Source organism: Pseudomonas sp. zfem005 (genome assembly GCF_032621735.1).
Classification (GTDB): Bacteria; Pseudomonadota; Gammaproteobacteria; order Pseudomonadales; family Pseudomonadaceae; genus Metapseudomonas; species Metapseudomonas solani.
Genome location: NZ_JAVYJE010000004.1, coordinates 1 through 230,686, shown reverse-complemented (window position 1 = coordinate 230,686; position 230,686 = coordinate 1). Strand labels below are relative to the sequence as shown.

193 protein-coding genes and 1 pseudogene (1 of these 194 cut by a window edge) are annotated in these 230,686 nt (G+C 64.5%); 102 read left to right on the top strand and 92 right to left on the bottom strand.

What is annotated here, in order from left to right; translation table 11 throughout:
* The 3 genes from RTW82_RS10645 to RTW82_RS10635 form a co-directional block, all read left to right on the top strand.
* Positions 1–510: the final stretch of a type III polyketide synthase gene (locus RTW82_RS10645; protein WP_263402606.1), read on the top strand. 540 nt of this gene lie to the left of the window's left edge; 510 of the gene's 1,050 nt are visible here — the last part of the coding sequence; its start codon lies beyond the left edge, outside the window; its stop codon occupies positions 508–510.
* A gap of 70 nt (positions 511–580) precedes the next feature.
* Complete coding sequence (locus RTW82_RS10640; RefSeq protein WP_316925061.1) at positions 581–1,843, top strand: MFS transporter; 1,263 nt, start codon at positions 581–583, stop codon at positions 1,841–1,843.
* Between the two features lie 5 nt (positions 1,844–1,848).
* Positions 1,849–2,736, top strand: a complete 888-nt coding sequence (locus tag RTW82_RS10635; RefSeq protein WP_305834148.1) for a fumarylacetoacetate hydrolase — start codon at positions 1,849–1,851, stop codon at positions 2,734–2,736.
* Positions 2,737–3,013: 277 nt separating this feature from the next.
* Here the strand turns inward: RTW82_RS10635 and RTW82_RS10630 are convergent, their stop codons facing one another.
* Positions 3,014–3,949, bottom strand: a complete 936-nt coding sequence (locus tag RTW82_RS10630) for an NAD-dependent epimerase/dehydratase family protein (protein ID WP_316925060.1) — start codon at positions 3,947–3,949, stop codon at positions 3,014–3,016.
* A 215-nt stretch (positions 3,950–4,164) separates the two neighbouring features.
* A complete protein-coding gene (locus RTW82_RS10625) occupies positions 4,165–4,662 on the bottom strand; it encodes a Bro-N domain-containing protein (RefSeq protein WP_316925059.1) in 498 nt (165 codons plus the stop codon).
* A gap of 603 nt (positions 4,663–5,265) precedes the next feature.
* Here RTW82_RS10625 and RTW82_RS10620 point away from each other — a divergent pair.
* From RTW82_RS10620 to RTW82_RS10600, 5 genes are all read left to right on the top strand, one after another.
* Complete coding sequence (locus RTW82_RS10620) at positions 5,266–5,946, top strand: DUF2007 domain-containing protein (protein ID WP_316925058.1); 681 nt, start codon at positions 5,266–5,268, stop codon at positions 5,944–5,946.
* A gap of 193 nt (positions 5,947–6,139) precedes the next feature.
* Positions 6,140–6,901 (top strand): hypothetical protein, encoded by a 762-nt coding sequence (locus RTW82_RS10615; RefSeq protein WP_316925057.1) that lies wholly within the window; start codon positions 6,140–6,142, stop codon positions 6,899–6,901.
* A gap of 245 nt (positions 6,902–7,146) precedes the next feature.
* Positions 7,147–7,710 (top strand): hypothetical protein, encoded by a 564-nt coding sequence (locus RTW82_RS10610; protein ID WP_316925056.1) that lies wholly within the window; start codon positions 7,147–7,149, stop codon positions 7,708–7,710.
* Complete coding sequence (locus RTW82_RS10605; RefSeq protein ID WP_316925055.1) at positions 7,710–8,666, top strand: acyl-CoA desaturase; 957 nt, start codon at positions 7,710–7,712, stop codon at positions 8,664–8,666. Before RTW82_RS10610 ends, RTW82_RS10605 begins: the two co-directional genes overlap by 1 nt.
* 137 nt (positions 8,667–8,803) lie before the next feature.
* Positions 8,804–9,301 (top strand): hypothetical protein, encoded by a 498-nt coding sequence (locus tag RTW82_RS10600; protein ID WP_316925054.1) that lies wholly within the window; start codon positions 8,804–8,806, stop codon positions 9,299–9,301.
* Between the two features lie 386 nt (positions 9,302–9,687).
* Here RTW82_RS10600 and RTW82_RS10595 read toward each other — a convergent pair whose 3' ends face one another.
* Positions 9,688–11,271 carry a rhodanese-related sulfurtransferase gene (locus RTW82_RS10595; protein WP_316925053.1) on the bottom strand — a complete coding sequence of 528 codons (1,584 nt, stop codon included), beginning with the start codon at positions 11,269–11,271 and terminating at the stop codon, positions 9,688–9,690.
* Positions 11,268–11,876: a cysteine dioxygenase gene (locus tag RTW82_RS10590; RefSeq protein WP_173175415.1), complete on the bottom strand. Its 609-nt coding sequence runs from the start codon at positions 11,874–11,876 to the stop codon at positions 11,268–11,270. The genes RTW82_RS10595 and RTW82_RS10590 overlap by 4 nt, the downstream gene beginning before the upstream one ends.
* Before the next feature lie 107 nt (positions 11,877–11,983).
* Here RTW82_RS10590 and RTW82_RS10585 point away from each other — a divergent pair, with 107 nt between their 5' ends.
* The 8 genes from RTW82_RS10585 to RTW82_RS10550 all read left to right on the top strand — a co-directional run bounded on the left by RTW82_RS10585 (position 11,984) and on the right by RTW82_RS10550 (position 19,927).
* The gene (locus tag RTW82_RS10585) at positions 11,984–12,904 is read left to right on the top strand and encodes a LysR family transcriptional regulator (RefSeq protein ID WP_021221877.1); all 921 of its coding nucleotides are present in this window, start codon (positions 11,984–11,986) and stop codon (positions 12,902–12,904) included.
* A 187-nt stretch (positions 12,905–13,091) separates the two neighbouring features.
* Positions 13,092–13,928 (top strand): ABC transporter permease, encoded by an 837-nt coding sequence (locus tag RTW82_RS10580; protein WP_083422403.1) that lies wholly within the window; start codon positions 13,092–13,094, stop codon positions 13,926–13,928.
* Positions 13,929–13,930: 2 nt separating this feature from the next.
* Positions 13,931–14,692 (top strand): ABC transporter ATP-binding protein, encoded by a 762-nt coding sequence (locus RTW82_RS10575; protein ID WP_410478787.1) that lies wholly within the window; start codon positions 13,931–13,933, stop codon positions 14,690–14,692.
* Positions 14,689–15,888, top strand: a complete 1,200-nt coding sequence (locus tag RTW82_RS10570) for an acyl-CoA dehydrogenase family protein (RefSeq protein ID WP_316925052.1) — start codon at positions 14,689–14,691, stop codon at positions 15,886–15,888. Before RTW82_RS10575 ends, RTW82_RS10570 begins: the two co-directional genes overlap by 4 nt.
* On the top strand, positions 15,885–16,829 hold the full coding sequence (locus RTW82_RS10565) for a D-isomer specific 2-hydroxyacid dehydrogenase family protein (RefSeq protein ID WP_316925051.1): 945 nt from the start codon (positions 15,885–15,887) through the stop codon (positions 16,827–16,829). Before RTW82_RS10570 ends, RTW82_RS10565 begins: the two co-directional genes overlap by 4 nt.
* A 28-nt stretch (positions 16,830–16,857) precedes the next feature.
* Positions 16,858–17,691, top strand: coding sequence for a class II aldolase/adducin family protein (locus tag RTW82_RS10560; RefSeq protein WP_316925050.1), 834 nt, complete (start codon positions 16,858–16,860; stop codon positions 17,689–17,691).
* A gap of 15 nt (positions 17,692–17,706) precedes the next feature.
* On the top strand, positions 17,707–18,660 hold the full coding sequence (locus RTW82_RS10555; RefSeq protein ID WP_316925049.1) for an ABC transporter substrate-binding protein: 954 nt from the start codon (positions 17,707–17,709) through the stop codon (positions 18,658–18,660).
* Positions 18,661–18,718: 58 nt separating this feature from the next.
* Positions 18,719–19,927 carry a dipeptidase gene (locus RTW82_RS10550; protein ID WP_316925048.1) on the top strand — a complete coding sequence of 403 codons (1,209 nt, stop codon included), beginning with the start codon at positions 18,719–18,721 and terminating at the stop codon, positions 19,925–19,927.
* A 277-nt stretch (positions 19,928–20,204) separates the two neighbouring features.
* Here the strand turns inward: RTW82_RS10550 and RTW82_RS10545 are convergent, their stop codons facing one another.
* From RTW82_RS10545 to RTW82_RS10510, 8 genes are all read right to left on the bottom strand, one after another.
* Positions 20,205–21,362: a glutathionylspermidine synthase family protein gene (locus RTW82_RS10545; protein ID WP_316925047.1), complete on the bottom strand. Its 1,158-nt coding sequence runs from the start codon at positions 21,360–21,362 to the stop codon at positions 20,205–20,207.
* Between the two features lie 9 nt (positions 21,363–21,371).
* Positions 21,372–22,103 carry a DUF1190 domain-containing protein gene (locus RTW82_RS10540; RefSeq protein WP_316925046.1) on the bottom strand — a complete coding sequence of 244 codons (732 nt, stop codon included), beginning with the start codon at positions 22,101–22,103 and terminating at the stop codon, positions 21,372–21,374.
* A gap of 25 nt (positions 22,104–22,128) precedes the next feature.
* Positions 22,129–22,554, bottom strand: a complete 426-nt coding sequence (locus RTW82_RS10535; RefSeq protein WP_021221887.1) for a DUF350 domain-containing protein — start codon at positions 22,552–22,554, stop codon at positions 22,129–22,131.
* Between the two features lie 16 nt (positions 22,555–22,570).
* Positions 22,571–23,233, bottom strand: coding sequence for a DUF2491 family protein (locus tag RTW82_RS10530; RefSeq protein ID WP_021221888.1), 663 nt, complete (start codon positions 23,231–23,233; stop codon positions 22,571–22,573).
* On the bottom strand, positions 23,230–24,255 hold the full coding sequence (locus tag RTW82_RS10525; RefSeq protein WP_271657709.1) for an ion channel: 1,026 nt from the start codon (positions 24,253–24,255) through the stop codon (positions 23,230–23,232). The genes RTW82_RS10530 and RTW82_RS10525 overlap by 4 nt, the downstream gene beginning before the upstream one ends.
* Before the next feature lie 46 nt (positions 24,256–24,301).
* Positions 24,302–24,859 (bottom strand): rhomboid family intramembrane serine protease, encoded by a 558-nt coding sequence (locus tag RTW82_RS10520; protein WP_316925045.1) that lies wholly within the window; start codon positions 24,857–24,859, stop codon positions 24,302–24,304.
* Positions 24,860–24,930: 71 nt separating this feature from the next.
* Positions 24,931–25,635, bottom strand: a complete 705-nt coding sequence (locus RTW82_RS10515; RefSeq protein ID WP_021221891.1) for a PspA/IM30 family protein — start codon at positions 25,633–25,635, stop codon at positions 24,931–24,933.
* A gap of 26 nt (positions 25,636–25,661) precedes the next feature.
* Positions 25,662–26,318: a YjfI family protein gene (locus RTW82_RS10510; RefSeq protein WP_316925044.1), complete on the bottom strand. Its 657-nt coding sequence runs from the start codon at positions 26,316–26,318 to the stop codon at positions 25,662–25,664.
* 542 nt (positions 26,319–26,860) lie between these two features.
* Between RTW82_RS10510 and RTW82_RS10505 the strand changes: the two genes are divergently transcribed.
* The 8 genes from RTW82_RS10505 to RTW82_RS10470 all read left to right on the top strand — a co-directional run bounded on the left by RTW82_RS10505 (position 26,861) and on the right by RTW82_RS10470 (position 37,342).
* A complete protein-coding gene (locus RTW82_RS10505) occupies positions 26,861–28,447 on the top strand; it encodes a flavin monoamine oxidase family protein (protein WP_316925043.1) in 1,587 nt (528 codons plus the stop codon).
* An 87-nt stretch (positions 28,448–28,534) separates the two neighbouring features.
* Positions 28,535–29,029 (top strand): RidA family protein, encoded by a 495-nt coding sequence (locus RTW82_RS10500; RefSeq protein ID WP_316925042.1) that lies wholly within the window; start codon positions 28,535–28,537, stop codon positions 29,027–29,029.
* Positions 29,030–29,095: 66 nt separating this feature from the next.
* Complete coding sequence (locus RTW82_RS10495) at positions 29,096–31,558, top strand: TonB-dependent receptor (RefSeq protein ID WP_316925041.1); 2,463 nt, start codon at positions 29,096–29,098, stop codon at positions 31,556–31,558.
* Positions 31,558–32,496, top strand: coding sequence for an aliphatic sulfonate ABC transporter substrate-binding protein (locus RTW82_RS10490; RefSeq protein WP_316925040.1), 939 nt, complete (start codon positions 31,558–31,560; stop codon positions 32,494–32,496). Before RTW82_RS10495 ends, RTW82_RS10490 begins: the two co-directional genes overlap by 1 nt.
* 279 nt (positions 32,497–32,775) lie before the next feature.
* Positions 32,776–33,552 (top strand): 2OG-Fe(II) oxygenase, encoded by a 777-nt coding sequence (locus RTW82_RS10485; RefSeq protein WP_263401737.1) that lies wholly within the window; start codon positions 32,776–32,778, stop codon positions 33,550–33,552.
* A 4-nt stretch (positions 33,553–33,556) separates the two neighbouring features.
* Positions 33,557–34,306 (top strand): tRNA-dependent cyclodipeptide synthase, encoded by a 750-nt coding sequence (locus tag RTW82_RS10480; protein WP_263401738.1) that lies wholly within the window; start codon positions 33,557–33,559, stop codon positions 34,304–34,306.
* Positions 34,307–34,461: 155 nt separating this feature from the next.
* Positions 34,462–36,018, top strand: coding sequence for a DHA2 family efflux MFS transporter permease subunit (locus RTW82_RS10475; RefSeq protein ID WP_316925039.1), 1,557 nt, complete (start codon positions 34,462–34,464; stop codon positions 36,016–36,018).
* Positions 36,005–37,342 carry an LLM class flavin-dependent oxidoreductase gene (locus RTW82_RS10470; RefSeq protein WP_316925038.1) on the top strand — a complete coding sequence of 446 codons (1,338 nt, stop codon included), beginning with the start codon at positions 36,005–36,007 and terminating at the stop codon, positions 37,340–37,342. Before RTW82_RS10475 ends, RTW82_RS10470 begins: the two co-directional genes overlap by 14 nt.
* A gap of 128 nt (positions 37,343–37,470) precedes the next feature.
* Here RTW82_RS10470 and RTW82_RS10465 read toward each other — a convergent pair whose 3' ends face one another.
* The 4 genes from RTW82_RS10465 to RTW82_RS10450 form a co-directional block, all read right to left on the bottom strand.
* A complete protein-coding gene (locus RTW82_RS10465) occupies positions 37,471–38,145 on the bottom strand; it encodes an amino acid ABC transporter permease (RefSeq protein ID WP_316925037.1) in 675 nt (224 codons plus the stop codon).
* A gap of 1 nt (position 38,146) precedes the next feature.
* Positions 38,147–38,872, bottom strand: coding sequence for an amino acid ABC transporter permease (locus tag RTW82_RS10460; protein WP_316925036.1), 726 nt, complete (start codon positions 38,870–38,872; stop codon positions 38,147–38,149).
* Between the two features lie 108 nt (positions 38,873–38,980).
* Positions 38,981–39,793 carry an ABC transporter substrate-binding protein gene (locus RTW82_RS10455; protein ID WP_316925035.1) on the bottom strand — a complete coding sequence of 271 codons (813 nt, stop codon included), beginning with the start codon at positions 39,791–39,793 and terminating at the stop codon, positions 38,981–38,983.
* Positions 39,794–40,045: 252 nt separating this feature from the next.
* Positions 40,046–40,363, bottom strand: coding sequence for a hypothetical protein (locus RTW82_RS10450; protein ID WP_021221904.1), 318 nt, complete (start codon positions 40,361–40,363; stop codon positions 40,046–40,048).
* 173 nt (positions 40,364–40,536) lie between these two features.
* Here RTW82_RS10450 and RTW82_RS10445 point away from each other — a divergent pair, with 173 nt between their 5' ends.
* The 3 genes from RTW82_RS10445 to RTW82_RS10435 all read left to right on the top strand — a co-directional run bounded on the left by RTW82_RS10445 (position 40,537) and on the right by RTW82_RS10435 (position 42,818).
* Complete coding sequence (locus RTW82_RS10445) at positions 40,537–41,256, top strand: STN domain-containing protein (RefSeq protein WP_316925034.1); 720 nt, start codon at positions 40,537–40,539, stop codon at positions 41,254–41,256.
* Positions 41,253–41,798: an RNA polymerase sigma factor gene (locus tag RTW82_RS10440; RefSeq protein WP_021221906.1), complete on the top strand. Its 546-nt coding sequence runs from the start codon at positions 41,253–41,255 to the stop codon at positions 41,796–41,798. The genes RTW82_RS10445 and RTW82_RS10440 overlap by 4 nt, the downstream gene beginning before the upstream one ends.
* A gap of 66 nt (positions 41,799–41,864) precedes the next feature.
* Positions 41,865–42,818, top strand: a complete 954-nt coding sequence (locus RTW82_RS10435; protein ID WP_316925033.1) for a FecR family protein — start codon at positions 41,865–41,867, stop codon at positions 42,816–42,818.
* Between the two features lie 209 nt (positions 42,819–43,027).
* Here the strand turns inward: RTW82_RS10435 and RTW82_RS10430 are convergent, their stop codons facing one another.
* Positions 43,028–43,153, bottom strand: a complete 126-nt coding sequence (locus tag RTW82_RS10430) for a hypothetical protein (RefSeq protein WP_316925032.1) — start codon at positions 43,151–43,153, stop codon at positions 43,028–43,030.
* A 151-nt stretch (positions 43,154–43,304) separates the two neighbouring features.
* The gene (locus RTW82_RS10425; RefSeq protein ID WP_316925031.1) at positions 43,305–43,589 is read right to left on the bottom strand and encodes a hypothetical protein; all 285 of its coding nucleotides are present in this window, start codon (positions 43,587–43,589) and stop codon (positions 43,305–43,307) included.
* Positions 43,590–43,817: 228 nt separating this feature from the next.
* On the opposite strand from RTW82_RS10425, the gene RTW82_RS10420 reads away from it, so the two are divergent.
* On the top strand, positions 43,818–44,228 hold the full coding sequence (locus tag RTW82_RS10420) for a hypothetical protein (protein WP_316925030.1): 411 nt from the start codon (positions 43,818–43,820) through the stop codon (positions 44,226–44,228).
* A gap of 1 nt (position 44,229) precedes the next feature.
* On the opposite strand, the gene RTW82_RS10415 is transcribed toward RTW82_RS10420, so the two are convergent.
* The 14 genes from RTW82_RS10415 to RTW82_RS10350 all read right to left on the bottom strand — a co-directional run bounded on the left by RTW82_RS10415 (position 44,230) and on the right by RTW82_RS10350 (position 61,323).
* A complete protein-coding gene (locus RTW82_RS10415) occupies positions 44,230–44,724 on the bottom strand; it encodes a hypothetical protein (protein ID WP_316925029.1) in 495 nt (164 codons plus the stop codon).
* A 112-nt stretch (positions 44,725–44,836) separates the two neighbouring features.
* Positions 44,837–45,895 (bottom strand): hypothetical protein, encoded by a 1,059-nt coding sequence (locus RTW82_RS10410; RefSeq protein WP_316925028.1) that lies wholly within the window; start codon positions 45,893–45,895, stop codon positions 44,837–44,839.
* Positions 45,896–45,908: 13 nt separating this feature from the next.
* A complete protein-coding gene (locus RTW82_RS10405; protein WP_316925027.1) occupies positions 45,909–47,714 on the bottom strand; it encodes a hypothetical protein in 1,806 nt (601 codons plus the stop codon).
* Positions 47,715–47,718: 4 nt separating this feature from the next.
* A complete protein-coding gene (locus RTW82_RS10400; protein ID WP_043242862.1) occupies positions 47,719–48,987 on the bottom strand; it encodes a hypothetical protein in 1,269 nt (422 codons plus the stop codon).
* Between the two features lie 18 nt (positions 48,988–49,005).
* Positions 49,006–49,938 (bottom strand): hypothetical protein, encoded by a 933-nt coding sequence (locus tag RTW82_RS10395; protein WP_316925026.1) that lies wholly within the window; start codon positions 49,936–49,938, stop codon positions 49,006–49,008.
* A gap of 74 nt (positions 49,939–50,012) precedes the next feature.
* Positions 50,013–52,415: a hypothetical protein gene (locus RTW82_RS10390; protein WP_316925025.1), complete on the bottom strand. Its 2,403-nt coding sequence runs from the start codon at positions 52,413–52,415 to the stop codon at positions 50,013–50,015.
* The gene (locus tag RTW82_RS10385; protein WP_316925024.1) at positions 52,412–53,575 is read right to left on the bottom strand and encodes a hypothetical protein; all 1,164 of its coding nucleotides are present in this window, start codon (positions 53,573–53,575) and stop codon (positions 52,412–52,414) included. Before RTW82_RS10385 ends, RTW82_RS10390 begins: the two co-directional genes overlap by 4 nt.
* Positions 53,545–54,990 (bottom strand): alkaline phosphatase family protein, encoded by a 1,446-nt coding sequence (locus tag RTW82_RS10380; RefSeq protein WP_316925023.1) that lies wholly within the window; start codon positions 54,988–54,990, stop codon positions 53,545–53,547. Before RTW82_RS10380 ends, RTW82_RS10385 begins: the two co-directional genes overlap by 31 nt.
* The gene (eboE, locus tag RTW82_RS10375; protein ID WP_316925022.1) at positions 54,983–56,203 is read right to left on the bottom strand and encodes a metabolite traffic protein EboE; all 1,221 of its coding nucleotides are present in this window, start codon (positions 56,201–56,203) and stop codon (positions 54,983–54,985) included. The genes RTW82_RS10380 and eboE overlap by 8 nt, the downstream gene beginning before the upstream one ends.
* The gene (locus tag RTW82_RS10370) at positions 56,200–57,084 is read right to left on the bottom strand and encodes a TatD family hydrolase (RefSeq protein WP_316925021.1); all 885 of its coding nucleotides are present in this window, start codon (positions 57,082–57,084) and stop codon (positions 56,200–56,202) included. The genes eboE and RTW82_RS10370 overlap by 4 nt, the downstream gene beginning before the upstream one ends.
* 23 nt (positions 57,085–57,107) lie before the next feature.
* The gene (locus tag RTW82_RS10365) at positions 57,108–57,851 is read right to left on the bottom strand and encodes an EboA domain-containing protein (RefSeq protein WP_316925020.1); all 744 of its coding nucleotides are present in this window, start codon (positions 57,849–57,851) and stop codon (positions 57,108–57,110) included.
* Entirely contained in the window at positions 57,848–58,738 is an 891-nt protein-coding gene (locus RTW82_RS10360; protein ID WP_316925019.1) for a UbiA family prenyltransferase, read from the bottom strand. Before RTW82_RS10360 ends, RTW82_RS10365 begins: the two co-directional genes overlap by 4 nt.
* Complete coding sequence (locus RTW82_RS10355; RefSeq protein ID WP_316925018.1) at positions 58,735–60,618, bottom strand: 3-dehydroquinate synthase; 1,884 nt, start codon at positions 60,616–60,618, stop codon at positions 58,735–58,737. Before RTW82_RS10355 ends, RTW82_RS10360 begins: the two co-directional genes overlap by 4 nt.
* 423 nt (positions 60,619–61,041) lie before the next feature.
* A complete protein-coding gene (locus RTW82_RS10350; RefSeq protein WP_316925017.1) occupies positions 61,042–61,323 on the bottom strand; it encodes a hypothetical protein in 282 nt (93 codons plus the stop codon).
* A 465-nt stretch (positions 61,324–61,788) separates the two neighbouring features.
* On the opposite strand from RTW82_RS10350, the gene RTW82_RS10345 reads away from it, so the two are divergent.
* Positions 61,789–62,970 (top strand): integrase, encoded by a 1,182-nt coding sequence (locus tag RTW82_RS10345; RefSeq protein WP_226924974.1) that lies wholly within the window; start codon positions 61,789–61,791, stop codon positions 62,968–62,970.
* A gap of 998 nt (positions 62,971–63,968) precedes the next feature.
* On the opposite strand, the gene RTW82_RS10340 is transcribed toward RTW82_RS10345, so the two are convergent.
* Complete coding sequence (locus RTW82_RS10340) at positions 63,969–64,823, bottom strand: sterol desaturase family protein (protein WP_023095634.1); 855 nt, start codon at positions 64,821–64,823, stop codon at positions 63,969–63,971.
* A 73-nt stretch (positions 64,824–64,896) separates the two neighbouring features.
* The gene (locus RTW82_RS10335) at positions 64,897–65,631 is read right to left on the bottom strand and encodes a helix-turn-helix domain-containing protein (protein ID WP_003117280.1); all 735 of its coding nucleotides are present in this window, start codon (positions 65,629–65,631) and stop codon (positions 64,897–64,899) included.
* Positions 65,632–66,337: 706 nt separating this feature from the next.
* On the opposite strand from RTW82_RS10335, the gene RTW82_RS10330 reads away from it, so the two are divergent.
* The 5 genes from RTW82_RS10330 to RTW82_RS10310 all read left to right on the top strand — a co-directional run bounded on the left by RTW82_RS10330 (position 66,338) and on the right by RTW82_RS10310 (position 74,163).
* The gene (locus tag RTW82_RS10330) at positions 66,338–67,600 is read left to right on the top strand and encodes a TolC family protein (RefSeq protein WP_003139513.1); all 1,263 of its coding nucleotides are present in this window, start codon (positions 66,338–66,340) and stop codon (positions 67,598–67,600) included.
* Positions 67,597–69,057, top strand: coding sequence for an efflux RND transporter periplasmic adaptor subunit (locus RTW82_RS10325; protein WP_003452298.1), 1,461 nt, complete (start codon positions 67,597–67,599; stop codon positions 69,055–69,057). Before RTW82_RS10330 ends, RTW82_RS10325 begins: the two co-directional genes overlap by 4 nt.
* Complete coding sequence (locus RTW82_RS10320) at positions 69,054–72,203, top strand: efflux RND transporter permease subunit (protein ID WP_316925016.1); 3,150 nt, start codon at positions 69,054–69,056, stop codon at positions 72,201–72,203. The genes RTW82_RS10325 and RTW82_RS10320 overlap by 4 nt, the downstream gene beginning before the upstream one ends.
* A 145-nt stretch (positions 72,204–72,348) precedes the next feature.
* Positions 72,349–72,681 (top strand): DUF2790 domain-containing protein, encoded by a 333-nt coding sequence (locus tag RTW82_RS10315; protein WP_003452302.1) that lies wholly within the window; start codon positions 72,349–72,351, stop codon positions 72,679–72,681.
* A gap of 156 nt (positions 72,682–72,837) precedes the next feature.
* Complete coding sequence (locus RTW82_RS10310; protein ID WP_003452303.1) at positions 72,838–74,163, top strand: OprD family porin; 1,326 nt, start codon at positions 72,838–72,840, stop codon at positions 74,161–74,163.
* A 177-nt stretch (positions 74,164–74,340) separates the two neighbouring features.
* On the opposite strand, the gene RTW82_RS10305 is transcribed toward RTW82_RS10310, so the two are convergent.
* The 6 genes from RTW82_RS10305 to RTW82_RS10280 all read right to left on the bottom strand — a co-directional run bounded on the left by RTW82_RS10305 (position 74,341) and on the right by RTW82_RS10280 (position 79,267).
* Positions 74,341–74,784: a DUF411 domain-containing protein gene (locus tag RTW82_RS10305; protein WP_004574337.1), complete on the bottom strand. Its 444-nt coding sequence runs from the start codon at positions 74,782–74,784 to the stop codon at positions 74,341–74,343.
* Positions 74,774–75,616 carry a c-type cytochrome gene (locus RTW82_RS10300; RefSeq protein WP_279860641.1) on the bottom strand — a complete coding sequence of 281 codons (843 nt, stop codon included), beginning with the start codon at positions 75,614–75,616 and terminating at the stop codon, positions 74,774–74,776. The genes RTW82_RS10305 and RTW82_RS10300 overlap by 11 nt, the downstream gene beginning before the upstream one ends.
* Positions 75,617–75,625: 9 nt before the next feature.
* Entirely contained in the window at positions 75,626–76,717 is a 1,092-nt protein-coding gene (locus tag RTW82_RS10295; RefSeq protein WP_236204899.1) for a copper resistance protein B, read from the bottom strand.
* Positions 76,707–77,018, bottom strand: a complete 312-nt coding sequence (locus RTW82_RS10290; protein WP_236210354.1) for a hypothetical protein — start codon at positions 77,016–77,018, stop codon at positions 76,707–76,709. The genes RTW82_RS10295 and RTW82_RS10290 overlap by 11 nt, the downstream gene beginning before the upstream one ends.
* Before the next feature lie 12 nt (positions 77,019–77,030).
* Positions 77,031–78,872, bottom strand: coding sequence for a copper resistance system multicopper oxidase (locus tag RTW82_RS10285; protein WP_279860646.1), 1,842 nt, complete (start codon positions 78,870–78,872; stop codon positions 77,031–77,033).
* Positions 78,873–79,060: 188 nt separating this feature from the next.
* A complete protein-coding gene (locus tag RTW82_RS10280) occupies positions 79,061–79,267 on the bottom strand; it encodes a co-regulatory protein PtrA N-terminal domain-containing protein (protein WP_003246751.1) in 207 nt (68 codons plus the stop codon).
* Positions 79,268–79,550: 283 nt separating this feature from the next.
* Here RTW82_RS10280 and RTW82_RS10275 point away from each other — a divergent pair, with 283 nt between their 5' ends.
* From RTW82_RS10275 to RTW82_RS10265, 3 genes are read left to right on the top strand one after another with little or no spacing between them, the layout of a single operon-like run.
* Positions 79,551–79,811 carry a membrane protein gene (locus RTW82_RS10275; RefSeq protein WP_003246752.1) on the top strand — a complete coding sequence of 87 codons (261 nt, stop codon included), beginning with the start codon at positions 79,551–79,553 and terminating at the stop codon, positions 79,809–79,811.
* A 44-nt stretch (positions 79,812–79,855) separates the two neighbouring features.
* Positions 79,856–80,692, top strand: coding sequence for a DUF692 domain-containing protein (locus RTW82_RS10270; protein ID WP_004374664.1), 837 nt, complete (start codon positions 79,856–79,858; stop codon positions 80,690–80,692).
* Positions 80,689–81,483, top strand: a complete 795-nt coding sequence (locus RTW82_RS10265) for a DNA-binding domain-containing protein (RefSeq protein ID WP_236210353.1) — start codon at positions 80,689–80,691, stop codon at positions 81,481–81,483. Before RTW82_RS10270 ends, RTW82_RS10265 begins: the two co-directional genes overlap by 4 nt.
* A 383-nt stretch (positions 81,484–81,866) precedes the next feature.
* On the opposite strand, the gene RTW82_RS10260 is transcribed toward RTW82_RS10265, so the two are convergent.
* The 8 genes from RTW82_RS10260 to RTW82_RS10225 form a co-directional block, all read right to left on the bottom strand.
* A complete protein-coding gene (locus RTW82_RS10260) occupies positions 81,867–82,067 on the bottom strand; it encodes a heavy-metal-associated domain-containing protein (RefSeq protein WP_003246756.1) in 201 nt (66 codons plus the stop codon).
* A 97-nt stretch (positions 82,068–82,164) separates the two neighbouring features.
* The gene (locus tag RTW82_RS10255; protein WP_236210352.1) at positions 82,165–83,592 is read right to left on the bottom strand and encodes a UvrD-helicase domain-containing protein; all 1,428 of its coding nucleotides are present in this window, start codon (positions 83,590–83,592) and stop codon (positions 82,165–82,167) included.
* The gene (locus RTW82_RS10250; RefSeq protein WP_236210351.1) at positions 83,582–85,309 is read right to left on the bottom strand and encodes an ATP-dependent nuclease; all 1,728 of its coding nucleotides are present in this window, start codon (positions 85,307–85,309) and stop codon (positions 83,582–83,584) included. Before RTW82_RS10250 ends, RTW82_RS10255 begins: the two co-directional genes overlap by 11 nt.
* A gap of 173 nt (positions 85,310–85,482) precedes the next feature.
* Complete coding sequence (locus RTW82_RS10245; protein ID WP_236210350.1) at positions 85,483–87,852, bottom strand: heavy metal translocating P-type ATPase; 2,370 nt, start codon at positions 87,850–87,852, stop codon at positions 85,483–85,485.
* 5 nt (positions 87,853–87,857) lie between these two features.
* A complete protein-coding gene (locus tag RTW82_RS10240; RefSeq protein WP_009686142.1) occupies positions 87,858–88,106 on the bottom strand; it encodes a DUF2933 domain-containing protein in 249 nt (82 codons plus the stop codon).
* A 79-nt stretch (positions 88,107–88,185) separates the two neighbouring features.
* Positions 88,186–88,719, bottom strand: a complete 534-nt coding sequence (locus RTW82_RS10235; RefSeq protein WP_021221948.1) for a plastocyanin/azurin family copper-binding protein — start codon at positions 88,717–88,719, stop codon at positions 88,186–88,188.
* A gap of 147 nt (positions 88,720–88,866) precedes the next feature.
* Complete coding sequence (locus RTW82_RS10230; RefSeq protein ID WP_043242880.1) at positions 88,867–89,424, bottom strand: plastocyanin/azurin family copper-binding protein; 558 nt, start codon at positions 89,422–89,424, stop codon at positions 88,867–88,869.
* A 166-nt stretch (positions 89,425–89,590) separates the two neighbouring features.
* Positions 89,591–89,950 (bottom strand): co-regulatory protein PtrA N-terminal domain-containing protein, encoded by a 360-nt coding sequence (locus tag RTW82_RS10225; RefSeq protein WP_003246763.1) that lies wholly within the window; start codon positions 89,948–89,950, stop codon positions 89,591–89,593.
* Between the two features lie 207 nt (positions 89,951–90,157).
* On the opposite strand from RTW82_RS10225, the gene RTW82_RS10220 reads away from it, so the two are divergent.
* Both RTW82_RS10220 and RTW82_RS10215 read left to right on the top strand, forming a co-directional pair.
* Complete coding sequence (locus RTW82_RS10220; protein ID WP_236210349.1) at positions 90,158–90,835, top strand: heavy metal response regulator transcription factor; 678 nt, start codon at positions 90,158–90,160, stop codon at positions 90,833–90,835.
* Between the two features lie 2 nt (positions 90,836–90,837).
* Positions 90,838–92,214 carry a heavy metal sensor histidine kinase gene (locus RTW82_RS10215; protein WP_013715608.1) on the top strand — a complete coding sequence of 459 codons (1,377 nt, stop codon included), beginning with the start codon at positions 90,838–90,840 and terminating at the stop codon, positions 92,212–92,214.
* Between the two features lie 59 nt (positions 92,215–92,273).
* Here the strand turns inward: RTW82_RS10215 and RTW82_RS10210 are convergent, their stop codons facing one another.
* Positions 92,274–92,870 carry a DUF6088 family protein gene (locus RTW82_RS10210; protein WP_080558749.1) on the bottom strand — a complete coding sequence of 199 codons (597 nt, stop codon included), beginning with the start codon at positions 92,868–92,870 and terminating at the stop codon, positions 92,274–92,276.
* Positions 92,871–92,928: 58 nt separating this feature from the next.
* Positions 92,929–93,366, bottom strand: coding sequence for a hypothetical protein (locus RTW82_RS10205; protein ID WP_174237170.1), 438 nt, complete (start codon positions 93,364–93,366; stop codon positions 92,929–92,931).
* Positions 93,367–93,448: 82 nt separating this feature from the next.
* Between RTW82_RS10205 and RTW82_RS10200 the strand changes: the two genes are divergently transcribed.
* A complete protein-coding gene (locus tag RTW82_RS10200) occupies positions 93,449–93,739 on the top strand; it encodes a helix-turn-helix domain-containing protein (protein ID WP_013715607.1) in 291 nt (96 codons plus the stop codon).
* A gap of 10 nt (positions 93,740–93,749) precedes the next feature.
* Positions 93,750–93,983 carry an AbrB/MazE/SpoVT family DNA-binding domain-containing protein gene (locus tag RTW82_RS10195; RefSeq protein WP_041769753.1) on the top strand — a complete coding sequence of 78 codons (234 nt, stop codon included), beginning with the start codon at positions 93,750–93,752 and terminating at the stop codon, positions 93,981–93,983.
* A 136-nt stretch (positions 93,984–94,119) separates the two neighbouring features.
* On the opposite strand, the gene RTW82_RS10190 is transcribed toward RTW82_RS10195, so the two are convergent.
* Together RTW82_RS10190 and RTW82_RS10185 are read right to left on the bottom strand one after the other, a co-directional pair.
* The gene (locus tag RTW82_RS10190; protein WP_273253145.1) at positions 94,120–94,344 is read right to left on the bottom strand and encodes a BPSL0761 family protein; all 225 of its coding nucleotides are present in this window, start codon (positions 94,342–94,344) and stop codon (positions 94,120–94,122) included.
* Positions 94,345–94,483: 139 nt separating this feature from the next.
* Positions 94,484–94,873, bottom strand: coding sequence for an antitoxin Xre/MbcA/ParS toxin-binding domain-containing protein (locus tag RTW82_RS10185; protein WP_236214159.1), 390 nt, complete (start codon positions 94,871–94,873; stop codon positions 94,484–94,486).
* A 211-nt stretch (positions 94,874–95,084) separates the two neighbouring features.
* On the opposite strand from RTW82_RS10185, the gene RTW82_RS10180 reads away from it, so the two are divergent.
* The 6 genes from RTW82_RS10180 (at position 95,085) to RTW82_RS10155 (ending at position 103,217) form a co-directional block, all read left to right on the top strand.
* Positions 95,085–95,984 (top strand): hypothetical protein, encoded by a 900-nt coding sequence (locus RTW82_RS10180; protein WP_236214158.1) that lies wholly within the window; start codon positions 95,085–95,087, stop codon positions 95,982–95,984.
* Between the two features lie 153 nt (positions 95,985–96,137).
* Entirely contained in the window at positions 96,138–98,069 is a 1,932-nt protein-coding gene (locus RTW82_RS10175; RefSeq protein ID WP_236210346.1) for an HAD family hydrolase, read from the top strand.
* Complete coding sequence (locus tag RTW82_RS10170; RefSeq protein WP_041769453.1) at positions 98,066–99,184, top strand: hypothetical protein; 1,119 nt, start codon at positions 98,066–98,068, stop codon at positions 99,182–99,184. Before RTW82_RS10175 ends, RTW82_RS10170 begins: the two co-directional genes overlap by 4 nt.
* Positions 99,177–101,072: a hypothetical protein gene (locus tag RTW82_RS10165; RefSeq protein WP_013715605.1), complete on the top strand. Its 1,896-nt coding sequence runs from the start codon at positions 99,177–99,179 to the stop codon at positions 101,070–101,072. The genes RTW82_RS10170 and RTW82_RS10165 overlap by 8 nt, the downstream gene beginning before the upstream one ends.
* A gap of 5 nt (positions 101,073–101,077) precedes the next feature.
* Positions 101,078–102,121: a hypothetical protein gene (locus tag RTW82_RS10160; protein WP_041769452.1), complete on the top strand. Its 1,044-nt coding sequence runs from the start codon at positions 101,078–101,080 to the stop codon at positions 102,119–102,121.
* Positions 102,122–102,149: 28 nt separating this feature from the next.
* Entirely contained in the window at positions 102,150–103,217 is a 1,068-nt protein-coding gene (locus RTW82_RS10155; protein ID WP_013715604.1) for a PfkB family carbohydrate kinase, read from the top strand.
* Position 103,218: 1 nt separating this feature from the next.
* Here the strand turns inward: RTW82_RS10155 and RTW82_RS10150 are convergent, their stop codons facing one another.
* On the bottom strand, positions 103,219–103,731 hold the full coding sequence (locus RTW82_RS10150) for an NADAR family protein (RefSeq protein WP_041769451.1): 513 nt from the start codon (positions 103,729–103,731) through the stop codon (positions 103,219–103,221).
* A gap of 84 nt (positions 103,732–103,815) precedes the next feature.
* Positions 103,816–104,796, bottom strand: coding sequence for a site-specific integrase (locus tag RTW82_RS10145; RefSeq protein ID WP_013715603.1), 981 nt, complete (start codon positions 104,794–104,796; stop codon positions 103,816–103,818).
* Between the two features lie 179 nt (positions 104,797–104,975).
* On the opposite strand from RTW82_RS10145, the gene RTW82_RS10140 reads away from it, so the two are divergent.
* Positions 104,976–105,965 carry a DNA-binding protein gene (locus RTW82_RS10140; protein ID WP_236210343.1) on the top strand — a complete coding sequence of 330 codons (990 nt, stop codon included), beginning with the start codon at positions 104,976–104,978 and terminating at the stop codon, positions 105,963–105,965.
* Positions 105,966–106,045: 80 nt separating this feature from the next.
* Here RTW82_RS10140 and RTW82_RS10135 read toward each other — a convergent pair whose 3' ends face one another.
* A complete protein-coding gene (locus RTW82_RS10135; protein ID WP_048329181.1) occupies positions 106,046–106,276 on the bottom strand; it encodes a helix-turn-helix domain-containing protein in 231 nt (76 codons plus the stop codon).
* Between the two features lie 101 nt (positions 106,277–106,377).
* Here RTW82_RS10135 and RTW82_RS10130 point away from each other — a divergent pair, with 101 nt between their 5' ends.
* The 4 genes from RTW82_RS10130 (at position 106,378) to RTW82_RS10115 (ending at position 109,309) form a co-directional block, all read left to right on the top strand.
* On the top strand, positions 106,378–106,968 hold the full coding sequence (locus RTW82_RS10130; protein ID WP_048329182.1) for a hypothetical protein: 591 nt from the start codon (positions 106,378–106,380) through the stop codon (positions 106,966–106,968).
* Positions 106,965–108,365 carry a DEAD/DEAH box helicase gene (locus tag RTW82_RS10125; protein WP_048329184.1) on the top strand — a complete coding sequence of 467 codons (1,401 nt, stop codon included), beginning with the start codon at positions 106,965–106,967 and terminating at the stop codon, positions 108,363–108,365. Before RTW82_RS10130 ends, RTW82_RS10125 begins: the two co-directional genes overlap by 4 nt.
* 66 nt (positions 108,366–108,431) lie before the next feature.
* Positions 108,432–108,695 carry a BPSL0761 family protein gene (locus RTW82_RS10120; RefSeq protein WP_048329185.1) on the top strand — a complete coding sequence of 88 codons (264 nt, stop codon included), beginning with the start codon at positions 108,432–108,434 and terminating at the stop codon, positions 108,693–108,695.
* Between the two features lie 14 nt (positions 108,696–108,709).
* Positions 108,710–109,309, top strand: coding sequence for a DUF6088 family protein (locus RTW82_RS10115; protein WP_080965149.1), 600 nt, complete (start codon positions 108,710–108,712; stop codon positions 109,307–109,309).
* A 221-nt stretch (positions 109,310–109,530) separates the two neighbouring features.
* Here RTW82_RS10115 and RTW82_RS10110 read toward each other — a convergent pair whose 3' ends face one another.
* From RTW82_RS10110 to RTW82_RS10095, 4 genes are all read right to left on the bottom strand, one after another.
* Positions 109,531–110,475, bottom strand: coding sequence for a hypothetical protein (locus RTW82_RS10110; protein ID WP_316925015.1), 945 nt, complete (start codon positions 110,473–110,475; stop codon positions 109,531–109,533).
* A 107-nt stretch (positions 110,476–110,582) separates the two neighbouring features.
* Positions 110,583–111,446: a TniB family NTP-binding protein gene (locus tag RTW82_RS10105; protein WP_053069166.1), complete on the bottom strand. Its 864-nt coding sequence runs from the start codon at positions 111,444–111,446 to the stop codon at positions 110,583–110,585.
* Entirely contained in the window at positions 111,443–113,263 is a 1,821-nt protein-coding gene (locus tag RTW82_RS10100) for a Mu transposase C-terminal domain-containing protein (protein WP_080965150.1), read from the bottom strand. The genes RTW82_RS10105 and RTW82_RS10100 overlap by 4 nt, the downstream gene beginning before the upstream one ends.
* Positions 113,264–113,498: 235 nt before the next feature.
* A complete protein-coding gene (locus RTW82_RS10095; RefSeq protein WP_184490424.1) occupies positions 113,499–114,461 on the bottom strand; it encodes a bifunctional GNAT family N-acetyltransferase/nucleoside diphosphate kinase regulator in 963 nt (320 codons plus the stop codon).
* A gap of 500 nt (positions 114,462–114,961) precedes the next feature.
* On the opposite strand from RTW82_RS10095, the gene RTW82_RS10090 reads away from it, so the two are divergent.
* The 10 genes from RTW82_RS10090 (at position 114,962) to RTW82_RS10045 (ending at position 132,126) form a co-directional block, all read left to right on the top strand.
* Complete coding sequence (locus RTW82_RS10090) at positions 114,962–117,421, top strand: hypothetical protein (protein WP_316925014.1); 2,460 nt, start codon at positions 114,962–114,964, stop codon at positions 117,419–117,421.
* A gap of 33 nt (positions 117,422–117,454) precedes the next feature.
* Positions 117,455–117,769, top strand: coding sequence for a hypothetical protein (locus RTW82_RS10085; RefSeq protein ID WP_316925013.1), 315 nt, complete (start codon positions 117,455–117,457; stop codon positions 117,767–117,769).
* Complete coding sequence (locus RTW82_RS10080; protein ID WP_316925012.1) at positions 117,766–120,111, top strand: DUF6603 domain-containing protein; 2,346 nt, start codon at positions 117,766–117,768, stop codon at positions 120,109–120,111. Before RTW82_RS10085 ends, RTW82_RS10080 begins: the two co-directional genes overlap by 4 nt.
* A 6-nt stretch (positions 120,112–120,117) precedes the next feature.
* Positions 120,118–122,493, top strand: a complete 2,376-nt coding sequence (locus RTW82_RS10075) for a hypothetical protein (protein WP_316925011.1) — start codon at positions 120,118–120,120, stop codon at positions 122,491–122,493.
* A 5-nt stretch (positions 122,494–122,498) separates the two neighbouring features.
* Positions 122,499–126,365 (top strand): hypothetical protein, encoded by a 3,867-nt coding sequence (locus RTW82_RS10070; protein ID WP_316925010.1) that lies wholly within the window; start codon positions 122,499–122,501, stop codon positions 126,363–126,365.
* On the top strand, positions 126,358–127,944 hold the full coding sequence (locus RTW82_RS10065) for a hypothetical protein (RefSeq protein WP_316925009.1): 1,587 nt from the start codon (positions 126,358–126,360) through the stop codon (positions 127,942–127,944). The genes RTW82_RS10070 and RTW82_RS10065 overlap by 8 nt, the downstream gene beginning before the upstream one ends.
* A gap of 92 nt (positions 127,945–128,036) precedes the next feature.
* Positions 128,037–129,842 (top strand): hypothetical protein, encoded by a 1,806-nt coding sequence (locus RTW82_RS10060; RefSeq protein ID WP_316925008.1) that lies wholly within the window; start codon positions 128,037–128,039, stop codon positions 129,840–129,842.
* A 14-nt stretch (positions 129,843–129,856) separates the two neighbouring features.
* The gene (locus RTW82_RS10055; RefSeq protein WP_271661241.1) at positions 129,857–130,396 is read left to right on the top strand and encodes a hypothetical protein; all 540 of its coding nucleotides are present in this window, start codon (positions 129,857–129,859) and stop codon (positions 130,394–130,396) included.
* 258 nt (positions 130,397–130,654) lie between these two features.
* Positions 130,655–131,785: an FMNH2-dependent alkanesulfonate monooxygenase gene (gene ssuD / locus RTW82_RS10050; protein ID WP_271661240.1), complete on the top strand. Its 1,131-nt coding sequence runs from the start codon at positions 130,655–130,657 to the stop codon at positions 131,783–131,785.
* Between the two features lie 134 nt (positions 131,786–131,919).
* A complete protein-coding gene (locus RTW82_RS10045) occupies positions 131,920–132,126 on the top strand; it encodes a tautomerase family protein (RefSeq protein WP_021221661.1) in 207 nt (68 codons plus the stop codon).
* A 110-nt stretch (positions 132,127–132,236) separates the two neighbouring features.
* Here RTW82_RS10045 and RTW82_RS10040 read toward each other — a convergent pair whose 3' ends face one another.
* Positions 132,237–133,121, bottom strand: coding sequence for a LysR substrate-binding domain-containing protein (locus RTW82_RS10040; protein WP_316925007.1), 885 nt, complete (start codon positions 133,119–133,121; stop codon positions 132,237–132,239).
* A gap of 91 nt (positions 133,122–133,212) precedes the next feature.
* Between RTW82_RS10040 and RTW82_RS10035 the strand changes: the two genes are divergently transcribed.
* The gene (locus RTW82_RS10035; RefSeq protein ID WP_316925006.1) at positions 133,213–134,256 is read left to right on the top strand and encodes an NAD(P)H-dependent flavin oxidoreductase; all 1,044 of its coding nucleotides are present in this window, start codon (positions 133,213–133,215) and stop codon (positions 134,254–134,256) included.
* Positions 134,257–134,416: 160 nt separating this feature from the next.
* Positions 134,417–135,313 (top strand): TauD/TfdA dioxygenase family protein, encoded by an 897-nt coding sequence (locus RTW82_RS10030; RefSeq protein ID WP_316925005.1) that lies wholly within the window; start codon positions 134,417–134,419, stop codon positions 135,311–135,313.
* A gap of 42 nt (positions 135,314–135,355) precedes the next feature.
* Here RTW82_RS10030 and RTW82_RS10025 read toward each other — a convergent pair whose 3' ends face one another.
* Positions 135,356–136,186 (bottom strand): cache domain-containing protein, encoded by an 831-nt coding sequence (locus RTW82_RS10025; protein WP_316925004.1) that lies wholly within the window; start codon positions 136,184–136,186, stop codon positions 135,356–135,358.
* 456 nt (positions 136,187–136,642) lie between these two features.
* On the opposite strand from RTW82_RS10025, the gene RTW82_RS10020 reads away from it, so the two are divergent.
* Entirely contained in the window at positions 136,643–137,266 is a 624-nt protein-coding gene (locus RTW82_RS10020) for a LuxR C-terminal-related transcriptional regulator (RefSeq protein ID WP_184490411.1), read from the top strand.
* Between the two features lie 538 nt (positions 137,267–137,804).
* Here RTW82_RS10020 and RTW82_RS10015 read toward each other — a convergent pair.
* A complete protein-coding gene (locus tag RTW82_RS10015) occupies positions 137,805–139,445 on the bottom strand; it encodes a hybrid sensor histidine kinase/response regulator (RefSeq protein WP_316925003.1) in 1,641 nt (546 codons plus the stop codon).
* Between the two features lie 217 nt (positions 139,446–139,662).
* On the opposite strand from RTW82_RS10015, the gene RTW82_RS10010 reads away from it, so the two are divergent.
* Positions 139,663–140,196 carry a hypothetical protein gene (locus tag RTW82_RS10010; protein WP_316925002.1) on the top strand — a complete coding sequence of 178 codons (534 nt, stop codon included), beginning with the start codon at positions 139,663–139,665 and terminating at the stop codon, positions 140,194–140,196.
* 86 nt (positions 140,197–140,282) lie between these two features.
* On the opposite strand, the gene RTW82_RS10005 is transcribed toward RTW82_RS10010, so the two are convergent.
* A complete protein-coding gene (locus RTW82_RS10005; RefSeq protein ID WP_316925001.1) occupies positions 140,283–141,146 on the bottom strand; it encodes a phosphatase PAP2 family protein in 864 nt (287 codons plus the stop codon).
* A gap of 34 nt (positions 141,147–141,180) precedes the next feature.
* A complete protein-coding gene (locus tag RTW82_RS10000; protein ID WP_410478786.1) occupies positions 141,181–142,455 on the bottom strand; it encodes an OprD family porin in 1,275 nt (424 codons plus the stop codon).
* Positions 142,456–142,992: 537 nt separating this feature from the next.
* Between RTW82_RS10000 and RTW82_RS09995 the strand changes: the two genes are divergently transcribed.
* From RTW82_RS09995 to RTW82_RS09980, 4 genes are all read left to right on the top strand, one after another.
* The gene (locus tag RTW82_RS09995; protein WP_021221671.1) at positions 142,993–143,370 is read left to right on the top strand and encodes a DUF4189 domain-containing protein; all 378 of its coding nucleotides are present in this window, start codon (positions 142,993–142,995) and stop codon (positions 143,368–143,370) included.
* 137 nt (positions 143,371–143,507) lie between these two features.
* Positions 143,508–143,903, top strand: coding sequence for a DUF2946 domain-containing protein (locus RTW82_RS09990; RefSeq protein ID WP_316924999.1), 396 nt, complete (start codon positions 143,508–143,510; stop codon positions 143,901–143,903).
* Positions 143,904–143,957: 54 nt separating this feature from the next.
* Positions 143,958–146,123: a TonB-dependent receptor gene (locus RTW82_RS09985; RefSeq protein ID WP_316924998.1), complete on the top strand. Its 2,166-nt coding sequence runs from the start codon at positions 143,958–143,960 to the stop codon at positions 146,121–146,123.
* Positions 146,124–146,133: 10 nt separating this feature from the next.
* Positions 146,134–147,636, top strand: coding sequence for a PepSY domain-containing protein (locus tag RTW82_RS09980; protein ID WP_316924997.1), 1,503 nt, complete (start codon positions 146,134–146,136; stop codon positions 147,634–147,636).
* Between the two features lie 182 nt (positions 147,637–147,818).
* On the opposite strand, the gene RTW82_RS09975 is transcribed toward RTW82_RS09980, so the two are convergent.
* From RTW82_RS09975 to imuA, 9 genes are all read right to left on the bottom strand, one after another.
* Positions 147,819–148,499 (bottom strand): DUF3313 domain-containing protein, encoded by a 681-nt coding sequence (locus RTW82_RS09975; RefSeq protein WP_316924996.1) that lies wholly within the window; start codon positions 148,497–148,499, stop codon positions 147,819–147,821.
* A gap of 115 nt (positions 148,500–148,614) precedes the next feature.
* Entirely contained in the window at positions 148,615–149,268 is a 654-nt protein-coding gene (locus tag RTW82_RS09970) for a TetR/AcrR family transcriptional regulator (RefSeq protein WP_316924995.1), read from the bottom strand.
* A gap of 25 nt (positions 149,269–149,293) precedes the next feature.
* The gene (locus tag RTW82_RS09965; protein ID WP_316924994.1) at positions 149,294–150,076 is read right to left on the bottom strand and encodes a hypothetical protein; all 783 of its coding nucleotides are present in this window, start codon (positions 150,074–150,076) and stop codon (positions 149,294–149,296) included.
* A gap of 17 nt (positions 150,077–150,093) precedes the next feature.
* Positions 150,094–151,881: a sulfatase-like hydrolase/transferase gene (locus RTW82_RS09960; RefSeq protein ID WP_316924993.1), complete on the bottom strand. Its 1,788-nt coding sequence runs from the start codon at positions 151,879–151,881 to the stop codon at positions 150,094–150,096.
* 354 nt (positions 151,882–152,235) lie between these two features.
* Positions 152,236–153,153, bottom strand: coding sequence for a response regulator (locus tag RTW82_RS09955; protein ID WP_316924992.1), 918 nt, complete (start codon positions 153,151–153,153; stop codon positions 152,236–152,238).
* A 4-nt stretch (positions 153,154–153,157) separates the two neighbouring features.
* Positions 153,158–154,462 carry a sensor histidine kinase gene (locus RTW82_RS09950; RefSeq protein ID WP_316924991.1) on the bottom strand — a complete coding sequence of 435 codons (1,305 nt, stop codon included), beginning with the start codon at positions 154,460–154,462 and terminating at the stop codon, positions 153,158–153,160.
* Positions 154,463–154,880: 418 nt separating this feature from the next.
* A complete protein-coding gene (locus RTW82_RS09945) occupies positions 154,881–157,958 on the bottom strand; it encodes an error-prone DNA polymerase (protein WP_316924990.1) in 3,078 nt (1,025 codons plus the stop codon).
* Positions 157,955–159,370: a DNA polymerase Y family protein gene (locus tag RTW82_RS09940; protein ID WP_316924989.1), complete on the bottom strand. Its 1,416-nt coding sequence runs from the start codon at positions 159,368–159,370 to the stop codon at positions 157,955–157,957. The genes RTW82_RS09945 and RTW82_RS09940 overlap by 4 nt, the downstream gene beginning before the upstream one ends.
* Before the next feature lies 1 nt (position 159,371).
* Positions 159,372–159,983 carry a translesion DNA synthesis-associated protein ImuA gene (imuA, locus tag RTW82_RS09935; RefSeq protein ID WP_184490398.1) on the bottom strand — a complete coding sequence of 204 codons (612 nt, stop codon included), beginning with the start codon at positions 159,981–159,983 and terminating at the stop codon, positions 159,372–159,374.
* 262 nt (positions 159,984–160,245) lie between these two features.
* On the opposite strand from imuA, the gene RTW82_RS09930 reads away from it, so the two are divergent.
* The 10 genes from RTW82_RS09930 to RTW82_RS09885 all read left to right on the top strand — a co-directional run bounded on the left by RTW82_RS09930 (position 160,246) and on the right by RTW82_RS09885 (position 170,340).
* A complete protein-coding gene (locus tag RTW82_RS09930) occupies positions 160,246–161,286 on the top strand; it encodes a GGDEF domain-containing protein (RefSeq protein ID WP_316924988.1) in 1,041 nt (346 codons plus the stop codon).
* Between the two features lie 184 nt (positions 161,287–161,470).
* A complete protein-coding gene (locus RTW82_RS09925; RefSeq protein ID WP_410478793.1) occupies positions 161,471–162,484 on the top strand; it encodes a methyl-accepting chemotaxis protein in 1,014 nt (337 codons plus the stop codon).
* A 14-nt stretch (positions 162,485–162,498) separates the two neighbouring features.
* A complete protein-coding gene (locus RTW82_RS09920; RefSeq protein WP_021221682.1) occupies positions 162,499–162,864 on the top strand; it encodes a response regulator in 366 nt (121 codons plus the stop codon).
* 1 nt (position 162,865) lies between these two features.
* Positions 162,866–163,192, top strand: a complete 327-nt coding sequence (locus RTW82_RS09915) for an STAS domain-containing protein (RefSeq protein ID WP_316924986.1) — start codon at positions 162,866–162,868, stop codon at positions 163,190–163,192.
* Positions 163,193–163,206: 14 nt separating this feature from the next.
* The gene (locus RTW82_RS09910) at positions 163,207–165,405 is read left to right on the top strand and encodes a chemotaxis protein CheA (protein WP_316924985.1); all 2,199 of its coding nucleotides are present in this window, start codon (positions 163,207–163,209) and stop codon (positions 165,403–165,405) included.
* 12 nt (positions 165,406–165,417) lie between these two features.
* The gene (locus tag RTW82_RS09905) at positions 165,418–167,064 is read left to right on the top strand and encodes a methyl-accepting chemotaxis protein (protein WP_316924984.1); all 1,647 of its coding nucleotides are present in this window, start codon (positions 165,418–165,420) and stop codon (positions 167,062–167,064) included.
* Between the two features lie 10 nt (positions 167,065–167,074).
* Positions 167,075–167,584, top strand: coding sequence for a chemotaxis protein CheW (locus RTW82_RS09900; RefSeq protein ID WP_184490392.1), 510 nt, complete (start codon positions 167,075–167,077; stop codon positions 167,582–167,584).
* Positions 167,584–168,393: a CheR family methyltransferase gene (locus RTW82_RS09895; RefSeq protein WP_316924983.1), complete on the top strand. Its 810-nt coding sequence runs from the start codon at positions 167,584–167,586 to the stop codon at positions 168,391–168,393. Before RTW82_RS09900 ends, RTW82_RS09895 begins: the two co-directional genes overlap by 1 nt.
* On the top strand, positions 168,390–169,520 hold the full coding sequence (locus RTW82_RS09890) for a chemotaxis response regulator protein-glutamate methylesterase (RefSeq protein WP_316924982.1): 1,131 nt from the start codon (positions 168,390–168,392) through the stop codon (positions 169,518–169,520). The genes RTW82_RS09895 and RTW82_RS09890 overlap by 4 nt, the downstream gene beginning before the upstream one ends.
* A gap of 175 nt (positions 169,521–169,695) precedes the next feature.
* The gene (locus RTW82_RS09885) at positions 169,696–170,340 is read left to right on the top strand and encodes a response regulator transcription factor (RefSeq protein WP_316924981.1); all 645 of its coding nucleotides are present in this window, start codon (positions 169,696–169,698) and stop codon (positions 170,338–170,340) included.
* Positions 170,341–170,511: 171 nt separating this feature from the next.
* On the opposite strand, the gene RTW82_RS09880 is transcribed toward RTW82_RS09885, so the two are convergent.
* Positions 170,512–171,234, bottom strand: a complete 723-nt coding sequence (locus RTW82_RS09880) for a tyrosine-protein phosphatase (RefSeq protein ID WP_316924980.1) — start codon at positions 171,232–171,234, stop codon at positions 170,512–170,514.
* Between the two features lie 297 nt (positions 171,235–171,531).
* Here RTW82_RS09880 and RTW82_RS09875 point away from each other — a divergent pair, with 297 nt between their 5' ends.
* Entirely contained in the window at positions 171,532–171,786 is a 255-nt protein-coding gene (locus tag RTW82_RS09875) for a hypothetical protein (RefSeq protein WP_021221691.1), read from the top strand.
* A gap of 174 nt (positions 171,787–171,960) precedes the next feature.
* Here the strand turns inward: RTW82_RS09875 and RTW82_RS09870 are convergent, their stop codons facing one another.
* Entirely contained in the window at positions 171,961–172,380 is a 420-nt protein-coding gene (locus RTW82_RS09870; protein ID WP_148304340.1) for a hypothetical protein, read from the bottom strand.
* A gap of 288 nt (positions 172,381–172,668) precedes the next feature.
* On the opposite strand from RTW82_RS09870, the gene RTW82_RS09865 reads away from it, so the two are divergent.
* Both RTW82_RS09865 and RTW82_RS09860 read left to right on the top strand, forming a co-directional pair.
* Complete coding sequence (locus tag RTW82_RS09865) at positions 172,669–175,041, top strand: glucose/quinate/shikimate family membrane-bound PQQ-dependent dehydrogenase (protein ID WP_316924979.1); 2,373 nt, start codon at positions 172,669–172,671, stop codon at positions 175,039–175,041.
* A gap of 3 nt (positions 175,042–175,044) precedes the next feature.
* Complete coding sequence (locus RTW82_RS09860) at positions 175,045–176,208, top strand: lactonase family protein (RefSeq protein WP_316924978.1); 1,164 nt, start codon at positions 175,045–175,047, stop codon at positions 176,206–176,208.
* A gap of 3 nt (positions 176,209–176,211) precedes the next feature.
* On the opposite strand, the gene RTW82_RS09855 is transcribed toward RTW82_RS09860, so the two are convergent.
* Positions 176,212–176,544: a four-helix bundle copper-binding protein gene (locus tag RTW82_RS09855; protein ID WP_316924977.1), complete on the bottom strand. Its 333-nt coding sequence runs from the start codon at positions 176,542–176,544 to the stop codon at positions 176,212–176,214.
* 278 nt (positions 176,545–176,822) lie between these two features.
* Here RTW82_RS09855 and RTW82_RS09850 point away from each other — a divergent pair, with 278 nt between their 5' ends.
* On the top strand, positions 176,823–177,944 hold the full coding sequence (locus tag RTW82_RS09850; protein WP_316924976.1) for a mechanosensitive ion channel family protein: 1,122 nt from the start codon (positions 176,823–176,825) through the stop codon (positions 177,942–177,944).
* 1 nt (position 177,945) lies between these two features.
* Here RTW82_RS09850 and RTW82_RS09845 read toward each other — a convergent pair whose 3' ends face one another.
* On the bottom strand, positions 177,946–178,464 hold the full coding sequence (locus RTW82_RS09845; RefSeq protein WP_316924975.1) for a CinA family protein: 519 nt from the start codon (positions 178,462–178,464) through the stop codon (positions 177,946–177,948).
* A 368-nt stretch (positions 178,465–178,832) separates the two neighbouring features.
* On the opposite strand from RTW82_RS09845, the gene glgA reads away from it, so the two are divergent.
* The 16 genes from glgA (at position 178,833) to RTW82_RS09765 (ending at position 198,835) form a co-directional block, all read left to right on the top strand.
* Positions 178,833–180,374 carry a glycogen synthase GlgA gene (glgA, locus tag RTW82_RS09840; protein WP_410478783.1) on the top strand — a complete coding sequence of 514 codons (1,542 nt, stop codon included), beginning with the start codon at positions 178,833–178,835 and terminating at the stop codon, positions 180,372–180,374.
* Positions 180,374–182,140 (top strand): malto-oligosyltrehalose trehalohydrolase, encoded by a 1,767-nt coding sequence (gene treZ / locus RTW82_RS09835; RefSeq protein WP_316925238.1) that lies wholly within the window; start codon positions 180,374–180,376, stop codon positions 182,138–182,140. The genes glgA and treZ overlap by 1 nt, the downstream gene beginning before the upstream one ends.
* Positions 182,137–184,221 (top strand): 4-alpha-glucanotransferase, encoded by a 2,085-nt coding sequence (malQ, locus tag RTW82_RS09830; RefSeq protein WP_316924973.1) that lies wholly within the window; start codon positions 182,137–182,139, stop codon positions 184,219–184,221. The genes treZ and malQ overlap by 4 nt, the downstream gene beginning before the upstream one ends.
* Entirely contained in the window at positions 184,214–187,009 is a 2,796-nt protein-coding gene (locus RTW82_RS09825; RefSeq protein ID WP_316924972.1) for a malto-oligosyltrehalose synthase, read from the top strand. The genes malQ and RTW82_RS09825 overlap by 8 nt, the downstream gene beginning before the upstream one ends.
* Positions 187,006–187,341 (top strand): DUF2934 domain-containing protein, encoded by a 336-nt coding sequence (locus RTW82_RS09820; protein WP_184490382.1) that lies wholly within the window; start codon positions 187,006–187,008, stop codon positions 187,339–187,341. The genes RTW82_RS09825 and RTW82_RS09820 overlap by 4 nt, the downstream gene beginning before the upstream one ends.
* A 34-nt stretch (positions 187,342–187,375) precedes the next feature.
* On the top strand, positions 187,376–189,502 hold the full coding sequence (gene glgX / locus RTW82_RS09815; RefSeq protein ID WP_316924971.1) for a glycogen debranching protein GlgX: 2,127 nt from the start codon (positions 187,376–187,378) through the stop codon (positions 189,500–189,502).
* Positions 189,502–190,536 (top strand): acyl-CoA dehydrogenase, encoded by a 1,035-nt coding sequence (locus RTW82_RS09810; RefSeq protein WP_316924970.1) that lies wholly within the window; start codon positions 189,502–189,504, stop codon positions 190,534–190,536. The genes glgX and RTW82_RS09810 overlap by 1 nt, the downstream gene beginning before the upstream one ends.
* Positions 190,533–191,288 carry a PIG-L family deacetylase gene (locus tag RTW82_RS09805; RefSeq protein ID WP_316924969.1) on the top strand — a complete coding sequence of 252 codons (756 nt, stop codon included), beginning with the start codon at positions 190,533–190,535 and terminating at the stop codon, positions 191,286–191,288. Before RTW82_RS09810 ends, RTW82_RS09805 begins: the two co-directional genes overlap by 4 nt.
* Positions 191,285–191,446: a hypothetical protein gene (locus RTW82_RS09800; protein ID WP_316924968.1), complete on the top strand. Its 162-nt coding sequence runs from the start codon at positions 191,285–191,287 to the stop codon at positions 191,444–191,446. Before RTW82_RS09805 ends, RTW82_RS09800 begins: the two co-directional genes overlap by 4 nt.
* The gene (locus tag RTW82_RS09795; protein ID WP_316924967.1) at positions 191,443–192,054 is read left to right on the top strand and encodes a class I SAM-dependent methyltransferase; all 612 of its coding nucleotides are present in this window, start codon (positions 191,443–191,445) and stop codon (positions 192,052–192,054) included. Before RTW82_RS09800 ends, RTW82_RS09795 begins: the two co-directional genes overlap by 4 nt.
* Positions 192,051–192,698 (top strand): glycosyltransferase, encoded by a 648-nt coding sequence (locus RTW82_RS09790; protein WP_316924966.1) that lies wholly within the window; start codon positions 192,051–192,053, stop codon positions 192,696–192,698. Before RTW82_RS09795 ends, RTW82_RS09790 begins: the two co-directional genes overlap by 4 nt.
* A gap of 931 nt (positions 192,699–193,629) precedes the next feature.
* Entirely contained in the window at positions 193,630–194,916 is a 1,287-nt protein-coding gene (locus tag RTW82_RS09785; RefSeq protein ID WP_316924965.1) for a zinc-dependent alcohol dehydrogenase, read from the top strand.
* Between the two features lie 13 nt (positions 194,917–194,929).
* Positions 194,930–195,850 carry a DUF72 domain-containing protein gene (locus RTW82_RS09780; protein WP_316924964.1) on the top strand — a complete coding sequence of 307 codons (921 nt, stop codon included), beginning with the start codon at positions 194,930–194,932 and terminating at the stop codon, positions 195,848–195,850.
* The gene (locus RTW82_RS09775; protein WP_316924963.1) at positions 195,847–196,635 is read left to right on the top strand and encodes an endonuclease/exonuclease/phosphatase family protein; all 789 of its coding nucleotides are present in this window, start codon (positions 195,847–195,849) and stop codon (positions 196,633–196,635) included. Before RTW82_RS09780 ends, RTW82_RS09775 begins: the two co-directional genes overlap by 4 nt.
* Positions 196,632–197,852: a cardiolipin synthase ClsB gene (gene clsB / locus RTW82_RS09770; RefSeq protein WP_316924962.1), complete on the top strand. Its 1,221-nt coding sequence runs from the start codon at positions 196,632–196,634 to the stop codon at positions 197,850–197,852. Before RTW82_RS09775 ends, clsB begins: the two co-directional genes overlap by 4 nt.
* The gene (locus tag RTW82_RS09765; protein WP_316924961.1) at positions 197,849–198,835 is read left to right on the top strand and encodes a lysylphosphatidylglycerol synthase domain-containing protein; all 987 of its coding nucleotides are present in this window, start codon (positions 197,849–197,851) and stop codon (positions 198,833–198,835) included. Before clsB ends, RTW82_RS09765 begins: the two co-directional genes overlap by 4 nt.
* A gap of 249 nt (positions 198,836–199,084) precedes the next feature.
* On the opposite strand, the gene RTW82_RS09760 is transcribed toward RTW82_RS09765, so the two are convergent.
* The 11 genes and pseudogenes from RTW82_RS09760 to RTW82_RS09710 form a co-directional block, all read right to left on the bottom strand.
* Positions 199,085–200,056 carry a LysR family transcriptional regulator gene (locus RTW82_RS09760; RefSeq protein WP_316924960.1) on the bottom strand — a complete coding sequence of 324 codons (972 nt, stop codon included), beginning with the start codon at positions 200,054–200,056 and terminating at the stop codon, positions 199,085–199,087.
* A gap of 52 nt (positions 200,057–200,108) precedes the next feature.
* Positions 200,109–201,086, bottom strand: coding sequence for a peptidylprolyl isomerase (locus RTW82_RS09755; RefSeq protein ID WP_316925237.1), 978 nt, complete (start codon positions 201,084–201,086; stop codon positions 200,109–200,111).
* Between the two features lie 5 nt (positions 201,087–201,091).
* The gene (locus RTW82_RS09750) at positions 201,092–201,574 is read right to left on the bottom strand and encodes a YbjN domain-containing protein (protein WP_263401841.1); all 483 of its coding nucleotides are present in this window, start codon (positions 201,572–201,574) and stop codon (positions 201,092–201,094) included.
* A gap of 49 nt (positions 201,575–201,623) precedes the next feature.
* Positions 201,624–202,277 carry a DNA repair protein gene (locus tag RTW82_RS09745; RefSeq protein ID WP_316924959.1) on the bottom strand — a complete coding sequence of 218 codons (654 nt, stop codon included), beginning with the start codon at positions 202,275–202,277 and terminating at the stop codon, positions 201,624–201,626.
* A gap of 26 nt (positions 202,278–202,303) precedes the next feature.
* Positions 202,304–203,998: a putative porin gene (locus RTW82_RS09740; RefSeq protein ID WP_316924958.1), complete on the bottom strand. Its 1,695-nt coding sequence runs from the start codon at positions 203,996–203,998 to the stop codon at positions 202,304–202,306.
* Positions 203,999–204,033: 35 nt separating this feature from the next.
* Positions 204,034–204,762, bottom strand: a complete 729-nt coding sequence (locus tag RTW82_RS09735) for an energy transducer TonB (protein WP_316924957.1) — start codon at positions 204,760–204,762, stop codon at positions 204,034–204,036.
* 2 nt (positions 204,763–204,764) lie between these two features.
* Positions 204,765–205,190: an ExbD/TolR family protein gene (locus tag RTW82_RS09730; protein WP_021221719.1), complete on the bottom strand. Its 426-nt coding sequence runs from the start codon at positions 205,188–205,190 to the stop codon at positions 204,765–204,767.
* Positions 205,191–205,200: 10 nt separating this feature from the next.
* Positions 205,201–207,060, bottom strand: a complete 1,860-nt coding sequence (locus RTW82_RS09725) for a DUF2341 domain-containing protein (RefSeq protein WP_271661197.1) — start codon at positions 207,058–207,060, stop codon at positions 205,201–205,203.
* Positions 207,061–207,091: 31 nt separating this feature from the next.
* Positions 207,092–208,660, bottom strand: coding sequence for a ShlB/FhaC/HecB family hemolysin secretion/activation protein (locus RTW82_RS09720; RefSeq protein WP_410478792.1), 1,569 nt, complete (start codon positions 208,658–208,660; stop codon positions 207,092–207,094).
* 420 nt (positions 208,661–209,080) lie between these two features.
* Positions 209,081–209,195 (bottom strand): annotated as a pseudogene (locus tag RTW82_RS31670) (transposase); the annotation flags it as partial.
* A 929-nt stretch (positions 209,196–210,124) separates the two neighbouring features.
* Positions 210,125–211,018, bottom strand: a complete 894-nt coding sequence (locus RTW82_RS09710) for a LysR family transcriptional regulator (RefSeq protein ID WP_316924956.1) — start codon at positions 211,016–211,018, stop codon at positions 210,125–210,127.
* Positions 211,019–211,164: 146 nt separating this feature from the next.
* Here RTW82_RS09710 and RTW82_RS09705 point away from each other — a divergent pair, with 146 nt between their 5' ends.
* Positions 211,165–212,142 carry a hypothetical protein gene (locus tag RTW82_RS09705; protein ID WP_316924955.1) on the top strand — a complete coding sequence of 326 codons (978 nt, stop codon included), beginning with the start codon at positions 211,165–211,167 and terminating at the stop codon, positions 212,140–212,142.
* Positions 212,143–212,268: 126 nt separating this feature from the next.
* Positions 212,269–213,045, top strand: coding sequence for a sulfite exporter TauE/SafE family protein (locus RTW82_RS09700; protein WP_316924954.1), 777 nt, complete (start codon positions 212,269–212,271; stop codon positions 213,043–213,045).
* A gap of 371 nt (positions 213,046–213,416) precedes the next feature.
* Here RTW82_RS09700 and RTW82_RS09695 read toward each other — a convergent pair whose 3' ends face one another.
* The 4 genes from RTW82_RS09695 to RTW82_RS09680 form a co-directional block, all read right to left on the bottom strand.
* Positions 213,417–226,103, bottom strand: coding sequence for a filamentous haemagglutinin family protein (locus RTW82_RS09695; protein WP_316924953.1), 12,687 nt, complete (start codon positions 226,101–226,103; stop codon positions 213,417–213,419).
* 208 nt (positions 226,104–226,311) lie between these two features.
* On the bottom strand, positions 226,312–227,466 hold the full coding sequence (locus RTW82_RS09690) for a substrate-binding domain-containing protein (protein ID WP_043245897.1): 1,155 nt from the start codon (positions 227,464–227,466) through the stop codon (positions 226,312–226,314).
* 564 nt (positions 227,467–228,030) lie between these two features.
* A complete protein-coding gene (locus tag RTW82_RS09685; protein WP_316924952.1) occupies positions 228,031–228,798 on the bottom strand; it encodes a DUF2145 domain-containing protein in 768 nt (255 codons plus the stop codon).
* Positions 228,799–229,732: 934 nt separating this feature from the next.
* On the bottom strand, positions 229,733–230,686 hold a 954-nt coding region (locus RTW82_RS09680; RefSeq protein ID WP_316924951.1), incomplete at its 5' end, for a DUF6396 domain-containing protein.

The following is a 230,686-nucleotide window of genomic DNA, read 5'->3' as shown; positions in this document are numbered from 1 at the left end:
TCGTTCATCTCGGCGGCCCTGTTCGGTGACGCGGTCTCCGCCTGCGTGCTGCGCGCGGACGACGAGGCCAAGGGCTTCCGCATCAAGGCCACCGACTCGTTCTTCCTGCCCAACAGCGAGCACTTCATCAAGTACGACGTGAAGGACACCGGCTTCCACTTCACCCTGGACAAGGCCGTGATGAACTCCATCAAGGACGTCGCCCCGGTGATCGAGCGCCTCAACCAGGCCGGCTACCAGCAGAACTGCGCGGAGAACGACTTCTTCATCTTCCACACCGGCGGCCGCAAGATCCTCGACGAACTGGTCCGCCACCTGGACCTGCCGTCCGAGCGCGTCTCGCTGTCGCGCACCAGCCTGTCGGAGGCCGGCAACATCGCCAGCGTCGTGGTCTTCGATGTGCTCCGCCGCCAGTTCGACAGCTCGCCGAAACCCGGGAGCAAAGGGCTGCTCGCCGCCTTCGGGCCGGGCTTCACCGCCGAAATGGCACTCGGTGAATGGGCGGCCTGAGTACGCTCGGGCACGGTGGCGCGGGGTAACCCGCGCCACCCTCTTTCTCCTTAGTTGAGGAGGGCAGGCCATGCGCAAGCAGGCAAGCGATACGGGCTGGGATGCCCGCTACGAAACACGAATGGTGATCCTGCTGTCGCTGAGCTTCGGCCTGGTGGGGCTGGATCGCTTCATCATCCTGCCGTTGTTCCCGCTGATCATGCGCGACCTGCAGCTGGACTATCAGGACCTCGGCAACATCTCCGCGGCCCTGGCCCTCACCTGGGGCGTCTCTGCCCTGGGCATGGGCTGCCTGGTCGAACGCCTCGGCGCCAAGCGCGTGCTGGTGGTCTCGGTGCTGGCGTTCTCCCTGCTTTCGGGCTTCTCCGCCCTGGCCGGGGGCGTGCTCGGGCTCATCCTCCTGCGCGGCCTCATGGGCTTCTCGGAGGGCGCCTTCACCCCCACCAGCATCAGCGTCACCACCCAGGTCTCGCACCCCCGGCGCACCGGCTTCAACATCGGCGTGCAGCAGGCGGTGTTCCCCATCCTCGGGCTCGGCCTCGGGCCGCTGATCGCCGCCGGCCTGCTGGCCTGGCTCGGCTCCTGGCGCTGGGTGTTCATCAGCGTGTCCATCCCCGGGTTCATCCTCGCCTGGTGGCTGCAGCGCACCTACCGCCCCGTCCCCGCCCCCCTCCAGGCCGGGCAGGAGCGGCCCTGGCGCCTGTGGCTCGCAGCCCTCGGCAGCGGCAACGTGCGGCGCAACATCGGCATCATGTTCTGCATCCTCACCTGCCAGTTCGTGCTCTGCGCGCTGCTGCCCAGCTACCTCACCGACTACCTCGGGCTGTCGCTGGAGGCGATGGCGCTGGTGATCTCGGCGATCGGCTTCGGCGGCTTCGTCGGCCAACTGATCATCCCCGGCCTGTCCGACCGCTTCGGGCGCAAGCCGGTGGTGCTGCTCTCGTTCTGCGCCAGCGCCGCGCTGGTCGCCACGCTGATCGTCACCCCCGCCGAGCCCTGGCTGCTGTTCCTGGTGCTGTTCTTCATCACCTTCTTCAACTTCAGCCTCATCTGCCTCACCGTCGGCCCGCTCACGGGCGAGTCGGTGGCACCGCACCTGCTCACGGCGGCCACCGGCATCGTCATCGGCTTCGGTGAAATCCTCGGCGGCGGCCTCGCGCCGATCCTCGCCGGCTACCTCGCCACCCACCACGGGCTGCCATCGATCCTCTACCTGGCCCTGGCCGGCAGCCTCGCCGGCCTGTGCCTGGCGCTCGGGCTCAAGGAAGGCCGCGCACAGGCACCCCGCGAAGCCACACCGCCGGCCAACGCCGCACTGCTTATTAGGGAGTAATTGAAATGGGCGACTACCTGAAAGTCCTCGACATCGAACACAGCGGCGGGCCGCGCATCGGCCTGCTGGGCGACGACCCCGCGCACACGGTGCGGGTGCACGGCGAAAGCAGCGGCCTCTACCAGACCCTGCAGGACTGCGCGCGCCGCCACCAGGACCACCTGGCGCACCTGCGCCACCTGCCGGGCCCGACGCACACGCTGCCCGCCCTGCGTCAGGAAACCCGCCTGCGTCCGCCCGCCATGCCCGACAACCCGCTGCTCACCCACGTCAGCGGCCTGCCGCTGGGCGCGCGGGACGACGCCGGCTGGTTCTACAAGGGCAACGGCCGCGTCCTGCGCATCGACCGCGACGACCTGGAAGTGCCGTACCACGTCCAGGCCATCGCGGCGGACGCCTGCCTGGTCTCCATCTACCTGGTGGGCTCGCGGGGCCAGTTGCTCCACGTCGGCGTCACCCTCGGCCACGACCTGCACGACCCGCTGCAGGGCCAATCCGCCCGCGCCCACCTGCTCGAATGCGCCGTGGCCTCGGAACTGCTGCTGGGCGAACTGGACGAACCGCTGCACCTGCGCCAACGCATCGAACGCAACGGCACCTGCTTCAGCGAAACCCACCTGCGCCTCGACCCGCAGGCCTGGCGCGCCTCGCGGGAAGCCGGCGAAGCCCTGCTGGAACAACACCCGCAATTCCTCCAGCCGGGCATGGTCCACTACCTCTTCAGCCGCCTCGACAGCGAAATCGTCGCCACCCACCTGCAACACGGCGACTGCCTGGAACTGAGCTGCCCCATGCTCGACATGCGCCTCGACAACCGCATCGTCGAAGAAGAACTGCGCCACCTGCTGCCGCTCTCATCGCGCCGCCGCGCGGGGCAGGGCAGAGCGGCCTGAGGCGGGGTGCATCCCACAAAAAACGCCGCATTCCCATGCGGCGTTTCTTATTCGAGCTCAAGTGGAAGAACCGGCAGGGTGAACGCGTGCCGTAGGGTGTGCCGTGCGCACCTCCGCTCGGTGCTTCCGGCGAGCTCTAGGTGCGCGCAGCACACCCTACGACCGGAGTGAATCACGACAGTCCTGTAGGGGGGGCGGGCGGCGTTCCGCTTCAGCCCACCGTTCCTGCCCGGCACACGCAACAAAGAAAACGCCGCACTTTCATGCGGCGTTTTCATCAGGCCTGGCGAATCGAGCCGGCGAGCACCTGTTCGAGCCCCTGGCGGTAGGTCGTCACCTCGAATTCGGGGAAGCGCTGCTTGAACTTCGAGGAGTCGAAGAGATTGTCGTGCTCGTAGCGCGGCAGCAGCTCCCTCAGCTCGCGCACCTGGCGGGACACCAGGCCGGCGGCCAGCAAGGTCCACTTGCCGAGCACCTTATAGGAGGGCTCGCGGCCAACCCGCTCGGACGCCAGGGCCACGAACTGCCGGTAGGTCAGCCGGTCGTCATCGCAGGGCAGGTGCCAGGTCTGCCCGAAAGCATCCGGCGCATTGCCCAGGGCCGCCAGCGCGCGGCTCGCGTCCGGGGTCCAGATCAGGGTGCGCCGGGTGTCATCCCGCACCGGTACGCGGGGCGTCTGGCCCGCCTTGAGTTTGTCGATGACCAGGGTGTTGGTGATGCTTTGCGTCTTGTCCGGGCCATAGAACTCAGGGGCCCGGCCGATAAGCACCGGGATTTCTCCCCGCGCCATCTCCTCCAGCACCATCGACGCCATCTTCGCGCGCACCCGGCCTTTGCGCCCGACCGGCTCGAACGGCGTCGCCTCGGTCAGTGGGCGGGCGTCCTGTGGGTACATATAGGTGTTGTCGAAATAGACGAACCGAGCCTTGGCCGCACGGGTAGCCTCCAGAGCGTTCTTCAACATCACCGGGAACTGCGTCTCCCAGAGCTGCGTATCCGGCGGCAGGCCCGCCGTGAAATACACGGTGTCGCTCCCCTCGACCGCCCTGGCCGCCTGCCCGGCATCGAGCAGGTCCGCCGGCAGCAGCGTATCGGCGTCATTGACCTTGCGCGGGCTGCGGCTCACCAGCCGAAGGTCCGTCGTATAGGCGCGGTTCAGCTCCCGCGCCAACTCCACCGCGATCTGGCCGGTGGCACCCAGGATGGTTTGCATGGGGTCTCCTCAAGTCCGTAGCGCGCCCGAAGACGAAGGGCACGGGGCGCTGGGTCGAACCCTAAGGTTCAAGTCCGGTTCAAGGTCAAGCCGCGCCAAACCGCCATTCACGGCCGTATTGGCGGGGATAAACATGCTGAATGGTAGTTGGCCGGCCAGCGGGCGCCGCCGGGGCCGGAAACGCCGCACCTCCATGCGGCGTACTCGCTGCTGCCCTAGAAGAACCGCTTCCAGCTAGGTCCATCACTCAGCGCCGGGTCATCGTGCGCCGCCATAAAGCGCGGCAGGTCCCTCCGCGCGATCCACAGCTCCCCCTGCCAACGCAGGGCCGCCACGCGCTGATTGGCCCAGGTCATCAGGATGCGCCGTGGGCTGGCATCGGCCTCGCGGTGGTAATCGTGCAGCGCAGGGATCACCTCATCGCTTATCCACTGGCTCAACGCGCAATGCTCCGGATGCCCGAAGCGATACAGCGCCCGGTAAAGCCCGGCCTCGCTGATCAACTCCAGCTCTTCGCAGTGGCCACTGGCAAAACGCAGCGTCGCGAAACGGTGCTGGTGGGGATACAGGCGCTTGGTCAGTCGATAGGGGCGAGCAGCGGCGATCATCAGAGCGAAATCGATGGCGACGAACCAGGGGCGGTTGTCGATCATCACCGCGCGCAGTTGATGGCAGTGGCGTTGAAAGGTGATGGGGGTGGATGCGTCATGCATGGTGCAGCTCCAACGTAAGGTCAGGTAGCTGTCGCCATTCGCTGTCAATCGAAGGGTGACAGGGCACGCGGGGTTGACAGACCGGTACGTTGGAACCGGCAGGCCACGAGGACCTCCCCGCGCGACCTGCCATAAAGCAGAGCAGTTATAAAAACTGCATGCGTGCTGATGCCTGCAAAAAACATTCGCCGTTTTTCGCATGCACCCTGCGGCGCAATCGCGCCAACGTATGCGGGCTGTCAAACCCGACCACGGGATTGACCGTGGCGGTGGGAGGATAGGGAGGGGGAGGATTTAGAGCAAGAGGAGGACGAGGAGTCCTGTGGACGACGCTTTGGAGGTTCGCTCCAGACCTCACCATTGGCAGTTAAGGCAACAGCTGCTATTGCAGCCCCTTTTTGTCAGGTGGTGGTTGTGCGCCGCGCATGATCAATGCCGAGCCGAATGCCGGACGACTTGCGTCCAAGGGTAGAAAAAACGCATCGTTGGCAGCGGTGGCGAAGCAGGGGGCATACGTGCTCCTCAACGGTGCGCCGAGCGCAACAGGGGCGTAGGCGCCCCACTGAAAACACCGCCTTTCGGCCTCGATAAGACAGGGACGTAATGATCACCATCGCTCGTTATTCATTAGCCATCGAAGCGCACGTCGCCCGCGCCAAACTGGAATCCGAAGGCATTCCCGCGTTTGTCGCCGATGAGCACACCATCACCGCGGACTGGCTCTACTCCAACGCCATGGGCGGCGTGCGACTGCAGGTGCCAGAAGCCTGCGTTGAACAGGCCCGCACCATACTGGCGACTGACTTCAGCGAAGATTTGGTCGCCGAGCAAAAGCATGAAGCACCGAGTGCGAACACAAGAAAGCCTCTCAAATGGCGGTATGTCATCCTGATAGCCATCGCGGTTGGCGCAATAGGAAGATGGATAGTGGGCATCGGGCCAGCGCCGTATCAGTCAGCGTCGCTGGCCGAGCAGGCGAGGGCAGAAGTCGAGAAAATCAACGCGAAGACGCCAATACAGCTCGATGAAATCACCGTGCTGACTAAGGCCACGTTCACTGACGACTACGTGATTGCACTCGATATGACACTCCTTGATTTCGAGTCCTACGAGAAGGAAATCGATTTCAGCGCAATGCGTGCTTCCGTGGTTGAACAACAATGCGCTGATCAGAAAGGTGAGAACTCACCGTTGAGCAGGGGGTTAACGCTTCGATATGTTTATTCCGCAGAAAATGGTCGGTTGCTCAATAGGTTTGAAATGGATAGGCAGGACTGCCGCTAGAAATTGACATGGAGTGGGCCTTCGTGATCAGCGAAGCGCCGCTTCTTCCATCGCAGTTGACTCGAAAGGCTTGTGCCCTGGAACGGCAAGGTTCTTGTCACCCGATACGCGTTTCGATAACCACGCCCATCCAGATAAAGCCCTTTTAATCTAATGTCCTCGCATCCTCCAGAACCCTCATCAGGCCCCCATCGTGTTCAAGAAAATCAAAGGCATCCTCGGCATCCAGCCCCAACCCGCTGGTGAAAACAGCTACGGCGAGCATCTCCGTGGCGGGGCGGGCGAAACCTGGCCTGAGGCCCTGAACCGTTTCGAGTCGTTCTGCCTGAGCCTGCATGCGTTCTACGACGAGGAGGGGGAAACCTATGAGCTGTACTTCGACGAGTACTTCCAGGACGGCACGTTGTTCGAGTGGTCGGGCGCTGTATCCGACGAGGACCTGCTGAGCGCCGAGACGCAGCATGCGTTCGCGATGCCGGAGGAGCTGAAGGCGCTGTTCAGGAAGCGCTTCGCCATCTACGACGTCATTGCGGATCGCGGCCGCTGGGGCGACCGCCGCATCCTCGAGATCTACGGGCGTTCGACCTCGACCTCCTACCCGTGCCTGCACGCGTTCTGCCCGGCGATTGCGTGGAACTTCGGCGAGTACTTCGCCAGGGAAGAGTTGACGGAAGAACAGATCGCGCACCTGAGCGCCAACTACTTCTGCTTCGGGCGCTGGTCAGACGATGACCACTACTGCACCTATCTCCTGGTGGACCGCCACGGCAACTACGGGCGGTTCCGCTTCCACACCGAAGACTATCCCGGCACCGTGCAGCGGCTCGAACCGCTGCTGAAGGGGCAGCCCCTCGATATGACGCTGGATGCGCTGATGGTGTGGGCGATCAACAACTCGATGGAGTACCTGCTCGAACGCAACGATCTGCCTAGTCCGTATGGGAAAGAGGCTTGAGACAGCAAACGGAGCAGGCGATACGGCAAGGATTCACGTCGCAGAGCGCTCATTGATCGAGTCGCTCCATGAAGCAGGCACTAGGCGGGAGCCTGCTTCAGCTTCCTACCCAAATCGACACTGAAATTTCTTCTGTCCCCAGTTGATCCATACGCCCGCTGCATCAAGAATGGCGCAGCCGACGGCACAAGCTTCGTGCCCACGAAGCCCGCAAGACACGGCGAACCTGAAAGGAGTCAGGTGATATGGAAGTCGATCCGAATGCTTCGTTGAAAGAAGCCATCGCCCAGTTCTATACCCGCCATGGCTTCCCAGTCGACGGTGGCGTCAGTGCCAAGCGCTGGTCACCCGTGGGCTGCCGCGACCTCAAGATTTATCTGCCGAATTTCGAGTGGCGCCGGCGGGCACTGCCACTCCATGACATCCACCACGTCCTCACCGGCTATCCATTCCGGCCAACCGGCGAGTTCGAGATGGCTGCCTGGGAATTCGCCGCAGGCCGTTACCCCAACCCACTCAGCACACTGTTCTGCCTGCCATTGGTGAGCATGGGGGCCTGTGTCGTACCCAGGCGCAGCTTCTCGGCCTTCGTGCGCGGCAAGCACAGCCGGACGCTGTACCAGGGGTACGCCTATCCGGAATTGCTCGAGAGGCGGGTGGCGGACGTCCGCGCCGAGATACTGCCTTCCGCTCCCGTAGCCGCGACGCCCCGGCATTACCTCGAATACCTGGCCCTGGTTGCCTGCTCGGCAAGCGTGATCGCGTTGCCGCTGCTGGGTATCGCCTTTGTCCTATCGGAGTTCTTCTGATGTCCACTCACGCAGGTGCTGCCTCCGGCGCGTTCAAGGTCAACTCCCTGGTGCTGGACAATGGGGCCAGCCCGCTGACGGGCACCATCGTCTGGGACACATGGCGGTCGCTCTGGAACAGCTTCATCTTCACCAGCGCCCTTGTGCTGGCGCCGCTCTATTTCAGCTGGGGTGCTTTGCTGGTCTTCCTCACGCTCAGTGCGGCGACCCTGTGTGCGGGGCATTCGGTGGGGTTTCATCGGCGGCTGATTCACCGCAGCTTCAAGTGCACGAAGGCCACGGAACGCTTCCTCGTGTGGATGGGCACTATCGTTGGCATCGGCGGCCCGTTCTGGACCATCCGCACCCATGACACCCGTGATTGGTCCCAGCGGCAGCCGGCCTGCCACGACTACCTCGCCCACCGCCAGGGCCTGCTCAAGGACGCCTGGTACAACCTGCACTGCAAGTTCGTGCTCGATCATCCGCCGGGCTTCAACCCGGGCCCGGAGATCGCCAACGATCGCTTCTACCAGTTCCTGGAAAAGACCTGGATGCTCCAGCAACTCCCCATCGGCATCGCCCTTTACTTCATCGGTGGCATGCCGTGGCTGGTGTGGGGCGTGTCGGTCCGGGTGGCGGCCTGCACCACCATGCACTGGTTCATCTCCTACTTCGCCCACACTCGGGGCCCCCAGACTTGGGAGGTGGATGGCGCCGGCGTGCAGGCCCATGACGTGCCCATTGCCGCCATCCCCACCTTTGGCGAGAGCTGGCACAACAACCACCATGCCTTCCCGGCGTCAGCGCGACATGGGCTTTACCCCGGCCAGATCGACCTGGGCTGGCACTTCATCCAACTGCTCCAGCGCCTTGGTCTTGCCTGGGATGTGAATGTGCCGAGCAACTTGCCGCCTCGGGAGGGGATCACGGCGTTGAAGGTGGGGGCAGAAGAGGTTATGCGCCGCGACGACTAAGATGTAATCGCGTGAATACGTGCCATGCGGTATCAGGTAGAGGAAGATCATGTGTCGCACTTGTCAGATTGTGGGGCGTAAGTCGCTGTTCTTATTGTTGGTCATCTCTATATATTCAATCTTTCAAGGTGCTAAATATGAACATGGAGTGTCATGCATCAAAAGCAATAAGGGGCATCTCGTCGTTTGTAGCGCCTGATGGCCCTATGCACCTGAGGTTGCAAAGAACTGCTGTAGTTCTTTGGCTTATCAGCTTGATGCTGCCGGCAACCAAAACATCCAATGGAGAAATTGTGACTGGTATTGAAATATTTTATTCGTCTCTTTTCTTTGGGGTGATAGGGATACTTGCATATCCCATGCACTCTCTCAGCGCGTTCTCAAACTTCATATTTTTCAGGGAGATAGGGCATACGTTCTCCGATCAATCAAAGTACCGTGAAATGACGGGGGTAATTCTGGTCGCTGCGGCTCTGTTTGTGAATATTTACGTAACCGGCCATAGCATGTTTGCACTGCATAAAATTGGTGCCGGAACGCTTCATTACCCCGCCCACTATGTATGGCTCACTTCGTTTTTGGTTTTATTCATTGCACGTATACAGAAAAGCCGCTTTGACAGGGCGAATTCGTAGACAACAGCCAACTTCTTAGGGCGTAGATGGGGCGCAGCCGGGCCTTGGAGCATGCAGTCGCCGCTCACTCTGGATGTAGGGTGTGCCGTGCGCACCTGGGACTCGCCGGCAGCACAGAGCGGCGGTGCGCACGGCACACCCTACGGCACGAGCTCATCCTCTCGCCACAGGCAGAGCCGATGACTCATGACCACGCCCTAGGGACGTGGTTTCCCAAGTTCAAATGAGAGTCTCTGAATCGAAGTCTTCAGTGAGCAGGTGAGTCCATATTCCAAGTGTCCTTTCCGTTTGCTGTAGCTCGTAAGCTGCTTCGATCGTGAAGGGCTTGTATCGCGCGGTAATCGCGCGCATGGCACTCACAAGTGCCCACTCCGGAGACTTGCATCTCAAACCACAAAGAACCCACTCGTCCCATCCCGCCCCAACTGCTCCACCAACCCAAACTCCCAATCCAGATACGCCTGCATGGCCTCGCGCGGGTTATCGGTGCCTTCGTACGGGCGGCGGTAGCGGTCGATGCGCGGTGACAGCAGGCCGTTTTCGCCGGCTTCCACCGGCAGGCCGGCGTCGGCCCAGGCGGTGTTGCCGCCGTCGAGCAGGAAGGCGGGTTTACCGGTGAGGGCGGCCACTTCGTCCACGGCGAAGCGGGCCAGCAGGCCGCTGCCGCAGGTGAGTACGTAGCGTTCGGCCTGGGGTGCAGTGGCGAGGGCTTCGCGCAGTTGGGCGCGCAGCACCCAGCGGGCGCCGGGGATGTGGCGTTTGACGTGGTTGGCGCTGGTGGTGAAGTCGAGCACTGCCGTGTCGCCTTGCTCCAGCCAGCTGGCCAGGGTTTGCGGGGCGATGGCTTCGACCTGGGGCAGGGCGGGCAGGGTGGGGCGCCAGGCGCCGCTCTCGCTGAAGTCCGCTGCCGTGAGTCCATCGAGCACATGCACCTCCCAACCCAGTTGTGCCAGCCAGGAGCCGGTCATGTTGGCGCGGGTGCCGTCGTCGTCGGCGAGGACGATGCGGGCGCCGCGCACGCTGGCGTAGTGGTCGGTCTCCTGCACCAGCTGGCCGCCGGCGACCCAGCGGGCGCCGGGCAGGTGGCCGGCGCGGTATTCCTCTTCGGTGCGCACGTCGAACAGGTAGGTGGTGCGGCCAGCCTCGGTGCGCCATTCGCTTAGCTGCGCGAGACTGGCGCGGCGCACGCCGGCCTTGTCAGCCACGGCGCGGGCGTTCTGCGCGGCCTGCTCGCGGGTCTGCTGGCCGACCTCGGCGAAGCGCCGTTGCTGGCCGTGCTCCAGCGTCTGCCCAGCCAGGGTCCAGCCGATGGTGCCGTTGCGCAGGGCGGCCACCGGGTTGGGGATGCCGGCGTTCACCAGGGATTGGGTGCCGATGATGCTGCGGGTGCGCCCGGCGCAGTTGACGATCACCCGGGTGCTCGGGTCCGGCGCCAGTTCGCGCACGCGCAGCACCAGTTCGGCGCCGGGCACGCTGATGGAGCCGGGGATGTTCATGGTCTGGTACTCGTCGAAGCGCCGGGCATCGAGCACCACCACGTCGGCCTTGGCATCCAACAGTGCCTTTACCTCTTCGGCGGCGAGGGAGGGCGTGTGGCGCTGGCTTTCCACCAGTTCGCCGAAGGCTTTGCTGGGCACGTTGACGTCGCGGAACAGCTCGCCGCCGGCCTCGCGCCAGCCGGCGAGGCCGCCTTCCAGCAGGGCCACGTCGCTGTAGCCCAGTTGCAGCAGGCGCTCGGCGGCGCGCTGGGCCAGGCCTTCACCGTCGTCGTAGAGGGTCACGGCGGTGTCGCGGCGGGGTACGCGGTCGAGCACTTCCAGCTCCAGCTTGGAGAGCGGGATATTGGCCGCGAACAGCGGGTGCGCCTCGGCGAAGGGGGCCTCCTCGCGCAGGTCGATGAGGGCGACTTCCTCGTGGGCGAGGAGGGCGGAGCGGATGTCGGCAAAACGGCGAAGGGGGATACGGCTCATGGCGCCAGGCTCTCTTTCGACAGGTCCCAGATATTGGGCAGGTGGAGGTTGGAATAACCGGAGATGAAGGGCTTCTCGACGCCGCCCTCGGCATAGACGGCGCGGCGCACCGCACCGATGTTGGCGCCGTACACGTGGATGCTGATGGAGGTGCGGTTCTCGAAGGCGTTGCGCACCTGGTGGATATCGCCCACCCGGGGCGACACGGCGACCACATCGCCAGGCTGCAGGGATTCGGCCGCGCCCTGGGGCCGCAGGCTGCCATCGGCGTTGCGGGCGAAGCCCTGGCTGAGTTCGGCGCCGCGCAGCATGCCGATCAGCCCCCAGGTGCGGTGGTCGTGCACCGGGGTCGATTGGCCGGGCCCCCAGACGAAGCTGACGATGGAGAAGGCCTGGCGCGAGTCGGCGTGCAGCAGGTACTGCTGGTAGCGCTCCGGGCTGGGCTGGGCGTAGGCGTCCGGCAGCCAGTCGTCGGTGCTCACCAGGTCACGCAGCAGCGCGGCGCCCTGGTCGAGTATCCGTGGCTCGTCCGGTGCCTGGGCGAGGAGGTCGGCGAGGTCGACGATGAAGCCGCGTAGCCGTCCGAGGTTGGGCGTTTGAGACATGGTTCCCTCGATGTCCGTGAGTGCGCAGCGGTAACCGCTACCGTACCGGGGCAAAAGATATTATTCTTCTTGCGTATTCTTCCAGCTATTTATTATGCGAATAAAGAATGAAGATAGATGATATCGATGCATTCGTGGCCGTCATCCGCAGCCAGTCGATCAGCCAGGCGGCGGAGTCCCTGCAGCTCACCCAGCCGGCCATCACCCGGCGCGTGCAGAACTTCGAGGAGGCCCTCGGCGTCAGCCTGCTGGACCGCAACACCAAGCCGCTGAAGCCCACGCCCATGGGCATGCGCGTGTACGAGCAGTGCCGCTCGGTGCTGCGCGAGATGGACGCCCTGCGCGAACTGGTGCTGAGCGATTCCTCCCCCAGCGGCGTGCTGCGCCTGGGCGTGCCGCAGACGGTGGGCGACGTGGTGCTGCTGGACGCCCTCAGCCAGCTCAAGACCCTCTACCCGGACCTGCAGACCCAGGTCTCCACCGGCTGGGGCAGCCACCTGCTGGGCAAGATGGAGAACGGCGAGCTGGACGCCGTGGCGGCGCTGTTCCCGGCGGGCAAGGTGTTCCCCGAAGGCATCGTCGGGCGCTCCCTGGCGCGCATGGACCTGGTGGTGGTCGCGGCCAAGGGCGAGGTGCGCAAGCGCTCCTGCAAGCTCGCCGATTGCTACCAGCGCGGCTGGGTGCTGAACCCCGATGGCTGCGGCTTCCGCGCCGGCCTGCAACGCGCCCTGAGCGACGAGGGGCTGTCGCTGCGCATCAACCTGGAGACCTTCGGCACCGAGCTGCAGCTGGGGCTGATCGCCAATGGCCTGGGCTTCGGCCTGGTGCCGCGCCCGCTGCTGGAGAACAGCCGCCACCGCGAGCGCCTGGAGGTGGTGCCGGTGAGCGACTTCAAGCCGGTGATCGACCTGTGGCTGATCCACCCGCGCTTCCTCGGCAACCTGCAGGCGCCGGTGGCGCTGTTCGGCGAGACCGTGGCCCAGCGCGTGGCGCACCAGGCGGAGGAGGGGGCTGCGGCAGGCTCATAACCAAAGCATCTTGCATGTAACTGTATTGGTTAGATGCGCGATTTGTATATTAGATTAGAACCAGATCGAATTTCACTGCGGTTTTTTAGATGGATAGCATGTGGGTCAAGCCAGGCTGCAGCGGGCTCGATCCAATCTCCCGCCTGCGGCCCCCGACCATTGGAAAGGCCCCGAGCGAGGAGAAGGAATGTCCCGGCGAAGCAACGCCCTGGTGCCCCCGGGCACCGCACTGACGGCCCTGCTGGCGCCCCTGCGCTGGAAGGGCTGGAGCAACCTCGGCCTGCGCCTGGTCAGCCCGCTGGTGCTGCTCCTGCTCTGGGAGCTGGCCTCCCGCACGGGCCTGCTGCCGGCGCGCATCATCGCCGCGCCCAGCGCCATCGGCGACACCCTCTGGCAGATGATCGCCAGCGGCGAGCTGGCCGGGCACCTCTGGGTGTCCCTCAAGCGCGCCCTCAGCGGGCTGGCCATAGGCGTCTCCCTCGGCACGGTGCTGGCCCTGCTGGCCGGCCTGTCGCGCCGGGGCGAGCTGATCATCGATTCCCCCGTGCAGATGCTGCGCACGCTGCCGTTCCTGGCCATCGTGCCGCTGTTCATCCTCTGGTTCGGCGTGGGTGAGACGCCGAAGATCGCCCTGATCGCCCTCGGCACCACCTTCCCGGTCTACCTCACGCTGTTCTCCGGCATCCGCGGTGTCGACCCCAAGCTGGTGGAAGCGGGGCGCCTGTTCGGCCTCAGCCGCCTGGAGTTGGTGGTCCACGTCATCCTGCCCGGCGCCTTGCCATCCTTCTTCGTCGGCCTGCGCTACGCCTTCGGCATCAGTTGGCTGGGCCTGGTGGTGGTGGAGCAGATCAACGCCAGCGCCGGCCTCGGCTACCTGGTCAACGACGCCCGCGACTTCATGCGCACCGACGTGATCGTCATCTGCCTCATCGTCTACAGCGTGCTGGGCCTGTCCATCGACGCCCTGGTGCGCCTGCTCGAACGCCTGGCCCTGGCCTGGCGCCCCACCTTCATAAGGAACTGACCATGGATGTTGCGCTGCAACGCCTGCGCCCACCGGTGCGCGTGCGCGGGCTGACCCGTCGCTTCGCCGGCCAGGCCGTGCTCGACGGCCTCGACCTGGAGCTGGGTGCCGGCGAATTCGTCGCCCTGCTGGGGCGCAGCGGCTCGGGCAAGACCACCCTGCTGCGCGCCCTGGCCGGGCTGGATGCGGTGGACGGCGGCACGCTGGAGGTGCCCGAGGCCCATGCGGCGGTGTTCCAGGAGCCCCGGCTGATGCCCTGGAAGCGCGCCTGGCGCAACGTCGCCCTCGGCCTGCGCGGCGCCAACCCGCAGACCCGCGCCCTGGCCGCCTTGCAGGAAGTGGGGCTGGGCCACCGCCTCGACGCCTGGCCCGGCACCCTGTCCGGCGGAGAGGCGCAGCGCGTGGCGCTGGCCCGCGCCCTGGTGCGCGAGCCGGGGTTGCTGCTGCTGGACGAGCCCTTCGCCGCGCTGGATGCCCTGACCCGCATCCGCATGCACCAGCTGATCATCGAGCTGTGGCGCACCCACCAGCCCTCGGTGCTGCTGGTCACCCACGACGTCGACGAGGCGGTGCTGCTGGCCGATCGCGTCGTCGTGCTGGAGGCCGGGCGCATCGCCGAGCAGATCCCCGTGCGCCTGCCGCGTCCACGGGAGGTGGCCAGCCGCGGCTTCCAGGAGCTGCGCCAGCACCTGCTCACCCTGCTCGGCGTCGAAGCGCCGGCCAGCCCCTTCGTCCACACCCTCGCACGGACCGCCCAACGATGAGCCTCGACCTGAAAACCGCCAAGGAGACGGCCCGCGTGCCCGACCTCGATTCCCCGGCCTTCGCCGACCTGCTGGCCCAGCTCAGCGACGAGTTCGCCGCCAGCGCCGCCCATTACGACCGCCACGGCGAATTCCCCCACGCCAACCTGCGCCGCCTGCACGAGCACGGCCTCATCGCCCTCACCGTGCCGCGTCGCCTGGGCGGCAGCGAGGCCAGCCTGGCCCAGGCGCGCCGGGTGATCGCCGCCGTGGCCCGGGGCGAGCCGTCCACCGCCCTGGTGCTGGTGATGCAATACCTGCAGCACGCGCGCCTGCAGGCCAACCAGGCCTGGCCCGAGCACCTGCGCCTGCGCCTGGCCCACGAGGCGGTGGAAGAGGGCGCGCTGATCAACGCCCTGCGTGTGGAGCCGGACCTGGGCACCCCCGCCCGTGGCGGCCTGCCGGGCACCATCGCCCGGCGCGTACCCGAGGGCTGGCGCATCAGCGGGCGCAAGATCTACTCCACCGGCATCCCCGGGCTCACCTGGCTGTCGGTCTGGGCGCGCAGCGACGAGGCCGAGCCCCGCGTCGGCACCTGGCTGGTGCACCGCGACACGCCGGGCATCCGCATCGAGGAAACCTGGGACCACCTGGGCATGCGCGCCACCTGCAGCCACGACGTGGTCTTCGACGACGTCCTGGTGCCCGACGAATACGCCGTGGATATCCTCCCCGCCAGCCAGCCGCGCCCCTCGGAACTGGACTCCAGCGGCGTGCTCTGGCTCGCCGTGCTGCTCTCCAGCATCTACGACGGCGTCGCCCGCGCCGCCCGGGACTGGCTGGTGGGCTGGCTGGCCGAGCGCACGCCGGCCAACCTCGGCGCGCCGCTCTCCAGCCTGCCGCGCTTCCAGGAACTGGTGGGGCGCATCGACGCGCTGCTGCTGTCCAACCGCGTGCTGCTCGATGCCGCCGCCGAAGGGCGCATCCCCGCCAGCGAGGCGACCCAGGTCAAGTACCTGGTCACCACCCAGGCCATCGCCGCCGTGGAGCTGGGCGTGGAAGCCATCGGCAACCCGGCCCTGGCCCGGGGCAACCCGCTGGAACGGCACTACCGCGACGTGCTCTGCAGCCGCATCCACACCCCGCAGAACGACGCCGTGCTCGGCGCCGCCGGTCGCGCCGCCTTCGCCTTGCCCAGCCGGGGCGGGCAGGCATGAGCCGGGCGCGCATCGCCAGCCAACTGGACGGCACCTTCAACGACCTGCTGCGCGCGCGCCTGCAGGGCGTGGAGGTGCTGGACCTGCCTCGTGGGGTGCCCAGCACGCTGCCGGCGGACATACAGGTGCTGCTCGCCGCGCCCCACGCCGATTGGCGCAACGCCGCCGAGCCGCCCCCCGGCTGGCCCTTCGGCCTGGGCTTCGTGCAGCTGGTGAGCTCGGGGCTGGACTTCTTCCCGCCCTGGCTGTTCGACGGCCCGCCGGTGGCCAGCGCCCGGGGCGCCACCGCCAGCAGCATCGCCGAGTTCGCCCTGGCGGCCATCTTCGCCGCCGCCAAGCAGCTGCCCGAGCTGTGGATCGACAGCGCCGACGCCTGGCGGCAACGCCCACTGGCGTCCTTGGCCGGCAGCACCCTCGGCCTCTACGGCTTCGGCAGCATCGCCCGGGATCTGGCGCGCAAGGCCCTGGCGCTGGACATGCAGGTGCTCGCCCTGCGCCGTTCACCCCAACCCTTCGGCCTGGACGGCGTACAGCGCGCCGCCGACATCCATGAACTCTTCGCCCGCGCCGATCACCTGGTGCTGGCCGCGCCCGCCACCGCCGAGACGCACCAGGTGGTAAACCGCCAGACCCTGGCCTCGGCGCGCCCCGGCATGCACCTGATCAACGTCGCGCGCGGCGCCCTGGTGGACCAGGCTGCGCTGCTGCAAGCCCTGGACGACGGGCGCCTGGCCCTCGCCAGCCTCGATGTCACCGACCCCGAGCCGCTGCCGGCCGGGCACCCGTTCTACAGCCATCCCCGTGTACGGCTGAGCCCCCACACCTCGGCCAACACGCCGCAGGTGTACCGCAACCTCGCAGCGCTCTTGGCGCGCAACCTCGAACGTTTCCACAGCGGGCAACCGCTGGAGAACCTGGTGCAGGCCACGCGTGGCTACTGAGCCCGCCGGCCCTTCAAGGAGAAACCGCATGACCGCCAGGCTGACCGGCCTCACCGGCACCCCGCAACCCACGGCCTACTCGCTGCCCCGCGACGGCCACACCGTATTCCGCTGGCAGGAGCCGCCGCAGCAGCCCACGGTCGAGGCCGAGCGCCTGCTGCGCAAGCAGCGCCTGGCCGGCTCCTTCCGCCTGTTCGCCCGCCACGGCTTCGACATGGGCGGCGCCGGGCACATCACCGTGCGCGACCCGGAGTTTCCCGACCACTTCTGGGTCAACCCGGTGGGCGTTTACTTCGGCCATATCCGCGTCTCCGACCTGCTGCTGGTCAACCCCCACGGCGAGATCGTCGAAGGGCAGGGGGCGCTCAACCTCGCCGCTTTCGCCATCCACGCCGCGCTGCACGAGGCCCGGCCGGACGTGGTCGCCGCCGCCCATGCCCATTCGCTGTATGGCAAGGCCTGGTCCAGCCTCGGGCGTCTGCTCGACCCGCTGACCCAGGACGCCTGCGCCTTCCACGGCAAGCACGCGCTGTTCGACAACTTCACCGGCGTGGTGCTGGAAGCCAGCGAGGGCGCGCGCATCGCCGCCACCCTGGGGCCAAGCAACGTCGCGCTGATCCTGCAGAACCACGGCCTGCTCACCGTCGGCCGCACGGTGGAGGCGGCGGTGTGGCGCTTCATCGCCCTGGACAACGCCGCCCACGCCCAGCTGCTGGCCGAGGCCGCCGGCACGCCGCGCCCCATTCCGCTGGAGGTGGCGCAGCACACCGCGCGCCAGGTGGGCACCGAATTCGGCGGCTGGTTCAGCTTCCAGCCGTACTGGGACCGCCTGTTGCGCGACGAGCCCGACTTCCTCGACTGATTGCAAGGAGCACCCATGAATCGCCGTCACTTCCTCCAGTATTCCGCCCTGGCCGGGCTCGCCTGCACGCTGCCCACGGCCTTCGCCCGGGACTGGAACGGCCTGGGCCTCAACGTGGCCACCTACAAGGGCGCGGCGCCCACCTTCTTCGACGAGGCAGGCATCGAGCGCCCGCCCTATGCGGTGAAGTACGCCGAGTTCAACGGCGGCAACCTCGGCTTCGAAGCGCTGATCAGCGGCACCCTGGACCTGGCGCCCATGAGCGAGATCCCACCCATCTTCGGCATCAAGAACCAGGCGCCGGTGAAGCTCATCGCCGTGCTCACCGGCGACGTCAACAACCAGGCCTTCGTGGTGCCCAAGGGCTCGACCATGCAGTCCCTGGCGGAGCTGCCGGGCAAGCGCGTGGGCTACATCCGCTCCACCTCGTCGCACTACATGCTGCTGCGCGCGCTGAAGGAGCAGGGCCTGACCCTGGCCGATATCCAGCCCTTCGCCCTCACGCCCCAGGACGGTTTCGCCGCCTTCCAGAACGGCAACCTGGATGTCTGGGTGACCTTCGGCTACTTCATCCAGCTCGCCGAGCTGCGCAGCGGTGCGCGGGTGCTGCGCACGGGACAGGGCTACCTCTCCGGCAACTACGTGATCGCCGCCAACCAGCGCGCCATCGCCGACCCGGACAAGCGCGCCGCCATCGAGGATTACGTCCAGCGCGAATACCGCAGCTGGCAGTGGGTGCAGCACAACCCGGAGGCCTGGGCGGCCAAGAGCGAGAAGATCCTCGGCATCCCCCGCGAAGTCTTCCTCGCCCAGTACAAGGCGCAAAGCGGGCCGCGCGTGCTGCAGGCGGTGGACGATGCGGCCGTGCGCTCGCAGCAGGAGGTGGCCGACACCTTCTTCGAAGCTGGCGTGCTGCCGCAGCGGCTGGACGTGGCGCCGTTGTGGGACCGGAGCTTCAGCTGGGGTTGAGCCGCTGCAACACGCCGGGTTTCACCCGACCTACAAGAACTGCCAAGGACCCGGCTCCATGCCCTTCAAACCCTCACTGATCGCTCTGGCGCTGCTCACCGGCAGCGCCCAGGCCGCCGATGTGCCGGCCGATGTCCGTGCGCTGCACGAGCGGCTGCTGGTACTCGACAGCCACCTCGACACCCCCATGCAACTGGCGCGGCCCGGCTGGGACATCAGCCAGCGTCATCGCTACGCCGACGACCTGTCCCAGGTCGACCTGCCGCGCATGCGCGAGGGCGGGCTGGATGGCGGCTTCTTCGCCGTGTTCACGCCCCAGGGCCCGCGTACGGCGGAAGGGCGCACCCTGGCCAGCGAACATGGCCTGGCGGTGATCACCCGCATCCGCGACATGGTCGCCGCGCGGCCCGATGAATTCGCCCTGGCCACGCGGGCGGATGAGGTGCCCGGCATCGTCGCCTCGGGGCGCCGCGTGGTGCTGATCAGCATGGAGAACGCCGAGCCCCTGGCCGCCGACCCGGGCCGTCTGGCCACCTACCAGCGCCTGGGGCTGCGCATGCTCGGCCTGGTGCACGCGCAGAACAATTCATTCGCCGACTCGGCCACCGCGCTGCCGGAATGGCACGGCCTCAGCCCGGTGGGGCGCGAGCTGGTGGGGGAGGCCAACCGGCTGGGGATTCTCATCGATGTGTCCCATTCCTCCGACGCGGTGTTCGACCAGGTGCTGGCGCTGTCCCGCGCGCCGGTGATCGCCTCCCACTCCGGCGCCCGCGCCATCGGCCCGCACCCGCGCAACCTCGACGACGCCCGCCTGCACAAACTCGCCGAAAAGGGCGGGGTGGTGCAGGTCAACAGCTACCCCAGCGACCTGGTCCCGCGCCCGCCGAACCCCGAGCGCGACAAGGCCCTCGGCCCGCTGTACCGCGAGTTCCGCCTGGCCGCCAGCCTCTCCCCGGAGCAGGTGGCCGACCTCGCCCGGCGCATCCGCGAGGCCGATGCCCGCTACCCGTTGCCGCCCACGCGCATGGACGACTTCATGGCGCACCTGCTGCACATCCTCGACGTGGTCGGCCCGCAACACGTCGGCATCGGCGCCGACTGGGACGGTGGCGGCGGCGTGGAAGGACTGCGCGACGTCAGCGACCTGCCACGCATCAGCAAACGCCTGCTCGTCGCCGGTTACAGCGAGCAGGACCTCGCTGCCATCTGGGGGGGAAATCTATTGCGAGTACTGGCCGCTGCCGAAGCTGCCGGAACTGCTCCTTAGGATGGGGCGGGCGGCATCTCCGTGAGGTACGAACGTCGCCGATGGGTTTCGCTGCGCTCTACGCCATCCTACGGCTGCCCTCAAGGCGGCCGGTGACGAGACGGTAGCCCGGGCTTCAGCCCGTAGGTTGGTGCCGAGCGCAGCGAGGCCTGGGCCTGGTCATGTTGGGCTTCGTACTTCGTAGGATGGGTAGAGGTACGAAACCCATGCTGACGTCGCTGATGGGTTTCGCTTCGCTCTACGCCATCCTACGAGGGAGCGCGCCAGCCTCGGCAACTCAATCCATCACCACATGGGGCAGGAAGCGGCTGGTGTCCTTGGTGATGAGGCTGTCGTCCTCGCGGATGCCCATGCCGGAGGCGGTGTCGCCCACGATCCAGGAGCCGATCAGGGTGTAGCTGTCGCCGAAGCGGGGCAGGGGAGAGAACTGCTGGAGGATGTAGGGGGCATCGGTGTAGGGGCCGTCCTGCACCACCACTTCGTCCTGCGGGGTGCGGATCTCGATGTTGGCGCCCTCGCGGGAGAAGAAGGGTTTGCGCACCCAGCCCTTGGGTACCGGCGCGCGCGGGTCGGCGTCCACTTGCGAGGGCAGCAGGTTGGGGTGGCCTTCGTTGAATTTCCACAGCAGCGGCAGGATGCCCTTGTTGCTGATGATGGACTTCCAGGCCGGTTCGACGAACTGGGTGTCGCACCCCGGCACGGCTTTGCCGAAGGCCTCGCTGAAGATGTGCTCCCAGGCGTGCAGCTTGAACAGGCGGGGAATCCACTGCCCCTGCAGGTCGACGAAGCGCCCGTCGCCGGTGAGGCCGATGTCCTCGATGTCGATGTGCCGCGCGTCGATGCCGGCCAGGCGCGCCATCTGCGCGAGGAAGTCGGTGGTGCCCCGGTCTTCCACCGAGCCGGAGATGGCGGAAAAGTGGAAGGGGATTTCCTTACCGAAGGTGCCGAACGCGCGGATCAGGTCCTCGGCCAGGGTGTTGAACTGGTCGGCCTCGGCGGGCAGCACGCCACGGCGTATCTGGTCTTCCAGCCAAAGCAATTGAACCGAGGCGCATTCGAGCAGGGAGGTGGGCGTGTCGGCGTTGATCTCCAGCAGCTTGGCCGGGCCCGTGCCGTCGTAGCTGAAGTCCATGCGGCCGTAGAGGTGCGGGTGCCCCTCCCGCCAGGAGGTGCGGATCAGATCGAAGAACGCCGGAGGTATCGCCAGGCCGGTGAGCAGCTCCTCGCTCGCCACCACGCGTTCGACCACGTCGAGGCACATTTCGTGCAGCTCGCGGGTGGGTTGTTCGATATCGCGGGTCACCTGCTCACGGGTGAACAGGTAGTAGCCGCGCTCGTCCCAGTAGCGTTCGCCGTCGATGGTGTGGAACAGGAAGCCTTCACCCTCGACCTGTGCCTGCCAGCCCGGACGCTCTTCGATGCTGATCTTCTTCATGAGCGGTGTTTAGCCCCCGAATCCCGAGCCGCCGGTCTTGCCACCCCAGCCGCCGCGGGCGTTGGCCTGAGAGCCGAAACCGCCGCGGGAGATGGTGGAGGCCACCGCCGAGCCGCTGGTGCTCGCTTTGCTGCTCAGGCTCTTGCCCAGGGTCTGCTGGGTGTAGGTCGAGGTCGGGCTGTTGCGGGCCTGGTTGGAGCGGCTGAAGGTCTTGCCCTGTTCGATCTGCCGGGACAGCGTGGAGGTGCTGTAGCTACCCCGGGCATCGCGGTAGCGGTAGATCGGCTGGGAGTAGTAGTGGTTGCCGCCGTTGCCCAGCATCTGGCCGATGAGGATGCCGGTGACCAGGCCGTTGTCGCTGTGGCCGGTGCTGTGCACCACCTGCTGCTCGGCCTGTTCGTAGGTGCTGCGGGACACCTCGTTGGTCATCGACAGCTCGAAGCCGGCCAGGCGCGGCATGAACTTGCCGCCCGAGGTGGGCTGGCAGTAGTCGGGCACGAAGTCGGCGTCGCATGCGGCCTGGCTGTCGTAGGTGGGGGCGATCAGCTTGTGGTCGGCCATGGCGGTCATGTAGGCGTCCGAGCAGACGTCGACCGGGAACTTGTCGGCCACGCAGGCCTGCACGTTCTTGAAGGTCTTGGTGGCGGTGATCTGCATCGTGTCCTGCGGGTCGTTGCACCCCGCCAACGCCAGCGGCAGGCTGCCGGCGAGCACCAGCTGGATGGAATTGCGCTTTCTCATAAAGGTCTCCTTGCGCTGCCGGTGATCAGGTCGAAGGGGTCATGCAGGCGGAGTTGAGCAGGCCGATGCTGATGGCCACGGCGCCGGAGTAGATGGCGGCGGCATGTTCGCCACGGGCGATGCGGCCGGGCAGGTCCTTGAGCACCAGGCTGGTGACGAAGAACGCCAGCAGCTGGACGATGGCGGCGATCACTACCCAGACCACGAAATCGAGGACGCTGACGCTGTAGGTGATGATGTTGCTGGCCGGCAGGGCGAAGCCGATCAGCGAACCCGCCAGGGCGATGGCGGCCGCGCTGTTGCCTTCGCGGATCAGGGCGAACTCGCGGTGCGGCGTAACGCGGGTGTAGATGAACTGGAACAGGGCGAACAGCGCCGCCGCGACCAGGATGTAGATGACGAAGCCGATGACGGCGGTGGAGTTGAGCGACATGCGGAGCGCGTCGAGCATGGTGGATCTTCCTTGGTCAGAGAACTTGGATGTCGGTGATCTGCAGTGTCACGCCCACGGCGGTGGTCAGGGCGATGGCACCTTCTTCGTCTTCCTCCACCGAGAAGAGCAGGAACTCCCTCCGGTTGAGCAAGCCGATCTCGCGGGCGTAGAGCATGCTTTGATGCTCGACGCCGTAGCTGGCGTCTGGGCTGACGACGTATTCGTGCAAGGGCACCAGTTCGGTCTGGCCATCCTCGCTGCCCCACTGGCGGCCGTATTCCTCGCCCTCCAGCTCGTAGACCTGCATGCCGATGCGCGCGTTGGGCCCGGCGAGGCGCAGCAGCTCCTCACGGCTGGCGATGGGGGTGACCTGGTGGTAACCGAACAGGATCACCGCCTCGATATCGCTGTCCTGCGGGCCGTTCATGATCACCTGCAGGAAGTAATCCTCATTGTCCAGGTAGTAGCGCTTGATCCGCGTGGACTGGCCGAGCTCGATGGTGCCGACGGCCCAGATCTTCTCGTCGCCGGGGAGGGTGACGTGGGATTGGCCTTCGAGCAGCGTCGCCAGCGAAGGGTCCAGGCAGAGCATGCGGCCAGACGCCAGCCCCAGGGGGCGGCTGTCACTGGGGTGGCGGCGCGCGTCGGCCGAGGGCAGCGGCGGCTCCAGGCCCAGCCAGCGCTTGAGTTTGCTCATAGTGCGTTCTCCTCTAGGCGTTCACTGGCGATGTAGAAGATTTCCCCACCGCGGATTTCCAGCGCGTTGGCGGGGTTGATCTCGAAGCGGCTGGAGCCTGAGGCGCGGTAGCCGATGAGGGTGGCGTCGTGGTCCTGGCGCAGGCGGATGTACAGCTCGCCGCAGGTACCACTGAAACCCTCGGGCAGTACATGGCGGAACTGGGTGGCGCCGTCGCCGACGCACAGCAGCTCGGTGACCACGGCGCTGGAGCCCGGGTCCTGGGAGGCGCGCACCAGCATCTCGATGGCCATGTTGGAGGTGCACTCCAGCTCGGGGGCGTAGCGGCGGGCGAGGGCGGCGCGCTCGGAGTCGTTGAAGTGCGCGACCACATGGGCGCGCGTGCCGATCGCCTTGATGGTGAGGACGATGGCCAGGGTCAGGCTGTCGGAGCGGGTGTGCACAAGGATGCGCTCGGCGTTCTCGATGCCGGCGCGGCGCAGCAGCACGGGGTTGTCCAGCGAATCACCACGGACGAAGGAGGCGCGCCCGGGCAGAGGGTTTTCCTCGATCAGCGCGTCGCAGATCACCAGGCTGTCGTCCCGCGTGGCCTCGTCCTGGTACAGCAGCTCGACGATGCGCTCGCTGGCTTCGCCTTCCCAGCCGATGAGGACGGTGTGGCCCTTGAGGTTGGAGTAGTCGCCCAGGCCTTTCATGTTCTTTCTCCAGAGTTCGCCGACCGAAGCCGATGCCTTGCCGATGACCGCAGTGAGCAGGGCGATGCCGCCCAGCATGATCCACAGTGCCGTGACGAGTTTGCCGAAGGCGCTCTTGGGGGAGAGGTCGCCATAGCCCACGGTCGTCGCGGTGGTGAAATAGAAATAGGTGAAGTCCTGCCCTTGCAGCAGGTGCTGCTCACCGGCCAGCGCCAGGAGCAGGTAGGACGCCAGGTAGTGGATGGCCAGCAGCGAGCCGATGCCGGCCCAGCCGAAGCGCTGGAAGAAGGCCGAGGTTTGGTGCCGCAACAGCAAGATCAGCGACATGGAATCAACTCCATTGATCCTTTTCGAGTGGTTCAGGGGGGCGGGGTCAGTGGGCGGTTTCGAGGAGCGACTTCGAGTGCATCAGCCAGGCGACGATGCAACCGGCGACGGCTCCGGCGATATGCGATTCCACCGATATCCCCGGGGTGGGGATGAAGCCGAAGACCAGGCCGCTGTAGCCGGCGAGGGCCACCAGGGCGACCAGCAGGCTGGCGATGCTGCGCTGGTACCAAGCGCGGGCCAACAGGTAGGTCCAGAGCCCGAAGATCAGGCCGCTGGCGCCGATGTGCAGACTGTTGCGGGCGAACAGCCAGACCATGCCGCCGCCGAGGATGCTCACCAGCAGGGCCACGCGGACATAACGCCCGAGCCCCTCGGTGGACACCAACCAGCTGAGGATCATGAAGGGTGGCAGGTTGCTCAGCAAATGAGCGAAGGAACCGTGCAGGAAGGGCGCGAAGATCAGCCCCTGGAGCCCGCTGAGGGTGCGCGGGAGGATGCCATGGTGGACCAGGCTGTTGGCGGTGAGGGTATTGATCACCTGGACCACGGCCATGATCGCCGCCAGTGCCAGGATGACCCTGAGTCGCTTGCCTGTTTCCATCTGCGTTCCCCGAACTCCATTTGCGGGTAGGTGGTGGGCAGGCGACCGAGGTCGCCTGCCGGGCGCGGATTCTACTGCGATCCGTCCGGGGTTTGCTTGGCTTTCAAGCGGGCCAGTACATCGGCACCGCTGCCGCTCTGGGCGCCGATGCCGGCTTCCTGCAGGCGACGCTCCAGGTCACCACCGTTGGCAGCGGTCTGCAGCTCTTCGGCGGCGGCCAGACGGGCATCCTGCTCATCCTGGCGCTGGCGTAGGCGGTTGAGGCTGTCCAGGGCGGACTCGACCTTGCCGTTGGCGCCACCGGTGGCTTCGGCGGTGGCGACGCGGGCTTTTTGCACCACTTCGCGGGCCTTGGCCATTTCGATCTGCTGCTTCAGGCTCTTGAGCTGGCCTTCGGCCTTGTTGACCTGGGCGTGGAGGAGGTCGGCCTGCTTGCCGAACTGCTCGGACTGGTTGCGCTCCTGGTCACGCTGGGCCTCGATCTCGGCGATGCGGTTGGCGCATTCCAGGGCCAGGCCTTCTTCGCCCTTGTTCAGGGCCGAGGTGGCCTTGGCTTCCCAGTTGGCGACGTCGCCGTTGAGGCTTTCCAGGCGTTGCTGCGACAGTTTCTGCTTGGCCTTGATGTCCACCAGGCCGTTCTTGGCCTGCAGCACCGCGCGGTCGGCGTCACGCATTTCCTGCTCGAGGATGCGGATGGCGTTGGCGTCGACGATGGCTTCGCCGACTTCGGAGGCGCCGCCACGAACGGCGGTGATGATCTTCTTCCAAATACTCATGAAAACTTCTCCTTGAATGGATTCGGTCAAGCCTTGAAGTGGTCTTCGAAGGCTTCGACGGCGCGGATCACGTTTTCCGCCAGGGTGTAGATTTCCTGGACGATGACGGTAAGCGACGAGGCGGCGCTGAGGGCGCCGAACATGGAGTACACCTCCTGGCCGTCGATAACCTCGACGCCGACCGAGGACAGCGGGAACAGGTCCCGGGTACGCAGCACCAGTGCGTTGAACTCCTTTGCATCCTCCACCAGGTCAAGCGGCACCAGGGTGGCGTCGACCATGATGTGGTCACCCTCGACTGCCAGGTAGATCGGCAGGTCGCCGTACTCGCTCATGGTCAGCCTGAGCCCGGCCTGCTCGCCGTCGATGACGCTCAGCAGGATCTCGCCAGACGCCACCAGGGCCAGTTCGGCGAGGGCGTTGTGCAGCGAGCTGAGGGTCCAGTTGCTGTTCTCGGTCATGTAGTCCTCCAGTTTGACTCGGCCACCCAGGAAGGGCTGCCGTAAAGCTCTCTCGATGCCCTTCAGGGCGTTCACGTTCTCGGGAAGGATCCAGAACTCACGTTTCACCAGTCCCGCTTCGCGGAGCCGGTTGCGCATATCCCGGACGTAGTCGGCCGAAGACTTGCCGGTGCTTCCGGTGGTCTTCTTGCCTGCTTTGTCCGTCGTGGTCTTGCGAGGCATCTGCATTCCTCCTCAAGGGTGTGGCGAGCAAATTACTGCGATTTTCGTCGGCGCGCAATTACTTACATGAAAGATTTTTTCATCTTTCATGTAAGGGAGATATTTGGATTCCGAAGTGCCAGGAATGACCCCGTAGGATGGGTAGAGCGTGGCGAAACCCATGCTGCAATTTGCAGGCGTGTGCCGGTGTTGATGGGTATCTCTGCGCTCAACGCCATCCTACGGGCGCCATCCCATTCCGCAGCTCCCACCTAGCCAACCCCGCGCTGCCCGTGCCCTGTGGCGTGCGGGCATGATGTTTCAAGATGATTATGCGTTTTGTGCAGTATGCGAATCTTAAAACATGAAACATTTTAATATTTGCATATGCTCAAAATGTATTTCTCTTATCAAATTCGGCCCCATAGGATGGCTCCACATAGAGCTATTTCGTAGCTCGACAGCATTGATTGATAACCGGATGCGATATCCGGCAGCAGCCAGGGAAGGGCGCCATCGGGCGATCCGTGCCCGGTGGAAGGGAATCAAGGAGAGTGCCTGCAATGCCTTTGACCAGACGACAGCTCATCGCCCGTATCGGTGCCGTGGGGTGCTACCGGGCCGCCACGGCGGCCATGGGCATGCTCGGGGTGATGAGCCCGGCCCTGGGCGCCAGCCAGGAGAATTACGCGGCACTGCAGCCGGCCAGCGGCCTGGGGCAGGGCGCCAGCGTCACCGTGGTCGGCGCCGGCATCGGCGGCCTGGTGGCGGCTTATGAGCTGCGCAAGGCCGGTTTCGCCGTGACCCTGCTGGAGGCCCGCGAGCGGGTCGGCGGGCGCAACTGGACGCTGCGCAAGGGCGATCGCGTCGAGTACACCGACGGCACCACCCAGGTCGCCGAGTTCGACGAAGGCTTCTACTTCAACGCCGGCCCCGCACGCCTGCCCAGCCACCACCAGCTGATGCTCGGCTACTGCCGCGAGCTGGGCGTGGAGCTGGAGGTGCTGGTGAACACCAGCCGCAACGCACTGGTGCGCCCGGACCTGTCCGCGCCGCCGATGCAGATCCGCCAGGCGGTGAACGACAGCCGTGGCCACATCGCCGAGCTGCTGGCCAAGGCGGTCAACCGCCAGGCCCTGGACCAGGAGCTGAACGCAGCCGACCGGCAGAACCTGCTGGGCTTCCTCAAGACCTGGGGCGACCTGTCGGAGAAGCTCGACTACCTCGGCTCGGCGCGCTCCGGCTACAAGGTCTGGCCCGGCGCCGGTGACCAGCTGGCGCAGAAGAACGAGCCGCTACCGCTGCGCACGCTGCTCAATCCGGCCCTGGGCACCGCGCTGATGATCGACGAATACCCGGAGTTCTCGCCCACCATGTTCCAGCCGGTGGGCGGCATGGACCGCATCCCGGCGGCCTTCCAGCGCCACCTGCAGCCGTCCCTGCGCCTGGGTGCGGAGGTGCGCTCCATCCGCAACCACGAGGACCGCGTGGAGATCGGCTACCGCGACCGCCGCAGCGGCCGCGAGCAGCAGGTGACCAGCGACTACGCGGTGATCGCGCTGCCGCTGCCGCTGCTGGCCAGGATCGACAGCAACTTCACCGCGCCGGTGCGCCAGGCGATCTCGGCTGTGCAGTTCGGCTACGCCAACAAGGTGGCCTGGCAGTCGCGGCGCTTCTGGGAGACCGACTACCAGATCTACGGCGGGCTTTCCTTCCTCAACCAGGAGGCCTCCGGGCTCTGGTACCCCAGCGGTGGCTTCAACCAGGCCGAGGGCATCCTCATCGCCGCGTACAACAACGGCGAGGTGGCGCGCAAATTCGGCGACAAGGGCATCGACGAGCAGATCGCCCTGTCGCGCCAGGCCGTGGAGCTGCTGCACCCCGGCCATGGGCAGGACCTGCGCAAGCCGCTGGCCATCGCCTGGAACCGCATTCCCCACAGCCTCGGCCCCTGGATCAGCCACGAGGTGGCGGAGCCGGACTACGGCCTGCTCAACCAGGCCCAGGGCCGCGTGCACCTGACCAGCGACGGCCTCGCCCACAGCGGCGTGGGCATCTGGCAGGAGGCCGCCGCCGGCGCTGCCCGGCGCGTGGTGCGGAATATCTTCGAGCGTGCGCAAGGCACGTCGCAACACCGGCAAACGGCCTGAACCACGCCGCGCCGCATCCATAACCAGAACCTAGTTGCCAGGTAGCGGACCTCCGAGGCTGGCGTTGAAAACCTTGGAGCTTTCGCGATGCCTTTCAAACACGCCCTTCTGGGGTTGGGGGTCCTTTTCGCCGCCGCTGGCCACGCCGCGGAGATCGAGCGGGTGCCGTCGACCTATCCCAACTCGCCGATCCTGCAATCGGCGACCCTGCCGGCCGGCACGGCGCTGACCTTCGTCTCCGGCATCCTCCCGGACCCGGCCGACCCCAAGGCCGCCAAGGATGACCTGCGCGCCGCCGGCGACACCGAGGCGCAGACCATCGCCGTGCTGCGCAAGGTGGAGGCCGCCCTGGCGCCGCGCGGCCTCGACCTGGGTGATGTGGTGCAACTGCGGGTGTACCTGGTGGGCGACCCGAAGCTCGATGGGCGCATGGACTTCGAGGGCCTGCAGCGCGGCTTCCGGCAGTTCTTCGGCAGCGAGAAGCAGCCGCTGAAGCCGACCCGCACCACGGTGCAGGTGGCCGGGCTGGTGTTGCCCGGCGCGCTGATCGAGGTCGAGGCGGTGGCCGCCAAGGCCCGCTGACCCACTCCCTCCCCATTGAACGAGCCAGATGCGGCCGGGTTGCGGTCGCCTACAGGAAGTCCCGTGATGCGTAACGCCTTCAGCAAGACCTTCTCGCTTTCCCCGATCAGCGCCGCGCTGCTTCTCGCCCTGGGCGGCGAGGCCGTGGCCGCCAGCGACCCGACCCTGTCCACGGTGGTGGTGACCGGCGTGCGCGGCAGCCAGCAGCGCACCGTGACCGACAGCCCAGCGCCGGTGGACGTGATCTCCGGCGAGCAACTGAAAACCAGCGGCCAGAACGGCCTCAAGGACATGCTCACGCGCCTGCTGCCGTCCTTCAACGCGCCCACCATCAACGGCGGTGGCACCGCCTTCCTGGTGCGCGGCATCAGCATGCGCGGCCTGGGCGGTGACCAGGTGCTGATCCTGGTGAACGGCAAGCGCCGCCACAACACCGCGATGATCAACAACAACGCCCGGGTCGGCACCGCCGCCGTGCCGGTGGACCTGGACCTGATCCCCACCGCCGCCATCGAGCGCATCGAAGTGCTGCGTGACGGCGCCGCCGCCCAGTACGGCTCCGACGCCATCGCCGGGGTGATCAACATCATCCTCAAGAAGGACGCGGAAGGGATCACCTCGGACAGCTCCCTCGGCCAGTACTACAGCAGCGACGGCACCACCGGTCACGAGGCGGCCGACTTCGGCTTCGGCCTGGGGGAGGGCGGCTTCTTCAACCTCTCCTTCGACGCCAAGGTGCAGGAACCCTACGACCGCGCCGGCGCCGTGCGCGGCAACTTCGGCACCCTCGCCAACGGCCAGCCGGACCCGCGCATCACCCAGCGCCACGGCTGGGGCGAGGAATACGGCCTGGGCCGCGACCGCACCTACAGCAGCGCCTACAACCTGGAGCTGCCCCTGGGCGAGGACCTCAAGCTCTACTCCTTCTCCACCCTGAGCTACCGCGACGGCAAGAAAGTGCTCGGCCACCGCGCGCCCACCGACATCACCGCCACCAACTGGCTGCCCAACGCGCCGTACCCCAAGGGCGGCCAGGCCACCCGCGAAGTGGAGGAGACCGACTACCAGTTCCTCGGCGGCATCAAGGGCCTGGCCGCCGACTGGGACTGGGACCTCTCCACCACCTACGGCCGCGACAAGGCCAAGCTCTACACCGACAACAACATCAACCTCTCCAACGACCCGCTGCGAAGCCAGCGCCGCTTCCACCTGACCGACGAGATCTTCGACCAGTGGACCACCAACCTGGACTTCAGCCGCGCCCTGGACATCGGCTGGAGCAGCCCGCTGGAAACCTCCTTCGGCATCGAATACCGCTGGGAGAAGTATGAGCTCACCGAGGGTGAACCCAACTCCTACAACTACGGCAGCTACGTGATCCCCAGCGGCCCCACCGCCGGCACGCGGCCGGACCCGGGCCTGTTCTCGGTCAACGGCACCACCCCCGAGGACGCCGGCGACATGATCCGCCACAGCGGCGCCGCCTATGTGGACTTCGGCCTCAACATCACGCCGGAGTGGTACACCGCCTTCGCCCTGCGCCACGAGAAGTACAACCAGGACATTGGCGAAACCACCAGCGGCAAGTTCACCACCCGCTACGAGTTCGCCCCCGGCTATGCGGTGCGGGCGGCGGTGAGCAACGGCTTCCGCGCGCCGTCCCTGGCGCAGAACGTGTTCTCCTCCACCAGCTCGGTGACCATCTTCGGCAGCGGCGGCTCCACCACCACCGCGCGCACCAAGCAGATGCGCCCCGGCTCGCCGGAAGCCATCGCCCTCGGTGCCGAGACCCTGGAGCCGGAAACCTCGCGCAACTACAGCCTGGGCTTCACCGCCGAACCCACCGACCGCCTGCGCCTGACCGCCGACTTCTACCTGATCGACATCGACGACCGCATCCTGCAGACCGGCGTGCTCACCGGCTCCGCGGTGTCGGCGATCCTGGTGGCCAACGGCCTGTCGCCGAACCTCTCCGGGCAGTACTTCGCCAACGCTGCCGACACCCGCACCAAGGGCGTCGACCTGGTGGCCGAGTACCGCCAGCCGCTGGACGAGTACGGCACCGTGCGCTGGAGCCTGGCCTACAACCACAACAAGACCACCATCCGCGACCTCGCCGAGACGCCGTCCGAGCTCTCCAGCCTGGGCGCCGGCTACGTGCTCTTCGACCGCCAGCAGCAGACCGACCTGACCAAGGCCACGCCCAAGGACAAGTGGATCCTCAACACCAACTACAAGGTGGACGACTGGACCCTGAACCTGACGCTGACCCGCTACGGCGAATACACCGAAGGCTCGAACATCCCGGCCAACGACCGCACCTACAGCGCCAAGTGGATCACCGATATCGACGTCGCCTACGACGTCACCCAGAACCTCACCGTGGCCCTGGGCGCCAACAACCTGTTCGACGAATACCCAGACAGCATCGGCATCGTGCCCTGGGCCGGCACCTACGAGTACGGCATGTTCTCGCCCTACGGCCTGGGTGGCGGCTACTACTACGGCCGCGTGAGCCTGGCGTTCTGATGATGGGCAAGGGCCGTGTGCTGATGGGCCTGCTGTGCCTGGCGCTGGGTTCTGCCCCCGCGCTGGGCGCCGAGGCGCTGCGGGTGTCGAGCCAGAAGAACTCGCTGAAGGTGCTGCTGCAGGCCGCCGGCGAGCTGGACGAGGTGCCGTACCCGATCGAGTTCGCCTCCTTCGGTGCGGCGGCACCCACGGCCGAGGCCCTCAGTGCCGGTGCTGTGGACATCGGCACCCTGGGCGTCGCGCCCTTCGTCTTCGCCGCCTCGGCCGGTGCCGGGCTGAAGACGGTGGGCGTGGTGCGCCTGAAGGTCACGCCCACGGCCGTGGCCATCGTGGTGCCCGAGGGCTCGCCCCTCACCGACGCGGTGTCCCTGGTGGGCAAGCGCATCACCACCACGCGGGGCTCCATCGGCCATTACCTGGCGCTGGCCGCCTTGCGTTCGGTGGGCCGCAGCGGGCGCGATGCGCAGTTCGTATTCCTGCAGCCGGGTGAGTCACGCAGCCTGCTGGCCAATGGCGAGGCGGATGCCTGGGCCACCTGGGACCCCTACACCAGCATGGTGCAGATGGAGGGCGGCACGCGGGTGCTGGTCAGTGGTGAGGGGCTGTTCGCCGGCAACATGTTGCTGGTGGCCAACCCGGCGGCGATCCGCGACAAGCCCGAGCAACTGCGGGACTTCCTCCAGCGTGTGGGCCGCGCCTGGGACTGGGCCAATGCCCATGTCGAGGAATTCTCGACGCTCCAGGCGCAGCAGAGCGGCCTGCCACTGGAGGTGCACCTGCGCTCCAACCGCTACTCGCAGCCCCGGCGGGTGGACGTGGACGAGGCCCTGGTCAAGGACCTGGCCGACACCGCGCGGTTGTACCAGGACGAGGGCGTGATCGGCCCGGGATTCGAAGCCGAAACCCAGGTGGATCGACAGTTCAACCGTGCCCGATAAATTGGCCGCAAACGCATTTCAAGTTGCTGTTTACAGCAACTTTGAACTGTAACTTTCATAATCTTCATGCGTGGCGTTAATAGTTGTTCTGGTTGATTTGAGATAACCCCGTATTAATTAGAAACAAAGTTTGGATGTTAGAGAAAATCGATATTTCACAAGCCTTTGGCGCTTGTTGAATATGCAAGTCAGGTGATCATTCGATCACGCATACATAACAGGCAGGGACGCCTGCTGTTAATCCGAATGACAACTTTCAGGGATACGCAAGGAGTCTTCATGCTGACCATTACCACGGTCGAAGAATTGACCGCAGCGCATATACAAGATGTTATCCACGCCCGCACTTACGGCATCCTCATCAAAGGCTTCGCTTCGGCCGATACCGTGGCCCTGGCGCTCGACCGCCTGAGCCGCCACGAGCTGCGCGGCGCCTTCAGCGAGCAGACCGAATTCGTGCGCCTGGGCAAGGCCTATATCGAGATTGGCGACGAGGCCAGCCGGGTCGAATACCACGCCCAGGCCATCACCAACATCCGCAAGATCCGCAGCGTGTTCAGCCCCCTGGCGTCGCCCATCGACGAGCTGCGCCTGCTGCTCGACGAGGCCTGGCCCAAGGGCGCGCGGCTGCTGGATGTGAACGGCGAGAAGTGCTTCGTCGGCATCGCCCGCTTCCAGGGCAATGGCGTGGACCTCACGCCCCACACCGACAACCTGGAACGCAACGCGCCCCAGGACCACGAACCGAAGCTGCTCACCCAGCTCTCCACCAACATCTACCTGCAGATACCCGAAGACGGCGGCGAGCTGGAGATCTGGGGCATCCACCCCGACGAGATCGAGTACGACCGCCTGCGCGGCGAGCGCGCCTATGGCATCGAGCGCCACCTGCTGCCGCCGCCGGACCTGGTGATCAAGCCCGAGCCCGGCGACCTGATCTTCCTCAATCCCCGGCTGATCCACGCGGTGCGCCCCTCGGCCACCGCCACCCGGGTCACCCTCGGTGTATTCATCGGCTATTTCGGCGACGACCAGCCCCTTGCCTACTGGAGCTAAAGACATGAGCGATGTGGAAGCGATCAACCTCAAGGCCTATTTCAACAAGGGCGGCGAAGAACTGGATTTCACCGGCAAGCACTGCGTGCTGGCCGTCAGCGTGGGCCAGGAATACCACGAGGAGCAGAAGCTCAGCTCCACCGTGCACCTGATCAACAAGTCCGGCTTCAGCCGGGTGAAGGTGGTGGTGGCCGACACCCTGCAGCGCCACAACAAGCACGGCAAATCCCCGGGGGAGGCACTTTCTGCCTCCATCCGTGACGGCGATGCCTGGCTGGCGCGCAACCGCAAGTACCTGGCCGGCCTGGAAGCGCCGGTGACCATCAGCCGCTGGAACCAGGAGCTGGCCTCCGACCGCTACGCCGAACTGCGCCAGCAGGTGAACCAGCTGTACCGCGAGAGCGAGGACCTGCGCGGCGCCATCGAAGCCACCATCGGCGTGTTCATCGAGCGCCTCCGATTGCGCGACCCGGACGCCGACACCGAGCGCGCTGCCGCCCAGTGCCGCGAATACATCCTCGAAGAGGTGCCGATCATCCTCCCGCTCTGGGCGGAGGAGGGCTACGACTACGTCATCTACCCCCAGCAGATGACCAACGCCATGGCCACCGCCCGGCGCCTGCTGATCGAGCCCCACGCACCGGACCTCGTGCACTGGCTGCCGCTGAAGTTCAAGAAGCGCGGCATCCCGATCCCCTTCACCCTGCCGGGCGCCGTGCACCCGGCTTGGGCTGGGAGTGCGATTGCGATCTGACCGTTTCATAAAGGGCGGCTTGCGCCGCGAAAAAAGCGCAGCCCTCTGGGCTGCCTGGGCGAATGAATTCGCCCCTACAAATTCCCAGCACCAAAAACGGCCCCACGCCACACGGACGACGGCCTCCAACCCCTGTAATCACGGAAGGAGTTCCCATGAGCGTTTTTGCGCAACAGCAACGCAAATGGTGGGCCTTGCTCGGTGTGAGCATCGCCAGTTTTCTCGGCTGCGTGGATTTCACCATCGTCAACACCGCGCTGCCGGCCCTGCAGGCCGACCTCGGTGCTTCGGTGGAAAGCCTGCAATGGGTGATCAACGGCTTCATCCTCGCGCTCTCCAGCGCCATGGTGCTGGTGGGCCGGCTGGCCGACCTGCATGGCCGCCGGCGGGTGCTGAACATCGGCCTCGCCGTATTCGGCCTGGCCTCCCTCGGTGCCGGGCTGGCCACCAGCATCGACGCCCTGGTGGCCGCGCGGGTGGCCCAGGGGCTGGCCTGTGCGGTGCTGTACACGGCCTCCGGCGCCATCGTATCGGCCACCTTCGCCAGCGAGGAGCAGGGCAAGGCCTTCGGCGTGCTGTTCGGCGTCAACGGCGTCGGCCTCGCCGTGGGACCGGTGCTGGGCGGGGTGATCACCAGCGCCTTCGGCTGGCAGTGGATCTTCCTGGTCAACGTGCCCTTCGTGCTGCTCAGCCTGGCGATCATCGCCCTGGCGGCGGACGAATCCCGTGCCGAGCAGGACGGCGCGCGGCTCGACTGGGCCGGTGCAGCGCTGCTGCTGGTGGGCCTGCCGAGCCTGGTGCTGGTGATCGTCCAGGGCGGTGCCTGGGGCTGGGCCTCGGCCACCACCCTGGGGCTGGTCGGCCTGGCCGCGCTGGCCTTCGTCGCCTTCGTCGCGGTGGAGCTGCGGGTGCGTGCGCCCATCGTCGACCTGCGCCTGTTCGCCAACCGCCGCTTCGTCGCCGCGGTGACCGCCAGCTTCGGCCTGGCGCTGTTCTACTGCGTGGCCTTCTTCGTGATGCCGCTGTACCTGTCGCTGATCCGTGGCGAGAGCGTGCAGGCCAGCGGCCTGCTGCTGCTGCCCACCACCCTGGGCGTGGCGCTGCTGTCGCCGGTGGTGGGGCGGCTGGTGGACCGCAAGGGCCCGGCGCTGCTGATCCAGGCCGGGCTGCTGTTCTTCGCCTTGTCCGCGCTGCTTCAGGCCGGCTTCAGCGAAGGCACCTCACTGCCGCACCTGCTCGGCGCCTTCGCCGTGATGGGCCTGGGCTGGGCCTGCATCCTCGGGCCGTCCACGGTGCTGGGCATTTCCTCGGTGCCGCAGCAGGTGGGCTCGGTGGCCATGGGCTCGCTGATGACCCTGCACAACGTCGGCGGCGGCCTCGGCCTGGCGGTGGGCGTGGGCATCTACCGCGGCTTCGCCGCCCACGAGCTGGCCGGTGCCACGGGCGTGCCGGCGGATACCGACTGGCTGGCCCGTGCCGCCGTCGCGCCGGAGCAGGGCGCTGCACTGCTGGGCGAGCACCTGGTGCAGGCCCCCGAGGTGCTGCAGGGCTGGGTGCACGGTGCCTTCCTTCAGGGCTACCAGGCGGTGATGCTGTTCCTCGCCGCCAGCGTGCTACTGGTGTGGGCCAGCGTTGCCGTGCTGCTGCGGGCCAAGGCCGCTGCGCCCGTCGAGGCGGCTGCCGAGCAGGAGCCCAGCCATGGCAAGGCGTGACGGCCGCCTGCGCCTGGGTGCCTTTCTCTCCGGCTCCGGCGCCCATGCCGGCAGCTGGCGGCACCCCCGGGCGGACGCCGACGCCTCGATCAACTTCGAGCGCTACCGGCACTACGCCCAGACCCTGGAGCGCGGGCGCTTCGATGCGCTGTTCCTCAACGACAACGTGGCGGTGGGCGAGCTGGACCCGCGCGTGTTGCGCAGCAGCGCCTACAGCTTGCGTTGGGACCCCCTGACCCTGCTGCCGGCGCTGGCGGTGACGACTCAACACATAGGCCTGATCGCCACCGCCAACACCAGCTACAACGAGCCCTACAACATCGCCCGCAAGTTCGCCTCGCTGGATCACCTCTCCGGCGGGCGCGCCGGCTGGAACCTGGTGACGGCGCTGATCGGCGGGGAGAACTTCAACCGCGCCGAGCACCTAGAGCATGCAGACCGTTACCAGCGCGCCGGGGAGTTCTTCGAGGTGGTCACCGGGCTCTGGGACAGCTGGGCGGACAACGCCTTCCCCCTGGACAAGGCCTCCGGCACCTGGCTGGAGCCGGCGCGCATGCATGTGCTTGAACACGAAGGCGAGCACTTCCGCGTGCGCGGCCCGCTCAACGCACCACGGCCCCTGCAGGGCTGGCCGGTGATCGCCCAGGCCGGCTCCTCCGAGGCCGGCCGCGCCCTGGCGGCACGCACCGCCGAGCTGGTGTTCACCGCGCAACAGACCCTGGAGGAGGGCAAGGCCTTCCATGCCGACATCCACCGCCGCCTGGCCCTGGCCGGGCGCGGGGAGGATGAACTCAAGGTGTTCCCCGGCCTGGCCCCGGTGGTGGGGCGCACGGCCAGCGAGGCCGAGGAAAAGCACGAGGAACTGCAGGCCCTGGTGGACCCGGAGGCGGCGCTCAAGGCGCTGTCCTTCCTGGTGGACATCGGTATCGACCTGGAACGCCTGCCGCCGGATGCGCCGGTGGTGTTGCCTGACCCGTTGCCGCTCACCGAGCGCCACAAGAGCCGCCAGCAACTGGTGGTCGACCTGATCCGCCGCGAGAAGCCCACCGCCGCACAGCTGCTGCGCACGCTGGGCGCCGGCGGCCATCGCCTGCTGGTGGGCACACCAAGCCAGATAGTCGAGGAAATGGCCTGCTGGTACGAAGAGCGCGCGGCCGACGGCTTCAACCTGCTGTTCACCCACCTGCCCGGCGGGCTGGAGGACTTTGTCGACCTGGTGATCCCCGAGCTGCAGCGCCTGGGCCTGTTCCGCCACGAATACGAAGGCCGCACCCTGCGCGATAACCTCGGCCTGCAACGCATCGCCAACCGGCATTTCTCGTAGATGCGGTGGCCGCTATCCGCATGGGTTTCGCCGCGCTCTACCCATCCTACGGCTCAAGGTGATGCGCTCTTCGTAGGATGGATAGAGCTACGCGAAACCCATCAATCGTCGTCTCCGACGTACCCCCGTCATCCCCGCAAACGCGTCGCCCACTGCGCAAGCAGATCGAGCCCTGCGCACATCACGAAATACAACAACGCCACAAAGAGGAACACCTCGGTCGGGTGCACCATCACCCGATTGCTCACCTGGGTGGCGACGAAGGACAGCTCGCCGACGCCGATGACGTAGCCCAGGGAGCTGTCCTTGATCAGCGACACCCACTGGTTGAGGAAGGAGGGCAGCATGATCGGCAGCGCCTGGGGCAGGATGATCAGCCGCAGCACCTGCCAGGGGCGCAGGCCCAGGGCGCGACCGGCATCCCACTGGCCCGGCGGCAGGCTCTGGATGCCGGCGCACACCGAGTGCGCCAGGTAGGCGCCGCCGATCAGCGACAACGCGCAGACCACGGTCGCCAGCGCCGGCACATCCACCTGGAACAGCACCGGCAGCAGGAAGTAGCTCCAGAAGATCAGCATCAGCACCGGGATGGCGCGGAAGAAGCCCAGCACCGCCAGCAGCACCAGGCGCGGCCGGCCTTCGAGCACCGCCAGGGCGATGCCCAGGACCAGGCCCAGCACCGCCGAGGCGATGCCCGAGAGCAGCGACAGCAGCAGGGTCAGCGCGGCGCCGCCCAGGGGGCCATCGGGCCAGGCGCCGAGCAGGAAGTAATCGAGGTTGTCGAGAATCACCGAGAAATCCATCTCAGGCCTCCCCGCGCACATGGCGGCGGTGCTGGTGGATCAGCGTGCCGGCCACTTCGATGGCGATCGCCGCGCCCAGGTAGAGCAGGGTGGCGATGCCGAAGGCCTGGAAGGTCTTGAAGGTTTCCGTCTCCACCTGGCGCGAGGCGTAGGACAGCTCGGCCAGGCCGATGGCCATGGCCAGGGAGCTGTTCTTCAGGGCGTTCATATACTGGCCGAACAGCGGCGGCAGGGCCGTGTGCAGTGCCTGGGGCAGGACGATGTAGCGCCACACCTGGCCCGGTCGCAGGCCCAGGGCCATGCCCGCTTCACGCTGTTGCGGGCGCACCGAGGCGATGCCGGCGCGCAGCTCTTCGGCGATGAAGGCGCTGGTGTAGAGCGACAGGCCCAGTGCCGCGGCGAGGAATTCGAAGGAGGGCCAGGCCAGTGTGACCGAGCCCAACGCCAGCTCATGGGGCAGGTTGAGCCAGAACACCAGGTCCTCCGGCATCAGCGCGGGCACGCCGAAGTACCAGAAGAACAGCTGCACCAGCAGCGGTGTGTTGCGCAGCACCGAAAGGTAGCCGCGTGCCAGCCAGGACAGGCGGCCGGGCAACTGGCGGCCGACGGCGACCAGGGCGCCGAGCAGGGTGCCGATGACGCAGACCAGCAGCGAGGTGCCGAGGGTCAGCAGGAAGCCGTCCAGCAGCCAATGCAGGTAACGGGGAGCGAGGAGGTCGCCGAACATTGTCGAGGTCTTTCAATGGGTGATCCCCGCATAGGCGGGGATCGGGGAGGGAAGGCGTGCGGTGTGGTCGATGGGCTCCAGGCGCGGGCCCACCGATTCATGGCGCGATCAGTGCACCGTGCCGATCTTGTAAAGGCGCGCCAGCGGGGTCTTGGTGTCCGGGCCGAACCAGGTGTCGTAGATGGCCTGGGCGCGGCCCTTGTCTTCCAGCTCCTGCAGGGTCTGGTTGACGTACTCGGTGAGCGCGGTTTCACCCTTGGGGATGCCGACGCCGATCAGGTCGCTGGAGATGGTGAAGGGCGGGACTTCGTACTTGTCCTTGTCCGGCACGTTGGCCAGCAGGCCGATCAGCTTGGGGCCGTCCTGGGTGATGGCCTGGACCTGGCCATTGCGCAGGGCAGTGAAGGCGAAGGGGGTGTCGTCATAGGCCACCACCTTGGCGCCGGGGAATTTCTCCCGCAGCACGCCTTCGTTGACCGTGCCCTTGTCGACGCCCACACGCCATTTGTTCAGGTCGTCGGTGTTCTTCAGGGTGCCTTTCTTGACGATGAACTGCTGCCCCGAGGAGAAGTACGGAATGCTGAAGTTGACCTGTTCGGCGCGCTCCGGGGTGATGGTGAAGTTGGCCAGCACCAGGTCGACCTTGTTGGCCACCAGCAGCGGCACGCGGTTGGCCGGGTTGGTGGGTTGCAGCTGCAACTTGACCCCGAGCTTGTCGGCGATGGCGCGGGCGTAGTCCACGTCCAGGCCGGCCAGTTGCTTGGTTTCGCCATCGACGAAGCCGAAGGGCGGGTTGCTGTCGAACGCCGCGACGCGCAGGACGCCGGCCTTGCGGATGTCATCGAGGCGGTCCGCCTGGGCCAGGCCGGAGAGGGTGGCAAGGGCGAGTGCGAGGGCGGTGAGGGCAGTCAGCTTCTTCATGAATATCCAGCTCCTTTGGCGGGCCCTGGCGCGCATGGCCGGGCTCCGCTCATCTGTCGGGGGCGGTCGCTTCCGGGTGGGAAGCGCCGCCGTTCGCCGGAGGGGGGGTTGCCCGCTGGCGAGGCGATTCTGGCAGGGGGCTGGAACGGACAAAAAAGAATTAATTTGTCTTTTTAAATTCGATAAACGAATAAGCAGGAGCGACGCGGGCTGCGCTGAAAGTGGCGGGCTAGAGCGGTTGCCTGGCGCGGCTCAGGGCGCCGGGCGTTGCGGCTGCACCGAATGGCCGAAGTTGGCGCCCATGCGCACGCCGGTAGCGGCCGGCGTGGCGAGGCCCAGCTGGTTGGCCGGGCGGCGCTCGATGGGCACCTGCAGGGCGGCCTGGTTGCGGCGGGCCGCCTCGGCGCCTTCGGGGTTGGCCAGGCGCTGGCTCAGGCAGTCATAGGACAGGGCCTTGTAGCCGTTCACTTCGGCGCTGATGCAACTGCCTTGCGGGGTGCCTTCATCGGCGCTGGCCAACAGCGGCGCAAGGGCGAGAACGAGGCCGGCGAGGGCGATGCGTGCGGGCATGATTGCCTCCAGATGCTGGATCATTGCCGGGAAATCTACGGTAAAAGCGCCGTCATCGCTGCGAAGTCTTTTTTGCAGGGGCCGTCACACAATCGACATGAACAGACCTCAGGATTGCCTTCCTGGGTCAAGCCAGCAACGCATCGACACGCAGTACGGGTCGGAAGCCGCCTATGTCAATGGAAGCCGTGGCGAGGGGCTGCCTCGCGCCAGCGGTGCTGATCGTCCTCCTCGTCGCAGCCTGCTGCCTGGCGGCTTTGCCCTGCATGGTTTCCGCGGGTGAGGGCCGGGCCGAAGAAGGCCCGCTGGAGTTCGACCTGCCGGCGCAGGACCTGTCCCAGGCCCTGGAGCGCTTCAGCGAGCTGACCGGGATGGCCATCCTGGTGGACCGCGAACTGACGCGCGGGCGGCGCTCGGCGTCGGTCAACGGCCGGCTCGGCGCACGCCAGGCCTTGGCCAGGCTGCTGACCGGTACCGGGCTCATGGCCCAGCACAGCGAAGGCCGGGCCTTCACCGTGTTGCCGGCCAAGGTTTCGACGGCGCCCTCGGGGCGCAACCACGGCGCGGCGACGCGCTGGGAACAGGGCAGCTTCGCGGCGGCCCTGCAGGGCGCGTTGGAGAAGGCCTTGTGCCGTTCACCACTGACCCGGCCCGGTGGCTACCGCGCCGCGTTGCAGCTCTGGATAGGCCCCGTCGGCCTGGTGGAGCACAGCCGCCTGCTGGGGCCCACCGGCAACCTGCGGCGCGATGCGGCACTGGTGGAAAGCCTGCGTGGCCTGATGATCGACAGGGCGCCACCGTCATCCCTGCCCCAGCCGGTCACCGTGCTGGTGGTTCCGGAGGCGGCCGCCAGCATGGAATGCAACAAGTGGGAAGGAGCTGCGGGGGCATGAATAACAAGGAGCGTGGCACCATGCTCAGGCTGTTTCTGGCTTCCTACGAGGAGTTCAGGACGCGCCTGAGACGGCGCCTGGGGTCGGATGACCTGGCCAACGATGTGCTCCACGAAACCTACCTTCGCCTGGATCGCATGGACGAGCCGGAAGGCGTGCAGAAGCCTGGCGCCTACCTCTATCGCATGGCCCTCAACGTCGCCGCCGACCGCCGTGCCCAGGACGCGCGCCTGCTCACCGGCGAGGAGGTCGAGGACCTGCTGCACCTGGCCGAGGAGCACCTCGACCCGGCGGTGATCGTCGGCGGGCAGATCGAGATCCGGGCGCTGGTCACAGCGCTGGCGGAGCTGACGCCACGGCGCCGGCAGATCCTTATCGCGGCGCGCATGGAAGAGGTGCCGCACCTGGAGATTTCCCGGCGTTTCGGCATCTCCACGCGCATGGTGGAGAAGGAGCTCAAGGCCGCGCTGGGCTATTGCGCAGCACGCCTGGAAAGAAAAGTGGTGCAACGGTTCGGTCCCGGCGCCGGAAAACAGTCATAGGGTCGAGGGGCTGAACGAGCGCCCCGCGATCACTCCCGAGAACAGCTGCGGTTGAACGACGACGCCATGACAGCACCCGATTCCGGCACCGCCGGGCAGACCCGGCTGGAGGAAGAAGCCCGAGCCTGGTTGCTCCGCCTCACCTCCGGCCGCGCCACCACCCGTGACGCCGAGGCCTTCCGCTTGTGGTGCGCGCAAAGTGAGCGCCACAGCGCAGCCTTCACCCGTGCCCGGGCGTTGTGGCAGGCCCTTGCGCCCGCCGCGCTGGCGTTGCAGCAACCCGCGTCTCCGGTAGCCAGCCTGCCGCCCCGGCGCTTCGGCCGGCGTGCCTTCCTCGGTGGCGCCATTGCCGCGTCCCTGGCCGTGGTAATGGCGCGCCCCTGGTTGCCGGACGCGCTTCCCGGCATGGGCGCCGACTACAGCACCGCAGTGGGCGAGCAGCGTCGTGTGGACTTCGCCGAGGGCCTGACCCTCGAACTCAACACCCTTACCCGCATCAACCGGCGCCCCCTGGGCGGCGGCGTGGCGGGCATCGAACTGCTCGAAGGCGAGGTGGAAGTGCTGGCCAAGGCGCCGATTCGCGTGGTGGCCGGGGCCGGCACCCTGGATGCCGCCGGTGCACGCTTCAACGTCCGCGCCGTGGGCGAGGCCATCTGCGTCACCTGCCTGGAAGGCAGCCTGGCGGTGGAGGTGCGCGGGCGCAGCCTGTTGCTGCCGCCCGGCCGCCAGCTGACCTATGACGCAGGCGGCCGCAGCGAACCGATCGCCTTCGACCCGGCGGTGGTCATGGCCTGGCGCCAACAACTGCTGGTGTTCGACGACGCGCCCCTGGCCACGGTGATCGACGAGATCAATCGCTACCGCCCGGGGATGATCCTGCTGGTCAACCAGGAACTCGGCCGGCGCAAGGTCCAGGCCCGCTTCCGCCTCGACCAGCTGGCCGAAGTCGCCGCCCTAATCCGCGACGCCTACGGCGCCACGGTCACCGAGCTGCCGGGCGGGGTGGTGCTGGTCAGCTGATCAGTGCCACGCGCATGCGCTTTCGTATTTCGTAGGATGGCGTAGAGCGAAGCGAAACCCATGGGGTAGACGTACCCGTCGGCTCCAGGCGTGCGGGTAGAGCAGCGATGCTGCGCATCGCTGGGCGACTGAAGTCGCCCCTACAGTCGTTCCCACATTACCTACATCTCCATAACGCAACGGCCCGGATGATCCGGGCCGTTGGCGTTTCAGGTGGCTTCATCCTCCGCGGGTGGCGGCTTGCGGGGCTCGCGCAGGTGGTCGAAATAGAACAGCACCAGGCCGAAGGCGACGATGAGGCCGACTATGGCCAGGCCGATGTGAGCGTTCTGCATCGCGGATTCCAGTTCCAGGAAAGCATGGGCTCAGGGCTGCGGGGGATTGTCGGCCAGGCGCCATTGGCGAGGCCAGCGACGTTGCGACAAAAGGCTGTAGGGAAGGGCGGAGCGAAGGCAGGGCCGCCAGGACAGCGGCCCCGCGTGCGGGTCAGACGAAGCCTTGCTCGCCAAAACCGCGGGGCAGACGCTGGCGGCCGGGCAGGGCAGCGAGGCGTTGCTCCCAGCTGCTGCGCCAATCGTTGGCGGCGTTCTCGGCCTTGGCCTTGCGGGCGGCACGCCGTGCGGCATTGCGCGCGGTGCGACGGGCCTCCTTGAAGACTTCGGTGTTGCGGCAGGTGCGGCACTTGACCCGTGCCAGTTCAGTGGTGGAAACCAGGTTGTTGCCGTGATGACCGCAGGCGAGGTGGCCGGCGACCTTGTAGTGAGTGACCATCGGTGGGTCTCCTTATGTACGGCCGCACCGCGCCGATACCTCGGCCACGGTTGGCACGTTAATGGGTCCTACCTGGTTTTCGACTGCGGATGGGGTTCCGTGGTTCGGTTTATCGAAGCGGCGGCAGGGCTGCAGGCCACGGATGCCGGGCCAGCGAAAGATCGGAATCGAGCTGGTGGCCTGGGCGGAAGGGCAGTAGATTCGCAGCTCTCATAAGGAGCATCTGGCATGGACAACCCCTATCAATCCCCTTCATCGGCTTCCCCGGCGGAGCTGACTGCCGACGGATCGAGCAAGAACCCCATTGCGCTGCGCCTGGCGATTATCGCGGCCGGCGCCATCCCGTTCCTGGTGCTGCTGTGGCACAGTGGGGAAATCTGGGAGCTGCTCAGGACCGGGGGCATCTCCCTGTTCGGGGCCGCCGGGCTCTACCTCTTCGCGCTCCTCCTCACCCTCGCCGGTGCGCTGCTGTTCTTCTCACGCCGGTCGGCGCTGTGGCTGCTCCTGGCCTGCCTGCCTTACCCGCTGTATGACGTGGCGACAGCGGTGGATCGCCCCTCGCAACTGTTCGGCATCCTCTCGCTCGTCTGCATCGCGGCTTGCCTGGCGTATTACTGGCGGCTCAAGAGAGCGGCCTGACTCATTCGGTCTTGAACCTGATCCGGTTCACCCGGTACTCGATCATGCTGCTGTGGGCCACCATGGATTTCAGCCATTCATCCGCCACTTCCTTGCGGGTGAATGCGCCCATGGAGGCGACGCGTTTCCAGTTCTTCTCCTCGCGCAGGCGTGACTCCAGGACATAGACCGCCTCCAGGCCCGGGTCCTGGTACCAGGCCAGCGGGGCGTCCTTGCGCTGTTCCAGTTCGCGCAACTGCTTGAGCAATGACTTGGCCTTGGCCTCCCATTCCCGCGCCTTCTGTTCCGCCTGGGCCTGAACCAGAAGCGCCAGGTCGCGCTGGGCGCGCAGCTGTTCGCTGCTTTCGAGGGTTTTCTGGGCTCGCTCATTTAACGTTACGGCCTCGGCGTTACGTTTTTTTGCCTGGCGCTCGCGGTAGGCGCGTTGGCGCTCGGCGTTGCTCATGGCGTTGCCGGTGGCGGGGCGGCCGCGTTTGCGGGATTCGGGGGTGTTCATGGGGCCGTTCCTGAGGAGACGGCGCAATTCTAGTTACGTAACGGAAAAAAGAAAGCGTTACGTAACGAAAATATCCCGTGGCGACAGGCACGCCGCCACGGGAGATCCGCCTCTAGAGATACCCCTGCAACGGCACCCGCCGTATGCGCCCATCCAGCGGGGTGGTGCCGCCGCCGGGAAGGGGCAGGGGGCGGCCGTGGAGGCCCATGCCTTCGCTGACCAGCACGGCGTCGTCCAGCAGGCAGAGGTTGGAGGGGGTGTCCAGGCCGGTGGCGAGGACGCGGGTGGTGCCGGTGGCCAGGTCGCAGTGCAGCAGGCGGCCGCTGAAGCGCTCGAAGCCGCCGTGGCGGGCTTCGCCTTGCCAGTCCGGGCCGAGGGGCTGCAGCAGGGAGCGGCACAGCTCGAGGATCAGCAGCCCGCCGCCCGGCGTGAGGGCCAGGCCGGTGGGCAGTTGCAGGCCGGTGATCAGCGGCTGGATGCGCCCGTCCTCTGGCCAGACGCGGATCACCTGGCCGGCCCGTTCGACGAAGTCGACGCCTTGGCGCGTCGGGTCCAGCCGGCGTTCGCCGGAGAACAGGCTGACCAGGACTGCACCGGTGGTGGGCTCGTACACCAGGGTGACCGGCACCGCGTCCTGGCCCTGGTCCATGTCGGGTATCTGGGCGACCACCCGTTCACCCTGGTCGTCGAACTCCACCACCTGGTTGGTATCGGGCTTCACCGACAGCCAGGTGCGTCGCCTGGGGTGGAAGCACAGGGCGTTGAGGTTGCCACGGCTGTGGAACACCGCCGTGGGCGGGTTCTGCGCCAGGTCGAGCACCCGCGAGCCTTCGACGTAGTCGGTGAGGCTGGCCAGGCAGCGGCCGTCGGCGCAGGCGATGTCCGAGAGCCCCATGATCTCGTCGCGCAGCATGCGCACCTGCATGTTCATGGAGCGGTAGCCCTCGGCGACGAGCTCGGCGGCCAGGTAGGCGCCGGGGCTGCCCGGTGCAGGGCGCAGGCGGCTGATACGGCCGCTGAAGGGCGCGTCCGGGTGGCCCGAGCCGGCTTCCACCAACAGCAGGCTGCCGTCGGCTTGCAGGCACAGGCCCCGAGGGTTGAGCAGGCCTTCGACGACCACGGTGGAACGGCGCAGGTCTTCCTGTGGGGAGGGGGGGATGGTCACGGTCATGGGTGCCTCCTGCTCATGGCTGCCAGGGCGTGCTGGTGAGGTAGGCCTTGAGCAGCGCCCGCTGGCTCGGCGACATGGAGCGCACCACCGGCATGTACAGGGTGGTGCCGCGATAGGCATCGGCGGTGCGCGCGACGATGGCCTGGCGGGCGTTCCAGATGGCGTCCTGCTGGTTCAGCGGGATGAACCGCGACATGGCCGGGAAGGCCAGGTAGTGGAAGCGCAGCACGGCCGGGTAGACCTGATCCCAGGTGGGAACACTGCCGGCAGGGATGCCGAAGTCGGTGATGGAGTAGATGCGGAAGTTGCTGAAGCTGCTGCCGTCCTCCAGGGAGTATTCCAGGTTGGTATAGCCCGCCTGGGCGGTGGTGCCGGCCTTGCAGCTGATGGGGATCTGGACGCTGGTCTGGCCCTTGGCGATGGCGAACGTGGCCGGGTAGTCGAGCAGGTCCCAGTACTCCGAATCCTCGTAGCTGCCAGGGGAGGAGGCGGCCAGGGTGATGCTTCCGGCGGCGGGCACCGGCCCGCCCAGGTAGCGCACCTGCAGGTCGAGGGTGACGCCTTCCGGGTACTCGTCCATGTACAGGTTGCGCTGGTCGCAGTAGAGCCGGTAGGTCATCTCGCTCACCGCCAGCTTGGTGCCGGCGACGGTGTTGGGGGCGGAGAGGCTGAGGGGCGAGCCATTCACCTGGGTGAGCTGCGTGGCATTGAGGGCCTGGTCGAGGATGCCGCCGTAGAGGTAGTAGTCCAGCAGGTAGGGGTTGCTCGACGGCAGGGTGACCAGGGTGGTGCCGCCGGCGCTGATGCTCACCGGGCCGTAGTCGATGTTCGGGCCGATGGGGCTGGTGATGTCAGTGCGCACAGCGCGGAAGGTGGCCTTGGGGATCAGGTTGAGCATGTCCAGGCTGAGCAGGTTCTGGCCCTTGAGGGCGAGCACCTCCGCGTAGCCGGTGCCGCCGGTCTTGCCGTTCACCAGCTGGCGCCCGACCGGGCAGATCAGCGGCTCGCCGGCGAAGGCCGGGGCCAGGGTGCCGATGACCCGTCCGATGCTGGGGTTGGGGGTGTACTGGCCGGCGGCGTAGTCGGCGTCCAGCTGGGGCGTGGTCATGCCAGGGCACATCTCGAACATCACGAAACGCACCACGATGCCGGTGGCGCCCGGCGCCTGGATGATGGACTTGAGCATGGCGCTGTTCTGGTTCCAGCTGACGACGGCGCTCAGCGGGAAGGTGACCTGGAAGGTGCCGGACAGCGGCGACGAGCCCGGCGCATCGGTCTCGCCCACGAGCAGCCGCTTGGCCACGTCGAAGCTGCTGGCCACCACGTCGGCCTGGATCACCAGTTGCGGGTTGCTGGTGCCGCCGATCTGCAGGCCGCCGATGTAGATCTGCGTGGTGATGCCGCTGGTGGGGTCGAGGTCCACCATCATCGGGCCGGAAACCGGCGGCTGGTTGGTCACCGGGTCCTTGGAGCCGAGCAGGTAGACGGGTTGCCCCACCAGGTCGCCGGTGGTGCTGATGGCGCCCGGCGTGCCCTGGGAGCTGATCAGCACGTTCTGCATGTCCACCACGTGCTGGCCGTAATGATTCCAGCCGCCGGCGGTGTAGTAGTCGCCATTGGGGGCGTTGATCAGTTCGTTGAGTTGGTCGTCGCTGTAGCTGGCGGCTTCGGCTGCCACCTGGGAGTTGGGCAGGTCGAAGAGGTTCAGCGTCTGCGAGCCGCCGGTGCCCATGGGAATGGTCGGCGAGTTGTTGGGCAGGCTCACGTCGGTGCGGATGCCGCCCCAGAAGTTCAGTCGGGGTCCGTTCAGGATGCTCATGGGGTCATTCCTCGTCCTTGTGGGGTGCCGTTGCCGGCGCCTTGGCGAATTTGAACAGGTAGGAGAAGTCCGATTTGTAGGGGCTGTGCACCGGCGTGGCCATGGAGTGGCAATTCATGCAGCTGCTGTTGGGCTGGATGTAGCTCTCCATGGTGACGTTGGCGGACAGCGCCGGAGTCGGCTGGCCCAGCGGGTTGCTGGGGTTGTCCGGCATCAGCGGGCGCTGGGTGGTGACCAACTGGTAGTAGCGCAGCACGTTGCTGCCGAGGTTCTGCTGGTAGAGGCCGTTGACGGCGGCCGTGGTGCTGGCAATGGGGGTGACGCGGCTGAGCGGGTCCGGGGTCTGGAAGGTGGCGCCGGGCTTGGGCGTGCACACCAGCTGGCTGCCCTGCTGCTGCCAGTTGCAGGGCGACTGGTTGACGCTGGCCGCCGGCGCGCTGGCGTTGTAGTAGCTGTAGGTGCCGTTGCCGGCCGTGGAGCCCGGGACGTTGTCCACCTGCTCGAAGGTGGACCAGATCCACTGCGGATAGCCCGGCGCCTTGACGATGATGTGCAGCCCCACCAGCCCCAGGGTGGCCGGGGCCGTGCTGCCGGTGGGCTGGCCTTGGGCATTGAATTGCGCCACCTGGGCCTGGGTGGTCAGGTAACGGCTGGCGTCGTCCTGGCTGGTGAGCACCCGCCAGGCGGCCTTGACCTCGGTGGCCTGGGCCGGGAAGGCGATGTTTTGCGCCCTGGACACGGTGTTGGCGTTGTAGAAGCCGTTCGCCACGATGTAGTCGTAGGAGGCCTGGTTGGCGGAGATGTCGTAGTAGGTCGGGTTGCCCTTCTGGTCGATGAGCCAGCCACCGACGGCCTGGTCCACGGCCTGCACCACCGAGGTGTTCTTCAGGGCGGCGATGTTGATGATGCCGAGGCTGCGCGTGCCCAGCGGCGAATTCCAGGGGCCGGGGTTGGCACCGTTGGGCAGGAAGATCTCGCTCACCGTCTTGTAGCTCTGCCAGACCCTGGGGCCGGTACCGCCGAGTGGCTGGCTGCAATCCGGCTGCCCGCGCTGGCCAGCCATGGCGGGCCAGTTGAGGGCGATGAACAGCCGCCAGCTGTAGTCATCGAAGGCTTGCTGGCTGGCAGTGGCGGCAGGGGCGTTGGTGGGGGGCTGGCACTGTGCGTTGGTCGGTGCGGGCGTGGTAGGGGCGGGTGATTGCTCGCGCAGGTTGCAGCTGGCGCAGGCGAGGGCCAGCAGCGCCAGCCCGGTGAGACGGAAATGTTGATTCATGGCGGCTCTCCTTGCCGGTCAGGGCTTGCGGGACTGGAGCTTGTTCCACTGCGCCTCGGCGCCGTTGTCCTGGGACGCCGGCGGGTCGAACAGCTGGCAGGGCTGCGGGTTCACCGGGCACTTCTTGGCCACCTGGTCCCAGGTGCTGGCCGGGTCCGGTTTGTCGGTGCGGAAGTTGACGTAGTTCTGGCTGACGATGGGGGCGTTGGCGACGCTGGCGTCGCCGGAGAAGTAGAACGACTGCGGGTGGCGGAACAGCGGCTGGTCCTTGGCGGCGCGGGTGGCGTCCTTGTAGAAGGCGTAGCCGAACAGGATCGGCCCCTGGGGTGACTGCACGTCCAGGGCATAGGCCTGCACGCTGCCGCCCAGGTTCTGGCTGCGCGCCGGGCTGTAGGGCAGGTGCTGGACGAAGTCCTGGCGCGCCGGGTGGTTCATGGGCGAGAAGGAGCAGCACTCGGGCATGTCCTTGGGCCGGTCCTCGTAGGTGAGGAAGAAGGCCTTGTTGCCCAGGGAGACGAAGGAGCAGGTGTAGTTGTTGTCCTTGATCGGGAAGATCGGCAGGCAGTACTTCTCGTAGTGCTCCATCATCGCGCCGTAGCCGTCGCCATCGGCGGGGATGTAGGTGGTGTCGTAGTAGCTGGTGCCCTTGGATACGGTGTAGTCGGCGGGCTTGAGGGTGCTGGGCGGGTTGCTGTAGGGCGGCGGGTTCTTCTCGTAGTTCTGGGTGACGCGGAACATGGTCCAGTCGCTGATCCAGGTGGCGGGGAAGAACGGATCGCTGGGCTCGCCGGGCTTGCGCTCGGCGATGCAGTTGCCGTTGCTGGCGTCGCACCCGAGGGTGTTGTGCACGCCGTTGGTGAAGTACACGGCCTCGTCGTCATCGGCGGCGAGGAGGGGCTGGCTGAGCAAGGCGAGGGGCAGCAGCCAGGCGAGCAAACGGGCTTTCTTCATGAGAACACTCCTTCGTAACGGGCAGGGCGGGCGAGCGGTGCCGGCCCGCCTGCGGGTTCCAGGTAAACGACGGTTCAGGTCAGGGGCCGGGGTGGGTAGTTGAGCTTCACCAGCTCGTTGGCCCAGCGTTCCAGCACCGCGCGCCGGCTCTGCGGCAGGTCGCGGGTGATGGGCATGGCAAGGGTGCTTTCCTCCTGGTAGGGCTTGCTGACCAGCCGGATCAACTGGTCGATGGCGCCCTCGATGCGCTGCAGGGAGTTCAGCGGCATGTACTTGTCCATGATCGGGTAGAGGTAATAGAACGGCTCGAAGATGCGTGGGTAGATGAAGCCCTCCCAGATCTGCACCCGCGCATCCTGTTGGGTGCACACCTTGTTCCAGGCCGCGACGAATTCGCCCATCAGCCCGGGCTCGTCCGGCAGCACCCGCAAGGGTGCGAGGAAGTCGGTGTAGGCGGTCGGGTAGTCGAAGCTGAAGGGCACCGCAGGCGCAGCGCCAGGGCCGTCCTGGACGAAGAAGCGCAGGGTCGGGAAGCCGGCGGCGATGGCCTTGACCGTCACCTGGGCGATGCCGTTGGCGTCGGTGGTGATCTGCGTGAGGCTGTAGTCCACCGTGGTGCCGTCATCCAGCGCGCCTGTGCGCGGGATGGACGGGACGAACTGCAGGCATGGCGCCAGGCTGACGCCGGCCGGGGTGGCCTTGACGTGCTGGTAGTTGACCGTGGCCGTCGGGGCGTCGCTCGCCGGCAGCACCTGCTGCAGGCTGCGGCCGGCGCCCTCGCTGACCAGGCTCGCCGGCGCCTGGGTGCCGGCGAACTGTGGCAGCAGCGTGGCGTTCTTGTTGCGGTTCGCGGGGTCGTCTGCGATGAGCCCGAAGTCCAGGTCGTTGCTGAAGGCCAGGAAGTAACTGCTGGTGGTCAGCATGTAGGGGTTGTTGTATTCCGCCACCCACAGGGTGGTGCCGGTCGGTGCGGGCAGGCCGTCGTACTGCACCATGATCTGCAGGGTGCGGGTGTCTCCGACGTCGATGAAGGTGCCGCTCTCGATCACTTCGGCGGTCCACATCTGCTGCTGGGCGGCGAGCACCGGGCTGGCGCCCTGGGTCTGCAGGGCCAGGGTGCCGGCCTGGGTCCTGGCCACGGCATCCTTCACGGGCAGGTCCAGCAGGCCTGCGCGCTTGTCGAAGGCGGCCTGGGCGTACTGGGCGTAGGCGAGGTCGGCCAGGGGCTGGAACTGGCCGTTCTGCTGGATGCCGACCTGGAAATCGCCTAGCTGGAGCTTCTCGCATTCTGGCACGGTCGCCTCGGTCGCTTTCAACGGCTGGAAGGGAAAGCCGGTACCGAGGTCCAGGGACAGCAGGTCGCCCTGGGCCTGGGCGGAGATCACCCCCAACTGGATAGTCGCTCCCGGTCTGCCGCCCGGGATCGGGAAGTCGCCGACCGGCTCCAGCCGGCGACCGGCAGGGGCCGTGGGGTACTCATCGGCGAACCACAGGCCCAGCACGCCGGCGGTACGGCTGTAGGCCGGGTTGAAGAAGATGTCGGCAACGTTGTCCAGCCCCTTCTGGTACATGTCCTGCAGCGCCTGCTGCTGCACGGCCAGGGCCTTCAGGCACTGCTGGCAGTCAGCGCACTGGGGATCCGTCGCGCAGGTGTTGCAGCCGGGCCCGCCGGTGCGGGTCACCACCTTCGGGTAGTCGTTGAAGATGCCGTTGCGGTCGTAGTAGGTCAGGTAGGTGGTGAAGCGGAACATCAGGCCCTTGGCGTTCTGCGCCTCCATCTGTTGTTGCAGGGCCTTGAGCAGGGCCGAGTCGCCCAGTTGCCACTGCAGGTTCTCGCGGGGGAAGCAGGTCTGCCAGGTGGTGGTGACCGTGTTCAGGCCCTGCACGGCCCCCCAGTTGAAGTTGAGGAAGCGGTCGAGCATGCGGTAGGCGCGCTTGGCCGTGAGGCCGCAGGTGGCGTCGCCCAGCACCAGGCGGTCGAAGTACAGCGCGGTGAAGGTGTTCTGCCAGGGGCTGATGTCGACGAAACGCGCCGGGGTGGGCTTGTCGCTGCCGAAGGGGTTGCCCAGCAACTGGAAGCCCTTGCCTACGATGGGGTCCTGCTCGATGTAGCTGTTGGCCTGCAGTTCGCCGCCGATGATCAGCGAGCGGATGTCGTTGTAGTCCACGGTGCCGCAGGCGTTGTCGCCGAACAGGTCCCATTCCGCGGGGATCTGCGGCAAGCCGCTGTTGGCGCTGTTGTTGGGCACCTGCAGCACGTACTCCGGCACCTGGGACTCGGGCAGCGGGGTGATCATCCAGGGCAGCACCTTGTCCCGCGCGTTGGCGGGGTTGATGCCGAAGCTCTCCAGGAAGGGCCAGTTCAGGTCCATCTTCGCCGCATCGTAGAGCGGGTAGATGTCGTTGTTGTTGGCCGTGGGCGGGTTCCAGAACATATGGCCGTTGAGGTACAAGCGGGGGAAGTTCAAGACGCTCATTGCTGTCCTCCTTGACGTTTCCACTGGGCGCGTTTCAGCGACCAGACGAAGTCCAGTTTGTTGTAGCCGGCGAAGGCCGAGTCCGGCAGCGGTTCGGTGGGGTAGACGATCCCGTCCTGCTGCGGCAACGCGAAGTTGAAGTAGCCCTTCTTCGCCGAATAGGCCGCGGTGTCGTGGCAGGCGAGGCACGAGGACTGGCTCTGGAAGGCCGACTCCAGCTGGGAGTTGGCCAGCAGCTTGGGCGCGCCGCCGGCGGTGTGTTGCACGCCGATCAGCTCGTACTGGGCGAGGGCCGGGTACTGCGCCTGGAAGCTGGCGTTGACCGGTTGCGCGGCGCTGGTGGGCCCGGTGCTGTTGGTCATGGGTTTGGGCGGGATGTCGTTGGTGACGGTGTACTTGCTGTTGTTGCGGTTTTCGAAGGTGGTCCAGGCCCAGTCCTGGGTGAGCTTGTTGATCACGTGCATGCCGCTCAGGGCCGCGTAACCCACCTGGTACTGGCTGCCGTTCTGCAGATAGTAGGCCTGGGCGATGTAGTAGCCGTCATTGGCCAGGGTCTTCATGAAGGCCTGGTCGTTGCCGATCCAGATCCATGAGGTCTTCAGCTCCCAGGCGGCAGCGGGGAAGGCCAGGTTGGCGGTGAGCGCGGCCTGGCCGTCGACGTTGTAGACCCCCTTGTCGACGATGTAGCCGAAGGTGTCCTTGCCCATCAGCAGTTGGAAACGCACCGGCTGGCCCCTTTGCTCGGCCGGCACATTGCCGCCCATTTCCAGGACCAGGCCATCCACCTGCTGGATGCTGTCGAGGTTGTGGAAGGTGCGCGTGGTGTCCATGCCCATGGCCTGCGCGGCCTTGATCACCGCCACCGGTGTGGGCTCTCGCTGTTCATAGGGCAACGGCTGGCCGCCGTCGGGCAGGAACACCTGGTCGGTGGGCTTGAGGCCCTCCCAGACACGGTCGGTGCTGCCCTTGATCTCCGGCTGGTTGAGGCAGGTGAACCAGTTCCAGGCCATCGTCTCGGGGGATTGTTCGAATGCCTTGCGCACCTCTTCGGGCTTGCCTCCGTATTCGAAGAAGGCGGTGCAGTCGAAGGCGGGTTGGCTCTGGGCCTGGGCCAATCCGGCCAGGGCGCTCAGTACTGCAAGGGGAAGGGCTCGTTGCATGGGGTCTCCTTGGCTATGGCCTTGTCGAGAGTTCGGTGCCCCAGGAAGTACTGCAGGAGCAACTGTTTTACCGCGGTGACCGGCAGCCGGTCCGGTAAAGGCAAGTCGCAATCGGTGATGAGCAGCGGGCCGTCCTGGTCGCTGTGGGGAAGGCGGCCGTGACTCCCGCGTACCAGGCGGGTGTCCAGCGGGATCAAGTCCATGTAGTAGCGGAACCCCAGTTTCTTGCGCAGCAGGCGCCGCGCCACCCGGAGTTTCGGCAGGGTGATGGCAGGGTCGATGAACAGCTCCAGCGGGTCGTAGCCGGGCTTGCGGTGGATGTCCACGGTGCGGGCGAAGTCGGGCGCCTTGTCGTCATCGAACCAGTACTGGTAGTCGAACCAGTGGCCGGGGGCGGCGATCGCCACCAGGTCGCCGCTGCGCGGGTGTTCCAGCTGCCAGGCGCGCTGCTGCGCACTGTCCAGCACCCGTTCGATGCCCGGTTCGCATTCCAGCAGCGTGCGCACCCTTGGCAGATCCTGTTCGCGGCGCAAGTAGATGTGCGCGACCTGATGGTCGGCCACCGCGAAGGCGGCGCTGGCGCCCGGGTCCAGCAGCTCCCAGCCGAGGGAATGGCGCACCTGCAGCCAGCCATCGGCGCGCAGCAGGCGGTTGATGGAAATGGAACGCTCGACCGCCTCGATGCCGTACTCGGACACCAGCATCACCGCGGCACCACGCTCCTGGGCGAAGGCCAGCAGGCGACCCACCTCGGCGTCGATGGCGCGCACCTCGGCGGCGATGCCGGGGTGGTCGGGGCCCAGGCGCTGCAGGTCGTAATCCAGGTGCGGCAGGTAGACCAGTTGCAGGTGCGGGCGGTTGATCTCGAACTCGGCCATGGCGCAATCGACTATCCAGCGGCTGGAGCCGATGCCGGCGGCCGGCCCCCAGAAGTGCTGGAAGGGGAAGGTGCCGATGCGCTGCTCGATCGCCTGGTGCAGGCCATCGGGGGCGGAGTAGAGGCCGAATTCCTTGCGCCCGTCGGCGGGGTAGTGGGGGCGCGGGGTGATGGAGGCGCTGACGTCGGCGTACATGTTGTACCACCAGAACAGCTGGCTGCAGCGGAAGCCGGGCAGCTCGCGGGCCAGCACCTCCCAGACCTTCTCGCCCTGGACCAGGGCATTGGGCTGCAGCCAGAAGCGCACCTCGGCCTGGTCGCGGAAGTACCAGCCGTTGCCGACGATGCCGTGCCCGGAAGGCGGCAGCCCGGTGAGCATGGATGACTGCACCGTGGTGGTGACCGCCGGGAACACCGGCTGCATGCAGGCCATGCGGCCACGGCCGAGCAGGGCGTTGATGTGCGGGGTGTTCTCACCCAGCAGCGAGGGCGTGAGGCCGACCACGTCGACCAGCAGCAAGGGCCGTGGCTCAAGCATGCTGCACCTCCCGCAGCGGCTCGCCGGCGAGGGCGCCGTGCCGTTGCAGCTGGGCTTCCACCCATTCCAGCTCGGCGGCGATACCCCGGGCCAGGGCGGGTTCGGAGCCGGGCCGCAGGACTTCGGGCAACACCATCCAGCTGTAGGTTTCCACCTCCAGTACCGGGCGGAAGTCCGGGTGCTGGGCCAGGTATTCGAAGACCCGGCCCAGGGCCTGCTGGCTGCCGCCCAGTTCCGGCAGCTGGAAGCGCTCGCTGAACAGCGGCACGTGGAAGTGCACGCGCAGTTCGCTGCAACCGGCCAGGGCCGGGTCGAGGAGGGCGGCGGGCAGGTCTGCCCAGGCCAGCAGCTGGCCGCTGCGATGGCGCGCCTTGACCTGGTGCAGGTAGGTGCCTTCGGCGAAACCGGCGAGCACGTCCAGCACCTCGTCGCGGTGTTGCTCATCAACGGGCAGGCGGCACACCAGGGCGTTGGAGAGCTGGATCTTGCCGATGACGATGCCGGCCTGGTGCAGGCGTGACAGGGCCGCGTGGCAATCCTCGAACAGCACCGCCTGGTGGCAGACGTCGAAGCACAGCGCCAGGTGCGCGTGGTTCGGGTCCAGCGCCTGCCAATGGGCGAAGAAGGCCAGGGCCTGGTCGGTGCGTTCCAGCACGCAATCGGGCTCCATCTCCAGGCACAGGCGGATGGTCTTGCCGGTGCCGTGCTTCAGCTCGGCAAGGGCCGCGGTGAGCTGCAGCAAGTGCACCTCGGCACGGGCCTGGCGCTCGTCCGTCCAGTCGGCGGCGTAGCCCAGGGGCACGCTGGAGATCACCCCCTCGTCGCAGTCCTCGGGCAGCGCGGCAGCCAGCAGCCCGGCCAGTTGCAGGCTGTAGTCCAGGCGCTGTGGCTGGGACCAGTCCGGCCGGTAGACCGCGGCCTTCACTTCGTCGCCGTGGAAGCGCCCGTAGGGAAAGCCGTTGAGGGAGGTCAGGCGCAGACCGCTGTCACGCAACAGCGCGAGGAAGGCGGCACGGGCGGCGGGTTGCTGCAGCTCGGCAGCCGCCTGGGCGCTGATCCACAGGCCGCTGTCCTGGCGCTGCAGCCCGCGCTGGCGGCGCACGGCCTGGAAGGGGCCGGCGATGGAAGCGCGCAGGGCGGCCAGGTCATGGGCCGGGTGCACGTTGCCGCAGTAGCCGAGCTGGGTCGGGGTCCATCCCATGGCGGGGCTCATCGCACTATGGGCTCCTGGCCACGCAGGGCGGAGTTTTCCTGCCACTGGCGACGCTGGTCGATGGGCAGCAGGGTGGCGACGGCGGCCTTGTCCAGCTGGCCGCTCTGGGCGAAGAAGTCCACCGGGTTGTCGAACAGCACCTGTTGTACCTGGGCGTCGCTGAAGCCCGCCTGGCGCATGGCTTCGCCCGTCTTGGGCACCTTGAGCGGGTCGCTCACGCCCCAGTCGGCGGCGCTGTTCACCACCATCTTCTCGGTGCCGTACTGCTGCAGCAGGGTGACCATGCGCTGCTCGGACATCTTGGTGTTGGGGTAGATGGAGTGCCCGCGCCAGCAGTCGCTGTCCAGCACCAGGGGCAGGGTCAGCTCGTTGAGGTGGTCGATCAGCACGCGGTCTTCGGCGATGCCGACCTCGCGGATCACCGCCAGGGTGCGCTTGGTGCCGCCGATCTTGTCGCGGTGCGGGGTGTGCACCAGGACCGGCAGCTCGAACTGCTTGGCCAATTCCAGTTGCAGGGCGAGGAAGCGGTCTTCTTCCGGGGTGATGTCGTCGTAGCCGATTTCGCCGACGCCGACCACGCCGTCCTTCACCAGGTAGCGGGGCAGAATGTCCAGCACCTCGTTGGCCAGCCCGTAGTTGTTGGCTTCCTTGGGGTTCAGGCCGATGGTGCAGAAATGGTGGATGCCGAACATGCTGGCGCGGAAGCGTTCCCAGCCCAGCAGGGTGTCGAAGTAATCCACGAAGCTGCCCAGGCTGGTGCGCGCCTGGCCTTGCCAGAAGGCCGGCTCGATCACCCCGGTGATGCCGGCGGCGGCCATGTTCTGGTAGTCGTCGGTGGTGCGGCTGACCATGTGGATGTGCGGGTCGAAATACGTGGGCATGGCGACGTCCTTTTGCTTTTTTGTCAGGTTCGTAACGGGAAATCACTGGGCAGCCAGCCGGGCGGCAGGTGGCCCTGGCGCTGATGCTCGGCCAGGCGTTGCAGCTGTTCGGCGTCCAGCTGCTGCCAGGCGAGCAGATGGGCGATGCCCGCCGGCGCGGGGCGGTCGGCGGCGAGGCGTTCCTCCAGCATGTCCAGGGCCAGCTGGTTGAGTGCGGGTCCACGGCGCGGAGCCAGGCCCTCGACCTTGCGCAGGTCCAGATCCATGCCGACGCCCTTGAGCATCAACAGGTGGAAGGCCCGCTCGGGGTAGTGGCGGGCGGGGTAGTGGTTATGCAGGGCGAGGGCGGCGAACACCTCGCAGCTGTTGGTGCGCCCGGCGAACAGGGCCAGTTCCAGGCAGGCGCCGTGGCCGTCCAGCCAGTCCAGCGCCCGCAGCGCGGCGGCCTTTTCCTGGTCGTCGCCCCAATCGAAATAGCGTTGCAGCAAGGCTTCGCGGCCCGGCCCGGCGTCGGCTTCCAGGGCCTGGGCCAGCAGCAGGGCACGGGCCAGCCCGGCTCGGGTCCAGGGCAGGCCGGGCATGGGCGCTTCGCCGACATGGCGGCGGCAGGGGCCGCTGAGCAGCATCAGCGTCTGGGCGTCGGGCTGGGCGGCGAGGCGTTCCCGGGCCTGGTTCCACCAGTCCAGGGATGCGCCGCTCAGTTCATCGAGCAGGCTCTGGCGCAGGTCGGCGATGCGGTCGGTGCCGAGTTGGAGTGGGGTCGTCATGTCGGCTTCACCCATTGCTGCAGGCGCGGCAGGAGCAGGAACACGCCCACGCAGGCCAGGCTGCCCAGGGGCTGGCCGGCCAGGGCCAGGACCATGGCGTCGATCAGCGGCAACGCGGTGAGCCCGGCGCCGATGAAGGCCCGCACGTTGCGCCGCTCGGGGTTCGCCAGGTGGCGGCGGTAGCTGAGGCCGAGCCAGCCGAGCCAGAGCCCCAGCAGCGGCCAGAACCACAGGCCCTGGGCATAGACCGCCAGGGCCAGCGGGCTGAGCATGAGCAGCACGGGGGCGAGGCTGGCCAACTGGTTGAGGTGTTCCTGCCGGGCCACGTAGGTCAGCCCGCTGATGTAGGTGCCCAGCAGCAGGGCGCAGAGCCACAGCGGCGCCGGAGGTGCAGCCAGGCTGGCGGCGGCGGTGAGGTAGAGCGCCGCGCGGCAGCCGCCCATGAGCCAGACGCTGTGGGCGTGGCGCTTGTGCAGCAGGTTGTAGGCGACGATCAGCCCCAGCAGCAGCGCAGCACTGCCCAGCAGCCAGCCGGGGTGCTCCAGTTGCCGGCTCAGGCCCAGCAGCGCGGCGGCGGCCAGCAGCAGGAGCGCCGCGCTGGCCAGGGCCACCTGTTGCCGGGTGACCAGCCCCAGGGCGATGGGCCGGGGGTTGTGGTGGCGGCTGTCCCAGTCGGCGTCCATCAGGTCGTTGAGCAGCATGCCGGCCAGGTAGAGCGCCGAGGCAGCGGCCAGGAGCAGGGCCCAGGCCAGGGGGGAGGGTGGGGCGAGGGCGCTTGCACTGCTGGCCAGCAAGGCGGCGGCCAGGGCGTTGGTCCAGACCGTGGGCAGGTTGGAAATGCGCCCAAGGGTCATCCAGGTCTGCAGGCTCGGGGTTGGCTGGCTCATCGTGCGCAGCCCTCGGTCCAGGCGGGCTCGGCGACCTGCAGCTGGGCCAGTTGGCGCAGCGCCTGCTGCATGCTGGGCATGTCGATGTGGTGCACGTCCACGGCGTGGCCGATGCGTTCCAGCATGGGGATGGAGAGTTCGCCGCCCAGGTGCTGGCGGAAATCCTCCAGCCCCTGCACTACGCGCAGGTTGCCCTGGTCATCGGCCAGGGTCAGTTCCGGGGGCGACAGGTTGAAGCCGAGCCGGGTCAGCAGGTCCAGCAGGCGTTGCGCTTCGCTGGGTGCGAGCAGGCCCAGGGCCTTGGCGTACAGCGCATCCAGGGCCATGCCCACGGCCACCGCTTCACCATGGCGCAGGCGATGGCGGCTGAGTTTTTCCAGCTTGTGTGCGGCCCAGTGGCCATAGTCCAGCGGGCGGCCGTTGCCACGCTCGAAGGGGTCGCCGCCCCGGGTGATCTGCTCCAGGTGCAGCTCGGCGCAGCGGCGGATGGCGTGGCGGCTGGGATCGTGGGCGAAGGCGGCGAGGGCGTCGGCGTTGTGTTCCATCCAGGCGAAGAACGCGGCGTCCTTGATGGCCGCGACCTTGACCGCTTCCGCCAGCCCGGCCAACTGGTCGCGGCGGGACAGGCCGAGCAGCAGCTGGAAGTCGTTGATTACCGCATCGGCGGGCTGGAAGGCCCCCAGCAGGTTCTTCTGCTCGAAGGCGTTGATGCCGTTCTTCACCCCGATGCCGGCGTCGTTCTGCGCCAGCACGGTGGTGGGGATGCGGATCAGCCGCACACCACGGTGGAAGGTGGCGCAGGCATAGCCCACGGCATCCAGCAGCGCGCCGCCGCCCAAGGCCAGTACGTAGCAGTGGCGGTCCAGGCCCTGTTCGAGCATCTGCCCGTAGAGGCGCTGCAGCACCTCGGGCGTCTTGCAGGCTTCGCCGGCTGGCACCGCCACCGGCCCGGCCAGCAGGCGCAAGTCGTCGGCGCGGGATTGGAAGTAGCGGGTGATCTGCTGCTCCAGGGCCGGGTTGCTGTGCAGCAGGCCCTCGTCGGCGAAGACCATGACGGTCACCGGGCGCTTGCCGCTGGCCATCAGCTGTTGCTGCAGGCAGTCGTTATGGACGGCGAACAGGTGCTCGGTGAACAGCACCGGGTAGCGGTAGGTGACGGTGAAGGCGCCTTCCAGGTGGGCCGGTTTCGCTGTGGCGGCAGAGCGCTCGCGCCGCCATGCCAGCAGCCCGCGCCCGGCGAGGAACAGCGCCGGCAGCAACATGCTGGCCAGCACCGCCAGGAGCATGGCCTGGTCCTCGGCGATGTAGCTGCCCAGCGCGCTGTAGACCAGGGCCAGGCCGGCGTTGGCCAGGGTGGTGATGACCAGGAAACGGCCCAGCGGGTAACGCTGCATGCCGGCGGCCAGCACCGAGGTTTCCGCCAGTACGGGCACGCCGCGCAGGCAGATCAGCGACAGGGTGTTGAGCCGGTTGGCCAGGCGCCCGGCCTTGCGCCAGTCCTCGATATCCAGCAGCCCGGAGGCGATGCGGAAATACCCGGCCCCCAGCCAGTAGCCCAGCAGCGAGCCCAGGCACAGGCCGATGAAGATCACCAGGTAGCCGCCGACGGCCCCGAGCATGGCCACTGCCAGCAGCGACACCATGCTCGACGGCACCGGCAGCACCACATCGAGGGCCAGCAGCGCCACCAGCAGGACGGCAAGATTGAATGCGCGGACAGGGTCGGCAGGATGCTGGCCGAGGCTTTCCAGCAGGTGCTGCATCTGCTCTTCGAAGAGCAGGAAGCTGATGATCACCAACCCCGCGAACAGGGCAAGCGACAGGCAGAAGTGTTCCAGCGGTCCTCTCCGCGAGAGGACGTGACTCATCAGGCGCTTCATCAAGATCCCTTTGCTCAGGCTGATTTCCTTATCGCTGTCGTGGTCCATGCCTCAACAGCGCCAGCCTTCACTTCCTAATGCCCGGCTGGCTTCGCTTATCTACGGCGACTGCGTAATTGCAACGTAGACAGTGGGGTTATTTTTGCAAGCAAGCGGATGGCGGCGGCAAAGACCGAAGACGGCGCGTTGAAAGCTGCCCGGGCGATCAGGAAATTGCGGGCGCAGATGCAGGCCACGAAATCCGGGACCTGTGGTGAAGCACGAATTCGTTTGTGGAACGCAGCGTCAGGTATCCGGTTATGGATAGCGAAGCGCTGATGAGGAATGGCTCTAGAAAATCGCGGTGCCGGTGACTCAGGTGCGTTACAGAAGCAGTAGGTGCTGATGCGGGTTTACGATGAAACAAGATGACTGTCGTTGGTATCAGTCATGCTGGACCCGCAAGCGAGCAGCAGTAGCATCCAGGGAGTGGTAGATCCTGTCCCGAGCCTCGTCGAATTGTTCCCGGCGTCCGTGCCAGAACGCGCATAGGAGCCAGTGGATCTCCTTACACATATGCAGAAGTTCTTCCATGGTTCGTGCTGCCTCCAATTGGCGGCATAGCGCTTCAATACTTCTGTTGTTTTGCGCTTCGTTATCAAGCGCATACAGCACCTCATCTGGAAGAAGCTCGGTTACATCGCTTAGATCTATATCGAAATTCATCCTTGGTCTCCGAGACGATGATTCAGGGGGCAATTTTCCGTTCAGTTTGACGGTGCTTGCAACGTGATGAGCTGTTTAACAAACGCACTGAAAAAGGGGAATTCGAGAAATCGCCATTTTGAGCGTTGAAATCGGTGCCCTGGGCGCCTGCTAGGAAAATACGAAATTACCTATAATGTAGATTATGTTAAATCACATATTAAGAGGTTAGGCCGATGAACTCATCAGCCTGTGGCTCCTGACAATAAAAGAGACAAATCTTGCTCAAAAAAAATACAGATTAATCAATGATATGGAAGCTGCAGGATCCTGGAGACCCTTTCGTTGCCCGCCGATATACAGTCAAAATAGTGGACTCCTGAAGCAATTTTGACTGGTTAAAAAAAATAAAAACAAGACTAGAAATGCTCTGCTACGGTTACGGAAAGCAACTCTAGATTTCGCCACCGGCCGCTGGAGTCTCCGATGCCAGCATACACCATAGACCCGCATCCACTCTTTGCCGGTCCCGAGTCAATGGTCCTGGGCATCGAGCAGTATTATGCTCGCTACCCCTGTGTTGCGGCCTACCTCAAGAGTTTCTCGACTGAGCTTGATGTCGAGAAGGATTTTAAATGGAGCCTGCGCTTCCTTGCGCGCCATAACCGTGCCCCGGGGACTTTCGGTAATTACCGTACATTTGTTGAGCGCTTGCTTCTTTGGAGCTGGGTTTTTGCCGGAAAATCGGCGTTGACGTTAAACCGTGATCAATTTGGACAGTTCCTCTCTTTCTGCAAAAAGCCACCTTCGAATTGGGTCGGTGCTTCGCCGGCGGTCCGATTTATTCAAGATGATGGGAATTGGACTTTTAACGAAGGCTGGCGACCTTTCGATATTCGAAGCCAAACAGAGGCTGACTCCTATCGACCGTTTACGGGTACCTTGCGACAGATACACAGCATCTGTAGTTCTTTTTACAATTTTCTCCATGCAGAAGATGCGGCAGCACTCAATCCTGTCACTGCGTCTCGATCGCACAATGGAAATGCAGAGAGTGGGATTTACCCTGTTCGCAGATATCTTAGTTCAGACCAGCTATATCATGTATTACGGATTCTAGAGTGCCGCGCAGTAGTCAATCCGACAGACGAGCGTGCTCTTTTTATAGTGGCGGCGACGGTTTTTATGTACTTGCGAGCTGCGGATCTCGCAAAATCTGGCGAATACTGTCCAAGTATGGATTGCTTCGTGCTTGAGGACGGCAAGTGGTGGCTGGTGCTAGATGCTCCAGGCACGCCGTCGCAAAGGCTCGCAGTCAACCCAAAATTCTTGCCCTATCTGAAACGCTACCGGAAAAGCCGAGGTCTATCGCCGTTGCCGGAGCAAGATGAGGGAGTACCCATGTTGGAGACTAGCTATGGGCGTCCGGGGCTTTCTGTTCGTCAAATTCGAGATATTGTTCAAGGAGCTCTCAGACAGGTGCATGCGGCTATTACCTCTTCAGGAGAATGTGGTGATCATTGGAATGTTTTACTTGGATCTAGCCTCAGGTTTTTGAGGGACAGTGGCGCGAGGAGTGCTGCTCAAACCCGCGAGCCCGCCGAACTGCAGCGAGATCTACGTATTACGAGTATCGCTTACACCTACGGCAGATATTACCGTGAGTGAAGTAACGACCAGCTTGCGGTCAAGGTGCTTGTAATATCCGATAATCACCAGACCCGGATATTGCTCTATACTGATCCAGAAGCGCTGATTTAGATGCATTCTAGTGATCTGAACTAAAGATTCGAATTTCTGGTAACTACAGATTAGAAACGGGAGTGAGCTCTCCGTTTCTAACCTTCAGTTCACTCCATGCCCTCCCGTTTCCAATCTTTGGTTCACGAAATAATCCCATTTCTAATCTTCAGCTCATGGATGACCTTTCCATTTCGAATCTTTGGTTCACCTGCCTCTCCGTTTCTAATCTTCAGTTCGCCAGCGCGTCCATTCGATTCGGCCACGCATCTCTCGATCAGTTGATCCCCTAGACACCCGGAACTAGCCTGAATCAGTACGACTCACGTCGCGCTCAGGTACGCACGCCGATTCCCTTATGGCTCTTAGGGCTCAGAGCCGGGATTAACGTCATGAAGATCGCGCCACAACCTCTTTTTGAGGTACTCACTCGTTTCAAGAAGCTCGAGTTTAAATCCCCAGAGCTGCGATATGAGCTACCTGAGGTGCGCGCGTTCCTGGAAGGGTTTCCGGCGGCGCTTCGCGCCAAGGAGGGATACGCTGCAGTAGGTGCTTTCCTAAAAACCCGCAGCGACAACGAGACAACATTCAACAGCTACCGAAATCATGCAGAGTGCTTACTTCTTTGGTCGCTCCTGGAGGCCCAGAAGCCGCTCCTCGAGTTAAACCACTCGGATAGCAAGAGCTTCATAGCATTCTGCCTTAAACCGCCGAACAGCTGGGTTGGGCCGGTCGTAAGGGGTAGGTTCACTCGCATTGGCAGTAGGATGGCGCATGAGTCAGACAGCTACATGGTCAATGGAGACTGGCGGCCGTTCAATTGGCACAGTCCAAAACGCGATCGATCTGCCTCCTCAGAAACCCTTGATCGAACTCATGCCGGTCGATCCTCATTAACCAGCTAGTCGCCAGCGACACCGAGCAAGCTACTGACTTCTGAACGGCTCGACAATCTGACCCACATAGCCTGTCGGATAGTCCCGATCACGCAGTCCTACTTCGGCGCTGCTGGGCTTGCTTGCGCTGTCATAGAAGGTTCCAAGCAGTTGATCCCACACCAGCAAGAACTCACCAAAATTGACCTGCGCATCCTCGAAGTCGCGTTTGTGATGCCAGCGGTGTGTTTCTGCAACGCCGATGACGCGCCGTAGCCAGCCCAACGAGTAGTCCAGATTTGAGTGCTGGAAGGCCAAATGTACCGTCAGGATGCCGAACCAGGTGGCCACGAGTGCAGAAGGAGTGCCCATCGCAAAGAGCACGAGCAGCCCAGGCCCTGCCATGATGGCGGCATGCAACGGGTGCCGGCGCTCGCCGTTCATCCAGTAGAGCCGCTCAGCGCTATGATGTGGCTCATGCAAGCGCCACAGCCATGGAACCTGATGGCTGAAGCGGTGCATGGCGTACAAGCTAAGGTCCAGCACGGCGGCGACAATGACTAGCTGAGCCCACAGCGGTAACTCTGTTGGGAAGACACGGAACTCTGCGGGCACCCAATCGCCCAGCCGGGCCAGCACGGTCGCCGTAATCTGGATCACGGACAGGTTCACGACCATATGGATGATATCAGTAAGGGTATCCTGGTGGTCCTCCAACCAGTCGTCACGGAACGGCTGCACGCGTTCCAGCAGCGCCACCAGCAGAATCCCTAGGGCGGCAATGATCGGCGTGCTGGGCCAATACGGAATACCCGTGTAGAGCAACCAGATCATCCAAGCTGCGGCCCCGCCAAAGATTGTTGGGTAGCTGAGCCAGCGGATCATGAACCTGAGTGAATTGCCCATCGTGAAGCCCTCCCTGAGATGACTCCACTTTGTGCCAATCACCTGTGATGGCGCTTGAACAGAAAAGCTGAATTCAGCCTTTCAGACTGACATGACCCAAGGCAGATGAGGGGTCGAGGCCAAACAGGTCGCGGAAGGTGCGGGAAAAGTGGGCAGCGTCAGCGAAGCCGGCAGCGTGGGCGGCCGCAGTCAGGTTGGCGCCGCTGGCGATATGCTGGAGCGCTATGACCAGGCGATTCCATTTCCGGTAGCTGCGCAGCGGCAGACCGGTCTGTTCGACGAACCAATGTGAGAATCGGGTAGGCGACAGATGAACGCGCTTGGCCAACGCCTGCCTGCCATTAATCGGCTCTTTTAACGCAGCGAGGACCGACTGCAGTCGCGGATCGGAGGCCGGCGGAGTCGTAAGGTTGAGAACAAGGCGCACCATTTCCCGAATTTGCTGGGCTGACGGATCGGAGCTGCTCAGCAATTTTCGCAGCGATGCTGTATCGCCCATCTGAATCGGAGTGATGCCCTCCCCGATGTTATCGGGAAGTGCTCGCGCCTCATCGGACAGCGCGTCGAGGTAGATCGACAACACTTCGTCAGCTTCGATCTGATGGGCCACCCCTGCCCTGATGCAGATGGCCCTTGCCGTCACCGACGAGGATGTACACTTCACAGTCAAGCTGCCGTTCAAGCTGACGGTAATTTGATGCGCCATGTGGCTATGCCAATCTTGGCTACCCGCCTGCCCCAGAAAAATGCCCAGCCCGGGTGAAATCCAGGCTCTGCCATGCCAGCCGATACCCTGCGTTGCGTTCATTCAGCGGCACCTCAGGGTTCCACATCCCGCTGCATTTTGTGCACTAATGAGCTTTATAGCTAATTATAGAGTGATTATAGAATCCTCTTTGGCCTGAACTCTATCGCTTGCTCGATTGAAATCTCACCCGCTACAAAATCAGCTCGCCCTGTGAGACTAGACACTCTATTTGATCCAAATCAACGAAGTGCTGTTATCGTCAAAAGGAGCATTCATGGCTCGGGGGCAATCTGCTATCGTCGGCCTATTGCCCCGCCTGGTGAATTGCTGTGCGTCGGATTGGATTGATCCTGCTAATGATTGCTAGCCTCGTGCTGCCGACCTTCGGCGGTGTGGCTTTCAGCATGCCGGCACAACCTTGCCCGATGCAGAGCGCCGATCATCAGGGCCATGCAATGGCCGATGCTCCGTGCTGCGAGCAAATGGACAAGTCTGATGGGGTGGCCAAGAAGTCCCCTTGCAAACCCGGCCAGGAATGCAAGACCGGAGGACTTCTCCAGACCACCGTGATCAAGAGCATATCCCCTCTCCCCTCACGCCCCGAGATATTGCTGACCCAGTCGGTGATTAAGCGAGAGCCCGCAGGACTCTGGCGCCCTCCTCGTTTCGTCTAATGCAGTGATCATCCCGCGCCTTACAGTCAGGCGCATCGTCGCGGTCACGTTTCGTAGTCGCGACTTCGATCAATCGCATTGGAGGCGAAAGCATGTCCGCTTTCCTTTTTCCACGCCGTGGCTTTCTCGGTGTGTTGGCTGCCGCATTCTGGGCAGCTCCCTGGCTTGCCGCGCAGGCGCAGCCCCTAACTTTCGAACGAGCCCAAGCTCTGGCCGAGCAGAGTGCCCCTGAGAACCTCGCGCGCCAGGCGCAGGTGGCATCGGCACAGCAGGCTGTCGAGCCCGCAGACGCCCTGCCCGATCCCAAGCTGATTCTAGGCATCGACAACCTGCCGATCGAAGGCCCTGACCGTTACACGCTTAATCGTGACTCCATGACCATGCGCCGCATTGGGTTCATGCAGGAAGTCCCCAACAGTGACAAGCGTCAGGCTCGGCGCCAGTTGGCCGAGGCTTCAGTAGGCCGAGCCGAGGCCGAGCAGCGTGCCATGCAGTTGGAGATCAAGCGCCAGACGGCAGTGAGCTGGCTGGATGTGTACTACGCCGAACGCAGTGTTGGCCTCTTCGATCAACTGGACCGTCAGATCGAGATGCTCCGCTCGACCGTGCAATCGCTGATTGCCGGCGGTAGTGCTCAGCCTGGCGAGCTGTTGCAGGCCGACCAGGAAGCTTTGGCGTTACAAGATCGGCGAGATGAACTGAATCGCGATGTGGCAGTAGCTCGTGCCAAGCTGCGCCGCTGGATAGGCAACGAGGCTGACCAGCCTTTGCAAGGAGGTGTTCCCAGTCTGAACCTGGTGGCACCGCACCTGCAGCAACGCATTGCCTCACACCCTGAGTTGCGCGCTGCCTCCGCCCGAGTCGGCGAGGCTAGCGCCGAGCTGAACGAGGCCATCGCCGAGAAGACCCCCGACTGGGGTGTTGAGTTTGCCTACAACAATCGCGACAACCAGTTCGGCGATATGGTGATGGTGCAATTTACCTTCGACCTGCCGTTGTTCGTAGGCACACGTCAGGGGCCCAAGATCAACGCCAGACAACAAAGCGTGTCGCAGATGGAAGCCGAGCAGGAAGCATTACTGCGCGCCCATCAGGCTGAGCTGGAAGGCGGTATTGCCGAGCTTGAGCAACTGCGCAGGACCTTGTCACGCACCGAAAAAACCTTGATCCCGCTTGCAAGCAAACGTGCCGATCTCGAACTGGCCGCCTACCAAGCCGGTAACAGCCAGCTCACATCCGTTATTACTGCCCAGCGCGACCTGATTGATGCGCAACTGCGGCAGATTGAACAACAGCGCAAGTTGAGCCAGCTCTCCGCAAGCCTGTACTACGCCTATGTGGAGGGCCTGAAATGAAGATATCGACATTTGGTTTTGCGGTCGCCGTGCTGACCGTGGGCATTGGCGCGGCGGGCGGTGGCTACTGGCTGGCCCAGCGGCAAGCCAAACACGAGCTACTGCCTAGCTCCGCACCGACGGACGAGCGCAAGGTGCTCTATTGGTACGACCCGATGCAGCCTGAGCAGCGCTTCGATAAACCGGGCAAGTCACCTTTCATGGATATGGAGCTTGTCCCTAAATACGCAGGATCCGAGCAAGATCCGTCTGTCCTGAGCGTCCCCGCTCAAGCCGTGCAGAACCTCGGAATGCGGACCTCGACGGTGATCCGCGGTGTACTGCCCTCGGATATCGAGGTGGTCGGCTCCCTGGCCTATAACCAGCGAGAGGTAGCGAACCTCCAGGCCCGCGCTGGCGGATTCGTCGAGCGGGTTTACGGGCGTGCCCCTGGCGATGTACTGCCAGCTGGAACACCCCTGGTCGACCTGCTGATTCCCGAGTGGTCCGCCGCGCAGTTGGAGTTCCTCGCGGTACTGCGTACCGGTGACGCCCGCTTGATCACTGCGGCCCAAGAGCGCCTCCGCCTGCTCGGCATGCCACAAGCGTTGATAGAGCAGGTTCGCCGCAGCGGCAAACCGCGGGCAGTGCAAACCCTCACCACACCTATCAGCGGCGAGCTCCAAGCCTTGCAGGTACGCGCCGGGATGACCGTTGAAGCCGGGCAGGATCTGGCGTTGATCAACGGGCTGTCCAGTGTCTGGCTCGATGCGGCGATACCCGAGGCCATGGCCGGAAGTATCCAGGTCGGGGACGAGATCCGCGCCAACCTGACGGCCTTTCCTGATCGACCGCTGCTGGGCCGCGTCATAGCCTTGCTGCCGAGTGCCGATCCGCAAACGCGCACGCTCACGGTACGCAGCGAGCTACCCAACCCTGCCGGTAAGTTGCGCCCCGGCATGTTCGCCGCCGTACGCCTGAACAGTGCCGTCGAACAATCCACGCTTCTTGTGCCGAGTGAAGCCGTGATTCGCACCGGGAAGCGTGCATTGGTGATGCTGGCCGAAGGCGACGGACGCTACCGTCCCCAGGAAATCACCTTGGGCCGCGAGGCCGATGGGCGTCTGGAGGTGTTTTCCGGTCTTGAGGAAGGTCAGGCGGTCGTTACCTCCGGCCAGTTCCTCATCGATTCGGAAGCCAGCCTGCAGGGCATCCTGGCCGGCAATGCAGAACAGGACAGCACGGAGGGGCTGCATGTGTCTCACGGCGTTATTCGCGCACTGGACGGGAAACAAGTCACCCTGGAGCATGGCCCCTTCGAGAGCCTGAATATGCCAGGTATGACCATGGCTTTTCCTCTGGTCAGCTCCGAAGTAGCTGTGGGACTTAAGCCAGGAGATCACGTACGCATCGCCGCACGTCAGACAAACTCCGGCCTGCTGATCGAGCAGCTCCGCAAGGAAGGAGACCAGCCATGATCGCGCGCCTGATCCATTGGTCGATCGGCAACCGCTTCCTGGTACTGCTGGCCACCCTGTTCATCACCGCCCTGGGCCTCTGGTCGCTGCGCAACACGCCGTTGGATGCACTGCCGGACCTATCTGACACCCAGGTCATCATCAGAACCAGCTTTCCCGGACAGGCACCGCAGATCGTCGAGAACCAGGTGACCTACCCACTGGCCACAACCATGCTCTCGGTACCGGGGGCGAAGACGGTGCGCGGCTACTCGTTCTTCGGCGACTCCTTCGTCTACGTGCTGTTCGAGGACGACACCGACCTCTACTGGGCGCGCTCGCGGGTGCTGGAGTACCTCAACCAGGCGCAGGAACGCCTGCCCGAGGGTGTTACCACCACCCTTGGGCCGGATGCCACCGGCGTGGGCTGGATCTACCAGTACGCCTTGGTCGACCGCAGCGGCCAGCATGATCTTGCCCAGCTGCGGGCACTGCAGGACTGGTTCCTCAAGTACGAACTCAAGAGCCTGCCCAACGTAGCCGAAGTGGCCACCCTCGGCGGCATGGTCAAGCAATACCAAGTGCTGCTCGATCCGCAGAAGCTGGTGGCTTATGGGGTAACTCAGCAGGAGGTCGAAACGGCGCTGAAGAGCGCCAATCAGGAAACCGGCGGCGCCATCCTGGAGCTGGCAGAGCGCGAGTACATGGTGCGGGCTTCAGGCTATCTAGAGAGCCTGGCGGATTTCCGCAATGTGCCGCTGCGGGCTTCGGCCAGCGGAGTTCCGGTGCTGCTGGGTCAGGTGGCCACCATTCAGCTGGGGCCAGAGATGCGTCGTGGCATTGCCGAGCTGGATGGCCAGGGTGAAGTGGTAGGCGGCGTGGTCATCTTGCGCTCCGGAAAGAATGCCCGCGATACCATCGCCGCGGTGAAGACCAAGCTGGACAGCCTGAAGGGCAGCTTGCCGGCCGGCGTCGAGGTGGTCACCACCTATGACCGTTCGCAATTGATCGACCGCGCCATCGATAACCTCAGCTACAAGCTGCTGGAAGAGTTCGCGGTGGTTGCCCTGGTTTGCCTGATCTTCCTCTGGCACCTGCGCTCGTCGCTGGTCGCGATCATCACCCTGCCCCTGGGCATCCTGATGGCCTTCATCGTCATGCGCTACCAGGGCGTCAATGCCAACATCATGTCGCTCGGCGGGATCGCAATCGCCATCGGCGCCATGGTCGATGCCGCCGTGGTGATGATCGAGAACGCGCACAAGCACATCGAGGCCTGGAAGGCTCGACACCCCGGTGAACCGCTTCAGGGCGAGGCGCACTGGCGGGTGATCGGCGAAGCTGCGGCCGAGGTCGGGCCGGCGCTGTTCTTCAGCCTTTTGATCATCACCCTGTCTTTCCTCCCGGTCTTCACCCTGGAGGCCCAGGAGGGTCGCCTGTTTGGCCCGCTGGCATTCACCAAGACCTATGCCATGGCTGCCGCTGCTGGCCTCTCGATCACCTTGGTACCGGTGCTGATGGGCTATTGGATTCGTGGGCATATCCCCAGCGAACAACAGAACCCCTTGAATCGTTGGCTGATCGGTGCATACCGGCCGGTGCTGGAGTGGGTGCTGGCTTGGCCTAAGGTGACCCTAGCGCTGGCCTTGCTAGTGTTTTTGTCCAGTCTCTGGCCCCTCAGCAGACTAGGAGGAGAGTTTCTACCGCCGATGGACGAGGGCGACTTGTTGTACATGCCATCAGCCCTGCCCGGCTTGCCGGCCAGCAAGGCCACCCAGCTGCTGCAGCAAACCAACCGGATGATCCTCACGGTGCCCGAAGTGGCACGGGTATTCGGCAAGGCCGGGCGAGCAGAGACCGCCACCGATCCAGCACCGCTGGAAATGTTCGAGACCACGGTGCAGTTCAAACCACGCGATCAATGGCGCGCGGGGATGACACCCGAAAAGCTGATCGAGGAACTGGATCGCGCGGTAAAAGTTCCGGGGCTGTCCAATATCTGGGTGCCGCCCATCCGCAACCGCATCGACATGCTGGCGACGGGGATCAAGAGCCCCATTGGGGTGAAAGTGTCCGGAACCTCCTTGGTCGACATCGAGCGCATAACGCGCGATATCGAGGCCGTGGCCAAAGAGGTGCCTGGGGTGAGTTCGGCCTTGGCAGAACGCCTTACTGGCGGCCGTTACGTGGACATCCAGATCGATCGACTGGCCGCGGCGCGCTATGGCCTGAGCATCGCCGATGTGCAGGCGGTGGTATCGGGCGCCATCGGGGGCAGCAATATTGGTGAGACGGTTGAAGGACTGGCCCGCTTCCCGATCAACCTGCGCTATCCCAAGGAGTGGCGAGACAGTCCGCAGGCACTACGGCGTATGCCGATCCTCACGCAAGCCGGCCAGCAGATCACCTTGGGCACCGTCGCCCAGGTTAGTCTGACCGAAGGGCCGCCAATGCTGCGCAGCGAGAACGGGCGTCTGTCCGGTTGGGTCTATGTCGATGTCCGTGGGCGCGACCTGGCATCGACCGTGCGCGAGTTGCAGCAACGCGTAGCTGAGCAGGTACAACTCGATGCTGGCATGACCGTCTCCTACTCCGGTCAGTTCGAGTTCCTGGAGCGCGCCAATGCACGGCTGGCCTGGGTGGTACCGGCGACCTTGTTGATCATCTTCGTGCTGCTTTACCTGACCTTCAGCCGCTTCGGTGAGGCCCTACTGATCATGGCAACCCTGCCCTTCGCCCTATCGGGCGGCATCTGGCTGCTCTACTGGTTCGGCTTCAACCTGTCGGTTGCCACTGGGGTCGGCTTTATCGCCTTGGCCGGCGTCTCGGCGGAATTTGGGGTGATCATGCTGCTGTACCTGAAGAATGCCTGGCATGCACGTATGGATGCCGGGCGCAGCGGTGACCCGGCACTACTGGAGGCAATTCGTGAAGGCGCAGTGCTGCGCGTGCGGCCCAAGGTGATGACGGTGGCCGTGATCATCGCCGGCCTGTTGCCAATCCTCTGGGGCGGAGGTGCCGGATCTGAAGTGATGAAGCGCATCGCCGCGCCCATGGTCGGCGGCATGATTACCGCGCCGCTGATGTCCATGTTGGTTTTGCCGGCCGCGTACTGGCTGATGCGAAGGCAGCGTACACAGAAGGTTCGCGCACCGCAGGAGCTATAGCTTTACAAACCCGGGCAAGCCACGCGCCAAGCTGACTCGCCCGGGTAACGCGGCAGGAAGCATTACGGCGATGTAACTTTGACTTCATTTTTATGACAGGTTGAGCGGATATATTTTAATCACCACCTTGAAGGAGTGATTAAACATGAAAAGCCTCAAAGTTATTGCAGCCCTTGCCGCTATGGTTGTTTCCTCTGCCACTCTGGCAGAAGGCGGCGCTGATCGTGTTTATGGTCGGATGATTCAGGCCAATGAGCAGGCCATGCAAGAGTATGCTGCCGCTAACGGAAAGAATCCGCCTGAAGTTATTCATTACCGCTACGGCATGAAGCTCGATATCGCCAGGGTCGTGGCCACTACCTCAACGGACTCTAGCTGCAATGTGATGCCAGCCCAGATGACCTACGAGGACTCCAACGGCGATCTGAATATTCTTGAATACCGTGCAGCCGGAACAGGTTGCCGGAACCAAAACTAATAAATGACATCGCGCTGACTGAAAAGTAATTTTCAAGTCACCCTGACGTTATTTGGCATATGGAAATATGGCCAAGGCGCGCCTGGTTATGCCCGGCGCGCTTGGCACATATATGCAACCACACCATGACAACTGCCAATAACATCAGGAGCATTTATGAATAACAGAACCCTGTTAGGACTTTCTCTACTCGCTCTGAGCATCAGTACCGGGCAAGCTGCAATGGCCGCCGACGAGAAAGGCGAGGGATTTATCGAAGGCAGCAGCCTGACCATCCTCAATCGAAATCTCTACTTCAACCGTGACTTCCGCAAAGGCCAGTCCAGCAGCTCGGGTAATGGCTATTCGGAAGAGTGGGCGCATGGCGTGATAGGCCGATTCGAGTCTGGCTTCACCGAGGGCACCATAGGCTTCGGTGTCGATGCCTTTGCCATGCTAGGACTCAAACTTGACACCGGCGACGGCCGTTCAGGAGCCGGTGGCTCAGTCGATGTGCTGCCTTACAACAGCCTCGGGCAGGCTGAGGATAACTACTCCAAACTGGGTGGCGCGGTGAAAGCTCGGTTCATGGATACCGAGATCAAGGTAGGCGACGTCTTTCCTGTCAGCCCTGTCGTCCAATACGGTGATGCGCGGCTTTTACCGGAGAGTTTCCGAGGTATCACCGTGCTCAACAGCAGCGTGGAAGGACTGTCGCTTCAAGGTGGTCGCCTCCACTCGATGAGCCAACCCAATACCAGCAGCATGCGCGACGGCTTCGCTACCTTCTACGCAGGCGAAGTGGACTCGCCATGGATCGCCTATTTCGGTGGTGATTACACGCTTAATGACAACGTCGGCTTTAGTCTCTACACCAGCCGCCTCAAGGATGCCTGGAATCAATATTACGCGGGCACCACGCTGAGCTACCCGCTTGCGGACGATGTCGCCTTGATCGGCGGGCTGAACTACTACAAGGCGGTCGATGAAGGGAAGCAGCTCCTCGGGAGCTTCGATAACAACATCTGGAGCGGCAAGGTCGGCATCCAATTCGGCGCTCACACAGTGCTGGTGGGTCTCCAGCGCAACAATGGCGATGATGACTTCGACTACTTGCGCCAATCGGACTCCATCTACCTCGACAACTCCATCCAGTACAGCGACTTCAACTCGCCGAAGGAGAAGTCATGGCAAGTGCGCTATGACCTGGATATGGAGCCTTTCGGTGTGCCTGGGTTGAGCTTCATGACTCGATATGCCCAAGGCTGGGATGCCGACTACAGCAAGGCCAACGAAGTCTATATGCGCCGTGATGACAACGGCGATCCGTTGACCAACCAGAAGCGCTGGGAGCGGGACATCGAGGCCAAGTACGTTGTGCAGACTGGATCACTGAAGGATATGTCTTTCCGTGTTCGCCAAATGACCACTCGCGCGACCGATTACGAGTCGGATCTGGATGAAGTCCGCCTGATTGTCGAGTACCCGCTGGAAGTTCTCTAACCCTGGCAAGCGGGCGGGTTGATTGCCCGCTCGCGCCTTGGTCCTGCTGTCCCCTCGTAGTGCTCCTTTGGTTTGGAGACAGCCCTTGGCGCCCTCGGGCGCCTTTTTTACTTAGGTTAAAGGGCGTATGAAAAAGAGTCGGCCACTACACACAAGCGGCCGTGCTGGCAGGCAGTACTACTGAGCGGGATATTCTGCAACGACCTGATCAGACCCCGCCTTGGTCAAGCCAATGACCTGGTAGGCATGCTGTACGCCATCGACTTCCATACCGGGGGAGCCCGCCGGCATCCCGGGAACAGCGATGCCCACGAGATCATCGCGCTTGGTGAGCTCGATGACCTGAGCCGCCGGCACATGACCTTCGACGAACTTGCCGTCAATCACCGCGGTGTGACAAGACGCCAACCGCGGCGCAACGCCCAGACTTTGCTTCACTGCCGACATGTTGCTTTCGACATGGTCGACGACTTTGAAGCCATTCGCTTCGAGGTGTGAGATCCACTTCTTGCAACATCCGCAATTAGCATCACGATGGACATCAATCGTCAGGGCATCAGCGGCTTGAACTCCAGTTGTGACGGAGAGAGCGGCCAGCAAGGCCAGATATTTAGCTTTCATGCACGTGCTCTTTGCCATCGGCGTGGGTGTGGGTCTTGGGCGAGGCATTCGGAGTTTGCTCGGAATGATGGTCTCCGCCGCTTGGGGCGGCCTCATCCCCGGCATGGTGATCATCGCCACTCATGTCCGAATGGTGACCTGCCTCAGGTGCGGAGCCACCCTCGCTATCAGTAGCCGCGGCATCGTGATGGCCAAGCTCTCCGGCATCACCTGTTCCATGATGGTCTTCGCCACCGCCGCTATTGTCATGATGGCCAGGCTTGTTGTCGCCGTGCTGTCCTTCATGGTTATGCATCTGCGTTTCCCCACCACCGTGCTGATGGCCGCCACTGGATGCGACGAGTGTTTGGTATTGCTTGGCATCCATCGTCGGCAGTTGGTTGAGGAAGGCAACCATGCCCCAGATGTACTCGTCTCCCATGCTCTTGCCCCACGCAGGCATACCCGTTGCCTTGATGCCATGCTTGATCACCCAGAACGCTGCTGACGGATTGCCATCGACACCGATCTTGGCGAGGTTGGGGGGCGCAGGATAAAGCGATTGGCTTAGCTCGGTCTCCGCCACACCTGGCGCCAAATGACAGCCGATACACATGGAGTTGTAGTTGCCCGCACCGGCGCGAATAAGAGCTTGATCATCCAGGTTGGGAACCTCGATGTTCCGCGAACGGACTTCGATAGAGCGGTCACGGGCCATCGTGAGAAACGCATTCACTGCAGGAAAATGGGGATCGTCGGCCCCCACGTTGACCACGCCAAAGTAGGCACCGGCCAGGACAGCTGTGCTACCGACCACGCCGGCCGCCACCAAAGTTTTAATTGTTCTTTTCATGTCAGGTTCTCAAAACCACATCCGGATACCGGCGACAAAACGCGCCTCGTCTACATCACCGCCCTCGTCGCGCACCATGTCTGCCGTGTTGCCATAGGAGCGGCTCCAAGAAACCCCGATATAGGGGGCAAACTGCCGGACAATCTCGTAACGCAGACGTAAACCGAGCTCGGTATTGGCCAACCCGGACCCCACACCTCGCTCAGGATCGTTCTTGCCGTAGAAGTTCATTTCGGCAGTTGGCTGGAGAATCAGCCGGTTGGTCAGCAGAATGTCGTACTCGCCCTCCAGTCGGGCAGCAGTTTGCCCATTCTCGCCGACGAAGGCCGTGGCTTCGGCCTCAAAGGCGTAAAGCGCCATGCCCTGGATACCGAAGGCGGCCCAAGTCTGCGGCGACTCCGGTTTGAAGTCCTGGCGGACGCCCGCGACGACATCCCACCAAGGGCCGATCGAGCGGCCGTACAGCAGCTGTAATTCAGCATCCTCGGTCACGCCGTTGGTACGCTCGCCTTCAGAGCGGAACCAGACCCGGTTGATATCACCGCCTACCCAGCCCGACGCATCCCAGGCCAGGGTGCTGCCCTCATCTGCGTCCTGGTATTCGAGCTGATCGAGCAGGAAAAAACTGTTGATGGCGCTGTCGTGAACCTTGTGGCCAGGTAATGGCGGGAAAGCCGCTTGGCGATCAGCATCCGTCAGAACGGGAATCGGCGTACGGCTGGTGGTTCTCGGGGCTTCAGCGGAGCCATGGTTCATCTTTGAATGATCCATGCCCTCCATCTGTCCTTGCATGGCGCCATGCCCCATCTTGCTGTGATCCATAGCCTGGGCCTTCTCTTGGCTCTGGCCGTGGCCCATCTGGCTATGATCCATGCTGCCCGAAGCACCCTGCATGGCACCATGGTCCATCGTGCTGTGATCCATGCCCTCCATCGGCGCTTTGGCGGAACCGTGGCCCATCTGGCTGTGGTCCATCGACATGGAGCCGTGCCCCATTGCCGAATGATCCATTTCTTCCGCAGCCTGGGTAACGCCGCCGCTGAGTGCACTCAGCGACACGGCCAGCGCTATGAGGGACGGGCGTGAAAACCTAGTGGTCATGGTTCGAACCTGCTTCGGCTTCGGTGCCGCCATGCTTATCCATCATCTTCTCGTGCCCCATATCGTCATGGTTCATACCCTCATGATCCATGGCGCCATGATCCATCTGATGGCCAGCGGCCTTGCCTTTCGATTGATCTGCAGGCTTGTCACTGGCGTCGGGCGCAGCCGACTCGGCAGCATGTTGTTCGTGCTCACTGTGTCCCTCACCTGCCAACGAAACCGGTGCGTGCAGGGCAGCCAATAAGCTAAACATGACTGCGCTGCCAGTCAGGGCATTTCGCTTCATAAAAGTGCTCATCAGAAATCTCCTTTACTCATCCACACGAACTTCACGGAACATGCCCATTTCCATGTGGAGCAGCAGGTGGCAGTGATAGGCCCATCGCCCCAACGCATCGGCAGTCACTCGATAGCTGCGCTTGGAACCTGGCGGCATGTCGATGGTGTGTTTTCGCACCAAGAAATTGCCGTTCGCATCCTCCAGGTCGCTCCACATGCCATGAAGATGGATCGGATGAGTCATCATGGTGTCGTTGACCAGCGTGATGCGAACACGCTCGCCGTACTTGAGGCGCAGAGGCTCGGCGTCAGAGAACTTGATGCCATCGAAGGACCAGGAGAATTTCTCCATGTGCCCGGTAAGGTGCAGCTCGATGGTGCGACTTGGTTCGCGACCATCCGGGTCGAGGAAGGTGCTGCGCAGGTCAGAGTACGTAAGGACGCGTCGGCCGTTGTCTCGCAAACCAATACCTGGGTCGTCCAACTTGTGCGTCGGTGTCATGGTCTGCATATCGACCAGCGGGTTGTTGGTCTCTGAGGCTGGGTGTGCCTGCATCGCACCTGCCATGCCTGCCATGCCTGCCATGCCTGCCATGCCTGCCATGCCTGCCATGCCCGAATGATCCATTCCAGCCATCTGGCTGTGATCCATGCCGGCCATGCCACCCTGCATGCTCCCATGATCCATGCCCGCCATACTCCCGTGGTCCATTCCGGCCATGTTCCCGTGATCCATGCCGCCCATGCTGCCGTGATCCATACCCATGTCGCCCATGGCAATCAGCGGACGCGGGTCGGGGCTGGGTACCGGTGCACTCAACCCCTCTTGTACAGCAAGGGTGCCGCGCGCATAGCCAGTGCGATCCATGGATTGGGCAAACACGGTATAGGCCTGTTCGCTGTCTGGTTCGACTATCACGTCGTAGGTCTCGGCCACGGCGATACGGAACTCGTCGACGCTGACCGGTTTGACGTGCAGACCATCGGCCGCAACCACAGTCATCTTCAGGCCCGGGATGCGCACATCGAAATAGGTCATCGCCGAGGCGTTGATGAAGCGCAGGCGGATCTTTTCGCCCGGTTTGAATATGCCGGTCCAGTTGCCATCAGGTGCCTGGCCATTCATCAGGTAGGTGTAGGTGTAGCCACTGACGTCAGCGAGATCCGTCGGGCTCATCTTCATCTCGGCCCACATCTTGCGATCGGCTACCGCAGCGGACCACCCCATCTCGCTCACGTCATTGATGAAATCACCAACGGTGCGCTTGTGGTAGTTGTAGTAGTCCGACTGCTTTTTGAGCTTGGCCAGTACCCGCGCTGGATTTTCATCGGTCCAGTCGCTCAGCAGCACGACATAATCACGGTCGTAACTGAAGGGCTCGGGTTCCTTGGCGTCGATGACCAGCGCGCCGTATACGCCGACTTGCTCCTGGAGCCCCGAGTGGCTGTGATACCAGTAGGTGCCGTTCTGGTTGACCTTGAACTTGTACTCATACATGCCGTCGGGGGCGATGCCATGGAAGCTCAGGCCCGGAACGCCATCCATGTTCGCCGGCAGGATAATGCCGTGCCAGTGAATGGACGTGTCCTCCTTGAGGCGGTTGCGTACGCGCAACGTCACGGTCTCGCCCTCCCGCCAGCGCAGGATTGGGCCTGGCAGCGAGCCATTGATCGTCATGGCGGTACGCGCTGCGCCGGTGATGTTTACCGGAGTCTCTCCGATAAACAGGTCGAAATCGTTACCGCTCAGCACGTTCGGCTGACCTGGGCTGGTTACCGCCCAGACCGGCGTGCGCCACATGCCCATGCCGCCGAGAATACCGGCGGCGGCGAGGCCTTTGACGAAAGTACGTCTTGTGGTTTTGCTTTGCATGCCGTTATGTCCAATCCGTCAGATGAGCCGGTGATATGCATCCGGTCTCGGGTTCATTGACTGCTCCAGTGTCGGGAGATTTGATCTTCAAGCCTTGCGTGCTGCGCAAGTCCCCCCGACACCAAGCAGTATAAAACTGCCATATCTCAACCATCCGGGTGATTACATTTCTGTAAGGTTGAAGGGGCTCAGCAGTTGGCGTGTTCCGCCTGTTTGGCTTGGCTGCCGGCGACGGGAGCTCCATCCTTCTGCTGCTTGGCCAGCTGATACGCTTCCAGCGAGACCTGACGGGCCTGCTCCATGCGTGCAAACGTGCGATCGGCACCGCCTTCGGCCATCGCCAGAGTGGAAGCACTCAGGGCAGCAACTACAAACAGGGTTTTGATCGATTTCATTTCGTGAATCCTCGTAAGTTTAGAAGCCCCCGTAACTAGTGGGGGCGAGCCTTAAGCTCGCTGTTACGTTAACCACGAAGCCCTGTCAGCAACCTGATCTGAACATTACAGTTCTGTCAGGTTGCTATTTCTTTCTTGTAGGCCCTCCTGAAGGCTCGGTACTGTCTTCTTGCCCGAGAAGCCTTGCGGATTCCATGGGCCTGCTCGGCAGCAATGCCTGAGCTAACTCGCTCATTCGCACCGACGGATCGCGACCATCAAACAATCAAGAGAAATAGCCACTATGTCGAACAAATCCAACGTAGCTACCGGTGCCGCCCTGGCTCTGGTAGCCGCCAGCCTGTTCTCCACCCTGCCCGTCCAGGCGGCCCAGGACACCAAAGCAGCAGAAGTGAAATGCTTCGGGGTCAATGGTTGCAAAGGGCAGAACGACTGCATGACCGCGAAAAACGACTGCAAAGGCCAAGGCGAATGCAAAGGCCAGGGGTTCAAGTTGATGACCCAGGCCAAATGTGACGAAGCCGGTGGCAAAACCAGCGAATAAGGCGGTTCAGGGGAGTGCATGCCACTCCCCTGCTGGAGTCTCGAATGAGTAAGCGCAAAACTCTGGGTTTCGGTCTTGGCCTTCGTAACGAGTATTACCGGCAGATCCTGGAGGAACGGCCTGCGGTCGACTGGTTCGAGATCATTTCCGAGAATTACCTGGTGGAGGGCGGCAAGGCTCTCTACTTCCTTGATGCGATCGGCGAGCACTACCCCCTGGTGATGCACGGAGTATCTCTTTCGATTGGCGGCTCACATGCCTTGGACATAGACTACCTACGACAGCTCAAGCAGCTGGCGGATCGGGTGCAGCCTCAGTGGGTGTCTGATCACCTGTGCTGGAGTCGAGGCAACGCCCATCAACTTCACGATCTGCTACCGCTGCCGTTTACCCAGGAGAGCCTGCTGCATGTCGCGGCCCGGGTGCGCTTGGTGCAGGATGTTTTGGAACGTCCCATCGTGCTGGAGAACGTTTCCTCCTACGTGCAGTGGACAACATCCAGCATGAGCGAGTCTCAGTTCCTCTCGGAGCTCAGTTACCTGACCGGGTGCGAGCTGCTTCTCGACGTGAACAACGTCTACGTCAGTTCGCGCAACCAGGGTTTCGACCCTTGGCAGTTCATCATGGAATTGCCGCACGAGCGGATTCGGCAAATTCACCTGGCCGGGCACAGCGATTACGGGCAGTACCTCATCGACACCCATGACCAGCCCATCGCTGATCCGGTTTGGTCTCTCTACAGCAAGACTTTGAGCTACTTGGGCCCGACATCGACCTTGATCGAGCGGGATGACCAGTTTCCGCCGCTGGAAGAGCTGTTGTCCGAATTAGCACATGCCCGTGCTATCGCCAAATCTGTGATATCGGGGGCCACCCCTTGAGCCTGATCGCCCTACAGACTGCATTTGAAACTTACCTGACAGGTGACAGTGCCCTGCCCTCCAACGAGCTTTTGGAGCAGATCCGAGGTAGCACAGCGCTGAGTGCTCTCGAAGGCCTGCAGATCTACCACAACGCTTACCGTTCGCGCCTGCTTGCGGTCTTGCGAGAAGACTTCCCTGCCCTGCTTCACTGGATCGGCAACGAATCATTCGAGCAGCTCGCACTGGCCTACTTGGCCGCCTGGCCACCACGACATTTCAGCATTCGCTGGCTGGGCGAGAAGCTGCCCGAGTTCATTAGCAGCTACGTCGAAGAACCCCAACTATCGCCGATGCGCGAACTCGCGGAACTGGAATGGGCCTTTACACTGGCCTTCGACGCTCAGGATGTCGAAGCGCTTTCGCTGGAGACCATGAGTGATTTTTCGGCTGAAGACTGGATTTCACTCAGGGTTTCCCTGACTGCATCTGCCCGGTGGTTGCAGCTGCAGTACAACACGCTGGAGTTGTGGAAAGCCGCCAAGTCCGGCAGCTTGCTGCCTGATATTACCCGCCTGCCAACGAACCTAGCCTGTCTTGTTTGGCGTCATGAACTCGTCTGCCAGTACCGGAGCCTGGAGCCAGCGGAGGCTTCGGCATTGCAGTTTCTCATCGAGGGCGGATCGTTCGCTGAACTCTGCGAGTCGTTGAGCGCCACGCATGGCGAGCAAGCTCCCTTGCAAGCCGCGACCTGGTTGAAGTTGTGGGTCAACGACGGTTTGCTAAAGCGCGGCCAGCTAGTACACGAATGACCCGGAACCTTTAGGCTAGCGCTCTCTCTTTGGCCACTCCGAGCGCTTCTATGACTCACCGCATCATTCATTTCAAACAGTAAGCCTTGCTTGACCCGGAGACCTATCAGGCAATGCTGGCCGACGGCGTTGGTCACTGGGAGCGGCTTGCAGGAGAAGTCGTCGGCATAGAAGACGAAAAAGCCACGAGTTCGCTGCATTGAAAAGCCTGTTCAAGCGCAAGCGGTACTCCTATGACACGCTGGAAATGCGCGAGCCAGGCGATCACTCAAACTGGCTTCGCGGCCGAGATGGTTCAGAAGGTATGACCAACGAGGTCACCAGTATCCCAGGGCTAAAAGAGCTCTCAGAACTGGAGATTTAGTGGGATAGCAGGTCAGCGCTCAAGCGCTGACCTGGGCCGAATAGCCAAGCTCCTGGATGAGTTCGCGGATCGATTCGGCACTTTCTGTGCTCTCAACGGTGACCTTGCCGGCCGCTCGATCCACTTCTACTCGTGCATCCTGATCCAGAGCTTGAATGGCCTTCGTGATTTTGCTCACGCAACTGCCACAGCCCATCCCCGCAACACTCAGACTAAACATGTCTTTCACCTCATTTCGTCCGCGGCTCAAGTTACCGCACGGACAGCATCGACCTTGACACGATGGCAAGGTCAAGCCCGTAAGCGCTACAAAAGGATCAGCCGTTTACCACGGGCGTAAGGATGGGGGTTGGTGAACACACCACGACATGCCTTGCGCCCCTCGTCAGTGCGACGTATAGATTCTGGGGGGTCATAAGCTCAGGATGCAGGACAACCGAGACATCCGCCTCGAGCCCCTTGAGAAGTAATGTGCTGCCTACAGAGCGTCTTGCGATCGGTCGGGCAAGGTGTCTATTGCGCTCTCGCGCTTGAATGGCTGCACTCAGAAAGTCGGCAGCACCTCCCACCACCGCTTGCATTGCAGACCGGCAGCAGTACAGAACCTCCGGTCGGTATACACGTGCCCCGTGCTGCTCAGCGAGCGTATCGATCACACGGAGCGCTTGCCCCAATGTTGGCGCTGCTACGAAATCGATCGCCGCAGCCTCGGCCGCGGTCGGAGGCGTTCGGGCCCTTCCTGCACGCAGCGACTCCACGCGCGTTCGCAGGTTTGCTGCACCTACCCCCGTCATTACGCTGGAAGCAAACTCCACAAGTTGTGCCAGAGCATTGGCACCCTGCAAGTCAAAGTTCCTGGCGAAGTTGACGAGATCTCTCAGGTCGACGGCTTCTACGGCCATGGCACCGGGTGTCTGGCTCGTGAGCTGATGGCGACCTTGCACGTTGATGGAGTCCCCGATGATGAGGACGCTACCCTGAGCGTTGGGAGCTTCGGTTCTCGCGGCCACCAGTCGCTGCTGAACTTCGGTTCCGGCGTTTAGCTGCACCCAACGCACTTCTCCTGGAGCCGTGCGCAGATCCACCGGCTGACCAGCTTGAAGTTGTTGCCTTATGGCGAGCAGCCACTGCCCGAGGTTCTCAGCTCCAGCCAGCCGCCAGCGCCACGGTATCCTCAACTCTCCCGCTGCGGGAAACAGGGGTTGCACCTCATTCGCCCAATGCACCAGTCGATTGCCACGAAAGTCGAAGATGGCTTGCATCGGGTCACCGAGCACGCAGGTCGGAAGCACCTGGGCCAAACCAGACACGATGGCGTGCTGGACGACGTTGCAGTCTTGGTACTCGTCGACAAGCAACCGTGCATAGGTGGCGCGAAGGGGCTGAGCGAGGTGACCGGCCTGCAACAACTGCATGGCGGCCTCCCGAATTGCCGGGTAGTCAGTATTGGGTTGATGCAGCTGTAGGATCTGCGGGTTATGGCCGCTTCGCGCTGGGAACTTAGCGATCAGGCGCATCGAGAATCCGTCAATGGTGGAGACTCGATATGCGGAGTTAGGAACACCGGCTCGTCTCAGGCGCGCCCGTAAGGCCGCAACGCCGGCGTTCGTATGTGTCAAGACGAGGATGGGTTTGCTCTGCCTATGCGCGATGAGCGTCTCGGCAATCAATTGCGTTTTTCCACAACCTGCGGGGGCCGTTATGGAGCCACGCTCGATAGCGAAAAGATCAATCTCAGGGGGCACTTGTAAACGTCCAGAGCTGATTCGTGACTGCCATGAAGCCCGGTTCGGCGTTCTGTAAAGACGGACCGACGATGTCCCTTGCAACCTCCTGATAGGTTGTCAGCGACTTGAACCAGCCGCTGTTGCGGATACGGGATGCGGTTCCCAGCAGCTCTCGTCTCTCAGGTGAGTACCCATCCACGAGTCGCTCGGCTCGGATATCGTTCAGCGTCACGCGGCCTTGGGACTTCGTCTGAATGTGTGCGTTCATCAGCTCTGCACCCACTATTGTTTCGGCTTTCGCCAGAAGTGCATCGAGTGCTTGGTCACTGAGATGGCGGAAGATCTCGTCCTCCAGAGTGAGACCTGGTCGCCATGTAAGAATTTGCCCGCCGGCGGCCAAGAATGCTTCAGCGAGCCCCGCGGTCGAAGGCTTGTCGGCATCTACAAAAACCATCACGCGGTAACCCAAGTTCAGAAGTGCTGTTCCCCGGATAAGACTGTTATCGGGGCTTCCCCCGCCGGCGTCCACATACGCGCCGCCATGGGCCAGGAATGAGGTAGCGCCAAGACTGACCCACCATTGGTCAAGGCCACGCGCGAAGCCAACCTCGCTGGCCCCCTCGCAAACGATGATGGATTTGGCGAGGAATGCTTCGGGGTCCTTCCGAAGGGTACTTTGTACCTCGTTGGCTTCCCCAGCTGGCATAACACTGTGGCGCTGAGGTGCTGACCGAACAACGAATAACTGGCTGCCGGACAGCTCGCGCAGCGCGACCGGCGAGTGCGTCGTCATGAACACTTGCAACGGAGCGGCAGCGTCCTTTGCACCCAGCGAGTCCAGGAATCGCATGAGCCGATGAGGTTCAAACCCGTATTCCACCTCATCAACCAGGGCAATTGGCGCGGCGCTGGCCGCAGCCCTTTGAAGCCCTGCCACTAGCAAGCGTGACGAGCCCGTGCCAAGGGAGCGCAGCGGAATACCTGTTTCACTGTGCAGCGCGATCGCCCCCTCGCCAATCGACACAGAATGTGCGTCAAGGAGCGCCTGAGGCATAGCCCCGACCGAAACGCCAAGATGCTGTGCTGTGCGTTGCACGACCTCAAGCGTCTGGGTCAGATGTTCGGCTGCTTGATTGCCAAAGTTCGCTCTTGCTTGCCTAGCGGCGCGCGCCAGTTCAGCACCAAGCTCGGCGCGCTCATCGGTAAGTCGATTGAGCACTGAGCCACGACTCCACGACAGGTTCGAGCTCGCAAAGCTGCCGATACGGGCGGGCGCTAGTGCCGCTCGTTCTTTCCAGGGAAGAGTGCGTTCAAGTTGCTGCTGCTCCGCGCGCTCGGAGAAAAGTGTCCAAACAGGCTCCAAATCGGCACCAACTTGCAGACGCAAGGTGATGACGGTCTCCAGCCCCGCTCGCGGTTCGTCTTCGACTTCCCCCGTACCGGGATGGAATCCACGCAAGAACTCGCCGTAGACATCGATATCCATCAGCGATACCGGCAAATCGCCAAGCGCCACGCTGATGGTGATGGGTACATCGACGTTTAATGCGAAGAAGTCCATGTCGCCGAACGTGCCGCCTCGGCGGGCGCCGACGCAAAGGTCAATCGCGTCCAGGATGCTGGACTTCCCACTGTCACCCGGACCAATGAGGCAGTTAATTCCGGGGGCCGGCACCCAGTCGAGCGCCTGGATAGACCGGAAGTTGCTAATTTGCAGTCGGCGAATGCGGGCCACGGAGAATCCTCATGGGTTAACGACGACCAGTCTCCTACCCGCAGCGGCAACAGTCCATCGAACGTCACCTCGTCACTATGTGTTGCGACAGATAGGTCGGACCGGAAACTACCGTACGGCATTTTCCGGTCAGATGCGCTTCTGAATAATCACCTGGTCGGTGGTATGGAAGCCTATCCGATGTCCGTTGATTTCAACCTCAGAGCATTGAAGACCACCGACGCCGAGCTGACACTCATCGCCAGCGCAGCAATCAAGGGCGACAGAAGATGCCCCGTCAGCGGGTACAGCAGCCCCGCTGCTAGCGGGATTCCCATCGCGTTGTAGAGGAACGCAAAGGCGAGGTTCTGCCTCATGTTTTTCACGGTTGCCACTGACAGGGTGCGCGCTCGCAGGATGCCCATCAGATCTCCCTTGACCAGGGTCACTTGGGCGCTGTTCATCGCCACGTCGGTGCCCGTGCCCATAGCGATGCCTACGTCGGCCCTGGCCAAGGCCGGCGCATCGTTGATGCCGTCGCCCGCCATGGCAACACGCCGGCCATAGCTCTGCAGTTCGGCGACTAATTTCTCCTTGTCCTGCGGTTTCACCTCGCCATGCACCTCCTCGATGCCTAACTGCTTCGCCACGGCTCTTGCTGTGGTGAGGCCATCGCCAGTGGCCATGATGACCTTCACGTCAGCGTTCTGGAGTTGAGCAACAGCCTGTTGGGAGGTCGGTTTGATTGGATCGGAAACGGCCAGGAGACCCGCCAGGCGACCATCGACGGCCAGATAGATGATGCTGATGCCCTCCAGGCGCAGTTGCTCTGCACGGTTACGCAGCGGAGTAATATCGACGCCCGCCTCCTCCATCAACGCTGTGTTCCCAAGCTGCAGTTGATGGCCATCGACCTGCCCGCGTACACCAATACCTGAGCCAGATTCGAAGGTCTCCGGTTTCACCAGGGCAAGACCCTGTTCACGCGCATGATCGACAATGGCATGCGCCAGCGGATGCTCGCTGCCCTGGTCCAGGCTTGCGGCCAAGCGCAGAACCTCGACCGAGTCGAACGGCCCGGTTCCCTCTGCACTATGAAAGGCCGGCCGCCCCTGCGTCAGTGTCCCGGTCTTGTCGACGATCAAGGTGTCGATTTTGCAGAGGTTCTCGATAGCGCTGGCATCGCGGAACAACACACCGCTGCTGGCGGCCTTGCCGGTCGCGACCATGACCGACATCGGCGTTGCCAAGCCCAGGGCGCATGGGCAGGCAATGATCAGTACGGCCACAGCGTTGATCAGGCCAAATACCCAACCTGATTCCGGCCCGAACACCCCCCAGCCAAAAAATGTCAGGATCGCGATCAGGATCACCCCCACCACGAAATACCCTGCCACGGCATCGGCCATACGCTGCATGGGCGCCTTGGAACGCTGGGCCTTAGCCACCATCTGGACGATCTGCGACAACATGGTTTCGGCGCCCACCTTCTGCGCTTCCATCACCAGGCTGCCGTGGGTGTTCAGGGTGGCACCGATGAGGGTATCCCCTGCCCGCTTGGTGACGGGCACCGGCTCGCCGGTGAGCATCGACTCGTCGACAGCGCTCTCGCCCTCCAGCACGGTGCCATCCACCGGGACTTTTTCGCCCGGCCGGACACGCAAGTGGTCACCCTGATGGACGTGGGTCAGCGGAATATCTTCTTCCTGGCCGTCAGGCCTGATGCGCCGGGCAGTCTTGGGGGCCAATCCCAGCAGTGACTTAATGGCGGCAGAGGTCTGCGAGCGGGCTTTGAGTTCGAGCATCTGGCCCAACAGCGTGAGCGAGATGATCACCGCGGCGGCCTCGAAGTAGACGCCGATGCGTCCATCCTGAACGAAGGCCGCCGGGAACCACTGCGGCACCAGGGTGGCTGCCACGCTGTAGAGGTAGGCGGCTGCAGTTCCTAATCCGATCAGGGTCCACATATTAGGGCTGCGTTGCCGGATGGAGTCTATTCCGCGAGTGAAAAATACCCAGCCACCCCAAAGCGTCACGGGCGTTGCCAGAACCAGCTCAACCCAGTTCTGGGATGTTCCATGGAACAGCTGCAAGGAATGACCAGCCATCGCCAGCACGGTCACGATGACGGTCAATGGCAGGGTCCACCAGAACCGTCGCGAAAAGTCTTTCAGCTCCGGATTTTCTTCGTCCTCCAGCTCTGGAATGACGGGTTCGAGCGTCATCCCACAGATCGGGCAGTTGCCAGGGCTCGGTTGGCGAATCTCGGGATGCATCGGGCAGGTGTATTCAGCCCCCAGTCCTGCCTGAGTTGAGTACTCTGGCGGAGCGGCATGCTGGTGGTGCCCGGCATGCGATTGATGGCTCATGTACTGATGAGGGGCTGCCTGGAACTTCTCCTGGCATTTTGTACTGCAGAACCGATAGGCCCTTCCCTCAAAGTTCTCCTGGTAAGGACTATCAGATTTGACCTCCATGCCACACACCGGATCGCGTGGGCTCTCTGGATGGCCGTGCGAGTGATGTGCATGGCCCTGGTCATGATGGCAGGAGGTCTTTTGCATTCGAGTTACTTCCTATCCTCGTCCTTGGAAACTGCGGCTCCGCTGGAGTGGGAGTGCCCGCCATGATTGTGGCCAAACAGATGCATCAGCGGGCATAGCAGCAGGATGAGGTATGGCAAAGCCTGCGAAAGATGACCGTAATGCTCGCGCGCGACATAGAAGATGCCGATTACGGCCAGCATGATCAGTGCGATGCCAATCTTGCTCTTCCAAAAAGGTGGTTCCGTAGTGCCAGTGTGGTGCGTGTGATCCATGACAATAGCCTCGGTTCAATGACCATAGAATCAGCATAGGTTGCTCTAGCCAGGCAGAGTTTACGCGTATCAATGGAGTTCAGCGTACGGTCACCTTACCGACCATTCCCGACTGATAATGTCCAGGAACATTGCAGGCGAACTCCAGATCAGTAGCGTCGGAGAAGGTCCAGATCAGCTCTTCGCGTGCACCTGGCTCGACCAGAACGCTGTTGGGATCGTCGTGCTCCATGCCGACCATCTTCATGCCGCCCATGGCGTGGTCCATTTTGCTCATGTCATGCGCTGCAGTCGGGGACAGCGTGCCGTTCTGAAACATCGCAGCCATCTCTTTCTGATGCGCAGCATGGGATGCCGCTTTGCCAAGGTTGAACTCGTGCAGCAGGGCTCCCTCGTTCAGCAGTACGAAGCGAACCGTCTCGCCCGCCTTGATTTCCATTGCCTTGGGTTCAAAGAAGATGTCCCCCATCCGGACTTCGATGGTGCGATCTACTGCCTGACTGTCTCCCGGTTGCCCAATACTGTCTTTCTTGTGGCCCGGGCTGGCCAGCGCATTGGCAGCACTGAGCAGCAAGCCAAGGGTGGTGATTATGAAAGCGGGTCTGAGTTTCATGGTGTGCCTCTGAGGTGTTGAGGAGGGATGAGTCCCGATGCTAATGAGGTGCAGCTGGCGGTACGCTGACGTGAAAACTACATCGCAGTAAGGTTCGTCAGATCGGTGCTACCCAGCTCGCGGCCAACGGGTAGCACCTATGCCGGACTAACGCAGAGCAAACTCACCGACCATCCCCGCCTGGTAATGCCCAGGCAATGTACAGGCGAAGCTCAAACTGCCCGCCTTAGGGAAGGTCCACACGAACTCTTTGGTTGTGCCGGGCTCGACGAGAACCGCGTTCGGGTCGTCATGCTTGGCTTTGATGACTTCCGGATAGCCTGGAGGGTTGGAGTCTCCCGTGCCATAACGCTCATGCCAGACAATGCGCTCGGCCATGCCGGTCGGGGTCAGTGTGCCGTCCTTGAACAAGGACGCCATCTTGCGCTGGTGCTCCAGCTGTGACGCTGCCTGCCCGATGTTGAACTCGTGCATCAACGCGCCCTCGTTCTTCAGAACGAAGCGCACGGTTTCACCTGGCTTCACATCGATCGTTTTCTGGCTGTAGTTGATGTCGTCCATCTTTACCAAGATGGTACGAGTCGCTGGCGTCGCCTGGGCCTGCTGCCCAATGCCATTGCTACTGCCGCCGACCTCGGCAAATGCCGGAAAGGTGGTGCTGATGAACAGAGTGCTGATCAGCAGTTTAAGGGGTAAGCGTTTCATGGTGAGACCTCGAGATGGGTGCTGGAAATCTCATGCTATTCCCCGCTTGCTGCCAGGCCGCTGACCCCAAAACTACAATTGCGTCAGCTGGGAAAAAGCACGGCGCCATAAAGGCGCCGCTAGGCCAAAGGAGCAATCACGGAAGGCCTGGAAGATGGGAAAATCCTTATCGATGGCACTCTTTGTCGGCCATCATTAGCTTGTGCTCGCGGATCATTTGAGCCAGCACGTCGTCTACCAGCTTGTCATGCTTTTCCATCCAGGCCAGATGCTCTTCGGCAGACATGTTTGGCGCGGGATGTTCGTTGTGCAGCTGGCTCATGATGTCTTCGAGCATGTTCATATGCTCCTTCATGTGCACATGCCGCTCGCCGACCGGGGCCTTCTCCGCCTGGATCAGCACGGCTTCTGCTTTGTCGCGCATCTGCTGGATGCGCTCGAATACACGGTCGCTGCCCCCTTCGGCCCAAGCCATAGAAGAGAGCAGTAGCGAGCCAACCAGAAGCAAAGGTTTCAGCGATTTCATGGGACAGTCTCCATCAGTGCAAACTATGGCCGGCACCTCTGCTTTTGGTCTGTCGAGGGCCGAGAGCACAACCTAGTGCTCATGCTTGCACCTTAGACAAGCCACCCTGTCAGCGAGCTGAAGCCAGAATTACATTTTCGTAAGCTTCTGGTTGGGGCCGCGGTTTGCCTGCAAACTCAGGCCACCCGACTTTTGGAGTCTGCACACATGAAACTACTGGTAGCTGAAGACGAACTCAAAACCGGTACGTACCTCCAGCAAGGTCTCACCGAGGCTGGGTTCAATGTCGACCGGGTTATGACCGGTACAGATGCCCTTCAGCATGCACTTAGCGAAGCCTATGACCTGCTAATTCTGGATGTAATGATGCCTGGGCTGGACGGTTGGGAAGTGCTGCGCATGTTGCGCGCAGCAGGAAAAGACGTCCCCGTACTGTTCTTGACGGCACGCGATGGTGTGGAAGACCGCGTAAAAGGGTTGGAGCTGGGTGCGGACGACTACCTGATCAAGCCATTTGCTTTCTCAGAGCTTCTGGCCAGGGTCAGAACGCTGTTGCGCAGAGGTAATGGTTCGCCGACGCAGACCACCATGAAAATTGCCGATCTGGAAGTCGATCTGATGAAGCGGCGTGCGATCCGTGGCGGGAAAAGAATTGACCTGACCGCGAAGGAGTTTTCACTGCTGGAACTGCTACTGCGCCGGCGCGGCGAGGTGCTCCCGAAGTCGCTGATTGCCTCTCAGGTTTGGGACATGAATTTCGACAGCGACACCAATGTCATTGAGGTTGCGGTACGCCGGCTACGCGCAAAAATCGATGACGATTTCGATCTCAAGCTGATTCATACCGCCCGCGGCATGGGATACATGATGGATGCTCCGGAGTGAATATGAAGCACCTTTCGCTGACCGCACGCATGAGCCTGATGTTCATGTCCGCGGTAATTGCAGTCCTGACGGTAGCAGGGCTGAGTTTCAATATGCTCAGCCAGCACCACTTCAAGATGCTGGATCGGCAGGCCCTGGTGGAGAAACTCGAATCCGCCAAACATATCCTCAACAATGCTCGCGGTGAAGCGAGCCTTTCGGAAGAATTACCGCAGTTGCGAGCTTTGCTGGGAGCCCATCAGGATCTGGCCGCCACTATCCTGGCCAGTGACGGTTCTGTACTGTTTTCCGACCCCAGAGCAGTCGAAGTACCTGAGCGTTTCAGACGTGCAAATGAGCAGAGCATGTGGGAGTGGCAGAACGGCCAACACATGTACCGTGGCATGACGGAGCAAATCTCGGTAGCCGATCAGGCTGAGCCGCTCACTGCGTTGCTGATTCTTGACGTCACCAATCACACACACTTTTTCGACACGCTGCAACGATGGTTTTGGATTGGATTGGTCATCAGCGCCCTGTTCAGTGCCGCACTCGGCTGGGTGGTTGCTCGCAGCGGCCTTAGGCCTCTGCGGCAAGTCACTCATGTGGCCTCCGGGATGTCCGCTCGCTCGTTACAGGAGCGAATCCCTCTCGAACCAGTGCCGCGGGAACTTCAGCAACTGGTTCTCTCCTTCAATGCGATGTTGGCTCGGCTAGAGGATGCCTTCGTTAGGCTCTCCAATTTTTCGGCCGACATTGCCCACGAGCTACGAACTCCAGTCAGCAATCTGATGACCCACACCGAGGTCGTGCTGAGTAAAAAACGCGATATCAATGCCTATGAGGAGAATCTGTACTCCAACCTGGAGGACTTGAAGCGCATGTCTCGGATGATTGATGACATGCTGTTCTTGGCCAAGGCTGATAATGGCCTGATCATCCCCGAGCAGGCCAGGATCGAACTGGCTGACGTAGTCTTCAAGCTGTTTGACTACTACCACCTTCTGGCCGAAGAGCGCGGCATTGAACTTTCGCTCACAGGCAAAGGCCAAGTGCTAGGAGATCGGCTGATGCTTGATCGAGCGCTGTCCAACTTGCTGTCCAATGCGCTGCGTTACACGCCGGCGGGAAAGAGAATTTCGGTTCTGATCCGCCAGACAGCGGACTCAACTACCTTCAGCATCGAGAACCCAGGGAACACAATCAGCTCGGAGCATCTAGAGAAACTCTTCGACCGCTTTTACCGGGTAGACCCTGCTCGACGCGAAGGTAGCCCGAGCAATGCCGGGCTCGGGCTTGCCATCACCCGATCCATAATCGAGGCTCACAAAGGCCGCATTTGGTGTACTTCAGCGGCTGGCCTCACGGGCTTTCACATTGAACTTCCCCATCCCAGCTGATGTCGGTCTGCCGGTAAGTAGACTACAGCAGACAGCTAGCCCAACTTGACAGAGCGAGCTCAGGTGCAATTCGACCGAGCGCAGATGGCTTTCGCCATCCAGGCAGGCAATGAGCGGTGAGCTGACACTAGAGCCCGCCATTCGCTCTCGGGTAGTAGTTTATGAAGCTTTGAAACGGCATCACCTACGCTTGCCTTGCCCAGCCAATCCAATGCTCGAATGGCATCCCCCGCTCCAGTAGCGCCAAGAGCCATCAGCCATCGAGGCGCATGCCGAATCGATACGGTGGTCTTGCCAACCTGAAGCACCCTAGAACGTCCGGTGGTTAGGAAGACATACCGAACAGGAACCTGTGTTGTCAGCCCCCATTTATTGGAGACGCTAGCCCCAGTGGCGACTATCAGCTCACTCTGCACATTTGCCAATGAGCGGATGATCATCTCCGGTGCCAGTTTGCGCGCGCCGAACCGAGTTTCGACTGCAGCAATATAAAAGCCCCGAGCAACACGAAACAGCTTTCCACCTTCGACCAGGCGAGAGAGCCCTCGCTGCACAGCATGGCGAGGTCCCTGATGCACGAATCTGCCAGGTGTCAGAACTTCGCCTTCTGGAAGCTGTTGAATAATGTCTAGGATTTTCTCGGGAAGAGCCTTCATTGGCCGGCCAAATGCAGTGAGTGGCCCCTACCGAGAACCGAGAGAGCCTGCGCCCATCTTATGCGGGACAGATCATCGAACAATAGACCTGGCGCTTGGCTCCGTCCTGTGAGTACTGGCAGTCCCTGTGCGAGTAGGTCTGGCCTGATGCCGTTTTGAAGTCGTAGCCCAAGACTCGTTCGTCTGGATCATAGACCCTTACCAGCTCGGTCAGCCTCTCCATTGTCCAATCATTGGACCCATTTATCCTTGCGGGCAGCACAACCTGGACTGCCTCGACTAGCGTCCCCTCGGCGCGCTTTTCTAGCATGTGCTCCAGCTCTTCTTCAGTCGGAATCAGAAGCATCGTCCGCCATGAGGTGGTCTTCCGGCGGCGATTGATCACCACGTAAAACCAAGGGCGATGCTCCTCGAGCTCGACGAATCGCCACATTTGGAAGTCATCTCCAAACAACGGCGGATACGCGATTTCAGCGCGCTTGTACGTGAGAAACATCAGTACACCCCTTTTTAAGCTATATATAGCATAGCCCAAGAGACGCTAAAAAGGCTTCATCGTTCCTTTTGCGAGACAGCAAATGGAACTCAATGAAGCGCTTGGTCTGGTGATCAAGAATCTGAGAAATTTGAAGGATCTCCCCCAGGAAGGGCTGGGCCCCAGCCAGAGCTATATCAGTGCAATCGAGCGCGGCAAGTGGAAGCCATCGATTGAAAAGGTTGAGCAGATTGCCGAGGTTGTCGGCATTCATCCTTTGACGCTGCTGGTTCTGGCGTACCAACGGCAGACGCCTGGACTGAAGCCAGATGAGCTGCTGAAAAAGATCCAGCGAGAAATCATGAGTCTTCAGAGCAGCCTGTCACCTGAGTAGGTATGTGCAGATGAAATCGATGCAGGTGGTAATCGAAGACTGGGATGGTGACGGAGCTATTCGCATTCCCGACGAGGTGCTCCAAGAGCTTGGGGTCGACGTCGGGGACAGCCTTTACCTCATTGAAGAGTATGTCGGTACCGCCCGCTGTCTTGTGCTCAGTAAATCGCCACAGATCCCTGATAGGGTTGATGAGCTGGTGAGCACCTGGGAAGCCTCCGCTCCAAAGCCCTCTTCAAAATAATCTGGTTTCGCAATCCCCCTGCAGCTATTCTGTGTGTGCAGCCCAAGAGCTTCCTCTCCCGGGCGCTGTACCGGTGATGAAACTTGGTTCGAGGCGGCCCCTGAGGCCGCCTTTATCATTTCTGCGGGATGAGAACCTAGTCTGTAATTGAGGAGCTGAAAACTGGCCCCATTGCGCCCAGTGGCAAGGTCTCCGACTGCTCTTCTATTCGCCCCGCCAGGAACACATCGTCCTGCGTAGGGAAGTGCCGCAAAAGGAACTTGGCATCTCGCCGTACCTTTTCAGGCAGGCTGCTATCTCGGGACAGTTCAACGAGAAAATCTCGCGTCTTTATCACAGCGCGAGAGCGCTCATTCGGCATTGTCATTTCCGTCTCCATGAATACCAGGACTCCTCTGGCAGCATACGCTTGGAGTCATGACAGGTGGCCGATGCTGACGCAACTGGGCGGCAAGCCAACGCCTAAGATCTCTTGACCGAGAGCAAAAGCAGCGAGTCAGTCAAACCGGTAGTCCGTACTCAATAGAGAGCAACACCTGGTGTACAGCTCGGCCACCGAACTCGGTGCTCAACAGGAAAACGGGCTGCACGTTTCCTAGCGCAATATTTGGCGACGTGAGCCAGCGAGTCGCTGCGGCTTGATCTGCCTCCAAGACGTTCCGAAGCATGTCGACAAGATTCGCGAGCCGACAGAAGGCCTCGCCCTCCGCAGGCGTCATGAGGGAAGCCGCTGGAGTGATGCCGATCCAGCCTGCCACGAGGCAAGAACCAATACCCAGCTCTTCCGCCAAACGCGTGGTTAGCTCAACCGGGAGTCCTGCCATGGTCGCCTGATGCAGGCTCTTATGGCTTTGGGGCAGCCCAAGTCGCTCGATAAGACTTTTCATCATGGCAACCTCTGGTTGTATGTTGGCACCAGCCCGACATCGGCGCTGGTTAATTAATGGACCGTCCAGCACTTTATGTGGAGGTTCATTCGTGCGCTGAGACCGCTCGCGGACCGCAGGTTTTTTTTGCGACACTGCCTCACAGCTCAATCTCTTCGGACAGTATGCTGGGCGGAGAATAAGGCGAATACCCACAACCCATGGAGAAGTAAGCGTGATGGACAACGCTCGTGATCGTGTTACACAGGAAATTGTAGAGGCCGAAGACCTCAAGCTGTTGGCGTCAGTTAACTCGGATGGGTACCTGTGCAGCGGGTGCAATACCCAAGTGTTCCCGCGCTCTTACCGGCCGGAGAATCTATATCGTGCCCACTTTTTTATTCTCGACCCTCACGGCCAGGGTTGTGGGGTCGAGGTAGAAAAGAAGGTCATTGCTCGCGGCAAGCGTGGAAGTGTCCAACACGAGTTGGAGACCTCCCCTGGTTTGTCCCCCGCCCGCTTACAACTGATTGATGCTCGAACGATCGTAGACCCCGCCTTGCCTCGCACGGAACAACGAACGCAGAGCGTTAGTCAGCAGGACGCAACGGGCAACACAGCTCGCAGAGAGGGACGGCGCGCAGCCAACAGTATTCGCCCGATCTGCCGTGCATTTTTGCGCTTCCCCTACGATAGGCATCTCTCGCTTGAAGTCCCCGGCGTCGCCCCGACGACCTATCAAACCGCCTTCAAAAAACTTCGTTCTAAAGGTTTTGAGCGGTTTGCCCAAGCGCGTGTGTTCTATGGCGAGTTGGCATGGTCACAGGCCATCGAGTCACCCGAGCACCTGACCATCTCGCTCAATGCGGGGGAATGGGTAGAAGGAGAGCTTTCGCCTTACCAAGTGCTCGTCCACTGGCGCGAGTGGTCAGCGGTAGCATGCGCGCGCCTCAGGAATGAGCTAGAAGTAGCCCGCAAGGAGGGCATGGACGCCAAGAAAGCCAAGCAAACATCGCGCAGCTATCTCTTCTTTGTTGGTGACCAAGACGATAAGAACCCTGCATTGTTCCATGTGCTAGACCATCGGCTTGTCTGTACCCTGCACGGTGACCTGATGTTCCCTCCGCGAAAGTAATCGCAGCAGGAAGATCGCTGGCGGTGTAGCTACGGCAACTTCTCTGGGCCAGCCAATATTGCACCTCGATGGGCTTGTACCATTGCTCTAACACATGAAGACAGGCATGGTGCCACTAGTGCAGCTGGTCGACGGGCAAGGAAGGAGTGGTAAGTGGGAAAACCATATCATGCGGAGCTTGATGCTATTCATGCGACCTATGTGTGGGCAACGCAGCAAGTCGTGTTACCCCTCCATCGGTACTTGAGTAGATGGACCGGTGAATACGCCTGCTTCATTGGTTCCGGAGGCTCATATTCAGCAGCGTTCGCAGCAGCTGAGTTACGAGAGATCGCACATGGTTCTCCTACCCGTGCGCTGACCCCGATGGAACTGTCGGCCAAAGCCAGGTTCACTCCTACCTCAAAAGTCATGTTGCTTTCTGCAGAGGGCCGCAATCCAGATGTTCTGGCCGCAGCGACGTACGCAATGCAGTCGGACATGACGTGTGCGGCGCTCACTCTCACCAAAGACAATCCGCTGACCAGGCGCGCTGTTGAGAACCGGGCAACACGAATCTTTTCGCATGAGATGCCCTGGGGCAAAGATGGCTATTTAGCAACGAACAGTCTGATCGCAACAGTCTTGCTTTTGCACAGGGCGCTCTTCCCTGAGGATACCAGTCGTGAGTTTCTAGCGCAGCTGTTTAATGTAGACCGATTGCAGTGGTACCGGGATCAGTGGCGTAGCGATGTGACAGTCAAAACGATGGGCGGACGTAACTTCATCGTTCTGCACGATCCAATGACTAAGTCTTTTGCTATCGATTTAGAATCTAAGCTCTCCGAGTCCGCAGTGGCCAAGGTCGAGATCGCAGACTATCGTCAATTCGCTCATGGCCGCCATTTACAGTTGGCGGATGGTGCTGACGGTACAGCCGTCATTGCCGCTTATAGTGCAGACTCTAAGGAACTGGCTGAAGCGACTCTAGCTCTTTTCCCCACGGACATATTGACGTTTAAGCTTGAGATTCCTGGTGTCGAACCGAATGAATTGGTTGTTTCTGGGCTAGTTATGGCCACTCTTCTAACCGAAGCCATCGCCCGAGCGGTAGACCGCGATCCAGGGCAACCCACGGTTCCTACTTTTGGCCGGGAAATTTACCGACTGGATAGCAGTCAATATTTCAAGGGATGGAGCCAAGCGGAGAACCGCTACTCGCTTGCGGCTCGCCGAAAGTTCGACCATCGAAGCGTTTCATCAGAAGAGATGGTTCAAGCTGAGGTAGCGGCAAAGATCTATGAAGGCAAGCTGGAAGGAGCCGTCTACAAAGCAATCATCAGTGATTTCGACGGCACATTATGTAATGCAGAGGATCGTTTTAGCGGCATGTGCCCGCGCATAGCAAAGCGGATCCTCCAACTGATCGATGATGGCCTCATCTTCTCAATCGCATCAGGTCGAGGTGGATCGCTTCGGGACGACCTTATTAAGGCTTTCCCTACGGAGTATCACAAAGCAATTTGGGTTGGTTATTACGGTGGTTCGCTACTTCAACCACTTGAAGTAAAAGTCGAGCACCCAACACCGAACACAGATTTTCTGAGCCTTTTGGGCTGGCTAAAAACAACTGCTTACTACCCTCGCTTGAAAAGCTTTGAGGATACTGTAAGAGGCGGACAACTGACCATAAAAGTATCCAGTCCAGAGGAGTCCAGAAAACTCCGCTTGGCACTGCGTACACGTCTCAATGCCGAAGGACTCGGAGACTGGAGAGTTTTTTGCTCTGGCCATTCGATCGACGTATTGGATAGCCGTACCAGTAAGAACAACGTGGTACGGGCGATTGCAGAACGGTTTGGTTTTGACCCACTTACCCAAGCCTTGCGTCTAGGAGACAGTGGCGATGAAGAAGGTAACGACTACGAGTTACTTAGCAAGGGCTGCAGCCTTAGCGCTGACCGTGTTTCTGCATCGTTGACCTCGTGCTGGAACCTCGCGTCTCCGGGCGCTAGTCAAGCAGGGGCCACTCAACAATATTTAGATTTCCTGCAGAAAACTGACAAAGGTTTTGAGCTTCGGTTTTCCAAGGAGGGTGTTGCTTGAAGAGTAAGATTGCCCTGAGGTTGTTAGCTGAACAGCTGGACTGGAGTGACGAGGAGGCAACGGAAGAGTTCTCCGCTCTTCAGTTGATGATCACCCATAAGTACGATGGCTACCAAGGGTTTCAGCCAGCCTCTCGATTCCATGTTGCCTTATTGAACTGGCTTAGTCAGTTCCGGCAGGTTGCCCAGCGTCGTGTTGCCTTCAGCATTATTAAAAAGCAACTGGTGTACATCACTCAGCGCGAGATGCATCACCTCGTAAGCTTGATGATGCCTGAACTGGACAGGCTCATGCGCAAGCAAGTTGCGAAGGAGCTGGGCGTCCAGTTTTACGAGACCTGGACGGATGCTGCCGCAGAACGTCGACTACTGCTTCTCCGTCGCCGAACTATCTTCGTAGGGTTGAGCGATGGTGCGCGCATCGATGTCTTCCGCCGTTATAACGAAGGAAAGATATCCAATGAGCAAGTCGTGCCCTTCAGTGAGATGTCGGACCTGAAATGGGAAAACCTTACAAAAGAGCTCACGGAGTGGTTGATAGAAAAAGAATATAAAGACGAGACACCACATTTTGAGGCCGTATGCTTGGTAGACGACTTTGCTGGCTCAGGTGATTCTCTGCTCCGCCTCGATGAGGAAAAAGGAGAGTGGAAGGGGAAAATAAGCAAATTTTACAATACTAACAAAGCAAAAGTAGGCCAGATCCTCGCCAAAAATTGCCACCTGTATACTCACCATTATTTAGCCTCGTCCCAAGCCGAAAAAACGATCAACGATCGACTTGCGCGCTTTAGCGAGAGCCATGAGGAATTCAGCTACAGCGCCACATATTCCTATGTGCTTCCAGAGTCCATTGTCGTTAATGACAACACGCCCCCTCCAGAGCTAATAGATCTCATCAAAGCTCATTACGACAAGGGTATTGAAGATAAGCATGTGGGGAACGACATCTGGTTTGGGTATAGAAATTGCGGGCTCCCTTTAGTCCTTGAACACAATACGCCAAACAATTCAATTGCCTTGCTATGGGCTGATTCGCCTAATAGCGGCTCTGAAGGCCAACACAAAATGAAGCCCCTTTTCGCTCGACGCAAACGGCACTCGACTAATGGATAATCCATTTAAAAAGCGCGCCACTGAGTATGTGGCCGAGCCAAACACCCTACTCCCTCTTGTCAGCCATGCTCCGCTGGTGGAGTTCTTCACACAAGACGGTACGGAGTTACTGGAAAAGCTCAGCATTGTCGTTGGGACTCCTGGGTGCGGGAAGACCACAATTGCCCGAATCATTGAGTTCGACTCTTTGGCCACGCTTGCGCGCGACCCAGTGGAGATCAATAAGGAATTAGCAATAGCACTTGCTCAGCTCAAAATTTTGCGAGATGGAGCACCGTCGCTGCTGGCCTATCGATTGCCGATGACCACTAACTTCCGAAGCATTTGGGATCTGCCCTATTCGGACTCTATTCGGGCAACGCTTCTGCGGGCCTATGTGCAGTCCAAGGCAGTGCTGGGGTGGTTTAGGCAACTCGAAAGCGTCGAGGAAATAGACCTCGAGCAAATTGTGATTGTGACGCGTAGCGACTCGGAATCTGCGCGAAAAGTCCTTAAGGCCGACTCGCCAAGAGAGTTTCGTGAACATGCGCGGCGAATAGAGCTCGCAGTCTTCAAGGTGATAACCGCGCTAGTAGCACCCAGCGAGCAAGATTTGGCTGAAATCATAAACGAGACATATGACGTTTTTGAATATATAGAGCTTTTCAGGATAAAAGGCTGGCTAACTGGAAAGTCGGATGAATATGTAGACTTACTGCCTATGGCAATAGTCGATGACGCGCATGAGCTTCACCCGCTTCAGTTTGCACAACTCCGCGATTGGCTTAAGCGGCGCAACATAAAAATTGGCCGCTGGGTAATGTGCCGTCCTGATGTTGTGTCGCCTGAAGACTACCGGGATGCTATGGCTAAAGACGTGATAGAGGAAGGCGAACACCGACCGGGCACAACTGGTGGGCGGGACTACATCCTCAAATTGATGCAGCCAAGCCATCGCAATAAGCGATTTATAGGTGTGGCCCGAGATATCAGTACTCGGTATCTGAGTGGAATAAATGACCTTTCGCGTCGCTCTGTTAAAACCCTATCCAGTGTCCTTGATCACAACAGCGTGACCTTGACTGCCTCCCAACTTGAGCAGCTTCGTAAATCTGTAGATAGCCTCCAGCGGGAGTCGAAGCTTTCTGAGTCTGTGATTAGTTCTTTGCGCGCGCGCGTTCCAGAAAAGACACCGCCCGACGAGGCGCTTGCTGCATTTCGAATTTTACTCAAGCGTGAATGGAATAGAACCCCCCAACTTGGCCTGCTGGATGATGAGCCAGCGGAAGAGCCGATTACAGGTGATCGCACTGTAAGCCCCTCTCTGCTCGAAGGTGCCCGCCTGCAATTATTTCATGAGTTTGGGCGGCCTTATTACTTTGGGATGGACAAGCTCGCAGACGCAAGCAACAACAACATTGAACAATTCATCCGCCTATCCGGCTCCCTTATCGACGAGCTTATTATGCGAGTCGTTAGAAATAAAAAGCCAGAACTGTCGGCGAAGCTGCAACATGATGCTTTGCGTAAGCTTTCAACGAAGATCATGGACGAATGGGATTTCCCATATCATGCCTTGGTCAAAGATCTCATACACGGAATGGCGTCTCGCTGTGTGGAGCGTACGCTACTGCCCAATGCCCCTCTTGACCATGGCGCCAATGCTATTGGTATTCCTCAGGAAGAAATGGACAAGGTGCTTGCTCGCTCTGAACGCCTTACTCGTGTTCTGCATTTCGCATTTGCCTATAAGGCCTTAGTCTTCGTCCCTCAATATAAATGTAAAGGGCGTGTTTGGTGCCTTTTGGAAATCGGAGCAATTCCAAGCATCGCCTATGGTTTGACTTTGCGCCGCGGTGGCTTCATTGAGGACACTCTCTCTGGCCTGCAGTCTCTGCTTAAGGAGTAAGCATTGTGAAGTTGATTACTCATAAGGACTCTGAGGAGTGTCTCGGCTTTTTCAATGGCTACTTCACCTTGGCCAAAAAAGCGCTTTTTGTGGGCACGCTCGGTTTCAACGACGCGTGCTTGTACTTCCCCAGGATGATCTGCGACCTGCAGTGTTTTGACTTTCTCTTCCTGATCGAAAAGCGCCCCGAAGTTTCGCCGATCCTTGAGCAGTCTGCGGATCAGATCCGAGAAGAGCTGGAGAAGATCCTGAGCCAGCACAGCCTTAGCTTTGAAGCCGTGACCATTATCGCCGAAGACACAGCCAGCATTGCCGGCAGAAACGCAGCGTCGACCTTCGCCAAATGGCTGGCAAACGATTACACCGATGTAATTGTGGACGCAACAACCATGTCCCGAGGCGTATGTTTTCCCTTGGTGAAACAGGCGTACGAGAGCAAGACAAATGCTCATGTAGTGATTGCTGATCGCGCCGTCTCCCCCCTCAAGACAACCGCAATGTACACGGACTCTCCGCAGTACATGCATGGTTTCCAGGCGGACATGGATACCGATGAGGTGATCCAAGCAATCAAGCTTTGGATTCCTCAACTTTCCGAAAAAAACCGGGATTCATTGGACCGCATTTTTCGTAAAGAACGGCCGCAGGAGGTCGCACCAATCCTGCCCTTTCCTGCCTTAGATCCTCGCCGCGGAGATGAGCTGATGCGGGAGTTCCATGACTTGATCCTTACAGATTGGGACGTGAACCTCCTAGACATTATTTATGCCCACGAGTCGGACCCGACGGACGTTTTTGCGACGATTGAGCGCATTCACAATGGGCGGGAGTCCGCCCTCAAGAGCTTTGGTGAAACGCCTCCACGCACCATTTTGTCGCCCAGCGGCAGCAAGATGGGGAGTCTCGGCATGCTGTTTGCCGCCATATCGCTAGATTTGCCAGTGGTATACTCTGAGACGATGGGTTACCGATGTGAACAGCAGACGGTTCCGCAGGTCTCAAAAGACAAGCCAGACCGTATGTGGCACGCTTGGTTACGCCGTCCGTAAGGGTTCTCCAGGATGGGGAGGAGAAAATATGTGGCAGCAGAATCGAATTGTCGGTACTGGGCTCTTTGCCCTGGACGTGATTTTAGGAGCGGACTCTCGCCGCTTGGGTTCTGCACTGGGTGGGTCGACAGGTAACGTTTTGTCCATCCTGGGATCCTTGGGTTGGGCCGCTACGCCTGTTGCAAGCTTTGGCCAGGACCCTGCCGGCGAACGACTCTGCAATGAGCTTCAAGCCATTGGGGCAGATCTACGATTCGTGGATATCTCCAGTTCCCAACGCACGAACGTGATCTACCAGCATCAGCTAGCGCCTCAAAGCAGTAGCTCTCCAACACACCGTTTCAGCTTCAGCTGCCCCTGCTGTGGGAAGAAGCATTACCCCATAGTCGAGTGTGACGACCGCATCGTCAACAAAGCTTTGCAGGGGCAATCAAAGACCGATGTCTTCTATCTCGATCGGCCTACCAAGGCAGGTTATGAGCTAGCAAAGTCCTATTACGAATCTGGAGCCTTGGTCGTATTCGAGCCTTCTACTGCCGGCGACGATGAAGATCTTTTCTCCGCAATTCTGCAGAACGTCCACATCATCAAATACGCGGATGAGCGCTTCCATTCGTTTTCTCGACCACTCCCCAGCTCCATTCTGGTTGAGATCCAGACTCTAGGCCCACGCGGGCTGCGCTTCCGTAGTCCGGTCTCCGGCAGCGAGTGGCGCCAGCTATCAGCCTTTCCCCTACCAGAGGTTGCAGACACTGCAGGAGCAGGTGACTGGTGCACCGCTGGACTGGTGTACTCCCTACAGCAAAACCGAGTGCACGACTGGAGTGACCTCAAGGAAAGCGAGCTGGAACACGCGCTGTCGTTTGGTCAGGCGCTTTCCTCAATGAACTGTCTAACCCGTGGCGCTCGAGGGTTGCTGAGGGTTCTTACACCCGACGAGATTCTTTCGTTCGCCCAGCAGCTGTGCACTGGCCGCGACAATCAGGCAAGCGAAACAGCGACAGCCTCGCAACTCGGGAAGCTTGCCCGGCAGAAGACACACGCCATCGCGGTCAGTAGCACGGACCCACTTGAAGTGTGCTGTCAGGCCCGCTGATCTAGTCGACTGACACAGCAGCTTTCCGCGGCTTTTTAACAGCCCTTACGGGCTTTGCTTCTGCCTTGCGAAGCTCGTCGCGAACCTCCATCAGCAGCACTCCGAGCATATTCTTGCCTTTGCCATTGACCTCGCCCCAAGTCCTGTTAACCTCGTTATCAACAGTGGCCGACTCGACGAGCCGGGCCTCACCGGTAGAAAGCAGGAGCGCTTTCAGATCCTCGTGTTGAGTGAACTTGGCCAAGAGAATAGCGCGCATGCGCTCAAATTTAACTTTCGACCAGCCCGGGCGAATGTCCCACCAGTAAAGACCGTGAGCAGCCATTGCCACTAGCGCTGGCGATGGAGCCGCAAGGATCCAATCCCGCACGGCTTCCTTGCGAGGCTTGCCCGCTTGGTAAGCGTGCTCGGAGGTGGGATACACGACATCCTCAAACAACACTTCGCGCTTATACAGGTTACTTAAGGCCCCATAAGGCTTTTCATTTGCACGGTAGAACCGAATTTCCTGCATTACTGCTCCTCACCTAATGACTATCGGCCTGAGGCCAAGCATATGGGTTGCCAAAGCGGCACGCTAGAACGCAAACGTTGTTTTTCAAGTCCGCACCGCTGGACCATCTAACTCCGGATTCTCGGCGCTGAGAATGAGCTGTGGCGTACTCAGCTGTCCCGGGAACACCCCGACGCTCTCGACATAGCGCAAGGCCGACTGGCCATCGCTCCAGCCGACGTATTGCATCAGCGCCTTGAGGTCCCAGCTATTACGCGTGGCCCAGGTGGCAAAGCCACGGCGCAACGAATGGCTGCTGTACAGCTCCCCTGGCAGCCCTGCCGCCTGTAGGACGGCGCGCAGGAGCGGAACGACACTGTTCGGGTGCAGGCCTTCTTCACCCAGATGGCCCCAGCGATCGATACTGCGGAACACCGGCCCCCTCGCGATACCTGCCACGCTTATCCAGTCGACGTAGGCCTGTACGGGACACAACTTGGCCAGCGCCGGCGCGCTGAAGGTTTGGCCATGGCTGTCCCGGTCGCCTTTGCTCCACGGCAGAAAGAGCTGCATCCCCTCCCCGCTCCGCACCTGGATGTGCTCGACCTGCAGGCGGCAGAGCTCATCGCTGCGAAACGCCCGCCAGAAACCAATCAGAATCAGCGCGCGGTCGCGGCAACAGCGCAGCAACCGCGGCCAGTCATCTTCCGCTCGTGCCCTCCCCTCGGCCTGCTCCAGCCACTGCACGCACTGCTCAAGTTGGAGGAGCTGCAACGGCTCGGCCTGCTTCTCCTGCCGTGGGTGCAGCGTCCGAATGCCCTTGAGGATCTGGCGGACCAGCGGGGTCTTGGTCGGATCGGGAAAACCTTGGCTGGTGTGCCACTGCGCCAACGCTGCCAGACGCAGCTTGAGGGTGTTGCTGGACAGCGTGGCGGCGTGATCGACCAGGTAACGCACGATGGCATCGCTGGTCGCCGGCAGAAAGCCGCCCCAGGTCACCTCGAAGTGCTCGAGCGCTTGCTGGTAGCTGCGCCGCGTGTTGGCGCGAGTGCCGGCCTGCAGGTACCGCTCGATGTCCTGGCTCATTTGGGCCTATCCCCCTGGTGTACCGGTGAGCGACTGGCAAACGACGAAAAAGCCGCTTCACCTTGGATAATTCGTGATTATCCAATTTTAATTCAGCTTCCTTCTAGTGCAAACTTTCGCTGAAACATAGAATGTAAATACAGGGTATGTAATACAGTACGTAATTGTAGGAGGCCAACATGGCGCGTGGCGGTATCAACAAGGCGGTGGTACAGAAGGCTCGCACCGCCCTCCTCGCCCGCGGCGAGCACCCGAGCATCGATGCGATACGGGTTGAACTGGGCAATACCGGTTCGAAGACCACCATTCACCGCTACCTGAAAGAGCTGGAACCCGCCGACCGCAGCCGCGGGGCGGTGCCGCTTTCGCTGAGCGAGCAATTAGCCAACCTGGTGAGCCAACTGGCCGACCAGTTGCAGGAGGAGGCGCAAGCCGCCGTCGCCGGCGAGCGGGAACAGTTGGGCCGCAAACGGATCGACTACCAGCAGCGGATTCAACAGGCCGAAAGCCGCATCCAACAGCTGGAAGGTCAGGCTGCCCTCGACGCCGAACGACTTCAGGCGACTCATCACGAGCTGCAGCAAGCACGCGAGCAGCGGCAGCAGACCGAGGTCGAGAACGCCCGCCTGCAGCAGGCCAATCGCGATCTGGAGGAGCGGCTACAGGATCGCGACGCACAGATCCATTCGCTAGAGGAAAAGCACCAACATGCACGCGACACCCTGGAGCACTACCGGCAGGCCAGCAAGGAACAGCGCGAACAGGAACAGCGTCGACACGAGTCGCAGGTGCAGCAGTTGCAACTGGAAACGCGTCAGCTGCAGCAGACGTTAATCGTCAAGCAGGACGAACTGACCCAGCTGAATCGCGACAACGCGCGCCTTCTCACCGAAGCAAGGCAGCTGCACAAGGATCAGCAGGCCCAGCAACGTCTGCTGGATCAGAAAGCTCTGGCCCTTGAAGCTCTGCAGAGCCAACTCAGCGCGATAGAAGCCATCAAGCTGGTCCTGGAGCAGCGCAATCAGGATCTACAGGGCGAACTGGACCGCTTGAGCAAGTCCAAGGCCAGGCAAGGCACCCGCCGACAGCCACGGAATGCCGAGCGCGCAACCGTGGCAGTAGATAAATCGGCTCCGCCAGCAAAAAGCAAAGCTGGCCGAGACGACTAGATCGACAAACCAATACTCGAGGACGTGGATCACTTGCCCCGCCGCGCGGCGGTCAGCTGCGACTTTCAACCCAGGATCATTCAGGTTGGTTTCAGTTCGGACAGTTTAGGTAGCAGATAGGCCGGGTCACAGGCGAGCTGGCGTGCAATTCGATACAGCTTCTCTACGGTGATGCTTACTTCACCCCGCTCAATCCGCCCCATATAGCTGCGGTCGATGCTGCAGGCCAGCGCCAGGGCATCCTGAGAAATCCGGCAGGCCTTTCTCTGCGCTCGGATGCGTTCGCCCAACGCTTTCGCCAACTTATCCATGACCGTCTCAATTCCGCTGAGACGGCAATATCATGCGTTTACGGACGCACAGGCCACGGACTATAATCCGTATTTTTCGCGCTATCCTCTCTGGTGCCGCAATGAAATCAGCCTCGTTCACCTTCGACAGGCGGCTGTATGAGCTGCTTCAGGAGGAAGGCCGCACACGATTCACGATTCGTGAACTGCGCGATGCCTACGCCAAGCGCCTCGAAGGCATGACCTATCGCATCGGCGATGTGCGCCGCTATGTGTATGAACAGATACGCCGAATGTTACGCATAGGTTGGCTCGTGCATGACGAAGAGCGCCGCGTACGGGGACAGGTCTACCACCTCCTATCCATCCCGACACATCTGCAGCTAGAGTTGATTGACAACGGGTTCGAGAACAGCCGTAAGACTGCTGGTGAGCCAGACCGGGCACCATCAACTTCCGATAATGCAGCAGTGTCGCCTGAACCCTCACCCGGTATGGATCAGCATCTGGAGACGCTTCTCAAAGAGGTCCGATTGGACTTCCTGGCATCGATGGGCGAGGCGGAGCGATATAAGCTGCTTCTTGAGGATATGCCGCATCTCCGCGACAAGGTCGAAAGCGAGTATCTGGAGGCCAGAGACCGAAGCTCACGCCTGCTGGGCCATCTCCGCGCCATCGAAAAGACGCTCAAGACACTTGCCTCCGCACGATGACCACACAACTGCGAAACTGGCAGCGCCGCTGCATCGACAAAGCGCTTGAACGATTTAAATCCACACCCCACTTCTTCTGCCAAGCGACGCCAGGCGCCGGCAAGACGCGCATGGCGGCTGAACTGGCCAGCAGGCTACTTGGTCAGGGCAAAATCGATCTGGTGCTCTGCTTCGCGCCATCTTGCCAGGTGGTCGAGGGCTTTCGCGCATCCTTTGCTGCCGTTCTCGGTAGACGCTTTGACGGCCAACTCGGCGCAGCAGGCGCAGCGTTCACCTATCAGGCCATGGAGTACCGAGATGAGGCGTTCTGGCAACTCCTCACTGACTATCGAGTGTTTGCGGTGTTTGACGAGATTCACCACTGCGCCGGCCACGATCTATCACTAAGCAACTCTTGGGGCCAGCAAATTCTTCAGCGAATACAAGACAGGGCCACTTTCACCTTGGCGCTATCTGGTACGCCTTGGCGTTCAGACGACCGGCCCATTGCTCTGGCTCGCTATTCGAGCCCCGAAGGGCATCTGATCTGCGACTACCGCTACGGACTGAAAGAAGCCATCACTGATCAGGTATGCCGCGCTCCCCGCATTGTCCTGCTCGACAATCAAAAGGTGAAACTTACCGAAGAGCTGGACACAGAGTGCACTGTCAGGATGTTTCCGAGCATCGCCAAACTATTGGGCGAATCCCCTGTCACCTACGAAGAGCTGCTGCGCCATGACGAAGTGATCGATCAGTTGCTCAGTCGTGGGTGCAGCAAGCTGGATGAGCTTCGCCTGATCAAGCTTGATGCAGCAGGTTTGGTGGTTGCCACCGATATCGAACACGCCCAGCAAATTGCCCGGGCCCTGGAAGCCCGGGGTGACGATTGCCGCATCGTGACCAACATAACTCCCGCCGCACAACAAGTGATCAATGAGTTCAGACACAGCAACTGCCGCTGGATTATCGCTGTGGGAATGATCAGTGAAGGTACGGACATCCCACGCCTTCAGGTATGTTGCTACCTGAGCCGCATCCGCACCGAGCTGCATTACCGACAAGTACTAGGGCGAGTGCTTCGACGCACAGGCGAGCCCGATGATCAAGCGTGGCTATTCATGTTGGCGGAGCCGGCATTGAAGTGCATGGCGGAAAGAATTGCAGATGATCTGCCGGATGACCTGGCGGTGCTTAACGAGGTCCAGATGCCAACCTATACCTCAAGCTCCATTTCCGGCTTGATTGGGTCTGCCGACAATGTCGACAGAGTGGATGGCAGTACTGAAAATAGCAACGCACAGGTATTTGGAGCCGTCGCTACGTCCCGCATCTCTCTGGAAGACTCTGCCCCCGAACCAAGCTACCAGGTCAGCTTTTCCAAGCACTATCGTCAGCAGTTGCTGGCTTGCTTTTGATTTCTTATGTAGATATCAGAGCTCAGACGTCGGCTTTTGTGGTTGGCTGAATCAGGAGGCAACGCATTGACCCTTCCCCACGAGAGAACCCGCAGCGTCATCAAGACCGAAGAGTTCCTACGAGAACTCTCTCGCAACACTGAGCTGCCCCAGGACATCCGCAGCTATGCAAAAAGCCTGCTCAGGCATTACCCGTCAGCTAACCAAATTTTCTCGTTAGGGCGCCTCGAAGAGTGCCTGGTGATTGATGCGCAAGATGATGAATATCGACGAAGGGTAATTGCTTTCCATCAGCCGCTCTTCAGTTCGTCATTAAACTACACGCTATAGCCATAGGGTAAGTAATGATCCGCGCTGATAGAGTCCTTTCGGTAACTGCCCGCGTTGCTCAACGAGTCAAGCTGACTCCCAAAGGACAGCCATTCAGTATCCGGCGATTCGCGGAATTTGGAACGAGAAGCGCCGTATCTAAAGCAATAAATCGACTGGTCAACCGAGGTGAACTTGAGCGGGTGTATCGAGGAATCTACATGCGACCGAAACCCGGTCAATACACAGCATGGGTTCGCCCAAACGTATGGCAAGTGACAAATTTGATTGCCAGCCAGAACCACCAGGTTCTGCAGCTTCATGGCGCAGATGCGGTCAGATTGTTTGGACTGAGCACCCAAATGCCGCTTATTCCGATCTATTACACAAGCGGCCCCAGTCGATCAATTTTTATAGGGAAAGCTGAAATCCGTTTGGTTCATGCTCCGCCAATGGTCATGCAGCACTGCGGAACCGAGGTAGGCACCGCCATCAGCGCATTATTTTACCTCGGTAAAGACAACTCTACCCCGGAGTGTATTGTCACAATTAAAAAGGCGCTTAGACCTGAAGACCTAGCGAAACTAATGACATCCAAAATTCCAAAATGGATGCGCGTTGCGTTGGAGGCATAACCTGCCCCAATGAAAAAACGCCCTAGTACAGCGCCCCTTGATGCCCAATGCGACCGGTATCGACCGATCATTGATGGATTTTGAGTTGACAAGTAAGGATAGGAATTACTTGCTTCAGCTTGTCAATTTTCCGCAGTACCAAAATACCTTTTCATAGGCAGAAACAAGATTCACGATTTGTCATATTTATGCACGAACAGAGTTGCGTAGACTAACAACCGCTAGTCAAGAACTGTTCCGAACAAATGCAGGCCGAGCACACCCTCACGAGCATATCTGACCTCTTGGAGTTGAAGGTGGCGATCCAATAACGGAAAGTCCTTCCTGGGAAAACCACCCAAATAACGATGCAGTGCTCTATACCCGGCCCCATCGACATAAGGAAAGGCTGCAGCCCGATGTAAGTCCCTAGATATTAGTAGACCAATCTTTGCATCCTCACACGCTTCAATGAACATCAAAAATCTTGAATAAGGAATAATATCTAGCAATGAAGCAGCAAATATCATGCTTCCAAATCTACTTGGCGGGTCCGCGATGGAAGCCCCCTTGAATATGCTTTGCTCAAAGGAGGTCGGATCAGAAAACCGCATACCTCTCTCTGTCTGAAAATGGATTCTCGCAGATCCACCTCGACCACCATGAAAAGGAGCTTGAAGAAAAATACAGAATAACTTATTGAATAAATCAACCACGATATATCTCCGACTAGCTCTGCTACCAGTAAGAAAGTGCTCAATCTTCATAAGAGTGGTAGAGCGGAAACGTGAAAACCATGGGTCTTCCGCCACATTACTTCTTGAGACCGAATTACATTCTTGGACAAAAGCATCCCACGCTTTCGAGTAACGAGACGCATCAGATAGCGCGACCAATTCCTTTTTATGCATACTGCAAATACATGAATGGGAATAGCACCAACTTTTTCGCCATATAGGTAAATGACCATTGGCTACGTCATTTCGCAAACAGTCCGGACAAAAGAAACGGCGATAACTCCATTCAACTGCAGTTCCATTACGTAAACCGAAATAAACACTCAACCATTCTGGATTAATGTCCTCACGCCCTTCCCCCAGGCGTTGAGACACTGAAAAAAAATCAACATCTGGATCAGCGGACCTGAACTCTAGCCCTTCCCACCAATGCAACGGACGTTCGGCCAATTCCAGGCGCGTAAATTTTATTATATGCCGATTAAGGCTGCACCGAAAAAGCCATGACGATAGCGTCTCGTCAAAATTCGGCGTTAGTAGCGCACTTAATCTCACATCTAGTAGCCCCAGAGATTTTTGTTTGCACGCTGCAGCATATTCAGATCAATTTTCTCAACGCCTAGCTTTACTGCATAACATGCAGCACTTCTAATCAACTCGAGAGTCTTGTCCATTCGGCCATAGGTAATAGATAAAATCGACCTTACCATCTCCTCAGAATAGAGCTGCGATGGCATTCGCAATGGCAATGATTCCTCGACTTCTAGCAAGAACGATCTAAAACCCTCATCTTCACACCAATCCGTAAGCGTAACCTCATGAAATCGCCTTTTAAATTCATCATTGGACTGCAGGGCATTCCGCGCGCTAACGGTGCCAAAGCAAAATAACTTCAATCCATACTCGACCCCAAGTAATTTCTTGAGGATTGACATATTAACTCGCTGCTCTTGCTTAGGACGCAAAAGTGCATCATGAAATTCATCGATAACCAAGCCCCAAACTCTTCTAAGCCTGATAACCTCTCTAATTTCATTTGGGATAATATCCGAGCCGCTTTTAGGTCTCACCCCAGAGGCTAGAGGCAAACCGAGAGCCAAGGCGAGTTCGGCTTTAAGGCTTTTCTTGACGCTTATCTCAGGCGACTCGGCCATGGATATAACAACCAATCCTTCACTATTCTTAATTCGCTTCGGGATTTGTGATATTATGGCCGTTTTCCCCGAACCACCAGGGCCGATCACGAGCAGCGCGGGGGCATTAATGCGATCTGGGACTTCCGCAATATTATTCATCATTCTAAAAACTGCTTCGCTGGAATTATTATCAACCCAAAGCTCATTATGAATTGCGGCTATTCGAGTATCCACATCGGCGGATAAATACTTCTGTATGTCAGATCGAACGTGTTCGCTACTCATTTGCTCCCCCCAGATCTGAATCTTTCCGGAAGAGCTGAATAGTCAGGCTTGACTTTTTCGGGCTTAACTGCCGGATTGTCGCCAATAGGACCAGGGTAGGCATCAAGATAGGCTTTTTCCGCAGCTTTTCGGCGTCTTTGCTTACGCGTTAAGACGATGCTCTCTTTCTCGATGCCCTGCTTTTCCCTGTAGGCTTTAAGCCCTCCAGCACTATCAATTGCCCCGACTCGAACTGGCCGCCTATGTAATCTGCTTGCACGATATTCTTCATAATTTGGTGCTTGGATCGTTAAGTCGGATAGACGAATTGAGCAGAACTGTCCATTTAACTTAACCCACACCTCATTCAAATTAAACGGATCAAATTTAACAACCGCCTTATTAGTCCCAACAAAGGGCACTAAAATAGGATCCCAATACGTCTGACCGTGTAACTTTATACCTTCGGGGTTAATTTTTCGTACTTCTTGAGGCATAAACCAAAGCTTCAGCTGCTCCGGTTCTGAAATTTTCGGTGGATACGGAAGCCCACCGGAGGGAGCAAAATAGTCATACCAAGCTTGCCGCGGACTAACTTTCAACGCACTATGAATGGTCGAGTGATAAACAACCACTTCGCGTGCAAACCAACGAGAAAAGTCGAAGAATGTCATTGTGGCATTCTTTTCGCTGTCGAGATCTCTTCGTGCAACTGAGTTCGACATTGTTGTTCCTTTTAAGAGGTGGACTTTTGTCGTCATGAAAGTACCAATCAATCGTTCAACATGACCACCAAAGTGCTTTTCACCAACTGGTCGATATTCGGGATGTATTCCAAATGACTCGCATCCAGCTTTAAATTTGGGACTGGTGAACTCCGCAGCATTATCCATGTGCAAAACGTCTGGCTTACCATAATAGGGATAGTCTACGGGATCTATGCCCATGCTTTTGGCAAAACCTATTTTAGGAAGCACACTTTGACTAAGTGCACACGCCACAGAAACTGACGACGGAACGTGAAGGCTGAGGTAATAGCCGACAATCACTCTTGTATATATATCAATTATCACCGTCAACCAAGGGCGACCAATCACATTGATACGATCATCCGCTAAAAGGATAATGTCGACCAACGTGTGATCCATTTGCACCCATTGCAACGGCCTTTCGACTTTTTTCTTTCCCGGTCGCGCCGAGAACTGTTGTGCTGCGGCATCGGCCCCGGCTTTGATTTTGACTCTTTTTTTCTCTGAGAGAATTAACTTCACACGTCGTAAAACTGTAGCTTTACAAGGGGATGGTAACCCCTGCTCTTTACATGCGACATCTACCTCGAGCCACACTTTGCTATAGCTAGCACCTTTCGAATTGTAAACTTTATGAGTCGCATCAAAAACAATTACCTCTACAGCTTCATCTAATCTAGTAACTCCTTTCTTAACCCCACGCCGCTGAAGAACCAATGACAGAGGACCAATTTCCTCATCACACATCTTAGCCAAACGAAAAAAATAGCTCCGCGACAAATTCAGCTTCACACAAGCTTGAGCGGTTGTTACTTCCTTCACCCTCCACTGGCTAATAACGTTGTACCGCTCTACAGCTAGCGATAGCTCGTCTTCTCCATAATCATTCACATTCAAATTTATTACATTACCCCCAGCCACCCCTCCTGTGAGACCAACAATCCTCTCAATATCGCGCTGAGAAACCATCAAAGCTTCGCCAGTTGCCTTAACGACTACCCTAATGCTCTTTGCGCTAAGAATCTGTTGAATTGTGGCAAGCTTTCCCTTTGCGACTACTAGCTCCCCAACAATTAGTTGATCTGTCATATATAGTTTCGCTGCAAAATTTGGAGAGAAACATCTTTCGGCAACATATCGCCAAGGGTGATATTGCCTGTCACAACGCAGACGGCATTTAAAAAATAGACTATGAGATGTTATTTCGCCAATTTTGTCTTTTTTTTAAACTGAAACGAAGCTATGTCACTGATTTATATATGAAAAATCTAGTCTCTTTTTTGAGCAGGCATCACACTTGGGATCCTCGCCAGTTGGTCGAACGCTAGAGATGGAAATCGCCTGCCGCTTCCGGCTGGTACAGCACCTTTCTGATTTCGATCCGGCGCGTTCGATCAGCGACTCGCCAATCGATTACATCGCCTTCCTGGTAACCGAGGATGGCGGCGCCGATGTCGGAACACACGGAATGCTTCCCTGCGCTGGCGTTCGCGTCTTCGGGATACACCAGGGCCACTTCGATCTCTTCGTCGTCCAGTCGCAGCAAGGCCCTGGAGTTCATCGTCACGACATTGCGCGCCACCTGCTGCGGCGTGACCACCAGGGCTCGCTCGAGCTCATGTTCGAGTTCCACGACGGCCGGCCCTTCCTCGAGCACGATCAGGCTTTCGAGCCTGGCCTTGTCGATCTCGGTGATATAGATCCCGGTGGAATCGCCAAGGGCCCCTTCGCGCAACAGCTGGAGGTAGCGCCCCGCCGTCATGGCGAATGACTTCAATGCCGGCGTTTCGCTCTCGAGCTGGAAGCCGCTGCGCAGAAAAGCGTTCAACGACCGCGTGTTGTCCGGGTGGATCTTGGCGACGAGCGTCTTGGCCCGCATGTCGAGGAAGGCCAGCTTCATGCCCTCGCGGATGGTGCGGGCGCCAAGGTTCCGGCCCCATTCGCCGCGGTTGCCGATGGCCAGGACCATTTCGCAATCCGCGCCGGTCTTGATGAGGCGGACGAAGCCCACCGGGGTGTCGTGCCTGTCGAAGGCCATGAAGAAGCGGCCGTCGCGGTTGAACAGATGGGTCAGGATCGGGGCTCGAGTCCGCTCGATGGCCTGCTCGATGGTGCGTGAGACATCATCGGAATCGCTCAGGTAACGGGTGACGCGCTCATCTTCCAACCAGTCCATCAACGTCAGTGCATGGGCCCGAGTGATTTCCGGGCACAGCGAAATGAAAGGCTTGTTCATCTTCACCACAGCGCTTCGTAAAGGATGAAAGCCCTTCATGGCGATGGCCATGACGGTTCTTTCGGCGACCGGCGACTTTAAGCCATTGCGCGAAAATTCCAAACGACCTGCGCCCCTCTGCTTCGACATTAAGCGCTTCCCGACACGTGGCTGCGGCAACCGCGCATGCACAAGCCCGGGCGCGAGGCCCCGGCCGAGTAAGCCTGCCGCCCCTTTGCCCGAAACGGTCAGGAACGATCTACGCGGTTACCCGGCCGCCGACATTCCGAATCGGCCTTAGCCGCGTCCTTGACGGACAAAGGTCGCCGTCTACGCTTCCGCAGGCAAATGGCCAGCTCACGTCGTACGAAGGCCGCATGGATGCACAGCAACTGCCATCGGAGGGCAAAATGGTTGCCTATGCTGCCGCAAGTGAGTCTCTGTTCCACGTCGAAGACGGCCTGCTCTGGCTAAGGGCTGATGCCACGGCCCGAGCGACCCGGATCAGCCTCGAGCCCGGACCCCCCCACGTCATCTCCTGCACCCATTCACCGGGGCCCGTGTCCGGCTCGTTGCACCTGTGCCTCGTGGTGGCCGAGGGCGAATACCACAGGGTGGTGCATGCGAAGGTCGAGGATCAGCAGCAGCTTGTCATCACCCCAAGCCTGCACTTGAGACGCTTCCGCACACTGCTTCGCTCCTCGACCCGGATCAGCAAGATCACCCATACCGGCGACGGCGTCCTGGTCAGTACGGTTGATCAGGCCCTGAGCTATGTGCAACTGGATACACCCGCTGCGCGGCCATTGCAGCTGGCCCGCTCCGCTGCAACTGGCGACGACCCGCTCTCCGAGGTGCTCGCCGCCAAGAACGCCATCGCCACCTTCCTCGACAACCTTTGCGACCAGTTGCCCAACATCGCCGCAGCGGTGGAGAAACAGGCGACCACGGCGGTACTCGACGCCCTGGGTGTGGAGATAAAGGCCCAGCAGCAGAACCTGGAAAAGATTTTCGATAAACCCCTGGCCAGCGTCATTGCCCAGCACAACCAAAGTGGCCTCCAGGGCTCATCGGTGGAGGCTGCCATCGGGCTGGTCTCGCCGGCGAGTGGTGCCGGGGCTGTTGGCGGTAGCCCGGAACTGCGCCGAGTGCTCTTGCAGCAATTGAATATCCCGCGCTATTTCGACGTGTTTTCCCCGATACCGGCCGAAGCCCTGGCGATGCCGGTGCGTGCGGTGCGCAACAGTGGCGAGGGTTCCGACCCCTTCGATGCCCTGGGCAAGCTGTTCGCGTCCTTCGCGGAGCTGTTGAACGCCAAGCAGCTGGTCTCGCTGACCGGCATGGGGGCCGCCGACCTGCTGCAGGCGATATCCGGTAGCAAGCCGTTTTCCAGCGTGATCGGCGATTTCTTCCAGCTGTTCAAGATCGACGACGCCATGAACGCCCTGCAGGGGGTGTTCGGCTCCGGGCAGCTCTCCTCGCTGATCGGGCAACTGGGCTTGAAGGCCTACCTGCAGCAACCCGTGCAGAACGCCTTCTTCATCGCCCTCTATGCGCACTATTTCCCCGGCAAGACCTTCACCCTGGGCGATTTCATCGCCTTCCTGGGCGCCTTGCTGGGCTTCATCGCCTTCGAGGTCCAAGGGCAGTCCAGCGAGTTCCAGGCGGTGTTCAGCGATCCCCAGAGCCTCGCCGAGTTCACCAACGCCCCGGCCACCCTGGTGGCCCTCATCAATGGCACGCCGGCCCCCTCCTCTGCCGATCTCGCGTTCGTGGCGCTGGCCGCCGACGCCGCACCCGAGCCCGCCGCAGCCGCAGAGCCACCGGCCTGGCGTGTGGGCGTGGCGTCGGCGCTGTCAGGGGTGACGACCCTGCTCATCGGCACCTTTGGTGTCTTCAATTTCGGCACTGGGCTGATTGCCTCGCCCATGGTCGGCGGCGTGGCGGCAGGTATTTCCCAGGGGCTGTTCGGCATGCTGCAGAACCTCGACACCAAGGACGTGAAGTGGGACCTGCTCGCGGGCTTCGCCGGTGGTTTCTCCGGTGCCTTTGTCTCGACGTTACTGGGCAACAAGCTGTTCGCCGGCTGGGCACAGAACGGCGCTACGCCCTCGGCGCGGATCCCGAAGCTGCGGCTGATCATGCTCGGCTCGGTGCTGACCCTGGGCGCCGGGGGTGGCGCGGTGGTGTCGGCCCTGGTGAAGAGCTACGCCAAGACCGGCCTGCTGGATTTCAACCAGCCGCTGGCCCTTACCAGCGGCGCCATCGGCGGGCTTGGCGGCGGCGCCATGGGCTGCGGCCTGCACTTCATGGGCGGCCTGAGTGGCGGCTCGTGCCTGCCGGTGCCGCTGTCCCTGGCCGAGGCCAACCTCCACGCCCTGAACGGCCTCGCCGCCGCGCAGCCGGCGGTCATGAACAATGCCGCGCCCCTGCCTCCGCCCAACCCGGGCCTGCCAGTCGCCTTGCCGGGCTGGTCGATGGCGGTCTACGCCACCCGCTTCAACGACCCGGCGGCGACGCCCGCCAACGGCCTGTCCCTGGCCCTGGTGAAGTGGAGCGAGTTCCAGCAGATGGACAACGGCTACAACGGCATGCGCGAGCGGCTGTTCTGGCTCGAACACGTTGCCGCCCCACCCTATGCGCCACCCGCCGACCGCCAGGCGGACCTGGTGATTGGCGTGCACGGCATCGGCCGTTTCGTGTTCCCGGCCCTGACCCATTTCGATGCACTGGGCAACCGGGTGGACTTATCGCGGCCCATGGCCAAGGACGACTTCGCCCAGTTCCTCGCCGGGCAGGGGTACCTCACCAACTACCTCAGCGGCATCAGGAACCAGGGCCGCACGCCCATCGTCAAGCTGCTGATCTGCTTCAGCGCCCTGCCCCTGGGCTGCTGCAGCCTCGGCCAGGCGCTGGCCACGCAGCTCAATGCCACCGTGTATGCCGGGCGGCCCCCGGTCTATCCCTGGCTCGATGCGAACAACTTCCCCCGGGTCCCGGGCTGGGGCGGCTGGATCCGCTACGACGCCTAGCCGCGACGCCCACTCATGCAGGAGCTCCCACGGATGGTCACCTCCACCAGGCTGGCAGCCACAACCGAGACCACGATCGCTTCGGTCGAAGTCTCTCCGGTCATTCTCCCGGGCACCCTGTTCTTCGGGCTGTACGACGATCAGGGACTGAAGGTCAAAGGCGGCTTCAAGGTCGAGGACCTGGTGCTGTCCCGGCATATGCCGCTGGTGAGCCAGGACTTCGCCGACTCCGCCGTGGTGCTCAAGGACTTCCAGCTGGCCTTCGAACACCCGATCGGCGGCACCGCCACCGACCAGTTCGTGCTGGAGCTGACGCTGGTACTGGGGGCAACACCGTCAGCCAGTTGAAGTTGCCCTTGTCGGGCTCGACCAACCCGCCGCCATCCGGCTCGCAGGTCGCTACCCCTGGCCAGGGCACAGCGGTGGCCGGCACGCTCACCGACGCCACGCCGCAGACCGTGCCACCGGACTCGATCTTCTGGATCAACATCCAGAAATCCATAGGCCCCATCCATATCGGCCGGATCGGCTTCAACTGCATCGGCAACGACGTCCAGGTGCTGCTGGATGCAGGCCTGGCCACCTCCTCCTTCAGCGTCGAACTCAGCGGGCTGTCGGCGACCGTGCCGATCTTCGGCCTGAACAGCTTCGATGACATCAGGATGGGGCTCAAGGGCCTGGACGTCGCCTTCTCCACCTCGGCCCTGACCATCGAGGGCGGCCTGCTGATCAGTGAACAGAATGGCCAGCAGCAGTACGACGGCGCCTTGCAGATCCGCACCGCGGACCTCGCGCTCATGGCCCTGGGCTCCTTCACTTCCATCGCCAGCAATGGCCACACCGACAACTCGCTGTTCGGCTTCGCCTTCCTCGACCATGCCATCGGCGGGCCACCGGCGTTCTTCGTCACCGGGCTGTCGGCGGGCTTCGGCTACAACCGCTCGGTGCAGCCACCGGCGGTCTCCGACGTCGGCAGCTTCCCCCTGCTGGCGGGGCTCAACGACCCGTCGCAACTGGGGCTGCCGGGCAGCGGCCTGCCCCAGGCATCGCAGCTGGCGCAGGTGCTGGGGAAGGTCAACCGCTACATCCAGCCCGCTCTCGGCGAGTACTGGTTCGCCGCCGGTATCCAGTTCACCTCCTTCGAGCTGATCCACTCCAACGTGGTGGCGGTGGTGGAGGTCGGCAAGGAGTTCGAGATCCTGGTCCTAGGCAAGTCCTACGGCGCCTTTCCCCCGGCGGGTGTCACCTACGGCTACGTCGAGCTGGACCTGGAAGTGGTGTTCCAGCCCGATGCCGGGCTGTTCAAGGCCGAAGCGGCGCTGTCATCCAACTCCTATGTGCTGGACAAGAACTGCCACCTGACCGGCGGCTTCGCCTTCTACAGCTGGTTCGGCAGCAACGCCCATGCCGGCGACTTCGTCTTCACCGTCGGTGGCTACCACCCGGCCTTCAAGCCGCCAGACTATTACCCGGTGGTGTCGCGCCTGGGCTTCGACTGGGCGGTGTCGAGCGAAGTGTCGATCAAGGGCGGTGCCTACTTCGCCCTGACGCCCTCCTGCATCATGGCCGGCGGCGGGCTCGAGGCGGTCTATCAATCGGGCAACCTGCGGGCCTGGTTCACCGCCTACGCCGACTTCCTCATCTACTGGAAACCCTTCTATTTCACGGCGGGCATCGGCGTCGACGTGGGCGTGTCCTACCACGTGCACTTCCTCTTCGTCAGCACCACCCTGCACTTCGAACTGGGCGCCAATCTGGCCCTGTACGGCCCGCCCACCGGCGGCATCGTGCATATCCACCTGTGGATCATCTCCTTCAGCGTGCCCTTCGGCGCCAGCGAAGGCGCGGGGGACCAGAAGCTGGCCTGGAACGACTTCAAGGCGATGCTGGCCCAGCCCCGGCAGAGCGCGGCGCTCTCGCTCGCAGCCCAGGCCAGCAACAACGAGGCCCAGGCCGAGCTGTGCCACCTGACGATCAGCAATGGCCTGCTCAACCAGGTGCAGGACAGCGATGGCAGCGTCCGCTGGCTGGTGCGCGCCGACGAGTTCGTCTTCGACGCCACCTCGGCCGTGCCCATGACCCAGCTCAGCGTGGCCGGCAGCACCCTGCAATCCCAGGCCGGGCCCCTGGCGATCCGGCCGATGAAGGTCACCGGCATCGGTTCCTCGAAGGCCAGCCTGAGCATCACCTCGGAAGACGGCAACCCCATCACCTGGAACACGCCACAGCCCTTCAACCGTGCCCTGCCGCAGGCCCTGTGGGGCGCGCCGGTGGCCAAGCCGTCGGATGTCGACCCCAACGGCAAGCTCATCGACGGCTGCCTGGTCGGTGTTCAGGGCCTCTCCGCACTGGCCACCTACCAGCCGGCGCACACCGGGCAGATCGACATCGCCAAGGCCTTCACCTACTTCACCCTCTTCCCCACCGGTAGCACCACCCTGCCCTGGCTGCCGATCTCCGCCGCCGCGCCAGAGGTGCCCAACAGTGCGGCGATCACCGCGAATGCACGCAGCGCGGTGATCAACCCGGCCATCGACAAGACCGCGAGCGCGCGCACCCAGATAGTCGCGGCGCTCGATGCCTTGTGCGGCTTCGCCGTGCTGGACGAATCCATGACCGGTTTCGACGCGCAATCGAACTTCGCCACCGATCCGCTGATCGGCCCGCTGCCCCTTGCCCAGGTGGAATGAGACGAGATGAAGAGCGCCATCCCGATTCGCCGCAGTGCCGATCTCGAACCCGGCACCATCGAGTTCTTCGACAAGATCGTGCCGCCCCTGATGGCCGGCGACTACAGCATCGCCTTCTCCCAGGAGCTGCTGTACGACAACGAAACGCAGAAGGTGCAGCGCACCCAGAACTTCTCCGTGCAGGCGCCACGCTTCAGCCTGACGGACAAGGACGTGCAGTCGGTGTTTCCCGCCAACGGCAGCAGTGGCAAGTTCGAGAACGACCTGCCGCAGATCGTCCTCAACAAGCGCGCCCTGCCTTGGGAACACACCCTGGAGCCGGGCGATACCAGTGGCGCGCCCTGGATGGCCCTGCTGGTGCTCGACACCGCGCAAATCAGCGTGCCGCAGAACAGTGTGGCGCCTCCCACCCAGACCCTGGCGGCGGCATTGCCCCTGTCCCAGGTGCGCAATATCAGCAGTGGCGGGCTGCTGGGCCCGAGCATCGCCCACCTGGACCACGGCCAGAGCGATGACGACATCGTGCACAGCATCGACATCTCCAGTGCCAGCTTCCTCGCCCTCGTGCCGCACCTGGACAGTGCCGCTCCGGCCACCAGCGAACTGTGCAGCCTGGCCCACGTGCGCCAGGTGAACATGGAGCACAAGGAAATTCTCGAGATGACGCACTCGGGCTGGTTCTCGCTGATCGTCGGCAACCGCTTCCCGATCAACCCGGAGCAGCCGACCCGGCAACTCGTCCACCTGGTCTCGCTGGAAGGCTTCAAGCCCTACCTCGCCGAAGGCGCGACCTTCCCGGCGGGTATCGACAGCGTTCGGCTGATCTCGCTGTACAGCTGGTCCTTCACCTGCCTGCCCGATCACGGCGAAAGCTTCAGCAGCTTCATGCTCAACCTGGTGTCCGCCGACAGCGAGCAGAACACCGGCCTGAGCCTGCGCCTGCCGCTCTCCCCCGCTGCCATCGCCCAGGACGCCTCGCCCGGCAAGGTCGCCAGCAAGGCCCTGGGTAACGGTTACGTGCCCCTGCAATACAACGCGTTGTACGGCAACAAGACCCTGTCCTGGTACCGCAGCCCCCTGGCACCGTGCAAACCCGACCAGTTCACCCGAGGCGCCACCATGCAGCCGTTCAGGTCGGCATCCGATGCGGTGATCTTCGATCCCCAGACCGGCCTGTTCGACCTCTCCTACTCGGTCGCCTGGCAGACCGGCCGCCTCATGGCCCTGAGCAACCGCGCCTTCGCCACCAGCCTGATGGACTGGCGCCGCAAGCTGAACCACATCGTCGACCTGCTGGCGAACCTGGCGCAGGAAGACCAGCTGCAGAACTTCCTCGACACCTACGCCGGCGACATCAACCAGTTCTTCCATGACCAGCTGATCACCGAGGGTTTCCTCGACTTCATGCTCGGCGAGTTCTCCACGCTGATCGCGCCCAACCTCAACGCCAACCCGGTGAGTTTCGCGCCGCCGCCCAGCACCCTGACCCAGGCCGATGCCGACCTGCCGCCGCAGCTGCTCCAGGAGCTGCAGAAGCTCATGCAGAACCCCCAGGTCACGGCGCTGCTCAACGCCGTCGAGGGCCAGGAACTGCAAACCATCGTCGAGTGGCTGGCACGCACCTCGCTGCTGTACGACGTGCCCTTCGACCACCTGGTGGCCGACCCGCGCCTGCTGCCGATCGAATCGATCCGCTTCTTCTACCTCGACCGCGCCTGGATCGACAGCCTGGTGGACGGCGCCATGAGCATCGGCGTGCAGTCGTCCAGGGACAGCCACTACTACACCATCACCAAGGACCTCATCCGCGATGCCCTCGACCGGCTGACCCTGGGCATCCGCGAACAGCTGCTGGGCCTGCCCGCCACCCAACAGGACCCCACCGATGGGGTGATCGCCGGCTTCCTCCTGCGCTCCGACGTGCTCGTGCAATACCCGGGCATCGAGATCAAGGGCTACCGCAGCGTGGACAAGGACGATGAGGGCGCGCCGCTGGGCATCGACCGCATGCAGATCCTCCGGCTCGATCGGCTATCGCCCAACGTGCTGATCTGCCTGTTCCCCGATGCCCCGGCCTGGATCGAGTTCGACCAGCCCAGCGAAGGCCTGTGCTTTGGCGTGGAGCCCGTGCAGCAGGCCCTGGAAATCGACCTGCGTGACCCGGACAACGGCGAAATCATGCCCGGCGTGACCTACACCCTGGACGGCGTGGCGGACTTTCGCGGCCCGCAGGCCGACCGCGTCTTGAACATCAAGCACCTGAACGCGGCCCTCGCCGCCAAGCTGGGCAAGACCACCTTGAATGCAGCGCAGTTCGCGCTGCAACTGGTCAAGGTGCCCGAGCAGATGGTGTTTACCAATCAGGCACAGAAGGCCAGGTGAAAACGATGACAGGGACGACCCAACTGCTGATCCCCATGGCGCTGCAAGCCCTGCTGGTGAACCAGCCCGTGCTCAATGGCAGCAGGTTCCGGCGCTGGCGGAACAACTACAGCTACCTGGTCAACAACATGGACAGCCCCACGCCGGCGCCCTTCCAGGACGGCGGCGACCCGCCGAAACCGGGCATCCACCTGCACTGGCAACTGCCCCAGGCCCTCAAGCACGGGCAGCCGGGCGCGCAGCTGTTCACCATCACCGCCGCGGTTGCCACCATCACCCGTGCCCTGGAGCAGAACCAGCCGAGCGCCGAGCTGCTCGCCGCCTTCAGCAGCAACGGCCTGGCCTTGGCCGCCAGTGGCGTTTCGATCGCCCCCCAGGCGGACACCGGCGACACCGGCTGGCAACTGATCGACTGGCGCAGCGCCCGGCACTACCTGATCGAACCCCGGCAGGATGCGGCGAAACAGCCCTACCTGGCCGTCAGCGACGCGCAGATCAGCTTTCCCCAGGTGCCCAACCGCTGGCTGGTGGTGCGCTTCCAGCCTGGCGCGAGCAAGATCGACCCCACCTCCTGGATCATCGAAAGCGACTACCTCAGCGGCAAGGATGGCTCGATGTCCTTCCTCGATCCCAAGGTGCAGAACCTCGGCAGCCCGAATGCCGTGACCAAGATCGGCAAGTCCCAGCTGCTCAGCGCCAGCTGGAGCGAAACCGCCGCCGGCAATGCCATGTTCCTGCGCGCCATAGGCCCCGGGGACGTGACCTTCAGCGCCTATGCCCCGGCCGCGCAGAACGTCTTCAGTTTCGTCGACGGCGATGCCGCCAACCTGCCGGAAAACACCGCCTTGAGCTACCTGGTGGCCGGCTGGTACGCCAACCCGGACTTCGACCCGCTGCAGGGTGCCGGCGCACAGCTGGACGCCTTCAGCGCACAGCTCGGCGACCTCAACTGGGCTCTGGCCGGGTTCCCCGACCTCAGCCAGTACACCGGTGCGCTGGCCAACCGCTGCATCGTCCACGGCATGCGCCATTCCCTGGTCTGGCAAACCGCGACCATGCCGACCGGCGACCAGACCCAAGTGCCGGGCGACATCGGCAAGAACGTGAAGGTCGCCATCGGCAACACCTCGGTGGAAGCCCTCGCAGCCCTGGTGGGGGTGACCAGCGGTGACCAGGATGTCGACCTGACCCTGCTCGAAGCCCTGCAATATGGCTCGCTGGACACCCTCGACCAGGTCGGTGGCCGCACCCTGGTGGCGGACAAGGCCCGCCAGGCCCGCTACGGCGCCATCCCGGGCGGCCAGGCCTGGGAAGTCCGCGCGCGGGAAACCACCGGCACGACGAATGCCAACGCCCCTGTCGACAGCACCGACTACGCCGCCGGCCTCGCCGCCCTGAACCGGGCCCAGGCCCTCCTCAACGCCAACCAGCGCCAGCTGACGTCGTTGCAATGGACGCTGTACGCGCGTTGGTGGAAGAACCAGAACTACAACGTATTGGGCCTGGGGCCGACCAATCCGCCGGCCAACATGGCCCAGATCGCCAGCGCACTGGACCCCAGCTCGGCGCAATACCAGGCCCTGGTCAGCCAGATCCAGCAACTGCAGCAGAGCATCAGCGTCACCCTCAGCAGCGGCCAGGTGCCGCTCTACAGCGACGAGACGGCCATCGAGGCCTATGCCCGCAATGTACTCAAGCTGCCGGCCTCACTGGTGCTCAAACCCAGGAACGCGCCCCGCTACTGGCAGCCCAATGACCCGGTGCTGGTGGTTGCCGGTATCGCCAACCCCGACAACGACAGTGCCGGCCCGGCCCTGCAGTGCCGCACCCTGGACCAGGTCGTCACCGGCCTGAGCATCAACGGCAAGACCGTCACCGCCGATGGCGCGGCAGCGTTGATCCCCCTGCCCCTGGCCAACCCGGGAATTCCGCCTGCGCTTTACGCGCTGTGCAAAGAGGCGTTCTTCCTCGACCCGGCGAACTGGACGAACATCGCCGCCAACCTGTTCATGGGCAACGTGCAACCTGCCGACATCGGCGCAGCCATCGCCAAGGGCACCTGGGCGGCCGCCGGCTCCCAGGGGCCCCTGGCGCTCTCGGTGGCGGCCTGGGTGCAACCCTGGAACCCGCTGTTCCTGGAGTGGAGCCTGAAGTGGTACCCCACCTACAGCCAGAAGGATGGCGACTCGCCCTGGCAGTTCAACCGCAATGAATGGCAATTCGACGGCGACGACTACAACTGGACCGGGGTGCACCTGAACGAAAGCCTGATGGTCGGCTATACCGGGCGCACGCTGCTGTCGTCGCACTCGGTGTTCAACTTCGAGAACCGCCTGCGCGACTACATCGACAAGTCCAGGACGCCGCAGCCGAAGCTGGAAAGGCTCGATGCCCTGCTCCAGGCGATCCGCTCCTGGGGGGTGATGTCGCAGCGCCTCAGCGGCCTGCATGGCGAGTTCGCGACCCGTTCGGCAGGCCAGTCCTGGCCCCCCATCGGCGATATCGCCGCCCTGGTGCAGAACCAGTACCAGAGCGCACCCGACCCCAGCAAAGGCGACCAGGACTATGACTACGGCCCGGTGTCGCCGACCTTCTTCCCGCAGCTGGGCGGGTTCTTCGTGATCGACGATATCGAGGTGGTCGACAGCTTTGGCCAGTCCGTCAGCCTGCTGCCCGCCAACAACAACCCCTCCGGTGGCAAGGCCTCGACCTTTACCCCCATCCGCTCGCGGCAACTCACCCCGGCCAACCCGAATATCGCCGTCGGCGACTACACGCCGGCGCAGTTCGTGCAGCAGCGCTTCGGCCTGGTCCAGCCCGGGCAACTGAGCATGCGCTGGGTCGACGCCGACAAGGACAGCGATGAGGTCGGCCTGGTGGCTTCCGCCGATCCCGTGTGCGGCTGGGTACTGCCCAACCACCTGGACGTCGCCCTGGCCATCTACGACCAGCAGGGCCAGTTGCTGGGCGAGGTGCGTGAAGACCCCAACCGGCAGACGGTCGCCTGGTTCCCGGCGCCCGATAGCCTGAACCCCATCACCAGCCCGGAGCAGATTCCCAACCTGCACCTGCGTGGCGTGGTCAGCGGCCTGATGGCGGCGCAGCGCCAGGCCGGCGGCACCTTCGACAACTTCCTCACGGTGATCGACGAATCACTGTGGCTGGTGGACCCGCTCGGCCCCCGCAGCGACCCGGACATGGCGGTGCTGATCGGCCGGCCCCTGGCCGTGCTGCGACTGAAGCTGGCCCTGGAGCTGGCCGGCGAGCGCTACACCAACCAGAGCTGGGCCGACACCTTCACCCACAATGACAACGGCGTGGGCCAGACCGCCTTCGCCTTGCGCCTGGGCAGCCTGGCCGTGCGCGAAGACGGGCTGATCGGCTACTACGCCGACCCGGCCTTCCAGACCTTCAACTCGGTGCATTACCCCGCCGGGCTCGACACCGGCTCCAGCTACGTCCAGGCCATCGGCGGCAAGGCCGGCAACTACCTGTCGCTGACCGCCGATGGCACCCCGGCCTTCATCACCCTGCTGATGGACCCGCGCGGCACCCTGCACGGCAGCACCGGCATCCTGCCGGTCAAGAACATCGCCCTGCCCAACCGCTTCTTCGAAAACACCCTGAGCAATATGGAAATCACCTTCAGCGTCGGCTCGCTGCTGACCTCGGCGGCGTCGATCCAGATCCCGCGCCTGGCGGAGCAGAACGGCGAGTGGTCGTGGATCAGCCACACCAGCCCCACCCAGTTCACCGCCTCGGCGGTGGACTTCAGTTCGCCCAACGCCCAGCTCTCGGCTCCATCCATGCAGGTCCAGGACGGCTGGCTGAAGTTCATGACCCACCTTGATAGGAATGCCGACGATGAGTGAGCTCCTGCTGTCCTACTCGTTCCTCACCGAGCCCGGGGTGCTGCAGGCGGGCAATACCGCGCGCCTGACCATCATCGTGTCGAATGCCGGGGCGCCCTTCACCCTCAATGGCATCGACTTCGTGCTGACCCAGGGCAGCGGCGCGCGGGACATCGCCAGCGGCGTAGCCCCGACCACACCCAGCCTGCCCGACGGCTGGTCGCACCCGACGCCCAGCGGCGGCAGGTTCTCGATGTCGCCGGCGGCGCCCTACAGCATCGGCCGCGACGGGTTGATCTTCGTCTTCGACCTCACGGTCAGCCCCATGGTCGGCACCGCGCTGATCGCCATCACCGAACACATCGAGGTAGACGGCTCGACGCGGGCCAATCGCGGCTCCCTGGCGGTGCCCAAGTTCCCCCAGGACTTCCGCCTCGACGCCTTCTACAGCGCCACGCCGATCATCAACCAGGGCGACAGCGTGACCCTGGTCTGGACCGGGCAGAACCTGCACCTGGCCAACTACAGCATCAGCTACAGCGTGGATGGCCAGAGCACCCTCGTGAACATCCCGGCGCGCACCTACATCTACACCCTCGATGCGGTGGAGGCCTCGGGCATCTACTACCTGCACGTCACCGCCGCGAGCGACGAAACCACCTCGTTCACCTTCCAGTCCAGCGTCTACCCCATCACCGTCAACCCGGCCATCGCCGCGTTCTGGGCCGCGGAAAGCGTCGGCGCCCCCGGCGACAGCGTCGTGCTCAACTGGCGGGTGGCCGAGAGCGTGACCAGCGCCACCATCAGTTGCCTGCAGAGCGGCGCCAGCTGGAAGCTGGACGCCACGGCCCTGGCCAAAGGCATGCTGACGGTCGACCTGCCGGCGATCTCCATGTCCGCGCAGTACCAGCTGCAGGCCTTCCAGGGTGGCCAGGACGGCGCTGCGCCCCAGCAGGTGGCCGCCAGCACCCTGAGCATCGCCGTCAGCACGAGCATCCCCCACCTGAAGAGCAACTACGCCCAGTTCGTCACCGACGCCCAGGCCGTGGACCTCGGCAAGATGCCGGCCCGAGCCATCGACGACGAGGTGGTGCCGCCGCTGATGGAGGCGATCTTCCGCGCCTTCAAGAGCGTCTACCCGAACATCGACTTCTACCTCGACTGGGCCAATGACACGGCCAATGCGCGCAGCTTCGTCTACATCGACGGCCGGCAGAAGGTCGTGGTCAATGGCGGCCTGGTACGCATCACCTGCCTGTACTACGAAGCCTTCTGCTTCATCGTCGGCCAGTGCGTGGCGCGCTTCAGCGGGCAGACGCCGGTGGACGGCAATGGCCTGAGCTACGTCGGGGTGGCCGACTACACCACCACCGTCACCCTGCTCTCGCGGGTGTTCTTCTCCGTCTCCGACAACAGCGCCCTGAACAGCGGCATCGAGATCCAGATCAAGACCCTGTTCCAGCAGGGCATCTCCAGCCAGAACCAGAAGCCCGACCCGAATGACCTCGCGGCCAACCCGGGCATCCCCTGCCGCTACCGCGCCATCACCGCAGGCATCTTCGGTGAAGCGCTGCCGGGGTGCGTCAGTTCGAGTTCCTGAGCCGGCCGTTGCACCGACAGAACCTATCCGCACAACCACCAGAACCAGAGGGACTTGAAATGGGATCGATCTTTCCGGGATGCGAAAACTCCGTGCATGACCTGAATCCGAACGCCAAGGTCTGCAGCGAGCAGCATTGCGACAATTTCACCGAGTCGCAGACCTTCCACGACGACTGCAACACCTTCGGCAAGGGCCACCCGCTCTACCCCGTCTCCACCGCGCAGTGCATCAACAGGAACCCGCCCCATGACATCAAGGAGCCGGACTACGACCCCACCTGGGGCTACAGCTGCCCGGACGGCTACGCCACCCAGACCTGCTACTGCTGCTGCTCCTGCCTGGCCAACGGCACGCCGATCGCCATCCCGAACGGGGTCAAGGCCATCGAGCAGTTCAACATCGGCGACGACGTCACGGTGGGGGGCTGGGACGCGCAGAAGCTGTCCTGGAAAACCGGCACGGTGAAATTCTCCAGCGGCACCGACGCTGGCGGGCACAGCACCATGGTGTACATCCGCGCTGCCGGTGACCGCCAGTGGGTCGCCTCCTTCGACCACCTGTTCCTGATGAGCAACGGCAAGCTCAAGCGCGCGGATCGCCTGGTCCCGGGCAGGGATCAGCTGATGACCGCCGAGGGCACCGCGCTCGACATCAACAGCTGCCAGATCGGCATATGGAGGGGAGGCCTGCACCACATCGCCACCGGCTTGCACTTCACCGGTACTCTCGATGGCCACCTGATCAATTCGGCGGGCGTGGTGTCCGGCGATTACTGCCTGCAGATCAACCAGCACGAGTTGGCCAAGATGGGCCTGATGGACGGCCCGGACGACACCCCCGTCCTCGGCAGCGAGTCGTTTGCCGCCGCCAACCCGCACCTCAGCGTGACCCGTGCCGCTGCGCTGCATGCCGGCGAGAACCTGGAGGGCGTGGCTGCCCCCGCAGGTTTCAGCGCCTTCAACCCCGCAGGTGACATCTACATTCCGGCCGGGGCCGCGCGCTTCCTCACCGAGGAGCAGGCCGACGACATCGTCAACAGCAAGCAGGCCAGCTTCCGCGACCTGACCAGCGAAGCCGGCATCGACGCCGTCAACTACCTGATCAAGGTGTTCAAGGCTTTCTACCCCTCGATCAACGTCCTCATCGACCGCGCCAACCCCAGCTTCAACACCTACGCCTTCGAGATGTACGGGCAGCAGCACCTGGTGATCAGTGGCGAGATCACCCGGCTCAATGGCCTCTATGCCGATGGCTACAAGTTCATCATCGCCCAGGGCATCGCCCGGCTCCTGGGCAGCACGCCGAAAGACGCCAATGGCTTCACCTATACGGCGGCCGCCGACTTCTATGCGGTTTCGTCGATCTTCCGTAACGTCTTCTTCCTCGACTCCGACGACCTGTTCAACAACGCACTGGACCAGATCAAGACGGTGTTCGGCTACATCCTCCCGATCCATGCCGGCGGCGACGACAACGACCTGGCCAACAACCCCTCGATCAAGTGCCGCATCGGTTCCATCAACACCGGCATCTTCGGCGGCAACGTGCTGCCCTGCGCCTGCGACGACCTGGCGCTGCTGGCGGCCACGCCGAACGGCAGCGACCCCAAGAACCTGCTTCTCGCGCTGTCCTTCAACAAGAACATCGACCCCCTGAGCATCGAGGACCTCTACAACTTCAAGTTCACCCCCGCCGGCGCGAGCGAAGTCGTGACCAAGCCGCCCAAGGTGCTCTCCGCCCAGCTCAACCCGCAGGACGCCTCGGTGGTCGTGCTGACCGTCAGCGCGCCCCTCGGCAGGGCGTTCACCATCACCCTGACCGATGTCGCCGCGGAGAACGGCTCGGTGCTGGGCGAGCACAACAGCGCGGACTTCAACTTCCCAGCGGCCAAGTAGCCAGGAGGCCCGACATGAGCGAACTACAGGCCATCGCCGGTATCCGGCTGCGCTCCATCGAAGATGGCTGTCGCCAGCTGGCCGACATCCTCGGGCTGGATGCCCCGGTCGCATCCGCGGTGCTGATCGCGGCAGTGCAGTCCGAGGAGTACGCCCGCAACCTGTTGGTCTGCCGCCGCACGCCGGCCTTCCTCGACACCTTGCTGGCCAACCCGACGGTCGCGCCCACAACGGCAGCAGTCCCCGTCAAGGGAACGCGCGAGCTGATGAAGCAGGCGTCCACTGCGCTGGCCAGCTGGAGCGCCGTGGGCTTCTCGGTGGTCGACAGCGAGGTGTTCGAGCGGCGCCTGGGTGCCTGCGTCGCCTGCCCCAACCTGCGGCCCTCGGACAGCGCACCCAGCGCCCTGCAAAAGCTCATGAAGACCCGGGCCAGTTGCGCGCTGTGCGGTTGCGACGTGGAGAAGAAAGCCCGCATGAGTTCCGAGCGCTGCCCGGGCGAAGACCCGCAGCTGGCGGGTCACAACCGCTGGGGGCAGCCCCTGCACCCGGCCTGATGCACGGCAGGCCCGCCCGGCGCGGGCCTGCCGGCTCCCTCCCCCTCGGCCGACCCCGGTCGCAGCCTGTTTTTGGCACATGCTTATTCCCCGAAATTATTTATCCAAGGTCGTTTGGCGCTTTTAGGATATATGTCGATCCACCGGGCCCAGCCCACTACAGAGACTTGCCCAAGCAAGCACCTTCCTGCCCTGCGTTGCACACCATCGATGCGCCCTGCCCCCTGCGGGACGCTAGTCTGCAACGAGGATTGATCCATGAGCTTCGACCTTTTCTGGTTCCTGCCGACGTCCGGCGATACCCGTTTCCTGGGCCGTTCCGAGACTGGCCGCCCGGCCACCAACGCCTACATGCGGCAGATCGCCGTGGCGGCGGAGCAGCTCGGCTACGACGGCGTGCTGATCCCCACCGGCGCCAGTTGCCTCGACCCCTGGGTAACCGCCGCCAGCCTGGTGCCCGTCACCCAGCGCATCAAGCTGCTGGTGGCCCTGCGCACCACCCTCGGCAACCCCACCGCCACCGCACGCCAGGCCGCGAGCCTCGACCAGGCCAGTGGCGGGCGCCTGCTGCTCAACGTGGTGCCGGGTGGCGACGCCACCGAGCTGGCCGCCGATGGCGTGTTCCTTGACCACGACGCGCGCTACGCCGCCTCGGACGAGTTCCTCACCATCTGGCGCCGCCTGCTGCAGGGCGAAACCGTCGACTTCGACGGCGAGCACCACAAGGTCCGTGGCGCGCAGAACTTCTTCCCGCCGTTGCAGAAGCCCTACCCGCCGCTCTACTTCGGCGGCTCCTCGGTGGCCGCCCACGAGCTCGCCGCCAAGCATGTGGACGCCTACCTGAGCTGGGGCGAGCCGCCGGCGGCGGTGGCCGAGAAGATCGCCGACGTGCGTGCCCGCGCGGCCAGGCATGGGCGCACCGTGCGCTTCGGCGTACGCCTGCACGTGATCGTGCGGGAAACCGAGGAGGCGGCCTGGGCCGCTGCCGACGAGCTGATCAGCCATCTGGACGACGCCACCATCGCCGCCGCCCAGGCCAACTACGCGCGCATGGACTCCGAAGGCCAGCGGCGCATGGCCGCCCTGCACCAGGGCCGGCGTGACCGCCTGGAAGTGGCGCCCAACCTCTGGGCCGGCGTCGGCCTGGTACGTGGCGGCGCGGGCACGGCCCTGGTGGGCGACCCGCAGACCGTCGCCGCGCGGCTGCAGGAATACGCCGACCTGGGCGTCGACAGCTTCGTGCTCTCCGGCTACCCGCACCTGGAAGAGGCCTACCGCTTCGCCGAGCTGGTGTTCCCGTTGCTGCCCGGCAAGGGCAAGGTCACTGTCGACGGCAACTTCACCGGCGGTGCCTTCGACATCCGCGCCGGCAAGGGCCAGGCTGCCTAGCAAGCCCGCTCACGGGTGATAACTGAAAATTCCGACCCTGCACTCATCCACGGAAGGGGAACAAATGCCGCTAGAGTCCCCAGGCCGGCAGCACTTCGCTACGGTCCCATTCGCTACCGCCAGAGGAGCTCCAGATGCCATTCGTCAATGTCCGTATCACCCGTGACGGCGTCACCCGCGAACAGAAGGCCCAGGTCATCGCCGAGATCACCGAGACCCTGCAACGGGTCCTGGGCAAGGCACCGGAATACACCCATATCGTCATCGAGGAGATCGACACCGATAACTGGGGCTATGCCGGTGTCACCACCACCGAGTACCGCAAGAGCCAGCCCAGTTGAGGGCGAACGGCAGCAAACGCGCAGGGAGGCCTGTGCCTCCCTCGATCGAGCGGCTGCGCCGCCATGGGCTCGAGCGGCCAGCCGCAAGTGTGCAGCGCCCCGCCGCCTGGCTAGCGCGCCAGCAATGACTCGCGCAAACGCTCGAACGCCGCCGTGGCATAGCCCTCGCGCCAGACCAGCAGCGTATCCACCGGCATCACCGCCAGCGCGGTGAGCGCCGGGCTCTCCCGGTACAGCGCGAGCACCGAGCGCGGCACGATGCCGGCGCTGTCCCCCGCGCTGACGCAGGCGAGGATGGCGTGGTAGGAACCCACCTCGCGCACCTGCAACGGCGTACCTTCACTACGGTGCTCGGCCAGCCAGCGCTCGGCGAGCAGGCGGTAGGTGCAGCCCCGGGCGAAGCAGGCCAGCGTGCCGACACGGATGTCCCCCGGCGAGGCCGCTGGCGGGTGGTCCGGCGGCAGCACCATCACCAACTCTTCATGAAACACCGGGCTGGCGCACAGGCCGCGTTCCAGCGCCTGGCCGGCGAGGTCTTCGCGGTGCAAGGCATCGGGGTGGGCCACCAGGGCGCAATCGAGGCGGCTGGACAGCACCCCCTCGATCAACGCCTGACTGGTGCCGGTGGACACCTCCAGGGACACCGCCGGAAACGCGCGGTGATAGCGCGCCAGCACCGCCGGCAAGCGGCTGGCCGCGGTGCTCTCCATGCTGCCCAGGCGCAACGTGCCGCTAGCCAGGTCCGGGTGCATGGCTTGCCGCGCCTCCGCCGCCAGGGCCAGCAGGCGTTCGGCATAGGCGAGGAATTCACGGCCCTTGTCGGTCAGCGCCATGCGCTTGCCGTCCCGTTGGAACAGCGGCACGCCCAGCTCATCTTCCAGTTGCTGGATGCGCGTGGTGACGTTCGATTGCACCCGTTGCAGCTGCTGAGCGGCACGGGTGACGCTCTGCTCGGCGGCGACGGCGCGGAAGATCTCGAGGCTGGTCAGGTCCACTTTCAATCTCTTTTGGAGAACAAGTTGATCTAAATATTCTCTTTATGAGATTTTGCGTCAAGCCAACCATCGACCGAGAGGCCTGCCGAACATGTTGCTCACAGAACTGCTGGGGATCGACATCCCCCTTATCCAGGCGCCCATGGTGGGGGTTTCCACGCCGAAGCTGGCCGCCGCCGTGTCCAATGCCGGCGCCCTGGGCTCCATCGGCATCGGCGCCAGCACGCCCGAGCAGGCGCGGACGATGATCCGCGACACCCGCGCGCTCACCGCCAAGCCGTTCAACGTCAACCTCTTCTGCCACCAGCCGGCCCAGGCCGACCCGGCGCGCGAGCAGGCCTGGCTCGAGCACCTGCGCCCACTGTTCGCCGAATTCGACGCCGAGCCGCCGGCCACCCTGCGGGAGATCTACCGCAGCTTCCTCGATGACCCGGCCATGCTCCAGGTGCTGCTGGAAGAAGCCCCGGCGGTGGTCAGCTTCCACTTCGGCCTGCCGCCACAAGGCTGGATCGACCCGTTGAAGGCTCGCGGCATCCGCCTGCTCGCCACCGCTACCAGCCTGGCCGAAGCACGGCTGATCGAAGCGGCCGGGGTCGACGCCATCGTCGCCCAGGGCGTGGAGGCCGGCGGCCATCGCGGCGTGTTCGAGCCCGAGCAGGATGCGCTGATCGGCACCTTCGCCCTCACCCGCACCCTGGCCAGCCAGACCCGCCTGCCGGTGATCGCCGCCGGCGGCATCATGGACGGCACCGGCATCCGCGCCGCCCTGCAGCTGGGTGCGAGCGGCGCACAGCTCGGCACCGCCTTCATCCTCTGCCCGGAATCCGCCGCCAACGCCGCCTACCGCGAGGCCATGAAAAGCCCACGGGTCGAGCGCACCGCCCTCACCGCCGCCATTTCCGGCCGCGCCGCCCGGGGCCTGCCGAACCGGCTGTTCAGCGATGTCGGCCACCCCCAGGCCCCCGCCCTGCCCGACTACCCCATCACCTACGACGCCGCCAAGGCGCTGCATGCGGCCGCCTCGGCCAAGGGTTGCGACGACTACGCCGTGCAATGGGCCGGCCAGGGGGCGCCCCTGGCCCGCGCACTGCCCGCCGCCGAACTGGTGGCCACCCTCGCCCGCGAACTTTCGTGATGTAGCCTGGGCTTCAGCCCGGGACGCTCGAACAAAGGGAGGCCCAGCGCCTCCCTTTTTCATGCCTTCCCGTCCGGACTTTGGCCGGACTCGCCGTGGCAAGGCGCGGCCACCTTGGCCATGCTGAGCAGGCCCATGACAACGATAAGAGGTGGCCGCCATGTTCGAGTTCTACCATGCCCATCCCAGCGTCAATCGTGCCCTGCAGACCCGCCGATTCCAGACCCTTCCCGCCACCGGCGCCCTGGGCGCCGATGTCACCGGGGTCGACCTGAAACAGCTGGATGAGGACGGCTTCGCCGAACTGCGCCAGGCGCTGCTGCACCACAAGGTGCTGTTCATCCGAGACCAGCAGCTGGAAGTCGAGGACCTGGAACGGGTGACCCTGGCCTTCGGCGAATTCGGCCGAGAGCCCTATGTGAAGTGCATGCCCGATCACCCGAACGTGGTCCACGTGGTCAAGGAAGCCGACGAGAAGACCCCGGTGGTCTTCGGCGGCGCCTGGCACACCGACTGGTCGTTCCAGGAGAAGCCGCCGGCCTTCACCCTGCTCTACGGCAAGGACATCCCGCCCTTCGGCGGCGACACCTTCTTCGCCAACCTGGCGCTGGCCCATGACTGGCTGTCGCCGCCGCTGCAGGCCTTCCTCCAGGGGCTGGACGCCATCCACAGCCCGGAGCGCGCCTATGGCGTCGGCGCCGCGCACAACAAGCTGCTGGAGAACATGGACATCCGCTTCGGCGAAGCCACCGACGGCGAGGTGCGCCGCCATCCGCTGATCACCCGCCACCCGGAAACCGGGCAGCGGGTGCTCTTCGTCAACCCGGCCTACACCAGTGGCATCGAAGGGCTGCGGCCATCGGAGGCAACGGCCCTGCTGACCCACCTGTTCAGCGTCGCCGCCCAGCCGACCTTCACCTGCCGCATGCGCTGGAGCCCCGGCACCCTGGCCATCTGGGACAACCGCAGCACCTGGCACCTGCCCATTTCCGACTACCACGGCATGCGCCGCGAGATGTACCGCACCACGGTGGTCGGCGAGGCCCCCAGCCGCTAGCCCCGCAGCGGGGGCTGCCCGCCGGCCGCCCCCGCGCGCTTGTCAGTCGCTGTAGTAGCCGGTCACCACCAGGTAATGGCCGACCTTGCGCAGCAGCGCGTGCTTGTACTCCACCTTGCCGGTCACCGGGTTCTTCCAGCGGTACTCGTAGTCGCCCTTGTCGGCCTTGGTCATCAGCTCGAGGATCGGCGCACCCACCGGCTTGCCTTCGGGGTCGTCGATGGTGGCGAAGTCCACGCCCACCAGGCGCAGGTTGTAGCCATGGGCGACGTAGCGGCGGTCCTGCAGGTCGATTACGAAGAGGTACAGGTCGTCCTCGCGGAAATCGGGCGACAGCGCGTTGATCGCCTTGATGCTCCCCGCCGCGTCGGCTTCCATCGCCTTCACCGCGCGGGCCATGAACTGATGGGCCTGCTCGGGCGTGGCCCGGGGCAGGTAGTGGCCGACGGCGATGATGCGCTCACCGACCCGACGGAAATACACCTCCTTGCGCTCCACATGGCCGTCGCGCCAGTTCTTCCAGCGGTATTCGGCGGTCCGCACGCCCTGCTGCTCGGTGGTGGCCAGCACCTTCTGGAAGGCCTCGCGCAACTCCGGTTCCAGCACCTGGGACACATCGCGGCCGATCAGCACCGCCGAGGGTCCGCCGCTGGCCAGCATCACGCCGTGGGTGTCCACCACGAAGACGTAGCGGTCCTCCTCGATGAACTCGCCCTGGCGGCTGAAGACGGCCAGCGCCGCATCACCGTGCGCCTGGTAATAGTCGACGGCGCGGTCCAGCAGCGCCCGCGCCTTCATTGCATCCTGCGCCGGGTCGGCATGGGCCAGGCAGGCGAACAACAGGCCGAAGGCCAGGGCAATGCGTCGGATCATGGGTACTGCTCCTTGCGCCCACAGGGGCGATGGCGGCGACCACCTGGCCGCAATGAATGATGGATGTACGCCTATGCATTCTTGCCCACTCCACGGATATCGCCAGAACAGGGAGGCAGCTGCGACTCGAGCTGGCTATGCCCGTTGCCAGCCAGGGAAGCGCTCCGCAACCGGATGGACAGCGCACCGCCACGCTCTTCGCGCGCCTGGCATGCAGCGGCGGAGGCGACGGTTGCGAGCGCTGAAGCACTGAAAAGCACTCTTTCGAGGGACATTGCCGATGGTCGATGCGGCGATCTGTTCGATGGCGTGAGCGGCGATTTGTCTCTACCCTGAGACACTTTCAGGGAAGAACCACGGGCTGCAGGATGCAGGCAGTCGATTATCCGAAGCACGCGGGCCAGGTCGACACGCCGTCGAGGGCTTGCGGCTTCCCAAGAACAAGACAAGAAACGGATGTCCGAAGAAAACAGTTCCGAACGCATCATCGTTGCCGACGATCACCCCGTATTCCGCGATGGTCTGCGGCGTATCGTCCAGCGTGTACTGCCCACCGTGCAGGTGGAGGAAGCCGGCAGCATGGAGGAAGTGCTCGCCCTGGCCAATGAGGGCGCCGCGCCCAGCATGTTCATCCTCGACCTGCTCTTCCCCGGCCAGTCCGTCGAGGCCATCGGCGCACTGCGCCAGGCCTTCAAGCGCAGCTCCATCGTCATCGTCTCCATGGTCGACAGCCAGAAGGCCGTCGATGAAGTCATGGCCGCCGGTGCCGACGGCTTCATCGGCAAGGCCATCGCCCCCGACGAGGTCGGCGAGGCGCTGCTGGCCATTCGCGAGGGGGATTTCGTGGTGCGCTTCGGCGAAACCGGCCTGCTCGCCCACGACGCCGAACTGACCCAGCTCACCCCGCGTCAGCAGGACGTGCTGCGGCTGATCGCCAACGGCCTGTCGAACAAGGAAATCGCCCGCGAGCTGGACATCTCGCCCTTCACCGTGCGCATCCACGTCTCCTCGCTGCTGCGCACCCTGGGCGTCAACACCCGCGCCGCCGCCGCAGCCAAGGCCGCCAAGGCGGGGATCTAAACCAGGTAGCCCGGGCTTCAGCCCGGGAGCAGCGAAGGCCCTCCCTGTAGGAGCGGCTTCAGCCGCGAAAGACCTTCCGCAGGCACCTGGCTATGCGTGGGCGGATATTCCATCGCGAATGAATTCGCTCCCACGAGGCGGGCATGTGTATGGGCTTCAAGGCCGCTTGGTGGATGAAAAAAGCGTCATCCACCCTACACATCGGTCAGCGCCGTGGTTCGGGTTGGGCACGGTGCCGTAGGTTGGCGCCGAGCTCTGCGAGGCCCAACACAACCATGTTCGGCCCCGCTTCAGGCTCTCCCTGTGGGAGCGGCTTCAGCCGCGAAAGACCTGTCGCCAGCCCATGGCCATGCGAGCGGCCGGACACCCCATCGCGAATGAATTCGCTCCCACGAGGCGGGCATGTGTGTGGGCTTCAAGGTCGCTTGGTGGATGAAAAAAGCGTCACCCACCCTACACATCGGTCAGCGCCGTGGTTCGGGTTGGGCACGGCGTCGTAGGTTGGCGCCGAGTGCAACGAGGCCCAACACCACCCCGCTTAACTAGCCGCGGCCTGCTCCGGCATGCCCAGCTTCAACGCCATCAACACGGAGCGCAGCTCGGCCGGGTGGATGGGTTTGGAGAGGATGGGGATGTCCGGGTCGGCCACCGATTCCTGCACCCGGCGTACTTCGTGGCCGGTGATGACCACCGCCGGCACCTTCCAGCCGCTGCGGGCGCGGACCTGGTCGATGCAATCGGCCCCCGACAGCTCGGTGTCCAGGTCGAAGTCGGTGATCACCAGGTCGCATTGCACATCGCCCGGCGGCAGCGACGGCCGCGCCTCGACGATGCAGCCCCATTTCTCCAGCAGCGTGGCGGTGGCGCGCAGCACGTTGCCGTCGTCCTCGATGAGGATCACCCGCAGGCCATCGAGCATGCGCAGTGGCGCGCGCCTGGCCGGGAGCGGTGCATGGCGCGGCGCCTCGCTGGCGATCAGGCCACCGATGGACACACTGGTGCCCCGCCCCAGGCGCGAGGCGATGCGGATTTCCAGCCCCATCAGCTCGGCCAGGCGCTTGACGATGGCCAGGCCGAGGCCGACACCTTCGATGTCCTTGTCGCGCACCTGGCGCACCCGGTAGAACTCGTCGAAGACGTTCTCCAGATGCTGTGGTGGAATGCCCCGACCCTGGTCGTGGACCTGGATGACGAAGCGCCCACCCCGGCGACGGCAGCCGATCAGCAGCGGCTTGCCCGGCGCGTACTTGAGGGCGTTGGAGAGGATGTTCTGCACCATGGTCGCCAACAGGTGCGGGTCGCTCAGCACATGCAACCCGCGCGGTACCCGCAGGCGGATGCGCACCCCGGCCCAGCGCGCGGCCTCGGCGTTCTGCTGCACCAGGTCCTCCAGCAACTCCCCCAGCGCCACCGGCTGCGCCCGGGGCACCACCTTGCCGCCGTCGAGGCTGTACATGTCGAGGATCGAGCGGAACAGCTGCGACACGCTGTGCAGCGACTTGTCGATGCTGTCCACCAACTGCCGTTCCTCGTGGCCGAGGTCGGCATCGCGCAGGCAGGCGGTGAACAGGCTGATGCTGTGGATCGGCTGGCGCAGGTCATGGCTGGCCTGGGCGAGGAAGCGCGACTTGGCCAGGTTGGCGGCGCTCTCCGCCTCGGTGGCGCGGCGGGTCTGGCCCAGCAGGATGTTCACATAGGCCGGCACGATGATGGTGGTCACCACCAGCGTCAGCACCACATAGGGCTGTTCCTGCCAGTAGGGGTTGAACAGGGTGATCACCCCCAGCGCCACCAGTGCCAGCAGGGTGGAAACGGCCAGGTAGCGCGAGCCGAAGCGCAGGCCGTTGCCCACCGTCACCCACAGCAGCAGGCCATAGGCCGGCAGCATCGTCGCCCCGCCCACACCCATGGAAAACCCGATGCCGGCGTAGTCGTGGACCATGGAGAACAGCCGCCGCGCGGGGTAGTTGCCGGGCCGACGCACGATGGCCATCAGCAGCACGAAGGAGACCACCAGGAACAGGGAGTTGTAGACGAGGATGGGGATCGCCAGCTCTTCCGGCATACGGCCCATGAGCTGGACGGCCGCGGTGTAGAGCGTTGCGAGGCTGGTGATCACCAGGCGGACCACCGCCTGGGAGCGTTCGGTGTCGATGGCGCTACTGCGGGGAGCGGTCATGCGGAGTCCTGTCCGTTCAAGGGTGCCCGGTTGAACGGGCCTCGTCCTTTTTTGAGGGTGACACCTTATGCGCCACCCTCCCGCATGATCAAGCACGCCGGCTTGCGGCTGCCGCTCCCCTGACCAATGGCGCCGAGCCACCGTTGATCATTCTTCCCGAACCCTTCCCGCCGCCATGGGCCGTATTTCCTGTAACCCCACTGTTCTGGAGAACCCCATGAGACTGAACACATTGACTGCCTTCCTGCTCAGCGGCTGCCTGGCCGGAGCCTCCCTCACCGCGCTGGCCGAAACCGATGGCGGCACCGGCCCCACCGTGCCCGGCCCGAGCACGCCCAGCTCGCCCACCGCGCCTTCCACCGACAGTGGCAGCGGGACCGGCTCCGGCGCCCAGTCTCCGGGCAATGGCATCGGCGGCCCGAGCGCACCGGGCGGAACCGGGTCAGGGACCGGCGGAGCCGGCAGCGGCACCGGAGGCCAGGGCGGCGCCCCCACGCCGGGCACCAATGGCACCGGCACGGGTACAGGAACTGGCACTGGCACTGGCACCGCGCCCGGCGGCACCGGAACCGGCGGTTCGGGAACGGGCGGCGCTGGCACCGGCTCCGGGACTGGCGGTGCGGGCACCGGCTCCGGGACTGGCGGTGCGGGCACGGGTACCGGCGCTCCCGCCGGCACCGGCGGTACAGGCGGCTCGGGTTCCTCGGGTGGCAGCGGCAGCGCCACCGGCGGCTCCAGCGGCAGCCAGTGACCAGCCTGCGGGCAACCACGCCTCCCGCGTGGTTGCCGCGCCTGCCGAAGCGGGCCCAACAGCGTCAAGGTCTTCTCCCTGGCGCTCTAATCGATGCCCGCCGCCAGGGTTCGAGCCTCAGCGGCACAGTCGCGACCGCTGTCCAGACCCTGGCTGCGCGCGGTTGCGAGTTCCTTTCGGGCCATGGCGAAATCGGCCTGGAAGGTCGGATCGCTGTGCAGGCGTGCCACGGCGGTGGAACCCACCTCACGCCCCTCACGGATATCGCTGTACCAGTGCACGTTGCACACCATGCGGCTCTCCGAATAGGCCCGGCCACGGGCCCAGATGGCGTCAGCATGTTCCGGAGCCAGTTCGCTCAGCACCAGTGCCCAGGCCCAGCCAATCGCGCTATGCCCGGATGGATAGGAACCATCCTTTGCCAGCTTCGGCTCATCCTCCGGGGTGCAACTGGGCTGCTGGTTCAGCACGAAAGGCCGAGTACGGCTGTAGCGCGTCTTGGCGCTGTAGGTCGCCAGGCCGGCGTCGGCCAAGGTCCGGCGCAGTAGCCTGTACAACGCCGGTGTCTGCTGCTCGCTGATGGGCGCACCCAGGGCACAGGAAAAGGTCCCGGCGGCAGCGGGGAATTTCAGGTCGGCATCGCGGATAGCCAGCTCCCAGCGCGCACTGCCCCGCAAAGCCTGGCTTTTTGCGGCCAGTGTCTGGTCCAACAGAAACGCCGGCGTGCCAGCAGCAGGCGGTGGCGGTAGCAGCGCCAGGCTATTGGGCAGGTCTTCCTTCTGCAGGTAGCCCACCAGGTAACCCGGGCGGAATTCCGGGATCGCTTGCTCCGGGTCAGCTTGCCTGGCTTCGCTTGGGTTGATGAGCGTCAGCAACAACAGGCTGGCCAGACAGTTCGATACGTGACGTTGCATAGGAATAGCCTCTTTATATTTATAGGTGCGAGCCATTGCAGTGGTTTCGTTATTGAATCGCCGAAATCAACTACCGGATGACCCACGAGTAGTTGAACATCAGGCGTGTATCGTTGGTGTCGCGCTGGAAGTTAACCGCGTGATTGGAACGAAAGACCGCACTGCGCAAGCGAACACTGACGTCCTTCAGCGGACCGTTCTGCACGACATAGCGCAGTTCATTATCCAGCTCCCAGGACTTACCGATCTTGCGAGTTCCGATGATCTCGGCATGGTCGCCGAACATATAACGGCTATTGAGACTAAGGCCGGGTAATCCCAGGCCGGCGAAGTCATACCCATAGCGCAATGCCCAGGAACGCTCCTTGGCATTGGCGAAGTCGCCGAGTATCGACAAGTTGATCAGGTTGGCATCCGAGCCCAGGAGGTAGGCGTAGCCGGTATCCCCCATCATCCGCTGGTAGGCCACGCCGAGACTGTGGCCGGCGTAGGCATACCCGAGAAACCCCTGCAGGGCCCGGTTGTCGATCTTGCCGCCCTTGGCGCCGCCATGGTCGCGCATGTAGCTCAAGCGCAGGTCGCTGCTCAGGGCTCCGGCACCCAGGGCGCCCTTGTGGCTCAGGACGAAGACTTGCTGGCGGTAGATATCCTCCAGTTGGGCGATGTGGTAGCGACCCAGCCAGTGCGCCTGGAATCGGTAGTCGACCCCGGCCGTGTCGAAGTGCGCCGCCGTCGCGCCATGCCCCTGGAAGCGCCGGTTCAGGGTGTTCAGCCGCAGTGGCGTGTACTGCGTGGCGTTGCGCTGCATGACCCGGCTCAAACGCCCTGCGGTCAGCTCCAGGTTCTCGAACTCGGCGGAGGTCAGCAGCCCGCCTTCGAACAGCTGCGGGAATAGGCGACCATCGTTGGGTTTGAGTGTCGGCAGGACCGGCGGCGCGAGTGACCCGAGCTTGAGCTGGGTCATGCCGGACTTGATCTTCCCGGCCAGGGCGAGCTTCGAATAGTCATCCTTCGCACGGCCATTGCGGTCCACCTGCAGCAACCCGGTACCGCTGCTCCCCGGCGCCGAGTCCAGCTTGACGCCGAGCATGCCGATGGCATCGACGCCAACGCCCATGCTGCCTTCGGTGAAGCCCGAGTCCAGGCGCAGGATGAAACCCTGTGCCCACTCCTCACGGTCGGCAACACGGCCCTCGCGAAAGTCACGATTGAAGTAGTAGTTGCGCAGGTCCAGCCGAGCGCTGCTGTCGTCGATCAGATCGGCCGCTGCCGGCATGGCCAGCGCCCCTGTGCACAGCAGGATCGAGTAATTGCGTCTTTGAAGTGGCAAGCATCTTGAAAGCATTGCATCGTCCTCTTTTATTGTTGTTCTTGGAGCAAGGCGACGTATGGCGTTTTTATTGAAGCGTTGCAGGTTTATTCACTTGCGCGGCAGGTGCAGGTGTAACTCTGGCTCGATAATTTCCAGGTCATTAAGGGGGTTTATTGACCGCATGACGCCTTGAACTGACGAGGCCGAGGCTAAAGTCCAGGCAAACTTAAACAAGAACCATCAGGCCCATGAATGAGGCACTACGTGAATCAGCCCGATAATTACCTGTCCGCGCCAGGCAAGTGTCATATCAGTGGAATATCCAAGTGATCTTTTATTGCGAGCGTTGTAAGTAATTTAAGTTTTGCCGTAAGAACTTACTTACTTGGAAAGACCCCCTAATTGTCTGCTTATTCATAGGGGGCAGTGTGAGTACTGGCACGCGAGGACTGCGCGTACGGTGTCAGTGCAGCGAGTGATGGCGAAATACTAGCCATCGTCATCCCTTCCCTTTAGTCTCCCTCCACCCGCACCCACCTTCCCATCCTGCGGGCCCTTCGAGGACTCACCATGCAGCGGACCCTGGCTATCGCCCGCAAACTTTCCCTGTGCCTGGCATTCGGCCTGGCCGCCACCCAGGTGCACGCTGCCGGCGCCCTGGCCATCGACAGCAACCAGGGCCTGCAATACGGCTTCGCCTACGACTACCCGGACCTGTCCCAGGCCCAGGACCGCGCCCTGAGCGAGTGCGGCAGCAACTGCGAAGTGGTGCTGAATTTCGAAAGCGGCTGCGCCGCCTACGCCGCCGACCAGGTCAATGGCTCCACCGCCTATGGCTGGGGCGCCGACTTCAACGCCGGCAACGCCCAGTCCCGCGCCATTTCCGAATGCCAGGACCGCGGCGGCAACGCCTGCCTGGTGCGCAGCTGGGGCTGCAACAGCGAGTGATAGCCAGGGCGCCGTCGGCTGGCCCGATGCGCGCCGATTGCCCACTTTCCCGGTTATTCCTGCCCGCACGGCCCTGCGGCAAAACGCCACGAGCGGCCACTCCCGAGCGGCCCATCGACCTGCTAAAGTCGCCGCCCATGAAATTCACCCGCACCGAACGCCCGCTGATCGCCTGGATGCTCTACGCAAGCGTCCTGTTCAGCCTGTTCGCCTGCGGTATTCACCACGGCCAGATGAGCGGCCTGGCCCTCAGCGGCCTGGGCGGTGCCTTCTGTTCGGCCACCGACGCCGAAGGTGCCGGGATCGACGACAGCGGCAAGCAACTGCCCCAGCTCACCTCCCAGTACAGCTGCCCGCTCTGCTCCTCTTTCGCCCCGGCCGTGGCCCTCAGCAGCATCGGCTGGCAGATCGACGCCTTCCTCGGCGTGCCCGCGACACCGATCGAAGCCCACAGCTGGCCGCAACCGCCGCCGCGTGAACTCTGGCCTTCCCTCAACCCCCGCGCCTCCCCCACCTCTTCCTCGCTCGCCTGACCACTTGGCGCCTTCGCGCCGGATCCCCTGTGCACGCTCGACTAGGAAGAGCCGATGAACCCGAAACACACCTGCCTGGTGCTGCTGGCCTGTGCCTGCTCGCCCGCCTACGCCCAACACGCCAGTAACGCCCTGGAACTGCCCGCCAGCACCATCAGTGCCGCCGGGGAAAAGCCCGGCCTAAACCTCGACGCCGCTGCCGAAGGCACCTCGCGCCTGGGCCTCAGCCCCCGCGAGAACCCCGCTTCGGTGGCCATCGCCGACCGCGAGAAGATCGAGCGCATCGGCGCGCGCAACTCCCTCGATGTCGCCAACGCCCTGCCCGGCGTCAACGCCTCGGCCCCGCCCGGCTGGGGCGGCTACGTCGCCTACCGCGGCTTCAACGGCGCCCAGGTCAACCAGTTGTACAACGGCATCAGCCTGCAATACACCAGTGCCAACCGCCCGGTGGACGCCTGGATCTACGACCGCGTCGAGCTGATCGGCGGCCCCTCCTCCTTCCTCCACGGCAGCGGTTCGGTGGGCGGCAGCCTCAACTACGTCACCCGCTTGGCCAGCCGCGAGAACAGCGGCGAGGCGCGCATCCGCTATGCCCGCTTCGACGACCGCGAGGTCTCCATCGGCATCAACCGCGTGCTCAACGACGGCCCCGGCCCGCACCACTACGCCCGCCTCGACTACAGCCGCAACGACGGCAACGGCTACATCGATCGCCAGGAGCGCGGCGCCGGCAACTTCGCCTTCTCCCTGCTCAGCGACCTCACCGACAACCTCTCCCACACCCTGGCCATCGAGTACCTGGAAGAGAAGGAAGACAGCCCCTACTGGGGCGCGCCGACCCTCAACCCCAAGGCCGGCGAACTGAAGATCGACCGCCACGACCGCTTCTCCAACTACAACGTCGAAGACGGCCGCTACGAGCAGCGCACCCGCTGGCTGCGCTCCATCACCGACTACCGCCTCGATGACGCCAGCAGCCTGCGCAACACCTTCTACCACTACGAAGGCCAGCGCGATTACCGCAACCTCGAGACCTACCGCTACACCGCCGACAACAGTGCCATCCAGCGCACTGGCGCCTACCTGCAGCGCCACGACCAGGAGCTCAACGGCAACCGCGTGGAGTTCCTGCACAAAGCCGAATTGCTCGGCCGGGCCAGCGACTGGGCCTTCGGCCTCGACTACAGCGTCAACCAGCAGGCGGTCTACCCGCGTTCCTCCTCGGCGATATTCGACACCGTGCAACCCGGCGCCTTCGACCCCGGCCACTTCGACGACATCCCCGGCATGGCCGCCAGCCTGGTCAAGGCGCGCAGCAACGAGGTGAAGACCACCTCCGCCTTCGCCGAGAACCGCCAGCAACTCACCGACGAGCTGGCCCTGGTCACCGCCCTGCGCTACGACCACATCGAGCTGGACGCCACCAACCACGGCGCCGTCAGCGCCAACGCCCCGTCCTCCTTCGAGCGCCGCTGGGACGCCGTCACCGGGCGTGCCGGGCTGGTCTGGCAGTTCACCTCCGACGCCAACCTCTACGTGCAATACAGCACCTCGGCCGAGCCGCCGGGCGGCACCCTCACCGGCGCCAGCTTTACCCAGGTGCGCGACTACGACCTGAGCACCGGCCGCCAGGTGGAAGTGGGCAGCAAGCTGGACTTCGACGAAGGCCGCGGCTCGGCCACCGTCGCCGCCTACCGCATCGTCCGCAAGGACTTCCCCATCGCCGACGCCACCAACCCCAACAGCACCATCCAGGCCGGCCAGCAGACCTCCGACGGCATCGAGATCGCCGCCTCCTACCGGCTCACGCCCACGCTCACCGCCGAAGGCAATTTCGCCTGGGTCGACGCGCGCTTCGACGAGTTCAACGAGGTGGTCAGTGGCGCCAACGTCTCGCGCAAGGGCAAAACCCCGGTCAACATCCCCGATCGCCTGGCCAACCTCTGGCTCAGCTACGAGCTGACCGAGGACTGGCGCACCGGCGTCGACGCGCGCTACGTGTCCTCGGTCTACGCCAACAACGCCAACACCCAGTGGGTGCCCTCCTACACCCTCTACGGCGCCTTCCTCGAACACCGCCTGAGTGCCGACACCAACGTCACCGCGCGCCTGCGCAACCTCACCGACGAGGTCTACGCGCGCTTCATCCACCAGACCGGGGCGCAGTACTACCTGGGCGAGCCGCGCAGCCTGGAACTGGCCCTGGACATGCGCTTCTGAGGGCCGCCGGATGAAACGCCACCTGTACCTCTGGCACCGCTGGCTGGGCATCGGCCTGTGCCTGTTCATGGCCCTGTGGTTCGTCTCGGGCGTGGTCATGCTCTTCGTCGGCTACCCGAAGCTGACCCAGGCCGAGCGCCTCGCCCCGCTGCCGCCCCTGGCAACGGGCTGCTGCGTGGAGCCCGCCGTCGCGCTCGCGGCCAGCGGCCGCAGCGAAGCCCCCTCGAGCCTGCGCCTGGTCAGCATCGCCGGCGAGCCGCGCTACCTGCTCGGCTACCGCGACGCCAACCTGGCGGTGGACGCCCGCGACGGCGTCCTGCTGGGCGCTCAAGGGCCGCTGCAGGCCCTGGCCAGCGCGCGCAGCTTCAGCGGCGCCGAAGCCCATTACCTGGAAGGGGTGGACGAAGACCTGTGGAGCCACAGCCGCGCCCTGGATGCCGACCGCCCCCTGCACAAGGTGCGGGTGGACGACGCTGCCGGCAGCCTGCTCTACCTGTCCTCGCGCACCGGCGAGGTGGTGCGCGACGCCGGGCGCATGGAGCGCGGCTGGAACTACCTGGGCGCCTGGCTGCACTGGCTCTACCCACTGCGCGGCGGTGTGCTGGATGGCCTCTGGGCCAACATCGTCATCTACCTGTCCCTGGCGGCCACGGCGATGGCCGTGCTGGGGGCGGTGGTCGGCCTGCTGCGCTGGCGTTTCTCCAGGCCCTACCGCAGCGGTTCGCGCTCGCCCTACCCGGCCGGCTTCGCCCGCTGGCACCACCTCACCGGCCTGGGCTTCGGCCTGCTGCTGATCGCCTGGATCTTCAGCGGGCTGATGTCCATGCGCCCCTGGCACCTCACCGAAGGCCGCTCGCCCCTCACCGCGCGGGATTTCCAGGGCGGCGAGCTGCGAGGCAACGCCTTCCATGTGGGCGTGAACGAGGCCCTGCAACGCTTCCGCGAAACCGGCCTGGAGCCGGTGGAACTGCAATGGCGGATGCTCGGCGGCGCGGCCTACCTCGGCGCCCTGGATGCCCGGGGCGACAGCCGCGTACTGCCTCTGAACGGCGCTGGCCCGGCCCTGGCGATGCTGCCTCGGACCACCCTGGAAGCCGCCGCACCGGAGCCCGTGGCGCAAGCCGACTGGCTGGAGGCCTACGACGCCTACTACTACCCCCGGGGCGAAGCCAGCATGTACGGCGGCCAGCCGAAGCGCCTGCCGCTGCTGCGCCTGGCCTTCGACGACCCCGGCCACAGCTGGGTGCAGATCGACCCCTACAGCGGCGCCGTGCTGGATGTGCTGGACGACAACCGTCGCGTTGGCCGCTGGCTGTTCAACCTGCTGCACAGCTGGGATTGGCAGCCGCTGCTGGAACGGCCGTGGCTGCGGGAGGTGCTGATCATCGCCTTCAGCCTCGGTGGCCTGGCCATCAGCGTCAGCGGCGTGGTGATCGGTTGGCGCCGGTTGCGCCCCAGGCACAAGCCGGTGCGTTCCCGCGTGCCTGCGAGGGCGACTGCGCGTCAATCATGACGCGCAAGCCGCTCATCCCTGACGAGCGGTCATAAATCCACCACCCGGGCACAGCCTGCGTGGCCCAAGGCCTGCAGGCATTCGCACCCAGCTTATCCACAGAGTCATCCCCGGTTTCTGTGGGTAGCACCGGGTTGCACCCGGGCCGTGGCCCGGGGCGGTCGCTGGCCTTGCGGAGGGGGTTACTGCGCGGTCTTGGCGGTCTGAAACTGCAGGGCGTCGCGGGTGAGCTGGTCGATCACCGGGGCCAGGTCGGCGGCGGTGACCTTCTGCCGGTCGTTGCTCAGGGTTTTACCGAAGCCCTTGCGCACCAGGCGCAACACCGACTTGCCGGAGGCGTTGTCCACCAGTTCGCCTTCGAGGAACAGCTCGGTGTTCTGGTCGCGCTCGCCGGTGGCGGCCATGGCGCCGCCCAGTACCAGAGCGATCGGCAGCACCTCGTAGGGACGCAGGCCCTGGTTCTCGGCGGCGACACCGGTGATGGCGCCACGGAACACCAGGGTACGTGGGCCGGCCTGCTCGGGACGCACCAGCGGCAGGCGCTGGGCCAGGGCGGCGGCCATCTGCTGGTTGGCACGGGCCAGCACGGCATCCAGGGTGGCCTGGTCGACCCGCGCATCGGGCTTGGGTTGCGGGTAGAAGCCCAGCGGTTGCAGCACCAGGCTGTCATAGCGGGACAGGTCGAAGCCGGGGTCCACCCAGCGCATCACCGGCACGCCCGAGGCGGAACGCGCGCTCTGCAAGCCTTCGTAGCTGGAAAGGAAGCCGGAATACTGGTCCTGGCTCACGGTCTTGCTAGTGCAACCGCCAAGGGCGACACCAACGGCCAGGACAACGGGGAGCAGCGTGCGGATCGGGTTCATGCGGGTGTTCCTCCGGGGGGTGAAGCGGTCGTTTTCGGGGCGTGCGGAAGCCGGCGCCGTGCCGTGGCCGCGCCCCGTTTCGTTGAAACCTGCGTCAAAAACAGCCGGGAAGCGGCTACAGCTCCCGGAAAATCGAATCCGCTGCGGGCTCGGGTTCGCCGAAGTCGATCCGACTGGCCTGCTCGGCCAGCTGCGGCTCCAGCCCCAGTGCCAGGAGGATGCTTCTGGCCAGCGTCTGGATGTAGACCTCGTCGACCTCCCGCTGCAACAGGGTGCCGAAAGTGCAGAGCACCGGACCGAGCACCAGGTCGATCGCCAGCGATGTCTCCTGCACCTTGAACAACCCCTGCTCGCGCCCGGCGAGCACTTCGCGGCCGATCACCGCCATGGCCGCACCGCCCGCAAACACCGCCTGGGCGCCGCCCTTGGCGAGAAACGCGGCGATGACCGGATAACGCCGCGCCAGCTTCACGCACAAGGTCACGCCACAGGCCATGCGCACGGCCGGGTTGTCGTGGCGGAGCACGATCGGGTCGACCGAGCCGATGATATCCACGCTCACCTCCGCCGCCACCGCCAGGAACAGCTCCCGTTCCGAGCGGAAGTGGTTGTAGAAGGTGCCTCGCGACAGTTCCGCCTGGCGGATCACCAGGTCGATGATCGGCTCGTCGATACCCCGCTCCGCCAGCAGGCGGAATGCGGTGAGGACCAACTTGCGACGGGTACGCTGGCGGCGCTCGGCGCCCACCTTGGTGCGGTGATCAGGCACGTGCCACCTGATGCATCGAAGCCTCCTAGAAGTGATAGGACATCCCGAGGTAGGGGCCCTCGTTTTCCATGTCGTAGACGAAGTCGCCCTTGTCGTAGTCGACCTTCATGTAGCGGAACCCCATTTCCGCCTCGAACGGGTCGCTCAGCATCCAGGACAGCCCCAGCGACGCCTGGGTGGTCAGGTCGGAGCCGAGCCCGAACCCGCCGACATCACCGCTGGCCACCACCGCCACCTCATGGGTCAGCGGGACGCGACCGCGCAGGCCGATGAAGGGCTCGACCCAGTCGACGCTCTGGGTGTGGTCCAGCTCGGCCGTGGCCCCGAATACGGCGGCATCCAGGTCGAGGGACGCCTTGATGCGGTTGTAGCGAATGCCGACGAAGCCGTCCGAAACGACTGGCGAGTCTAGCCATCTGTAGGCCAGCGCACTAGAGAGCATCAGTTGGCTGGTGGTCATGTCGGCGTCCACCCTGGCGCGCCCGCCGGGCGAGGCGACGCCTACCGAGTCGGAGGTCTTCATGTACAGGCTGTCGACGAGGATGCCCCAGCGGCCTTTCTGGAACTCCATGGCGCCCATGAAGCCGGCATCCAGGGTGTGGAGGATGTCGGAGAAGCTCATGTCCACCTGGGCCTCGGGCAGGTCGCGGATCCGGGTGCTGCCGTGCATGCGGGTGGCCCAGAGGTAGGGGTTGATCTTCACCGCCCAGGCATCGGGATCGGCACTGTCGGCCGCCTGGGTGGAAACGCTGGTGATCGCGCCACCCAGCAGCAGGGTGGCGAGGACGAGAACGTGGCGTGCGTCCATCTGCAGGCTCCTGGCGTTCAGAGGTCAATGCTGGAGATGGCCCAGTCGATGCCCTTGAAGTCGGGCATCTCGCGGCCGTCGTCGGCGCCGAACTCGGCCGCCATCACGGTGTTGAGCTTGGCGTTGAGCGCCATCAGCAGCGCCCCGTCCGCCGAGGGGGCGAGGTTGGTCTTCTCCAGCGGGTCGGCCGCCAGGTCGAACAGTTCCAGTTCGTTCCAGTGTTGCAGCGCTTCCAGGGTGGTGGGGGTGTTGCGCTCCACCGGTGCGAAGTAGCGGGTGAACTTGTGGCGCCCGTCGAACACCGTGCGCAGGCTGCCGCGCTTCTTCAGGTCGGGGCGGTAGCCGGCCTCCTGCATCGCCACGTTGGGCGGCACGCCCCGTGTGCGGCCCTCGGAGACGATGCGGATCAGCTCGCTGTCGTTGGTGGCGATGCCGCTGTAGGTGAAGAGGATCTGCTCACGCACGGTGTGCAGCCCACTGGCCTGGACATTGTTCAGCGCGCGGGAGATGTCGTGCCCCGGCAGGTCGCGGCCGGCGACGTCGGCCACCTTGCCCGCCTCGAGCCCGCACAGCGACAGCACCGAGGGCACCAGGTCGAGGTGGCTGGTCAGCGACAGGCAGCGCTGCCCGCCCTGCACGTCCGGGTGGCAGATGATCATCGGCACGTGGACGGACTCCTCGTAGGCGAACGGGCCCTTGCCGCGCAGGCCATGGGCGCCGCCCATTTCGCCGTGGTCGGAGGTGAAGATCACGAGGGTGTTCTGGTCCAGGCCGAGCTGGTCCAGCTCGTCGAGCAGGCGGTTGAGCTGGCTGTCCACCGAGACCAGGGAGTTGTAGTAGAAGTCGTTGAAGCGCCGCCAGCGGGCGTCCTCGTTGGGGATGTGCCCCAGGGTGTAGCCCCAGGCGCGGTCGAACTCGCCGTGGGCCTTGGGTCGGCCGGCCTCGGTCAGGCTCTGGTAGCGGGTGGCCGCCAGCGGCAGGGACCAGCGCTTCTCGTACGCCGGGTGCTTCGGTGCGCGCGCCGCCGGCATCATCAGTCTGCCGTTGTCCTGCACCTGCTCGGCGCCCTGGTCGGTGTTGAAGTACATGATGTCGTGGGGGTTCACCAGGCTGACGAACAACGACCAGGGCTTGCCCTCGTCGGCCAGCGCCTTGCCGGTGCCACGCAGCCAGGAGATGGCACTGCCGGCGATCATGTGGTCGTTCTGGTAGCCGCCCAGGGTGTGGGTCAGCACGTCACCGGGCCAGGCGTAGTCGGAGAAGCCGTAGGCATCCATCTCACGGGTGAACAGGCGCTCCGGGGCGTCCGGATCGAAGGCGCGGTCCAGGTGCCACTTGCCCTTGTAGGCGGTGTAGTAGCCGTGCTTGCGGAGCATGTGGCCGATGGTTGGGGTGGCGGTGGAGAGGGGCTTCACGTAGGGCATGTCGACGTTCTCGAACATGCCGTTGTCCGCGGTCTGCAGGCCGGTCATCAGCACCGCGCGGGAGCTGGTGCACATCACCGCCGAGCTGTAGTGGTTGTGGAAGGTGGTGCCGCTGTCCATCAGGCGCTGGTGGCCGCTGAGGGCCAGGTCCTCATGCAGGGTGCGGGAGAAACGCTCCTGGTCGGTGAAGATGAACAGCACGTTCGGGCTGCCGGCGCGCTTGCCCATCGCAGCCGCTTTCGGGCGCGACGCCGAGGCGCTGGTGGCCTGTGCCGCATTGGGCAGCACCGAGGCCGCCAGGGTCACCCCCGCCATGCCCAGGAACAGCCGCCGGGAAACACCGCCTTCGTCCTGGGTCTCATCTTGCTTGTCGACTGCCACGATTCTTCTCCTAGCCAACCGATCAATGTCCGACGTCGCTTTACGCGTCGAACTGTACGAATTGTCATTTTGGAGTTTTAGTTTATTTCGAGAATCGTGCAATCCCTCCACGGCCGCGTCATACGGTTGTTTGACGCTTTTTCAAGGCCGCGTGGAACGGGGGCTAAGTCATCAATTTAATTGGGAAAAAGTGTAGGAAGCGCTCAACCGGTTGGTGGCGCCTTGATGCCAGTTGACACGATAATCGGTAGATAAATGCGGACGAAAGGCAGGAACTTTATGCCCGCGCTGCGAGCGGCGCTCTCTGACCGGCAGCACGCGCGGTATGGCCGCCCGCCTGCCGTCGCAGAGCACTCAGGCGCTCAACCGCTCCCGCAGCCGCCCGAGCATCCCCAGCAGGCTGCCCACCTTCTCCCGTTCGCGCGCCTCGCGGGGCGCCTCGGCCTGGCGGGCCAGGGCCTGCTGCGGTTGCGCACGCCAGGCCTGGGCCTGGTCGGCGGCGGCCTTGAGGCCCTTCTCGAACAGCCCGCGGCGGATCGGCTTGGGCAGGTAGCGGAAGATCTGCGCCTCGTTGATCAGCTTGAGCAGCGCCTGGGTGTCGCGGAACGGCGTCACCACCAGGCTCAGCAGGCGCGGGTGGGCCTGGGCCAGGGATTTGAGCAGGGGCGTGGTGTCTTCCCCGGCAAACGTCAGGTCGCCCACCAGCAGGTCCACCGGCTCGTCGTTGAGCAGGCCCACCGCCTCGGCCAGGTTGCGCGGGCGCAGCAGGCGATGGCCGCCGCCCATGCAGAAGTCGGCGACGCTGGCCAGGGTTTCCGGGTCGTCGTCCAGCAGCAGAACGCTCAGGGCGACGGCCTTGCTGGCAGCCTGCAGCGGCACCGCCGGGGCCGACACCTGGCGGCCGGCGATCTCCGCCGCCTGGCGCAGGGTGAAGGCCATCTCCTGCGGGTCCCAGGGTTTGGTCAGGTAACGGAAGATGCCGCCGCTGTTCAGCGCTTCCACCGCCGCATCCAGGTCGGAGTAACCGGTGAGCAGGATGCGCAGGCAATCCGGCGCCATCTCGCGCACCTGGGTCAGCAGCTCGGCGCCGCTCATCTGCGGCATGCGCTGGTCGCTGACGACGATGTGCACCGGCTCCTTGGCCAGGCGTTCCAGGGCACGCAGCGGGTCGCTCTCGGTGAGCACTTCGTAATCACGGCGGAACTGCATGGCGAGGCTGCGCAGGATGCGTTCCTCGTCATCGACGAACATCACGCGGATAGGCGAAGTCATGGGGTCAGGCGCTCCGTTTCATTTCACGGGCCTGCACGCGCGGCAGGCGGATGAGGAAGCGCGTGCCGCGCCCCACTTCAGAGGCCACGCGAATGCTGCCGCCGTGGTCCTGGATGATCTTGTAGCTGATGGACAGGCCCAGCCCCGTGCCCTCGCCCACCGGTTTGGTGGTGAAGAAGGGATCGAAGATGCGCCGCACCACGTCCGGTGCCATGCCGCAGCCGCTGTCCTGCACCGAGATGCACACCCAGTCCGTCTCGGTCCAGCTCTTGATCTGGATGCGGCCGAAGCCGACCGTGGCCTGGGCGGCGTTGGTCAGCAGGTTGAGCAGCACCTGGTTGATCTGCGATGGCGCGCAGGCCACCCGGGGCAGCTCGCCCAGCTGCTGCTGCACCTCGGCCTTGTCCTTGATGTGGTTGCGGGCGATCAGCAGCGCACTGCGGATGCAGTCGTTGAGGTCCACTTCCTCGCTCATGGCGCGGTCCAGGCGGGCGAAGTCCTTGAGCCCGGCCACCAGCTCGCCGATCTGCTCCAGGCCATAGAGGGTGTCGCCATAGAGCTGGCGCAGGTCTTCGCCCAGCAGCTCCGGCGCCACCTGCTCGCGCATCGCCGCGGCGGCATCCAGGGCATCGCCCAGGCGCTGCTCGTCGCAGTCCGGGTCACGCAGGCAATCGGCCAGGGCCGCCTGGCTGCGGGCCAGCTCGGTGAGCGGCGCGGTGAGCTGGTCGAGCAACTGCACGTTGTTCTTCACGTAGCCCAGCGGGGTGTTCAGCTCATGGGCGACGCCGGCGACCATCTGGCCCAGGGAGGCCATCTTCTCCGACTGCACCAGCTGGGCCTGGGATTCCTTGAGGTCCACCAGCGCCTTGCGCAGCACCTGGTTGCGCTGGGCGATGCGCAGCTCCATGGCCTTGAGCAGGTCGAGCACGGTGCCCAGGCCCTGGTAGCGGCCCTCGCCGTCCACCAGGATGAAATCCTCGGTGATGGGGTATTGCAGCTCGGCGGTGATCTGCTTGGCGGCCTGCTCCAGGCTCATCTCCAGGCTCAGCACCAGGGGCGTGGCGTTCATCACCTCGCTCACCGGGCGGCGGCCCCAGAGGTCGCGCCCGAAGCGCTGCATGAAGATGTCCTGCAGCGTATAGCGGCTCACCAGCCCCAGCGGGCGGGCCTCGGCGTCCACTACCGGCAGGGAGAGGAAGGTCTTGTGTTCCGGGGTCAGCAGCCGGTCGGCCACATCGCTGATGCTCATCGCCGGTTCCAGCCCCGCAACGGGTTTGAGCAGGCGCGCCAGACTGCTTTCGGCTGCCATGATCCAAGGCTCCTTCCACTGAGAATGGGCGCCATTCAAGCAGTGCCAGGTTGCCATCATGTGACAGCTGTCTCATTTCCCTTACACCCGGCTTCGCAGGCCAGTCGCCGGGTTGGGCGTGGGCGACGCCCCACCCGTCCACCATCCGGGCTCGCCGGCAACACCGCTGGTGGAGGTAAAAAGCGACCTCCACCCTACACAGCGGTCAAGCCCCCTCGGGCTGGCGGCTTTGTGCATGGGCGACCTTCATCCGGCTCACCGTTGGGCTCGGCACCAACCTCGGACGTAGGGTGGACCGCGCTTTATCGGTCCACCATCCGGGCTCGCCGGCAACACCGCTGGTGGATGAAAAAAGCGCCATCCACCCTACACCCTCCTCATGCTCCAGCGGGGCTGGCGGCTTTCACTATGCCTACGATCAATGGAAATCCCGGCTGCGCACATCCAGCCCCGCCAGCAAGGGCGTGAGGTCGTGCAGGCGGCGGGCGATGAGGTGGCGCACGCCGTCCTTGCTCTCCAGGCGGCCATCCACCTGGAGCATCTGCGAGCCCACCAGCACGCGGCGCTGGCGTACGGCGATGTCGTGCCAGACCACCACGTTGACCATGCCGAACTCGTCTTCCAGGGTGACGAAGATCACCCCGCTGGCGGTCTGCGGGCGCTGGCGGCCCTTGACCAGGCCGGCGACGCTTACCCCCTGGCCGTGCTCGGTGGCGGCCAGGTCCCGCGAGCTGCGGCAGCGCCGCTTGGCCAGGGCACCGCGCAGCAGGGCCAGGGGATGGGGACCGAGGGTGGTGCCCAGGGTGTCGTAGTCGGCGTACAGGTCCTCGCCACGGCTGGGCAGCGGCAGGTCCACGGGCAATTCCGCCTGCTGTGGCAGGCCGGCGAACAGCGGCAGCTCCTCCTCCACCGCCGCCACCGCCCAGCGCGCCCGATGGCGATGGCCAGCCAGGCCGCGCAGGGTGCCGGCATCGGCCAGGCGCTCGCGGGCGCGGGCATCCAGGCGGGCGCGGTGGCAAAGGTCGGCCACGTCGTCGAAGGCGCGCAGGGCACGTGCAGCGGAGATACGCATGGCCGCCTCCTCGTTGAAGCCCTTGACCATGCGCAGCCCCAGGCGGATGGCCAGGCGCCCGCGCGCATCGGGCTCCAGGTCGCAATCCCAATCGCTGTGGCGCACATCCACCGGGCGCACCTCGATGCCATGGCGGCGGGCGTCCTGCAGCACCTGGTCGGGGGTGTAGAAGCCCATGGGCCAGCTGTTCACCAGGGCACAGGCGAAGATCGCCGGCTCGTGGCACTTGAGCCAGCTGCTGGCATAGGCCAGCAGGGCGAAGCTGGCGGCGTGGGACTCGGGGAAGCCGTAGCTGCCGAAGCCTTTGATCTGTTCGAAGATGCGCGCGATGAACTCGGGCTTGTAACCCTTCTCCAGCATGCGCTCGGTCAGGCGGATGCGATGGGGCTCCAGGCCGCCATGGCGCTTCCAGGCGGCCATGGAACGGCGCAGCCCATCGGCCTCCTCCGCTGTGTACTTGGCCGCCACCATGGCGATCTGCATCACCTGTTCCTGGAACAGCGGAACACCCAGGGTGCGTTGGAGCACCGTCTGCAACTCCTCGGAGGGGTAATCCTCCGGCTCCTCCTTGTTCCGCCGCCGCAAATAGGGGTGAACCATATCCCCCTGGATCGGCCCCGGCCGCACGATGGCCACCTGGATCACCAGGTCGTAGAACGCTTTGGGCCGCAGGCGCGGCAGCATGGCCATCTGCGCGCGGGATTCGATCTGGAACACGCCGATGGTGTCGGCGCGGCTGATCATTTCGTAGGTGGCGGCGTCTTTCTCAGGCAGTCCCGCCAAGGTCAATCTCCTCCCCCGATGCCGCTCGATCAGCCCGAAGCAACGGCGCAGGGTGGTGAGCATGCCCAGCGCCAGCACATCCACTTTCAGCAGACCCAGGGCGTCGAGGTCGTCCTTGTCCCACTGCACCACGGTGCGCTCGGCCATGCTGGCGTTCTCCACCGGCACCAGGGTGTCCAGCGGTGCTTCGGAGATGACGAAACCGCCCGGGTGCTGCGACAGATGCCGGGGAAAGCCGATCAGTTCATGGGTCAGCGCCAGGACGCGGCGCATCACCGGGCTTTCGGGATCGAAGCCGGCCTCCAGCAGGCGGTCCACGGGCGGTGCGTGGTCGCTCCAGCTGCCGCAGCAATCGGCCAGGGCGTTGACCTGGTCCGGCGGCAGGCCCAGCACCTTGGCGATATCCCGCACCGCCCCGGTGCCGTGGTAGGTGCTGGCCACGGCTGTGAGTGCGGCGCGGCCCCGACCGTAGCGGCGGAACACGTACTGCATCACCTCTTCGCGGCGCTCGTGCTCGAAGTCGACATCGATATCCGGCGGCTCCTTGCGCTCCTTGGACAGGAAGCGCTCGAACAGCAGGTTGAAGCGGCTCGGGTCCAGCTCGGTGATGCCGAGCACGAAGCACACCACCGAGTTGGCCGCCGAGCCGCGCCCCTGGCAGAGGATGCCTTTCGAGCGGGCAAAGCGGACGATGTCATGCACCGTGAGGAAGTAGCTCTCATAACCCAGCTCCTCGATCAGCGACAGCTCGTGCGCCACCGTCTCCAGCACCTTCGGGCTGGCGCCCTTGGGCCAACGCTTGGGGATGCCCTCGGCCACCAGATGGCGCAACCAGCTCACCGGCGTGTGCCCTTCCGCCACCAGCTCGCGGGGGTACTGGTAGTTGATCTCGCCGAGGTCGAAGCGGCAGCGCGCGGCGATCACCCGGGTCTCGGCCAGCAGCGCCGGCGGGTAGAAACGCTCCAGTACCGCCCGCGAACGCAGGTGCCGCTCGCCATTGGGAAACAGCCGCTGCCCGGCCTCGGCCAGGGTGCAGTGGTGGCGGATGGCGGTCATGCAGTCCTGCAGGGCGCGGCGGCCCCGGGCATGCATGTGCACATCGCCGGCCGCCACGGCGGGAATGCCCAGCTCCGCCGCCAGGGCCTGCAAGCGGGCCAGGCGGCTGGCGTCATCGGCGCCGCGGTGCAGTTCCACCGCCAGCCACAGGCGGCCGGGGAAGCGCGCGTGCAGCCAGCGGCCCTCCTTTGCGTCCGCCGCCTCGCCGGGCAGCCAGAGGGCCAGCAGGCCATCGAGGGCGTCGTCGAAATCCTCCTTCAGCAGGCGGTACTCGCCTTTCGCGGCGCGGCGCCGGGCTCGGGTGATGATCCGGCACAGGTGCTGGTAGCCGGTCAGGTTCTCCACCAGCAACACCAGGCGCGGGCCGTGCTCGATGGCCATCTCGCTGCCGACGATCAGCGGCAGCTCGCTGGCTTTGGCGGCCTGCCAAGCCCGCACGATGCCGGCCAGGGTGCATTCGTCGGTGATCGCCAGGGCGGCGTAGCCCTGCTGCTTGGCGCGCTCGAACAGCTCGGCGGCGCTGGAGGCCCCGCGCTGGAAGCTGAAGTTGGACAGGCAGTGCAGCTCGGCGTACCCGGCGCTCATGCGAACCAGCCCAGCAGGGTGAAGGGGCCGAGTTCCCCGGCCGGGCACCAGGCCCAGGCGCGGCGGCCGTCACGGGTTTCCAACTGGTAGTAATCGCGGCGCTGGTCGTCGCCATCCCACCAGCCGGATTCCACCCGCTCCGGCCCGGCGAGGATGCGCGGCGCGAACTCGCGCAGCGGCTGGCCCTCGCGCAGCAGCCAGCCGGGCCGTGGCGGCCCCTGCAGCAAGGGCCCGGCCAGGCCATCCACCCCCAGGCGCCAGGCATGTTCGGGGCGGTGGTCGGCGTGGGCCTGCAGGCCGCGCACGGCGTCATCTCCCAGGCGCGCGCGCAGGCGTTCGCGCAATTGCTCCCAGGGCAGGTTCTGCTGCGGGCGCGGGTCGAACAGCTCGCGGTGCTCGGGCACGAAGCGCGGCAGGTCACGGGCCTGCAGGCGCATGCCGCGCACCGGCGCCACCACCTGCAGCTGCTCCAGGCGGCCACGGGCCAGCTCGAAGAGCATCGCCGGGTCGCGCTCGGCCCCCAGCAGGCCCACCGGCACCTGGCTGTCCGCCTGGCTGGCGTGTTCCAGGTGCAGGACGAAGCGCTGCACGCCGCTGTCGCGCCCGGCGAGAAAGGCGGCCAGGTCGGCGGTGAGCCGGCGCAGGGGGAACAGCAGCGCCTGGTTGGATTCCACCTCGAAGTTCAGCTCGATACGGCCATTGAATTCATCCGGTGGCAGGTAGCAGTCCAGGATCACGGCACGGCTGCCCTGCAGTTCGTCCAGGTGCTGCAACACCCGCGCGGGGAAGCGCTTGGCCAGGGTGTCGCGCGGCAGCGCCATCACCTGTTTCAGGCGGCGCAACCCCATGCGCCCCAGGGCCGTGGCCACCTCGGGCTCGAAGCCGGCACGCTCCACCGGCAGGCGTTCCAGGGCCTCACGCAGGGCTGTGCCCTCGGCCACCGCCAGGCCATCGTGGGCGTTGGCCAGGATGCGCGCCGCCACCGGGTTGGGGGCCGCGACGATGCGATGGCGGAAGCCCAGCGCCGTCAGCTCTTCGCGCAGGCGTGCCTCGAAGCGCGGCCAGGGGCCGAACAGGCCGAGGCTGGAGGCGATCTCCACCAGCAGCACGCGGGGGTAGCGCAGGCTCACATGGGAGCTGAAGCCGTAGCCCCAGGCGGCGAGAAAGCGCTGCCAGTGCTCGATCTCCGCGGCGTCGTACTCGGCCTGGGCGAAGTCGCGGGTCAGGGCGTGGGCAGCGGTCAGGCCCATGCCCGCGCGCAGGCCCAGGGCCCGGGCGGCTGGGTTCACCGCCTGTAGCACGCGGCGCTGGGGCGTGCCGGTGAGCAGCGCCAGGGGCGCCTCGGGGTCGTCGCGGCGGCGCAGTACGGCGTCCAGGGCCAGCTGCGGCAGGAGGATGCAGGCCCAGCGCACGTCAGTGCCCCGCCAGGGCCAGGCTGGCGGCCGGCGCCAGGCCACCCCGGCACTTGAGCACCCGCACCCGGCCGGGGCCGTCGAAGGCCAGGCGCAGGGCCGCCGGCGAGGGGTTGTGCGCCTCCTGCTGGGGGCGATAGGCGAAGGCCAGGGTCTGCCCGGTTTCCGCCGCCACCTGCAGCCGGCGCAGGGCGCGGTCATCCGCCTGGCGTGGCCAGCAGAGCACCGCGCCGCAGCTGCCCGAGCGCAGGCATTGCTCGGCGGCCCAAAGCCCATCGCGGCCCTCGGCCTCGATCAGCACCAGCCAGCGCAGGTCCACCCCGGCGGCCTGCCAGGCCTGGGGATACGGCAGGTACGGCGCGCCCACCAGGGCCACGCGCTCGGCGCTGGCGGTGAGGCGCGCCAGGGTCGGCCAGAGCAATTGCAGCTCACCCAGGCCGGTGCCCGGCACGAGGATTTCGCTGAGCGCGGACTCCGGCCACCCGCCCGCCGGCAATGCCGCATCCAGGGCCGCATGCCCGGTGGGCTGGGCACCGCTCGGCTGGGTGCTGGCCTGGCCTTTCCAGACCCGGCGCTCGTCCAGCAGCGCATCGAGGGCGACCACGGCGCCCATCAGGCGTCGCTCCGGCTGGAAGCGCCCGTTACGGCAGGGGGAAAGGAGGCAGGCATGAAGGGCTCGGCATAAATAACTGTATTTATACACAGTAATCCAGTCCTATTCCTACGGCAATGCACGCCACTTGCCGCAGGACGGGCGGCCTGCCCCTGGCGCGAATGCCCTGTACAAAAAGTGAGCGGAACCGGAGGAAAGGCTAACGGGGCGCCAATGCCTTGCGATAGCCTAGGCGCTCACGGCATGCAGGATGAGCCCGTCGATGCAGCAGCCCCACGAAAGCGCCACCGGCCTCGAAGACGCCGACCAGCGAGCCCTGGTGCGGCTGATCTTCAGCTCCACCGCCCTGACCCTGGCGTGCTTCGCCGTGCTGCAGTTCATCGCCGGCAACCTCGTCCTGTCCTTCCTGGAAATGGCCACCGCGATCCTGCTCGGCTGGGCCTGCCAGCGCATCCGCCACGTACAGGTCCTCACGCCCTGGCTCTATGCCTATCTGCTGCCCACCTTCAGCTTCCTCATCTACATCATCGTCATGCCCGACGCTTCGCCCACGGCCTTCGTCTGGATCTACCTGATCCCGGTGCTCTCTTACCTGTTGCTGGGCAAGCTGCGCGGCTTTCTCCTGGCCATGCCCTATCTGGCCGTGGCGGTCATCGCCTACCTGCTGCGCTTCCCCCCGGCGGCCGACGCCAAGGGCCTGATCGACCTGGGCAACGCCATGCTCTGCGGGCTGCTGATCATGGCCTTCGTGCACATCTACGAGGCCCGCCGCGCCATCGCCCATGCCCAGTTGCGGCGCCTGGCCCACAGCGATGCGCTGACCGGCGTCGCCAGCCGCGACTTCTTCCAGCGCGCCCTGGAACGCAGCATCGAGGAGGCCAAACGGGGCGGTCTCAGCCTGGTGCTGGTGGTGCTGGACGTGGACGATTTCAAGCAGGTCAACGACCGCTGGGGCCACGATGCCGGTGACCAGGCCCTGCGGCACATCTGCCAGCGCCTGCAGCAACGCTTGCGCGCCACCGACCTGATCGGCCGCCTGGGCGGCGAGGAGTTCGGCCTGCTGCTGCGCGAAACCCGCCGCGACGCCGCCGCGCACCTGGTCGAGGCGCTGCGCCTCGACCTGCAACAGTCGCCCCTGCACTACGGCGAACAGCTCATCCCCCTCTCCGCCACCTTCGGCCTGGCCGAATGGCAGGTCGACGGCCATAGCGGCGACGAGCTCTACCGCCGTGCCGACAAGCGCCTTTACCAAGGCAAGGCCCTGGGCCGCAACCGCCTGGTGATCAGCGACTGCGTGCCCTGATCGCCCGCGCCATTTCCGCTATGACCGGATTCCCCTAGACGCCCCTAGGGATTTCCCCGATTTCGACGAAGCGCTTCACCTCCTATGGTTCCGGGTATCCATCCACTACCGGGACCTTGCCGTGCTGGCCTATTCCGTTCTCTGGTTCGCCCTTCTCCTCGGCCTCGCCGGCCTGGGGCTGGAGATGCCCTGGGTCGCGGGTGCCGGCATCGCCCTCGCCGCCGTCGCCGCCCTCCTCCTGCGCCCCCGTGCCCCGGTGGTGGTGGAAGCGGCGCCGGTGGATGTGGCCCCGCCGACCACCGATTGCCAGCCCCTGCTCGGCGCAGTGTTGCCCGCCTGGGAGCAGAACATCGGCCAGGTGCGCCAACTGGTCAGCGGCAATGTCAGCAAGCTGTTCGAGCGCTTCGCCAGCCTGGCCCAGCGCCTCGATCAGACCCTGCAACGCTCGGAAAGCGTGATCGGCGGCGCCGGGGTCACCGACAACCTGCGCCAGGCCCAGCAACGCCTGGACGAGGTCACCACCGCCTTCCACGGCGCCACCGCCCACAAGAACGAACTGCTGGCCACCATCGGCCACCTCAACAGCTACGCCAGCGAGCTGCAGAGCATGTCCAAGCACGTCCAGGACATCGCCAGCCAGACCAACCTGCTGGCCCTCAACGCCGCCATCGAGGCGGCGCGTGCGGGTGACTACGGGCGCGGCTTCTCGGTGGTGGCCGACGAGGTGCGCAAGCTCTCCAGCCTCTCCGCCGAAACCGGCCAGCGCATGGTCGAGAAGGTCGGCGAGATCAACCAGGCGATCCGCTCCACCGTCAGCGCCGCCGAGGAACTCTCGGTCAGCGAGGAGAACAACCTGCGCTACCTCGACCAGGTGGCCGGCGACATCATGCAGGGCCTCAGCGCCAACCTCGACGAGCTCACCGACACCTCCCGCGACCTGCAGCGCGACGCCCGCACCACCCAGGCGGACATCCAGGACATCATCGTCAGCCTGCAATTCCAGGACCGCTCCGACCAGATGCTCGACCACCTGCAGGGCGACCTGGAGCGCCTGCAACGTGCCCTGCGCGAGCAGGACCCGATCCTCGGCCAGCCGCAGCGCTGGCTCACCGAACTGCGCCGGCAGTTCACCACGGACGAAGAGCGCACCGGCCGCCACGGCCAGCCTGCGCAGAACAGCGAAGTCACCTTTTTCTGATCATTGGAGGCCCCATGGCCAAGACCATCCTGATAGTCGACGACTCCTCGTCGATGCGCCAACTGGTGAAGATGACCCTCGGCGGCGCCGGCCACCAGGTCATCGAAGCCGTCGACGGGCGCGACGCCCTGACCAAGCTCAACGGCCAGAAGATCAACCTGATCATCAGCGACGTGAACATGCCCAACCTCGACGGCATCGGCCTGGTCAAGGAAATCAAGGCCCACAAGGACTACCGCTTCACCCCCATCGTCATGCTCACCACCGAAAGCGAGCAGAGCAAGAAGGCCGAAGGCCAGGCGGCCGGCGCGCGGGCCTGGATCGTCAAGCCGTTCCAGCCGCAGCAACTGCTGGCGGCCGTCGAAAAGCTGGTGGGCTGAGATGTTCAGCATCGCCTTCGACACCGCCGCCACCCCGGCCCAGCTCACCCTGAGCGGCAGCCTGACCATCTACGAGGTGGCCCAGGCCCACGGCGAGCTGCTGGCCCTGCTGGCGGCCAATGCGCGGGTCGAGGCCTGGCGCCTGGACCTCGCCGAGCTGGAAGAACTGGACAGCGCCGGCGTGCAGCTGCTCCTCGGCCTGCGCCGGCAACTGGTGCTGGCCGGCAACACGGTCGAAGTGGTGAACCTGCAAGGCGCCGCGCTGGAAATCGTCAGCCTGCTGCGCCTGGACGTGCTGCTGCCCGGTGAGCAACCGGCTGCGGCCTGAACGGAGGCGCCCCCATGCTCAATGGTGAACAGTGGAGCCAGCTGCTGCTGGGCTTCATCGAGGAAGCCCGCGACCTCGGCAAGCAGGCCGAGGAGTACCTGCTGCAGCTGGACCAGCAGCCCGAGGACGCGGCGGCCATCAACGGCCTGTTCCGCGCCATGCACACCCTCAAGGGCTCTGCCGGGCTGTTCTCCCTTACGCCCCTGGTGAGCTTCACCCACCACCTGGAAAACCTGCTCATGGCGGTGCGCGACGGCCAGCGCACCCTCGACCCGTCGCTGGTGTCGCTGATGCTGCGCTGCCTCGACGAAATCGTCTCGATGATCGCCCTCATCGACCCGGAAACCGGCGAGCTGCCGGTGGACGAACAACACCAGACCGAACTGCTCGCCGCCCTCGCCGCCCACCTGGGCACGGCCGCGCCGGCGGCCAAGGTGCCGGGTGAAGCGGTGCCGCCGGCCGATGGCAACGTCGCCGAAGACGGCGCGTGGCACATCTCCCTGCGCTTCCATGCCGACCTGCTGCGCAACGGTTTCGACCCCATCGCCTTCGTCCAGTACCTGAGCCGCCTGGGCGATGTGCTTAACCTCCAGGTAATCGACGACGCCCTGCCGCCCCTGGCCGAGCTGGACCCGGAAAGCTGCTACCTGGGCATGGAGATCGACCTCCTCAGCGACGCCGCCAAGGCCGAGATCGAGGACGTCTTCGAATTCATCCACGACTTCTGCACCCTGCGCATCCTGCCGCCCAACAGCGCCCTGGACGACTACATCCGCCTGATCCAGGAACTGCCCGAAACCGACGAGCGCATCGGCGCCATCCTCGTCGCCAGCGGCCTGCTCACCGAGCACGAACTGGCCCAGGGCCTGGCCCTGCAGGCCGGTGCCGCCGAGCTCAAGCCGGCCCTCGGCGCGGTGCTGGTGGAAGAAGGCATCGTCGCGCCGCAGGCGGTCAATGCCGCCCTGGCCAAGCAGAAGAGCTCGCGGGAACGCAAGGTCCAGGAAAGCAGCCAGATCCGCGTCGCTGCGCACAAGCTCGACGAGCTGATCAACCTCGTCGGCGAGCTGGTGATCAGCGCCGCCGGGGCCCAGCTGCAGGCGCAGATGCACGGCAACGCCCTGTGCCTGGAAGGCGCGCAGACGGTCAACCAGCGTGTCGAGCAGATCCGCGAGGCGGCGCTGAAGCTGCGCATGATCGAGATCGGCGACACCTTCAACCGCTTCCACCGCGTGGTGCGCGACGTCAGCCAGCAGCTGGGCAAGGACATCCGCCTGGAAATCCGCGGCGCCGACACCGAACTGGACAAGTCGGTGATCGACAAGCTCGCCGACCCCCTCACCCACCTGGTGCGCAACGCCATCGACCACGGCATCGAATCCGCCGAGCAGCGCCTGGCCGCCGGCAAGAGCGCCGAAGGCCGGTTGAGCCTCAACGCCTACCACGAGTCGGGGATGATCGTCATCGAAGTGGCGGACGACGGCCACGGCCTGAACACCGCGCGCATCCGCGAGAAGGCCATCGCCCGCGGCCTCATCGACCCCCAGGCCAACCTGCCCGAACACGATATCCAGCGGCTGATCTTCGCCGCCGGCTTCTCCACCGCCGACAACGTCTCCGACCTCTCCGGCCGTGGCGTCGGCATGGACGTGGTGCGCAGCGCCATCGACGCCCTGCGCGGCAGCATCGAAATCGACTCGCGCCCCGGCCTCGGCTGCACCTTCCGCATCCGCCTGCCGCTGACCCTGGCGATCATCGACGGCTTCCTGGTGAGCCTGGGCGAGGAACACTTCGTGGTGCCGCTGGACATGGTCACCGAGTGCCTGGAGCTGGACGAGGCCCGTCTCGGCCGGCGGGCCTACGGCCACATCGAGCTGCGCGGCCGCCCCCTGCCCTGCATCGACCTGGCCGCCCACTTCGACCTGCCCAGCAGCAACCGCGGCCGGCGCAACATCGTGGTAGTCAGCCTCGGCCGGCGCCAGGCCGGGCTGATAGTCGAGGAACTGCATGGCGAACTGCAAACGGTGATCAAGCCCCTCGGCCTGCTCTTCGAACACCTGCGAGGCATCAGCGGCTCCACCATCCTCGGTTCTGGCCAGGTGGCGCTGATCCTCGATATCGCCAGCCTGCTCCAGCACCTGCAACAGAACGCGGACGCAGAACCGCGCGCCCTCGCCAACCCCGTACCAGCACGACCCGATCTTGCGGGTCAGTAGGAGAGACTCACCATGCAACTCATCCGCAACATGAAAATCGGAGCCCGTCTGATCGGCGGCTTCTCCCTGGTGGTGCTGCTCACCGCCGCAGTGGGCGGGCTGGGTATCGTCAACCTGCACAAGGTCAACGACCTCACCGACCGGATGTACCTGGGCGAAGTCGGTGCCTTGAAAACCATGATGAAAGGCAACATGGACCTCATCTACATCGGTCGCCACCTGCGCAGTCACCTGCTGGCCACCACCCTCGAGGAGCGCCAGCGCACCGCCGACCAGGTCGTGGAGGCGCTCCAGAGCGTGCATACGCACATCAATAACGCCCGGGACAGCTTCAAGAGCGAACAGTCCCTGGCCAAACTGGCGGAAATGGAGGCAAGCCTGGCGGCGTACGAGAAGGTCGTCCGGCAGATACTCGATCTGAGCAAGAACGTGCCGCTGGCCAGCAGCACCGAGTTCACCGCGCTGATGCCCGAACTGCGTGCCCATGGCAACGACGCCGACAAGCTGTTCACCGACCTGGTGAACCAGAAGGACGCCCGCGCCAAGGAGGCCAACGACACCATCACCGAGATCTACCTCGGCTCGCGCACCCAGATGATCATCCTGATGGTCCTGGCCGCCGTGCTCGGCTTCGCCATCGGCATCTTCGTCACCCGGTCCATCACCCGTCCGCTGAACAGTGCGGTGCTCGTGGCTGACAAGTTGGCCGAGGGCGACCTGTCGACCGAGATCGAGGTCGATAGCCGCGATGAGACCGGCCGCCTGCTGGCCTCCATGAAGCACATGACCGAGCGTCTGCGCTCCGTCATCAGTGACGTCCGCAGCGCTGCCGACTCGCTTTCCTCGGCCTCCGAGGAGGTCAGTGCAACCTCGCAGTCGCTGAGCCAGGCCGCCACCGAACAGGCCGCCAGCGTCGAGGAGACCACGGCCTCGGTGGAGCAGATGTCCGCCTCCATCGCGCAGAACACCGAGAGCGCGCAGATCACCGACGGCATCGCCGGCAAGGCCGCCAACGACGCCGTGCAGGGCGGCCAGGCGGTGGGCGAAATGGTCCAGGCCATGAAACAGATCGCTGACAAGATCGGCATCATCGACGACATCGCCTACCAGACCAACCTGCTGGCCCTCAACGCCGCCATCGAGGCCGCCCGCGCGGGCGACCATGGCAAGGGCTTCGCGGTGGTCGCCGCCGAAGTGCGCAAGCTCGCCGAGCGCAGCCAGGTGGCCGCCCAGGAGATCGGCGGCGTCGCCAGCAACAGCGTGCACCTGGCCGAACAGGCCGGCGCCCTGCTCGACCAGATCGTGCCGAACATCCAGAAGACCTCCGACCTGGTGCAGGAGATCACCGCCGCCTCCCAGGAACAGACCACCGGCGCCGCGCAGATCAACATCGCCATGGGCCAGATGAACCAGATCACCCAGCAGAACGCCTCCGCCTCCGAGGAACTGGCGGCCACCGCCGAGGAGATGAACGCCCAGGCCAGCCAGTTGCAGGAGCTGATCGGCTACTTCCGGCTCGAAGCGACCACCGTGCGGGCAATCTCGCCCGTGCGCATGGAGCGCCCCGCCGCCGTGCGCGAGCTACGTCGGCCCAGCACTGCCGTGGCCCGCAAACCCCAGGCTCCGGCCGATGAAGGCCACTTCGTCAACTTCAACTGAGGGAAGCGGCATGATCGAACTCCAGGCAATCCTGGCCAGCGAGGCAGCGGAAAGCGTTCAGCACCTGTCGTTCCGGGTGCGTGACGCACGCTATGCGCTGCCCATCGACCTGGTGCGGGAGATCATCGAATACGGCCAGGTCACCACCGTGCCGATGATGCCGCCCTTCATCCACGGGGTGATCAACCTGCGCGGCAACGTGGTGCCGGTGCTGGACCTGGCGGCGCGCTTCGGCCAGGACCTCAGCGTGCCTAACAAGCGCACCTGCATCGTCATCATCGAGCTGGACCTGGACGAAAATCACCAGCGGATCGGGCTGGTGGTAGATGCGGTGGACGCGGTGCTGGACATCGAAGCGGGCCAGGTGGAACAGCCTCCCCCCTTCGGCGCCGGCATCCGCACCGACTTCATCGCCGGCATGGCCCGCGACGAGCGCGGCTTCACCATCATCCTCGATGTGCGCCGCGTGCTCTCGCTGGACGACATCCGCCAGCTGAGCCTCGCCCAGCAGGCCGGCTGATGCCCACCAGCCACCTGCCCAAGCTCAGCGACAGCGACTTCCGGCGCCTGCAGCAGATGATGCTGGAGGCCTCGGGGATCCGCATGGCCGAACAGAAGCGCACCCTGATGGCCGGCCGCCTGATGGGCCGCCTGCGCGCCCTGGAGCTGGACAGCTACGGCGACTACATGAAGGTGCTTGACGACCCCGCCTCCCAGGAGGAGCGGCGCACGGTCATCGACCTGCTCACCACCAACGAAACCTACTTCTTCCGTGAGCCGCAGCACTTCAAGCAGCTCGGCGAATGGGTCACCCACCAGCGCCGCCCGCTGCACCTGTGGAGCGCCGCCAGCTCCTCCGGCCAGGAAGCCTTCAGCATGGCCATGACCCTGGCCGAGAACGCCCGCACCCAGGACTGGTCGATCTTCGCCAGCGACCTCAGCCGCCGCGTGCTGGAAAAGGCGCGCCTGGCCACCTACCCCATGGAGCAGGCGGAGAACTTCCCCACCGGCTGGCTCAAGCGCCACTGCCTCAAGGGGGTGGAGGAAAGCGAGGGGCTGTTCCGCATGAGCCAGGCCCTGCGCCACCGGGTGACCTTCGCCGAACTCAACCTGACCCGGCCGATCCCCAAGGAGATCGGCCCCTTCGACGTGATCTTCCTGCGCAACGTGCTCATCTACTTCGGCCAGGAGGAAAAACGCGCCATGGTCGCGCGCCTGGTGGAGCGCCTGCGCCCGGACGGCCTGTTCTTCATCGGCCATGCGGAAAGCCTGCATGGCTTCAACCTGCCGCTGCGTGCCGTGCGGCCTTCGGTATTCCAACGCACATGAGCCCGCTCAGCAAACCCGCCCCGAACCCGATCAAGGTGTTCATCGTCGACGACTCCGCCCTGGTGCGGCAGGTGCTCACCGCCTGCCTGGACAACCACCCCGGCATTCAGGTCATCGGCCAGGCCGCCGACCCGCTGTTCGCCTTGGACAAGATGCGCAAGCAATGGCCCGACGTGCTGGTCCTGGACGTGGAAATGCCGCGCATGGACGGCATCACCTTCCTGCGCAAGATCATGGCCGAGCGGCCGACGCCCTCGATCATCTGCTCCACCCTCACCGAAGCCGGCGCCGCCATCACCCTGGAAGCCCTCGCCGCCGGCGCCGTGGGCGTGTTCACCAAGGCCCGCCAGGGGCTCAAGGACAGCCTGCAGCAGCTCTCCGGCGACCTGATCCGGCAGATCGAACTGGCCGCCCGCAGCCGCCCCCACGCCATGCCGCGCAGCGCGCCGCCGCTACCGCCGGCCAAGGCCACGCCGGCAGCGGCGCCGGCCGAACCGGCGGCACGCCCCACCGGCTACGCCACCACCGACCGGGTGGTGGCCCTGGGCACCTCCACCGGCGGCACCCAGGCCCTGGAAGTGGTGCTGCGCCAGTTACCGGTGGATTGCTCCGGCATCGTCATCGTCCAGCACATGCCGGAGAAATTCACTGCGGCCTTCGCCCAGCGCCTGAACAGCGTGTGCGAGATCGACGTGCGCGAGGCCCGGCACATGGACCGCGTGCGCCCCGGCCTGGCCCTGGTCGCCCCCGGCGGGCACCACATGCAGCTCAAGCGCAGCGGCGCGCAGTACTTCGTGGAGGTGCTCGACGGGCCCCACGTCAACCGCCACAAGCCTTCGGTGGACGTGCTGTTCCGCTCCGTCGCCCGCCACGCCGGGCACAACGCCCTGGGCGTGATCATGACCGGCATGGGCGACGACGGTGCGCGGGGCTTGCTGGCAATGCGCGAGGCCGGCGCCCGCACCGTGGCCCAGGACGAAGCCAGTTGCGTGGTCTTCGGCATGCCCAAGGAAGCCCTGCGCATGGGCGCCGCGCAAAGCACCGAACCCCTGTCGAAACTTTCCGAAGTCATCATTCGCTACTCACGGGGGCAAACACCCGACAAGACCGCCGAAGCCGCCAAATAGAAGGCCGCAACCCCTGAAACGAGCCGGCAGGATGCTGGCCCGGTGCTACCGTCCGTCCGGTCGATCCGGGCGAACCTTCGTGTCGGATGCTACTCCGTACCTGTAGGCCTGCTCTTTTTCAGGGCAGCCTGCACTTGGAGTAATGCATGAACGACGCGTTGCGCAAGGAGCGCCCATGACCTGTCGCCTGTTGCTGGCCGACGACCACGCACTGATCCGCGTTGGCGTCCGCGCCATGGTCAACGACCTGGAGGGTTACGAAGTAGTTGGAGAAGCGGAGGACGGCGAGGAAGCCGTCGTGATGGCCGAGCGCCTGAAGCCGGACATCATCCTCCTCGATATTTCCATGCACGGCGTGGACGGCCTGGAGGCCCTGCAACGCCTGGGTACGCGCGTGCCCGAGGCCCGCGTGCTGATGCTCTCGATGCACACCGACGCCGAGGTGGTGCTCTCCGCCCTGGAGAAAGGCGCCTACGGCTACCTGCTCAAGGACGCCGCCATGGTCGAGCTGGCCCTCGCCCTCAAGGCCGTCGACCGGGGCCAGCGCTACCTCAGCTCGGCCATCGCCCAGCCGGTGATCGACCAGGCCCTGAACCGCCAGCATGGGAGCGAGGACCCCGGGCTCACCCAGCGCCAGGTGGAAATCCTGCGCCTGATCAGCCGGGGCGCCTCCACCCGCTCCATCGCCGACGGCCTCGGCCTCAGCGTCAAGACCGTGGAGGCCCACCGCGCCCAGATCATGAAGCGCCTGGACATCCACGATATCCCCGGCCTGGTCCTCTACGCCGTGCGCAAGGGCATCATCAGCCCGGACGATTGAACCCAGCCGCACGATGGTGAGGGCCGTGTAGGGTGGATGTCGCTTTTTACATCCACCAAACGGAGCTGCCGGCACCTACGGATTGCCGCCGAGCCACGACGCCCCTCAACGCAGCCGCGTAGGGTGGGCCGGGCGGCGCTCCGCTTCAGCCCATCGCTCCTCCTCCGCCTTCTAGGAGTCCGCACGCCCCTGCTCGACGGCATCGCCCTGGGCCACCTCTTCGTCCGGCCCCTCGCCGAAGGTGGCCCGCAACCAGCGCCCCACCTGGCAGGCGGCCAGGGCGCGGGTGCTGCAGGCGCCGCTGTCCAGGGCCTGGCGCAGGGCGTCGATATCAGCGCCCTCGACATAGGCGATGGCATCGTCCATCTGCCGCGCATCGCCGAAGCCGCCGGCCTTCATCTCCGCCAGCGCATCGGCACGGCTCCAGCCCTGCACCACGGTGCGGTACATGGCCGCCATCAGCCCGGTGCGATCGCGACCGTGCTTGCAGTGCATCAGCACCGGCCCCTGGGCTTCGGCCCGGCGCAACACCCGCAGCACGCGGAGCACATCCACGTCATCGACCCGATCGGCATGCAACGGAATGCTCACCCGGCGCACCTGGGCATCACCCAGCCACTCGGCGTCGTCCTCCTTGATGAAGCTCACCACCGTGCGCACGCCCAGGCGCTGCAGATGCGGCAGGTCGCGGGCATCCGGCAGTGCGCTGCGGAACAGCGAAGGGGTCATGCGGTACAGGTTGAAGCCCGGGTCCAGCGACACCGCCCAGGCCTGGCGCGACAGCATGGCCGCCGGCTCCGGCACCTGGCTATTGCCCTGGGCCAGCGGCACGGCCAGCGAAGCGACGGCCAAGAGGCCTGCGAAAAACAGCGAGAGTCGGGGTCCGGGCGTCATGGCGCATCCTCCAGAAGATGGCCATACCCTGGAGCAACACCCGTAAAGGCTGGATCAAGAAGACGTGAAAAATTTGTCGGTTGGCGGCGATGACCGATCGCGAACCCAGCGCGCACGTGGCGACGTGCTTTCGTAGGATGGGTCGGGCGGCGTTCCGCGAGCGAAGCGAAACCCATGGGGCGGAGCCCACCCACCAGCCCAGCGCACATGCCATTTCACTGGATGTCCGACAATCGCCACACCACGCCGGGCCAAGCTGATCTAGAATCAGCGACGGTCCCCACCGCAGTCCCGTTCATGGATATCCAAAGCCGCACCCTGCTCCTGCGTTCCCTCCTTGCCCAGCTCAGTGAGGACGCCCCTCGTGATGCCGCCGTTCTGGAAGGCGACCCTGCCCGGGTCATGATCGGCTTGCGCGATCTCGCGGAGCTTGGCCTGATCAGCGGCCAGCTGTCTCACGGTGAGCAGAGCGACGGCCAGGGCCTGCTGCTGGTCAGCGCCACCGGCATCACCCTCACCCGCCGAGGCGCGGCCTTCAAGGCTGAACCCTGATTCCCCGCCCGGCTCGTTGGGCACTTCTAGAAACTACCTGCGTTGCCATCGCGGCGTTAAGAACAGGCTCGTGCGCGAGTCCGATCAAAATGCTCATTTACACGGCGTAACCTGCGCTTTTTCGCCTGTTTTGCCTTGCATTGACGGCTTCGCCTACGTTGTTAGAGGCACCCGTCAGTTGGCCGAAGACAGCTCCGTGCCCTTGCTCGCAGCCATCGACTCATAGGGACGGTTGTCGAACTGGCGGTACTTCTCCAGCCACGCCGCATAGGCCTGGCCATTTCCCGCGTAGCTGCCGGTGCTGGAATAGCGCAGGCCATCCGACCCCACCAGGCGCCGTTCGATCATCGCCGGGTAGGCCGGGTGCTTGCTGGTGGTGAACAGGTAGACCGAGCCGTCGCGCTCGTTCTTGACGATGGTCACCAGGTCCGACGACGAGTAGCGGACCTCCGGCAACGCCAGCGCCTCGTCGAAGGCCGCCTGCCACTGCTGCACGCTGATGGGCTCGGGGAGCGGCTGCACGGACTTCTGCTCATCGGCGACGGTTTCGCCCGCGCCGAACAGGCCGAGCAGCATTGCGAATAACTGGTTCATGGTCTTGCTCACCAGGAAAGGGATCACAGAGGTTCAGAGGGAGGCTGGACGAGGACGGTTCAGGGAAAATTCGCAGGCCAGGCACGCCGGGCCCTCCAGCCAGGCTGGAAGGCGTGGCGCACAGCTAACCCGAAGCCCATGACGGATTGATGACCAAATGCCATCCAGCCGGCCTGGCGCTGAACTATTCACCCCGGCGGGGTTCGATCTCTTCAGCGAGGCCACGCCATTCGCGCGATCCGCCTCCCGCAGCTACACCCCAAATAACCCCCTTTTGGAGGACCGCCCATGTCCACCCCCGGCGCCCGTCCATCGCCCCTCGCCCGCCTGCTCGCCTTATTCCTGCTGCTGCTCGGCCTCGCGTTGCTCATCGGCGGCATCCGCCTGGTCTGGGTCGGCGGCTCCTGGTACTACCCGCTCACCGGTGGCGCCCTGCTGGTGGCCGGCTTCCTGCTGTGGAAAGGCCTCGGCTCGGCCCTGCTGGTGTTCGCCGTGACCTTGGCCGCCTCCACCGCCTGGGCGCTCTGGGAGGTGGGCCTGGACTGGTGGCAACTGGTGCCGCGCCTGGCCCTGTGGTTCGGCATCGGTGTGCTGTTGCTGCTGCCCTGGACGCGCGGTGGCCTGGCCGGCGGCACCTCGCGGGCCAATGGCGGTGCGCTGCTGATGGCGGTGCTGCTGGCCGGCGCCGTGGCCTTGCTCAGCCAGTTCACCGAGCCCCACAACCTGGAGGGCGAGATTGGCCGCGGCAACCCCCTGGCAGTGCAGAGCGAGCCGCCGATGCCGGAAGGCGACTGGCAGGCCTACGGGCGCAGCAACGCCGGCGACCGCTACTCGCCCCTGGGCCAGATCACCCCGGAGAACGCCCATAAGCTGGAACTGGCCTGGAGCTACCGCACCGGCGACCTGCCCGGCCAGGACGACCCGCAGGAAACCACCGCCGAGAACACCCCGCTCAAGGCCAACGGCATGCTCTACGTGTGCACCCCGCACAGCCAGGTGATCGCCCTGGACCCGGACAGCGGCCGCGAGATCTGGCGCTTCGACCCGAAGATCAGCACCCAGAACGCCGACAGCTTCAAGGGCTGGGCGCACATGACCTGCCGCGGTGTCGCCTACCACCAGGAGGACAGCCCCAGTGACAGCAAACGCTGCGAGCGGCGCCTGTTCCTGCCCACCGCCGACACCCGCCTGATGGCCCTGGACGCCGATGACGGCAAGCCCTGCGAGGAATTCGGCGACAAGGGCTCCATCGACCTCACCCGTGGCATCGGCAGCTTCACCCCGGGCGGCTACTACTCCACCTCGCCACCCGGCGTCAGCCGCGACCTGGTGATCATCGGCGGCCATGTCACCGACAACATTTCAGAAGACGAGCCCTCGGGCGTGATCCGCGCCTACGACGTGCACGACGGCCACCTGGTGTGGAACTGGGATGCCGGCAACCCCGACGACACCGCCCCGCTGCCCGATGGCCGCACCTACACCCGCAACTCGCCGAACATGTGGTCGGTGATGAGCCTCGACGAGAAGCTCGGCCTGCTCTACCTGCCCATGGGCAACCAGACCCCGGACCAATGGGGCGGTCGCCGAACCAAGGCCTCGGAAACCTACAGCGCCGGGGTCACCGCCCTGGAGATCGCCACCGGCAAGGTGCGCTGGACCTTCCAGATGACCCACCACGACCTCTGGGACATGGACGTCGGCGGCCAGCCGAGCCTGGTCGACCTGCCGCCGCAGAAGGCCGGCGAGGCCCCGCGCCCGGCACTGATCGCCTCCACCAAGCAGGGCAGCCTCTACGTGCTCGACCGGCGCACCGGCGAGCCCATCGTCCCGGTCAGGGAAACCCCCGTGCCCCAGGGCGCCGCCAAGGGCGACTTCACCGCCCCCACCCAGCCCATGTCCGCACTCAACCTGATGCCACCGCCCCTGCAGGAGCGCGACATGTGGGGCGGCACGCCGATCGACCAGATGCTCTGTCGCATCGCCTTCCGCTCCCTGCGCTACGAGGGCATCTACACCCCGCCCTCCGAGCAGGGCAGCCTGGTCTACCCCGGCAACTTCGGGGTCTTCGACTGGGGCGGCATCGCGGTGGACCCGGAGCGCCAGATCGCCTTCCTCAACCCCAGCTACATGGCCTTCACCTCGAAATTGGTGCCCGAAGGCAGTGCCACCGATGAACCTGCGCGCAAGAGCGAGATCGAAGGCGTACAGCCGAACAAGGGTGCGCCCTTCGGCGCCCTGTTATCGCCGCTGCTCTCGCCCCTCGGCCTGCCCTGTCAGTCGCCGCCCTGGGGCTACGTCGCGGCCCTGGACCTGGCCACCATGAAAGTCGTCTGGAAACACAAGAACGGCACCGTGCGCGACAGCTCGCCGATCCCCATCCCGCTGCCCATGGGCGTACCCAGCCTGGGCGGCAGCGTGATGACCGGCGGGGGCGTCGCCTTCCTCGCCGGCACCCTCGACCAGTACCTGCGCGCCTACGACGTGCGCAATGGCAAGCAGCTCTGGGAAGGCCGCCTGCCCGCCGGCGGCCAGGCCACCCCCATGAGCTACACCGGCAAGGATGGCCGCCAGTACGTGCTGGTGGTCGCCGGTGGCCATGGTTCCCTGCACACCCGCCAGGGCGACTACGTCCTGGCCTTCGCCCTGCCCAAGGAATGATCGATGCCGCGTAACGTCCCACTGCTGTTCTGCGCCATGACCCTGCTCGCCGGCTGTGCCGGTCGGGCGCCCGTCGACACCTCCCAACTGCTGGTGGGCTGTAGTGGCGAGACCTGCCCCGGCATCCAGCGCTTCGCCTTCGACGGCACCCAGGGCCGGCTGACGGAAAAGCCGCTGCAGACCCTCGCCAGCGCCAACCCCTCGTGGCTGGTACTTTCGCCGGATGGCCACCAGCTGTTCGTCACCAACGAGAACCCGCCCAAGGGCCGCGACCCGGCCGGCCAGGTCAGCAGCTTCGCCATCGGCGAAGGTGACGAGCACAGCCTCACGCCCCTGAGCCAGGTGGCGAGCAAGGGCGCCGAGCCCACCCATGCCAGCCTCAGCGAGGATGGCCGTTTCATCTTCGTCGCTCATTACGGCAGCAAGCCCACGCCCGGTGGCAGCCTGGCGGCCATCCCGGTCAGCGCCCACGGCACCTTCGGCCCGGTCGCCCAGCTGGTGCGCCAGCCTTTCTCCCGGCGCGGCTCGCAGCGCCAGGGCTCCTCGCACATGCACGCGGCGGTGCCGGCCGGCGACTTCCTCTTCGTCACCGACCTGGGTGCCGACAAGGTCTACGCCTACCGTTACGACGGGGATAAACCGAAGAAGCCGCTGCAGGCGGCCAAGCCCGGCGCCTTCGCCCTGCCCAAGGGCAGCGGCCCGCGCCACCTGGTGTTCGACCGCAGCGGCAACCGCGCCTACCTGACCCTGGAGCTGTCCAACCAGATCGCCATCCTCGGCCGCGACGAGGCCAAGCTGGAACAGCAGGGCCTGGTGGACCTGGACCCGCCCGGTGCCAACGCCCAGGGCGATCGCCGCCTGGGCGCCCTCCACCTGTCGCCGGACGGGCGCTTCCTCTACGTCGCCCGTCGTGGGGTGGAGAACCAGATCGTGGTCTATGCGGTGAGCGCCGCCGACGGCAGCCTCAGCGAGGTGCAGCGCCACGCCAGCGGGGGCGATGAGCCGAGGGAATTCACCTTCGCCCCGGACGGGCGTTTCCTGCTGGTGGCCAACCAGAAGAGCGACAGTCTGGTGGTGTTCAGCCGCGACCCGCAAAGCGGCCTGCTGGTGGAGCAGGTGCAAACGGTCAGCACCCCGGCCCCCAGCGCGCTGCGCTTCGTGCCCTGAGCCTCAGGCAGCCAGGGCCAGGCCCTGGCATTGCTGCGCGCAGTCCTCGCAGACCTGGGCCAGCCGCTGGCAGTGCGCCAGGTCATGGCGCCGGCATTCGGCGGCGCACAGCCGGCACATGCTTGCGCAGAACTTGCCGAAGCCCACCACCTGGGCGCTCTCGCGCTCCACCAGCTCCTGCATCAGCAGGCAGCTATCCGCGCATTCGCGGCTCAGCTCGATGCAGCGTTCCAGGTACTCCCCGCCCTCATCCAGGCGACTCGCGGTCACGCATTGCGCGCATTCGTCGGCACACACCAGGCAGGCATCGGCACAGGCTTGGGCTTCGGCATTCATAGGCTTCTCCAGGCAAGGGGCTCCTGTACTTCGGCCGCGCCGTTGCGCGGCGGTTCAGGAGATTTATCTGACTCATGGAACCGTCGGATTCGTAGCCCGGGCTTCAGCCCGGGGATGCGAGGGGGATGAGGGCTGGGCGCGATGCGGCGCATCGCTGGGCGACTGAAGTCGCCCCTACAGTCGCCGCAAGCGCCACAAGAACGGTCGGGGCAATCCACCCGAACCCATCATCGGGCTTCGGGTCACTAACAGGGTTACCGCGATCCCGGAGGTTTCCCATGCTCGAAGACTGGCTGCCCTACCTGCCGCTGCCGGAGCTCAAGGCCCTGCTCACCGCCGCAGCGGTGGTGCTGATCCTGAGCCTGGTGGCGCGCGGCGTGATGCGCGTGCTGGTTCGCCTGGCCAAGCCGGTGCTGTTCCTGCGCGAACTGCTGCAGCGCGTGCGCCGGCCGCTCTACCTGCTGCTGCCTCTGCTGGGCCTGCAGACGGTGTGGAGCGCCGCCCCCGACAACCTGCTGTTCATCGGCCCGCTGCGCCAGCTCACCTCGATGGCCATCATCGGCACCTTCACCTGGCTCGGCCTGCGTGCGGTGGACGCGGTGCAACAGGTGATCCTGCTGCACAACCCGGTGGACATCAGCGACAACCTGCGCGCCCGCCGCATCCAGACCCAGACCCGCGTCCTGGTGCGCACCCTGAGCTTCTTCGTGCTGCTGTTCGGCGCCGCCACCATGCTCATGACCTTCCCCACCGCGCGCCAGTTCGGCACCAGCCTGCTGGCCTCGGCGGGCGTCGCCGGCCTGGCGGTGGGCTTCGCCGCCAAACCGGTGCTGGGCAACCTGATCGCCGGCCTGCAGATCGCCATCACCCAGCCCATCCGCCTGGATGACGTGGTGATCGTCGAGAACGAATGGGGGCGCATCGAGGAAATAACCGGCACCTACGTGGTGGTGCGCATCTGGGATGACCGGCGCCTGGTGGTGCCCTTGCAGTGGTTCATCGAGAACCCCTTCCAGAACTGGACCCGGGTCAGCTCGTCGATCACCGGGGCGGTGGTGCTCTGGGCCGATTACGAGATGCCGCTGGACCCGCTGCGCCAGGAGCTGGACCGCCTGTGCAAGGAAGTGCCGCAGCTGTGGGACGGCCGCGTCAGCGTGCTGCAGCTGGTGGACACCACCGAGCGCTCCATCCAGCTGCGGGTGCTGGTCAGCTCCATCGACTCCTCCCGCAACTGGGACCTGCGCTGCTACCTGCGGGAGAACCTGCTGAACTTCATCGCCCACCGCTACCCGCATTGCCTGCCGCAGCTGCGCGCCGAACTGACCCGCAGCGAAGCGCCGGAGCTGGTCGGGCGGCACCCGGAACCCATCGTCGAGCCCGAGCGCCAGCCGCCGGTGTGACTCAGCCGTTGGCCGCCGCGCCTGGCAGCCGCGCGGCAATGGCCTGGTGCAGGCGCTCGTAGTAATAGGGCAATTGCAGCAGCACATGCTGGGCGGCGGCCTCGCGCACCTGGTTGCGGTCACCGTCGAAGCGCAACTGCTCGCTGACCACCCAGGGCTCGCCGTCCATCAGCATGGCGCAGGCGACGCACACCAGGCCGTCCAGGGGGCCTTCGGCTTCGGCCAGGCCGGTGTTGGCCAGGGCCACGCTGGCCTCGCTGTTGGCCAGGGCGCCCAGGGCCATCTCCCGCGCTACCTCTTCGCTGGTCAGCCCGTAACGGGCGATGGTCGCCGGGTCCACCCCCAGGCACTGCTGCTTGGCGGTGGGCGAATAGGCCACGTAGCCGCGGTCCAGCACCGCGCCACAGCCGGGCACGCCGGCCAGCAGGGAGGCCATCAGCCCCCCGGTGCAGGATTCGGCGGTCACCAGGGACAGCTGGTACTTCTCGAGGAAACTCACAACCTGCTCGACGCTCTGCATGACGGCCTCCGGGTATCGCTGTACCTGTTGTAGAGGCTAGGAATACCCCCGCGCCCCCGAGTTCCCCCAATCCACCGTCCCAGGCGACGGGCGCGCATGTCGTGGGAGCGAATTCATTCGCGATGCGGCAGCCGACGACAACCGCCATCGCCAAAGTTCCCCGACAGCCGGCTGGAAGGAAAAAAAGTCGAAACTTCTCCGCGCTGCGTCCAGTCAGGGTTTATGTGGGGATGTGACGTCTGTGCCCGGTTTTCAAACTCATCTTTCCAACTGGCATCGGCGTTTGTGCGATGCAGGAACGATGGCCCGCGCATGGGTGGCGAGGACGGCATCCCCGTATCAGGGAATCTCGGATAGCGGAGGATGATATGGGAAATGCTGTAGCGAGCGCTCAGCTCGGGGGTTTGAGTTCCATGACCAATCGCCCCCAGCTGCATGTTGAAAGCCTGCACACCAACAAGAAAAGAATTCTCTTCGTCACCTCGGAGTTCGCCGACCTGGTCAAGGTCGGCGGCCTGGGGGACGTTTCTGCTGCCCTGCCCCGTGCCCTGGCTTCCCGACATGACGTTCGCGTCCTCATCCCCGGCTACCGACAGGTGCTGGAGAGTGGCCACCCGATCCGCGTGATCGGCCGGGTGCCGGGGCACGCCGCCCTGCCCGCCTGCCGCATCGGCCGCATGGACCTGCCCGACGGGCTGATAGTCTACGTGATCATCTGCCCCGAGCTCTACGAGCGCGAAGGCACGCCCTACGGCGACGCCAACGGCCGTGACTGGCCGGACAACCACATCCGCTTCGCCCGCCTGGGCCTGGCCGCCGCCGAGCTGGCTGCCGGAACCGCCTGCCTCAGCTGGTGCCCGGAGCTGATCCACGCCAACGACTGGCCCGCCGGCCTCGCCCCGGCCTACATGGCCTGGCGCGGGCAGACCACGCCCAGCGTGTTCACCATCCACAACCTCGCCTACCAGGGCCTGATCGACCCGCAATGCAGCCCCGAACTGGGCCTGCCGCCGGAAGCCTGCAGCCACGAGAGCATGGAGTTCTACGGCAAGCTGTCGTTCCTCAAGGCCGGTATCGCCCACGCCAACCACGTGACCACCGTGAGCGAGAACTACGCCCACGAGATCACCACCGAGGACTTCGGCTGCGGCCTGGAAGGCATGCTCAAGCACCGTGTCGACCAGGGCCAGCTCAGCGGCATCACCAACGGCATCGACGAAAGCTGGGACCCGCGCACCGACGAGCACCTGGTGGCCAGCTTCAGCGCCCAGCTGTGGCAGGGCAAACGCGAGAACCGCGAATACGTCGAGAAGCTCTTCGACCTGGAGCCCATGGACGGCCCGCTGTTCGCCGTGGTCTCGCGCCTGGTGCAGCAGAAAGGCATCGACCTGACCCTGGAGATCGCCGACGCCATCGTCGCAGGCGGCGGTCGCATGGCCATCATCGGCCGGGGCGAACCGGCCCTGGAAGCGGCCATGCAGGACCTCGCCCAGCGCCACCCGCGGCGCATCGGCGTGCACGTGGGCTTCAACGAAACCGACGCCCGGCGCATGTTCGCCGGCAGCGACTTCCTGCTCATGCCCTCGCGCTTCGAGCCCTGTGGCCTGAGCCAGATGTACGCCCAGCGCTTCGGTTCGCTGCCCATCGCCCGGCGCACCGGCGGCCTGGCCGACACCATCGAGGATGGTGTCACCGGCTTCCTGTTCCGCGAGGCCGATGCCGCCAGCTACCTGGATGCCGTGCAGCGCGCCCTCAACGTCTACCGCCACCCCGAGCTGCTCAACGCCATGCGCTGCCAGGCCATGGCCTCGCCGCTCTACTGGCGGCAATCGGTGAAGCCCTACGACCGGCTCTACAAACGGCTGCTCAAGGCCACCTCGGTGGCGCTGCAGGCGGAGGGCCCGGCTTGATGTTTCCCCTCACGCGCAGCCATGGGGCGCTGCTCGAGGAGGACGGCACCACGCGCTTCGCCCTCTGGGCACCCGACGCCCGCTTCGTCGAAGTGGAACTGGCTGACGGCAGCCGCCACCCGCTGCGTGCCCACGGCGAAGGCTGGCACTGCTGCCACCTGCCCGTGGGCGCCGGCACCCTGTACCGCTACCTGATCGACGAACGCCTGCGCGTGCCCGACCCGGCCTCGCGGGCTCAGGAGGACGGCCCCCACAGCTTCAGCCGGGTGGTCGACCCCGAGGCCTACCGCTGGCGCCACCCGGACTGGCGCGGGCGGCCCTGGCACGAGGCGGTGATCTACGAGCTGCACGTCGGCCTGCTGGGCGGTTTCGACCGGGTCGAGGCCCTGCTGCCCGGGCTCAAGGAACTGGGCGTCACCGCCATCGAACTCATGCCCCTGGGGGAGTTCCCTGGCGCGCGCAACTGGGGCTATGACGGCGTGCTGCCCTTCGCCCCCGACAGCACCTACGGCACGCCGGAAGCCTTGAAGCGGCTGATCGACAGCGCCCATGGCCTGGGCCTGATGGTGTTCGTCGACGTCGTCTACAACCACTTCGGCCCCGACGGCAACTACCTGGGCCAGTACGCCAGCGCCTTCTTCAATGCCGAACGGCAGACGCCCTGGGGCCCGGCCATCGACTTCCGCCAGGTGCAGGTGCGCGACTTCTTCTGCGAGAACGCCCTGATGTGGGTGCTCGACTACCGGGTCGACGGCCTGCGCTTCGACGCCGTGCACGCCATCGCCGAGAAGGATTTCCTCACCGAACTGGCCAGCCGCCTGCGCGCGGCCGCCGGCAACGGCCGCCACCTGCACCTGGTGCTGGAGAACGAAGACAACGACGCCGGCCTGCTGGAACAAGGCTACGACGCGCAGTGGAACGACGACGGCCATAACGTGCTGCACGCGCTGCTCACCGGTGAGCACGAGGGCTATTACGCCGACTTCGCCAGCGACCCCACCAGCAAGCTGGCGCGCTGCCTGGGCGAGGGCTTCGTCTATCAGGGCGAGGCCACCCGCCGCGGCCACCTGCGCGGCGAACCCAGCGTGCACCTGCCGCCCACCGCCTTCGTGCTGTTCCTGCAGAATCACGACCAGGTGGGCAACCGCGCCTTCGGTGAACGCCTGGCGAGCCTGGCCGAGCCCGACGAACTCAAGGCCGCCACTGCCCTGTTGCTGCTCAGCCCGATGATCCCGCTGCTGTTCATGGGCGAGGAATGGGGCTCACGCCAGCCCTTCCTGTTCTTCACCTCGCACAACGAGGAACTGGGCCGCGCGGTGCGCGACGGTCGGCGCAACGAGTTCCGCGAGTTCGCGGTGTTCGCCGACGAGCAGATCCGCCAGAGCATTCCCGACCCCAACGCCCTGGGCACCTTCACCGGCTCCATTCCCGACTGCGCCACCTGCACCGAGCCCGCCCAGCAGGCCTGGCGCGTGTACTACCGGCGCCTGCTGGAACTGCGCCACGCGCATCTGGTGCCGCGCCTGCCCGGCAGCCAGGCCATCGGCACCCGGGTGCTGGAGGAAAAGGCCGTCTCGGCCAGCTGGCGCCTGGGCGACGGCAGCCTGCTGCGCATCGACCTCAACCTCGCCGCCGAGCCGGTACGCGCCCCGCTGCCCCGTGAAGGCGCGCGGGTGATCTTTTCCCACCGCACGGCCCTGGACGACTACCGCCAGGGCCTGCTGGCCTCGCGCAGCGTCGCCGTAACCCTGGAGGACAGCGCATGAGCGACGCCCTGTTGGCCGAACTGGCCGGTGCCGCCGGCCTCAGCATCCACTGGACCGACGCCGACGGCCGCCCCCAGCAGGTGGCGCCCGAGGCCCAGCGCGCGCTGCTCGAAGCCCTCGGCTACCCGGCGCAGAGCGAGCAGCAGCTGCACGCCGCCCTGGCCCACCTCGAACAGCAGCGCAGCCAGGCCGCCCTCGCCCCGCTGCTAACCCTGGACCAGGGCCAGCCGCTGTCCCTGGCCCGCCACTTCGCCGCCGGCACCCCCTTCCAGCTGCAACTGGAGGATGGCGCCCGGATCGACGCCCGCCTCGACCACGAAGGCCGCCTGCCCGCCATCTCCGCCTGCGGCTACCAGCGCCTGCTGATCGGCGACCAGGCCCTGACCCTGGCCGTGGCGCCACCGGCCTGCCAGAGCGTGGCCCAGCTCAGCGACCACCAGCGCCGCCACATCTGGGGCCTCACCGCCCAGCTGTACTCCCTGCGCCGCCCTGGCGACGGTGGCCTCGGCGACACCCAGACCCTGGAGGAACTGGCCCGCAGCGCCGCGGCCAAGGGCGCCGATGCCATCGCCTTGAGCCCGGTGCACGCCATGTTCAGCGCCAACAGCTACAACTACAGCCCCTACTCGCCTTCCAGCCGCCTGCTGTTCAACGTGCTGCACGCCGCCCCCGGCTGCATCCTCGGCGAGCGCGCCCTGCAGGAAGCCATCAGCGCCAGCGGCCTGGGCGCCGAACTGGCGCGCCTGGAGGCCGAGCCGCTGATCGACTGGCCCGCCGTGGCCGCCAGCCGCCAGGCCATCCTGCGCCAGCTGTTCGCGGGCTTCGCCGGCCCGGAGAACGCCTTCAGCGCCGACTTCGCCAGCTTCCGCCAGCACGGCGGCGATGCCCTGCTGCAACACTGCCGCTTCGAGGCCCTGCACGGCTTCATGAGCCGCAGCGGCCTGCCCACCGACTGGCGCGTGTGGCCCGAGCAATACCGCGACCCCCACCACGAGGCCGTGCAGCGTTTCGCCGCCGAGCACGAACAGGAAGTCACCTTCCACGCCTTCTGCCAGTGGCTGGTGGCCCGGGGGCTGGATCGGGTGCAAAGCGCCGCCCGTGGCGCCGGCATGAAGATCGGCCTGATCGCCGACCTCGCCGTGGGGGCCGACGGCGCCGGCAGCCAGGCCTGGGCGCGCCAGGCCGAATTGCTGCCCGCCGTGACCGTGGGTGCGCCGCCGGACATCCTCAACCGCTCCGGGCAGAGCTGGGGCGTCTCGGCCTTCTCCCCCGAAGGGCTGCAACGCCACGGCTACCGCGCCTTCATCGAGATGCTCCAGGCCAACCTGGCCCACGCCGGTGGCATCCGCATCGACCATGTGATGGGCCTCAAGCGCCTCTGGGTGCTGCCCCAGGGCGCGCCGCCGGAAGCCGGCGCCTACCTCAACTACCCGCTGCAGGACCTGCTGCGCCTGCTTTCGCTGGAATCCTTCCGCCACCGCGCCCTGGTCATCGGCGAAGACCTCGGCACCGTGCCCGCCGGCCTGCGCGAGGAACTGGCGCAGCGGATGATCCTCGGCATGCGCGTGCTGCTCTTCGAGCAAAGCGACGGCCGCTTCCTGCCGCCCCACAGCTGGCCCCGCGACGCCCTCGCCACCACCACCACCCACGACCTGCCGAGCATGCGCGGCTGGCTGCTGGGCCGCGATATCGAGTGGCGCGAGATCACCGGCCAGCGCAGCGCCGAGCACAGCCACGGCGACCGCGAGACCCGCGCCCGGGAAAAGCTCGCCCTGACCACCGCGCTCTACGCCAGCGACCAGTCCCAGGCGCTGCAAGGCGAACGCGACAACGACGAGCAGCTGGATGCCTGCATCGGCTTCATCGGCCGCACCCCCGCGCCCCTGGTGCTGCTGCCCCTGGAAGACGTGATGGGCAGCGACGAACAGCCCAACCTGCCCGGCCCCGGTGACCACCACCCCAACTGGCGGCGGCGCTGGGCGGAACCCGCCGCGACCATGCTCGACGGCCCCGCCGCCGAGCGACGCCTGCACCGCCTCGACGAAGCACGCCGCCAGGTGGAGGACCAGGGCCATGAGTGAGATCCGCGCCACCCAGCGCCTGCAGTTCCACCGGGGCTTCACCCTCGACGACGCGGTACCCCTGGTGCACTACTTCGCGCGCCTGGGCATCAGCCACCTCTACGCCTCGCCGCTGCTCACCGCGCGCAGCGGCTCCACCCACGGCTACGACGTGGTCGACCCCACCCGGGTCAACCCCGAGCTGGGCGGCGAGGCGGCGCTCAAGCGCCTGGTCGCCGCCCTGCGTGAACAACGCATGGGGCTGATCCTCGACATCGTCTCCAACCACATGGCCGTAGGCGGCGACGACAACCCCTGGTGGCTCGACGTCCTCGAATGGGGCCGTGGCAGCCCCTACGCGCAGTTCTTCGATATCCAGTGGCGCTCCCACGATCCGCTGTTGCGCGGCCAGCTGCTGGTGCCCTTCCTGCGCAGCGACTATGGCGAGGTGCTGGCCGCCGGGGAGATCGCCCTGCGCTACGACGCCGACAGCGGCAGCCTCTATGCCCAGCACTTCGACCACCGCTTCCCCCTCACCCCGCCCAGCTACGGCGAGCTGCTGCGGGCCAGCGATGCCCCCGTGCTCAGCGAGCTGGCCGCGCGCTTCGAGGCCCTGGAGGGGCAGCCCGAGGCCTGGCAACAGGCCGGTGAATTGCGCCGCCAGCTAGCCGCCGCGCCCAGCGACGAGCCCCTGCTGCGTGCCCTGGAGCGCTACCATCCCGACACGCCCGAGGGCCTGGAACGCCTGCACCAGTTGCTGGAGCGCCAGCACTACCGCCTGGCCAGCTGGCGCACCGCCGCCGACGACATCAACTGGCGGCGCTTCTTCGACATCAACGAGCTGGGCGGCCTGCGGGTGGAACGCCCCGAGGTGTTCGAGGCCACCCACGCCAAGGTCTTCGAGCTGATCGAAGCCGGCCTGGTGGACGGCCTGCGCATCGACCACGTCGACGGCCTGGCCGACCCGCGCGGCTACTGCCGCCGCCTGCGCCGGCGCGTCGAGGGCCTGCTGGACAAGCGTCCGCGCGCCCTGCTCGGCCAGCACTTCCCCATCTACGTGGAGAAGATCCTCGGCCCGGGCGAGCGCTTGTCCCGCGACTGGCTCGTGGACGGCACCACCGGCTACGAATTCATGAACCAGGTGTCGCTGCTGCAGCACTCGCCCCTCGGCGAACTGCAGCTCACGGCCCTGTGGAGCACCCTCAGCGGCCGCTCCGGGCGCTTCGAGGATGAAGTGCGCGAAGCCCGCCAACTGGTGCTCACCAGTTCCCTGGCAGGCGACCTGGAAAACCTAGCGCAGAACCTGCTGCTGGTGGCCCGCGAGGACATCGCCACCCGCGACCTGACCCTGGGCGCCATCCGCCGTGCGCTGCTGGAGCTCATCGTGCATTTCCCGGTGTACCGCACCTACGCCGGCGCCCTCGGCCGCTCCGAACAGGACCGGCGGGTCTTCGAGCAGGCCCTGGCCGGCGCCCGCAGCACCCTGGGCGAAGCCGACCAGCCCCTGCTGCAGCATCTCGACCGCTGGCTGGGCGGCCAGCCCCTGCGCGAGGTGCCGCCAGGGCCGCAACGCACGCTGCGGCGCAAGGTGCTGGCGCGCTTCCAGCAGCTCACCTCGCCAGCGGCGGCCAAGGCGGTGGAAGACACCGCCTGCTACCGCTCGGCGGTGCTGCTCTCGCGCAACGACGTGGGTTTCGACCCGCAGCAGTTCAGCGGCCCGGTCGGCGACTTCCACGCCCAATGCCTGGCCCGCTCGCAGCACTTCCCCGGCAACCTGCTGACCACCGCCACCCACGACCACAAGCGCGGCGAAGACAACCGCGCACGCCTGGCGGTGCTCAGCGAACGCTCCGCCTGGTTCGCCGCCCGCTGCGAGCACTGGCGCCGCCTGGCCACGCCGCTGCGCGAGGTGCTGGACAACCAGGGCGCGCCCAGCGCGGCCGACGAGCTGATGCTCTACCAGTGCCTGCTCGGCAGCTGGCCGCTGGACCTGGACGCCGACGACCGCCACGCCCTCAACGCCTACCTGGAGCGCCTGCTGCGCTGGCAGGAAAAGGCCCTGCGCGAGGCCAAGCTGCACAGCAGCTGGAGCGCGCCCAACGCCGCCTATGAAGTGGCCTGCCGCACCTTCCTCCATGACCTGCTGGCCCGCGACACCGCCCGCGAGCTGCGCATCGAGATCGCCGCGGCAGCCAACGCCATCGCCCCCGCCGGGGCCCTCAACGGCCTGGCCCAGTGCCTGCTGCGCATGACCACGCCGGGCATCCCCGATCTCTACCAGGGCACCGAATTCTGGGACTTCAGCCTGGTGGACCCGGACAACCGCCGCGAAGTGGATTTCGCCCGGCGCATCGACGCCCTCACCGAGCTGGCCGACCAGCCCGGGCTGATCGCGTCCTGGCGTGATGGCCGCATCAAGCAATCACTGATCGCGACCGTGCTGTCGGTGCGCTACGCCCGCGCCGAGCTGTTCGCCCGGGGCGACTACCAGCCCTTGCAGGTGAAAGGCGCCCATGCCGGGCAGGTGCTGGCCTTCGCCCGCAGCCACGGCGGCGATTACCTGGTGGTACTGGTCCCGCGCCTGGCCAGCGAGCTGCTGGGCGAGGCCGTCACCCCCCATATTCCGCCCGAGCGCTGGGCCGACACCCGCGTGGTGCTGCCCGCCGCCATCGGCGACAGCCCGCTTACCGGCGTGTTCTCCCGGGCGCCGCTGCACCCCATCGAAGGGTGCATCGCCCTGGCCGAGGCGCTGGCCGACTTCCCCGTCAACCTCTTGTGTTTCAGACCCCATCAGGAGCAGCAGCCATGAGTGCAGATGAACAGCGCATCCGCGAATTCGCGTACCAGATCTGGGAATCGGAAGGCAAACCCAGCGGCCAGGAAGCGCGCCACTGGGAGATGGCGCGCAAGCTCGCCGAATCGGAAACCCGGGGCGAACGCCCGCCAGCGCCCAAGCCACGGCGGGTGAACAAGCCCAAGGAAGTGCCGGCCAAGGCCGCGACTGCCGCTGACCCCGAAGCCATCGCCGCTCCGCCGGCAGCGCGCAAGCCCCGAACCAGCAAGGCCGCCGCCGAAGAGAAACCGGCACTGCTGAAGAAACCCCGCGCCACCAAAACCGCACCCAAGCCATCCAAGGCCTGAACCGCACTGAACGCCCTATGAGGAGAACCACCCAATGAGCAGGCAACGCTCACGGATAACCGAAGGCCACCCCTTCCCCCTGGGCGCCACCTGGGACGGGCTGGGGGTGAACTTCGCGCTGTTTTCCGCCCATGCCACCAAGGTGGAACTCTGCCTGTTCGACGCCAAGGGCGAACAGGAACTGGAACGCATCGAACTACCCGAATACACCGACGAGATCTGGCACGGCTACCTGCCGGACGCCCACCCCGGGCAGATCTATGGCTACCGCGTGCACGGCCCCTACGAGCCCGACGCCGGCCACCGCTTCAACCCCAACAAGCTGCTGGTGGACCCCTACGCGCGCCAACTGGTGGGTGGGCTGCGCTGGTCCGAGGCGCTGTTCGGCTACACCATTGGCCACAAGGACGGCGACCTGTCGTTCGACGAGCGCGACAGCGCTGCCTTCGTGCCCAAGTCCAAGGTCATCGACCCGGCCTTCACCTGGCCCGAGCACAAGTCGGTGCGCGTGCCCTGGGATGCCACGGTCATCTACGAGGCCCACCTGCGCGGCACCAGCATGCGCCACCCGGCGGTGCCCAAGCACCTGCGCGGCACCTGCGCGGGGCTGATGAACGCCGAGCTGCTGCAGCACATCCGCTCCCTGGGCATCACCAGCATCGAGCTGCTGCCGATCCACGGCTTCGTCAACGACCAGCACCTGCTGGAAAAGGGCATGAACAACTACTGGGGCTACAACAGCCTGGCGTTCTTCGCGCCCCACGCCGCCTACCTCGCCAGCGGCCACATCAACGAGTTCAAGGAAATGGTCGCGCACCTGCACGACGCCGGCCTGGAGCTGATCCTGGACGTGGTCTACAACCACACCGCCGAGGGCAACGAGCTGGGCCCGACCCTGAGCATGCGCGGCATCGACAACGCCACCTACTACCGGCTGATGCCCGACAACCGCCGCCACTACATCAACGATTCCGGCACCGGCAACACCCTCGACCTCAGCCACCCCTGCGTGCTGCAGATGGTCACCGACTCGCTGCGCTACTGGGCCACCGAGATGCACGTGGACGGCTTCCGCTTCGACCTCGCCACCATCCTCGGCCGCCACCCCCACGGCTTCGACGAGCGCCACGGCTTCCTCGTCGCCTGCCGCCAGGACCCGGTGCTAAGCAAGCTCAAGCTCATCGCCGAACCCTGGGACTGCGGCCCCGGCGGCTACCAGGTGGGCGGCTTCCCGCCCGGCTGGGTGGAATGGAACGACCGTTTCCGCGACACCGTGCGGGCCTTCTGGCGCGGCGATGGCGGGCAGATCGCCGGGCTCGCCAGCCGCCTCACCGCCTCGGGCGACCTGTTCAACCAGCGCGGCCGACGGCCCTACGCCTCGGTCAACTTCGTCACCGCCCACGACGGCTTCACCCTGCGTGACGTGGTCAGCTACGACCACAAGCACAACGAGGCCAACGACGAAGGCAACCGCGACGGCAGCGACAACAACTACTCCTGGAACCACGGCGTCGAAGGCCCCACCGACGACGCCGACATCCGCGAGCTGCGGCTGCGCCAGATGCGCAACATGATGGCCACGCTGCTGCTCTCCCAGGGCACGCCGATGCTGGTGGCGGGTGACGAGTTCAGCCGCACCCAGCAGGGCAACAACAACGTCTACTGCCAGGACAACGAACTGGGCTGGGTGGACTGGGAACTCGACGACGAGGGCCGCAGCCTGCTGGACTTCACCCGCCGGCTGATCAGCCTGCGCCGCGCCTACCCGATCCTGCGCCGGGGCCGCTTCCTGGTGGGCGAGTACAACGAGGAACTCGGGGTCAAGGACGTCACCTGGCTGTCGCCCTGCGGCAACGAGATGACCGAGGAGCAGTGGCAGGACGGCAACGCCCGCTGCCTGGGCATGCTCCTGGACGGCCGCGCGCAGCCCACCGGCATCCGCAAGAGCGGTGCCGACGCCACCCTGCTGCTGTTGCTCAATGCCCACCATGACGTGGTCAACTTCCGCCTGCCGGAAGTCGCCCAGGGCACCGCCTGGACCCTGCTGCTGGACACCAACCGCCCCGACGAACGCTCCCTGGAGCGCTTCGAGTTCGACACCGAGTTCACCCTCACCAACCGCTCGCTGCTGCTCTTCGAGCTGCAACGGGAGAACGGCTGATGCAGGGCGCCCCGGCCGTTCCTGCCGAGCGCCTGGAAGGGTGCCTGGCGGAACACCCGCGCCCGGGCGCCGACGCCCGCGAACTCGGTCATCGCCTGGCCGCGCTGGTGGCCGAGGGCCTCGACCGCCTGCCGGCGCCCGGCGCGGGCGCCACCCTCGCGCGCTGGCAGGCCCTGGCCCGGGTCGCCGCCCGCGACCTGGGCCTGTGCAAGCTCTACGAAGGCCACACCGACGCCCTGGCCATCCTCCATGAACTGGGCGCCGACGCTCCGCCGGCCGGCAGCACCTGGGGCGTCTGGGCCGCCGAACCGCCCCAGGCGCGGGTGCGCATCAACGCCCGCACCTCACAGCAGGACGTGCGCCTGGATGGCACCAAGGCCTGGTGCTCGGGTGCCGCCGTGCTCAGCCACGCGTTGCTCACCGGCTGGAACGAGGAAGGCCGGCAGCAACTGGTGGCCGTGGCCCTGGTCCAGCCCGGCGTGCGCGTCGGCGAAGGCGGCTGGAACGCGGTGGGCATGGCCGCCACCGGCAGCGTCGCGGTGCACTTCGAGCAGGCCCGCGCCCACTGCATCGGCGCCGCCGCAGGCTACCTGGAGCGCCCCGGCTTCTGGCACGGGGGCGCCGGCATCGCCGCCTGCTGGTTCGGCGCCGCCCAGGCCCTTGGCGAGGCCCTGCGGACGCACGGCCGCGAACATGACGAACCCCACGCCCTGGCCCACCTGGGCGCCCTGGACGCGCACCTGCATGGGGCGGCCTGCGCCCTGCGCGAATGCGCCGCCTGGATCGATCGCCACCCCCGCGCCGACGCCGAAGGCCAGGTGCGCCGCCTGCGCGCCCTCTGCGAAAGCGCGGCCGAAGCGGCCCTCCTGCATGTCGGCCACGCCCTGGGCGCGGCCCCCTATTGCCTCGACCCCTACCTGGCCCGGTTGCTCGCCGACCTGCCGGTGTACCTCCGCCAGAGCCACGCCGAGCGCGACCTCGCCGTACTCGGTCGCCTCGCCGCCCTGGCCCCACCAGGGAGCTGGATGCCATGAGAGCCCACCTCATCCATGGCGACGGAACGCCGCTGCAGGCCTGGAACGCCTCGCACCACCTGGGCCTGGTGCCCAGCATCGATTGCGAGCGCCTGGTGCCGCCGGAAGCCCGCGCGGTGATCGTCGCCCCGCACCCGGACGACGAGGTGCTCGGCTGCGGCGGCCTGTTGCAGTTGCTGTTCCAGCTGGGCCGCCAGGTGCTGCTGATCTCGGTCACCGACGGCAGCGCCAGCCACCCCGGCTCGCCCTACTGGACGGCGCACCGTCTCGGCATCGTGCGCCCCCAGGAGAGCGCCGAGGCGCTGCACCGGCTGGGCATCCCCGTGGCCGAGCTGAAATGGCTGCGCGGCGGCTTCCCGGACACCGGCGTCGAGCGCCACCTGGGCGAGCTCAAGCGCTTCCTCATCACCTACCTGCAACCCTCGGACGTGGTCTTCACCACCTGGCGCGAGGACGGCCACGCCGATCACGAGGCGGTGGGCCTGGCCACGCTCGAAGCCGGCATGGAAGTCGGCGCGCTGGTCCATGAAGTGCCCATCTGGGCCTGGCACTGGGCCGCCCCCGAGGACCCGCGCATCCCCTGGGAACGTGCGCGCAAGGTGGAACTGGACAACTGGACCCTGGCCCGCAAGCGCCATGCCGTGCAGGCCTTCGCCAGCCAGCTGTACGCGGACCCGGACGGCGGTCAGCCGGTACTCACCCCCGCCAGCCTGGAACGCCTGCAGCAACCCTTCGAGCTGGTCTTCCTGTGAGCAAGGTGGAACTGGACAACTGGACCCTGGCCCGCAAGCGCCATGCCGTGCAGGCCTTCGCCAGCCAGCTGTACGCGGACCCGGACGGCGGTCAGCCGGTACTCACCCCCGCCAGCCTGGAACGCCTGCAGCAACCCTTCGAGCTGGTCTTCCTGTGAGCGTGGCCGACAGCTATTTCGACACGCTCTACCAGGACAGCCGCGACCCCTGGGCCTTCCGCAAGCGCTGGTACGAAAAGCGCAAGCGCAACCTGGTGCTGGCCGCCCTGCCCCGCGGCTTCTACGACAAGGTCTTAGAGCCCGGCTGCAGCAACGGCGAGCTGAGCCTGCGCCTGGCCGACCGCTGCCATGACCTGTTGTGCTGCGACACCTCCGGCCGCGCCATCGAGCTGGCCGCCCAGCGCCTGGCCAACAAGCCCAACGTGCGCCTGCAGCAGGCGCGCCTGCCGGAGCAATGGCCCAGCGGGCGCTTCGACCTGATCGTCCTCAGCGAGCTGTGCTACTACCTCGACGCCGCCGACCTCGAACGCCTGATCGGATGCGCACTACGGGCCCTGAACCGTGGCGGCACCCTGCTCGCCTGCCATTGGCGCCCGGTGATCGAAGGCTGCCCGCTGACCGGCGACCAGGTCCACGCGCGCCTGCATGAAGGCCTCGGCATGCCGCGCCTGCTGCGCCACGAGGAGCCCGACCTGCTGCTGGAGGTCTGGTGCCACGACGCCACCTCGGTGGCCGAGCGCGAAGGGCTGCGGGAGCGCGAAGCATGATCGGCGTCGTCATCCCGGTGCATGACGAGGAACAGCTGCTGGGCGCCTGCATCGACTCGGTGCTGCAGGCCGCCGCGCACCCCGAACTCGGCGGTGAAGCCGTCCAGATACTGGCGGTGCTGGACGCCTGCAGCGACGGCTCCGCCGCCATCGCCGAGGCCGCCGGCATCGCCACCCTGGCCATCGATGCACGCAACGTCGGCCAGGCCCGCGCCACCGGCGTGCGCTGGCTGCTGGACCGGGGCGCACGCTGGATCGCCTGCACCGATGCCGACAGCATCGCCGGCGCCAACTGGCTGGCCGCGCAGCTGGCCCTGGGTGCCGATGTGGTCTGCGGCACCGTGCGCATCGCCCAGTGGGACGGCATTCACCTCGACGCCCAGGCGCGCTACCACGCCCACTACCAGCAGCACGACGACCACCGCCACGTGCACGGCGCCAACCTCGGTTTCAGCGCCGAGGCCTACCTGCGCGCCGGTGGCTTCCCGCCCCTGGCCGCCCACGAGGACCTGCACCTGGTGCGCGCCTTCGAACGCAGCGGCGCGCGCATCTCCTGGAGCAGCCGCCCCGCCGTGCACACCAGCGCCCGCCTCGACGCCCGCGCCCCGGAAGGCTTCGCGGAGTTCCTGCGCGGGTTGCTGTAGCAGCGCAATGGCCTAAGGCTCCACTCCCATGCCCCCGTAGCCACCGCCACCTCGGACCGTCCCGAAATGTTGGGTGGACCACGCTTCATCGGTCCACCATTCGAGGTCATGCCGAACATTCGCAACTGGATCCACACCGCGCGCCGGGTTTCTCCCGACCTGCTTGGCTGCTCAGCCCTCAATGCCCGGCCTCACCGTGATGTGCGCGTCATCTTCACCGGTGCGCGCAGCACACCCTACGGCCCTGCACCGCGCCTCCCTGGTGCAGGAGCGAATTCATTGGCTCTGTCTGCGTTAGCTGTTGTGACTTTAATGCAAGCGCTCAAGCACGGCCATTTCCGGGCACCAAAGAATTTCTGTCACCTCCACCGCATGGGTTTCGCTTCGCTCTACACCATCCTACGAAAGCCTGTGCGCACCACATGGCGATGCGCTGGACGAAGAAGTTGGAGCAGCCGCCAACGCCCCTCCAGGAGGCCGAACGCAGTCGTTGCGCCGGGGGACGAGCGGCATGGATGCCGCGAGAGGCGCGCCAGGCCATGGATGGCCCATCGCGCCGGCCCCCAGAGCGGCGATGGAGTGAGGGAACCCGACGCAGTCGGGCCGGATGATGGGGCAAGCGTTTTTGGTTCCTTTTTTGGCGACTGAAAAAAGGGACTCGCCCGGGGGGGCGAAACCAGAAACATCACCAGAACTCGGCAATCAGCTGGGCTCAATTCTTCTAGCAACACTTAACGCAGACAGAGCCAATTCATTCGCGCTCGATGTCACCGGGCCCAGGCCCGGGCTGCGCCACGAGCCCAACGGGCAGAAAACCTGAACCGCTCCTATGCCGCCCAGTCGGAACTAGCACAGGTGCCGCTCCGGCGCCTGCCGTTTCCCATGCCTGGTCGCCGACGAACAGCGGCCCGGCCCCGAACAGGAGCCCTCCATGAAGGCAGTCGTATTCCATGGCGTGGGTGACATTCGCCTCGACGATGTCCCCGAGCCCACCCTCCAGGCTCCCACCGACGCCATCATCCGCCTCACCGCCTCGGCCATCTGCGGCACCGACCTGCACTTCGTGCGCGGCACCGTCAGCGGTATGGTCAAGGGCACCATCCTCGGCCACGAGGGCGTCGGCATAGTCGAGGCCCTGGGCAGCGACGTGCGCAACCTGCAGATCGGCGACCGGGTGGTGGTGCCCTCCACCATCGCCTGCGGCAACTGCTCCTACTGCCGCGCCGGGTACTACGCCCAGTGCGACCTGGCCAACCCCAACGGCAAGCAGGCCGGCACCGCCTTCTATGGCGGGCCCAAGGCCACCGGCCCCTTCCAGGGCCTGCAGGCGGAGAAGGCGCGCATCCCCTACGCCAACATCGGCCTGATCAAGCTGCCCAGCGAAATCAGCGACGACCAGGCCATCCTGCTGTCGGACATCTTCCCCACCGGCTACTTCGGCGCGGAAATGGCCGAGATCACCCCCGGCGACACAGTGGCGGTGTTCGGCTGCGGCCCGGTGGGCCAGTTCGCCATCGCCAGCGCCAAGCTGCTGGGGGCCGCCCGGGTGTTCGCCATCGACCACCTCGACGACCGCCTGCGCATGGCCCGCCAGCAAGGTGCCGAGGTGATCAACTTCGATCTGGAAGACCCGGTGAAGACCCTGCGTCGCCTCACCGACGGCATCGGCGTCGACCGCGCCATCGACGCCGTGGGCGTGGACGCCGAGCACGCCTGCCACGACCACCACGGCGCCGGGCGCATGCGCCGGGAAATGGCCGAACTGACCCCGCGCACCCACCCCGACGGCGATAACTGGCACCCCGGCGATGCCCCGAGCCAGGCGCTGCAGTGGGCCGTCGAGGGGCTGGCCAAGGCCGGCACGCTGTCGATCATCGGCGTCTACCCGCAGCAGGCGCGCAGCTTCCCCATCGGCCTGGCGATGAACAAGAACCTCACCATCAACATGGGCAACTGCCACCACCGCAAGTACATCCCCACGCTCATCGAGCTGACCCTGAACAAGCGCGTGGACCCGGCGAAGATCCTCACCCAGGTCAAACCCATGAGCGATGCCATCGAAGCCTTCAAGGCCTTCGACCGCCGCGAGAACGGCTGGATCAAGGTGGAGCTGCACCCGCAACGGCAGCAGCCGGCCGGCGACAGCGGCGAAGAGATCATCAAAGGCGAGGAACAGCTGGAGCGGACCCTGTCCGCATCCAAGGGCCAGGCTCGTTAACGGAGACGCGGTGATGGCAGAGATCCGTATCGGCATTTCCGGCTGGCGCTACGCCCCCTGGCGCGGCGACTTCTACCCCAAGGGCCTGGTGCAGAAGAAGGAGCTGCGCTTCGCTTCGCGGGCGGTCAACAGCATCGAGATCAACGGGTCCTTCTATGCCCTGCAGACGCCCGAGCGCTACGCCGGCTGGGCCGCGGACACCCCCGAGGACTTCCTCTTCAGCGTCAAGGCGCCGCGCTACATCACCCATGTGAAACGCCTGCGCGACGTGCAGCAGCCGGTGGCCAACTTCATGGCCTCGGGGCTGTTCCACCTGGGTGACAAGCTCGGGCCGCTGCTCTGGCAGTTCCCGCCCAGCTTCGCCTTCGACCCCGCGCTGTTCGCCGACTTCCTCGCCCTCCTGCCCAGGGACAGTGACGCCGCCCGGACCCTGGCCCGCCACAGCGACGCGCGCATGCACCAGGCCGGTTACCTCGACATCCCCAAGGGCCGGCCCCTGCGCCATGCGGTGGAAATCCGCAACGACAGCTTCCGCGACGAGGCCTTCATCGCCCTGCTGCGCCAGCACGGGGTGGCCCTGGTGGTCGCCGACACGGCGAAGAAGTGGCCCTACGCCGAAGACCTCACCAGCGACTTCGTCTACATGCGCCTGCACGGCGACAAGCAGCTCTACGCCAGCGGCTACTCGCCCGCCGCGCTGAAGGCCTGGAAAAAGCGGATCGAAGCCTGGAGCCAGGGCAGCCAGCCCGACGACGCCCGGCTGATCAGCGCCGAGCCCCCCGCAAAACGCGCCAGCCGTGATGTGTATTGCTACTTCGACAACGACATCAAGGTGCGCGCGCCCTACGACGCGCGCCACCTGCTGGAGACCCTCAAGCTGGCCACGCACCTGCAGACCGAACCCGGCCAGGCCCTGGAAGGAGCCGACCTGTGAATACCGTCACCACCGCCCCGCTGCCCGCCACCGACCTGCTGCCGGCCGTGCACCAGTTGCGCATCATCACGGTGAACACCCACAAGGGCTTCACCGCGCTGAACCGGCGCTTCATCCTCCCCGAGCTGCGCGACGCCGTGCGCACCCTCGGCGCCGACCTGGTGTTCCTGCAGGAGGTGCTCGGCACCCACCAGTCCCACGCCAGGCGCTTCAGGAACTGGCCGCCGACGCCGCAGTACGAATTCCTCGCCGACAGCATGTGGACCGACTTCGCCTACGGCCGCAACGCGGTGTACCCGGAAGGCGACCACGGCAACGCGCTGCTGTCGAAATTCCCCATCCTGCGCTACGAGAACCTGGACGTGTCCATCGCCGGCAACGAGGAACGCGGCCTGCTGCATTCGGTGCTGGATGTGCCCGGCCACCGCGAGGTGCACACCGTCTGCGTGCACCTCGGGCTGCGCGAAGCCCATCGCCGCGAGCAACTGGCACTGCTCTGCCGCCTGCTCGACAGCCTGCCGCCCCTGGCGCCGGTGATAGTCGCGGGCGACTTCAACGACTGGCGCGTGCGTGCCGACGACATCCTCGCCAGCCGCGGCATGGTCGAGGCCTTCGTCAACGCCTACGGTGCCCCGGCGCGCAGCTTCCCGGCACGCTGGCCGCTGTTGCGCCTGGACCGCGTCTACGTGCGCAACGCCACCAGCCATTCGCCCCAGGTGCTGCTGCGCCGACCCTGGTCCCACCTGTCCGACCACGCCCCTTTGCTTGTGGAGGTGCACCTGTGAAATTCGACTGGCGTGAAGGCAACCAGGTCGAGTTGCTGATCAATGGCGAGGACTTCTTCCCCGCAGTGTTCGAGGCCATCGACCAGGCCCGCCACGAAGTGCTGCTGGAGACCTTCATCGTCTTCGAGGACAAGGTCGGCCTGCGCCTCAAGGAGACCCTGATCGCCGCCGCCCGGCGCGGCGTGCGCGTGGAGCTGACGGTGGACGGCTACGGCACCGCCGACCTCGGCACCCGCTACATCCGCGAGATGACCGAGGCCGGCGTCAACCTGCACATGTTCGACCCGCGCCCCCGGGTGCTGGGCCTGCGCACCAACCTGTTCCGCCGCCTGCACCGCAAGCTGGTGGTGGTGGACGGCGAGCTGGGCTTCATCGGCGGCATCAACTTCTGTGCCGACCACCTCGCCGACTTCGGCCCCATGGCCAAGCAGGACTACGCCGTGGCGGTGCGCGGGCCCATCGTCTGCGACCTGCACCACGCCTGCAGCCAGTTGCTGGCCCACAGCGCCAGCGAGGTGCACAGCCTGCTGCCGGAATCGCCGGAAAACCGCGCGGCCGGGCAGGCGCGCATGCTGCTATCGATCCGCGACAACGAGCGCCATCGCAACGACATCGAGGAGCAGTACCTGCGCGCCCTGCGCGCGGCCCGGCAGCGGCTGGTGGTGGCCAATGCCTATTTCTTCCCCGGCTATCGCCTGCTGCGAGAGCTGCGCAACGCCGCCCGCCGTGGCGTGCAGGTGACGCTGATCATGCAGGGCCAGCCGGACATGCCCCTGGTGCGCCTGTGCTCGCGGCTGCTCTACAACTACCTGCTGCGCGACGGCGTGGTGATCCACGAATACTGCCAGCGGCCGTTGCACGGCAAGGTGGCGCTGGTGGACAGCGAATGGGCCACGGTGGGCTCCAGCAACCTCGACCCGCTGAGCCTGTCGCTGAACCTGGAGGCCAACCTGATCATCCGTGACCCGGCCTTCAACCAGCAGTTGCACGACCACCTGCAGCAGCTCGCCGACGCCAAGTGCAAACGCGTGACCCTGCAGCGCATCACCCGCGGCCACTGGTGGCGGGCGCCGCTGATCTTCCTCAGCTTCCACTTCCTGCGTCACTTCCCGGCGATCGCCGGTTGGTTCCCGGCCCACTCGCCGCGCATCAAGTCGCTGCAGCCCCTGGAAGAGGCCGGTGCCGAGCCGGTCTACGAGCAGGAGAAGAGCTCATGAGCGCAGGCAAAGCCACCTGGAAGACCTGGGTCAAGCGTGGCCTGACCGCGTTCTTCTTCTGCCTGGTGCCGGTGCTGCTGTTCATGCTGGTGAAGAACCTCGACTGGCAGGAAGTGCGCCAGGCCATCACCAACTACAGCGCCACCACCCTGGCCCTGGCCGGCCTGGCCTGCGCGGCGAGCTACGCTACCTACTGCTGCTTCGACCTGGTGGGCCGCCACTACACCGCCCACAAGCTGCCGGCCTGGCAGACCATCCCGGTGACCTTCGTCTGCTACGCCTTCAACCTCAACCTCAGCTCCTGGGTGGGCGGCATCGCCCTGCGCTACCGCCTCTACTCGCGCCTTGGGCTGGATGTGCCGACCATCACCAAGGTGCTCAGCCTGAGCCTGATCACCAACTGGCTGGGCTACATGCTGCTGGCCGGCTGCGTGTTCTCCTTGCGCCTGGTGGACCTGCCCGAGGGCTGGAAGATCGGCGAGACCGGCCTGCAAGCGATCGGCTTCGCCCTGGTCGCCGCCGCCCTCGCCTACCTCGGTGCCTGCCGTTTCTCCAAGCGCCGCAACTGGCACTTCCGCGACCAGGAGCTGACCCTGCCGAGCCTGCGCATGGCGCTGATCCAGGTCGGCCTGGGCATGCTCAACTGGTCGCTGATGGCGCTGCTGATCTGGATCCTGCTGCCCAAGGAGGCCTTCTACCCCTCCATCCTCGGCATCCTGCTGATCAGCAGCATCGCCGGGGTCATCACCCACATCCCCGCCGGGCTCGGCGTGCTGGAGGCGGTGTTCATCGCGCTGATGCAGCACCAGATGTCCAAGGGCACCCTCCTCGCCGCGCTGATCGGCTACCGCGCCATCTACTTCCTCCTGCCCCTGGCCATCGCCTGCGTGGTCTATCTCGTGCTCGAACGCCGCGCCAAGCAGATCCGCAAGCGGGATTGGGCGCACACGAGCAAGCCGAATGCCCCGGAGCCGGGGAATTGATGGGTTTCGTGCCTCTACCCATCCTACGGGCATGGTGCTTCGTAGGATGGGTAGAGCGAAGCGAAACCCATGCTGATCGGGGCGAGCGCCGCGCCTGGCAGATCCGCAGGCGGGTTGGGCGCACACGGGCAAGCCGGATGCCCCGGAGCCGGGGAATTGATGGGTTTCGTGCCTCTACCCATCCTACGGTTGGACTGCGTTCGTAGGATGGGTTGAGCGATGCGAAACCCATGCTGCCGGTCTCCCCGGCTAGAACCAATCCCGACGCTCATCGAAGGCGGCATGCACCAGGGCGATGAGGCGGCGGACTTCCTCGCGCTCCTCTTCGCCGGCGCGTACGGCGAGCCAGGCCTGCATGTCCATGCGCGGTTCGAACAGCGCCGGCAGGGCCATGAGGTTCTTGTCCAGCTGGCCGACGTAATGGGGCAGCAGGCCGATGCAGGCGCTCCACTGGATCATCTGCCGGAGCATTTCGTAGGAGTTGACCCGGGTGACCCCGGCGCGGCGGTCGGCGATGGCCAGGTTCCAGGGTTGCAGCGCCTCGATGCCGGCGTAGCCCTGCAGGTCGACGAGCATGTAGTCCTCCAGCTCCACCAGGCTGCGCGGGCGGCTGGTCTCGCGGGAGTAGCGCTTGGCGACGTGGGGCAGGTATTCCAGCTGGGCCAGGCACTCCAGGTGAGCGCTGGCGAAGCCCGGCCAGGGTTCGACGTCGTCGGGCGGGGCCAGCCAGACGCGCAGGTCGGTGTCCGGCGCGGGGGTTTCGCCCTCGTCCAGGCGCGCCAGTTCCAGGCGCACGTTGGCGTGCTGGCGGAGGAAGGCCAGCAGGTCGCGGCCGAGGATGTCGTGCAGCAGCGGCTCGGCGACGGCGATGCGCACCAGCGGCTGGTCTTCGTTCTGCGCCAGGCCCGGCGACAGCACCGCCAGGCGCGCCACCAGTTGGGTGCGCAGGCGGCGGCCTTCCGGGCTGAGCACCAGGGCGTTGCCCTGGTGCAGGAACAGCGGGTGCCCGGCCCAGGCGGCCAGCAGCCCGAGCTTCTTGCGCAGCAGCGTGGGCTTGATGCTGAGGCTGCGTGCCGCCTGCATGAAGCAGCCGCAACGGGCCGCCACCACGAAGTAGTGCGCCGCCTCTACGTCCAGGCCGAAGAAGCCGTCGTCCGCCGTATGCCCACCTGCGACGGCCGTGCCGTGGGTCGTCGCCTGTTCGTTCTCCTGAAATGCCATATGCCCTCCTCCGTAAGGTTGCGGCGCGCCGGGCCTCCCGCCCGGCGCTGTGTCAGCGGCCCTTCTCCAGTGCCTGGTTGAGGCTCGCCCCGTCGATGCTCAGGGTCGCCGAGCTGACCATGCCGTCCAGGTAGGCCCGCGCCACCTGTTCCTGGCGCTGGGCGCGCAGGGCCTGGCGCAGGCGGTCGCGCACCTCGTCGAGGCTGGCGCTACGCCCGGGCTGCTGCTCGGTGAGCTTGAGGATGTGATAGCCCGCGTCGCTGCGCAGCGGTTCGGAAACAGTGCCCACACGCTGGCGGGCAAGCACCTGGCGCATCGCCGGAACGAACTGTTGCAGCGGCTGCAGGCCGGTGTCGCCGCCCTGCTCGGCCGTGCGGGCATCCTGGGAATACTGACGCGCCAGGGCGGCGAAATCGGCGTTGGCCGCCGCCGCGCGGCGGGCCAGCTCGATGGCCTGCTTGCGCACCTGGTCCTCCGCCGCACCGGGGCCGACGGCGAGGAAGATCTGGCTGACGCGGTACAGCGGCGGTGTCACCCAGTTGTCTTTGCCGGCCTCATAGGCAGCTTGCAACTCGGCATCGCTGGGGTAGTCGGCAGGCACCTGGCTCACCGACTCCAGGTAGGTACGCAGGAGAATCTGCTCGGTGGCGGCGCGGGTCATGCGCTGGATTTCCGGGCGCTCCTCCCAGCCCTGGGCCTGGGCCTGCTGCAACAGGGCCTTCTCCGCCAGGCGCCCGCGTATCCAGCCTTCCAGGGCGCCACGGTCGGCGCGCAGCTGCTCGCGGCTGGCCGCCGGCAGGCCGTCCAGCACCGCCTGCAGCTCGCCCTCGCCCAACGCCAGTTCACCCAGGCGCGCCACTGCCCGCTCTGCAGGGGCGGCCTGGCTGGCCGCCTTCGCCTGCTGCACCTCGGGCACGGCCTGCACCGCAGCCTCAAGGCCGCTGCCCGGACGCAGCCCGAGGGCCAGGCCCACGGCCAGCGCCACGGCGGCAAGTGCACCGCAACCGACCATCCAGCCCTTGGCGTTCATCCCACTCACGCCTCGCTGTCCGCGGTTTCGGCCGGCGCCGGGGTGGCCGCAGCCTGCTCGCGTGCCATGGCCTGGCTGTAGTCGCGCAGGTAGGCGATGAACTCCTGCAGCAGGCGGTCCCACAGTTCCATCTGGCTTTGCAGGTGCTGCGGGCTGACGCCGGCGGCGACGATGGCGTCCATCTCCAGCACCAGGAATTCGCCCTGGCGCGACAGGCGGGCGAAGCGGCGGGTGGCGTTCCACACCTCGGCCATGCCCGCCGGCAGCTCGCCCTGGATGCGCAGCGCGCAGCTGAAGCAGTAGTCAAGGTAGGCGCCCGCCTCCTGGGCCGGGTTGCCGAAGCGCACGGCGAAGCCGATGCCCTGGCTGGCGCTGAGCAGTTGCACCACCCCGCCCTGTTCGCTGCGGTTGACGCGGTAGCCGGCGGCCTGCAGGCGCTCGGTGAGCTGGTCGGGGCTGATGCTGTGGATCATGTCGATGGCGGTCATTGCGCTACTCCTTGTCTGCGGTTGGCTCCGGCACTGCCGGCACCCTGGATCACTGCCCGGTGGCGGGCACCATGGCGGCGTCGAACTGGTTCTTGTAAAGCTCGTCGCCGTAGACCTGCCCCAGCTCCTCGAACTTCACCCGGGCACTGCCGGCGAAGGGCTGGCGGATCTTCATCACATCACTGACGTCGATCTTCTCGTAGGCCTCGAGGATGCCCTTGGCCACCTGGTACATCTGCTGGTTCTTGGTGGTGCACTGCTGCACCTGCTCATCCCGGGTGGCGAGGTCGGTGGCCAGCTGGGCGCGGGCCGATTCGATGCCACGGGCACGCCCCAGCAGCTCCTCGTAGGCTTGCTTGAACTTGCCCACCTGCTCGTTGCTGGCGGCCACCTGGGCCTGGGCGGCGTTGCGCAGGCTGTCCTGCTGGCCGCTCAGTTGCTCGGCCTGGCCTTTTGCCTTGGCCAGCTCGGCGGTGAGCTGCTTGATCTGCGCCTGGGCGGCCGTCAGCTGGCCTTCCGCCGCAGTACGCGCGGCGGCGGCCTGGGCCTGTTCGCTCTGCAACGCCTGCAGTTGCTGGGTGGTGGTGCGCAGCTGGGCGCGCAGGCGCTCCTCCATGCCTTCGGCCGAGGCCGAGTTGGCGACGCAGGCCCCCAGCAGCAGGGCCAGGCCCAGCTTCAGCGGTGTGTGCGATCGGGTGTTCATGCTCTCGCTCCTTGGCCACACGCGCATCAGAAGCGCGTGTTGACCTCCAGTTGCAGGACGTCGATGTCGAAGGGCGCGCCGTACACCTCTTGCGCGCTCAGCCAGCGCACGCTGCCGACCACGTTCTTGTCGAAGCCGTAGTTGGCGCCGAGGAACCAGCCCTTGGCGTTGGTGCCGCCGAGGTGGAAGGACGAGTCGTTGAAGCCGTCCGGCAGAGCGTCGGGCTCGATGCGCTTGTAGCCGGCGTAGAGGTTCCAGTCGCCGTGCTTCTTCAGGTCCAGGGCGTTGCCCAGGGTGAACTGCAGCATCCAGGCGGTATCGCCGCTTTCGATGTTGCCGTTGGCGTCGACGTTGCTGGCCAGCTGGCCGGCGGAGCGCTTGCGCATCTCGCCTTCGTCGTAGCCCAGGTTGCGCACGTAGTGGGCCTGGCTGCGCAGCTTGAAGTCGTGGAACAGCGCGGTGTCCCAGGCGAGGTTGAGGTCCACCAGGTTGAACTCCGAAGCCAGGCCGACGAACTGCGGCTGCGGCGTGGTGGTGGGCCGGGTGGGGTCGATGACAACGTCGCGCAGCAGCATCAGGGTGTTGCCCTTCTGCATGAAGGCGGGGCGCGATTCGTCGGTGTCGCAGGCCGGCTGCCCCGAGTACAGCGAGCAGGGGCTGGAGCGCTTGCCTTCGATATCGTCGAAGCGGTAGTAGGCCAGCGCGCCCTTGAGGCTGTTGTCCGCATCCAGCTGCCAGCGGGCGCCGAACTGGGCACCGTAGAGCCAGTTGTTCTCGCTGCTTTCCTTGTCGAAGCCGTTGCTGCTGGCGGTGTCGGAGGTGTACTCCACCGGGAACGCGCCAACGGTGCCGAACAGCGCCATGTCGCGGTCCAGCGGCTGGTCGAACACCGCCGCCAGGCCGTCGAAATTGAGGTCGCCGGAGTACAGCAGGTCGGTGGTGTAGAACGGGTTGGGCATGCGCCCGCCGGTAAGGGTCAGGCGTTCGTCGGGCTTGTAGGCGAGGTAGCCCTGGTCGAGCCAGAGGTCCTTCTTGCCGAAGCCGCCGCCCAGGGTCTGGGTGGTGGACACCGGGCCGCTGTCGGAGCCGGTGCCGACGCGCATGACCGCCGTCCAGCTCGGCGAAAGCACCGCGCGCATGCCCAGGCGGGCCCGCAGGCGCAGCAGGTTTTCGCGGTCTTCGCGGGTGTTGAGCAGCGGCGGCAGTTGCGTGTTGGTGTTCTTGTTGACGTCGTAGGGGCCGCGGTCGTTGAGCCGCGCGAAGTCGGTGATGCGGTCGCTGTTGGTGTCGGCGAAGTAGCGCGACTCGCTGCGCAGGCGCACGTCGCCCTCCAGGCTGATGCGCGACACCCAGTCGGGGAAGGTGTTGGGCGCGGCCCAGTTCTCCTGCTTGGCCTGGGCCATGACCTCAGCCTTGACCTGGTCACGGATCTGGTCGCGGACGATGGCCGGAACGTATTGCACACGCACCTCGCCCGGCACGCCGGCCGGGGCCGCCGGAGCGGACGCGGCGGCCTGGCGGGCCTGCACGGCTTCGGCCTCGGCCTGCTGGATCAGCGCCTGGGCCTGCTCCTGCTTGAGCACGCCCTGCTGCACCAGCAGGCGGATCAGGTTGATGGTGGCGTTTTCCGAGGGCGCCGGCGGTTGCGCCAGCACCGGGCCGGCCAGGCCGGCGACCACGGCGCCAATCCCCAGCGCCAGTCGGCTCATTCTGCAGATCATGGTTCTACTCCTTGGCTGTTCTTGAGTGGCGCGGCCTAGCTGGGCCGGCGTCCTTGCAATGAGAGGCGGACCGGCATCGACATCGAGGCCGGCGGGCGTTCCAGGGGTGGCGAGCCGCGCAGCGCGGCCAGCACCTTGGCGTCGAGTTCCAGGTCGCCGGTGGAGCGGGTCAGCTCCACGCGGGTGACCTGGCCGCTCTGGTTGATCCACACCTCCAGGTTCATGCGGAACGCCAGCGAACGCAGTTCGGGGCTGTCGCGCATCAGGCGCTGGAAGGCATAGGAGAGGAACTGGCTGTAGGTGCCGTTGCCCAGGCGCCCACTGCCGCTGCCGGCCATGCCGCCACCCTTGCCGGCGCCGATGTTGAAGGCGTCGGAACCGGCCTGGGCGTCGCCATCCATCTGCATGGGGTTGGCCAGGTCATCGGCGGGTGTCGGCGGTGCTTCTTCCTCCGGCTTGACCTCTTCGGGCTCGGGGGTGGGCTCCGGCTCGACGATCTTTTCCTCCACCGGGGTTTCCGGCTCCGGTGGCTTCTCCTGCACCGGCGGTGGGGGCGGCGGCGGCGGCAGCGGGATGATCGCGGGGATCTTCGGCGCCTCGCGGCGTATGCCGCTCATGTCGTTGGCCCACTGCCAGAGCAGCCAGGCGAGGCCGGCGGCGACCAGCGCCCCCACGCCCCAGACCAGCGGCCGGCGCCATTTCGGCTCGGCGCTGCGGACTTCGGCGAGCCCGCTGTCCGGGCCCTTGCTGGGAAAGGTGGTCATGGTCAGCCCTGGTTCGGTTTGCCGGTGACCAGCCCGACCTGGGAAAGCTCCAGGCGCCGCAGCAGGTCGAGCACTTCGATGACCTTCTGGTACTGCACCGTGGCGTCGCCGCGCACGATCACCGGGAAGTCGGGGTTCAGCGCCTTCTCGGTGCGCAGGCGGTCCTCCAGTTCCGGCAGGGTCACCGGGTAGGCGTCGAGGAACACCTGGCCGCCGTCGTTGACCGAGATGGCCTTGGTCTTCGGCTGCGCCAGGGAGATGGCCGCGCTGGCCTTGGGCAGGTTGATCTGGATGCCCGAGACCTGGGCGGTGGCGGTGAGGATGAACATCACCAGCACCACCATCAGCACGTCCACCAGGGGTGTGATGTTGATGCTGTCGACGGCGGCGTCCTCGTCGTCGTCATGGCTGCTGCTCAGGTTGGCCATGGCTGCGTCCTCAAGCGGTCAGCGGTGCGCTGCCGGCATGGAAACCCCGCCGGTGAGCCGCTTCGCTGAACTGGGATTCGCCATGCACTTCGGCCAGGCGGGTGACGAACTCGTCGACGAATACCCGCATGTCGGCGCTGACCTCGCGGTTGCGCGTGGTCAGGCGGTTGTAGCCGAACAACGCGGGGATGGCGACGAACAGGCCCATGGCGGTGGCCAGCAGCGCGGCGGCCATGCCGGGGGCGATGGCGTTGATGTTGACGTCGCCGGCCATGGCGGTGCCGAGGAACACCACCATGATGCCCAGCACCGTACCCAGCAGGCCGATGTAGGGGCCGCCGGCGATGGCGTTGGACAGGGTGGAGAGGCGCGAGGACAGCTGCTGGTTCTCACGGGTGCGCACGCCGTCCATGGAGGCGCGGATGGCTTCGATGGTGGCGGCGGAGATGGACGAGGTGTCGGCGCCCTGGTCGCGGCGGGTGCGGATCTCCTTCACCGCCACCTGGTACAGGCGCCAGAGCGAGGAATTCACCAGCCCCTCGTTGAGGGCGCGGTCGTCGGCGAGCATTTCCAGGCGGGTGCCGACGCGGGCGAACTGCTCGCGGAACAGCTCGTTGGCGCGGATCACGCGGGCCACGCTGCGGCTCTTGCGGATCATGATCACCCAGGACTGGATCATCATCAGGATCAGGACGGCGATGATCACCCAGGCATCCACCGGCACCGCCTTGAGCAGGAAGCCGAGGCTGCCGAAACCGAAGCCGGACTGCTCTTCATCGACGCCATAGACCACCAGGCGCGATTCGGCGCCCTGGGCGGTGGCGTCGGCGAGGATCAGCGCCGCCGGGCGCGCCACCTTGGACAGGCGCAGCTCGTCGATGGCGCCGGCGAAGGCACCGAAGGCGGCCGGGGCCGGGGTTTCGGCAGTGGCGCCTTCGACGGGTGCAGCCGGTGCGGCCTGGGTGTTCGGCAGGTCGGCGCCGATGGCGATCACCGAAGCGAAGGCCGGCAGCGACAGTGCCAGGCTGCCGGATTCGCGACCATTGACGTACAGGCGCAGGGCGCTGCCGTCGGCGCTCAGGGCCAGGTGCTGCCACTGCCCGGCGGCCAGGGCCTGGGTGGCCTGGGCGCGCTGGCCGTTGACCTCGACGAAGGGCAGGCCCTGGGCCAGGCCCAGCAGCAGCGTGTTGCCGCCGTCGCGACGGGCCAGCAGCAGCTGGTCACCGGCGGACTGGTCGGCGCGCACCCAGGCACTGAAGGTGAAGGCGCCACCGGCCGGCAGGGCCAGGGACGGGCTGGCCGGCAGCATCAACGGCTGGCCATTGAGCTGGGCGGCGCGGCCGATCACGCCGTCGATGCTGCTGGCGGGCGGCGTCTGCCCGTGGTTGCCGTAGGCGGTGGTGTCACGGGGGGGCGCACCGACGGCGCCGTCGAAGTGGTAGACCAGGCTGTAGTCCGGGTCGAAGGTCAGCTGGCCGTTGCCGGTGGCCGGGGCCTTGGCGTTGCCGTAATACATCCAGATGTCCTGGCGCTGGCCGCCTTCCACCTGTGGCACGTCGACCCAGATCAGCGCCATGCCCATCAGCGGGTCGAAGCTTTCCACCTGGTGGTTGAGCACGGTCTTGTCGTCGGCGGCGACGAAGCGGATGTCCGAGCCGTTCTCGTTGACCCCGTCGAAGCTGAAGTTGCCGGTGTGCAGGCGTACCAGCAGCGGCGTGCGCCCGGCGGCCTGGTCGATGGCCGCGCCCTGGGGCGTGGTGTCGACGGAAATCTGCTTGCGGTAGAGCCAGTCGTCCTGCCACCAGGCACTGGCGATCGCCGGGTACATGAGCCCCAGGCTGATGAGCGCGGTGAAGATCAAGCGTTGCATGTGTGTCACTCCGAAGTCTGTGCCTGTGGGGTCAGAAGTTCGCCTGCACGCTGAAGTGCACGCGCGGGTCTCGTTTTTTGGTGTTGGGGCCGTCTTTCAGCGGGTAGCCCCAGTCGAGGCTGCCGGACAGCCACTCACGCAGCGTGGCGCGGGTGCCCAGGCCCACGCTGGCGAGGCTGTAGCTGTCTTCCTGGTCGGGCAGCGGGTCCTGCAGGGAGAGGTTCGCGCCCTCGGCGAAGGCGTAGAAGCGCCAGTCCTCGACATGGCTGCCCAGGCCCTTGCCGAGGAAGCTGACCAGCGACGGCGTGCGCAGCTCCTGGGAGAGCAGCCAGCCGTCGTCGCCGGTGCGCTCGGCGGCCAGGTAGCCGCGCACGCTGGTGGCGCCGCCGGCGGAGAACTGCTCGTTGGAGACCAGCGGCCCGGAGGCCAGCTGGAAGCCCAGCTTGGTCGCCGACTGCCAGTCGCCGCCGAAACCGAAGGTGTAGGTGGCGTCGCCCTTGAACACGGCGAAGCTGGGGTTGGCGCGGTAGCGCTTGTAGTCGAACGCCTCGGCGTCGCTGCCGTAGCCGAGGAACTCGCGGGTACCGGCCACCAGCGCCAGGCCGAGGCCCAGCTGCGAGGCCTCGGTGTAGCGGTAGCCGTTGTAGCCCAGGGTGATGGGGGCGTACTTGAGCGGCACCTTGTCCTCGGCGCCGCCGAATTGCAGCGACTCCTCGAAATCCTTGAAATCGACGCCCACCGACAGCGAGTGGGCCCAGGGCCCTTCCGGTGGCAGGCCGTAGACCAGCGAGACGCCATAGGAGTGGCCCTTGCCGAGCACGTTGCTGCCGCCGATGGTGGCCACGTCGCTGTCGGACTGGTAGCCGGAGAACTGCAGCGTCCAGCGTTCGTCCAGGGGCGCTGCGTAGGAGCCGGACCAGACCTCGGCGTTGTCGCGGTCCTCGGGGGCGGTGAAGTAGGTCAGCGAGGCGCTGTGGCCGCGCTGGAAGAGGTTGTTGTAGCCGAGGCTGACCACCGAGCGCAGCTTCTCGGTGTCGGCGCTGTAGTCGTTGTTCAGGCCGACGCTGGCCTGCCAGGGGTTCTTGTCCTCCACCTGCAGGTCCACATCCATAGTCCCCGGGCGCTGGCCCTCACGCACCAGTGGCACCACCTGGCGCCCGGGGTTGCGGTTGATCGCCGCCAGCTCGCCCTGGACCTTGGCGAAGTCGGGCACCTTGCCCTCCTCCAGCGCCGGCACGTCGTCGAGGATCGCCACGGGCGAGTAGTGCCTGGCACCGACCACGCGCACGCGGCCGACCTTGGTCTCGCTGACCTGCAGGTAGACCACGCCGCCTTCCACCTGCTGCTCCGGCAGCTCGACGAACACCGACTGGTAGCCCTTGCCCTGGTAGCGCTGCTGCAGGGCGTCGCGGGCGCCCTCGATGTCGGCGAGGCTGCGCTGCGGGCCGAGGAAGGGGTAGACCGCCTCCTCGATGTCGCGGGCCTCCAGCACCGTGTTGCCGCGCACCACGTACTCGTTGACGTCGACCAGCCGTGCCGGGGCGTCGGCGCTGGCCGCCGGCTGCGCCCCCTCCTCCGCGGACACCGGCGCGGCGTGGATCGCCAACGCCAGGGCCAACGCCAGGCAGGCCGGCGCGAACGGCAGGCTCAGGGCCGCGGCAACGCCTCGTTGGTTGAATGACAGATGACCCACACAGCCCCCTCGTGAAATGGCGCCCGGTATGCCCCGGGCCGCCTTCCGTGCAGGCGTGGCCGCGCGCGAACGCGCGTGCCGCACCGCATCAGTGAACGTTTCGTTGTTGGTTCGCCGGCCGCCTTCAGCGTTGCCGTGCGCCGGCCGCGTGCCGGGCCAGCCAGGTATGCAGCTGGGCGAAGTTCAGCGAGAACTCCGGCATCTGCATCAGGCCGCCGGAGAACACCTCGCCGATCACCCGCTCGATCAGGCGCACCGCCTGCGGGTTGTCCAGCACCTGCCCCAGGTCCCGGACGAAGACCGAGAAGCCCCAGACCCGCTGGTTCAGCTCCAGGCCGACGAACCAGCGGAACAGCAGGTTGTAGTTGAGCTGCTCGTAGAGCTGCTTCTCGCTGGGCAGCGAATAGAGCAGTTGCAGCAGCAGCGCATGCAGCAGGGCCGGCAGCGGCACCTGCAGCTGCTGCGCCCGGGCCCAGCCCTGCAGCTCGGCCAGGGCCTGGCCCATCACCTCGTCGATCTGCGGCCGCAGCAAGACCAGCGAATGGCCGGGCGGGATGTAGCTGGAGACCTCCTTGAGCGCGCTCTGCCAATCGTCCTGGGACACGATCCAGACCCAGGGCGCGCCGTAGCGGTAGACCGAGACCGGTTTCTTGCGCGCCGCCTCGACGATCTTCGACAGCCGCTGGTCGAGCTCCTGCATCCCCACTTTCGAGTAACCGTCCATATTCCCCATCGCTCTTGTTCCAGTGGCCTCGGCACGCCCGCAAACCGCGGGCGAAAGTCGTCGCCATCCCTGGCGACTTGCTCCCTCTCGGCGATATCCCTCGCCGTTGACGCTCCGTACATCACCTTGACCGGGGCCGGACGGCACCACCGAACTTTTGTCATCGAATCTTCATGAACGGAGAACGGCGGGAAGGGTCTGGCGGGGTGAAAAGCGTCTGGAATGGGCATTACAGAGTGCCCATGCCCGCCTCCACCTGGTGGATGCAAAGAGCGGCATCCACCCTACGCACGGCTCAACACCGTGCCCGCAAAGACACTCCTGTAGGGGCGAATTCATTCGCCAAGGACCGCACAGCGGTCCCCTGAGCCTCGCGAAATGGACGACGCATATCGGACATAGCTCGGTGTTTCCGGCGAGCACCAGGTGCGCGCAGCACACCCTACGTCCGGAGTGAAGGGTGGCTGCATGCTCCGAGGTCCGACTGCGCCCCCTGCAGTGGCGGCTCTCCTGAAATGAAGAAGCCCGGCTGATGCCGGGCCTCTTTTGGTCACGCTATTCGCAAGTGAGCGGGTGATCTGATCGTCTTTGATCGGTTTGCTGCGTTCAAAATCAGCGAAGGCCGAGGTCGGTGGGAAATACCGGGCTCATTCAGGCCGCCCCTGGACTGTACTGATGCTTCTGAACTCATCCGCTATCAACTCTGCAAAGGCATCCCGTGCTCGATGCAATCCGATGTTCTTATTCCAGATGAAGTAGTTCTGTATTGGCGTCAGGTCGTCGAAGGCATAGCCTTTTATATTGCCAATCTTCTTGTATTGCTCGAACACGCCAGATGGAACCAGAGAAACCCCGGCGCCTGCGCTAACGCAGCCAAGAATAGTTCCATAGCTCGCGATGCTGGTTATCGGTGTTGATACCTGTGCGGCCTTTAGCCAGCGCTCAAGGGCGTGGCGATAAGGGCAGCCTTCAGGCCACATAAAAATATTCAGGTTGTTGAGGTCACCAGCAGAGGTGATTTCGCCTATGGAGTCTGATGCGATCAGTATCAAGGGCTCTTTGTATATTTCCAGCTGGGCAATGTCAGCGTGGTCGCTCTTTACGGCGATGATTGCGCCATCCAACTTGTGCCCAATAATCTCGGCGACTAATTGTGACCACGTGCCGGTACTGAACTGCATGTGCACACTCGGGTAGTGCACATGGTAACGGGACAGTAGAGCAGGTAGGCGGCCAGTCGCTGCTGATTCGATAGCGCCTATCTTGAGCACCCCGGCTGGAGTCGCCTCAGGGTCAAGCGCTCTTTTCGCCTCTTGGCAAGTATCGAGAATCTTGTTCACGTAACCGAGAAGCAACTCACCGGAAGGGCTTATAATCAGCCCCCGGCCTTTACGTACGAAAAGACTCACTCCAAGTTCCTGCTCCAACAGTTTTATCCTGTTGGTAATATTGGAGGGTACGCAGTGCAATATCTTGGAGGCCTTGACAATACTTCCTTGCTCTGCGGTCACTTTAAACATTTTGAGTTGCGACAGTTCCATTGCTGCACCGACGATTCATTTAAAGTGAATAGTGGCGTGATTATAAATTACTTGTTTGGCGCGTACAAGTGACCTAGCTTCGTGCCCGCCCTTAACTTCAAGCGACAACACGTCCGCTCACACACTTTATGGAAGAAGGTTAAGCAATGAATTCTATTGTTATGGAAAGCAATATAGTTGCGCCCCACCATCAACTATCCATGCAGCAATTTGGTGAGGCATTTATTGACGATATTCCCAAGCACTTTGCAGCCTTGAAGATACCTGGCCGAGTGATTTGCGGTGATCAGCGTAAAGCTGCAATTCCTGCACACGTGGATCAGGTGCCCGCTATCCAGTTGGCGATGCATGAAGTGCTATGCCATGAAACAACTCAAGCGTCGCAGGATTGGACAGAGAAGAGCTTCAATGCGTTTTTAGAGAAAGCGTATGTCGATGAAGGTGTGCTGAAATTCTTCAATGGCTGGAATGAAACCCATAAGACCACAAGCCTGGTTTCAGCAAAAATAATCATGCGACTGGCTGCTGACGCAGGCGCGATTCCTGCTCACCAGCAATCCCTGTACAACAATGTCATGGCACATATGCATGAAGTGGCCAAGGATGACTTCGGTCTCGGCCATGAAGGGCACGATGGCATGTACGGATACATGACGTCCGCGTTCGGCGCTTCGCGCTGGGTCGAAAGTCAATATGTCGTACCCGGTTGCAATGAGTTTTCAGGCTTCCTCTACAGAGTAGGCATCGCAGAAAACAAATCGCCTTTGAATTCCCATGAATACAAGCGCTCCATGCTGGAGGCCATGATGACGTCGGTGGCGTCAGAGCTCTGGAATGGTCGTGAATATAACTATATTGCGCAATATATCGAGGAGAAGCTAAACGCCGTCAATCCAGATCTTCGCGCTGACGTGAAGGCGCTTCGGAATGCCAAGGGTTATGTCATGGGGCATTCAGGAGAGGTGGAGAACAGGCATGGATTGCATGCGTTGGCCGCCGCTCAGGCCTATTGCCGATTCGCCGACTTGGAGTTTGATATCCATCGCCTGAAAGAAATCATGATTGATTATAACGGCCGTGTTGGAAAGGCATTCAGTAGCTTGCACGAGGCGTTAACTGCTTGATCGTGTTTTAAAACTGCTTGCCGCTGATGCGATGCGGCTGCGCATCAGCGGTTTCGCTCATCTGATCTCTGCATGGATACGGCTTCGGGAGATGATGTGAACAGTGGAAGGTGAAGAGATGTTTTCATGACCGTTGAATACACCCTCGTAGCATTGGGTTTTTTTGCATTCTGCGGCGGTTTAATCGATGCAGCAGTTGGAGGTGGGGGGCTTGTTCAGGTGCCTGCCCTGCTTCATGCGCTCCCTCAGCAAAGCCTGGCGACGGTCTTCGGAACCAATAAGCTGGCCGTGCTGCTAGGGAATTGCTTTTCCATATCCCGCTACCTGAGACGCATACATATTGCTTGGAAATTAATTCTTCCAACCATGATTGCTGCCTTTATTTTCTCTTTTCTAGGTGCTTTCTCTGTTTCATTGATACCTAAAGAGGCAATGGAGTACGTCGTCTTTGTGGTGTTGATAGTGATGGCTGTCTATACCTTTGCCAAGAAGGACTTAGGCCGAGTTCATCGATCTGTCGAACATGGGCCAAAAGAGATTGTGCTGGGCGTTTTCTTTGGCGCGATACTGGGGTTTTATGACGGCGTATTTGGCCCTGGCAGCGGGAGTCTTTTGCTGTTTGTTTTTGTAAAGTATTTCGGCTTCGATTTTCTTAATGCGTCGGCTTCGGCCAAGCTCGTTAATTTGGGCACCTTCAGTGCTGCGCTATTTTTCTTCGTGCCCTCAGGTAATGTGCTCTGGCTTATCGGTGGCATGGTGAGCCTGTGCAATATCGCCGGCGCCCTCACCGGCGTGTTCTTAGCACTTCGTTATGGAAGTGGATTCATTCGGATTTTCTTCCTGATTCTATTGGTGTTCCTGATAGGGCGCATGGGGTTCTCAATTTTCATTGAGGCCCCGTGACATAGACGACCCCGTTCACGCAGCTCGCTACTGGCGATAGCCGTAACCCCTCCCCTCACTTATGGCGCCGGGAACTTCGCCCAAGCCCTTTCCCGCCCCCCAATCAGGCCTGCCATGTAGGGCAGCAGAGCCTAGCCAAGGCACCCTTGTAGGGGCGAATTCATTCGCCAAGGACCGCGCAGCGGTCCCCTGAGCCGCACTTAAATCCTCGCCAACCTCGAGCGTACGGCGCTCCGCTTCAGCCCACCGCTCTTGGCGTGTTTCGAGGCCCAACTGCGGTTGCCCCCACTCCCCCAACGAAAAAAAGAGCGGCACTCGCCTGCCGCCCTCGGGAAAGGGATACCGCCCCGCAGGGCGGTGAAGGGGTGGGATCAGAGGGTCAGGTTGCGCTGTTCCTCCGGGGTCAGCTGGTTGCGTGCCTGGTCGTCCAGTTGGCCGGCGCCGAGCACCTGCACGCTGCTGCCGGGGTCGTAGGTCGGCGTGCGGCTGGCGCCCTCGTTGGTGGGCTCCACCCGCTCGTTGCCGAAGCCCAGTACCTGCACCGTGAAGATCGACGGCTGGCGCTGGCGCGAGGCGGCCTGCTGGTCGCGGGCCACGCCTTCGGCGGCGTCGCTGGCGGAGCTTGCCGCCGAGCTGGCCGAGGACAGCGCGCCGGTGTTCACCGCGGCCACCACCGGCACCCCGCTGGACTTGCCCTGCACCTGGATGTTGGCGGCGTTGACCACCTGCAGCGCAGCGATGTTGACGTTGCCGGAGACGCGGATGCCCGCCTCACCCGCATCGATGGTGCCCAGGGGCGCCAGCAGGTCGATGTCGCCCGGCGGCACTTCGGCGATGGGGGCCAGGGTGGCGATGCCGGCACCGGTGCTGGGCACGGTGGGCGACAGGGTGACGTTGCCCCAGTTGTCGTAGACCCGGCGCGGCGGCGTGTACACCAGGGTGGTCTTGGAGCCACGCCCGGCGTTGATGTCACCGGCCGAGGACCAGGCCAGGATGTCGCCGCCGAAGGTGGTCATGATGCGGCTCTGGCCCAGCAGCACGCTGCCGTTGGCGAACAGCTGGATGTCCCCCGCGCCCTGGGTGATGACCCCGGCGGTGGACGGCGGCGCCTCGCCCTCGATGCCGAACACCTGCTGCCCGCCCGGGGTGAGCATCTGGATGCCGCCACCGAAGTTGGTGTGCACCCCGGCCCCGCCGTACATCGTGATGTCGCCCTGGTAGAGGATCGGGTTGCCGGCCACGTCGTGGGTGGGGAACAGTGCGGCGATGGCGTTGCGGCCCCGCAGGTAGCTGCCGAAGCGCGGGCTCTCCGCATCGTTGTACTCGCGGCCACCGGCACGCAGCTCGGCGAAGTAGATCTCCCGGGCGAACACCCGCTGCTGCTCCGCCGGCAGCGCGGCGTAGTAGGCGCGTGCTTCTTCGCTCGTGCCGCTGAAGCCGAAGCGCTGGGCCAGCCAGGCCTCCAGTTCCACCTCGTAGGTCTTGCCCACGCCGCCACCCGCCAGGCTGCCGCCGGCCTCGACGCGGTTGGCCGGGTCCAGGTAGAGCTGGGCGAAGGCCAGGTACTCCGGGCCGGCGCCGACGCCGGCCTGCATGACGATGTCCGCCCCCGGCCGGTTGTCGCCCGGCACGATGGCGCCGAGGCTGGTCACCGCGGCCTTGTCTTCCATCAGGATGTTGCGCCCGGCACTGATCTCCAGCGTGCCGGGGCCGGCGACGTTGAAGGTGCTGTAGAGGATGTCGCGGCCAGCCGAGACGATGGAGATATCGGTGGGGTCGTCGTGGATGAAGAGGTTGCCGGTGCTGGTGGCCAGGCCTGCGAACTGCGGCAGCAAGGTGCCGGTCAGCTGGCCGCTGTTGACGATATCGCGGCCGGCCATGATGCGCGCCGGCCGAGCCGCTTCGTACCAGGTCTCGCCCGCCCTCGGTGCACTGGCGAAGGTAATGAGCTCGCCGGTGCGCAGGCCGATGATGTCGCCGTTGAGGGCATAGAAGCGTGCTGGCTCGTCGGCACCGCGGTAGGCGCTGCGGGTCCCCGTGCCACCGAAGGCGAACAGGCTGCGCCCGAGGCTCCCGGCGCCTGACAGGTCTCCCTGGTTGGCGCCATTGGAATCGAGGTAGTAGAAGGCCGGGTTGAAGGGGGTCGCCAGGCTGGACACCGGTGCATTGCTGGGCGTGATGGCATAACCGCCGGCATAGATCGAGTCGCCTGCCAGGAATTCCAGCTGCGCTCGGCTGCCGGGCGCCAGCAACAACGAATAGCGGGTGGTGTTCAGGCTGTTGTCCGTCCACAACGCCGATGGGCCGTAGTAGAGGCTGCCGCCCGGTGCTGTGGCACGCAGGATCGACGGGTAGACGAAGCGGCCATCGGTGGCGGAGAAGTCCAGGCCGCTACGAACACTGTCGTTGGAGCCCGCAGGAAGCTCACCGACCTGCGTCGAGGGAGTGAGGTTGCCGCCTGCGGAGAACAGGTCGATGGCCGTGTGGTCGGTCCACAGGCTGAACCATGAGCGGCCAATGCTCTTGCCGCCATCGAGATCCACCGGCTGCCAATTGCGGGCGTCGGTCCGCCCGGCATCGGCCGCGCCGCCAAGCACCAGGTCACCCCGGGCGTCCAGGCTGATGGTGGCGTCGCCCGGCACCAGTACCAGGCCGCCGGTGGCGCTGGCCATGGTGGCCTTGAAGGGGTCGTAGGCACGGCTTTCGCGGGGGTCCTGCGACATCTGCAGCGGCCCATTGACCTGCTCGATGCCGCCGAAGGAGCCCGCACCGGCACGCACGGCGCCACGTAGGTTGGCCAGGCTGCCATTCAGGTCATGGCGTTGTGCGACCGGGCGGCTCCGGTCGTCCAGCATCGCCCGCGCCGTCAAGGCCGGGTTGAGCCCACCGCCCACCTTCAGATCGAGGTCGCCACCGCCGGTAAGCACCAGTTCACCGTCCACCATGCGCCCGGTCGAGCCCACCGCCAGTACCAGCCCCTGGCTGCGGGTGGCGATGGTGTTGTCCAGGGTGCCCCGGGCCGCCAGCATGCCGGCGTCGCCGCCGACACGTACATCGAGGTTGCCTCCCCCCAGCGTTCCGAACCCGGTGAAACCGGTGAAGGCGACGTTGTCGTTGAAGGGCATGTAGGTGCCGAAGTTGACCCACCAGGCGGTGGGCACCTCGCCATTGACGCCGCCGCCCTGGCGCCACAGCCAGTTGCTGACGCTGGAGCTTTCGGGCTGGCCGGTTCCCCCCGCCTTCAACAGCTTGGCGCCGAGGATATCGCCGGTCAGGTCACCGCCGACGGAAAGCAGCAGGTTGCCGCCATGATCGGGGTACCAGGCGCGATAGAGGCTGCTGGAGCCGCCATTGACCAGGGCTTCGTAGCTGCCGCCGTTCTTGCCCAGTACCGTCGTATCGAGCGTGCCGTTAGACAGCTGAGTGAAGCCCCGTGGCTGATTGAAGACTGCTGACGCTGCCAGATCCAGGGAAGAGGTGCCGGCCGTATAGATGCCGTACAGGGACTGCATGCTGAAGTCACCAGCACTGATCAGGTCCAGGTCGCCGGTACCGACTCGAAGCACACTGAAGCGACTGGTTCCCAGTGCGTATTCATATTCCGTTGGCGCCTGCGTAGTTCCACCGCTACACAAACTGGCCCAGGCGCAGACCTCGTCCTCGGAGATGGCGAACTCCAATGCGACTTCCGCCACGGGCCTCCCCGCCTGGGAAGCGTCCCCATAGAACACCGTGGAGCCCTCGGCAGTCAGCAGGCGCGGTGACGCCGCTGCATTGCACAGGCTGGCCCAGGCACAGACCTCGTCCTCGGTGATGGCGAATTCGGCTGCCACGTCCGCCACGGATTTACCGGCGTGGGATTCGTCCCCGTAGAAGGTCATGGAGCCTTCGGCCGTCAGCGTGCGCGGAGCGGTCGTTGCCTTGCACAGGCTGTCCCAGGCGCAGACCTCATCCTCGGAAATGGCGAACTCCGCTGCCACGTCCGCAACGGGCTTGCCGGCATGGGACTCGTCGCCATAGAACACCATCGAGCCTTCTGCCGTGAGCACTCGCCCACCTGTGGGCTGCCCGGGCTTGGCGGTCACCAGGTAGCCGTAGTGCGTATCAGCCACGCGAAGCTCACCCCGCTCGGCGTAGGGGTCCACCAGGCGAGTGTCTGCCGCCTGCAGATCGGCGCCTGCCACGGCGCGTAACGACCAGGATTGAGTGCCTTCGGCCAGCATCTGCGCGGCGGCCCAGTTGCGCCCTTTGCCATCCCCGCCACGCAGGTTGACCTTCTCCACGCCGGCGGCGAGCTTGACATCGGTTCCGGCGGGGATGAGCGCCCCCAGGGCCAGGGTCAGGCTGCCGGACTGGACGACCACATCCGGATGGCTGCTGTCGACAGAGCGCAGCGGGTTGTTCGGCAACGCCACGCCCTTGGGCCAGTCCATGCCCGTGACCGCCGTGTCGCCCACCAAAAGCGTGCCGGCGCCGAGGATCATGTCCTTGGCCAGGGTGATATCGGCGGAGAGTCGCGTACCTGCCGCATAGGCCAGGCTGTTGTCGGCGTTGCGTATATCACCGGAAAGCACGGTTCCGGCTGGCAGCGTCAGAGGCTGATCCAGCGTCGCAGCGATCGGCAGGCGCGTGCCGGCCGCCAGGGTCATGGCCTTGATGGGCAGGTCGTAGTTGAGCACGGTCCCCGCCGGGAAGGCGGTGCCATCCTGCAACTCGATACCTGCGCGCGGCACCACCACATCGCCATTGAACATCTGCTTGCCGGACGTCAGCACCCAGCCGGCGTCGTCCTGGGTTTCCGGCGGCGGCATGAAGCCGTCGTTGACGCTGCCGAACACGGAGAGGTCGCCACCGGCGCGGATCACCAGGTTGCCCACTTCACCCGAGCCATACACGGCGCTGGATTTCTGGGTGTTGGGATTGAGGCTTTCGTAGCGATGGCCGGAAAGGTCCAGGTCGCCCTGCACCACCAGGTCGCCGTCAGCGGTCTTGCTGACGATCTCGACGCCGGGGCGCAAGTGGAAGGCGTCGGCATAGGCGGCGTTATTGAGGCCGGCCAGCTTGCCGTTGACCAGCGCGCCATTGGCCAGGGCGTTGCCGATGAAGGCCAGGCTGTCGGTGTGTTTCTGGTTCAGGTAGTTCTGGTCGATCTCCTGGTAGCGGTGCCCGTTGACGGGGTCGGTGACCTCGCGGGCGTCGTCGTAGCGCTGCACGCCGTTCACCGCGATCAGCCTGGCGCCCTGGATGTCCAGGCTGCCGCTGGCGTCGATGGCGATATCGCCGGCGGTGGCGCCACCCAGGCGCGGCGCGTTCAGTTCCAGGGTGCCACGGGCCTTGCCATCATGGCCGCTTGTAGCGGCGGTGCCGTGGCGCAGGTCGATGTGCGCGCCATCGGCCAGGGTCAGCAAGCCGTCGCTGGAGCCCAGTTCCACTGTGGCGCGGTTGGGTGAGTCGATGATCTTGCCGTAGCTGTCCACCCGCAGGCGGGTGCCGTGGGCGTCCAGCAACGCCGTGCCGCTGATGGTCAGGCCCTGCTTGCCGGCCAGGCGGATGGAACCGACCCGCTCGCCGCTGGCGTCCACGGTGCCGTTGACGGTGAGCGTGCCGCCGTCCACCGAGACATTGATCTGCCCGGCCTTGAGGCCGTCGCCAATCACCAGGTCGCCCTGCTTGAGCTGGAAGCTACGGGCCCCGAACACCTGGCCCTGGTTGAGCCGCTGGTTGAGGGCGGCGAAGTCGTCACTGAGGCTGCCAGCGCCTAGACGCTGCGCACGGATATCGACGCTGCCGGCCTTGAATGGCATCAGGGTGCCGCCAGCGTCGTAATAGCCGCTGCTACCACCGAGGATGCTGCCGCGCAGGTCGACGACCCCTGCGCCGGCGGCCAGGGCAGTGGCCTTGAGGCTGCCGCCCTGGTTGTTTTTGGCCGACAGGTCGATCACCGAGCCGGCGGCTTGGCGGATATCGCCGTTGCGGCTTTCCAGGATCAGGTCGCCGCCCCAGCTGTATTTGTTCACGTCGTTGAAGGTGACCTTGCGTCCGGCCAAGTCGATGCGCGCGGCATCGGTGAGGGTCAGCTGTTCCTCGGCCTTGAGGCTCAGCTTGCCGCTGGGCAGCACCACGGCGCCCTCCAGCAGCAGATTGCGGCCGCTGAGGGACAGCTCGGCACCCAGGGCATCACCGCCGATGCTGGGCACTGCATTGCCGTTCGGCGCACTGACACGGATATCGCCGCCGGCAGTGATGTGGTTGACCGAGCCCGCACCGCCGGTCATCACCGGGGTGCTGATGTTCAGGTTGCCGCCGCTGTACTGGAAGCCCTTGCCGGTGACGTAGCCGTCCTGGCGCTGGTACACCGACAGGCCGCCCTTGTGGTTGGCGGTGACGCGCTCGCTGGCGTTGAGGTTGACGTCGGCGAAGCCCACGGCCAGGCGATCGCGAATTGTCGTGGCGGTGGGTTGCGCGTCCGGCTGGTAGCCGAACTCGATGCGCTCGGCGTCGATCACCAGGTTGCCCGCACCGGTGCCGGCACCGCCGGTGATGATGGAACCGGCCTCGTTGTGGGCGCCGTTCCAGATCAGGTTGGAGGTGTGGATGCGCGCGGTCTCGCCCGCCTCGCCCTTGCCGTAGAGGGCCGGGGTGGTCAGCACCAGTTCCTTGAGCCGCGACTTGCCGTCGGCACCGTAGGTATCCAGGCTGGCGTTGCCGAAGAAGTTGAGCGAGTCGCGAGCGCCCAGCACCAGGGTTTCCAGGGCCGGCGCGCCGGTGCTGGTATCACCGCGCAGCAGGCGGTCGAGCACCTGCTGGTTGAGGGTCAGGCCGCTGGGCAGCAGGTTGCGGGCGGCGAGGTCGGCCAGCGCCTCGGCGCTGCCGACGTTGATGCCGCCCACTGCCAGGGTCAGGTTGCGGGTGCCGTAGTTGACCGCTTCGCCCAGTTCGAAGGCGTTGTCGGTGGCCGTGGCGATGGTGCCCTCGGAGTAGAGCCCGGTGGTACCGCTACAGATGCCATCGCACACGCCGATGCGGATGCTGCCCGGGGCTTTCTGTGGCTCCTGCGGGTTGGCAGCGTCCGGGGCCAGCATGTTCAGGTAACCGTTGGAAACCGCCAGCACGCTGTTGCGCCCCGGCTTGTAGATGTAGCCATCGCGGGAGTCGCGGGGTGCATCGCCCTGGCCCAGGGTGTTGATGCTGGCGCCCTGCTCCACCGTGATGCCACCGGTGGGCCCGGCGGTGACCAGGAAGACTTCCGGGGCCTTGAGGGTCGCGCCGCTGCGCAGTACCAAGTTGGCGGTGCGGGCCACGCTACCGCCCGTGCTGCTGGCACCGTCGTCGAACTGGATGAAGTTGCCGCCCTGGCCGTAGAAGGAGCGCGCATAGGCGCCGATGTTGAGGCTGCCGGCACCGATGGCGTTGAGGGATTCATCGGTCAGGGTCACGCCGTTGAAACCGGCGGTGGCGCCCTGCCCGGCCCTGACGATCTCCAGGTTGCCCGTGGAGGTCTGGGTGATGCTGGAGGTGCTGCCACGCCCGCCCTCCCCGCGCGCCTTGAGCAGTTCGCCGGCGAAGCTGAAGCTGGGCCGGTCGGTGGTGTTGTTCGCAAAACTCAGGTTGAAGGCCTTGGCGTCCCTGGGCATCAACGCGGCGGGAATGCCCAGGCGCGCCGCGTCGGCCTGGAGGAACTGGCTGAAGCGGGTCTCGTTGTACTGGGAGTAGCGGCGCAGCACATCGGCCGGGGTGAGGATCACCTGGCTGGCCAGGCTATCCCGCGCGCCGCTGGCCAGGCCCAGGGTGCCGGCGGTGGACCAGGAGCCATTGCGCATGGCCTGGGTGGCGATGACGCCGCCCTGCCCGGCCAGGCCGTTGACCTCCACGCGGAAGGCCCCCGGCAACAGCGCGTAGGTGGATGGCAGCAGCGTGTAGGTGCCCGCCGGCAGACCCGGCACGCCGGCGCCGAGGGTGATCTGCTGGCCCACCCTGGGGTCGACCGCGCCGCCCTCGCCGCCCTGGGGCGCGTAGCCCGCCTGCACGCCGGGGACGATGGCGTAGACCGGGTTGCTGCCGAGCGCCGGCAACAGGAAGCCATCGGCACCGTACTGCATCAGCGGATTGAAGCGCGCATCGGTGGAGCCACCGCGCCCGGAGACGAAGCCCGCGCCCACCAGCTCGCCACCGCCGGATACATCCACCACCGCGCCCTGGGCGACATCGATCACCTGCCCCACGAGGTCGACCTTGCCCGGCATCAGGCTCTGCCCTTCCTTGAGCAGGCTGTTGGACAGGGAGACACCGTCGTAGAGCCAGGTCTTGCCGTCCACCGTGCCGCCGTAGGGGATCACCAGGCCGGCGCCGCTGACAGAAGTCAGGCTGCCGGGCAGCAGGTTGACGATGCTGGCAGGACGGGTGGCGTCGCCCTGATAGCCGAGTATCAGGTCGCCCAGCGGCGCGCGCAGGATGCCGCCCTGGTTGATGACGTCCGCCTGCAGGCTGAGCGAGCCGAAGGCCGAGTAGGGAACGGACGGCAGGCCTTGACCGCTGCGGGCGATGTCGATCCTCGACGCACTCAACTGCCCTTTGACACCGGTACCCGGATATATCTGGGCGGCGCTCATGGCCAGGTTGCCGGGCACTTGCAGGCGCATGGCGCGGGCGTCCTCCGTGCTCAGCAGCCGCAGGTCCCCCTGGCTGCTCAGGTGCATATCGGAGAAGGCACGGCGGTCTACCACCTGTGCGCCCCCCTGCAGCATCAGGATGCTGCCCCGGGAGCCGAGCCTGACGGCATCACGCACATCCAGCAGGCCTCTGGCCGATAGATTCAACTGCCCCGTGGCAGGGCGCTGCGAACTGCCGACGCGGATGGCGGTGTCCGTACTTGCGCTGTCAGCAGGCGCCCCCAATGCCCCGGCCAGGCGCAGGTAACCACCGCGCAGATCGACCACGGAACCTGCGGCAGCTGTCTCGGCCAGAGCGTAGGTACCGGCATAGAGGTTGAGCGCGTTGGCCATATCCAGGTTCAGAGTGCCGTCGAAGCTGAGCAAACCGGTGCTCAGCAGGGAGAGGTTGTCGAAACCGCCGGCCTCCACCTGCTCAACCGCCAGGCGGCCGTGGCCGTACTCCAGCAGCGTTGCGCCCTGGCCCGGCTCACCCGTACCCGGCAGCGATTCACCCCGCTGCTGTGCCAGGACCAGCTCCCGCGCCTGGCGTACTGCATCGGTCGCCCGGGGATCGTTTATCCGATAGGACGGGGCACCGAGTGCAACGGAGAGGCTGCCCCCCGATGCCCCTGCGCCACCGGCCTCGGCCTTGAACTGGCCATCCAGATAGAGCCCGCCGGTGGACGCGAAGGCGATGCTGCCGCCATGGCTGGCCACGGGGGTGGCGCCCTGCCCCGGGATGTCCAGCACGGCCTGGGCACCGGATGCGTCCAGGCGCGCGCCCTGGCGTACCACCACGAAGGCGTCGGTGGCGGTAAGGCCGCCCTTGGCGTGATCGATCTCACCGCCGACGACGATGCTGCCGCCGTTGCGCACCGTGCCATAGCGGTTGCCACGGCTGTCCACGGCCGTGACGGCGCGTGCGGCGGCATCCAGCACCGCGTGGTCGCCGATCCAGATGGACTGGTAGGTCTCCAGCGGTTTTTGCAGCTCGGTATCCGGGGCCGAAACGATGATCGAGTTGACCGAGATCCTTCCGCCCCAGGCGTTCAGGGTCCCGTCCACCGTCACCTGGCCGATGCCGGCCAGGCCGATGGATTGGCCCGGGTCGACGTTGAGTATCGCCCCCTTGCCCACCAGCAGAGGGGTGGTGGCGATATCACCCGCCGCCGTGATGCCGCTGCCGGCGCGCAGCGAAAGGCTGGCGCCCTGGCGCTGGGTCAGCACGCCCTTGGCGGCATCCTCCAGATAGACCGGGGGCGTCCAGGTTTCCAGGGCGTCACGGGGCGCGCCGCCCGTGGCCAGGTTGGTCGCCCCTTCGCCCTGCCGGTACACCGGCATGCTCACATCCACCCGGGTGCCCTCGGCCACTTCCAGGCCACGGTTGCCCGCCACCTCGTAGGCGGAGAAGCCCTTGTCGAAGAAGTCGCCACGCAGCAGCAGGGTGCCGGCATCGGCCGAGGTGGCGCTGTCGCTGATCAGCACCTTGCCGGCCTGCAACGCCAGGGTGCCACCGCCCTTGACGCCCTGGCCGCGCAGCTCGCCGCCCAGGCCCAGTACACCTGCGCCACTGGCGGTGTTGGCGTTGGCCGCCAGGGTGATATTGCCGCCCTTGCCGCCTTGCAGCTTGCCGCTGGCCAGCAACGCGGCGCCGGAGGAGACGTCCACCAGGCTGCCGCTACCCAGCAGGGTGCTGCCGCTGCTGCGCAGGGAGACGCTGCCGCCATCGAGGTAGGCCAGCGCACGGCTGTCGTTCGGGTCCAGCAGCAGGTTGCTCCACAGGCCGCTGGCATCGAGCCTGGCGCCAGCGCCGAGGGTGACGGACGCCGCTCCGCCCAGCGTGGTATCGGCCTTGCCGTTGGCGGTGATCTGGTTGAGCACGTTGCCCAGCTGGATGCTGCCGCCATGGGCGGTGATGTCGGCATTCACCTCCACCTTCGGGCCATACAGGGTGACGCTGCCCGCCGGGGCCACCTGCAGGTCGCCGTCGACGCGGATGCCTTCGCTGGCAGCCACCTTGACCGCCCCCAGGTTGAAACCGTTGAGCTGGGCACTGTCGAGATACAGGGTGCCCTGGCGCCCGGCCGGCAGGGCCGAGCCCAGGTCCAGCCCATCGGCGATGCGGGTGCCGCCCTCGCCGAGGATCACGTTCTTCAAGGTGTTGGCATCGGCGCCCAGGGCGTACTCCAGGGTGCCGCTGCTCTTCACGTACCAGGGGGTGTAGCTGCCCACCACCAGCTGGGCGCCACGGGCCACGGCCTTTTGCGACTGGCTGTAGCCATCCAGGCCGGCCTGGGCGCCCTGGGTCTGGCGCTCACCCTGGTAGGTGTCACTGGCCAGGGTGCCTTCCAGCACGGCGTTGCGGGTGCCGATCACCAGGGTCCCGGCGTCACGGCCCACGGTGTAGCCGCCTTCCTTGCGTTCGTTCGAGGCGATCAGCGGGTTGTAGTAGTAATCGGTCTGGCCCCAGCGCTGGCTATGGTCTTCGTAGCCCTTGTAGAGGCCGGTGTAGAGGATGTCCCCCGGTGCGCTGGAGAGCTCGTAGAGGCGCCCGTCGGCGCCCTTGAGCCAGGTCTGCTTGAGGGTGCCGGCCTGCACATCCAGGGTGCCGCCGGAGAGGTTGATCTGCGAGCCGGCCTGGGTCACCACCTCGTTGCCGGTGAAGCTGACGGTGCCGCCCTGGGCCATCCATTCCGCCACGCTGTGGCCCTGGGTGCCCAGGTAGCCGCTGACTTCCAGCAAGCCGCCGGCGGTGTACCAGCGGTCGGTGGCGTAGCCGTTGGTGCCGGCGGGCACGAACACCAGGTCGCGCACATCGACCCAGACATCGTTGTTGTTCAGGCCGCCACCGTCGCGGTTGACCGAGGAGTCGCGCTGTTCGTTGCCCTGCAGGTTGACCTTGACGCTGTTGGACGCCATCGCGACCTTGACCCCGGTGGCGCCGGAGACGTCGATCACCGCGCCATCGCGCACCAGGCTGCGCTGGCCGGCGTTGACTGCCACCTGGCCACCGGTGGCCAGGGTGATGGAGCCTTTCTGGAAGTCCACGGTGCCGCTGCTGTCGATCTGCACCAGGGACAGGTCGCGGCGGTAGGCGTCGCCGGGAATCACCTTGCCGTCCTGGGTCACCGCCGGGGCGATCAGCGCATTGCGCTGGCTGTCCAGGGCCGTGGCGCTGGCATCCAGCAGGATGGCGGTGGTGCTGCCCTCGCCCAGGGTCACGCTGCCGTTGGCGCCGGTGGCGGTGAGGTGCACCGTGCCACGGGCATCGGCCGAAGTGCTGGCCAGGGCCGCGCCGCTCTGGCGCACCTGATTGCCCGCCAGGGTCACATCGCCGCTGGCGGCGAGGATGACCCCGCTGTTGGTCACCGTGCCAGTGCCGCCGACGGTCACCTCGTTGCCACGGGTGGTGGAGGTCGGGCTGCCGTCGGTGCCATAGCCCTTGCGGATGGTGAAGCTGTCGCCCGCCGCCAGCAGCGCCTGGCCCTTGGGCGTGGCGATGGTACCGGCGTTGTCCACTTCCTTGCCCAGCAGCAGCACGTAGCCGCCACCGGCCGTGGAGGTGGCCGGCGCGGCGGTGTTGAGCTGCGCACCCTGCTCCACGCGGATGGCGCCCTGGGCGTTGGTGAAGGCCGGGTTGCTGCCGCTGTAGAGGCCGCCGGTCCTGAACTGCTCGTCGCTGAAGTCGGTGGCCGCGGCCACCAGGTTGCGCACGTTGACCTGGCTGCTGCCGCTGAACACCACGCCGTTGCCGTTGAGGATCATCACCGTGCCGTCGCCCTTGATCTGGCCCTGGATCTGGCTCGGCGCCGTGCTGTTGTTGACCTTGTTCATCAGGGCCCAGCTGGCGTCCTGCTGGAAGGCCACGGTGGTGTCGCGGCCGACGTTGAAGGTCTCCCAGTTGAGGATGGCCTTGTCGGCGGTCTGCTTGATGGAGACCAGCACCTTGCCGTTGGCGTCGGTCTGCACCGGCCCCTCGGCGTTGACGAACAGCGGCTTGCCGTCCGGGCCGATCACCACGTTGAGGCCGTTGCCGCCCAGGCCGTTATGCAGGGTCTGCGGCCCGCTGGAGGCGGCAGCGCGCCCCGCCGCCTGGGCGGCCTGGGCCGCGGCGATGGCGGCCACCGTGTTGTTCATGTTGGCGAAGGTGCGCCCCAGGCGTTCCTGCACCCTCTGTTGCTGGGCCAGGGGCGGCGGCGAGCCCGGCACCGGCGTGGTCGGCCGAACGGCGCCCGACGCCTGCGCAGCACCCTTGGAGGCGAACCAGGCGGAGCTGAATGCCTGCTCCGCCTGGGCGCCACCGGCCAGCAGCATCAGGGCGATGGCCTGGGCCAGGGGCTTGAGCGGCAGGAAGGTGTCGTGGCGGGTGGCGGTGCGGGAAGCGGGCTTGCTCGGCTGGGAACGCATCACTACGGATCCTTGTGTTCTCGCGAAAGACGGGCGCATCGCCCTCCCCTGAGGTGCGCGCCATGGCTATACCCCAAGGCGGTAGCAGCCGCGCTCGACCGAACTTTTGTCATGCAAAGTTCATCTGCCCGGCAGGCGGCTGAAACAGGAAAACCGGCAATGGCGCGAGGCCATTGCCGGTTCGTTGGAGCGGTGCCTGGTGAGAGGCTTAGAGCGGACGGCCGATCTGGTTGCAGGCGGTGGTGTTGCCGATGGCCAGGGAGTTGGTCGGGGTGTAGAAGGTGCTGCGAACAGCAGTCTTCCAGTCGTCGGTCAGCGGGATCAGCTTGTTGGCGATGATCTCGTCGTCGTTGTTGTTGAGATCATCGGTGTTGTAGTGACGGCCAACGAAATCACGGATGGAAGTGCGGTCGGCGGTGTCCTTGTAGCACTGGCTGAACACCAGGTTGGTGTAGCCGACGATCTTGTAGCCGCTGGCGGGGTTGGCCAGTACCGGTACCCATTTGGAGGGGTCGGCACGGTCAGCAGCGGTGGACGGCGGAGCGATGGTGCTCAGGGCGGTGGTGACGTTGCCGATGGTGGGCAGCAGGCCATTGACCTTGGCCACTACGGCGTTGTTGGTGGCATCGACGTCTTCCGGGCCGACGTAGCCGATGGCGCCTTCGGTGGAAGCGACGGTGCTGGCCAGGTTGGCACTGCCGGTGGCAGCGATCCAGGAAGCCGGCTCGGCACCGACGTTAGCGGTGGTAAAGGTGCTGTTGGTGGTGAACTTGGCCGAGCACTGGCTGTTCAGGTGACGGGTGAAGATCTCGGTGGTGCCGCTGCTGCCGGCACGGTAGACGACCGTGATGGCGGTAGCCGGGTAGCTGGCGTTGACCTGGTTCCAGGTGGTGATGGTGCCCGAGAAGATGTCGCACAGCTGAGCACTGGTCAGGTCCAGGTTGTTCAGCGCGGCGCCACCGGCCAGGGTCAGTTTGTAGGGGATGGTCACCGAGGTGGCGGCCGAGGGAACCTGGACCAGCGGGCCCCAGTTGGCGGCGCTGCTGGTGGGAACGGCCGGGGACTGGTGAGCGGCCTGGTAGGTGGAGATCTCGCTGGCGGACAGGATGGAATCGCTGCCGGCGTAGTCGACGGTGATGCCGGAAGCCAGGCCCAGCTTGGTGGAGTCGTTGGTCAGCACGGCGGATTTGCCGGCGCCGCTGCCCACGCCGATGTAGGCGTTGAAGCCCGACGACAGGACGGTAGCGGTGTTGTACAGGTTCTGCGGCAGGGTGGCGCCGCCACCGACTACGGCAGCCATGGCCTGGGCGGAGCACAAGCCGGCGACGGCCATGGAAACAGCGAGAACATTGCGCTTGAACATGAAGAATCTCCTTTCATCGTGTCTGGACGTTGAGTGGTTCGCTCTTGCATCACGCTGCGGCCTGGCCCCGAGCAACATTCCCCTGCTCGTCGGTGGGCTGGCCACGAGATAGACGTTCTCAATTTCCGGTGACAGAGAAAGGAAAAAACCTCGGGAGCTTGTGCGGATTTTTTCCAGTATTTATCGGGAGTTAGCGAAACTTTCCTGACATGTCGGCCAGTCCCTCCAGCCATATTTTCTACGGGGTGCGGATCACCCTCTCCCGCCATTGCTGAGCCGGGCTGTCGTTGCATGACGGAAGGATGAACCCGAGTGAAGGAAAAGCAGGGCTCAGGTGTGGGTGGCGCAAGAGTGACCATTGGAGAGGTTCACGCGCAGCAGCCTGTGGTACGAGGCTGGAGAATGTGCAAAGAAGGAGGAAGCGGTTAGCCCATCCCGACTCGGGGGCGTCGAAGAACCATGACTCGGCGCTTTGGGGCAGTTCCAGAGCACGTGCTTGATGCGTGAGCATATAAGAACGGCCCTGAAAGGGCCGTTCTGAACAGTGAATTACCCAATTTCACGTTAAATTTCGATCTCGTAAATCTCCTTACCCAAATCGTAATCCTTCATAAAGTTCGCAATGGTCGAATACGTTGCCGTCTTGATTTCTCCGCCATGTTCCTCGGGAAAGAAGTCCTGAACGAACATAGAGCCAAGCACTCGCTTCATGCTGCCGATTTTTATAGCCTGCGGCTTGAAATAGGCTCGCTTGTTTGCAGTTAACTGCGCGCGATCACTCGTGCCATAAATAGCACTAAAAAGAACGTTCAGCGTGAACCCCGTACAGTTCTGATACCGCTCAGAATCCATCTTCGCAACAACGGAGTAATTGGAGTTATGCAATTTTCGATAATCGGAGGAGTCGATTACTTGCAGCAGCTTCTCCTGGAGTGATGGCTTTGGAATTATCACGCCCGACTTCAATGAGTAGACTCCGGTATAGAAATCCAAAGGAAAGTCATTTATCAAGTCGCTGATGTTTTTCTGACCTTCGCGCTGATACAAATTATAAACCTGGTAGCCTTTCAGCTTCCGACCGTCTTGGGCGGTGATATCCGAATAAATCCAGAATGCCACATGAGTATATTTTACCCCCTCGGGCAGCTCGCTTTCCGGCCTACCGACCCGAGACACGATCGCAACTCTAGCCCCTCTTTCAGCAAGGCTTTTTTCCACTTTCTTGGAAAAGGAAATCAGTTGCTCGGCCGTGTACTGATCATTGTTTTCAGTCGCATCACCCTGGTTGGAGAAACCTTGTGCAATGGCAAGGTATGGAAACAATAACGCCAAGAAAGGCAACGTATATTTTTAAACATTTAATTTTCCTACTCCGCCTTCGGCGCGGGGCCTGCTGAAACTGTCTCGTCAGACACGTGCAGAGGTTTGGAATCGCCAGTAGCGTCCAGCAGGGTATCGCCGGCTTTGTCCGCTGCCTTTCCAACGGCGCCTACAGCTTTCAACGGCAAGGCCACGGCACCCGTGACGACTTGGCCTGAAGCCACCGCCCCGTGAGTTGCTGCGGAGGCGGCATGTCCCGAGGCAGCGGCTGCATGCTGAGTAGAGGCTGCGGCATGTTGATAAGGCCCGCCTGAGCAGCCCAACAAGACGAGCGCGAGCGCGGCAATACTTAACTGATTGGTATTCACTTCGAAAATTCCTTCTTGCTGTTAATTAAAGCATCGCATTCACTTCCTGATGGTTGCTGCTTATACAGAGCCACCATGATGCGATAGCAAAGAGCCAACATGTAAACTCAAGAAATAGTAAAAAAGGCATGCACTTCGAATTGACATGCAGCGCCTGCTCCAACTCGACCACCTGACAACTCTAATTCTTAAATTTACAAAGTGAGACTCTAAGCCATATCCAGAGCAGGAAATAGATGGCATGCGCCCATAATCGCACCTGGTGCCATCCTAATCTGGCAATGGAAATTTCCTAATACCAAGAAGGCGGGCGCAAGATCTTCTGTTTAAATTGAATCTTCCTCAATCAACCATAACGCCAGGTATAAAAGCGCCGCAGAACATAATTAGGCTCGAGCCACTCTACACCCCCGAATTGTGTTGCGCTGTCAGTTTTTGACATGCATTACATCAATGCCTAGGCGCTTGCCCGCAGTCATACCTAGCAGTGCTCCAGAAATTCGCATGCCCAACAGCGCTACACCCCTCCAAGTTGCTGGAAGACGGACGATGTATCGCCACCAGATGACTTACCCGAGCTATCCCCACCTGTGATCAATTCGTATTTTCGCATGCCCTCTCAACGGCCATGTGCGGGGTGTGCGTTGCTCCAATATCAGTGTGGGCAGTACCTCCCCTTCCTTGAAGTGCCGGCGGGCCTTGCCTTTCACGGTGATCCAGAAGAAATCCACACTCATCGCCGCCCAGTAGCCGGCACGCGGGCAAGGCTCCCCGCTGACGCAGATGAGCGACGAATCCAGGTAGACGAAGTGGGGCGACTCGGGCGTTGGCCGGCCGGTGGCGGGGTCGAGGTGCTTGTCCCTGGCCAGTTGGCTGATCAGCGCCTCGCTGGGCTTGGGCGGCGGGATATTGGCCTTGCGCTCCTCCAGCCACTGAAGCTTGCCGTCCCAGGGCGGCAGCTTGGCAGGAGGAAGCGGGAGGATTTCATTGATCTCGGGGACTTTGGGGGAGGCGTAGGAGTAGTCCGCAAGGATGCTCCAGATGGCTTTGTAGCGTTCGGCACGCTCGAGGTCTTTCTCTTGGCCCAGGTAGTTAAAAGTATCTGTTGAAGCAGGCTCACGAAAGCCATCGTCCAAATAGCCTGCTGAACTCTCATCGCCTGCAGCGACGCCTAATTGAAATACTTCCACCGCCTCTTGATAGTTATGCGCTACCAACAGATGAACGCCAAGCGCTCTAGCTGCTTGTTCATTCCCCTGCTCCGCCGCACAGCGCCGCATCTGCCGGGCGATATCCGGTGCGATATCGATGGGGGCCAGTTTGTCGGCCACATAGGCCTGGGCCGTGGCACTGCCCATATCGGCCGCCTTGCGGTAATACCGCAGCGCCATTKCCACATAGGCCTGGGCCGTGGCGCTGCCCATATCGGCCGCCTTGCGGTAATACCGCAGCGCCATTTCCTTGTCCTCTACCAATCCCAGGGCACCCTGTTGCAGCGAGAGGGCGATGATGGTGTAGCCCGTCGCCACCTT

What these genes read in the sequence shown, in the direction of transcription:
- RTW82_RS10425 (WP_316925031.1), bottom strand. Translation starts at nt 43,589, where the DNA reads ATGGTCACTCACTACAAGGTCGCCGGCCACCTCGCCTGCGGTCATCAC.
- RTW82_RS10365 (WP_316925020.1), bottom strand. Translation starts at nt 57,851, where the DNA reads ATGACGACCCCACTCCAACTCGGCACCGACCGCATCGCCGACCTGCGC.
- RTW82_RS10335 (WP_003117280.1), bottom strand. Translation starts at nt 65,631, where the DNA reads ATGAACGCAACGCAGGGTATCGGCTGGCATGGCAGAGCCTGGATTTCA.
- RTW82_RS10520 (WP_316925045.1), bottom strand. Translation starts at nt 24,859, where the DNA reads ATGGAAACAGGCAAGCGACTCAGGGTCATCCTGGCACTGGCGGCGATC.
- RTW82_RS10530 (WP_021221888.1), bottom strand. Translation starts at nt 23,233, where the DNA reads ATGAGCAAACTCAAGCGCTGGCTGGGCCTGGAGCCGCCGCTGCCCTCG.
- RTW82_RS10360 (WP_316925019.1), bottom strand. Translation starts at nt 58,738, where the DNA reads ATGAGCCAGCCAACCCCGAGCCTGCAGACCTGGATGACCCTTGGGCGC.
- RTW82_RS10260 (WP_003246756.1), bottom strand. Translation starts at nt 82,067, where the DNA reads ATGTTTAGTCTGAGTGTTGCGGGGATGGGCTGTGGCAGTTGCGTGAGC.
- RTW82_RS09785 (WP_316924965.1), top strand. Translation starts at nt 193,630, where the DNA reads ATGAAGGCAGTCGTATTCCATGGCGTGGGTGACATTCGCCTCGACGAT.
- RTW82_RS10515 (WP_021221891.1), bottom strand. Translation starts at nt 25,635, where the DNA reads ATGAGTATTTGGAAGAAGATCATCACCGCCGTTCGTGGCGGCGCCTCC.
- RTW82_RS09980 (WP_316924997.1), top strand. Translation starts at nt 146,134, where the DNA reads ATGAAACGCCACCTGTACCTCTGGCACCGCTGGCTGGGCATCGGCCTG.
- RTW82_RS10290 (WP_236210354.1), bottom strand. Translation starts at nt 77,018, where the DNA reads ATGAGCACTTTTATGAAGCGAAATGCCCTGACTGGCAGCGCAGTCATG.
- RTW82_RS09910 (WP_316924985.1), top strand. Translation starts at nt 163,207, where the DNA reads ATGCTCAATGGTGAACAGTGGAGCCAGCTGCTGCTGGGCTTCATCGAG.
- RTW82_RS09890 (WP_316924982.1), top strand. Translation starts at nt 168,390, where the DNA reads ATGAGCCCGCTCAGCAAACCCGCCCCGAACCCGATCAAGGTGTTCATC.
- RTW82_RS10535 (WP_021221887.1), bottom strand. Translation starts at nt 22,554, where the DNA reads ATGCTCGACGCGCTCCGCATGTCGCTCAACTCCACCGCCGTCATCGGC.
- RTW82_RS09805 (WP_316924969.1), top strand. Translation starts at nt 190,533, where the DNA reads ATGAGAGCCCACCTCATCCATGGCGACGGAACGCCGCTGCAGGCCTGG.
- RTW82_RS10240 (WP_009686142.1), bottom strand. Translation starts at nt 88,106, where the DNA reads ATGGATCACACGCACCACACTGGCACTACGGAACCACCTTTTTGGAAG.
- RTW82_RS10315 (WP_003452302.1), top strand. Translation starts at nt 72,349, where the DNA reads ATGAAAAGCCTCAAAGTTATTGCAGCCCTTGCCGCTATGGTTGTTTCC.
- RTW82_RS10415 (WP_316925029.1), bottom strand. Translation starts at nt 44,724, where the DNA reads ATGAACACCCCCGAATCCCGCAAACGCGGCCGCCCCGCCACCGGCAAC.
- RTW82_RS09855 (WP_316924977.1), bottom strand. Translation starts at nt 176,544, where the DNA reads ATGAATGCCGAAGCCCAAGCCTGTGCCGATGCCTGCCTGGTGTGTGCC.
- RTW82_RS10380 (WP_316925023.1), bottom strand. Translation starts at nt 54,990, where the DNA reads ATGCTTGAGCCACGGCCCTTGCTGCTGGTCGACGTGGTCGGCCTCACG.
- RTW82_RS10235 (WP_021221948.1), bottom strand. Translation starts at nt 88,719, where the DNA reads ATGAAACTCAGACCCGCTTTCATAATCACCACCCTTGGCTTGCTGCTC.
- RTW82_RS10150 (WP_041769451.1), bottom strand. Translation starts at nt 103,731, where the DNA reads ATGCAGGAAATTCGGTTCTACCGTGCAAATGAAAAGCCTTATGGGGCC.
- RTW82_RS10635 (WP_305834148.1), top strand. Translation starts at nt 1,849, where the DNA reads ATGGGCGACTACCTGAAAGTCCTCGACATCGAACACAGCGGCGGGCCG.
- RTW82_RS09780 (WP_316924964.1), top strand. Translation starts at nt 194,930, where the DNA reads ATGGCAGAGATCCGTATCGGCATTTCCGGCTGGCGCTACGCCCCCTGG.
- RTW82_RS10540 (WP_316925046.1), bottom strand. Translation starts at nt 22,103, where the DNA reads ATGAGAAAGCGCAATTCCATCCAGCTGGTGCTCGCCGGCAGCCTGCCG.
- RTW82_RS09920 (WP_021221682.1), top strand. Translation starts at nt 162,499, where the DNA reads ATGGCCAAGACCATCCTGATAGTCGACGACTCCTCGTCGATGCGCCAA.
- RTW82_RS10185 (WP_236214159.1), bottom strand. Translation starts at nt 94,873, where the DNA reads ATGATGAAAAGTCTTATCGAGCGACTTGGGCTGCCCCAAAGCCATAAG.
- RTW82_RS10145 (WP_013715603.1), bottom strand. Translation starts at nt 104,796, where the DNA reads ATGAGCCAGGACATCGAGCGGTACCTGCAGGCCGGCACTCGCGCCAAC.
- RTW82_RS10085 (WP_316925013.1), top strand. Translation starts at nt 117,455, where the DNA reads ATGGTCACCTCCACCAGGCTGGCAGCCACAACCGAGACCACGATCGCT.
- RTW82_RS10625 (WP_316925059.1), bottom strand. Translation starts at nt 4,662, where the DNA reads ATGCATGACGCATCCACCCCCATCACCTTTCAACGCCACTGCCATCAA.
- RTW82_RS10460 (WP_316925036.1), bottom strand. Translation starts at nt 38,872, where the DNA reads ATGTTCGGCGACCTCCTCGCTCCCCGTTACCTGCATTGGCTGCTGGAC.
- RTW82_RS10310 (WP_003452303.1), top strand. Translation starts at nt 72,838, where the DNA reads ATGAATAACAGAACCCTGTTAGGACTTTCTCTACTCGCTCTGAGCATC.
- RTW82_RS10070 (WP_316925010.1), top strand. Translation starts at nt 122,499, where the DNA reads ATGACAGGGACGACCCAACTGCTGATCCCCATGGCGCTGCAAGCCCTG.
- RTW82_RS09700 (WP_316924954.1), top strand. Translation starts at nt 212,269, where the DNA reads ATGACCGTTGAATACACCCTCGTAGCATTGGGTTTTTTTGCATTCTGC.
- RTW82_RS10485 (WP_263401737.1), top strand. Translation starts at nt 32,776, where the DNA reads ATGCTGACCATTACCACGGTCGAAGAATTGACCGCAGCGCATATACAA.
- RTW82_RS10355 (WP_316925018.1), bottom strand. Translation starts at nt 60,618, where the DNA reads ATGAAGCGCCTGATGAGTCACGTCCTCTCGCGGAGAGGACCGCTGGAA.
- RTW82_RS10275 (WP_003246752.1), top strand. Translation starts at nt 79,551, where the DNA reads ATGTCGAACAAATCCAACGTAGCTACCGGTGCCGCCCTGGCTCTGGTA.
- RTW82_RS10305 (WP_004574337.1), bottom strand. Translation starts at nt 74,784, where the DNA reads ATGAAAGCTAAATATCTGGCCTTGCTGGCCGCTCTCTCCGTCACAACT.
- RTW82_RS10455 (WP_316925035.1), bottom strand. Translation starts at nt 39,793, where the DNA reads ATGAAGAAGCTGACTGCCCTCACCGCCCTCGCACTCGCCCTTGCCACC.
- RTW82_RS10370 (WP_316925021.1), bottom strand. Translation starts at nt 57,084, where the DNA reads ATGCCCACGTATTTCGACCCGCACATCCACATGGTCAGCCGCACCACC.
- RTW82_RS10495 (WP_316925041.1), top strand. Translation starts at nt 29,096, where the DNA reads ATGCGTAACGCCTTCAGCAAGACCTTCTCGCTTTCCCCGATCAGCGCC.
- RTW82_RS09905 (WP_316924984.1), top strand. Translation starts at nt 165,418, where the DNA reads ATGCAACTCATCCGCAACATGAAAATCGGAGCCCGTCTGATCGGCGGC.
- RTW82_RS10045 (WP_021221661.1), top strand. Translation starts at nt 131,920, where the DNA reads ATGCCATTCGTCAATGTCCGTATCACCCGTGACGGCGTCACCCGCGAA.
- RTW82_RS10030 (WP_316925005.1), top strand. Translation starts at nt 134,417, where the DNA reads ATGTTCGAGTTCTACCATGCCCATCCCAGCGTCAATCGTGCCCTGCAG.
- RTW82_RS10015 (WP_316925003.1), bottom strand. Translation starts at nt 139,445, where the DNA reads ATGACCGCTCCCCGCAGTAGCGCCATCGACACCGAACGCTCCCAGGCG.
- RTW82_RS09725 (WP_271661197.1), bottom strand. Translation starts at nt 207,060, where the DNA reads ATGCAACGCTTGATCTTCACCGCGCTCATCAGCCTGGGGCTCATGTAC.
- glgX (WP_316924971.1), top strand. Translation starts at nt 187,376, where the DNA reads ATGAGCAGGCAACGCTCACGGATAACCGAAGGCCACCCCTTCCCCCTG.
- RTW82_RS10330 (WP_003139513.1), top strand. Translation starts at nt 66,338, where the DNA reads ATGTCCGCTTTCCTTTTTCCACGCCGTGGCTTTCTCGGTGTGTTGGCT.
- RTW82_RS10465 (WP_316925037.1), bottom strand. Translation starts at nt 38,145, where the DNA reads ATGGATTTCTCGGTGATTCTCGACAACCTCGATTACTTCCTGCTCGGC.
- RTW82_RS10595 (WP_316925053.1), bottom strand. Translation starts at nt 11,271, where the DNA reads ATGAGCCGTATCCCCCTTCGCCGTTTTGCCGACATCCGCTCCGCCCTC.
- RTW82_RS10575 (WP_410478787.1), top strand. Translation starts at nt 13,931, where the DNA reads ATGGATGTTGCGCTGCAACGCCTGCGCCCACCGGTGCGCGTGCGCGGG.
- RTW82_RS09735 (WP_316924957.1), bottom strand. Translation starts at nt 204,762, where the DNA reads ATGACCACCTTTCCCAGCAAGGGCCCGGACAGCGGGCTCGCCGAAGTC.
- RTW82_RS09965 (WP_316924994.1), bottom strand. Translation starts at nt 150,076, where the DNA reads ATGGACGCACGCCACGTTCTCGTCCTCGCCACCCTGCTGCTGGGTGGC.
- RTW82_RS10550 (WP_316925048.1), top strand. Translation starts at nt 18,719, where the DNA reads ATGCCCTTCAAACCCTCACTGATCGCTCTGGCGCTGCTCACCGGCAGC.
- RTW82_RS09930 (WP_316924988.1), top strand. Translation starts at nt 160,246, where the DNA reads ATGCAGCAGCCCCACGAAAGCGCCACCGGCCTCGAAGACGCCGACCAG.
- RTW82_RS10590 (WP_173175415.1), bottom strand. Translation starts at nt 11,876, where the DNA reads ATGTCTCAAACGCCCAACCTCGGACGGCTACGCGGCTTCATCGTCGAC.
- RTW82_RS09760 (WP_316924960.1), bottom strand. Translation starts at nt 200,056, where the DNA reads ATGGCATTTCAGGAGAACGAACAGGCGACGACCCACGGCACGGCCGTC.
- RTW82_RS10420 (WP_316925030.1), top strand. Translation starts at nt 43,818, where the DNA reads ATGGACAACCCCTATCAATCCCCTTCATCGGCTTCCCCGGCGGAGCTG.
- RTW82_RS09730 (WP_021221719.1), bottom strand. Translation starts at nt 205,190, where the DNA reads ATGGCCAACCTGAGCAGCAGCCATGACGACGACGAGGACGCCGCCGTC.
- RTW82_RS10435 (WP_316925033.1), top strand. Translation starts at nt 41,865, where the DNA reads ATGACAGCACCCGATTCCGGCACCGCCGGGCAGACCCGGCTGGAGGAA.
- RTW82_RS09850 (WP_316924976.1), top strand. Translation starts at nt 176,823, where the DNA reads ATGCTCGAAGACTGGCTGCCCTACCTGCCGCTGCCGGAGCTCAAGGCC.
- imuA (WP_184490398.1), bottom strand. Translation starts at nt 159,983, where the DNA reads ATGGGCGCCGTGGTCGCCCTCGATGCGCTGCTGGACGAGCGCCGGGTC.
- RTW82_RS09750 (WP_263401841.1), bottom strand. Translation starts at nt 201,574, where the DNA reads ATGACCGCCATCGACATGATCCACAGCATCAGCCCCGACCAGCTCACC.
- RTW82_RS10555 (WP_316925049.1), top strand. Translation starts at nt 17,707, where the DNA reads ATGAATCGCCGTCACTTCCTCCAGTATTCCGCCCTGGCCGGGCTCGCC.
- RTW82_RS09825 (WP_316924972.1), top strand. Translation starts at nt 184,214, where the DNA reads ATGAGTGAGATCCGCGCCACCCAGCGCCTGCAGTTCCACCGGGGCTTC.
- RTW82_RS10205 (WP_174237170.1), bottom strand. Translation starts at nt 93,366, where the DNA reads ATGTTTCTCACGTACAAGCGCGCTGAAATCGCGTATCCGCCGTTGTTT.
- RTW82_RS09955 (WP_316924992.1), bottom strand. Translation starts at nt 153,153, where the DNA reads ATGACTTCGCCTATCCGCGTGATGTTCGTCGATGACGAGGAACGCATC.
- RTW82_RS09740 (WP_316924958.1), bottom strand. Translation starts at nt 203,998, where the DNA reads ATGATCTGCAGAATGAGCCGACTGGCGCTGGGGATTGGCGCCGTGGTC.
- RTW82_RS10035 (WP_316925006.1), top strand. Translation starts at nt 133,213, where the DNA reads ATGTTGCTCACAGAACTGCTGGGGATCGACATCCCCCTTATCCAGGCG.
- RTW82_RS09790 (WP_316924966.1), top strand. Translation starts at nt 192,051, where the DNA reads ATGATCGGCGTCGTCATCCCGGTGCATGACGAGGAACAGCTGCTGGGC.
- RTW82_RS10400 (WP_043242862.1), bottom strand. Translation starts at nt 48,987, where the DNA reads ATGAATCAACATTTCCGTCTCACCGGGCTGGCGCTGCTGGCCCTCGCC.
- RTW82_RS10165 (WP_013715605.1), top strand. Translation starts at nt 99,177, where the DNA reads ATGGATAATCCATTTAAAAAGCGCGCCACTGAGTATGTGGCCGAGCCA.
- RTW82_RS10445 (WP_316925034.1), top strand. Translation starts at nt 40,537, where the DNA reads ATGTCAATGGAAGCCGTGGCGAGGGGCTGCCTCGCGCCAGCGGTGCTG.
- RTW82_RS09745 (WP_316924959.1), bottom strand. Translation starts at nt 202,277, where the DNA reads ATGAACACCCGATCGCACACACCGCTGAAGCTGGGCCTGGCCCTGCTG.
- RTW82_RS10285 (WP_279860646.1), bottom strand. Translation starts at nt 78,872, where the DNA reads ATGCAAAGCAAAACCACAAGACGTACTTTCGTCAAAGGCCTCGCCGCC.
- RTW82_RS10225 (WP_003246763.1), bottom strand. Translation starts at nt 89,950, where the DNA reads ATGAAATCGCTGAAACCTTTGCTTCTGGTTGGCTCGCTACTGCTCTCT.
- RTW82_RS09990 (WP_316924999.1), top strand. Translation starts at nt 143,508, where the DNA reads ATGAAATTCACCCGCACCGAACGCCCGCTGATCGCCTGGATGCTCTAC.
- RTW82_RS09810 (WP_316924970.1), top strand. Translation starts at nt 189,502, where the DNA reads ATGCAGGGCGCCCCGGCCGTTCCTGCCGAGCGCCTGGAAGGGTGCCTG.
- RTW82_RS10130 (WP_048329182.1), top strand. Translation starts at nt 106,378, where the DNA reads ATGAAATCAGCCTCGTTCACCTTCGACAGGCGGCTGTATGAGCTGCTT.
- RTW82_RS10585 (WP_021221877.1), top strand. Translation starts at nt 11,984, where the DNA reads ATGAAGATAGATGATATCGATGCATTCGTGGCCGTCATCCGCAGCCAG.
- RTW82_RS10230 (WP_043242880.1), bottom strand. Translation starts at nt 89,424, where the DNA reads ATGAAACGCTTACCCCTTAAACTGCTGATCAGCACTCTGTTCATCAGC.
- RTW82_RS10505 (WP_316925043.1), top strand. Translation starts at nt 26,861, where the DNA reads ATGCCTTTGACCAGACGACAGCTCATCGCCCGTATCGGTGCCGTGGGG.
- RTW82_RS10320 (WP_316925016.1), top strand. Translation starts at nt 69,054, where the DNA reads ATGATCGCGCGCCTGATCCATTGGTCGATCGGCAACCGCTTCCTGGTA.
- RTW82_RS10270 (WP_004374664.1), top strand. Translation starts at nt 79,856, where the DNA reads ATGAGTAAGCGCAAAACTCTGGGTTTCGGTCTTGGCCTTCGTAACGAG.
- RTW82_RS10580 (WP_083422403.1), top strand. Translation starts at nt 13,092, where the DNA reads ATGTCCCGGCGAAGCAACGCCCTGGTGCCCCCGGGCACCGCACTGACG.
- RTW82_RS09880 (WP_316924980.1), bottom strand. Translation starts at nt 171,234, where the DNA reads ATGACGCCCGGACCCCGACTCTCGCTGTTTTTCGCAGGCCTCTTGGCC.
- RTW82_RS10245 (WP_236210350.1), bottom strand. Translation starts at nt 87,852, where the DNA reads ATGCAAAAGACCTCCTGCCATCATGACCAGGGCCATGCACATCACTCG.
- RTW82_RS10545 (WP_316925047.1), bottom strand. Translation starts at nt 21,362, where the DNA reads ATGAAGAAGATCAGCATCGAAGAGCGTCCGGGCTGGCAGGCACAGGTC.
- RTW82_RS09915 (WP_316924986.1), top strand. Translation starts at nt 162,866, where the DNA reads ATGTTCAGCATCGCCTTCGACACCGCCGCCACCCCGGCCCAGCTCACC.
- RTW82_RS10140 (WP_236210343.1), top strand. Translation starts at nt 104,976, where the DNA reads ATGGCGCGTGGCGGTATCAACAAGGCGGTGGTACAGAAGGCTCGCACC.
- RTW82_RS10405 (WP_316925027.1), bottom strand. Translation starts at nt 47,714, where the DNA reads ATGAGCATCCTGAACGGACCCCGACTGAACTTCTGGGGCGGCATCCGC.
- RTW82_RS10440 (WP_021221906.1), top strand. Translation starts at nt 41,253, where the DNA reads ATGAATAACAAGGAGCGTGGCACCATGCTCAGGCTGTTTCTGGCTTCC.
- RTW82_RS09895 (WP_316924983.1), top strand. Translation starts at nt 167,584, where the DNA reads ATGCCCACCAGCCACCTGCCCAAGCTCAGCGACAGCGACTTCCGGCGC.
- RTW82_RS10105 (WP_053069166.1), bottom strand. Translation starts at nt 111,446, where the DNA reads ATGAGTAGCGAACACGTTCGATCTGACATACAGAAGTATTTATCCGCC.
- RTW82_RS10100 (WP_080965150.1), bottom strand. Translation starts at nt 113,263, where the DNA reads ATGACAGATCAACTAATTGTTGGGGAGCTAGTAGTCGCAAAGGGAAAG.
- treZ (WP_316925238.1), top strand. Translation starts at nt 180,374, where the DNA reads ATGTTTCCCCTCACGCGCAGCCATGGGGCGCTGCTCGAGGAGGACGGC.
- RTW82_RS09755 (WP_316925237.1), bottom strand. Translation starts at nt 201,086, where the DNA reads ATGAACGCCAAGGGCTGGATGGTCGGTTGCGGTGCACTTGCCGCCGTG.
- RTW82_RS09845 (WP_316924975.1), bottom strand. Translation starts at nt 178,464, where the DNA reads ATGCAGAGCGTCGAGCAGGTTGTGAGTTTCCTCGAGAAGTACCAGCTG.
- RTW82_RS10210 (WP_080558749.1), bottom strand. Translation starts at nt 92,870, where the DNA reads ATGAAGGCTCTTCCCGAGAAAATCCTAGACATTATTCAACAGCTTCCA.
- RTW82_RS10220 (WP_236210349.1), top strand. Translation starts at nt 90,158, where the DNA reads ATGAAACTACTGGTAGCTGAAGACGAACTCAAAACCGGTACGTACCTC.
- RTW82_RS10600 (WP_316925054.1), top strand. Translation starts at nt 8,804, where the DNA reads ATGAACATGGAGTGTCATGCATCAAAAGCAATAAGGGGCATCTCGTCG.
- RTW82_RS10395 (WP_316925026.1), bottom strand. Translation starts at nt 49,938, where the DNA reads ATGAAGAAAGCCCGTTTGCTCGCCTGGCTGCTGCCCCTCGCCTTGCTC.
- RTW82_RS10385 (WP_316925024.1), bottom strand. Translation starts at nt 53,575, where the DNA reads ATGCAACGAGCCCTTCCCCTTGCAGTACTGAGCGCCCTGGCCGGATTG.
- RTW82_RS10195 (WP_041769753.1), top strand. Translation starts at nt 93,750, where the DNA reads ATGAAATCGATGCAGGTGGTAATCGAAGACTGGGATGGTGACGGAGCT.
- RTW82_RS10525 (WP_271657709.1), bottom strand. Translation starts at nt 24,255, where the DNA reads ATGTCGCTGATCTTGCTGTTGCGGCACCAAACCTCGGCCTTCTTCCAG.
- RTW82_RS09925 (WP_410478793.1), top strand. Translation starts at nt 161,471, where the DNA reads ATGCCCTGGGTCGCGGGTGCCGGCATCGCCCTCGCCGCCGTCGCCGCC.
- RTW82_RS10010 (WP_316925002.1), top strand. Translation starts at nt 139,663, where the DNA reads ATGAGACTGAACACATTGACTGCCTTCCTGCTCAGCGGCTGCCTGGCC.
- RTW82_RS10620 (WP_316925058.1), top strand. Translation starts at nt 5,266, where the DNA reads ATGATCACCATCGCTCGTTATTCATTAGCCATCGAAGCGCACGTCGCC.
- RTW82_RS10640 (WP_316925061.1), top strand. Translation starts at nt 581, where the DNA reads ATGCGCAAGCAGGCAAGCGATACGGGCTGGGATGCCCGCTACGAAACA.
- RTW82_RS10410 (WP_316925028.1), bottom strand. Translation starts at nt 45,895, where the DNA reads ATGACCGTGACCATCCCCCCCTCCCCACAGGAAGACCTGCGCCGTTCC.
- RTW82_RS09985 (WP_316924998.1), top strand. Translation starts at nt 143,958, where the DNA reads ATGAACCCGAAACACACCTGCCTGGTGCTGCTGGCCTGTGCCTGCTCG.
- RTW82_RS10610 (WP_316925056.1), top strand. Translation starts at nt 7,147, where the DNA reads ATGGAAGTCGATCCGAATGCTTCGTTGAAAGAAGCCATCGCCCAGTTC.
- RTW82_RS09900 (WP_184490392.1), top strand. Translation starts at nt 167,075, where the DNA reads ATGATCGAACTCCAGGCAATCCTGGCCAGCGAGGCAGCGGAAAGCGTT.
- RTW82_RS10470 (WP_316925038.1), top strand. Translation starts at nt 36,005, where the DNA reads ATGGCAAGGCGTGACGGCCGCCTGCGCCTGGGTGCCTTTCTCTCCGGC.
- ssuD (WP_271661240.1), top strand. Translation starts at nt 130,655, where the DNA reads ATGAGCTTCGACCTTTTCTGGTTCCTGCCGACGTCCGGCGATACCCGT.
- RTW82_RS10095 (WP_184490424.1), bottom strand. Translation starts at nt 114,461, where the DNA reads ATGGCCATCGCCATGAAGGGCTTTCATCCTTTACGAAGCGCTGTGGTG.
- RTW82_RS09870 (WP_148304340.1), bottom strand. Translation starts at nt 172,380, where the DNA reads ATGAACCAGTTATTCGCAATGCTGCTCGGCCTGTTCGGCGCGGGCGAA.
- RTW82_RS10025 (WP_316925004.1), bottom strand. Translation starts at nt 136,186, where the DNA reads ATGATCCGACGCATTGCCCTGGCCTTCGGCCTGTTGTTCGCCTGCCTG.
- RTW82_RS10215 (WP_013715608.1), top strand. Translation starts at nt 90,838, where the DNA reads ATGAAGCACCTTTCGCTGACCGCACGCATGAGCCTGATGTTCATGTCC.
- RTW82_RS09860 (WP_316924978.1), top strand. Translation starts at nt 175,045, where the DNA reads ATGCCGCGTAACGTCCCACTGCTGTTCTGCGCCATGACCCTGCTCGCC.
- RTW82_RS10565 (WP_316925051.1), top strand. Translation starts at nt 15,885, where the DNA reads ATGAGCCGGGCGCGCATCGCCAGCCAACTGGACGGCACCTTCAACGAC.
- RTW82_RS10000 (WP_410478786.1), bottom strand. Translation starts at nt 142,455, where the DNA reads ATGCTTTCAAGATGCTTGCCACTTCAAAGACGCAATTACTCGATCCTG.
- RTW82_RS10480 (WP_263401738.1), top strand. Translation starts at nt 33,557, where the DNA reads ATGAGCGATGTGGAAGCGATCAACCTCAAGGCCTATTTCAACAAGGGC.
- RTW82_RS10005 (WP_316925001.1), bottom strand. Translation starts at nt 141,146, where the DNA reads ATGGCTCGCACCTATAAATATAAAGAGGCTATTCCTATGCAACGTCAC.
- RTW82_RS10155 (WP_013715604.1), top strand. Translation starts at nt 102,150, where the DNA reads ATGTGGCAGCAGAATCGAATTGTCGGTACTGGGCTCTTTGCCCTGGAC.
- RTW82_RS09765 (WP_316924961.1), top strand. Translation starts at nt 197,849, where the DNA reads ATGAGCGCAGGCAAAGCCACCTGGAAGACCTGGGTCAAGCGTGGCCTG.
- RTW82_RS10605 (WP_316925055.1), top strand. Translation starts at nt 7,710, where the DNA reads ATGTCCACTCACGCAGGTGCTGCCTCCGGCGCGTTCAAGGTCAACTCC.
- RTW82_RS10430 (WP_316925032.1), bottom strand. Translation starts at nt 43,153, where the DNA reads ATGCAGAACGCTCACATCGGCCTGGCCATAGTCGGCCTCATCGTCGCC.
- eboE (WP_316925022.1), bottom strand. Translation starts at nt 56,203, where the DNA reads ATGAGCCCCGCCATGGGATGGACCCCGACCCAGCTCGGCTACTGCGGC.
- RTW82_RS10630 (WP_316925060.1), bottom strand. Translation starts at nt 3,949, where the DNA reads ATGCAAACCATCCTGGGTGCCACCGGCCAGATCGCGGTGGAGTTGGCG.
- RTW82_RS10065 (WP_316925009.1), top strand. Translation starts at nt 126,358, where the DNA reads ATGAGTGAGCTCCTGCTGTCCTACTCGTTCCTCACCGAGCCCGGGGTG.
- RTW82_RS10490 (WP_316925040.1), top strand. Translation starts at nt 31,558, where the DNA reads ATGATGGGCAAGGGCCGTGTGCTGATGGGCCTGCTGTGCCTGGCGCTG.
- RTW82_RS10115 (WP_080965149.1), top strand. Translation starts at nt 108,710, where the DNA reads ATGATCCGCGCTGATAGAGTCCTTTCGGTAACTGCCCGCGTTGCTCAA.
- RTW82_RS09865 (WP_316924979.1), top strand. Translation starts at nt 172,669, where the DNA reads ATGTCCACCCCCGGCGCCCGTCCATCGCCCCTCGCCCGCCTGCTCGCC.
- RTW82_RS10350 (WP_316925017.1), bottom strand. Translation starts at nt 61,323, where the DNA reads ATGAATTTCGATATAGATCTAAGCGATGTAACCGAGCTTCTTCCAGAT.
- RTW82_RS10325 (WP_003452298.1), top strand. Translation starts at nt 67,597, where the DNA reads ATGAAGATATCGACATTTGGTTTTGCGGTCGCCGTGCTGACCGTGGGC.
- RTW82_RS10450 (WP_021221904.1), bottom strand. Translation starts at nt 40,363, where the DNA reads ATGCCCGCACGCATCGCCCTCGCCGGCCTCGTTCTCGCCCTTGCGCCG.
- RTW82_RS10075 (WP_316925011.1), top strand. Translation starts at nt 120,118, where the DNA reads ATGAAGAGCGCCATCCCGATTCGCCGCAGTGCCGATCTCGAACCCGGC.
- RTW82_RS10295 (WP_236204899.1), bottom strand. Translation starts at nt 76,717, where the DNA reads ATGACCACTAGGTTTTCACGCCCGTCCCTCATAGCGCTGGCCGTGTCG.
- RTW82_RS10190 (WP_273253145.1), bottom strand. Translation starts at nt 94,344, where the DNA reads ATGCCGAATGAGCGCTCTCGCGCTGTGATAAAGACGCGAGATTTTCTC.
- glgA (WP_410478783.1), top strand. Translation starts at nt 178,833, where the DNA reads ATGGGAAATGCTGTAGCGAGCGCTCAGCTCGGGGGTTTGAGTTCCATG.
- RTW82_RS10200 (WP_013715607.1), top strand. Translation starts at nt 93,449, where the DNA reads ATGGAACTCAATGAAGCGCTTGGTCTGGTGATCAAGAATCTGAGAAAT.
- RTW82_RS10340 (WP_023095634.1), bottom strand. Translation starts at nt 64,823, where the DNA reads ATGGGCAATTCACTCAGGTTCATGATCCGCTGGCTCAGCTACCCAACA.
- RTW82_RS10560 (WP_316925050.1), top strand. Translation starts at nt 16,858, where the DNA reads ATGACCGCCAGGCTGACCGGCCTCACCGGCACCCCGCAACCCACGGCC.
- RTW82_RS09820 (WP_184490382.1), top strand. Translation starts at nt 187,006, where the DNA reads ATGAGTGCAGATGAACAGCGCATCCGCGAATTCGCGTACCAGATCTGG.
- RTW82_RS09995 (WP_021221671.1), top strand. Translation starts at nt 142,993, where the DNA reads ATGCAGCGGACCCTGGCTATCGCCCGCAAACTTTCCCTGTGCCTGGCA.
- RTW82_RS09875 (WP_021221691.1), top strand. Translation starts at nt 171,532, where the DNA reads ATGGATATCCAAAGCCGCACCCTGCTCCTGCGTTCCCTCCTTGCCCAG.
- RTW82_RS10570 (WP_316925052.1), top strand. Translation starts at nt 14,689, where the DNA reads ATGAGCCTCGACCTGAAAACCGCCAAGGAGACGGCCCGCGTGCCCGAC.
- RTW82_RS09950 (WP_316924991.1), bottom strand. Translation starts at nt 154,462, where the DNA reads ATGGCAGCCGAAAGCAGTCTGGCGCGCCTGCTCAAACCCGTTGCGGGG.
- RTW82_RS10300 (WP_279860641.1), bottom strand. Translation starts at nt 75,616, where the DNA reads ATGAAAAGAACAATTAAAACTTTGGTGGCGGCCGGCGTGGTCGGTAGC.
- RTW82_RS09975 (WP_316924996.1), bottom strand. Translation starts at nt 148,499, where the DNA reads ATGAACCCGATCCGCACGCTGCTCCCCGTTGTCCTGGCCGTTGGTGTC.
- RTW82_RS09695 (WP_316924953.1), bottom strand. Translation starts at nt 226,103, where the DNA reads ATGCGTTCCCAGCCGAGCAAGCCCGCTTCCCGCACCGCCACCCGCCAC.
- RTW82_RS10055 (WP_271661241.1), top strand. Translation starts at nt 129,857, where the DNA reads ATGAGCGAACTACAGGCCATCGCCGGTATCCGGCTGCGCTCCATCGAA.
- RTW82_RS09690 (WP_043245897.1), bottom strand. Translation starts at nt 227,466, where the DNA reads ATGTTCAAGCGCAATGTTCTCGCTGTTTCCATGGCCGTCGCCGGCTTG.
- RTW82_RS09945 (WP_316924990.1), bottom strand. Translation starts at nt 157,958, where the DNA reads ATGAGCGCCGGGTACGCCGAGCTGCACTGCCTGTCCAACTTCAGCTTC.
- malQ (WP_316924973.1), top strand. Translation starts at nt 182,137, where the DNA reads ATGAGCGACGCCCTGTTGGCCGAACTGGCCGGTGCCGCCGGCCTCAGC.
- RTW82_RS10135 (WP_048329181.1), bottom strand. Translation starts at nt 106,276, where the DNA reads ATGGATAAGTTGGCGAAAGCGTTGGGCGAACGCATCCGAGCGCAGAGA.
- RTW82_RS09885 (WP_316924981.1), top strand. Translation starts at nt 169,696, where the DNA reads ATGACCTGTCGCCTGTTGCTGGCCGACGACCACGCACTGATCCGCGTT.
- RTW82_RS09710 (WP_316924956.1), bottom strand. Translation starts at nt 211,018, where the DNA reads ATGGAACTGTCGCAACTCAAAATGTTTAAAGTGACCGCAGAGCAAGGA.
- RTW82_RS10280 (WP_003246751.1), bottom strand. Translation starts at nt 79,267, where the DNA reads ATGAAATCGATCAAAACCCTGTTTGTAGTTGCTGCCCTGAGTGCTTCC.
- RTW82_RS10475 (WP_316925039.1), top strand. Translation starts at nt 34,462, where the DNA reads ATGAGCGTTTTTGCGCAACAGCAACGCAAATGGTGGGCCTTGCTCGGT.
- RTW82_RS10390 (WP_316925025.1), bottom strand. Translation starts at nt 52,415, where the DNA reads ATGAGCGTCTTGAACTTCCCCCGCTTGTACCTCAACGGCCATATGTTC.
- RTW82_RS10510 (WP_316925044.1), bottom strand. Translation starts at nt 26,318, where the DNA reads ATGCCTCGCAAGACCACGACGGACAAAGCAGGCAAGAAGACCACCGGA.
- RTW82_RS10500 (WP_316925042.1), top strand. Translation starts at nt 28,535, where the DNA reads ATGCCTTTCAAACACGCCCTTCTGGGGTTGGGGGTCCTTTTCGCCGCC.
- RTW82_RS10020 (WP_184490411.1), top strand. Translation starts at nt 136,643, where the DNA reads ATGTCCGAAGAAAACAGTTCCGAACGCATCATCGTTGCCGACGATCAC.
- RTW82_RS09705 (WP_316924955.1), top strand. Translation starts at nt 211,165, where the DNA reads ATGAATTCTATTGTTATGGAAAGCAATATAGTTGCGCCCCACCATCAA.
- RTW82_RS10345 (WP_226924974.1), top strand. Translation starts at nt 61,789, where the DNA reads ATGCCAGCATACACCATAGACCCGCATCCACTCTTTGCCGGTCCCGAG.
- RTW82_RS10125 (WP_048329184.1), top strand. Translation starts at nt 106,965, where the DNA reads ATGACCACACAACTGCGAAACTGGCAGCGCCGCTGCATCGACAAAGCG.